The 185,782-nt window shown below is 71.4% G+C and carries 163 protein-coding genes, 5 tRNA genes and 2 pseudogenes; 53 read left to right on the top strand and 117 right to left on the bottom strand.

The window, feature by feature from the left end:
* The coding region (locus tag ACZ5WG_RS04385) for a hypothetical protein (protein ID WP_468720451.1) at positions 1 to 257 on the top strand (257 nt) is incomplete at its 5' end.
* A 209-nt stretch (positions 258 to 466) separates the two neighbouring features.
* Here the strand turns inward: ACZ5WG_RS04385 and ACZ5WG_RS04380 are convergent.
* The 3 genes from ACZ5WG_RS04380 to thyX form a co-directional block, all read right to left on the bottom strand.
* Positions 467 to 2,152, bottom strand: a complete 1,686-nt coding sequence (locus tag ACZ5WG_RS04380) for a ribonuclease J (protein WP_468720449.1) — start codon at positions 2,150 to 2,152, stop codon at positions 467 to 469.
* A gap of 117 nt (positions 2,153 to 2,269) precedes the next feature.
* On the bottom strand, positions 2,270 to 3,169 hold the full coding sequence (dapA, locus tag ACZ5WG_RS04375; RefSeq protein WP_266636202.1) for a 4-hydroxy-tetrahydrodipicolinate synthase: 900 nt from the start codon (positions 3,167 to 3,169) through the stop codon (positions 2,270 to 2,272).
* A gap of 248 nt (positions 3,170 to 3,417) precedes the next feature.
* Complete coding sequence (thyX, locus tag ACZ5WG_RS04370) at positions 3,418 to 4,158, bottom strand: FAD-dependent thymidylate synthase (RefSeq protein ID WP_053786195.1); 741 nt, start codon at positions 4,156 to 4,158, stop codon at positions 3,418 to 3,420.
* 258 nt (positions 4,159 to 4,416) lie between these two features.
* Between thyX and ACZ5WG_RS04365 the strand changes: the two genes are divergently transcribed.
* Together ACZ5WG_RS04365 and ACZ5WG_RS04360 are read left to right on the top strand one after the other, a co-directional pair.
* Positions 4,417 to 4,656, top strand: a complete 240-nt coding sequence (locus tag ACZ5WG_RS04365; RefSeq protein ID WP_053786194.1) for a hypothetical protein — start codon at positions 4,417 to 4,419, stop codon at positions 4,654 to 4,656.
* A gap of 48 nt (positions 4,657 to 4,704) precedes the next feature.
* Positions 4,705 to 5,271, top strand: coding sequence for a PH domain-containing protein (locus tag ACZ5WG_RS04360; RefSeq protein WP_468720447.1), 567 nt, complete (start codon positions 4,705 to 4,707; stop codon positions 5,269 to 5,271).
* Positions 5,272 to 5,346: 75 nt separating this feature from the next.
* On the opposite strand, the gene ACZ5WG_RS04355 is transcribed toward ACZ5WG_RS04360, so the two are convergent.
* The 6 genes from ACZ5WG_RS04355 to eccD form a co-directional block, all read right to left on the bottom strand.
* A complete protein-coding gene (locus ACZ5WG_RS04355) occupies positions 5,347 to 5,805 on the bottom strand; it encodes a hypothetical protein (protein WP_468720446.1) in 459 nt (152 codons plus the stop codon).
* A 19-nt stretch (positions 5,806 to 5,824) separates the two neighbouring features.
* Positions 5,825 to 6,580, bottom strand: coding sequence for a 4-hydroxy-tetrahydrodipicolinate reductase (dapB, locus tag ACZ5WG_RS04350; protein WP_468720445.1), 756 nt, complete (start codon positions 6,578 to 6,580; stop codon positions 5,825 to 5,827).
* A gap of 81 nt (positions 6,581 to 6,661) precedes the next feature.
* Complete coding sequence (locus ACZ5WG_RS04345) at positions 6,662 to 8,041, bottom strand: M16 family metallopeptidase (RefSeq protein WP_468720443.1); 1,380 nt, start codon at positions 8,039 to 8,041, stop codon at positions 6,662 to 6,664.
* A complete protein-coding gene (locus tag ACZ5WG_RS04340; protein WP_468720537.1) occupies positions 8,038 to 10,260 on the bottom strand; it encodes a polyribonucleotide nucleotidyltransferase in 2,223 nt (740 codons plus the stop codon). The genes ACZ5WG_RS04345 and ACZ5WG_RS04340 overlap by 4 nt, the downstream gene beginning before the upstream one ends.
* Before the next feature lie 312 nt (positions 10,261 to 10,572).
* On the bottom strand, positions 10,573 to 10,860 hold the full coding sequence (gene rpsO, locus ACZ5WG_RS04335; RefSeq protein ID WP_030161433.1) for a 30S ribosomal protein S15: 288 nt from the start codon (positions 10,858 to 10,860) through the stop codon (positions 10,573 to 10,575).
* Between the two features lie 173 nt (positions 10,861 to 11,033).
* Entirely contained in the window at positions 11,034 to 12,539 is a 1,506-nt protein-coding gene (gene eccD / locus ACZ5WG_RS04330; RefSeq protein WP_468720442.1) for a type VII secretion integral membrane protein EccD, read from the bottom strand.
* A gap of 207 nt (positions 12,540 to 12,746) precedes the next feature.
* On the opposite strand from eccD, the gene eccCa reads away from it, so the two are divergent.
* The 3 genes from eccCa (at position 12,747) to ACZ5WG_RS04315 (ending at position 17,809) form a co-directional block, all read left to right on the top strand.
* Entirely contained in the window at positions 12,747 to 16,715 is a 3,969-nt protein-coding gene (gene eccCa / locus ACZ5WG_RS04325; protein WP_468720441.1) for a type VII secretion protein EccCa, read from the top strand.
* 64 nt (positions 16,716 to 16,779) lie between these two features.
* Positions 16,780 to 17,433 (top strand): hypothetical protein, encoded by a 654-nt coding sequence (locus ACZ5WG_RS04320; protein ID WP_468720440.1) that lies wholly within the window; start codon positions 16,780 to 16,782, stop codon positions 17,431 to 17,433.
* Between the two features lie 130 nt (positions 17,434 to 17,563).
* On the top strand, positions 17,564 to 17,809 hold the full coding sequence (locus ACZ5WG_RS04315; protein WP_125544560.1) for a DUF397 domain-containing protein: 246 nt from the start codon (positions 17,564 to 17,566) through the stop codon (positions 17,807 to 17,809).
* An 82-nt stretch (positions 17,810 to 17,891) separates the two neighbouring features.
* Here the strand turns inward: ACZ5WG_RS04315 and ACZ5WG_RS04310 are convergent, their stop codons facing one another.
* The 4 genes from ACZ5WG_RS04310 to eccB all read right to left on the bottom strand — a co-directional run bounded on the left by ACZ5WG_RS04310 (position 17,892) and on the right by eccB (position 21,709).
* Entirely contained in the window at positions 17,892 to 18,200 is a 309-nt protein-coding gene (locus ACZ5WG_RS04310) for a WXG100 family type VII secretion target (RefSeq protein WP_468720437.1), read from the bottom strand.
* A gap of 57 nt (positions 18,201 to 18,257) precedes the next feature.
* The gene (locus tag ACZ5WG_RS04305) at positions 18,258 to 18,593 is read right to left on the bottom strand and encodes a WXG100 family type VII secretion target (protein ID WP_266663167.1); all 336 of its coding nucleotides are present in this window, start codon (positions 18,591 to 18,593) and stop codon (positions 18,258 to 18,260) included.
* Between the two features lie 213 nt (positions 18,594 to 18,806).
* Positions 18,807 to 20,096, bottom strand: a complete 1,290-nt coding sequence (gene mycP / locus ACZ5WG_RS04300; RefSeq protein WP_468720435.1) for a type VII secretion-associated serine protease mycosin — start codon at positions 20,094 to 20,096, stop codon at positions 18,807 to 18,809.
* An 11-nt stretch (positions 20,097 to 20,107) separates the two neighbouring features.
* Positions 20,108 to 21,709 carry a type VII secretion protein EccB gene (gene eccB, locus ACZ5WG_RS04295; protein WP_468720434.1) on the bottom strand — a complete coding sequence of 534 codons (1,602 nt, stop codon included), beginning with the start codon at positions 21,707 to 21,709 and terminating at the stop codon, positions 20,108 to 20,110.
* Positions 21,710 to 21,985: 276 nt separating this feature from the next.
* Between eccB and eccE the strand changes: the two genes are divergently transcribed.
* The 3 genes from eccE (at position 21,986) to ACZ5WG_RS04280 (ending at position 26,998) form a co-directional block, all read left to right on the top strand.
* Positions 21,986 to 23,260, top strand: coding sequence for a type VII secretion protein EccE (gene eccE, locus ACZ5WG_RS04290; RefSeq protein ID WP_468720433.1), 1,275 nt, complete (start codon positions 21,986 to 21,988; stop codon positions 23,258 to 23,260).
* A complete protein-coding gene (locus tag ACZ5WG_RS04285) occupies positions 23,257 to 23,955 on the top strand; it encodes a hypothetical protein (RefSeq protein WP_468720432.1) in 699 nt (232 codons plus the stop codon). The genes eccE and ACZ5WG_RS04285 overlap by 4 nt, the downstream gene beginning before the upstream one ends.
* A gap of 541 nt (positions 23,956 to 24,496) precedes the next feature.
* Positions 24,497 to 26,998: an SCO5717 family growth-regulating ATPase gene (locus ACZ5WG_RS04280; RefSeq protein WP_468720431.1), complete on the top strand. Its 2,502-nt coding sequence runs from the start codon at positions 24,497 to 24,499 to the stop codon at positions 26,996 to 26,998.
* A 78-nt stretch (positions 26,999 to 27,076) separates the two neighbouring features.
* Here ACZ5WG_RS04280 and ACZ5WG_RS04275 read toward each other — a convergent pair whose 3' ends face one another.
* Positions 27,077 to 28,033, bottom strand: coding sequence for a bifunctional riboflavin kinase/FAD synthetase (locus tag ACZ5WG_RS04275; protein WP_468720429.1), 957 nt, complete (start codon positions 28,031 to 28,033; stop codon positions 27,077 to 27,079).
* Positions 28,034 to 28,261: 228 nt separating this feature from the next.
* On the opposite strand from ACZ5WG_RS04275, the gene ACZ5WG_RS04270 reads away from it, so the two are divergent.
* Both ACZ5WG_RS04270 and ACZ5WG_RS04265 read left to right on the top strand, forming a co-directional pair.
* Positions 28,262 to 28,864, top strand: a complete 603-nt coding sequence (locus ACZ5WG_RS04270) for an RNA polymerase sigma factor (RefSeq protein WP_468720428.1) — start codon at positions 28,262 to 28,264, stop codon at positions 28,862 to 28,864.
* Complete coding sequence (locus tag ACZ5WG_RS04265; RefSeq protein WP_468720426.1) at positions 28,861 to 29,526, top strand: hypothetical protein; 666 nt, start codon at positions 28,861 to 28,863, stop codon at positions 29,524 to 29,526. Before ACZ5WG_RS04270 ends, ACZ5WG_RS04265 begins: the two co-directional genes overlap by 4 nt.
* A gap of 73 nt (positions 29,527 to 29,599) precedes the next feature.
* On the opposite strand, the gene truB is transcribed toward ACZ5WG_RS04265, so the two are convergent.
* The 7 genes from truB to rimP form a co-directional block, all read right to left on the bottom strand.
* Positions 29,600 to 30,508, bottom strand: coding sequence for a tRNA pseudouridine(55) synthase TruB (truB, locus tag ACZ5WG_RS04260; protein ID WP_468720424.1), 909 nt, complete (start codon positions 30,506 to 30,508; stop codon positions 29,600 to 29,602).
* Positions 30,505 to 30,954: a 30S ribosome-binding factor RbfA gene (gene rbfA, locus ACZ5WG_RS04255; RefSeq protein ID WP_363178773.1), complete on the bottom strand. Its 450-nt coding sequence runs from the start codon at positions 30,952 to 30,954 to the stop codon at positions 30,505 to 30,507. Before rbfA ends, truB begins: the two co-directional genes overlap by 4 nt.
* Positions 30,955 to 30,981: 27 nt before the next feature.
* Complete coding sequence (locus tag ACZ5WG_RS04250; RefSeq protein ID WP_030651158.1) at positions 30,982 to 31,275, bottom strand: DUF503 domain-containing protein; 294 nt, start codon at positions 31,273 to 31,275, stop codon at positions 30,982 to 30,984.
* Between the two features lie 153 nt (positions 31,276 to 31,428).
* Positions 31,429 to 34,566 carry a translation initiation factor IF-2 gene (gene infB, locus ACZ5WG_RS04245; RefSeq protein ID WP_468720423.1) on the bottom strand — a complete coding sequence of 1,046 codons (3,138 nt, stop codon included), beginning with the start codon at positions 34,564 to 34,566 and terminating at the stop codon, positions 31,429 to 31,431.
* Between the two features lie 148 nt (positions 34,567 to 34,714).
* Entirely contained in the window at positions 34,715 to 35,002 is a 288-nt protein-coding gene (locus ACZ5WG_RS04240; RefSeq protein ID WP_078622365.1) for a YlxR family protein, read from the bottom strand.
* Between the two features lie 119 nt (positions 35,003 to 35,121).
* Entirely contained in the window at positions 35,122 to 36,132 is a 1,011-nt protein-coding gene (gene nusA, locus ACZ5WG_RS04235; protein ID WP_352214095.1) for a transcription termination factor NusA, read from the bottom strand.
* Positions 36,133 to 36,134: 2 nt separating this feature from the next.
* On the bottom strand, positions 36,135 to 36,632 hold the full coding sequence (rimP, locus tag ACZ5WG_RS04230; RefSeq protein ID WP_053786175.1) for a ribosome maturation factor RimP: 498 nt from the start codon (positions 36,630 to 36,632) through the stop codon (positions 36,135 to 36,137).
* 114 nt (positions 36,633 to 36,746) lie between these two features.
* Between rimP and ACZ5WG_RS04225 the strand changes: the two genes are divergently transcribed.
* Genes ACZ5WG_RS04225 through ACZ5WG_RS04210 form a run of 4 tightly spaced genes read left to right on the top strand, consistent with a single transcriptional unit; the run spans position 36,747 to position 39,791 of the window.
* The gene (locus ACZ5WG_RS04225) at positions 36,747 to 37,349 is read left to right on the top strand and encodes a hypothetical protein (RefSeq protein WP_468720421.1); all 603 of its coding nucleotides are present in this window, start codon (positions 36,747 to 36,749) and stop codon (positions 37,347 to 37,349) included.
* Positions 37,346 to 37,804, top strand: a complete 459-nt coding sequence (locus ACZ5WG_RS04220; protein WP_468720420.1) for a ferritin-like domain-containing protein — start codon at positions 37,346 to 37,348, stop codon at positions 37,802 to 37,804. Before ACZ5WG_RS04225 ends, ACZ5WG_RS04220 begins: the two co-directional genes overlap by 4 nt.
* A gap of 16 nt (positions 37,805 to 37,820) precedes the next feature.
* The gene (locus ACZ5WG_RS04215) at positions 37,821 to 38,723 is read left to right on the top strand and encodes an aminoglycoside phosphotransferase family protein (protein ID WP_468720419.1); all 903 of its coding nucleotides are present in this window, start codon (positions 37,821 to 37,823) and stop codon (positions 38,721 to 38,723) included.
* 45 nt (positions 38,724 to 38,768) lie between these two features.
* Positions 38,769 to 39,791, top strand: a complete 1,023-nt coding sequence (locus ACZ5WG_RS04210; protein ID WP_468720418.1) for a slipin family protein — start codon at positions 38,769 to 38,771, stop codon at positions 39,789 to 39,791.
* 90 nt (positions 39,792 to 39,881) lie between these two features.
* Here the strand turns inward: ACZ5WG_RS04210 and ACZ5WG_RS04205 are convergent, their stop codons facing one another.
* From ACZ5WG_RS04205 to ACZ5WG_RS04155, 11 genes are all read right to left on the bottom strand, one after another.
* The gene (locus ACZ5WG_RS04205) at positions 39,882 to 41,579 is read right to left on the bottom strand and encodes a proline--tRNA ligase (protein ID WP_468720417.1); all 1,698 of its coding nucleotides are present in this window, start codon (positions 41,577 to 41,579) and stop codon (positions 39,882 to 39,884) included.
* A gap of 43 nt (positions 41,580 to 41,622) precedes the next feature.
* Positions 41,623 to 42,195 (bottom strand): GNAT family N-acetyltransferase, encoded by a 573-nt coding sequence (locus tag ACZ5WG_RS04200; protein ID WP_468720415.1) that lies wholly within the window; start codon positions 42,193 to 42,195, stop codon positions 41,623 to 41,625.
* Positions 42,196 to 42,364: 169 nt separating this feature from the next.
* Positions 42,365 to 43,210: a GNAT family N-acetyltransferase gene (locus ACZ5WG_RS04195; RefSeq protein WP_468720414.1), complete on the bottom strand. Its 846-nt coding sequence runs from the start codon at positions 43,208 to 43,210 to the stop codon at positions 42,365 to 42,367.
* 162 nt (positions 43,211 to 43,372) lie between these two features.
* The gene (ispG, locus tag ACZ5WG_RS04190; protein ID WP_468720413.1) at positions 43,373 to 44,530 is read right to left on the bottom strand and encodes a flavodoxin-dependent (E)-4-hydroxy-3-methylbut-2-enyl-diphosphate synthase; all 1,158 of its coding nucleotides are present in this window, start codon (positions 44,528 to 44,530) and stop codon (positions 43,373 to 43,375) included.
* Positions 44,531 to 44,705: 175 nt separating this feature from the next.
* The gene (locus ACZ5WG_RS04185; RefSeq protein WP_468720411.1) at positions 44,706 to 46,007 is read right to left on the bottom strand and encodes a M50 family metallopeptidase; all 1,302 of its coding nucleotides are present in this window, start codon (positions 46,005 to 46,007) and stop codon (positions 44,706 to 44,708) included.
* Positions 46,004 to 47,257: a 1-deoxy-D-xylulose-5-phosphate reductoisomerase gene (gene dxr, locus ACZ5WG_RS04180; protein WP_468720410.1), complete on the bottom strand. Its 1,254-nt coding sequence runs from the start codon at positions 47,255 to 47,257 to the stop codon at positions 46,004 to 46,006. The genes ACZ5WG_RS04185 and dxr overlap by 4 nt, the downstream gene beginning before the upstream one ends.
* Before the next feature lie 21 nt (positions 47,258 to 47,278).
* Positions 47,279 to 48,727 carry a hypothetical protein gene (locus ACZ5WG_RS04175; RefSeq protein ID WP_468720409.1) on the bottom strand — a complete coding sequence of 483 codons (1,449 nt, stop codon included), beginning with the start codon at positions 48,725 to 48,727 and terminating at the stop codon, positions 47,279 to 47,281.
* A 71-nt stretch (positions 48,728 to 48,798) separates the two neighbouring features.
* The gene (locus ACZ5WG_RS04170) at positions 48,799 to 50,733 is read right to left on the bottom strand and encodes an acyl-CoA dehydrogenase family protein (protein ID WP_468720407.1); all 1,935 of its coding nucleotides are present in this window, start codon (positions 50,731 to 50,733) and stop codon (positions 48,799 to 48,801) included.
* A 376-nt stretch (positions 50,734 to 51,109) separates the two neighbouring features.
* Complete coding sequence (locus tag ACZ5WG_RS04165) at positions 51,110 to 52,555, bottom strand: aldehyde dehydrogenase family protein (RefSeq protein ID WP_468720405.1); 1,446 nt, start codon at positions 52,553 to 52,555, stop codon at positions 51,110 to 51,112.
* A 186-nt stretch (positions 52,556 to 52,741) separates the two neighbouring features.
* On the bottom strand, positions 52,742 to 54,322 hold the full coding sequence (locus ACZ5WG_RS04160) for a PucR family transcriptional regulator (protein WP_468720403.1): 1,581 nt from the start codon (positions 54,320 to 54,322) through the stop codon (positions 52,742 to 52,744).
* A gap of 99 nt (positions 54,323 to 54,421) precedes the next feature.
* A complete protein-coding gene (locus tag ACZ5WG_RS04155; RefSeq protein ID WP_468720401.1) occupies positions 54,422 to 56,788 on the bottom strand; it encodes an ATP/GTP-binding protein in 2,367 nt (788 codons plus the stop codon).
* Between the two features lie 248 nt (positions 56,789 to 57,036).
* Here ACZ5WG_RS04155 and gabT point away from each other — a divergent pair, with 248 nt between their 5' ends.
* From gabT to ACZ5WG_RS04140, 3 genes are all read left to right on the top strand, one after another.
* Positions 57,037 to 58,383 (top strand): 4-aminobutyrate--2-oxoglutarate transaminase, encoded by a 1,347-nt coding sequence (gene gabT, locus ACZ5WG_RS04150; protein WP_468720400.1) that lies wholly within the window; start codon positions 57,037 to 57,039, stop codon positions 58,381 to 58,383.
* A 133-nt stretch (positions 58,384 to 58,516) separates the two neighbouring features.
* Positions 58,517 to 59,287 carry a phosphatase PAP2 family protein gene (locus ACZ5WG_RS04145; protein WP_468720399.1) on the top strand — a complete coding sequence of 257 codons (771 nt, stop codon included), beginning with the start codon at positions 58,517 to 58,519 and terminating at the stop codon, positions 59,285 to 59,287.
* A 49-nt stretch (positions 59,288 to 59,336) separates the two neighbouring features.
* Positions 59,337 to 59,786 carry a hypothetical protein gene (locus ACZ5WG_RS04140; RefSeq protein ID WP_468720398.1) on the top strand — a complete coding sequence of 150 codons (450 nt, stop codon included), beginning with the start codon at positions 59,337 to 59,339 and terminating at the stop codon, positions 59,784 to 59,786.
* Positions 59,787 to 59,831: 45 nt separating this feature from the next.
* Here ACZ5WG_RS04140 and ACZ5WG_RS04135 read toward each other — a convergent pair whose 3' ends face one another.
* From ACZ5WG_RS04135 to ACZ5WG_RS04100, 8 genes are all read right to left on the bottom strand, one after another.
* Positions 59,832 to 61,631, bottom strand: coding sequence for a chitinase (locus tag ACZ5WG_RS04135; RefSeq protein WP_468720396.1), 1,800 nt, complete (start codon positions 61,629 to 61,631; stop codon positions 59,832 to 59,834).
* A gap of 112 nt (positions 61,632 to 61,743) precedes the next feature.
* A complete protein-coding gene (locus ACZ5WG_RS04130) occupies positions 61,744 to 62,208 on the bottom strand; it encodes a hypothetical protein (RefSeq protein ID WP_468720395.1) in 465 nt (154 codons plus the stop codon).
* Between the two features lie 174 nt (positions 62,209 to 62,382).
* Entirely contained in the window at positions 62,383 to 63,801 is a 1,419-nt protein-coding gene (locus ACZ5WG_RS04125) for an NAD(P)/FAD-dependent oxidoreductase (protein ID WP_468720393.1), read from the bottom strand.
* A 21-nt stretch (positions 63,802 to 63,822) separates the two neighbouring features.
* Positions 63,823 to 64,617: an ABC transporter permease gene (locus ACZ5WG_RS04120; RefSeq protein ID WP_468720392.1), complete on the bottom strand. Its 795-nt coding sequence runs from the start codon at positions 64,615 to 64,617 to the stop codon at positions 63,823 to 63,825.
* Positions 64,617 to 65,546 (bottom strand): ABC transporter permease, encoded by a 930-nt coding sequence (locus ACZ5WG_RS04115; RefSeq protein ID WP_468720390.1) that lies wholly within the window; start codon positions 65,544 to 65,546, stop codon positions 64,617 to 64,619. Before ACZ5WG_RS04115 ends, ACZ5WG_RS04120 begins: the two co-directional genes overlap by 1 nt.
* Positions 65,543 to 66,694: an ABC transporter ATP-binding protein gene (locus tag ACZ5WG_RS04110; protein WP_468720389.1), complete on the bottom strand. Its 1,152-nt coding sequence runs from the start codon at positions 66,692 to 66,694 to the stop codon at positions 65,543 to 65,545. The genes ACZ5WG_RS04115 and ACZ5WG_RS04110 overlap by 4 nt, the downstream gene beginning before the upstream one ends.
* A 71-nt stretch (positions 66,695 to 66,765) precedes the next feature.
* Positions 66,766 to 68,016 carry a polyamine ABC transporter substrate-binding protein gene (locus ACZ5WG_RS04105; RefSeq protein ID WP_468720387.1) on the bottom strand — a complete coding sequence of 417 codons (1,251 nt, stop codon included), beginning with the start codon at positions 68,014 to 68,016 and terminating at the stop codon, positions 66,766 to 66,768.
* A gap of 71 nt (positions 68,017 to 68,087) precedes the next feature.
* Entirely contained in the window at positions 68,088 to 69,605 is a 1,518-nt protein-coding gene (locus ACZ5WG_RS04100) for a gamma-aminobutyraldehyde dehydrogenase (RefSeq protein WP_468720386.1), read from the bottom strand.
* Positions 69,606 to 69,787: 182 nt separating this feature from the next.
* Between ACZ5WG_RS04100 and ACZ5WG_RS04095 the strand changes: the two genes are divergently transcribed.
* Together ACZ5WG_RS04095 and ACZ5WG_RS04090 are read left to right on the top strand one after the other, a co-directional pair.
* The gene (locus ACZ5WG_RS04095) at positions 69,788 to 70,342 is read left to right on the top strand and encodes an NADAR family protein (protein WP_468720385.1); all 555 of its coding nucleotides are present in this window, start codon (positions 69,788 to 69,790) and stop codon (positions 70,340 to 70,342) included.
* Positions 70,343 to 70,823: 481 nt separating this feature from the next.
* Entirely contained in the window at positions 70,824 to 72,419 is a 1,596-nt protein-coding gene (locus ACZ5WG_RS04090; protein ID WP_468720384.1) for a TROVE domain-containing protein, read from the top strand.
* Between the two features lie 112 nt (positions 72,420 to 72,531).
* Here the strand turns inward: ACZ5WG_RS04090 and ACZ5WG_RS04085 are convergent, their stop codons facing one another.
* Positions 72,532 to 73,191, bottom strand: coding sequence for a DUF4190 domain-containing protein (locus ACZ5WG_RS04085; RefSeq protein ID WP_468720383.1), 660 nt, complete (start codon positions 73,189 to 73,191; stop codon positions 72,532 to 72,534).
* Between the two features lie 110 nt (positions 73,192 to 73,301).
* Between ACZ5WG_RS04085 and ACZ5WG_RS04080 the strand changes: the two genes are divergently transcribed.
* From ACZ5WG_RS04080 to ACZ5WG_RS04060, 5 genes are all read left to right on the top strand, one after another.
* Positions 73,302 to 74,327 carry an adenosine deaminase gene (locus ACZ5WG_RS04080; RefSeq protein WP_468720381.1) on the top strand — a complete coding sequence of 342 codons (1,026 nt, stop codon included), beginning with the start codon at positions 73,302 to 73,304 and terminating at the stop codon, positions 74,325 to 74,327.
* 22 nt (positions 74,328 to 74,349) lie between these two features.
* Positions 74,350 to 75,057 carry a glycerophosphodiester phosphodiesterase gene (locus tag ACZ5WG_RS04075; RefSeq protein WP_468720380.1) on the top strand — a complete coding sequence of 236 codons (708 nt, stop codon included), beginning with the start codon at positions 74,350 to 74,352 and terminating at the stop codon, positions 75,055 to 75,057.
* Positions 75,057 to 76,253 (top strand): sensor histidine kinase, encoded by a 1,197-nt coding sequence (locus ACZ5WG_RS04070; RefSeq protein WP_468720535.1) that lies wholly within the window; start codon positions 75,057 to 75,059, stop codon positions 76,251 to 76,253. Before ACZ5WG_RS04075 ends, ACZ5WG_RS04070 begins: the two co-directional genes overlap by 1 nt.
* Positions 76,250 to 76,960 (top strand): response regulator, encoded by a 711-nt coding sequence (locus ACZ5WG_RS04065; RefSeq protein WP_468720379.1) that lies wholly within the window; start codon positions 76,250 to 76,252, stop codon positions 76,958 to 76,960. Before ACZ5WG_RS04070 ends, ACZ5WG_RS04065 begins: the two co-directional genes overlap by 4 nt.
* 147 nt (positions 76,961 to 77,107) lie before the next feature.
* Positions 77,108 to 78,325, top strand: a complete 1,218-nt coding sequence (locus ACZ5WG_RS04060; protein ID WP_468720377.1) for a serine hydrolase domain-containing protein — start codon at positions 77,108 to 77,110, stop codon at positions 78,323 to 78,325.
* A gap of 3 nt (positions 78,326 to 78,328) precedes the next feature.
* Here the strand turns inward: ACZ5WG_RS04060 and ACZ5WG_RS04055 are convergent, their stop codons facing one another.
* The 3 genes from ACZ5WG_RS04055 to ACZ5WG_RS04045 all read right to left on the bottom strand — a co-directional run bounded on the left by ACZ5WG_RS04055 (position 78,329) and on the right by ACZ5WG_RS04045 (position 81,616).
* Positions 78,329 to 78,793: a hypothetical protein gene (locus ACZ5WG_RS04055; protein ID WP_468720376.1), complete on the bottom strand. Its 465-nt coding sequence runs from the start codon at positions 78,791 to 78,793 to the stop codon at positions 78,329 to 78,331.
* Between the two features lie 98 nt (positions 78,794 to 78,891).
* A complete protein-coding gene (locus tag ACZ5WG_RS04050) occupies positions 78,892 to 80,070 on the bottom strand; it encodes a polyamine ABC transporter substrate-binding protein (protein WP_468720374.1) in 1,179 nt (392 codons plus the stop codon).
* A gap of 106 nt (positions 80,071 to 80,176) precedes the next feature.
* Complete coding sequence (locus ACZ5WG_RS04045) at positions 80,177 to 81,616, bottom strand: gamma-aminobutyraldehyde dehydrogenase (protein ID WP_468720372.1); 1,440 nt, start codon at positions 81,614 to 81,616, stop codon at positions 80,177 to 80,179.
* A gap of 169 nt (positions 81,617 to 81,785) precedes the next feature.
* Between ACZ5WG_RS04045 and ACZ5WG_RS04040 the strand changes: the two genes are divergently transcribed.
* The 6 genes from ACZ5WG_RS04040 to ACZ5WG_RS04015 all read left to right on the top strand — a co-directional run bounded on the left by ACZ5WG_RS04040 (position 81,786) and on the right by ACZ5WG_RS04015 (position 87,809).
* Positions 81,786 to 82,289, top strand: coding sequence for an Lrp/AsnC family transcriptional regulator (locus tag ACZ5WG_RS04040; protein ID WP_030298396.1), 504 nt, complete (start codon positions 81,786 to 81,788; stop codon positions 82,287 to 82,289).
* A 3-nt stretch (positions 82,290 to 82,292) separates the two neighbouring features.
* Positions 82,293 to 83,654 carry an aspartate aminotransferase family protein gene (locus ACZ5WG_RS04035; RefSeq protein WP_389410182.1) on the top strand — a complete coding sequence of 454 codons (1,362 nt, stop codon included), beginning with the start codon at positions 82,293 to 82,295 and terminating at the stop codon, positions 83,652 to 83,654.
* Positions 83,655 to 83,838: 184 nt separating this feature from the next.
* Positions 83,839 to 84,627 (top strand): ABC transporter ATP-binding protein, encoded by a 789-nt coding sequence (locus ACZ5WG_RS04030; protein ID WP_468720370.1) that lies wholly within the window; start codon positions 83,839 to 83,841, stop codon positions 84,625 to 84,627.
* Positions 84,609 to 85,682 carry a hypothetical protein gene (locus ACZ5WG_RS04025; protein ID WP_468720369.1) on the top strand — a complete coding sequence of 358 codons (1,074 nt, stop codon included), beginning with the start codon at positions 84,609 to 84,611 and terminating at the stop codon, positions 85,680 to 85,682. The genes ACZ5WG_RS04030 and ACZ5WG_RS04025 overlap by 19 nt, the downstream gene beginning before the upstream one ends.
* 26 nt (positions 85,683 to 85,708) lie before the next feature.
* On the top strand, positions 85,709 to 86,800 hold the full coding sequence (locus ACZ5WG_RS04020) for an LOG family protein (protein ID WP_468720368.1): 1,092 nt from the start codon (positions 85,709 to 85,711) through the stop codon (positions 86,798 to 86,800).
* Positions 86,801 to 86,891: 91 nt separating this feature from the next.
* Positions 86,892 to 87,809, top strand: coding sequence for a DMT family protein (locus ACZ5WG_RS04015; RefSeq protein ID WP_468720366.1), 918 nt, complete (start codon positions 86,892 to 86,894; stop codon positions 87,807 to 87,809).
* A 114-nt stretch (positions 87,810 to 87,923) separates the two neighbouring features.
* On the opposite strand, the gene ACZ5WG_RS04010 is transcribed toward ACZ5WG_RS04015, so the two are convergent.
* The 9 genes from ACZ5WG_RS04010 to rpsB form a co-directional block, all read right to left on the bottom strand.
* Positions 87,924 to 88,946, bottom strand: a complete 1,023-nt coding sequence (locus ACZ5WG_RS04010) for an ABC transporter ATP-binding protein (RefSeq protein ID WP_468720365.1) — start codon at positions 88,944 to 88,946, stop codon at positions 87,924 to 87,926.
* The gene (locus ACZ5WG_RS04005; protein WP_468720533.1) at positions 88,946 to 90,562 is read right to left on the bottom strand and encodes an ABC transporter permease; all 1,617 of its coding nucleotides are present in this window, start codon (positions 90,560 to 90,562) and stop codon (positions 88,946 to 88,948) included. Before ACZ5WG_RS04005 ends, ACZ5WG_RS04010 begins: the two co-directional genes overlap by 1 nt.
* A 59-nt stretch (positions 90,563 to 90,621) precedes the next feature.
* Positions 90,622 to 91,725, bottom strand: a complete 1,104-nt coding sequence (locus ACZ5WG_RS04000) for a thiamine ABC transporter substrate-binding protein (protein WP_468720363.1) — start codon at positions 91,723 to 91,725, stop codon at positions 90,622 to 90,624.
* Between the two features lie 253 nt (positions 91,726 to 91,978).
* On the bottom strand, positions 91,979 to 93,091 hold the full coding sequence (gene rlmN / locus ACZ5WG_RS03995) for a dual-specificity RNA methyltransferase RlmN (RefSeq protein WP_363178726.1): 1,113 nt from the start codon (positions 93,089 to 93,091) through the stop codon (positions 91,979 to 91,981).
* Positions 93,092 to 93,382: 291 nt separating this feature from the next.
* Positions 93,383 to 94,456, bottom strand: a complete 1,074-nt coding sequence (locus tag ACZ5WG_RS03990) for a phosphatidate cytidylyltransferase (RefSeq protein ID WP_468720362.1) — start codon at positions 94,454 to 94,456, stop codon at positions 93,383 to 93,385.
* Positions 94,456 to 95,013, bottom strand: a complete 558-nt coding sequence (gene frr, locus ACZ5WG_RS03985) for a ribosome recycling factor (protein WP_030298420.1) — start codon at positions 95,011 to 95,013, stop codon at positions 94,456 to 94,458. Before frr ends, ACZ5WG_RS03990 begins: the two co-directional genes overlap by 1 nt.
* An 85-nt stretch (positions 95,014 to 95,098) precedes the next feature.
* Entirely contained in the window at positions 95,099 to 95,878 is a 780-nt protein-coding gene (gene pyrH / locus ACZ5WG_RS03980) for a UMP kinase (protein WP_030162523.1), read from the bottom strand.
* Between the two features lie 162 nt (positions 95,879 to 96,040).
* On the bottom strand, positions 96,041 to 96,877 hold the full coding sequence (gene tsf / locus ACZ5WG_RS03975; RefSeq protein ID WP_468720360.1) for a translation elongation factor Ts: 837 nt from the start codon (positions 96,875 to 96,877) through the stop codon (positions 96,041 to 96,043).
* A gap of 135 nt (positions 96,878 to 97,012) precedes the next feature.
* Positions 97,013 to 97,906 (bottom strand): 30S ribosomal protein S2, encoded by an 894-nt coding sequence (gene rpsB / locus ACZ5WG_RS03970; RefSeq protein ID WP_468299690.1) that lies wholly within the window; start codon positions 97,904 to 97,906, stop codon positions 97,013 to 97,015.
* A gap of 166 nt (positions 97,907 to 98,072) precedes the next feature.
* Between rpsB and ACZ5WG_RS03965 the strand changes: the two are divergent.
* Positions 98,073 to 98,549 (top strand): annotated as a pseudogene (locus ACZ5WG_RS03965) (peptidoglycan DD-metalloendopeptidase family protein); the annotation flags it as partial.
* A gap of 169 nt (positions 98,550 to 98,718) precedes the next feature.
* Here the strand turns inward: ACZ5WG_RS03965 and ACZ5WG_RS03960 are convergent.
* The 18 genes from ACZ5WG_RS03960 to proS form a co-directional block, all read right to left on the bottom strand.
* Positions 98,719 to 99,276: a TetR/AcrR family transcriptional regulator gene (locus tag ACZ5WG_RS03960; protein ID WP_468720531.1), complete on the bottom strand. Its 558-nt coding sequence runs from the start codon at positions 99,274 to 99,276 to the stop codon at positions 98,719 to 98,721.
* Positions 99,277 to 99,328: 52 nt separating this feature from the next.
* Entirely contained in the window at positions 99,329 to 100,165 is an 837-nt protein-coding gene (whiG, locus tag ACZ5WG_RS03955) for an RNA polymerase sigma factor WhiG (RefSeq protein WP_266636337.1), read from the bottom strand.
* Between the two features lie 209 nt (positions 100,166 to 100,374).
* Complete coding sequence (dprA, locus tag ACZ5WG_RS03950) at positions 100,375 to 101,583, bottom strand: DNA-processing protein DprA (RefSeq protein ID WP_468720530.1); 1,209 nt, start codon at positions 101,581 to 101,583, stop codon at positions 100,375 to 100,377.
* Between the two features lie 167 nt (positions 101,584 to 101,750).
* On the bottom strand, positions 101,751 to 103,385 hold the full coding sequence (locus ACZ5WG_RS03945) for a YifB family Mg chelatase-like AAA ATPase (protein ID WP_468720358.1): 1,635 nt from the start codon (positions 103,383 to 103,385) through the stop codon (positions 101,751 to 101,753).
* The gene (locus ACZ5WG_RS03940) at positions 103,385 to 103,756 is read right to left on the bottom strand and encodes a YraN family protein (protein ID WP_053786130.1); all 372 of its coding nucleotides are present in this window, start codon (positions 103,754 to 103,756) and stop codon (positions 103,385 to 103,387) included. Before ACZ5WG_RS03940 ends, ACZ5WG_RS03945 begins: the two co-directional genes overlap by 1 nt.
* A 109-nt stretch (positions 103,757 to 103,865) precedes the next feature.
* On the bottom strand, positions 103,866 to 104,174 hold the full coding sequence (locus ACZ5WG_RS03935; protein ID WP_006139554.1) for a DUF2469 domain-containing protein: 309 nt from the start codon (positions 104,172 to 104,174) through the stop codon (positions 103,866 to 103,868).
* Positions 104,175 to 104,229: 55 nt separating this feature from the next.
* Complete coding sequence (locus tag ACZ5WG_RS03930; protein WP_468720356.1) at positions 104,230 to 104,736, bottom strand: NUDIX hydrolase; 507 nt, start codon at positions 104,734 to 104,736, stop codon at positions 104,230 to 104,232.
* On the bottom strand, positions 104,726 to 105,520 hold the full coding sequence (gene lepB, locus ACZ5WG_RS03925) for a signal peptidase I (protein ID WP_468720354.1): 795 nt from the start codon (positions 105,518 to 105,520) through the stop codon (positions 104,726 to 104,728). The genes ACZ5WG_RS03930 and lepB (ACZ5WG_RS03925) overlap by 11 nt, the downstream gene beginning before the upstream one ends.
* 44 nt (positions 105,521 to 105,564) lie before the next feature.
* Positions 105,565 to 106,467 (bottom strand): signal peptidase I, encoded by a 903-nt coding sequence (gene lepB / locus ACZ5WG_RS03920; RefSeq protein WP_468720353.1) that lies wholly within the window; start codon positions 106,465 to 106,467, stop codon positions 105,565 to 105,567.
* 104 nt (positions 106,468 to 106,571) lie between these two features.
* Positions 106,572 to 107,402, bottom strand: a complete 831-nt coding sequence (gene lepB / locus ACZ5WG_RS03915) for a signal peptidase I (RefSeq protein WP_468720351.1) — start codon at positions 107,400 to 107,402, stop codon at positions 106,572 to 106,574.
* A gap of 202 nt (positions 107,403 to 107,604) precedes the next feature.
* Positions 107,605 to 108,366, bottom strand: a complete 762-nt coding sequence (gene lepB / locus ACZ5WG_RS03910; protein WP_468720349.1) for a signal peptidase I — start codon at positions 108,364 to 108,366, stop codon at positions 107,605 to 107,607.
* 44 nt (positions 108,367 to 108,410) lie between these two features.
* Positions 108,411 to 108,761 (bottom strand): 50S ribosomal protein L19, encoded by a 351-nt coding sequence (gene rplS, locus ACZ5WG_RS03905; protein WP_008737520.1) that lies wholly within the window; start codon positions 108,759 to 108,761, stop codon positions 108,411 to 108,413.
* A 133-nt stretch (positions 108,762 to 108,894) separates the two neighbouring features.
* Positions 108,895 to 109,716 carry a tRNA (guanosine(37)-N1)-methyltransferase TrmD gene (gene trmD / locus ACZ5WG_RS03900; RefSeq protein WP_266636353.1) on the bottom strand — a complete coding sequence of 274 codons (822 nt, stop codon included), beginning with the start codon at positions 109,714 to 109,716 and terminating at the stop codon, positions 108,895 to 108,897.
* Positions 109,716 to 110,279, bottom strand: coding sequence for a ribosome maturation factor RimM (gene rimM / locus ACZ5WG_RS03895; protein WP_468720347.1), 564 nt, complete (start codon positions 110,277 to 110,279; stop codon positions 109,716 to 109,718). The genes trmD and rimM overlap by 1 nt, the downstream gene beginning before the upstream one ends.
* Before the next feature lie 94 nt (positions 110,280 to 110,373).
* Positions 110,374 to 110,613 carry an RNA-binding protein gene (locus tag ACZ5WG_RS03890; RefSeq protein ID WP_030011889.1) on the bottom strand — a complete coding sequence of 80 codons (240 nt, stop codon included), beginning with the start codon at positions 110,611 to 110,613 and terminating at the stop codon, positions 110,374 to 110,376.
* Positions 110,614 to 110,615: 2 nt separating this feature from the next.
* Positions 110,616 to 111,056 (bottom strand): 30S ribosomal protein S16, encoded by a 441-nt coding sequence (gene rpsP, locus ACZ5WG_RS03885; protein WP_030298453.1) that lies wholly within the window; start codon positions 111,054 to 111,056, stop codon positions 110,616 to 110,618.
* Positions 111,057 to 111,338: 282 nt separating this feature from the next.
* Positions 111,339 to 111,938, bottom strand: coding sequence for a hypothetical protein (locus ACZ5WG_RS03880; protein WP_468720345.1), 600 nt, complete (start codon positions 111,936 to 111,938; stop codon positions 111,339 to 111,341).
* Between the two features lie 217 nt (positions 111,939 to 112,155).
* Entirely contained in the window at positions 112,156 to 113,568 is a 1,413-nt protein-coding gene (gene proS, locus ACZ5WG_RS03875) for a proline--tRNA ligase (protein ID WP_468720343.1), read from the bottom strand.
* A 131-nt stretch (positions 113,569 to 113,699) separates the two neighbouring features.
* Here proS and ACZ5WG_RS03870 point away from each other — a divergent pair, with 131 nt between their 5' ends.
* Positions 113,700 to 114,377 (top strand): class I SAM-dependent methyltransferase, encoded by a 678-nt coding sequence (locus ACZ5WG_RS03870; protein ID WP_468720342.1) that lies wholly within the window; start codon positions 113,700 to 113,702, stop codon positions 114,375 to 114,377.
* A gap of 24 nt (positions 114,378 to 114,401) precedes the next feature.
* Here the strand turns inward: ACZ5WG_RS03870 and ftsH are convergent, their stop codons facing one another.
* The 6 genes from ftsH to nsdA form a co-directional block, all read right to left on the bottom strand.
* The gene (ftsH, locus tag ACZ5WG_RS03865; RefSeq protein WP_468720341.1) at positions 114,402 to 116,321 is read right to left on the bottom strand and encodes an ATP-dependent zinc metalloprotease FtsH; all 1,920 of its coding nucleotides are present in this window, start codon (positions 116,319 to 116,321) and stop codon (positions 114,402 to 114,404) included.
* A gap of 139 nt (positions 116,322 to 116,460) precedes the next feature.
* Positions 116,461 to 118,029, bottom strand: a complete 1,569-nt coding sequence (gene ffh, locus ACZ5WG_RS03860) for a signal recognition particle protein (RefSeq protein ID WP_266636366.1) — start codon at positions 118,027 to 118,029, stop codon at positions 116,461 to 116,463.
* Positions 118,030 to 118,176: 147 nt separating this feature from the next.
* The gene (locus ACZ5WG_RS03855) at positions 118,177 to 120,618 is read right to left on the bottom strand and encodes a [protein-PII] uridylyltransferase (protein ID WP_468720340.1); all 2,442 of its coding nucleotides are present in this window, start codon (positions 120,616 to 120,618) and stop codon (positions 118,177 to 118,179) included.
* A gap of 17 nt (positions 120,619 to 120,635) precedes the next feature.
* Positions 120,636 to 120,974, bottom strand: a complete 339-nt coding sequence (locus ACZ5WG_RS03850) for a P-II family nitrogen regulator (protein WP_468720339.1) — start codon at positions 120,972 to 120,974, stop codon at positions 120,636 to 120,638.
* The gene (locus ACZ5WG_RS03845) at positions 120,971 to 122,317 is read right to left on the bottom strand and encodes an ammonium transporter (protein ID WP_468720338.1); all 1,347 of its coding nucleotides are present in this window, start codon (positions 122,315 to 122,317) and stop codon (positions 120,971 to 120,973) included. The genes ACZ5WG_RS03850 and ACZ5WG_RS03845 overlap by 4 nt, the downstream gene beginning before the upstream one ends.
* Before the next feature lie 392 nt (positions 122,318 to 122,709).
* A complete protein-coding gene (nsdA, locus tag ACZ5WG_RS03840; RefSeq protein ID WP_468720336.1) occupies positions 122,710 to 124,215 on the bottom strand; it encodes a transcriptional repressor NsdA in 1,506 nt (501 codons plus the stop codon).
* A gap of 408 nt (positions 124,216 to 124,623) precedes the next feature.
* Here nsdA and ACZ5WG_RS03835 point away from each other — a divergent pair, with 408 nt between their 5' ends.
* The gene (locus tag ACZ5WG_RS03835) at positions 124,624 to 125,292 is read left to right on the top strand and encodes a bifunctional DNA primase/polymerase (protein WP_468720334.1); all 669 of its coding nucleotides are present in this window, start codon (positions 124,624 to 124,626) and stop codon (positions 125,290 to 125,292) included.
* A gap of 91 nt (positions 125,293 to 125,383) precedes the next feature.
* On the opposite strand, the gene ftsY is transcribed toward ACZ5WG_RS03835, so the two are convergent.
* A complete protein-coding gene (gene ftsY, locus ACZ5WG_RS03830; protein ID WP_468720332.1) occupies positions 125,384 to 126,601 on the bottom strand; it encodes a signal recognition particle-docking protein FtsY in 1,218 nt (405 codons plus the stop codon).
* A 143-nt stretch (positions 126,602 to 126,744) separates the two neighbouring features.
* On the opposite strand from ftsY, the gene ACZ5WG_RS03825 reads away from it, so the two are divergent.
* Both ACZ5WG_RS03825 and ACZ5WG_RS03820 read left to right on the top strand, forming a co-directional pair.
* A complete protein-coding gene (locus ACZ5WG_RS03825; protein ID WP_468720330.1) occupies positions 126,745 to 128,241 on the top strand; it encodes a cytosine permease in 1,497 nt (498 codons plus the stop codon).
* A gap of 63 nt (positions 128,242 to 128,304) precedes the next feature.
* Positions 128,305 to 129,291 (top strand): LLM class flavin-dependent oxidoreductase, encoded by a 987-nt coding sequence (locus ACZ5WG_RS03820; protein WP_468720328.1) that lies wholly within the window; start codon positions 128,305 to 128,307, stop codon positions 129,289 to 129,291.
* Between the two features lie 49 nt (positions 129,292 to 129,340).
* Here ACZ5WG_RS03820 and ACZ5WG_RS03815 read toward each other — a convergent pair whose 3' ends face one another.
* The 4 genes from ACZ5WG_RS03815 to ACZ5WG_RS03800 all read right to left on the bottom strand — a co-directional run bounded on the left by ACZ5WG_RS03815 (position 129,341) and on the right by ACZ5WG_RS03800 (position 136,136).
* Positions 129,341 to 130,771, bottom strand: coding sequence for a sugar porter family MFS transporter (locus ACZ5WG_RS03815; RefSeq protein ID WP_468720326.1), 1,431 nt, complete (start codon positions 130,769 to 130,771; stop codon positions 129,341 to 129,343).
* 209 nt (positions 130,772 to 130,980) lie between these two features.
* Positions 130,981 to 135,063: an AAA family ATPase gene (locus ACZ5WG_RS03810; protein ID WP_468720325.1), complete on the bottom strand. Its 4,083-nt coding sequence runs from the start codon at positions 135,061 to 135,063 to the stop codon at positions 130,981 to 130,983.
* A gap of 209 nt (positions 135,064 to 135,272) precedes the next feature.
* Complete coding sequence (locus tag ACZ5WG_RS03805; protein ID WP_030162422.1) at positions 135,273 to 135,488, bottom strand: hypothetical protein; 216 nt, start codon at positions 135,486 to 135,488, stop codon at positions 135,273 to 135,275.
* 366 nt (positions 135,489 to 135,854) lie between these two features.
* The gene (locus tag ACZ5WG_RS03800) at positions 135,855 to 136,136 is read right to left on the bottom strand and encodes an acylphosphatase (protein WP_030298484.1); all 282 of its coding nucleotides are present in this window, start codon (positions 136,134 to 136,136) and stop codon (positions 135,855 to 135,857) included.
* 134 nt (positions 136,137 to 136,270) lie between these two features.
* Here ACZ5WG_RS03800 and ACZ5WG_RS03795 point away from each other — a divergent pair, with 134 nt between their 5' ends.
* A complete protein-coding gene (locus ACZ5WG_RS03795; protein ID WP_468720324.1) occupies positions 136,271 to 137,185 on the top strand; it encodes a CAP domain-containing protein in 915 nt (304 codons plus the stop codon).
* Positions 137,186 to 137,270: 85 nt separating this feature from the next.
* Positions 137,271 to 137,648, top strand: coding sequence for a winged helix-turn-helix transcriptional regulator (locus tag ACZ5WG_RS03790; RefSeq protein ID WP_468720322.1), 378 nt, complete (start codon positions 137,271 to 137,273; stop codon positions 137,646 to 137,648).
* On the opposite strand, the gene mutM is transcribed toward ACZ5WG_RS03790, so the two are convergent.
* From mutM to ACZ5WG_RS03745, 9 genes are all read right to left on the bottom strand, one after another.
* Positions 137,621 to 138,481 carry a bifunctional DNA-formamidopyrimidine glycosylase/DNA-(apurinic or apyrimidinic site) lyase gene (mutM, locus tag ACZ5WG_RS03785; RefSeq protein WP_468720321.1) on the bottom strand — a complete coding sequence of 287 codons (861 nt, stop codon included), beginning with the start codon at positions 138,479 to 138,481 and terminating at the stop codon, positions 137,621 to 137,623. The two genes, ACZ5WG_RS03790 and mutM, sit on opposite strands and share 28 nt — an antisense overlap.
* Positions 138,482 to 138,609: 128 nt before the next feature.
* Complete coding sequence (gene rnc / locus ACZ5WG_RS03780) at positions 138,610 to 139,470, bottom strand: ribonuclease III (RefSeq protein ID WP_468720319.1); 861 nt, start codon at positions 139,468 to 139,470, stop codon at positions 138,610 to 138,612.
* A 19-nt stretch (positions 139,471 to 139,489) separates the two neighbouring features.
* Positions 139,490 to 139,663 carry a 50S ribosomal protein L32 gene (rpmF, locus tag ACZ5WG_RS03775; RefSeq protein WP_003965982.1) on the bottom strand — a complete coding sequence of 58 codons (174 nt, stop codon included), beginning with the start codon at positions 139,661 to 139,663 and terminating at the stop codon, positions 139,490 to 139,492.
* Positions 139,664 to 139,665: 2 nt separating this feature from the next.
* Positions 139,666 to 140,373 (bottom strand): YceD family protein, encoded by a 708-nt coding sequence (locus tag ACZ5WG_RS03770; protein WP_468720317.1) that lies wholly within the window; start codon positions 140,371 to 140,373, stop codon positions 139,666 to 139,668.
* Between the two features lie 69 nt (positions 140,374 to 140,442).
* Positions 140,443 to 141,528: a DivIVA domain-containing protein gene (locus ACZ5WG_RS03765; RefSeq protein WP_468720315.1), complete on the bottom strand. Its 1,086-nt coding sequence runs from the start codon at positions 141,526 to 141,528 to the stop codon at positions 140,443 to 140,445.
* Between the two features lie 103 nt (positions 141,529 to 141,631).
* A complete protein-coding gene (gene coaD, locus ACZ5WG_RS03760; RefSeq protein ID WP_397732617.1) occupies positions 141,632 to 142,111 on the bottom strand; it encodes a pantetheine-phosphate adenylyltransferase in 480 nt (159 codons plus the stop codon).
* A gap of 14 nt (positions 142,112 to 142,125) precedes the next feature.
* Positions 142,126 to 142,704 (bottom strand): 16S rRNA (guanine(966)-N(2))-methyltransferase RsmD, encoded by a 579-nt coding sequence (gene rsmD / locus ACZ5WG_RS03755; protein WP_468720314.1) that lies wholly within the window; start codon positions 142,702 to 142,704, stop codon positions 142,126 to 142,128.
* A 130-nt stretch (positions 142,705 to 142,834) separates the two neighbouring features.
* Positions 142,835 to 145,045 carry an ATP-dependent DNA helicase RecG gene (gene recG, locus ACZ5WG_RS03750; RefSeq protein ID WP_468720313.1) on the bottom strand — a complete coding sequence of 737 codons (2,211 nt, stop codon included), beginning with the start codon at positions 145,043 to 145,045 and terminating at the stop codon, positions 142,835 to 142,837.
* Positions 145,046 to 145,061: 16 nt separating this feature from the next.
* The gene (locus tag ACZ5WG_RS03745) at positions 145,062 to 146,753 is read right to left on the bottom strand and encodes a DAK2 domain-containing protein (protein WP_468720312.1); all 1,692 of its coding nucleotides are present in this window, start codon (positions 146,751 to 146,753) and stop codon (positions 145,062 to 145,064) included.
* A gap of 249 nt (positions 146,754 to 147,002) precedes the next feature.
* Between ACZ5WG_RS03745 and rpmB the strand changes: the two genes are divergently transcribed.
* Positions 147,003 to 147,188, top strand: coding sequence for a 50S ribosomal protein L28 (gene rpmB, locus ACZ5WG_RS03740; protein ID WP_030298506.1), 186 nt, complete (start codon positions 147,003 to 147,005; stop codon positions 147,186 to 147,188).
* 158 nt (positions 147,189 to 147,346) lie between these two features.
* Here the strand turns inward: rpmB and thiD are convergent, their stop codons facing one another.
* The gene (gene thiD, locus ACZ5WG_RS03735; protein ID WP_468720311.1) at positions 147,347 to 148,150 is read right to left on the bottom strand and encodes a bifunctional hydroxymethylpyrimidine kinase/phosphomethylpyrimidine kinase; all 804 of its coding nucleotides are present in this window, start codon (positions 148,148 to 148,150) and stop codon (positions 147,347 to 147,349) included.
* Positions 148,147 to 149,130: a thiamine-phosphate kinase gene (locus tag ACZ5WG_RS03730; protein ID WP_030298509.1), complete on the bottom strand. Its 984-nt coding sequence runs from the start codon at positions 149,128 to 149,130 to the stop codon at positions 148,147 to 148,149. Before ACZ5WG_RS03730 ends, thiD begins: the two co-directional genes overlap by 4 nt.
* Positions 149,131 to 149,374: 244 nt before the next feature.
* Here ACZ5WG_RS03730 and ACZ5WG_RS03725 point away from each other — a divergent pair, with 244 nt between their 5' ends.
* On the top strand, positions 149,375 to 149,608 hold the full coding sequence (locus ACZ5WG_RS03725; protein WP_030298511.1) for an Lrp/AsnC ligand binding domain-containing protein: 234 nt from the start codon (positions 149,375 to 149,377) through the stop codon (positions 149,606 to 149,608).
* A gap of 23 nt (positions 149,609 to 149,631) precedes the next feature.
* On the top strand, positions 149,632 to 150,132 hold the full coding sequence (locus ACZ5WG_RS03720) for a DUF3515 domain-containing protein (protein WP_468720529.1): 501 nt from the start codon (positions 149,632 to 149,634) through the stop codon (positions 150,130 to 150,132).
* Between the two features lie 97 nt (positions 150,133 to 150,229).
* On the opposite strand, the gene ACZ5WG_RS03715 is transcribed toward ACZ5WG_RS03720, so the two are convergent.
* Genes ACZ5WG_RS03715 through ACZ5WG_RS03705 form a run of 3 tightly spaced genes read right to left on the bottom strand, consistent with a single transcriptional unit; the run spans position 150,230 to position 153,186 of the window.
* Complete coding sequence (locus ACZ5WG_RS03715) at positions 150,230 to 151,387, bottom strand: D-alanine--D-alanine ligase family protein (RefSeq protein ID WP_468720310.1); 1,158 nt, start codon at positions 151,385 to 151,387, stop codon at positions 150,230 to 150,232.
* Between the two features lie 39 nt (positions 151,388 to 151,426).
* Positions 151,427 to 152,437: an NAD(P)H-dependent glycerol-3-phosphate dehydrogenase gene (locus tag ACZ5WG_RS03710; protein ID WP_468720309.1), complete on the bottom strand. Its 1,011-nt coding sequence runs from the start codon at positions 152,435 to 152,437 to the stop codon at positions 151,427 to 151,429.
* Entirely contained in the window at positions 152,434 to 153,186 is a 753-nt protein-coding gene (locus tag ACZ5WG_RS03705) for a lysophospholipid acyltransferase family protein (RefSeq protein ID WP_030298518.1), read from the bottom strand. The genes ACZ5WG_RS03710 and ACZ5WG_RS03705 overlap by 4 nt, the downstream gene beginning before the upstream one ends.
* A gap of 166 nt (positions 153,187 to 153,352) precedes the next feature.
* On the opposite strand from ACZ5WG_RS03705, the pseudogene cofC reads away from it, so the two are divergent.
* Positions 153,353 to 154,027 (top strand): annotated as a pseudogene (cofC, locus tag ACZ5WG_RS03700) (2-phospho-L-lactate guanylyltransferase); the annotation flags it as partial.
* 303 nt (positions 154,028 to 154,330) lie between these two features.
* Here the strand turns inward: cofC and ACZ5WG_RS03695 are convergent.
* The 4 genes from ACZ5WG_RS03695 to leuC all read right to left on the bottom strand — a co-directional run bounded on the left by ACZ5WG_RS03695 (position 154,331) and on the right by leuC (position 157,538).
* Positions 154,331 to 155,005: an HU family DNA-binding protein gene (locus ACZ5WG_RS03695; RefSeq protein WP_468720308.1), complete on the bottom strand. Its 675-nt coding sequence runs from the start codon at positions 155,003 to 155,005 to the stop codon at positions 154,331 to 154,333.
* Positions 155,006 to 155,149: 144 nt separating this feature from the next.
* Positions 155,150 to 155,377: an SCO5555 family protein gene (locus ACZ5WG_RS03690; RefSeq protein ID WP_008739877.1), complete on the bottom strand. Its 228-nt coding sequence runs from the start codon at positions 155,375 to 155,377 to the stop codon at positions 155,150 to 155,152.
* A 137-nt stretch (positions 155,378 to 155,514) separates the two neighbouring features.
* Positions 155,515 to 156,108: a 3-isopropylmalate dehydratase small subunit gene (leuD, locus tag ACZ5WG_RS03685; RefSeq protein WP_383515346.1), complete on the bottom strand. Its 594-nt coding sequence runs from the start codon at positions 156,106 to 156,108 to the stop codon at positions 155,515 to 155,517.
* A gap of 5 nt (positions 156,109 to 156,113) precedes the next feature.
* Positions 156,114 to 157,538, bottom strand: coding sequence for a 3-isopropylmalate dehydratase large subunit (leuC, locus tag ACZ5WG_RS03680; RefSeq protein WP_468720307.1), 1,425 nt, complete (start codon positions 157,536 to 157,538; stop codon positions 156,114 to 156,116).
* A 184-nt stretch (positions 157,539 to 157,722) separates the two neighbouring features.
* On the opposite strand from leuC, the gene ndgR reads away from it, so the two are divergent.
* Positions 157,723 to 158,439: an IclR family transcriptional regulator NdgR gene (gene ndgR, locus ACZ5WG_RS03675; RefSeq protein WP_030304142.1), complete on the top strand. Its 717-nt coding sequence runs from the start codon at positions 157,723 to 157,725 to the stop codon at positions 158,437 to 158,439.
* A 179-nt stretch (positions 158,440 to 158,618) separates the two neighbouring features.
* Here ndgR and ACZ5WG_RS03670 read toward each other — a convergent pair.
* From ACZ5WG_RS03670 to ACZ5WG_RS03630, 9 genes are all read right to left on the bottom strand, one after another.
* Positions 158,619 to 158,691 (bottom strand) — tRNA-Glu (locus ACZ5WG_RS03670).
* Between the two features lie 15 nt (positions 158,692 to 158,706).
* Positions 158,707 to 158,778: transfer RNA gene (locus ACZ5WG_RS03665), tRNA-Gln, on the bottom strand.
* Between the two features lie 21 nt (positions 158,779 to 158,799).
* A tRNA-Glu gene (locus ACZ5WG_RS03660) sits at positions 158,800 to 158,872 on the bottom strand.
* 64 nt (positions 158,873 to 158,936) lie between these two features.
* Positions 158,937 to 159,009: transfer RNA gene (locus ACZ5WG_RS03655), tRNA-Glu, on the bottom strand.
* 27 nt (positions 159,010 to 159,036) lie between these two features.
* Positions 159,037 to 159,108: transfer RNA gene (locus ACZ5WG_RS03650), tRNA-Gln, on the bottom strand.
* 86 nt (positions 159,109 to 159,194) lie between these two features.
* The gene (locus ACZ5WG_RS03645; protein WP_468720305.1) at positions 159,195 to 159,923 is read right to left on the bottom strand and encodes an HAD family hydrolase; all 729 of its coding nucleotides are present in this window, start codon (positions 159,921 to 159,923) and stop codon (positions 159,195 to 159,197) included.
* A gap of 150 nt (positions 159,924 to 160,073) precedes the next feature.
* Positions 160,074 to 161,549: a glutamate--tRNA ligase gene (gltX, locus tag ACZ5WG_RS03640; protein ID WP_468720304.1), complete on the bottom strand. Its 1,476-nt coding sequence runs from the start codon at positions 161,547 to 161,549 to the stop codon at positions 160,074 to 160,076.
* Positions 161,542 to 162,330, bottom strand: coding sequence for a fumarylacetoacetate hydrolase family protein (locus ACZ5WG_RS03635; protein WP_468720303.1), 789 nt, complete (start codon positions 162,328 to 162,330; stop codon positions 161,542 to 161,544). Before ACZ5WG_RS03635 ends, gltX begins: the two co-directional genes overlap by 8 nt.
* Before the next feature lie 98 nt (positions 162,331 to 162,428).
* A complete protein-coding gene (locus ACZ5WG_RS03630) occupies positions 162,429 to 162,611 on the bottom strand; it encodes a hypothetical protein (protein ID WP_383515507.1) in 183 nt (60 codons plus the stop codon).
* A gap of 564 nt (positions 162,612 to 163,175) precedes the next feature.
* On the opposite strand from ACZ5WG_RS03630, the gene ACZ5WG_RS03625 reads away from it, so the two are divergent.
* The 8 genes from ACZ5WG_RS03625 to ACZ5WG_RS03590 all read left to right on the top strand — a co-directional run bounded on the left by ACZ5WG_RS03625 (position 163,176) and on the right by ACZ5WG_RS03590 (position 173,550).
* A complete protein-coding gene (locus tag ACZ5WG_RS03625; protein WP_468720302.1) occupies positions 163,176 to 166,865 on the top strand; it encodes a nitrate- and nitrite sensing domain-containing protein in 3,690 nt (1,229 codons plus the stop codon).
* Between the two features lie 9 nt (positions 166,866 to 166,874).
* Positions 166,875 to 167,288 carry a roadblock/LC7 domain-containing protein gene (locus ACZ5WG_RS03620; RefSeq protein ID WP_008739864.1) on the top strand — a complete coding sequence of 138 codons (414 nt, stop codon included), beginning with the start codon at positions 166,875 to 166,877 and terminating at the stop codon, positions 167,286 to 167,288.
* 151 nt (positions 167,289 to 167,439) lie between these two features.
* Positions 167,440 to 167,835: a DUF742 domain-containing protein gene (locus ACZ5WG_RS03615; protein ID WP_048475965.1), complete on the top strand. Its 396-nt coding sequence runs from the start codon at positions 167,440 to 167,442 to the stop codon at positions 167,833 to 167,835.
* The gene (locus ACZ5WG_RS03610) at positions 167,816 to 168,397 is read left to right on the top strand and encodes a GTP-binding protein (RefSeq protein WP_048475966.1); all 582 of its coding nucleotides are present in this window, start codon (positions 167,816 to 167,818) and stop codon (positions 168,395 to 168,397) included. The genes ACZ5WG_RS03615 and ACZ5WG_RS03610 overlap by 20 nt, the downstream gene beginning before the upstream one ends.
* Positions 168,398 to 168,730: 333 nt before the next feature.
* A complete protein-coding gene (locus ACZ5WG_RS03605; protein ID WP_468720300.1) occupies positions 168,731 to 171,916 on the top strand; it encodes a nitrate- and nitrite sensing domain-containing protein in 3,186 nt (1,061 codons plus the stop codon).
* 10 nt (positions 171,917 to 171,926) lie between these two features.
* Positions 171,927 to 172,340: a roadblock/LC7 domain-containing protein gene (locus ACZ5WG_RS03600; RefSeq protein WP_008739857.1), complete on the top strand. Its 414-nt coding sequence runs from the start codon at positions 171,927 to 171,929 to the stop codon at positions 172,338 to 172,340.
* Positions 172,341 to 172,433: 93 nt separating this feature from the next.
* Complete coding sequence (locus ACZ5WG_RS03595) at positions 172,434 to 172,988, top strand: DUF742 domain-containing protein (protein ID WP_468720299.1); 555 nt, start codon at positions 172,434 to 172,436, stop codon at positions 172,986 to 172,988.
* Positions 172,969 to 173,550, top strand: a complete 582-nt coding sequence (locus ACZ5WG_RS03590; RefSeq protein ID WP_037792108.1) for a GTP-binding protein — start codon at positions 172,969 to 172,971, stop codon at positions 173,548 to 173,550. Before ACZ5WG_RS03595 ends, ACZ5WG_RS03590 begins: the two co-directional genes overlap by 20 nt.
* Before the next feature lie 150 nt (positions 173,551 to 173,700).
* Here ACZ5WG_RS03590 and ACZ5WG_RS03585 read toward each other — a convergent pair whose 3' ends face one another.
* Positions 173,701 to 173,904: an acyl-CoA carboxylase subunit epsilon gene (locus ACZ5WG_RS03585; RefSeq protein WP_468720297.1), complete on the bottom strand. Its 204-nt coding sequence runs from the start codon at positions 173,902 to 173,904 to the stop codon at positions 173,701 to 173,703.
* A gap of 22 nt (positions 173,905 to 173,926) precedes the next feature.
* Entirely contained in the window at positions 173,927 to 175,510 is a 1,584-nt protein-coding gene (locus ACZ5WG_RS03580) for an acyl-CoA carboxylase subunit beta (protein WP_030304122.1), read from the bottom strand.
* A gap of 257 nt (positions 175,511 to 175,767) precedes the next feature.
* Between ACZ5WG_RS03580 and ACZ5WG_RS03575 the strand changes: the two genes are divergently transcribed.
* Positions 175,768 to 176,394, top strand: a complete 627-nt coding sequence (locus tag ACZ5WG_RS03575; protein ID WP_468720296.1) for a YceI family protein — start codon at positions 175,768 to 175,770, stop codon at positions 176,392 to 176,394.
* Between the two features lie 68 nt (positions 176,395 to 176,462).
* Here ACZ5WG_RS03575 and ACZ5WG_RS03570 read toward each other — a convergent pair whose 3' ends face one another.
* The 6 genes from ACZ5WG_RS03570 to ureA form a co-directional block, all read right to left on the bottom strand.
* Positions 176,463 to 177,809 (bottom strand): hypothetical protein, encoded by a 1,347-nt coding sequence (locus tag ACZ5WG_RS03570; protein ID WP_468720294.1) that lies wholly within the window; start codon positions 177,807 to 177,809, stop codon positions 176,463 to 176,465.
* A gap of 101 nt (positions 177,810 to 177,910) precedes the next feature.
* Positions 177,911 to 179,542 (bottom strand): citramalate synthase, encoded by a 1,632-nt coding sequence (gene cimA, locus ACZ5WG_RS03565; protein ID WP_468720292.1) that lies wholly within the window; start codon positions 179,540 to 179,542, stop codon positions 177,911 to 177,913.
* 295 nt (positions 179,543 to 179,837) lie between these two features.
* Positions 179,838 to 180,446 carry a TetR/AcrR family transcriptional regulator gene (locus tag ACZ5WG_RS03560; protein WP_468720291.1) on the bottom strand — a complete coding sequence of 203 codons (609 nt, stop codon included), beginning with the start codon at positions 180,444 to 180,446 and terminating at the stop codon, positions 179,838 to 179,840.
* 29 nt (positions 180,447 to 180,475) lie between these two features.
* On the bottom strand, positions 180,476 to 181,513 hold the full coding sequence (locus ACZ5WG_RS03555; protein WP_468720290.1) for an agmatine deiminase family protein: 1,038 nt from the start codon (positions 181,511 to 181,513) through the stop codon (positions 180,476 to 180,478).
* Between the two features lie 13 nt (positions 181,514 to 181,526).
* A complete protein-coding gene (locus tag ACZ5WG_RS03550; protein WP_468720289.1) occupies positions 181,527 to 183,260 on the bottom strand; it encodes an urease subunit alpha in 1,734 nt (577 codons plus the stop codon).
* Positions 183,257 to 184,024 (bottom strand): urease subunit gamma, encoded by a 768-nt coding sequence (ureA, locus tag ACZ5WG_RS03545; protein ID WP_468720287.1) that lies wholly within the window; start codon positions 184,022 to 184,024, stop codon positions 183,257 to 183,259. The genes ACZ5WG_RS03550 and ureA overlap by 4 nt, the downstream gene beginning before the upstream one ends.
* Before the next feature lie 156 nt (positions 184,025 to 184,180).
* Here ureA and ACZ5WG_RS03540 point away from each other — a divergent pair, with 156 nt between their 5' ends.
* Positions 184,181 to 185,632 carry a cytosine permease gene (locus ACZ5WG_RS03540; RefSeq protein ID WP_468720285.1) on the top strand — a complete coding sequence of 484 codons (1,452 nt, stop codon included), beginning with the start codon at positions 184,181 to 184,183 and terminating at the stop codon, positions 185,630 to 185,632.
* Positions 185,633 to 185,782: the final 150 nt, after the last annotated feature.

Here is a 185,782-nt window from a genome sequence, read left to right as displayed (position 1 = left end):
ATCCACCGAAGTGGACGGGGTATCAACTTCTGGCGTTGATTTTTGGCACGCTGTTGAGTTCTCAAGGAACGGACGCTTCCTTTGTACTCACCCTCAGTAACACTTACTGGGGCTTTCCTCCGGGCTTCGTTCTTGCGTTTCCGACTCTATCAGAGTCAGTCTCGCTTGCTTTCCAGGGTCTTCGCTTTCGCGTTTTCCCTTTCCGGCGGTTCCAACCTTACCAGATTCTTTCCGCTCCGTTTCCGGAGTGGATTTGAATTCGGTGGCTGTTGGAGAGCCTTTCCCTTTCGGGCGGATCAGACTTTATCAGGTCTCCCTGGGTCTTGAATCCCACCCGCTCGCCGAACACGTCCGGGCACGCGTGCGTGCCGGGGTGCCGTGCGAGGTGGAGCCGTAAACGTACTGGAGCGGGGCCCCCGGATGCAAATCCGGTTGCCCCGCTCCAGTGACGGCGCTACGGCGAGGCTCAGACCTCGACGACGACCGGGAGGATCATCGGGCGGCGGCGGTAGCCGTCCGAGACCCACTTGCCCATGGTCCGGCGGATGAGCTGCTGGATCTGGTGCGGTTCCGCGACGCCGTCGGCGGCGGCGCGGGCGATGGCTTCCTCGATCTTCACCATGACGGACCCGAAGGCCGAGTCCTCGATGCCGGAGCCGCGGGCCTGGATGTTCGGGCCGCTGACGACCTTGCCCGTGCTGCTGTCCACGACCACGTAGACCGAGATGATGCCCTCGTCGCCGAGGATCCGGCGGTCCTTGAGCGAGGACTCGGTGACGTCGCCGACCGACAGGCCGTCCACGTACACGTAGCCGGCCTGGACCTTGCCGGAGATCCGGGCCTTGCCGTCGATCAGGTCGACGACCACGCCGTCCTCGGCGATGACGATGCGGTCCTTCGGGACACCCGTCATGGCGCCGAGCTCGGCGTTGGCGCGCAGGTGGCGCCATTCGCCGTGGACCGGCATGAGGTTCCGCGGCTTGCAGATGTTGTAGAAGTACAGCAGCTCGCCTGCGGAGGCGTGGCCGGAGACGTGCACCTTGGCGTTGCCCTTGTGCACGACGTTGGCGCCCCAGCGGGTCAGGCCGTTGATCACGCGGTAGACCGCGTTCTCGTTGCCCGGGATCAGCGACGACGCGAGGATCACGGTGTCGCCGGGGACGATCCGGATCTGGTGGTCGCGGTTGGCCATGCGGGACAGGGCCGCCATCGGCTCGCCCTGGGAACCCGTACAGACCAGCACGACCTCGTCGTCCGGCAGGTCGTCGAGGGTCTTCACGTCGACGACGAGGCCGGCCGGGACGCGCAGGTAGCCCAGGTCACGGGCGATGCCCATGTTGCGGACCATCGAGCGGCCGACGAAGGCGACACGGCGGCCGTACTCGTGGGCGGCGTCGAGGATCTGCTGGATGCGGTGCACGTGGCTGGCGAACGACGCCACGATGATCCGCTTCTGGGCACCCGCGAAGACGCCGCGGATGGCGTTGGAAATGTCGCGCTCCGGCGGGACGAAGCCCGGGACCTCGGCGTTCGTCGAGTCCGAGAGGAGAAGGTCGATGCCCTCTTCGCTCAGGCGCGCGAAGGCGTGCAGGTCGGTGAGGCGGTTGTCCAGCGGCAGCTGGTCCATCTTGAAGTCGCCGGTGGCGACGACGAGACCCGCGGGGGTGCGGATCGCGACGGCCAGGGCGTCCGGGATGGAGTGGTTGACGGCGATGAACTCGCAGTCGAAGGGGCCCAGGTTCTCGCGCTCGCCCTCCTTCACCTCGAGGGTGTAGGGGCGGATGCGGTGCTCCTGGAGCTTGGCCTCGATGAGGGCCAGCGTCAGCTTGGAGCCGATCAGCGGGATGTCCGGCTTCTCCCGGAGGAGGTAGGGGACGGCGCCGATGTGGTCCTCGTGTCCGTGCGTGAGGACGATGCCCTCGATGTCGTCGAGGCGGTCCCGGATGGACGAGAAGTCCGGCAGGATCAGGTCGACGCCCGGCTGCTCCTCCTCGGGGAAGAGAACGCCGCAGTCGACGATCAGCAGGCGGCCGTCGAACTCGAAGACGGTCATGTTGCGGCCGATCTCGCCGAGACCGCCCAGCGGGGTGACCCGGAGGCCGCCCTTGGGGAGCTTCGGCGGCGGGCCGAGTTCAGGGTGCGGATGGCTCAAAAGTATCTCCTCACCACACACGCCACGTACCTCGTAAGGCACGTGGCGCGCATGTCGTTCGTGCACTTGCATTCGTCTGTTTTGTTCGTCTTGCTTATTCAGTTGTGAAGTCTGATGTCAGAGCTGTACCCCGCCGGCGGCAAGATCGATCTTGAGCTGGGCCGTCTCTTCGGCCGTCAGCTCGACGAGCGGGAGCCGCAGCGGGCCCGCGGGCAGGCCCTGCAGGTTCAGGGCGCCCTTGGTGGTGATCACGCCCTGCGTGCGGAACATGCCGGTGAAGACGGGGAGCAGCTTCTGGTGGATCTCGGTGGCCTTCTGGACGTCGCCGCCCAGGTGGGCCTCGAGCATCGCGCGGAGCTCGGGGGTGACCACGTGGCCGACCACGGAGACGAAGCCGACGGCGCCGACGGACAGCAGCGGCAGGTTCAGCATGTCGTCGCCGGAGTACCAGGCGAGTCCGCTCTGGGCGATGGCCCAGCTGGCGCGGCCGAGGTCGCCCTTGGCGTCCTTGTTGGCCACGATGCGGGGGTGCTCGGCGAGCCGCACCAGGGTTTCGGTGTTGATCGGGACGCCGCTGCGGCCGGGGATGTCGTAGAGCATCACCGGGAGCTCGGTGGCGTCGGCGATCGCCGTGAAGTGCCGGTAGAGGCCTTCCTGCGGCGGCTTGCTGTAGTACGGGGTCACCGCGAGCAGGCCGTGGGCGCCGGTGCGCTCGGCCTGGCGGGCCAGCTCGAGTGTGTGCCGGGTGTCGTTGGTGCCGATGCCGGCGACGACGTGGGCACGGTCGCCGACCGCTTCGAGGACGGCTCGTACGAGGTCGTTTTTCTCCGCGTCGGTGGTGGTCGGGGACTCGCCGGTGGTCCCGTTGATGATCAGGCCGTCGTTGCCTGCGTCCACCAGGTGGACGGCGAGCTGCTGCGCGCCGTCGAGGTCGAGTGCGCCATCCGCCGTGAAGGGCGTGATCATGGCGGTGAGGACCCGCCCGAAGGGGGTCTGCGGAGTCGAGATCGGAGCCATGGGTAACACGCTACTCGCTGCCATGCTCACGTTGTCCCCTCGGGGGACGTCAAGAGGGTGTGGCTCCCGGCACGGGCCGGGAGGGTTGTTGGATCCCGGCACTGCCTGCTCGGGGGTTCAAGCAGTGCCGGGTCCGTTTGATCAGCCTAGATGAACTTTACGAAACGTGGCAATACGGACACTTCGGACTTGACTCCGCACATCTGTACGGAGTGGGTCCATCCGTGCCCATCGAGCCGTACCGACCCTTACGGGGCGACGCGACCGTTGGCGTTGTACGCGGCGTACGTCAGCGGCATGAGCGCGGCCCAGTGCTGCTCCATCTTCTCGCCGACCATCTCGATCTCCCGCTGCGGGAAGGAGGGGACGGTCGCGAGCTCGTGCTGCGTGCGCAGGCCGAGGAAGTGCATCAGCGAGCGCGCGTTGCAGGTGGCGTACATCGAGGAGAAAAGTCCGACCGGCAGGACCGAACGGGCAACCTCGCGGGCCACGCCCGCGGCCAGCATCTCCTGGTAGGCCTCGTAGGCCTGACGGTACGAGTCCTCCATGACCCGGCCCGTCAGTTCCTGCTGGGCCGCGGTGCCCTCGACGAAGACGTACTTGCCCGGGCGGCCCTCCTGGACGAGCTTGCGCTCGGCGTCCGGGACGTAGAAGACCGGCTCGAGCTCCCTGTAGCGGCCCGATTCCTCGTTGTACGACCAGCCGACGCGGTGCCGCATGAACTCGCGGAACACGAAGATCGGGGCGCTGATGAAGAACGTCATCGAGTTGTGCTCGAAGGGGCTGCCGTGGCGGTCCCGCATCAGGTAGTTGATGAGGCCCTTGGAACGCTCCGGGTCCTTCTGGAGCTCCTCGAGCGACTGCTCGCCGGCCGTGGAGACACGGGCGGCCCACAGCACGTCGGAGTCGGCGGCGGAGTGCTTCACCAGCTCCACCGTCACATCACTGCGGAAGCTGGGTTTCAGGTCTGAAGCGGCGGTCTCGCTCACCGGGGGTCCTTCCGAACGACTCACATGGGGCGCGCCCACTCTACGGCGCAGCCGACGGCTCCCCGCGCAGCTCTCGCGCCGACCGGGCACGGGCCGCGGCGGCGACTCCGTCACCCTTTCAGCTGACGCCCAGCCATGAAATTTGGTTAATGTCCCGAATTCCGGCACCGATTGGGCGGCTCATACGTCTTCACCAGTACAGGCCACACACACCCACCACCGCCGCCCCCGGGCCCTGACCGTGAGGAGAGTCCCTCCATGTTTCGCCGGAGCGAACCCGTCCCGTTCGCCTTCGTCGCCGAGGCCGACCGTTTCCGCAGCAATGTCACTCCGCCGCCGCGCGAGCGTCTGGGCGCGGCCCAGATGGCCGCCCGTAGTCTGGTCGGGCTGACCGTGGTGGCGGGGCTCGTCGGCTCCCTGCTCTTCGGCATGCCCGCGCTGCAGCCCCACCAGGCGCCCGCCAAGTCGCAGCAGTCGGAGGCCTCCGAGGGACGGTAGCCTCACGGGCACAGCCCAACCGAACGTGCATGTGAGTGAGGTACAGCCGTGCCCCTGCCCTTCTTGACGGCCGACCGCGCGTTCGACGCGCACGAAGACACTGCCGACGAGGACGTACTGGCCCACGAGGACCCCGACCGCTGGCGCCGGCCGTACCGGCCCGGGCCCTGGCGGGTGGCCGGCGCCGCCCTGCTGCTCCTGCTGGCCGCGTTCATGCTGCTCGCCACGATGATCATCGCGTTCGCGGGTGCATGGGCCGGTGCCGGTGTCTGTGTGGCCGCTGCGCTCGGCGTGATCGGGTCGGCGCTGCGCCTGCTCATGGCGGGCGTCTGGGTGAGCCCGGCGGGGCTTCGCCGGGTGGGCTTCTTCCGGACCCGCTCGATCGCCTGGGACGAGATCACCGAGGTCCGTACGGTCCAGCAGCCGGTGCGCTGGCTGGGGCTGCCGCGGACCGTCCAGGGCCAGGCGCTGACGGCGGCCGCCCGCGACGGCGCGGAGCTGCCGGTGCTGCTGACCGACCACAACGCCGATTTCCTCTCGCGGACCGAGGCGTTCGACCGGGCTGCCGACATGGTCGAGGCCTGGGCCGACGAGTACCGGCCCGTGCCCGCCTGACACCGGCGTGCAGTGCCCTGGAAGCCCGTACAGGATCCGCTCAGGCGGCTGCACGGGCTTCCGGGTTCTACGGGCTTAGGGGCCGGTCTGGCCGCGCGGTCCGCCGTGCAGGGCGATGGCCCGCTGCATGGCCTTGCGGGCCCGCGGGGTGTCCCGGGCGTCGTGGTAGGCGACGGCGAGGCGGAACCAGCTGCGCCAGTCCCCCGGCGCGTCCTCCGTCTCGGCCTTGCGGCGCGCGAAGACCTCGTCGGCGGAGTCCCGCACGATCCGGCCGTACTCGTCCCGCTCCAGCTCGTCCACGGGCAGTCCGCCCTCGGCCTCCAGCTCGGTCGCGAGCTGGTTCGCCTTCGTCACGAACTGCGTGTTCTTCCAGAGGAACCAGACGCCGATGACCGGCAGGATCAGCACGGCCGCCCCGAAGGTCACGGTCAGCCAGGTGCCCTGCCGGATCAGCAGCACGCCCCGGCTGCCGGCCAGGACGAAGTAGACGACCAGGACGGCGGCCGTGAGGAAGTAAGTGATCTTCGCGCGCATGGGTACTACTGCCTGCTCATCAGCCGAGGTCGAGGAAGTTTTCCAGGCCGAACGTGAGGCCCGGGTGCTGCACGACGCGGCGCGCACCGAGCAGGATGCCCGGCATGAAGCTGCTGTGGTGCAGGGAGTCGTGACGGATGGTCAGGGTCTCGCCCTCGCCGCCGAGCAGCACCTCCTGGTGGGCCAGCAGGCCGCGCAGGCGGATCGCGTGCACCGGGACGCCGTCGACGTCCGCGCCGCGCGCGCCGTCCAGGGCGGTGGCGGTGGCGTCGGGCTGCGGGGCGCAGCCGGCCTCGGCGCGGGCGGCCGCGATGAGCTGCGCCGTACGGGTCGCCGTGCCGGAGGGGGCGTCGACCTTGTTCGGGTGGTGGAGCTCGACGACCTCGACGGACTCGAAGTAGCGGGCGGCCTGGGCGGCGAACTTCATGGTCAGGACGGCGCCGATGGAGAAGTTCGGGGCGATGAGCACGCCGGTCTGCGGGGAGGCGGCGAGCCAGGTGTCCAGCTGGGCGAGGCGCTCCTCGGTCCAGCCGGTGGTGCCGACCACGCCGTGGATCCCGTGGCGGATGAGGAAGTCCAGGTTCTCCATGACCGAGGCGGGGGTGGTCAGCTCGACCGCGACCTGCGCGCCGGCCTCGGCCACCGTCTCCAGCTTGTCGCCGCGGCCGAGGGCGGCCACCAGCTCCATGTCCTCGGCGGCCTCGACGGCCTTGACCGCCTCGGAGCCGATGCGGCCCTGGGCGCCGAGAACGGCCACCCGCAGCTTGCTGCTCATGCTTCTTCGCTTCCTGTCGTACGGGCCGGGCACCGGCCGGCGGCCGGTGCCCGGCCCCAAGGTATCCAGGGTCTCGGGGTCTCAGGACACCGCTTCGTCGAGGCGGGCGGCCTGCTTCTCCTTCAGCGGGCCGATCACCGCGAGCGACGGCCGCTGGGCCAGTACATCCTGCGCGACCGAGCGGACGTCGTCCGGGGTCACGGACGCGATCCGGGCCAGCATGTCGTCGACCGACATCTGGTCGCCCCAGCAGAGCTCGCTCTTGCCGATGCGGTTCATGATCGCGCCGGTGTCCTCCAGGCCGAGGACGGTGGAGCCGGACAGCTGGCCGATGGCCCGCTTGATCTCCTCGTCGGTGAGCCCCTCGGAGACGACCTTGTCGAGCTCGCCGCGGCAGATCCGCAGCACGTCGTGAACCTGGTTCGGGCGGCATCCCGCGTACACGCCGAAGAGCCCGGTGTCGGCGAAGCCCGAGGTGTACGAGTACACGCTGTAGGCCAGGCCGCGCTTCTCCCGGACCTCCTGGAAGAGGCGGGAGGACATGCCGCCGCCGAGGGCCGTGTTCAGTACCCCGAGTGCCCAGCGGCGCTCGTCGGTACGGGCCAGGCCGGGCATGCCGAGGACCACGTGGGCCTGCTCGGTCTTGCGGTTGATCAGGTCGACGCGGCCGGAGGTGCGGATGCGCTTGGCTCCGGAGCGCGGGCCGATCGGCTCGGCGTCGGTGTGCCGGAGGGCGCCGGCCTTCTCGAAGGCCGCGCGGACCTGGCGTACGACCTTGTTGTGGTCGACGTTGCCGGCCGCGGCCACCACCAGGTGGCGGGGGTCGTAGTGCTTCTTGTAGAAGCGGCGGATCCGGTCAGCGCCGAGGGCGTTGATCGTGTCGACGGTGCCGAGGACGGGACGGCCCAGGGGGGTGTCGCCGTACATCGTGTGCGCGAACAGGTCGTGCACGCAGTCGCCCGGGTCGTCCTCGGTCATCGCGATCTCTTCGAGGATGACGCCGCGCTCGGCGTCGACGTCCTCCTCGCGGATCAGCGAGCCGGTGAGCATGTCGCAGACGACGTCGATCGCCAGCGGCAGGTCGGTGTCGAGCACCCGTGCGTAGTAGCAGGTGTACTCCTTCGCCGTGAAGGCGTTCATCTCGCCGCCGACCGCGTCGATCGCGGAGGAGATGTCGAGGGCGCTGCGCTTGTGCGTGCCCTTGAAGAGGAGGTGCTCGAGGTAGTGCGTGGCACCGTTGAGCGTGGGCGTCTCGTCGCGGGAGCCCACGTGCGCCCAGATGCCGAAGGTGGCGGAGCGGACCGAGGGCAGCGTCTCGGTGACGATGCGCAGTCCGCCGGGGAGGACGGTGCGCCGGACGGTGCCGATGCCGTTCTCGCCTTTGAGGAGGGTTTGGGTACGGGCGACGGCCCGCCCCTCCGAAGAGGGGCGGGCCGTCACACGGGAACTACGCGACGTCACTTGTCGGAGTCGTCCTTGTCAGCGTCGTCGCCGGCGGCCTCGCCGTCGATCACGGGGATCAGGGAGAGCTTGCCGCGCTGGTCGATCTCGGCGATCTCGACCTGGACCTTGGTGCCGACCGCGAGCACGTCCTCGACGTTCTCCACGCGCTTGCCACCGGCGAGCTTGCGGATCTGCGAGATGTGCAGCAGGCCGTCCTTGCCCGGGAGCAGGGAGACGAAGGCACCGAAGGTGGTGGTCTTGACGACCGTACCCAGGTAGCGCTCGCCGACCTCCGGCATGGTCGGGTTGGCGATGCCGTTGATCGTGGCGCGGGCGGCCTCGGCGGCCGGGCCGTCGGCGGCACCGATGTAGATGGTGCCGTCGTCCTCGATCGTGATCTCGGCGCCGGTGTCCTCCTGGATCTGGTTGATCATCTTGCCCTTGGGGCCGATGACCTCACCGATCTTGTCCACCGGGATCTTGACGGTGATGATCCGCGGGGCGTTCGGGGACATCTCGTCCGGCGTGTCGATCGCTTCCATCATCACGTCGAGGATGTGGAGGCGGGCGTCGCGGGCCTGCTTGAGGGCCGCGGCCAGGACGGAGGCCGGGATGCCGTCCAGCTTGGTGTCCAGCTGGAGGGCGGTCACGAACTCCTTGGTGCCGGCGACCTTGAAGTCCATGTCGCCGAAGGCGTCCTCCGCACCGAGGATGTCGGTGAGGGCGACGTAGTGCGTCTTGCCGTCGATCTCCTGGGAGATCAGACCCATGGCGATACCGGCGACGGGGGCCTTGAGGGGCACACCGGCGTTCAGCAGCGACATGGTGGAGGCGCAGACCGAGCCCATGGACGTCGAACCGTTGGAGCCGAGGGCCTCGGACACCTGGCGGATCGCGTACGGGAACTCCTCGCGGGTCGGGAGGACCGGCACGATCGCGCGCTCGGCGAGCGCGCCGTGGCCGATCTCGCGGCGCTTGGGCGAGCCCACGCGGCCGGTCTCACCGACGGAGTACGGCGGGAAGTTGTAGTTGTGCATGTAGCGCTTGCGGGTCACCGGGGAAAGGGTGTCCAGCTGCTGCTCCATACGGAGCATGTTGAGGGTGGTGACGCCCAGGATCTGGGTCTCGCCACGCTCGAACAGCGCCGAGCCGTGCACGCGCGGGATGGCCTCGACCTCGGCGGCGAGGGTACGGATGTCCGTGATCCCGCGGCCGTCGATGCGGACCTTGTCCTTGATGACGCGCTCGCGCACCAGGGCCTTGGTCAGGCTGCGGTAGGCGGCGGAGATCTCCTTCTCGCGGCCCTCGAAGGCCGGGAGGAGCTTCTCGGCGGCGATCTCCTTGACGCGGTCCAGCTCGGACTCGCGGTCCTGCTTGCCCGCGATGGTCAGCGCCTGGGAGAGCTCGCCCTTGACGGCGGCCGCGAGGGCCTCGTACACGTCGTCCTGGTAGTCCAGGAAGACCGGGAACTCGCCCTCGGGCTTGGCGGCCTTGGCCGCCAGGTCCGCCTGGGCCTTGCAGAGGGCCTTGATGAAGGGCTTCGAGGCGTCGAGGCCGGCGGCCACGATCTCCTCGGTCGGCGCCTCGGCGCCGCCCTTGACCAGGGTGATGGTCTTCTCGGTGGCCTCGGCCTCGACCATCATGATCGCGACGTCGCCGTCCTCCAGGACGCGGCCCGCGACGACCATGTCGAAGACGGCGTCCTCGAGCTCGGTGTGCGTCGGGAAGGCCACCCACTGGCCGCGGATCAGCGCGACGCGGACGCCGCCGATCGGGCCGGAGAAGGGCAGGCCGGCCAGCTGCGTGGACGCGGACGCGGCGTTGATCGCGATGACGTCGTACAGGTGGTCCGGGTTCAGCGCCATGACGGTGGCGACGACCTGGATCTCGTTGCGCAGGCCCTTCTTGAAGGACGGGCGCAGCGGGCGGTCGATCAGACGGCAGGTGAGGATCGCGTCCTCGGAGGGGCGGCCCTCACGGCGGAAGAAGGATCCGGGGATCTTGCCGGCCGCGTACTGGCGCTCCTCGACGTCCACCGTCAGGGGGAAGAAGTCGAGCTGGTCCTTGGGCTTCTTCGACGCGGTGGTGGCGGAAAGCACCATCGTGTCGTCGTCCAGGTAGGCAACGGCGGAGCCGGCGGCCTGGCGGGCCAGACGGCCCGTCTCGAAGCGGATGGTGCGGGTGCCGAAGGAACCGTTGTCAATGACGGCCTCGGCGTAGTGGGTCTCGTTCTCCACTAGCGTTTTCTCCATTTTCGTCGTCTCCGTCCGCTGCCCGTGTGGCTGCGGACGGTTGCGGAGAAGCGCTCCTTGCGTGCGGGCCGGTCTTCGATCGAAGTACCCGGTTCGGTGCCCGTGGGGCTTTCCGGGTACCACTACCGAGGACCGGCGGCGTGGGGAGGGCGCTCCTCCTCTTCAGTTGTGCACGTGGGTCGCGTGCCCGTGCGTCCAGACTACAAAGCGTCCGGTACGTCCCGCACGTAGAGCGACAGCACGTACAGCAAAGGGAGCGGCCCCCTCAGTGTGGGAACCGCTCCCTTCACAGCGTCTTTACTTGACGCCGGCCGCACCGCGGCGGATGCCGAGGCGCTCGACCAGCGTACGGAAGCGCTGGATGTCCTTCTTGGCCAGGTACTGCAGCAGGCGGCGACGCTGGCCGACCAGGATCAGCAGACCACGACGGGAGTGGTGGTCGTGCTTGTGGGTCTTGAGGTGCTCGGTCAGGTCCGTGATGCGCTTGGAGAGCATCGCAACCTGGACCTCGGGGGAGCCGGTGTCGCCCTCCTTGGCACCAAACTCGGCGATGATCTGCTTCTTCGTAGCGGCGTCGAGCGACACGCGTACTCCTCGTATAGGTCTTCGTGGCCACCGAGTGCCCCAGGTCGAATTCTCTGGGGATCTTCCGTAACTCGGGAGGCGGGGTCCGCTGAGCGCAGCCTCCAGAGGGTTTCCGGGGGCGCGTACACAAACGGCCGTCACACAGCGTACCAGGCTGCCGCCCGGCCCCCGTCTCAGCTGGTGAGAGCGCGGGCCCGGGCGTACACGTCCAGCACGGCGAGGGTCAGCGGGACAAGACTGAGCAGTACTGCCGCCTCGGTGAGGTCGAGCAGCCGTCCCCAGAAGGGTGACAGGCCCTTGCGGGGGATGACAAGCGCAATTCCCGCGAGGAGGGCGGCGCCGGCGGCGACGGCTGCGGAGAGCCAGATCGTACGGAGGTCCAGGCCGCCTCGGTCGTGGTACTGGACGAGCTCGCGGACCAGGTCGGCCGGCGGGTGCAGGGCCAGGCCCAGGATCAGCAGTCCGATGGCGGCCAGACCGGCGACCAGGGTGCACACGACCTGGGAGGTGTAGCGGAAGAGGCGGGCGCGCAGCAGCATGGCCAGCCCGGTGGCGAGGGCGAGCAGCCGGCCCCAGGTGTTGTCGGAGAAGCCGAGGACGGCGGCGGATCCGACGACGACCGCGGCGCAGCCGCCGACCAGGCCGAGGAGCATCTCGTGGCCGCGGCGGGCCTGGGTGGCGATGGCCTCGGCGTCGAGGGGGGTGCCCGCCTCGTGCTGCTCGGAGCCGGCGGGGTCGCCGTACGGCTCGGTCTCGTAGCGGTCCGGGGTCTCGTAACTCTCCACGGCGCTCTGCGGGGCGGCGTAGCCGATCGGCAGCCGGGCGAAGCGGGCGGAGAGGCCGGGCAGGAAGGCGACGAGGCCGATGGCCACGGGGGCGCAGACGGCGGCGGTCGCGGTGGCGGAGGCCCCGGTGACGATGGCGACGAACGTGGCCAGGGTTCCGGTGGCGGCGAGGAAGGTGGCCGCGACGAAGGGGGCGTCCCCGTTGGGGGTGAGTGCGACCAGGGCCACGGAGGCGACCAGGACGCAGACGCACCCGAGCAGGAACTGCAGCCGGCCGGGTCCTTCGCCGGCACCTGCGGCGATGATGCCGGAGCCGGCGATCAGCAGGTGCGGGAGGGCGCCGAGGCCGAGGGCGACGGCGGAGCCGCGGTCGCGGTAGACCCGGGCGCGCACTCCGGCGGCGGCGGTGAGGAGCACGCCGACGGCGCCGGCGATGATGCCGGGCAGGCCGTGCATGTCGTGGCGGACCGGGTCGGCGTACCAGAGGACGAAGCCGAGCAGGACGAGCAGCAGTGCGGCGCCGGCCAGGCCCGCGCCGCGCAGCATGTCGTCGCTCCAGAGGTGGCGGTCGCGGACGACGGCGGAGGCGACGGCGTCGGAGACGTCGTCGAAGACGGCCGGCGGCAGCGACTCGGCGAAGGGGCGCAGGCTCAGCACCTCGCCGTCGAGGACCTGCTGGGCGGCGAGGGTGCGGGCGCCGTCGAGGACCGTGCCGTCGCGGCGGACCAGGTGGAAACCGGTGGGTGCGCCGACGGGCTGGGTCTGGCCGGTGAGGCGCAGGAGTTCGGGATAGACGTCGGCGACGGCGATGTCCTCGGGAAGGGCGACGTCGATGCGGCTGTCGGGAGCCACGACGGTGACCCTGCAGAAGCCCGTCGTTGCGGCCGTACTCACCTGTGTGACCCCCCTGGTTGGCGAAGCGGGTGCATGGGCTCTCGCCTTGGATTCGCGGATGCGCATACTGCGCGGGCCACCCTACCGGGAGTATGAGTGACTGTCGGCAAGTAGGATCACCGTCGCGCAGGGGAGACCCCCTTCGCGCCCGGGACTTGGGGGCGCCGGTTGCGACGTCCCGTCCGTTTTCGAGGGATTGATGCTCCGGTGACTCAGATCGTCGTCAAACGCCCGCCGCGGTCCTTGCCGCCCGAAGTTCCTTCGGACGAGCTGAGGCTGGAGGCTCCGCCGGAGCTTCCCCGCGGGCAGCAGGAGGGCATGCTGATGCAGCTCCTGCCGATGCTCGGCATGGGCTCGTCGGTCGTCTTCTTCTTCATGCCGGGTGCGGCGCCCTTCATGCGCATCATGGGTGTGCTGATGCTGGTGTCCACGGTGGGCATGGTCCTCGCCCAGCTGGTGCGCCACCGGCGCGGTACGCAGGGGCAAATGGCCGATGTACGGCGGGACTACCTGAAATATCTTGCGCAGACCCGCCGTCAGGTCCGCAGGACCGCGCGGGCGCAGCGCGACGCGCAGCTGTATCTGCACCCGGCCCCCGAGCAGTTGTGGTCGGTGGTGGCCGAGGGATCGCGGCTGTGGGAGCGGCGCGTCGGCGACGAGGACTTCGGCCAGGCCCGGCTCGGGCTGGGCGCGCAGCGCCTCGCGACTGCGCTGGTGGCGCCGGACACGGCGCCGGTGGACGAGCTGGAGCCGCTGACGGCGGGCGCGATGCAGCGCTTCCTGAAGGTGCACTCCTCGCTGGACGGGCTGCCGGTGGCGGTGTCGCTGCGGGCGTTCTACCACGTGACGGTGTCCGGCGAGCCGGAGTCGGCGCGCGGCGCGGCGCGGGCGCTGGTGGCGCAGCTGGCGACGCTGCACTCCCCCGAGGACCTGGTGGTGGCCGTGGTGGCCGCGCCCGGAGCGGCGCCCGCGTGGGACTGGACGAAGTGGCTGCCGCACACGCAGGTCCCCGGGCAGGTCGACGGGGCCGGTACGAAGCGGCTGTTCAGCGATGACCTGGTCGAGCTGGAGGGGCTGCTGGCGCCGCGGCTGGAGGGGCGGCCGCGGTTCAGCCGGGACGTGTCCCCGGTGCTGGACCAGCCGCACCTGGTCGTCGTACTGGACGCGAACTCCCGGGGCGGCCTGGTCCCGCCGGACTCGGCGTTCGCGGCGGCCGAGGGGCTGCAGGGCGTGACCATCGTCGAGGTGGTCGCGGGCGAGCTGGACGAGCCGCGCGGCGGGCTGTCCGTAGTGGTGCGGCCGGGCCGGCTGCGGCTGGAGTCGGGCGCGGGCATCGCGTACGAGGGCGTACCGGACACGCTGTCGCTGCCCGCGGCGGAGGCACTCGCGCGGCAGCTGGCGCCGCTGCGCACCGGCGGCGGGGACGACGACGAACCGCTGCTGGCCAACCTGGACTTCACGGATCTGCTGAACCTCGGTGACGCGGCCTCGATCGACGTGGCCCGTACCTGGCGGCCGCGTTCGGCCGGTGAGCGGCTGCGCGTGCCGATCGGTGTCGGCGAGGACGGCGCCCCGGTCATGCTGGACCTCAAGGAAGCCGCACAGGAAGGCATGGGCCCGCACGGCCTGTGCGTGGGCGCGACCGGTTCCGGCAAGTCGGAGCTGCTGCGCACCCTCGTGCTGGGCCTCGCGGTCACGCACACCTCGGAGACGCTGAACTTCGTCCTCGCGGACTTCAAGGGCGGTGCGACCTTCACCGGCATGGGGCAGATGCCGCACGTGGCGGCCGTCATCACCAACCTGGCGGACGACCTCACGCTCGTGGACCGCATGGGCGACTCGATCCGCGGTGAGCTGCAGCGCCGGCAGGAGCTGCTGCGCTCGGCGGGCAACTACGCGAACATCCACGACTACGAGAAGGCGCGCGCGGCGGGTGCCCCGCTGGAGCCGCTGGCCTCGCTGGTGCTGGTCATCGACGAGTTCAGCGAGCTGCTGACCGCGAAGCCCGACTTCATCGACATGTTCATCCAGATCGGCCGCATCGGCCGCTCGCTGGGTGTGCACCTGCTGCTGGCCTCGCAGCGCCTGGAGGAGGGCAAGCTGCGCGGGCTGGACACGTACCTGTCGTACCGGATCGGTCTGCGGACCTTCTCGGCGGCGGAGTCGCGGACCGCGATCGGCGTGCCGGACGCGTACCACCTGCCGTCGGTGCCGGGTTCGGGCTACCTGAAGTTCGGTACGGACGAGATGACGCGGTTCAAGGCGGCGTACGTCTCGGGCACCTACCGCTCGGGCGGGCCGGACCTGTCGGTGGGCCTGTTCCCGGTGGAGCGGCGCCCCGCGCTGTTCACGGCGGCTCCGGTGCCGGTCGTGTACGCGGCGCCGGACCCGGCGTACCTGGCGGCGCAGTCGGAGCGGGAGGACGACGCGCTCGCGGACACGGTGCTGGACGTGATCGTGGCCCGGCTCGAGGGCCAGGGCGTGCCGGCGCACCAGGTGTGGCTGCCGCCGCTCGACCAGGCCCCGCCGCTGGACCAGCTGCTGCCGGCGCTGGCGCCTTCGGCGGAGCGGGGGCTGCACGCGGAGGGGTACACACGGCCCGGCGGGCTCGTCGTACCGCTCGGCCTCATCGACAAGCCCTTCGAGCAGCGCCGCGAGGTGCTGTACCGGGACTTCTCGGGTGCGGCGGGCCACATGATGGTGGTCGGCGGCCCCCAGTCGGGCAAGTCGACGCTGATGCGGACGCTGATCTCCTCGTTCGCGCTGACGCACACACCGCGCGAGGTGCAGTTCTACGGACTGGACTTCGGTGGCGGCAGCATGTCGTCGATCGCCGAGCTGCCGCACGTCGGCGGGATCGCCTCGCGCCTGGACCCGGAGCGGGTGCGGCGTACGGTCGCGGAGGTGGGGGGCATCCTCAACCGCCGCGAGGAGTTCTTCCGCGCGAACAACATCGACTCCATCGGGACCTACCGGCGGCGGCGCGCGGCGGGCGAGCTGCCCGGCGAGGCGTGGGGCGACGTGTTCCTCGTCGTCGACGGCTGGGGCGGCTTCCGCACCGAGTACGAGGGCCTGGAGTCGGTGGTCACTGACATCGCCTCGCGCGGTCTGGGCTACGGCATCCACGTGGTGATCACGGCGGCGCGGTACATGGAGGTGCGCGCCGCACTCAAGGACCAGATGCTGAACCGGCTGGAGCTGCGGCTCGGCGACGTCATGGACTCCGAGTTCGACCGCAAGGTCGCCGCGAACGTGCCGACGGGGATGCCGGGCCGCGGGCAGGTGGCGGAGAAGCTGCACTTCCTCGGCGCGCTGCCGCGGGTCGACGGCGCGCACGACCCGGAGGACCTGTCGGAGGCCACGGCCGCCTTCGTGTCGGCGGTGAAGCAGAACTGGGCGGGGGCCGCGGCTCCCGGCGTACGGCTGCTGCCGCGGCTGCTGCACGCCGACCAGCTGCCCAGGGGCGGGGACAACCCCGGCCGCGGGCTGGCCATCGGCATCGACGAGACGAACCTGGAGCCGGTGTTCGTCGACTTCGAGAGCGACCCGTTCTTCCTCGTGTTCGGCGAGAGCGAGTCCGGCAAGACGAACCTGCTGCGGCTGATCTGCCAGCAGATCGCGGAGCGGTACACCCCGGACCAGGCCCGGCTCGTCGTCGGCGACTACCGGCGCAGCCTGCTCGGTGCGCTGCCGGAGGAGCACCTGCTGGAGTACGCGCCGATGGCGAGCTCGCTGCAGACGCACATGGAGGCGCTGGGCGGGGTGTTCTCCCGGCGGCAGCCGCCGACCGACGTCACTCCGCAGCAGCTGCGCGACCGCAGCTGGTGGACCGGCCCGGACGTGTTCATCATCATCGACGACTACGACCTGGTGGCCACCAGCCAGGGCAATCCGCTGGCCCCGCTGGTGGAGTTCCTGCCGTTCGCCCGGGACACGGGTGTCCGCTTCATCATCGCGCGCAACTCGGCGGGCGCCTCGCGTTCGCTGTACGAGCCGTTCATGCAGCGCTTCAAGGAGCTCGGCGCGCAGGGCGTGGTGCTGTCGGGCGACCCGTCCGAGGGCGACCTGATCGGCAACGTCCGGCCGCGGCCGATGCCGCCGGGCCGGGCGTACTTCTCCTCGCGCAAGCGCGGCACGTCCCTGGTCCAGCTGGGCCGCCTGCCGGGGATGCAGTAGGAGGCAACCGCACGAGGCGGGGCCCGGACGACCGGGCCCCGCCGTGAGAGAGGCTGAGAACACCGTGATACGTCGTCGGAGAGAGCGCAGCCGCCGGTACGCAGCGCCGGTCGCCCTCGTGGCAGCCGCGGCGCTGCTGGCCGGCTGCCGGTTCGCAGACGCCCTCAGCGTGGACGAGTTGCAGGAGATCGCCGGCGGAGTCGATCGGGAGAGCGGTGTCGAATGCCCCCTGCCCTACGACTTCGCCAAGGCTGCCAAGGCCGCCGGGGTGGCGGGGGACACGGGCCCGGGGTACGCGAAGGCCGACCTGCCGGCCATCTCCGGGGAGACCGGCGAGGGGGCCGGTCCGGACGCCCCCCTGGCCCGCAACCCGGGGGCACTGGTGAGCTGTGTCTTCCACATCGGCCAGGAGGACCTGGAGGTGCACACCGTCGCGACGCAGAAGCGGCAGGCGCTGTCCGTGCTGCTCCCCGTGGTCTCGAAGGCGGCCGGTGTGGGGCCCGAGGGCCTGATCCCGTTCAGCGAGGAGGCGGCCGCGGCGAAGGCGGGTACGCCCGTCCTGACCAGGAGCGGCAACGTGGCCGCCGTACGGCTCGGCCTCGACGGCGACGGGGATGCGTCCCTGCTGCTGACCGCCGGGGACGCGGGCCGCACCGGGCTGAGCCGGGACCAGGTCGAGGACCTGGCCCGGGCCCTCGCCGGCCAGACCGGCGAGTAGGCGGTGTCCGGGTGCCGGATGCCGGATGCCGGGGTGATCAACGGGAAACACTCCCCCGGCCCGCCCCGCAGCACCGATAATCGGCAGTGAAGACCGCGGTAGCACCGCACCGCCGAGGGAAAGGCCGCACATGGGCACTCAGCAGGAGAAGGACGAGCTGTACGCGCTCGACATCAGCGGCGTGGAGTGGGAGGGCCCGCCCGGGACCAGCCCCGACGAGGAGCGGGTCGAGATCGCCCGGCTCCCCGAGGGCGCCGTGGCCATGCGGTCCTCGCTCGACCGGGACACCGTCCTGCGCTACACGGCGGCCGAGTGGGAGGCCTTCGTACTCGGGGCCAGGGACGGGGAGTTCGACCTCGACCGCGGCCCCCACTGAGGCCGGTACCCCGGGGTACGACGACGGGGCGCGCCCGGTGCGGGCGCGCCCCGTATCCGCATGCGACTGCGGTCGACCTGGCTCAGTAGGCCTCGGTGAACAGGCGCGAGGCCTTCACGTCGGTGGCGCGGTAGTCGCCCTTGCCGCGCTCGATCAGCCCGGCGACCTGCTCGAGCTGCCTGTGCATGTCGTCGGCCTTGCTCTTGTACTGCTTCTGGAGGGTGAGGTACGCCCGGTGCGCGTCACCGTCCCAGGTGTCCGTGACGACCTTGATGGCCTGCTCCATCTCCTGCAGGTCCGTCACGATCTTCTTCGAGACGACGCGGATGCGGTTCGCCATCTCCTGGACGCTCTCATACCGGACCTTGGTGTGGCCGTCGGAACCAGCCATGTTCTTCTCCTTCGCGCTGAGCTGAGTGGGAAACGACGTAAAGACGTAAAGGGCAGGTCAGATGCCGTTGAGGCCGGAGCCGCCCTGGCCCGCGGAGGCCTGCACGTTCTTGAACGCCGCGCGCACCTCGTCGTCCTGCGCGTTGCTGAGGTTCTTGGTCTGCGAGACCGCGTTGTGCAGCACCCCGAGCAGACGACGGATCTCGTCGTGGTCCTCGTTGACGACCGTCTGGGCGGAGACGAAGCCCGAGGCACCCACACCGGTCCAGCCGGCGCTCACCGTGGCGAGGATGTCGGCCAGCTCGCGGGACTGGGTGGTGACGGCGCGGGCCGTCGTCTCGATCTTGTTCTTCGCCTGGACGATCGGATCGTCTGCGAGTCCGAAATTGCTCATCCGAAGCTCCTCACTTCTCAATTCGCCGGCAGAACCGGCGGATTGCGCGGCAGAGCGGGCGTTCCCGGCGCGGATTCGAGCCGCGCGCCCTGGAACTCCCCCTCCGCCTCACGCGATCCCCCGATCACAGTCGTGAAGCCTGGTGTCACTCTAGCCAGTTCATCGGACCGCCCCAACACCGGTGGGCCGCTTCCGTTGATGAACTGTGACGGTTCACTGCAAACGGCCTCGTCGCTTGCGGGCATCCCGGACCACCGTCGCCGTGCCCGCGATGACCGCGATCAGCACGCCTGCGATCCCGAGAGCGTACGTTCCGAACCGCTCCTCACGCTCCTGCGCCGTCTCGGTCATCCGCAGCGCCGCCGCCTCGGGGGCGGCCGCCGGCGGCGGGCCGGGGTCCGGGACGGGGGCCTTGGGCCGGTCGTGGTCCTGGGTGACCGCGCGGACCGGGTCGACCACGCCCCATCCGACGTAGTCGTCACGGCCGTTGATCGAGCGCTCGGCGGTCCCCTGGATCTGCCAGACGATCTCCTGCGGGGACCAGTCCTCGTGCTTCGCGCGCAGCAGGGCGGCGACTCCGGCGACGTAGGGCGCCGAGAAACTGGTTCCGTTGTCGATGCACTGGCCGAAGCCGGGGACGGTGGAGACCATGTCGACGCCGGGCGCGGCGACCCCGATGAAGTCGCCGGGCTGCGAGAACGGGGACCGCTCGTTGTTGCGGTCCGAGGAGGCCACGGCGAGGACGCCGGGGAAGGCCGCCGGGTAGGTCCTGTGCTTCTCGCCGCTCATGCCGTCGTTGCCCGCCGAGGCCACGACCACGACCTTCGCGTCGATGGCGCGCTGGACGGCCTTGCCGAGCTCGGAGTCGGCGCTCAGGGGGACGTCGGTGTCCTGCGAGATGTTGATGACCTGGGCGCCCTTGGACACCGCGTGGTCGATCGCCTGGCCCAGGGAGAGGGCGTTGCCCTTGCCCTGCCCGTCGTTCTGCCGGATCGGGATGATCGTCGAGTCGGGGGCCAGGCCGACGAAGCCCGTGCCCTCCTGCGGTCGGGCCGCGATCAGCCCGGCCACCTTGGTGCCGTGGCCGACCGTGTCGCTCGTGCCGTCGCCGCCCTTGGGGTCGACGAAGTCCTTGCCGGCGCCGACGTCGATGGCGCCGCTGAGCTGCGGGTTCGCACGGTCCACGCCGGTGTCGATGACTGCGACGCGGACGGGCTTGCCGTTCTTGTCCTTGCCCTTGGTCTGCGCCCAGAGCGCGTCGAGCAGCAGCCGCTGCAGGGCCCAGGGGCGGTCGGCGATCTGCTTCTTCATCGGGAAGGTGCACTCGCCGGCGCCCGCGAGGTCCAGGGCCGGTGCGCGGACGGGTTCCGGGTACGGTGCGGCCGCGGCGGTGCCGGTCACCGCGGCACCCGTCGCGGCGGCCGCGGCGGTCGTGCCGGACAGGGCGGCCAGGGCGAGCGCCGCGGTGGCGAGTGCGCTGCGCGTGTACGGGGGCATGGGCATCGGCGGCGTCCTCACGAACCCTGGGGCTGGCGGGCGGAGTTGGTGTCCAGGCGGGGGCCCTTCGAGAGGAACTCGGACCAGGCGATGGGCACCATGGCCGGTGTGACCGTCCCGTAGCCGAGCCGGATCTGCGCCTGACTGGCCTCGGGGCGGCCGTCCGCGCCGGCCTGGCCGTTCGGCTGGTCGGGGGCGCCGATCTTCGACTTCTCGGCGTCGCTGTCCCCGTTGGCCTGCACCGCGTACCGCAGGCCGGTGTCGGCGACCAGGAAGAGGGCGCCGCCCGCGGTGGTCTGCTTGCCCTGGACCTGCGTGTAGAGCAGTCCCGAGCCCGGCGTGACGTACGCGCTCGTGCCGCTGGCGGTGATGTCGATGGGGAATCCGGTGCCGGCCCAGGTGCTCAGCGTCTGGTTGCCCTGGCCGTCGACCGAACGCAGCACGTTGCAGACCGTGTCGCGGGCGCCGGAGCCGCCGGCCGGGGCCGTCGTGCCCTGCCCGTCGGCGGCGCCGCCGGCCTGGTTGATCCGGTCGGACTTCTTCTGCGGCCACTTGGCCTCGCCCCTGAACGCCGTGGCGTCCGGGTTGAGCGACTGGAGGTCGACCTCGCGGGGCTTTCCGTGCATGTTGAGGCCGTCGGTCGCGGGCGCCGAGATCAGCAGCCACGCCACGAAGTCGGAGACCGGCGCCACCTTGCCGGGCAGGACGACGTAGTGCTGCGTACCGGAGCCCGTCTGCGCCTTCAACACCATTCCGACCTTGTTGTCGCCGGTGGTCAGGCCCTGCACGTCGGCCTTCGCGCCGGCCGCGGCGGGCAGTTGTGGGAAGGCCAGGTCATCCCCGGAGTTGAGGGTGGCCAGCCAGTTCTCGGTGACCTGCTGCGGGGTGGCGCCGGTGCTGCCGACCAGTGCGTTGGTCATCTTCCCGGCGTCCGCGCCGCCTTCGGGGAACTTGTACTTCGTGCCCGTCGCGTCGACCAGGTAGCGCTCCTTGGCCCCGCCGGTGCTCTGCACGTACAGCATCTGGCTGTCGGTGACCTTGCGGGCGTCGTCCATCAGCCCCGCCTCGCGGTCGGCCAGGACGAACGTCGCGGTCTGCACGGTCTTGCCGTTGCCGCCCGGCGCCTGGCAGACGGCCCAGCGCTTCGCCTTGCCGGCGTCCTGCGGGGCGGGCAGCCGGTCCGGCGCGTACGGGATGCCGATGATGGGCCCGCGCGGCGGCTTGCCCGCGTCCAGGACCTTGTCGTCGATCTGGATGACCGTGAACTTCTGCGGATCCAGGAGCAGTCGGGCGGAAGCCAGGTTGAGCACCGGGTGCAGCCGGGTCTGGTCCTTGCCGTTCACCTTGGTCGTGAGCACCACGTACCGGGTCGTCGACTGCTTGCCGACGATGACCTTGGTACCGGCCTCGTCCCAGCCCTTGGGCGCCTGCGGCTTGAACATTCCCCAGGCACCGAACGCGGCGAGTACGAGCGCCCCCGCCACCAGCCCGGGCAGGACCGCACGCAGCGGACGCGGCGCACCTTCCTCGGACCCCGTGGCGGAAGGCTGGAGGAACGCGGCCACCGTGCGCCGCTTCGCAAAGGTGTACGCGTTGAGTTCATCACGTCGTGATGCCATGACCGCCTGCTTCTCCCCGCACGGCCCGGTCGGTGAGTACGGTCCCCGGGCCTCGATTGTCGGACCGGGGACCTACTATGCCTCTTGACGGAGGGTGCCCAGGGGCCGGGTAGGGTGAGGCCGCCGCTCACTGTCTTCCGGACCGCACGATTCAGGGGTCGTCGGGGTATTCAGGGCTTGTTGGGGTGGATTGGGGAGATCCGGGGTCATGCGGCGGGCAGCGCCCGGCTCCGGCACTCACGGGGTACGGCCCCGGGAAGGGGAGGTGGGCGAGTGATGGCCACCGCGACGCAACCGCAGACGGGTGCACCCGCACCCGTTCGCGGTGGGGTGACGCCGTATCCGAAGTCGAGCCCGGGCCGCTTCGGCCCGTTCCGATTGCAACAACTCGTACTGCTCCAGATCGCCGTGGCCGCCCTGCTGGTGGCCTGGGTCGTGGAGCCGATGCTGCTGATCCCGGCCGGTGTCCTGGCGCTCGTCCTGGTGGTGCTCGCCGTCGTACGCCGCCACCAGCGCTCCCTGCCGGAGTGGATCGGCGGCGCGCTCGAACTGCGTTCGCGGCGGCGCAGGGCCGCGTCGTTCGCGGTTCCCGCGGGTACCGAGCCGGGGCTGGCCCCGCTCGTCGAGGCGGATCCGGCGCTGCGGACCCTCACGTTCAGCGACCGCGACCGGCGGCCCGTCGGGATGGTCGGCGACGGGACGTTCCTGACCGCCGTCGTCCAGGTGGACACGGACGCCACCGCACTGCGGCCCGACCGCGGTGCCCGGCCGCTGCCGCTGGCGCTCGTACGGGACATCCTCGAAGTCGACGGCATCCGGCTGGAGTCCGCGCAGCTGGTGCTGCACACCCAGCCGGCTCCGGCCCCGCACCTGCCGGCCCAGTCGATGGCCACCCGCAACTACGCGCCGCTGCAGGCCGCCACGGGCACCCCGGCGGTACGGCTGACGTGGATCGCGCTGAAGCTCGACCCGGAGCTGTGCCCCGAGGCGGTCACCGCGCGCGGCGGCGGGCTGGCGGGGGCGCAGCGTTGTGTGGTGCGGGCGGCCGACCAGTTGGCGAGCCGGCTGACCGGGGCCGGTTTCCGGGCGACCGTGCTCACCGAGCAGGAGCTGACGGCCGCGCTGGCCACCTCCTCCTGCGCGAACCCGATGGCGATCACGCAGGCGGGGCGCTCGGCGAGCACCGGCCGGCGGACGGAGGAGACGGCGCGGATCTGGCGCTGCGACGACCGGCGGCACACCACGTACTGGATAGGCCGCTGGCCGCAGCTCGGCGGCAGCGGGGCGGCGTCCCTTCCGCAGTTCGTCGCGCTGCTGACCTCGCTGCCGGCGCTGGCGACGAACTTCAGCCTGACGATGGCTCCGGCGGAGCGCCAGGGCGTGACGCTGACCGGCCACGTACGGGTCACCGGGCGCAGTGACGAGGAACTCGTGGCGGCCCGCCGGGAACTGGAACGGACGGCCCGCGGTGTGCGCACCGGGCTGGTCCGGCTCGACCGTGAACAGGTACCGGGGCTGCTGGCTTCGCTGCCGCTGGGAGGGGCGCGATGAGGGGCGGGTTCGGGCTGATCGGCCCGCGCCGGGAACGGCATGCGGTCCCCGCGGCGGACCTGGACGCGCTGGCGCTGCCCGTCGGGGACGACGGGGTCGTCATCGGCGTGGACGCCGAGGGGCGTCCGGCGGTGCTCGGCATCAACCGGCCGACGCCGTACGAGGTGACGCTGATCGGCGGCCTGTGGACGGCGCAGGTGCTGGCGCTGCGCGCGGCGGCCACGGGCGCGCGGGTGGCGGTGGAGACGGGGCGCGGGCAGGTGTGGTCCGGACTGGCCCAGGCTGCGGGCGGCGGCCAGCAGTGCGTGACGCTGCACGAGGTCGGCCGGGTGCCGCCGCAGGGCGCGTCGGCGGGCAGCCCGGTGCTGGTGATCCGCGACTGCGGAATGCGGCCGCCGCGCGGGCGCGTGGTGGCGGGACCCTGGCAGTCGGTGCTGACCCTGCTGCCGTACCTGAGCCCGACGGCCCCGAGGCTGCTGCAGAACTCCTCGCTGGTGGGCGTCCAGCGGGTGTCCCCGGACGAGGCGGAGCAGCTCGGCCGCCTGATGAACCTGCCGCGGGCGGCGGTGGATTCCCTGCCGACGCTGGGCGACGGGGTCACCCTGTGGTGCACACCGAAGGACCGCCAGTTCGTGATGACCCAGGGCACGGAACCGGAAGCCGGCCTTCTGGGCCCCTCCCGCCGCATCGACTGACCGGGGCCGGGCGGGCAGGCCGGGCCGGGCATGCCGACCGGCCCGATCCAGCCCTGCCGGCATCACCAGCGCCGCCGGAGAATGACGTGAGGTGTCGGGGGCAGAGCCCCCGGGCGTCTCCAGCCCCGCCACCACCCAGCCCCGTCGCCGTTTGAGGCGCGGGGTCCGGGGCGGAGCCCCGGGGTCTTTCCAGCCCCGTCGCCGTCTGAGGCGCGGGGTCCGGGGCGGAGCCCCGGGGTCTTTCCAGCCCCGCCGGCGTTTGAGGCGCGGGTCCGGGCGGAGCCCGGGAAACGGAGAAAGGGCGGGGCGGGGAGAAGAGCCCCGCGCAGCGGCACCCCACCGGGCCGGTGACGGTTGCTCAGGAGTCAGCCAACCTGTAGGCAGGACGGCAAGGACGACGGCACAGAGCCGGCCCGCAAGGGCCCCCGCGCCGCGGGACGTCCAACGGGGGCGGACACCGGTGTCGGCGCGCGATTAGGCTGGACGCGGGCGCGGCGTCGAGGTGGGCGCCGGACCAGTGTTCGACAGACCAGGAGGACCAGTGAGCGGCGATCGGAACGAGAGGCGCGGCGGGACTTGGGACGTCCCGACGGACGATCAGTCCGACGCGGAGCCCGAGATGACGGGCGAGTTCACCATCGACTACACCCCGCCGGCTTGGTACACGCAGGGCGCGGCCCCGGCCACTCCGGTACCGGGCCTCCCCGAAGGCAGCGGCTTCGAACCCCACCGCCCGTCGGACGTGGCCTCGCCCGAGACGATGCGGATCGCCCCGCCGGCCCCGCGCACCCCGTCGGACGGCGCGGGCGTGCCCTCGCCGTTCCCGGCGCCGGCCACGCCGGCCCCGGCACCCTTCAGCACACCGGCCGACAACGCCACCCCGCCTGCGGCTTTCCCGCCCCCGGCGCCCGCCGACAACACGGGCGCACCCTCGGCGCCCCCGGCGCCCTTCAGCACACCGGCCGATGCCACCGGCGCGTCCGCACCGCTCCCGGCACCCGCCGAGGTACCGGCTCTGCCGGCCCCGGCACCCGCCGGCCACCCGGGCCTGCTCCCGGCAGCCCCGGCCCCGGCCCCGGACATGGCACCCGCCCTGCCGGCCCCGGTGCCCGCCCCCGCACCGGCGCCCTTCGGCGCGCTGTCCGCCGGGGCCCCTGCCGATGCGCCGGGACCGCTGGTGAAGGCCTCCTTCGAGGGATCCGCCCCCGTCCAGCGGCACGACACCCCGCCCGACGGGACGGCCATCCCGTTCGCGAACCCCGAGCCCGCGGCTCCGGAGGTTCCCCGGGACACCGCTCCCGCGCCGGTGGCCGACGCCGTCCCTGCGCCCTTCGCGCCCCCCGTACCGGAGGCTCCGGAGGCCGTCACCCCCGTGGATGCGGTTCACCCGCCCGTGGAGGCCCCCTTCGGGGGACCCGGAGGCGAACTGCCCGCGCTGCCGCCCGCGTTCCCCGCCACCACGGCACCGCAGGACGGTTACGGCTTCCCGCCGGCCCCTGTCCCCGCCACCACCGCACCCCGGGACGGATACGGCTTCCCGCCGGCGCCCCAGAACGGGTACGGGTTCCCCCCGGCCCCCGGCCCGGCCACCACCGCACCCCAGGACGGATACGGCTTCCCGCCGGCCCCTGCGCCGGCGCAGCACCAGCCGCAGCCGCCCGCGGACGCCGGCGACTACGCCTTCCCGCCTGCGCAGCCCGCCCCGGCCCCGGCTCCCACGCCCGTACCGCCGCAGCACCAGCAGCCGCAGCAGCAGTACGACCCCCGTGCCGGCGGCGCCCAGTGGTCCGCCGGGCCCCAGCCGGGCCCGCAGCCGCACGACCCCCGCTACCAGCCCGGCCCGGGCACCGGCGGCGGGGCGCCCCTCGGCTACACAGCCGCTGTCGAACTGTCCTCCGACCGGCTGCTGCGCGGCAAGCAGAAGCCCAAGCCCCAGCGCACCGGCTTCCGTTTCGGCGGCAAGGCCGCCGAGGCCGAGCGACTGCGCAAGCTCGAGCTCATCCGCACCCCGGTCATGTCCTGCTACCGCATCGCCGTCATCAGCCTCAAGGGCGGCGTCGGCAAGACCACGACCACCACCGCGCTCGGCGCGACCCTCGCCACCGAGCGCCAGGACAAGATCCTGGCCATCGACGCGAACCCCGACGCCGGCACCCTCGGCCGCCGCGTCCGCCGCGAGACCGGGGCCACGATCCGGGACCTGGTCCAGGCGATCCCGTACCTGAACTCGTACATGGACATCCGGCGGTTCACCTCCCAGGCCCCCTCCGGTCTGGAGATCATCGCCAACGACGTGGACCCGGCCGTCTCCACGACGTTCAACGACGAGGACTACCGCCGCGTCATCGACACGCTCGGCCGTCAGTACCCGATCATCCTCACCGACTCGGGCACCGGCCTGCTCTACTCCGCCATGCGCGGCGTCCTGGACCTGGCCGATCAGCTGATCATCATCTCGACCCCGTCGGTGGACGGTGCCAGCAGCGCGAGCACGACGCTCGACTGGCTCTCCGCGCACGGGTACGCCGACCTGGTCTCCCGGTCCCTCACCGTCATCTCGGGGGTCCGCGAGACCAGCAAGATGATCAAGATCGAGGACATCGTGCAGCACTTCGAGACCCGCTGCCGCGGCGTCGTCGTGGTGCCGTTCGACGAGCACCTCGCGGCCGGTGCCGAGGTCGACCTCGACCTGATGCGGCCGAAGACCCGGGAGGCGTACTTCAACCTCTCCGCGCTGGTGGCCGAGGACTTCGTCCGCGCCGGCCAGCAGGCCCCCCAGGGCCACTGGGGAGCACCTCAGCAGCCCCAGCAGCCCCAGCAGCCCCAACCCCAGCAGCACCAGTCACCGCATCAGCCGCAGCCGCAGCCGCAGCCGCAGGGCCAGCCGTACGGCCAGCCCCAGGGCCCGTCCCCGTACCAGCAGCCGCCGCAGCCGTACGCCCAGCCGTACCCGCAGCCCGGCCAGCCCTGGCAGCCGCAGCAGCAGCCGCCCCAGCAGCCCCAGCACCCGCAGCAGCCCCCGCGCGACCCGCGCCTCGGCTGACGACGGCAGCAGGAAGGGCCCGTACCTCCCCGGGGAGGTACGGGCCCTTCTCGTGCGCGCCGGGCAGTCGCCCGCGGCTCAGTGCTCCGCGTCGTACGACTCGGTCAGCGTCCGCGCCCGCTTCACGTCGTCGGCGATGGCCTCGAGCAGGCCGTCCAGCGATTCGAACTTCGCCATGCCGCGCACGTACGCGAGGAAGTCCACGGTCACGTGCAGGCCGTACAGGTCCAGGCCGATCCGGTCGATCGCGTACGCCTCCACGGTCCGCTCGGTGGCGTCGAACTGCAGGTTCGTGCCGACCGAGATCGCCGCCGGCATCCGCTCGCCGTTGGCCGTGAGCCAGCCCGCGTACACGCCGTCCGCCGGGATGGCGGTGTGCGGTGCCGTCTCGACGTTGGCGGTCGGGTAGCCGAGCTCGCGCCCGCGCTGGGCGCCGCGTACGACGACGCCCTCGACCCGGTGCGGCCGTCCGAGGATCTCGGCCGCGCCCGCCATGTCGCCCTCTGCGACCAGCTTTCGAGCCAGGGTCGAGGAGAACGGCACGCCGTCGCCCGCCGCGCCGCGCTCGACCAGGTCCACGACGTCGACTTCGTAGTCGTACGTGCCGCCCAGTTCGCGGAGGAATTCGACGTTTCCGGCGGCCCGGTGGCCGAAGCGGAAGTTGGGGCCCTCGATGACGGCCCGCGCGTGCAGCTTGTCGACGAGCACCTTCACGATGAAGTCGGCCGGGGAGAGCTGCGAGAACTCCGCCGTGAACGGCAGGATCAGCAGCGCGTCCACCCCCAGCCCGGCCATCAGTTCGGCACGGCGGTCGTACGGGGCCAGGATCGGCGGGTGGCTGCCCGGGCGCACGACCTCGCTCGGGTGCGGACTGAAGGTGACGACGACGGACGGGACGCCGAACGCGCGCGCCTTGGCCACGGCCCGCCCGATGATCAGCTGATGGCCCCGGTGCACACCGTCGTACGAGCCGATGGTGACGACGCTGCGTCCCCAGTCCTGGGGGATGTCCTCCAAGCCACGCCAGCGCTGCACTGTGACCGCTCCTCGCCCGAACCGTGTAGGCCCTGTCCTGGTTGCCGATTGCAGGTCTAAGACTGCCATGCCCGTGCCCGGGGGCCCGCATCGGTATCTGGCTGGGGGCGCTCTGTGTCACCTCGGCAGGGCGGAGCCCCGGCTCGCGGATGTAACGGTGGGGGCGGCTGCGGCCAAGTAAGGGGTAGAGGGGCTCGTACGGATCCCCGACACCAGGGAGGGGGCCCGGTGGGCAGCATCGAGCAGGCGACCGTGCCGGCGGGAATCGGACCGCCGGATCTGACCACACCCGAAGGATTCGGGGCGTTCTACCAGGAGCACATAGACGCGGTTCTGGGTTTCGTCACCCGCCGCGTCACCGACCCGCACCTGGCGGCGGACCTGACGGCCGACATCTTCCTCTCGGCGTTGAAGGCTGCTCCGGGCTACCGGCCCGACCGGGGCGTCCCGGTCGCCTGGCTGTACGGCATCGCGCGGCATGTCCTGGCGGGCCATGCCCGCGGCCGTGCCCGCGAGCGGGGCGCACTGGAGCGGCTCAGCGGCCGCCGGCTGCTCGATGACGAGGACGTCGCCGCGCTGGAGGAGCGGATCGACGCCCAGCGGGCATTCCGGGCGCTGGCCGAGAGACATGCCGCCCTCTCCGAGCCGCTTCGAGCGGTCCTCGACCTGATCGTCGTGGACGGGCTCAGCCCGGCCGAGGCCGCGCAGGCCCTCGGCGTCACCCAGGCCACCGTCCGGGTCCGCCTGCACCGCGCCCGGCGCATTCTGCGGACCGCGTCCGCACCTTCCCAACACCACGTCCCGGCCCACCAGTTGGAGGCAGCACGATGAACAGCAGGCCCACCCGGTTCGAGGAGCGTCTCAAGGAGGAGCTCCTGGCGATCGCCGCCGACCGGAGCAGGCTCGAGGAGCGGGTCGACTTCACCGTCCGCTCCCCCGTACGCCGGTTCCGGATGCCGCTCGCCGTCGGCGTGGCATCGGCGGCGGCCGCCGGCCTCCTGGTCGCCCTGCCGGTCGTCGGCGACGACGGGGGCAGCGCCCCCGCCTACGCCCTGACGAAGAGCAGCGACGGCACCATCACGGTCAAGTTGTTCAATCCCGAGGGGCTGCCCGGCCTGGAGCGCGAGCTCCGCGCGCTGGGGGTCAGCGTCACGAGGGTCCCCGTGAAGCCGGCGAACGAGTGCTCCGAATGGCCGCCCGGCGGTTTCGACGAGGCGGACGGACTCCTCACGAGCGAGGGCGACGGCCCCCTGTTGAAGATCAACTCGACGACGCTTCCGGCGGGACACACCCTCGTCTTCACGATGCACGAGAAGAGCCCCTGGCGAGGTTCCTTCGGCTCGCTGCGCACCTCGCTCGTGCCGTCCTGCATCCCTGACAACTTCAGCTGGGGCGTCGGCAGGAGCCCGCGTCACGGAAAGCGCCCCCTTGTGCTCCCTCAGTCACTCCGCGCGCCTGCTCGGACGGGTGAATACGGGGGTCCGGCTGGATAGACACCTACCCGAGGGGGGTCGTGGAGCGGTGAGCAGCAGGCGATGTGCGCTCACCGCTCCACGTCAAAGCGGATCAGACGAAGACGGCCAGCGACTTCGCCTTGCCGCCCTTGCTCTCCACGAGCCCGAGCAGCTGGCCCTCCGGCCCGTAGACCGCCACCGTCTTGCCTGCGGGGTACGCGTCCGGCATCTCGATGCGCACGCCGTTGGCGAGCAGCGAGGCCCGCCGGGAGTCCAGGTCCCAGCGCGGGAAAGCCGCGGCCGCCGCCTCGCCGATCGGCATGACGGTCAGCTCCTCCTGGAGCTGGTCCAGGGTCCGCGCCCGGTCGATCTTGTACGGGCCCACCCGGGTGCGCCGCAGCGCTGTGAGGTGCCCGCCGACGCCGAGGTCGGCGCCCAGGTCACGTGCCAGGGCGCGGATGTACGTACCGCTGGAGCAGACCACGGAGACGACGAGGTCGACGACCTTGGTGCCGTCCTCGGCCTCTGCATCCCGCATGTCGTACACCTGGAACGAGGAGATGGTCACCGGCCGGGCCGGGATCTCGAAGTCCTCGCCGTCCCGCGCACGCTTGTAGGAGCGCACGCCCTTGATCTTGATGGCGCTGACCTTCGACGGGACCTGCATGATCTCGCCGGACAGCTTGGCGATGCCCTTGTCCACGGCCTCGCGGGTCACCGCGGAGGCGTCCGTCGAGGAGGTGATCTCGCCCTCCGCGTCGTCCGTCAAGGTGTTCTGACCGAGGCGGATCGTGCCGAGGTATTCCTTCTCGGTGAGCGCGAGGTGGCCAAGGAGCTTGGTGGCCTTCTCCACGCCCAGGACGAGGACGCCCGTCGCCATCGGGTCGAGCGTGCCGGCGTGGCCGACGCGGCGGGTCTTGGCGATCCCGCGCATCTTGGCGACCACGTCGTGCGAAGTGAAGCCGGACGGCTTGTCGACGATGACAAGGCCGTCCGGAGTCTTCCCTGCGTTGGTGCTCATTCCGCGGCTGCGTCCTCGTCGTCCTCGCCCGGCTTCTTGTACGGGTCGGCGTCACCGGCGTACTTCGCGCCGGAGGACACCTCGCGCACCTGGGCGTCGGAGGCGCGCGCCTTGTCGAGGAGGTCCTCGATGGTCTTGGCGTTCTCCGGGAGAGCGTCCGCGACGAAGGTCAGGGTGGGCGTGAACTTGGTGCCCGCCGCCCGGCCGACCGCGGAGCGCAGTACGCCCTTGGCGCTTTCGAGACCCGCTGCCGCGCTGGCGCGGTCCTCGTCGTCACCGTAGACCGTGTAGAAGACCGTGGCCTCCCGCAGGTCGCCGGTGACCCGGGTGTCCGTGATGGTCACGTGCGTACCGAGGCGGGGGTCCTTGACACCACGCTGCAGCTTCTCGGCCACCACCTCCCGGATGAGGTCCGCCAGCTTCTTCGCCCGCGCATTGTCGGCCACTGGTCCGTCTCCTTCTTTGTCTTGCAATCAGTCTTCATCACCGTGCAGCCGCCGTCTCACCGACAGCAGCTCCACTTCCGGACGTGCCGCGACCAGCCGCTCGCAGCGGTCCAGTACATCCGAGAGGAACCCCGCGTCACCACTGACCAGAGCGACCCCGATACGGGCCCTGCGGTGCAGATCCTGGTCCCCCACCTCGGCCGCGCTGACCGAGAACTTGCGTTGGAGCTCGGCCACGATGGGCCGGACGACGGAGCGTTTCTCCTTCAGCGAATGGACGTCGCCGAGGAGCAGATCGAAGGACAGAGTCCCCACGTACATTCAGTTCCGGATATCCCGCCGGTGCGGGTTCGGTGGCCTGCCGGCCGTCGCGCGGCAGGGTCACCAGAACCGTACACGCAACGGCCGGGGCCGATCGACGGATATTCCGCCGACCGGCCCCGGTGTTACGACACGGTACGAACCGCCTCGCGCTTACGCGCGGGGCTTCTCGCGCATCTCGTACGTCGCGATGACGTCGTCGATCTTGATGTCGTTGAAGGAACCGAGGTTGATACCACCCTCGAAGCCCTCGCGGATCTCGGTGACGTCGTCCTTGAAGCGGCGCAGACCGGAGATGGTGAGGTTCTCGGCGATGACCTTGCCATCGCGCAGGAGCCGCGCCTTGGTGTTGCGCTTGACCTCGCCGGAGCGGATGAGAACACCCGCGATGTTGCCCAGCTTGGACGAGCGGAAGATCTCGCGGACCTCCGCCGTACCGAGCTCGACCTCTTCGTACTCCGGCTTGAGCAGACCCTTGAGGGCCGCCTCGATCTCCTCGATGGCCTGGTAGATCACCGAGTAGTAGCGGACGTCGACACCCTCGCGGTCCGCCATCTGCGCGGCACGGCCGGCCGCACGGACGTTGTAACCGATGACGATGGCGTCGGAGCCCATCGCCAGGGCGATGTCGGACTCGGTGACCGCACCCACACCGCGGTGCAGGACACGGATGTCGACCTCTTCGCCGACGTCGAGCTGGAGCAGCGAGGACTCGAGGGCCTCGACCGCACCGGACGCGTCGCCCTTGATGATGAGGTTGAGTTCCTGGACCAGACCGGCCTTGAGGACCGAGTCGAGGTCTTCCAGGGACACCCGGCGGACGCGCTTGGCGAAGTTGGCGTTGCGCTCACGCGCAGCACGCTTCTCGGCGATCTGACGGGCGGTGCGGTCCTCGTCGACGACGAGGAAGTTGTCGCCGGCGCCGGGGACGTTGGTGAGACCCAGGACCAGGACGGGGGTCGACGGACCCGCTTCCTCGACGTTGTTGCCCTTGTCGTCGAGCATGGCGCGCACACGGCCGTAGGCGTCGCCCACGACCATCGTGTCGCCGACGCGGAGGGTACCGCGCTGGACGAGGACGGTGGCGACGGCACCGCGGCCGCGGTCGAGGTGGGACTCGATCGCAATACCCTGAGCGTCCTGCTCCGGGTTGGCGCGCAGGTCGAGCGAGGCGTCGGCGGTGAGGACGACGGCCTCCAGCAGGGAGTCGATGTGCAGACCCTGCTTGGCGGAGATGTCGACGAACATCGTGTCGCCGCCGTACTCCTCGGCGACCAGACCGAACTCGGTGAGCTGACCGCGCACCTTGACCGGGTCGGCACCCTCGACGTCGATCTTGTTGACCGCGACGACGATCGGGACGCCGGCGGCCTTGGCGTGGTTAAGCGCCTCGATCGTCTGCGGCATGACGCCGTCGTTGGCCGCGACCACGAGGATCGCGATGTCGGTCGACTTGGCACCACGGGCACGCATGGCGGTGAACGCCTCGTGACCGGGGGTGTCGATGAAGGTGATCTTGCGGTCTTCACCGTTGACGTTGGTACCCACCTGGTAGGCACCGATGTGCTGGGTGATGCCGCCGGCCTCGCCCGCAACGACGTTCGTCTTGCGGATGGCGTCGAGCAGTCGGGTCTTACCGTGGTCGACGTGACCCATGACGGTGACGACCGGCGGACGCGGCATGAGGTATTCCTCGCCGCCCTCGTCCTCGCCGAACTCGATGTCGAAGGTCTCGAGGAGCTCGCGGTCCTCCTCCTCCGGGCTGACGATCTGAACCTGGTAGTTCATCTCGCCCGCGAGGAGCTGGAGGGTCTCGTCGGAGACGGACTGCGTGGCAGTGACCATCTCGCCGAGGTTCATCATGACCGCGACCAGCGACGCCGGGTTGGCGTTGATCTTCTCGGCGAAGTCGGTGAGGGACGCACCGCGCGACAGGCGAACGGTCTCGCCGTTGCCGCGGGGCAGCATCACGCCGCCGACGGACGGGGCCTGCATGGCCTCGTACTCCTGGCGCCTCTGACGCTTCGACTTGCGACCGCGACGGGCGGGCCCGCCGGGACGGCCGAAGGCACCCTGCGTGCCACCACGGGCACCGGGACCGCCGGGACGGCCACCGAAGCCGGGACGACCGCCGCCACCGGCGCCGGCCGGGCCGCCACCGAAGCCGCCGCCACCCGGACGCGGGCCGCCGAAGCCGCCGCCGCCCGCGGGACGCGAGCCAGGACCGGCCGGACGGCCGGCGAAGCCGCCGCCACCGGGACGACCGGCGCCACCACCGGGACGCGGGCCACCGGCACCGGGACCACGGCCACCGGGGCCGCCGCCGGGACGGGGACCGGGACCACCGGCAGCGGGACGCTGCGGCATCATGCCCGGGTTCGGACGGTTACCACCGGGAGCACCACCCGGACGCGGGGCGCCGCCCTGCGGACGGGGCATGCCGCCCGGGGTCGGACGACCGGCACCGGGACCCTGCGGACGCGGAGCGCCACCGGGACCACCCTGCGGGCGCGGAGCACCCTGGCCGCCACCGGCGCCGGGGGCACCGGGACGGGGAGCGCCGGCCGGACGGGGCGCCTGCGGGCGCGCCATGCCGGTGGAGCCACCAGAGGTGAACGGGTTGTTGCCCGGACGGGGACCGGCCGGACGGGCGCCCTGCGGACGCGGGGCCTGGCCACCGGGACCGGCGGGACGCTGTCCCTGGCCGCCGGGGGCAGAGCCGGCCGGACGCGGGGCGCCGGGACGGGCACCGGCCTGGCCACCCTGGGCCGCGGGACGCTGCTGCGCCGGACGCGGGCCGGGGGTCGCGCCGGGACCGGCGGGACGCTCGGTGCGCGCCGGAGCGGCCGGGGCCGCCGGAGGCGCGGAGAACTCGGTCGCCACGGGAGCCGCCGGAGCGGGCTTCGGGGCGGCCGGAGCCTTGGGACCGGGACGCGGGCCGGAAGCGGCCGGAGTCACCGGGGCGGACGCGCTGGGAGCCGGAGCCTCGGCAGCGGCCGGCTTGGGGGCCGGGGCGCCGGGCTTGGGGGCAGCGGGACGTGCAACAGCACCCGGGGTGGGAGCCCCGGGCTTGGCGGGCGCAGCCTTGCGGGGCGCACCCGGCTTCGCAGCGGACTTGCCGGCGCTGCCGCCGGGCCCCTGCAGTGCGTCAGTCAACTTGCGTACAACCGGCGCCTCGATCGTCGAGGACGCCGAACGGACGAACTCACCGAGTTCCTGGAGCTTGGCCATGACGACCTTGCTCTCAACTCCGAACTCCTTGGCGAGTTCGTATACCCGGACCTTAGCCACTTCGCTCCTTTTAGGTCCGGGTTACGCCGGACCGTCGCTACTTCATGGGCGTACTCATCGCGTACTCATCGAGTGCTCATCGCAATCTCGACCTACTTCCAACTCGCGAGGTACCTGACCGCACGGGGTATCCGTGCCGTACTACTTCTTACGGTGTCGCCTCGGCCACGACGGCCACGGCTTTGCTCAGTCCGGTCGTGTCGAGTGCTCCCGGGGACCGAAGGGCCCGGGGGAACGCTCTGCGACGGACCGCCTTGTCCAGACAGACCACGGCAGGGTGCACATAGGCGCCCCGGCCGGGCAGCGTACCGCTTGGATCAGGGACGCATTCGTCCCCGATCGCCACGATGCGCAGCAGATCGCTCTTGGCCGCTCGCTCCCGACACCCCACACAGGTGCGTTCGGGGCATGCGCGGGCTTGCGTCCGGCCAGACACGCCTAAGTCTACCTCCCCGCACCGACCTCACCCCTTCGGGCGAAAAATCGAACGGATGTTGTCGAGATCTGCTGTCTTGATCCTGTCTACCGGCCGGACAGCTCCGGCCGGTACCGGATTTATTCCCCGTCCCGGGCCCGGTCGGCGTCCGGGGACGCCTCGGTGTCGGGACGGATGTCGATGCGCCAGCCGGTGAGCCGCGCGGCGAGGCGGGCGTTCTGGCCCTCCTTGCCGATGGCCAGCGACAGCTGGTAGTCGGGCACGGTCACCCGGGCGGAGCGCGAGTCCCAGTCGACGACCTCGACCTTGCTCACCCGGGCGGGTGACAGCGCGTTCGCGACCATCTCCGCCGGGTCGTCCGACCAGTCGACGATGTCGATCTTCTCGCCGTGCAGCTCGGCCATGACGTTGCGCACACGGGCGCCCATCGGGCCGATGCAGGCGCCCTTCGGGTTGAGGCCCGAGCGGGTGGACCGTACGGCGATCTTGGTGCGGTGGCCGGCCTCGCGGGCGATCGCCGAGATCTCGACGCTGCCGTCCGCGATCTCCGGGACCTCCAGCGCGAAGAGCTTCTTCACCAGGTTGGGGTGGGTGCGCGACAGGGTCACGGACGGACCGCGGACACCCTTCGCCACCCGTACGACGTACGCCTTGATGCGCAGACCGTGCGTGTACTCCTCGCCGGGGACCTGCTCCTGCACCGGCAGGATGGCCTCGAGCTTGCCGATGTCGACGAGAACGTTCTTGGGGTCCTTGCCCTGCTGGACGACACCCGTGATGACGTCGCCCTCACGGCCGGCGAACTCGCCGAAGGTCAGGTCGTCCTCGGCGTCGCGCAGACGCTGCAGAATCACCTGCTTGGCGGTCGTCGCGGCGATCCGGCCGAAGTCCGACGGGGTGTCGTCGAACTCCTTGGCCTCCTGCCCCTCCTCCAGGTCCCGCGGGTCCTCCGTCGCCCATACGACGACGTGGCCGTTGGTGCGGTCCAGCTCCACGCGCGCGCGCCGGAAGCTGCCCTCGGTGCGGTGGTACGCGATGAGGAGGGCCGACTCGATCGCCTCGACGAGCAGGTCGAAGGAGATCTCCTTCTCCCGGACCAGACCCCGCAGGGCACTCATGTCGATGTCCACGGCTACGCCTCCTCTTCCTTCTTGTCCTTGCGGTTGAACTCGATCTCGACCCGCGCCTTGGCGATGTCGGTGAAAGCAATACGGCGGGCGGTCGCCTTGCGGCCCTTCACGCCCGGAACCTCGAGGTCCATTCCCTCGTCGTCCACGTCGAGAATGCGGGCGATCAGTTCCCCGCCCTCCACCTGCTGGAACTTCACGAGGCGGCCGATCGCCCGTACGTAGTGACGGTGCTCGGTCAGCGGGCGGTCGGCGCCCGGCGAGCTCACTTCGAGGACGTACTCGTCCTCGCCCATCACATCGGATTCGTCGAGCTTGTCGGAGACCTCGCGACTCAGCTCGGCACACGCGTCCAGTTCCACGCCCTCGTCGGAGTCCACGATGATGCGCAGCATCCGGCGCTTGCCGGCCTTGGACATCTCGATGTCCTCGAGATCCAGGCCCTTGGCGGCGACGAGCGGCTCCAGCAATCCGCGCAGCCTGTCGCTCTGGGTGGTGCTCATCCGGGTGACTCCTCGGCCGCGTGTGCTGTTGTGGTTTACGTCGCGTGTCAGGTCAAAGGGTATCCGGTCGCGGAGGGTGTTGCCGTCCTCCGTGGGGACAGGGCCCCGGGTACGGTGATCACACCCTGCCCCGTCACCACCTTCGAGGACGTCGCCGTGCCCTGGACTTCGCCTTTGCGGCTCTCCCGCAGGAGCCTGCTCGCCGGTGCCGCCGGTGTGACCGGTGCCGCGCTGCTCACCGGGTGCTCCGACGGGGACGGCTCGTCGGACACCGCTGCCGGGGTTCCACTCGAACGGCGGATGCGCGGGACGGCCGTTCGGGACAGCGAGCGGCTGCTGGAACGTTACGACGCCACCGCCGCCGCCCATCCGGCCCTGGCCGCGCGCCTCGCACCGCTGCGCGCCTCGGTCGCCGCGCACACGGGGGCACTGGCCTCCGCGGACTCCGCGACCGGCAAGCCCTCGGGCTCAGCCTCACCCTCCTCCTCCGCCTCGTCCGCGCCGGCCGGCGCCCCCGCGGTGAGCGGCGAGCCCGTGCCGCCGAAGCCGGAGGAGGCCCTGACCGCCCTCGCGGACGCCGAGCGGAGCCTCGCCGAGGCCCGGACCATCGCCCTGGCCGGGGCGCCCGGGGAGCTGGCCCGGCTGCTGGCCTCGGTGGCCGCGTGCGGCGCCGTACACGCCTACCTGCTGACCTCGCCCCAGGGAGCCAAGCCGTGAAGCCCGAACCCTCCCCCGCGAACCGCGCCCTCGAGGCCGCACAGTCGGCGCTCGCCGCCGAGCACGCGGCCGCGTACGGCTACGGGGTCATCGGCGCGCGAGCCTCCTCCGCGCGCTCCGCCGAGGCCCGCGAGGCGCACGGCGGCCATCTGTCCCGCCGGGACGCGCTCGCCCGGACGGTGCGCGAGATGGGCGGTTCTCCGCGGCCCGCGGAGGCGGCGTACGCCCTGCCCTTCGAGGTCCGCACGCCGGCCGATGCCGAGCGGCTGGCCGCCGAGATCGAGGACCGGGTGGCGGGTGCGTACTCCGATCTGGTGCGGGCGGCGGACGGCCGGCTGCGACGCGAGGCAGCCGACGCGCTGAGCGCCGCGGCCGTGCGCGCGGCACGCTGGCGTGGTGTCGGCGTAGCCTTCCCTGGGCTCACGGAACGTGGAGAACGAGCCCGGACCAGCTGAAAGGGATCACGCACGCATGGCTTTCGAACCGCCGCAGCGGCTTGTACGGGCGCTCGGCGAGACGCCGGATCCGGCCCAGAACGCGGACTGGCTGGGGCAGTTGCCCCGGCTCGCCGAGGAGGCGCTGGCCCGGCGTGGGGTGCAGGCCCAGCGGGTGCAGGCCCCGGGCGGCCGGAGCAGTCTGGTCGTCCTCGTCCACTACGCCGACGGGACCCCGGCCGCGGTGAAGCTGGCTCCCCCGGCCGCGCGGCCCGACCGGGAGCTGGCCGCACTGGCGCACTGGGGCGGGTTCGGCGCCGTACGGGTCCTCGACACCCGGCACCACGCGGAGGACGGGGCGCTGCTGCTGGAGAGGCTCCACCCGGAGGTGTCGCTGCGGTCGCTGCCGGAGGCGAAGGCCCTGCTGGAGGCGAGCGGGACGCTGCGCAGGCTGTGGGTGACCCCGCCGGCCGGGCACCCGTTCGAGACGGTGGCCGAGCGCACCGCGCAGCAGGCGGAGGTACTGCGCAAGGCCCCGCCGGAGGCCGAGGCGCTGGCGTCCGCCGCGCTCGCGGTCCGCGAGGAGCTGACGGCGCTGCCCGGCGAAGAGCTGCTGCTGCACGGGAACTTCCGGCAGGGCAAGGTGCTCGCGGGCGAGCGGGCGCCGTGGCTGGCGGTCGGCCCGGACCCGCTGGTCGGGGACCGCGCGTACGACCTGGCCCGGCTGGTCCGGGACCGGCTGGAGGACCAGGTCGCGTCCTCGGCGGGGGCGGCGGGCGCCCGGCGCCGGGTGAACAAGCTGGCCGACTCCCTGGAGCTGGACCGGGACCGGCTGCGCGGCTGGACGCTGTTCCGCGCGGTGGAGTCCGGGAACCGGGCGCTGGCCGCGGGGCGGCGCCGGGACGCGGAGCTGCTGCTGGAGTTCGCGGCCTGGTTGTAGGGCATACCGTTTAAGGTAGGTATGCACGTCCGGCAGGGGGCCGTCATGGTCGAAGAACTGCTGACAGCGGCAATCGCCGCGGGTGTGGGCGTCGCGGTCTACATGGGCGCCGCGGCCCGGGTGGTGAAGCAGTACGAGCGGGGCCTGGTCTTCCGCTTCGGCAGGCTGCGCGAGGAGATCCGGCCACCCGGCTTCGCGATGATCGTTCCCGTGATCGACCGGATCCACAAGGTGAACATGCAGATCGTGACGCTGCCGGTGCCCGCGCAGGAGGGCATCACGCGGGACAACGTCACGGTGCGCGTGGACGCGGTCGTGTACTTCAAGGTCGTCGACCCGGCGAACGCGATCGTGGCGGTGGAGGACTACCGCTTCGCCGTCTCGCAGATGGCGCAGACCTCGCTCAGGTCGATCATCGGCAAGTCGGACCTGGACGATCTGCTGTCCAACCGGGAGATGCTCAACCAGGGCCTGGAACTGATGATCGACAGCCCGGCGGTGGGCTGGGGCGTGCAGATCGACCGGGTCGAGATCAAGGACGTGTCCCTTCCCGAGACGATGAAGCGGTCGATGGCCCGCCAGGCGGAGGCGGACCGGGAACGGCGTGCCCGTGTGATCAACGCGGACGCGGAGCTGCAGGCCTCGCACAAGCTGGCCCAGGCGGCGGAGGTCATGTCGGAGCAGCCGGCGGCGCTGCAGCTGCGGCTGCTGCAGACGGTGGTGGCGGTGGCCGCGGAGAAGAACTCCACGCTGGTCCTCCCGTTCCCGGTGGAACTCCTGCGCTTCCTGGAACGCGCGGCACCGGCACAGACCACCCCGGACCCGCCGCAGCACCCGCAGACCACGCCCCCGGGGCCGACCCCGCTCACCGCCTCGCCGGCCCCTGGCCCGGCACTGAACGGCTCGTCGGCCCCCGGCCCCGCGCTGGAGGGCGCCCCGGACGCGGGCGCCGCGCCGGACGGCTCCCCGGGCCCCGGACCGGGCGCGGACGGCTCGCCGGGCCCGCCTTGGGACACGGCCGCCCGGGGCCCCACCCCACCCGGCACGGACGAAGCGCAGGCCGGCTGACTGCCGCGGCTGCGCGGGTGCCCCCAGGGCTCCGCCCGGACCCGCGCCCCCAACGCCTGCGGGGCTGGAGCTCCGCGTGGCCGGTGGGGGTCAGCGCGTCAGGCGCGACAGGGCTTCGGCCAGGGGGAGTTCCTCGCGGGTGCCCGTGGCCCGGTGCTGGAGTTCGACCACCTCGTCCGCCGAGCGGCGGCCCGCCACCAGGATCCACGGGACGCCGATCAGCTCCGCGTCCGTGAGCTTCACGCCCGGCGACAGGCCCGGGCGGTCGTCCAGCAGGACCCGCAGCCCGGACCCCGCCAGCGCCTCGGACGCCCGCTCCGCCAGCGCCAGCGGCACCGCCTTGCCCGCCGCCACCACGTGGACGTCCGCCGGGGCCACCGCCGCCGGCCAGGCCAGGCCCCGTTCGTCGGCGGTCTGCTCGGCCAGCGCGGCCACCGCCCGCGAGACGCCGATGCCGTACGAGCCCATCGTGACCCGCACCGGCTTGCCCTCCCGGCCCAGCACGTCCAGCCCGAACGCGTCCGCGTACTTGCGGCCCAGCTGGAAGATGTGCCCGATCTCGATCGCGCGGTCCAGCCGGAGCCCGGCTCCGCAGCGCGGGCAGGGGTCGCCGGGCTCGACGACGACCACGTCGAGGTACTGGTCCACCTCGAAGTCGCGCCCGCAGACCACGTTCCGGGCGTGCGTGTTCTCGCGGTTGGCACCCGTCACCCACGAAGTGCCGGGCGCGACACGGGGGTCGGCCAGGTAGCGGACCTTGCCGAGACCCTGCGGGCCCACGTAGCCGCGCACCAGGTCGGGGCGGTCGACGAAGTCCTCGGCCGTCACCAACTCCACGACCGCCGGGGCCAGATGCTCGCCGAGCTTGCCGAGGTCCACCTCCCGGTCACCGGGTACGCCCACGGCCGTGATCTCGCCGTCGACCTTCACCAGGAGGTTCTTCAGCGTCGCCGACGCGGGCACGCCCAGGTGCGCGGCGAGGGTCTCGATCGTCGGGGTGTCGGGGGTGTCGACCTCCTCGATCGCGGGGTGCTCGGCGTCCACCGGGGTCAGCGCGAAGGTCACCGCCTCCGTGTTCGCCGCGTAGTCGCACGACGGGCAGTCCACGAACGTGTCCTCGCCCGCCGGCGCGGGCGCCAGGAACTCCTCCGAGGCCGAGCCGCCCATCGCGCCCGACACCGCCGACACGATGCGGTGGTCCAGGCCGAGGCGCTCGAAGATCCGCTGGTACGCGGCCCGGTGCAGGGCGTAGGACTCCGCGAGGCCCTCGTCGCTCACGTCGAACGAGTACGAGTCCTTCATCTGGAACTCGCGGCCGCGCAGCACGCCGGACCGCGGTCGGGCCTCGTCGCGGTACTTGGTCTGGATCTGGTAGAGCATGACCGGCAGGTCCTTGTAGGACGTGCACTGGTCCTTCACCACCAGGGTGAAGATCTCCTCGTGGGTGGGGCCGAGGAGGTAGTCCGCGCCCTTGCGGTCCTTGAGCCGGAAGAGCAGGTCCCCGTACTCGGACCAGCGCCCGCTGACCTCGTACGGCTCCTTCGGCAGCAGCGCCGGGAGCAGCACTTCCTGTGCCCCGATGGCGTCCATCTCCTCGCGGACGATGCGCGAGACGTTGTCGAGGACCTTCTTGCCGAGCGGCAGCCAGGTCCACACGCCCGCGGAGCTGCGGCGGACGTATCCGGCGCGGACGAGGAGCCGGTGGCTGAGGGTCTCCGCGTCGGCCGGGTCCTCGCGGAGGGTCTTGGCCATGAGGCGGGACATGCGCTGCACGTGTTGCGATGACATGACGGGAGGCTACCCGGGGCACCCGGCCCCCCGGAAACCCGTTTCAGGCGCGGCGCAACGGCAGCGGGGCGCCCATCACGGCGTAGGGGAGGCTCGCGCTCGGGAAGTGCACCTGGCGGGCCAGGTCGGTGTAGCCGAGGGCCCGGTAGAGCCCGCGGGCCGGGCTCTCGGTGTCGATGGCGGAGAGGATGGAGCGGGGCTCCTCGGCGGCGTCGGTGAGCCGGCTGATGAGGGTGCGGCCGACGCCGTGGCCCTGGAAGCCGGGGTGGACGTGCAGTTCGGTGATGACGAAGGAGCCGTCGAGCCAGCCGTCGTGGCCCTCGGCCCGCAGGTACGGCTCCACGACCGAGGACCACCAGTACGCCCGGTCGTTCGGCATCCCGTACACGAACCCGGCGAGGGCTCCGTCCTCGGTGAACGCACCGAGGGCGCGGGCTCCGCGGCAGGTCATGTGGCGCTGCACGATGTAGCGCCGGATGCCGACCTCCTCCTCGCTGAGCCCGAAGGCCACGGCCTGCACGCGCAGTGCCTCGTCCACGCGGTCGGCGAGGTCGAGGGGACCGATGCGGAGTCCGGCGGGCCGGTCGGGGTCGTCGCCCCCGGGGGTAGGCAGCATGCGGCCGACCTTACTGGGCACGCCCCGCCCCCGTCCGTACGGCCCCCGCCCTGGCCGGACCCCAGGGGCCGGGGACCGCCACCGCCGACCAGGCACCGCCGGACGGAGTCCGGCGCAGCGCCGCGAAGCCGGTGAGGCCCCCTGGGGCCGAGCCGCGCGAGCGGCGCGTTCAGAACAGGACGCTCATGAACGCGCCCACCTCGCGGAACCCCACTCGCCGGTACGCCGCCCGCGCCGCGGTGTTGAAGTCGTTGACGTACAGGCTGACCACGGGCGCGACATCGCGCAGCGCGAAATCGACGACGGCCGCCATCCCCGTCTCGGAGTGCCCGCGGCCGCGGAACTCGGGGTCCACCCACACGCCCTGGATCTGGCAGGCCCTGGCGGTCGCAGCGCCGATCTCCGCCTTGAAGACGACCTTGCCGTCCTCGATGCGGGCGAAGGAGCGGCCGGTGCCCACCAGCTCGGCGACCCGGGCCTGGTAGAGCAGCCCGCCGTCGCCCGCCATCGGCGAGACGCCGACCTCCTCGGTGAACATGGCCACGCAGGCGGGCATGATCAGGTCCATCTCGTCCTTGCGGATCCGCCGTACCAGCGGGTCGGGGCGCACGTCCGCGGACGCCCGCTCGGTGACCATGAGCGGCTGGTGGGAGCGGACGTCGCGGGCGGGTCCCCAGCTGGGCTCGAGGAGCTGCCACAGCAGCCGGGTGGCGTCGGCGGGGCCGACGATGGAGGAGCAGCGGCGGCCGGTGCGGCGGGCGCGGTCGGCGAAGGCGCGGACCGCGTCGGAGTCGGCGCAGACGGGGACCAGGTTGGCGCCCGCGTAGCAGAGGGAGCGCAGCTCCCCGTCGGCGTAATAGCCCCACATCTCGCCGCCCAGGCGCCAGGGGTCGAGTCCGGCGACCTGGACCCGAGAGGTGACGAAGGCGTTCTCGACCGGCTCGCGCCCGAGGACTTCGAGGGCGGCGTCCAGATCACTGGGCTCAAGGACCCGGGTGGTGGTCTGCGTCAACACTGGGGCCTCACCATACAAGTCTGCTGATCTCCGAACTGTACCCGCCGCCACCGGAGGATGCCTGGTCCCACGGGTCACGAAAAAGCCCCGGCCCCGCCCGCGAGCTGCGGGAACGGGGCCGGGGCCGATGCGTGCGGGGCGCCGCCGAGGCGCCCGGGGTGCTCAGACGCCGATGGCGACGGTGGGCTCGCCGGACATCACGCCGTCCTTCTCCATCTGCTCGGCGATCTTCATCGCCTCTTCGATGAGGGTCTCCACGATCTTCGACTCGGGGACGGTCTTGATGACCTCGCCCTTCACGAAGATCTGGCCCTTGCCGTTGCCGGAGGCGACACCGAGGTCGGCCTCGCGGGCCTCGCCCGGGCCGTTGACGACGCAGCCCATGACCGCGACGCGCAGCGGGACCTCCATGCCCGTGAGGCCCGCCGTGACCTCCTCGGCCAGCTTGTAGACGTCCACCTGGGCGCGGCCGCAGGACGGGCAGGAGACGATCTCCAGGCGGCGCGGCTTGAGGTTCAGCGACTCCAGGATCTGGATGCCGACCTTGATCTCCTCGACCGGCGGGGCCGAGAGGGAGACGCGGATGGTGTCGCCGATGCCCTCGGAGAGCAGCGCGCCGAAGGCGACGGCGGACTTGATGGTGCCCTGGAAGGCGGGGCCGGCCTCGGTGACGCCGAGGTGCAGCGGGTACGTGCACTGGGCGGCGAGCTGGCGGTAGGCGTTGACCATGACGACCGGGTCGTTGTGCTTGACCGAGATCTTGATGTCGCTGAAGCCGTGCTCCTCGAAGAGCGAGGCCTCCCACAGCGCGGACTCGACCAGCGCCTCGGGGGTGGCCTTGCCGTACTTCTTGAGCAGCCGGGCGTCGAGGGAGCCGGCGTTGACGCCGATGCGGATCGGAGTGCCCGCGTCGTTGGCGGCCTTCGCGATCTCCTTGACCTTGTCGTCGAACTGCTTGATGTTGCCCGGGTTCACGCGGACGGCGGCGCAGCCGGCGTCGATCGCGGCGAACACGTACTTGGGCTGGAAGTGGATGTCGGCGATGACCGGGATCTGCGACTTCTTCGCGATGACGGCGAGGGCGTCGGCGTCGTCCTGGGTCGGGCAGGCCACGCGGACGATGTCGCAGCCGGAGGCGGTCAGCTCGGCGATCTGCTGGAGCGTGGCGCCGATGTCGGAGGTCCGGGTGGTCGTCATCGACTGCACCGAGATCTGTGAGTCGCCGCCGACGGCCACCGAGCCGACCTGGATCTTGCGGCTGACCCTGCGGTCGGCAAGCTTCGTCGGCACGGCCGGCATTCCGAGAGAGATGGCAGTCATCTGCTGTGCAACCCCAAGGTGTGGATCAAGGTCCCGAGATCGGCGGGCTCCAGGCTTCGAGATTACGCCAACCACGGGGCGGCCCATGCATCCGAGGGCCCGGAACACCCGAACGTAGGGAGCCGGGCACGAAGCGTGCCCGGCTCCCCGTACGGCCGGAGTACATCCGGACGTACTAGGTGATCTTGATCGGGTTCACCACGTCGGCCACGAGCACGAGCAGCGTGAAGCAGACGAACACTCCGGCCACCACGTACGCGGCGGGCATCAGCTTCGCCACGTCGAACGGGCCGGGGTCGGGGCGCCGGAAGACCCTGGCCACGGTGCGCCGGACCGACTCCCACAGGGCGCCCGCGATGTGCCCGCCGTCCAGCGGGAGCAGCGGGAGCATGTTGAACAGGAACAGCGAGAGGTTGAAGAACCCGACGAGCTGGAGGAAGAACACGAGCCGCTGCTCGGCCGGGATGTCCAGGGTGGCGATCTCACCGCTGATCCGGGCCGCGCCGACGATGCCCATCGGGGAGTCGGGCTCGCGCTCGGCCCCGCTGAAGGCCGCGTTCCACAGGGCCGGGACCTTGGCGGGCAGCTTGAGCAGCCCCTGGACGCTGTTGTCGACGACCTCGCCCATGTGGTCCACGGACTGGCCGAAGGACAGCGGGGCGATCTCGCTCTTCGGGCTGAAGCCGAGCCAGCCGGCCGTCACGTACTGACCCTTGACGTACCCGCCGTGGCCGTCCGTCTTGGCGACCTTGTTCTCGATCAGCTTGACCGGGAGGGCCTGCTGCTTCCCGTCCCGGACGACCGTGACGGTGGCAGGGCCGACGGTGTCGCGGATCTGCTTCTGCAGGGCGGCCCAGTCGGCCACCTTGTGGCCGTTGAACGCCACGATCCGGTCCCCGGCCAGCAGGCCGGCGGCCTTGGCCGGGGCGACCGGGTCGCCGGCCTTGCAGATCTCGCGCTTCTCGCTCTGCTGGATGACGCACGGCGAGACGCTCGCGACCTGCGTGGTCGTCTGGTTGATCCCGAAGCTCATCCAGACGCCGAAGAAGATCGCCAGCGCCAGCACCAGGTTCATGAACGGGCCCGCGAACATCACGATCACGCGCTTCCACGGCCTGCGCGTGTAGAACAGCCGCGTCTCGTCGCCGGGCTGGAGCTCCTCGTACGCCGCCGAGCGCGCGTCCTCGATCATCGAGCGGAACGGCGAGGTCGAGCGGGCGGTCACCTTGCCGTCCTCGCCGGGCGGGAACATCCCGATCATGCGGATGTAGCCGCCCATCGGGATGGCCTTGATCCCGTACTCGGTCTCGCCCTTGTGGCGCGACCAGATGGTCGGGCCGAAGCCGACCATGTACTGGGGCACGCGGATGCCGAAGAGCTTGGCCGTCGAGAGGTGGCCGAGCTCGTGCCAGGCGATGGAGACGAGCAGCCCGAATACGAAGATGAGTATTCCGAGCACCGTCATGAGTGCTGTCATGCGCGCGCCTCCACGGCGGCCCGGGCCGCCATCTCCTGTGCCCGGGCCCTGGCCCAGGTCTCCGCTTCGAGGACGTCTGCGACGGTGAGAGAAGTTCCCGCGTCCGGCGTCCCGTGCTCATCGACCACGGCAGAGACCGTATCCATGATTGCTGTGAACGGCAGCCGACCGGCCAGGAACGCCTCCACGCACTCCTCGTTCGCCGCATTGAACACGGCGGGGGCGGTGGAGCCCAGGGTGCCCACGTGCCGGGCCAGTCCCACCGACGGGAAGGCCTCGGTGTCCAGCGGGAAGAACTCCCAGGTCGAGGCCTTGGTCCAGTCGAAGGCGGGGGCCGCGTCCGGGACGCGCTCGGGCCAGCCGAGGCCGATCGCGATGGGTCCGCGCATGTCCGGCGGGGTGGCCTGGGCGAGCGTGGAGCCGTCGGAGAACTCCACCATCGAGTGGACGTACGACTGCGGATGGACCACGACCTCGATGCGGTCGAAGGGGATGTCGTAGAGCAGGTGCGCCTCGATGACCTCCAGCCCCTTGTTGACCAGGGTCGCCGAGTTGATGGTGATCACCGGGCCCATGGCCCAGGTGGGGTGCGCGAGGGCGTCCTCGACGGTGACGCCGGCCAGCTCGGCGCGGGTGCGGCCGCGGAAGGGTCCGCCGGAGGCGGTGACCACGAGCTTGCGCACATCGGCCCGGGTCCCGGCGGCGAGGGCCTGGAAGAGGGCCGCGTGCTCGGAGTCGACCGGGATGATCTGGCCGGGCTTCGCGAGGGCCTTGACCAGCGGGCCGCCGACGATCAGCGACTCCTTGTTGGCCAGGGCCAGGGTGCGGCCCGCCTGCAGCGCGGCCAGGGTGGGCGCGAGGCCGATGGAACCGGTGATGCCGTTGAGGACGGTGTGGCACTCGGAGGCGGCGAGCTCGGTCGCCGCGTCGGGCCCGGCCAGGATCTCGGGCAGCGGCTCCGAGGCGCCGTACTGGGCGTTCAGCGCCTCCTTCAGGGCCGGTACGACGTCCTCGCGGGCGACGGCCACGGTGTTCACCCGCAGCTGCCGGGCCTGCTCGGCCAGCAGCCCGACGCGCCCGCCGGCGGCGGACAGCGCGGTCACCCGGAACCGGTCGGGGTTGCGCAGGGCGAGGTCGATGGCCTGGGTCCCGATGGACCCGGTGGACCCGAGGATGACGATGTCCCGCCGGCCGGCCGCGGGGTCGAAGAGGAGGTGCGGATCGGCGAGGGGGGCTGGGCGGTCGCTCATGCCCCCCATTGTTGCCGCAACTCAGGAGCGGTTGGACACGGAGTCCCCGTGAACGGCGCCGGCGAGCAGTTCGGGCAGCGTCCCGGCGAAGTCCGGGAGCGCGCGGGCGGCCCGCCACCAGGCGTCGGCCTCGCCACCGAGGGCGGCTTCGAACAGCCGGTCCGCCTCGGCGCGGGCGGCGAGGACCGCCGGGTGGTGGTCGTGGCGGTCGGGGTGGTCCACCTCCCCCAGCCAGTGGCCCTCGTCCAGGGCCCAGGCAGCGGGGGCCTTGTGCCGGATCACGTCGGCGCCGGCCAGGATGCCGTCGTCGAGGCAGGCGCGGACCCACCGGATGTCCTCGCGCAGATCGCCCATGGCGTTGGGCACTCCGAGGCTCGCGAGGGCCAGCTCGCGGTTCACGCTGTCGTCCGGCTCCCACGCGGATCCCGGCGCGAGGGCGTCCACGGCCCCGGCGAGGCCGGGTATCGCGCCCTCCGGCTGCGGCGGCGGCGCGGTCCCGGCGGCGACCGCGGCCGCCAGCTCGGGCAGGGTGCCGGTGAACCCGGGGGCGTGCCGCTGCAGCTCGGCCCACAGCCTCGGGTCGTCGCCGAGCTGCGGGCGCAGCACCCGCAGCAGGGCCGAGCGCATCCCGGCCCACTCGGCCAGGTTCCAGCCGAGGCCGCCGGCGGCGTGGGCCTGCCCGAGCAGCAGGGCCCGGTGGGCCGGCGCGACGGCCGCCGCGAGCTCGTCGAAGGTCAGGGTGCCGGTCCGGACGGCGCGGACCGCCGGCCGGTGCCATGCCGGCCCGTACGAGGCCTGCGCGCGGGTGTCGAGCAGGGCGAGCCGGGCCCGCCGGTCCAGATCGGCGACCAGCAGCAGGGCCTCCACGGAGCCGGGCGGCAGCGGGGCGCGGGCGTGCTCGCGCAGCAGGGTCTCGGTGTCGAGCTCGTACGGGAGGGCCAGCACGTCGAGCGGGATGCGCGGCCGGCGGCTGCCGTGCCGGCGCAGCAGCCCGACGAGCTCGGCGCCGGTCAGCGGCGGCCCGGCGGGCTCGCTGCCGGTCAGCGGCGGCGCGGCGGGCTCGCTGCCGGCCGTCGGCGGCCCGGCGGGCTCGCTGCCGGTCAGCGGCGGCGCGGCGGGCTCGGCGCCGGCCGTCGGCGGCCCGAGCGGGCGGCCGAGCTCGGCGCTGAAAGTGGCCAGCAGCTCCGGCGAGGGGCCGGGGCGGGCCGCGTACCGCGCGGGGCCGGGGAGGCCGGGCAGGGGGCGGCCGTGCACCTGCGGGCTGCGGGCGATGGTGCGGCGGTCCTCGTCGGTTCCCTCGCGCAGCAGCAGGGTGACCGCGGAGGCCGGGAGGTACTCGTCCCGGCACAGGAACCGGCGGGTGGGCGCGTCGAGCCGCCCGAGGAGGTCGGAGGCGACGGCGTCCGGTGCGTGGCGCAGCAGGAGCGCCACGCACCAGGCGAGCCGTCGGCTCTCCCTGTCCACGTTCACATGCATCCGCTTCCCCGGGTTCCCTGTCGCCAGTGTCGTACGCCTGACGGGCACCCGGCGATGATCGCAGGTCAGCGGATGGGGCGGTGGACGTTCTTCTGAGTCGACGGGCCGGGGGTGGCGTCCGCGATCCAGGGGCCGTCGCCGGAGGGGTCGAGCACGCCCTCCTCGAGCCAGGTGTAGGTTCCGGAGAGCACCCCGGCGACGACCTTGCGGTCCAGGTCGTCGGTGTTGGACCAGAGCCTGCCGAAGAGCTCCTCGACGCGGATCCGGGACTGCCGGCAGAAGGCGTCCGCCAGCTGGTAGGCCTCGCGGCCGTGCTCCCCGGAGGCGCGCAGCTGCTCGGCGCGCACGCAGGCGGCGCTCATCGCGAAGAGCTCGGCGCCGATGTCGACGATCCGGCCGAGGAAGCCCTGCTTGGTCTCCATGCGGCCCTGCCAGCGGGACATGGCGTAGAAGGTGGACCGGGCGAGTTTGCGGGCGCTGCGCTCGACGTAGCGCAGGTGGACGGAGAGGTCGGGGTGGCCGCCGGGGTGGAAGGCCCGGTACGCGCCGGGGACCTGGCCGGGGCCGGTGGCGAGCTTGGGCAGCCAGCGGGCGTAGAACCCGGCGGCGCGGGCTCCGGCCCTGGCCTTGTCGCCGAGGGCCTTCTCGGGGTCGATGAGGTCGCCGGCGACCGACAGGTGGGCGTCGACGGCCTCGCGGGCGATCAGCAGGTGCATGATCTCGGTGGAGCCCTCGAAGATCCGGTTGATGCGCAGGTCGCGCAGCATCTGCTCGGCGGGGACGGCGCGCTCGCCGCGGGCGGCCAGCGACTCGGCGGTTTCGAATCCGCGCCCGCCGCGGATCTGGACCAGCTCGTCTGCCATCAGGCAGGCCATCTCGCTGCCGTAGAGCTTGGCGAGGGCGGCCTCGATGCGGATGTCGTTGCGGTCCTCGTCGGCCATCTGGGAGGCCAGGTCGACGACCGCCTCGAGGGCGAAGGTGGTGGCGGCGATGAAGGAGATCTTGGCCCCGACGGCCTCGTGCCGGGCGACCGGGCGGCCCCACTGCTCGCGGACGCCGGACCATTCGCGGGCGATCTTCAGGCACCACTTCCCCGCGCCGACGCACATGGCGGGCAGGGACAGCCGGCCGGTGTTCAGGGTGGTCAGCGCGATCTTGAGCCCGGCGCCCTCGGCGCCGATGCGCTGCGAGGCGGGCACCCTGACCCGATGGAAGCGGGTGAGGCCGTTCTCCAGGCCGCGCAGGCCCATGAAGGCGTTGCGGTGCTCGACGGTGATCCCGGGGGAATCGGCCTCGACGACGAACGCGGTGATCCCGCCCCGGTGGTTCTCCGACTTCGGCACCCGGGCCATCACCACCAGCAGGTCCGCGACGACCCCGTTGGTGGTCCAGAGCTTCACCCCGTCGAGGACGTACCCGTCCTCGCCGTCGGGGACGGCGGTGGTGGCCAGCCGCGCCGGGTCGGAGCCGACGTCCGGCTCGGTGAGCAGGAAGGCGCTGATGGCGGTGGTCGCGCAGCGCGGCAGGAAGGTTTCCTTCTGCTCCTGCGTGCCGAACATCTTCAGCGGCTGCGGGACGCCGATCGACTGGTGGGCGGAGAGCAGGGCCCCGATGGCGGGGCTGACCGAACCCACGAGCGCCAGCGCCTTGTTGTAGTACACCTGGGTGAGGCCCAGGCCCCCGTACTTGGGGTCGATCTTCATGCCGAGGGCCCCGAGCTCCTTGAGCCCGCGCACGGTCTCGTCGGGGATCTTGGCCTCGCGCTCGATGCGCGCGCTGTCGATCTCGGTCTCGCAGAACGCCCGCAGCCGGGCCAGGAAGGCCTCGCCGCGCCGGACGTCCTCGTCCGCCGGCATCGGGTGCGGGTGGATCAGGTCGAGCCGGAAGTGCCCCAGGAAGAGTTCCTTGGCGAAGCTGGGCTTGCGCCAGTCCTGTTCCCGGGCCGCTTCCGCGACCTGCCGTGCCTCGCGCTCGGTCACCTTGGGCTGTGTTGCGGACATGAGGGGACTCACCTCGCCGCCGGAGTCGGTGGTACCGGCCTACTGGCCGGTGCTACCTGTGAGTCGTACCCTCTCCGGCCCTCCGGGAAAAGCCGGGGCGGTCCGAGTGAGGGAAATCGAGCCCGGCCGGGCGGCTACCTCCCCGCGAGTGAGCCGAAGGGCCCGCCGGCCAGATCCTGGCGAATGAGCCGAAGGGGCGCGCCGGCGAAGGAGGCCGAGCGCCCGGAGAAACCGCGAGGACGAGCGGCTTCGAGGACGCACGGGCTCCTGGAGCCGGCAAAGGCGCCCCGGAGGCGAACCGGGCCAAAAGGAAAAGGGGGACGGCCGGAGCCCCCGCACAGTGGGCTCCGGCCGTCGGCTTTTGGCCGTACGAGAATCAGATGTCGAGGCCGGTCAGGACCAGGACCCGCTCGTACGTGTAGTCGTCCATCGCGTAGCGGACACCCTCGCGGCCGACGCCCGACTGCTTGACGCCGCCGTACGGCATCTGGTCGGCGCGGTAGGACGGCGCGTCGCCGACGATCACACCGCCGACCTCGAGCTCGCGGTGGGCGCGGAACGCGGTCTGGATGTTCCGGGTGAAGACGCCGGTCTGCAGGCCGAACTTCGAGTCGTTGACGGCGGCGAAGGCCTCGTCGGTGTTCTCGACCTTCGTCAGCGTCAGCACCGGCCCGAAGACCTCCTCGACGGCGAGGGTGGTGTCGGCGGGCAGGTCGGCGACGACGGTCGGCTCGTACGAAGCACCCTCGCGCTTGCCGCCGGTGAGCAGCTTCGCTCCGGCGGAGATCGCCTCGTCGACCCAGGACTCGACCCGCTTGGCGGCGTCCTCGGAGACGAGGGGGCCGACGTCGGTGGCGGAGTCGGACGGGTCACCGGTGACCTGGGCCTGGACCTTGGCCACGACCTTCTCGACGAGGCGGTCGTAGACGGAGGCGTCGGCGATCACGCGCTGCACGGAGATGCAGGACTGGCCGGCCTGGTAGTTCGAGAAGGTCGCGATACGGGTCGCGGCCCAGTCGAGGTCGGCCTCGGAGGACCAGTCGTCCAGGACCACGGCTGCGGCGTTGCCGCCGAGCTCCAGGGTGCAGTGCTTGTGGGGCACCGACTGCTGGATGGCGTAGCCGACCTTGTCGGAGCCGGTGAAGGAGATGACGGGCAGGCGCTCGTCCTTCACCAGGGCCGGCATCTTGTCGTTGGCGACCGGCAGGACCGACCAGGAACCGGCCGGGAGGTCGGTCTCGGCGAGCAGCTCGCCCAGGATCAGGCCGGAGAGCGGGGTGGCCGGGGCCGGCTTCAGGATGATCGGCGCGCCGACGGCGATGGCCGGGGCCACCTTGTGGGCGCACAGGTTCAGCGGGAAGTTGAACGGCGCGATGCCGAGGACCGGGCCCTTGACGAAGCGGCGGGTCAGGGCGAGACGGCCGACGCCACCGGCGTCGGTGTCGAGGCGCTGGGCCTCTCCGCCGTTGAAGCGGCGGGCCTCTTCGGCGGCGAAGCGGAACACGGACACCGCACGGCCGACCTCACCGCGGGCCCACTTGATGGGCTTGCCGTTCTCGGCGGAGATCAGCTGGGCGATCTCCTCGGTGCGCTCGACGAGCCGCTTGGACACGTGGTCCAGGGCGGCGGCACGGACGTGGGCGGGAGTCGCGGAGAACTCGGCCGTCACGGCGTACGCCGCGGCCACGGCCTCTTCGACCTGGGCGTCGGTGGGCACGCTGACGGTGCCGACGAGCCGGTTGTCCCACGGGGAGTGGACGTCGAAGCTGTCCTCGCCGGTGGCCTGGCGGCCGGCGAGCCAGAAGGCGTGGGTGGAAGTCATGCGAATCCCGGCCCTTCGAGTGTGTGCGGGGTCCTTGTCCCCTCCACCGTAGGACTCCGTCCGGGTTTCGGCGTTTATCCGGGGTGGAGCATGCGGGCCCTCCCCCGCGCCGCTTTGTCACTGTCGCGCCGCAGGATGCCGCTGCGCGGCGCCTCTCCCCGCCCCCGCGCAAGCGGGAGCCCGTGGCTACGCCGCAGGCGAGGTGGTCTTGAGGGCGAGCCACAGCTCCATGCGGACGTCCGGGTCGTCCAGGGAACGCCCCAGGATCTCCTCCACCCGCCGCATCCGGTACCGCAGCGTATGCCGGTGCACGCCGAGATCGGCGGCGGCCGCATCCCACTGCCCGTGCCTCGAGAGCCAGGCCTGCAGCGAGGCCACCAGATCCCCCCGCCCCTTCTCGTCGTGCTCGCGCAGCGCCCGCAGGGTGCCGTCCGCGAAGGCCCGTACCGCCTCGTCCGCCAGCAGCGGGAGCACCGACCCCGCCGCCAGGTCCTCGTGCTCCACCATCGGCCGCCCCCGCCGCCGGGCCACGGCCAGCGCCTGGTCGGCCTGCTTGAGGGCCGCCGAAACCCCCGCAGGCACCGCGGCAGCGGACAGGCCGACCACCAGCTCGTCCGGCTCCGGACCCGTCGCCTCCCGGCCGCGCCGCGACTCCAGCGCCTCCGCGTGTTCCGCGCACGCCTGCACCGCCGAGCCCCCGTCGGCCGCCAGCACCACCAGCCGCCCCGGCTCCGGCACCACCAGCAGCGCCTCCCCCGCACGGGCTGCCGCCGACTCCACCGCGTCGGCCAGCAGCGCCAGCCCCTCCGGCTGCGCCGTCCCCGGCAGCGCCGGCTCCGCCACGATCAGCCGGAACGGCGCCTCCAGCAGAGCCCCGTACAGGTCCCCGGCCACCGCCCGGGCGTGCTCGGCCTCCCCGTCCAGCAGCATCCGCAGCACCGCCGCCCCGAGCCGGGACTCCGCGTCGTGCAGCGACCGCGACCGCTCCGTGGTCAGGGTCAGCAGCGCCACCGCCGAGTGCACGGCGTACCGCTCGGCCGTGCCCAGCGGGGCGCCGGTGCCGACGGCGAGCGCGCCGCGGGCCCGCCGGCCCGTGCCCAGCGACTGGAGCTCGACCCGGTCCTCCGAGCCGCCCACCACCGCGCTCGCGGGCGCGGGCCGCTCCCGCAGCCGCTCCACGTCGGGGGTCAGCCGGGCGGCCCGCCGGGCGGCCCACTCCGGGGCGGCCGCGACCACCGCGCCCGAGGTGTCGTACAGGGCGGCCCAGCCGTGCACGTGCGCCGCCAGCTTCGACAGCAGATCGGCGGGGCCGTCGGCGGACAGCGCGGCCCGCGTCAGCTCCCGCTGCGCCTCGAAGCCGGCGGTCACCGCGCGATACTGGTCCGCGGCGAGGGCCGCGGAGACGGCCTTGCTGATCGCGAGGAACGGGGTCCTGCGCGGCACCTCCAGCAGCGGCAGGTCCTCGGCCCGCGCGGCCTCGACCAGCGCCTCCGGGACCGCCTCGTAGTTCACGCCGACGGCGAAGCCGATACCTACGACCCCGGCCGCGGCGAGGCGGCGTACGTACCGGCGCATCTCCTGCGGATCCTCCGCGTCCAGCTTCATCGCGGTGATCAGGAGCAGTTCCCCGCCCTCCATATAGGGGACGGGGTCGGCGAGCTCACTGACGTGGGCCCAGCGGACGGGGGTGTCCAGGCGGTTCTCCCCCGCCCGGACGCTCAGCTTGAGCGCCGAGTGCTGGACGAGCGAGGCGAGGGTGAGCGGCATCGGATACCAGGGGCCTTAGAGGAAGGAGGGGCGCGGCGCGGAATTTCGCCTTGTCGTATGAACGACTCCCCTCGATTCTGCCACCTCGTACGGGTCGGCTCAGCCCGTCGCGGCCAGTCGGACCAGCAGCGGGGCAGCCCGCTCGCCGCGGACCGAGGTCAGCGAGAGCACCGCGTACCCGGGCGGTACGGCGTGCGCCAGCTCGGAGGCCGACCACCGCTCCCGCTCCACCTGGCGCACGGTCACCGCGTCCGTGGTCACGGCCTTGCCGGTGACCAGCTTGCGGAAGGCGTGGATGGCCCGGGTCAGCGGTTGGTCGGCGAAGACGGTCCGGTGGGTGACGTCGCGCGTCTCCACCCACTCGGTGCCCCAGGCCTCCGCGAAGCGCTTGCCGTCCCAGGTGGTGACCCCGGAGAAGGCCATCCGGCAGCCGACCGCCCCGAGCAGCGGGGTGCGCAGCGCCTCCGGTACGTCGTCCAGCGTGCGGAGCGTCAGCAGTACGCCGGCGTTCGCCGAACGCAGCCGCTGCAGGCCCCGCACGGTCTGCGGGGTCAGGGTGTGCGAGGCGTCGTCGAAGGCGAGGAACGCGAACAGGGACCGGTCGGCGCGGGCCGCGGCCGAGGCGTTGAACTGCGCGAGGAGCAGCCGGGCCAGGATCCGGGAGGCGTCGGCGTGCCCGCGCTCGGGCAGGTCGATGCGGACGCGCAGCGGGTGTTCGAGGGCGCGCAGCGAGAACGGCCGCCCTTGCCCGGTGGTGTCGAAGAAGCCGGCGAAGGCGGGCCGGTCCAGCAGGGCCACCCGGTCCGCGAGGGCCGGTCCCGGGTCGCCCTGGGCCGCGTACTGCCGTTCGCGTGCGTCGAGTTCACGGAGCATCACCTGCTGCCCGGCGGCTTCGAGGGCGGTGCGCAGTCCGCCGAGGGCCTCGGGTACCCGGTCGAGCAGTTCGCGCAGTTCGGGCACGGCGGGGAAGCGGCCGTACGCCGCCCGGAACGGGCCGAGCAGCTGGGCGAGGGCCGTCGCGGCCCGGCGCACCTCCAGGCCGGGGACGTCACCGACGAAGGCCTCGGCGAGCAGGGTGGCCGCCTCGTCGGCATCGGTGGTGCCGCCGTAGAGGTCGAGGTCGTAGACGGAGTCGGGGTCGCCGACGCGGACCACGACGTCGTACGCGGTGTCCGGCCCGAGCTGGGCGCCGGCCGAGGCGACGGCGATGACGGCGGCCTGTCCGGCCAGCGCCTGGAGGGCGAGCGATTCGACGACGGGCCGCACCAGCTGCCGGGTCTTGCCCGCGCCGGACGGGCCGACGGCGAGCAGCGAGGTGCCGAGCACGGCGGGGTCGAGGGCGAGGCGGGTCCCGCGGCGGCCGTACGGGTTGCGCTCGCTGTCGTCGACCGTGCCGAGCAGCACCTGCCGGGCCAGCAGATCGTGCCGCGCGGCCCGGACGGGGAGGTCCCGGGCCCCGGACGGGTGGACGCAGGCGCCCGCGCCCTTGTCGCGCACGGCGTCGGCGAAGGCCGTGGCCCGCGCGGGCTCGGCCCGTACGGACTCCCAGGCGCGCCGGATCCGCGCGTAGTCCACGTCGTTCATCCGCCCGGACCCGGCCTCGGCCCCGAGCCGGTCGGCGGTCTCCCCGAGCCCGGCCCCACGCACCTGCGGCCACGCAACGGGATCGTCGGGACCGCCCGGCGCAATCCGGGGCGCCTCCCTGGACTCTGCAGTGCGGCCCCCCTGGCCGGAGGGGTCGGCATGGCGGCGCAGTCCGATCCAGACGAAGAGCAGGATGACGACCGCATACACGGCGGTGTCTGCGCTGTTCATGAGGGAGAGGGCACGTTCCCTCCCCGCTCCGTACAGGGGTAGCAGGGAGTACACGAATTGCCTCAGGGGTACAGCGTGCTGCGCCAGAAGCCCGAGCGCGGCCAGAGCCCCGACAGCAGCCGCAACCGCTTGGAGCACCCGGCCCCGCGCCACCACGAGGCGCCTCCAAGCAGCCCGCCAATTGCCGAGCCGTCCGAAACCGTAGAGCAGGCCGGAGATGACCAGCACCTCGTACGACCGCATGGCGACGTCCCCGGCCGAGCCAAGCATCGGGTCCCTGCCCAGAGGCGGCCACCAGTCATTCGGGGTGAAGAGACGGGGCGGAACCCTCCACTGGGGGATGTACCCGTTCCGCAAGAGCGACCAGACCAGCATGCAGGCGAGCAGCGAGATGACGGCGCCGCTGAGCAGGGTGCGCTCGGAGACCACCTGGGGCTCCTCATCGGTCCGCGCCACGTATCCCGAGCGCCAGACACCGGGCCCCGCCGCGGGTCGCGGCGTGCGCAGCCAGTCGGCGAGGGACGGGCCGGGGTCGGCGGGGGCGTGGGCGGGCTTCGGCGGGAGTGCGGGCGGCGGGCCGGCGGGCCGCGGGACGTGCCCGGCGCGCGGCGGCCGCTTCTCGTCCGTGCCGTACGTGCCGTCGGTGTCCATGAAACCCCTGCCCCCTGCCCGTGCCTGCGCTGCGTCGCTCAATGTAGTTGCCCGGAGGCGGCCGTGGGCCCGTACCGGCCTGTACTGCCGCAGCGTCCACAAGACATGCGGCATGTCCTTCCTATGGCCGTCACGGACAAGGACACGCGGGCACCACTCCCGAACGGAGCATGCCGTACCCCCTCCCCCGGGCCTAGCCTGCGGACAAAGACACAAGTGCGTCCGAAAACACCCCCCAGGAGCCCTCTATGACCGCTGTTCCGCAGGAGCGCCGCATCGTCACCGCGATCCCCGGCCCCAAGTCGCAGGAGCTGCAGGCCCGCCGTCTCGAGACGGTCGCCGGCGGCGTGGGCTCCGTGCTCCCCGTCTTCACGGCCCGCGCGGGCGGCGGCATCATCGAGGACGTCGACGGCAACCGCCTGATCGACTTCGGTTCCGGCATCGCCGTGACCTCCGTCGGCGCCTCCGCCGAGGCCGTCGTGCGCCGCGCCTCCGCGCAGCTCGCGGACTTCACCCACACCTGTTTCATGGTCACGCCGTACGAGGGCTACGTCGAGGTCTGCGAGGCCCTCGCCGAGCTGACCCCGGGCAACCACGCGAAGAAGTCGGCGCTGTTCAACTCCGGCGCCGAGGCCGTCGAGAACGCCGTCAAGATCGCCCGTGCGTACACCAAGCGCCAGGCCGTCGTCGTCTTCGACCACGGCTACCACGGCCGTACGAACCTGACGATGGCGCTGACCTCGAAGAACATGCCGTACAAGAACGGCTTCGGCCCGTTCGCCCCCGAGGTCTACCGCGTCCCGGTCGCCTACGGCTACCGCTGGCCCACCGGCGCCGAGAACTGCGGCCCCGAGGCCGCCGCCCAGGCGATCGACCAGATCGCCAAGCAGATCGGCGCCGACAACGTCGCCGCGATCATCATCGAGCCGCTCCTCGGCGAGGGCGGCTTCATCGAGCCGGCCAAGGGCTTCCTGCCGGCGATCGTGAAGTTCGCCAACGACAACGGCATCGTCTTCGTCGCCGACGAGATCCAGTCCGGCTTCTGCCGCACCGGCCAGTGGTTCGCGTGCGAGGACGAGGGCATCGTCCCGGACCTGATCACCACCGCCAAGGGCATCGCGGGCGGTCTGCCGCTCGCCGCCGTGACCGGCCGCGCCGAGATCATGGACGCCGCGCACGCGGGCGGCCTGGGCGGCACCTACGGCGGCAACCCGGTGGCCTGCGCCGGTGCGCTGGGCTCCATCGAGACGATGAAGGAGCTCGACCTCAACGCCGCGGCGAAGAAGATCGAGTCCGTCATGAAGGCCCGCCTGACGGCCATGCAGGAGAAGTACGACATCATCGGCGACATCCGCGGCCGCGGCGCCATGATCGCGATCGAGCTGGTCAAGGACCCCGTCTCGAAGACCCCGTTCCCGGAGGCGGCCGGCGCGCTCGCCAAGGCCTGCCACGCCGAGGGCCTGCTCGTCCTCACCTGTGGCACCTACGGCAACGTGCTCCGCTTCCTCCCCCCGATCGTCATCGGCGAGGACCTGCTGAACGAGGGCCTGGACCTCATCGAGGCGGCGTTCGCGGCCATCGGCACGGACGTCTGAGCGACCTTCCGAACACGAGAGCCCGCCGGTACCCCCGGTAACGGGCGGACGCTGTGAAGAAGATGTGGGGGGCCGATGGCAGGAGCGCGATCCTGCTGTCGGTCCCCTGTCCGCTGCCGTACGGTTTCTGCAGATGAGTGAGACACCCCGCTCCCGGGAAACCGGGGGCGAAACCAGTACCGGGCTTCCCCAGCGCCGCACTGGGCCTGCGTTCGCGCACACTCCTCACCGATCGGACGGCCGTTCGCCCCAAACCCCCCGGGGCGCTCGGCAACCCGATCCGGGCGGCCGTCCCGGAACCATCCCCCCTGTTCCGGGACGGCCGGCCATTCTCCTCCTTCTCTCCCTGCTGGGGCTCGTCCTGACGACCTGGCAGGTCCTGGTCTCGGGTCCGCTGCTCACGCCGGACGAGCGCCTCAGCCGCGCCCTGGTCCGCACGGTCCCCGACTCCGTCACCGAGCGCCTCTCCGACCTCGGCAACGTCCCGGTCGCCGTGCCGGTCCTGGTGCTGGCGATGGCGTACTCCGTCCGCCGCTCCCGCGCCTGGGCCCCCGCCCTGACCGCGGGGCTGGCGATGGCCCTGGTCCCGGCCGTGATCGTGCCGCTGAAGGAGTGGACCGCCCGTCCGGGGCCCCTGGAGCCCTGGGCCGCCGGCTACTACCCCTCCGGCCACACCGCCACCTCTGCCGTCGCCTACATCGGCGCGGCGCTGCTGATCGGCCCGTACACCCGCCGCGCGTGGCCGATGGCCGCCGCCCTCCTCCTGACGGCCGCCACGGCCACCGGCCTGATCCTGCGCGGCTGGCACTGGCCCCTGGACGCACTGGCCAGCTGCTTCCTGTGCACGCCCCTGCTGCTGGCCGTCACACGCGCCGTACGCCGCACTGTCAGACCCTCCGCCTAGCCTGACGCCCGTCTTGGGACATCTCCTCTACGGAAGGCGGAGGCGCGCGATGGGTGCCAGCGGGTGGGACTACGTGACGGAGTACGAGGGCAGCGTCGAGGCCTCGCTGACCGCCCTTCATGCCCGGGTGTTCGCAGAGGAGTTCGGCGAGATGGACGACTACCCGGACCTGGCCGCACTCTGGGCCGACCACGAGTTCATGGGCACCCAGGGCACGCACACGATCCTCGACGTCGTACGGGTTTCCCCGGGCCCGGAGGAGGACGGCACCGTCCGGCCCCTCCCGGCCGACCGGGCGCTGCACCACTTCGGCACGGACCGGCCGAGCGTCGAGCGGTACCGGGAGGTGATGGCGGCGGCGAACGCGTCGATGAGCCACACGGAGTACGAGCAGAGCCTGATCGGCGAGTGCCGTAGACGGTGGACCGGGCTGTACGTGCTCCTGTACACGGGAGACGAGGTCACGCACGTGGGGATCTTCGGCTGCTCGGGCGACTAGGAGCGGCCGCGCCGGAGTCCGGGGAAGACTCCGGCACGGCTTCGGCTAACCCCCGAAGTAGGCGTCGAAGTTGCGGCTGAACTCCCAGCTGCCGAAGCGGTCCCAGTTGATCGACCAGGTCATCAGGCCGCGCAGGGCGGGCCAGGTGCCGTGCGTCTGGTAGGTCCCGCAGTCGGTCTTCTTCGTCAGGCAGTCCAGCGCCTTGTTCACCTCGGCGGGCGAGGTGTGGCCGTTGCCCGCGTTCGCTGTGGCCGGGAGGCCGATCGCCACCTGGTCCGGGCGCAGCGGCGGGAAGACGCGCGCGGTGTTGCCCGCGACCGGGAACCCGGTGAGCAGCATGTCGGTCATGGCGATGTGGAAGTCGGCCCCGCCCATGGAGTGGTACTGGTTGTCGAGGCCCATGATGGAGCCCGAGTTGTAGTCCTGGACGTGGAGCAGGGTGAGGTCGTCGCGCAGGGCGTGGATGACCGGAAGGTAGGCGCCGGCGCGCGGGTCCTGGCCGCCCCAGGGGCCGGAGCCGTAGTACTGGTAGCCGAGCTGGACGAAGAAGGTCTCCGGGGCCATGGTCAGGACGAAGTCCGGGCCGTACTTGGCCTTGAGGGTCCTGACCGCCGAGATCAGGTTGACGATCACCGGGGTGGTGGGGGCGCGGAAGTCGGTGTCGCCCGTGGCCAGGGAGAGCGAGTGGCCCTCGAAGTCGATGTCGAGCCCGTTGAGCCCGTACTCATCAATGATCTTGCTGACGGAGGACACGAAGGTGTCGCGGGCGGCCGTGGTGGCGAGCTGGACCTGCCCGTTCTGGCCGCCGATCGAGATCAGGACCTTCTTGCCCGCCGCCTGCTTGGCCTTGATGGCGGCCTTGAACTCGGCCGGGGATTCCACGCCCGGGCATTCGCTCGCAGGGCAGAGCGAGAAGCGGATGTCCCCCGAGGTCACCGACGTCGGTTCGCCGAACGCGAGGTTGATGACGTCCCAGGAGGCGGGGACGTCGGCCATCCGGACATAGCCGGAGCCGTTGGCGAAGCTCGCGTGGAGGTAGCCGACCAGGGCGTGGGCCGGCAGGCCGGGGTTGCCCGGGTTGCCGCCGCCGCTCGTCGTGGAGGCCGGGACGGGGGCGCTCTTCGCGGACTCGCCGGCCGCGTTCACCGCGCTGACCTGGAAGGTGTACGAGGTGGATGCGGCGAGTCCGGTGACCGTCGCCGAGGTCCCCGTGACGCTCACGGGCGCGGCACCGTCCCGGTGGAGCTTGTACGAGGTGGCGCCGGATACGGCCGCCCAGGAGAGGTCGATGCTGCTCGCGGTGGCGCCGGATGCGGTCAGGCCGGTGGGGACGGCCGGGGGCTGGGGCTGGCCGGGCCCGGAGCCGCCCGGGTCGGGGCCGACGAGCGTGACGTCGTCCGTGAGGTGGGCCGGCTGGCCGTACCAGCCGTGCGTGTAGATCGTCACGGACGTGGTGGCCGCGCCGGTGCGGAACGTCGTGCTCAGCTGCTTCCAGGTGCCCGGTGTCTGCGTCCAGGTGGACACGTCGGTGGTACCGGTCCCGGCCGCGCCGAGGTAGACGTACGCGCCCTGCAGCCAGGCACCGAGCGTGTACGTGGAATCCGGCTTGACGGTGACGGTCTGGGAGCAGCGGGCGTTGTCCTGGCCGGCCGGGGTGGCCTTGAGGGCGGAACTTCCGCCGTGGACGGGGGTGGTGACGACGGCTCCGCTGCCGGCCGAGCAGCTCCAGCCGTCGAGTCCGGCTTCGAAGCCGCCGTTGCGGGCGAGGTCGGCGTCGGCCGCGGCGGCCGGCTGGCCCGCGGCGAGGAAGCCGGCCACCGCGAGGGCGGCCGCGGTGAACAACACGCCGATTCTGGTTGGGGGTCTGCGCACAACTGCCTCCGGAACATGGGGGGATGGAGCCAGGCCGCCGGTGAAGCGGCAGCGGCGCCCAACATGGTCCAGACCAATGCCCTTGTCAAGGCTTCCGGCTCTCCTCCCCCACCGCCCGGGCCGCGGCCTCGTGCATCGCGAGCTCCAGCAGCACCGGATCGGTGAGCGTCCCGCGGCCGTCCGGGACCACCAGCCAGCGCACCCCGCCCGTGTCCCGGCCGGGGTACGGGACCACGATCCAGGTCCCGCGCCCGGCTCCCCGTACGCCGGTGCCGATCCAGCGGGACGCCGTGCCCGGGGGCACGAAGAAGCCCAGCCGCGAGTCGGCGAAGTCGGCGAGCACCGGGCCGGGCCGGTGGAGGGACTGCGCCAGGACGTCGAGGGCGGCCTGCCCCAGCTCCCCGGGCAGGATCAGCACGTCCCAGTGCCGGCCGGCGGGCAGCAGGGTGACCCCGAGGGGGTTGCGCTCCCACTCCCACCGGCAGGTGTCGGGGTCCGGTGCCACCGATACGAGCCATGCCACCGCGGTCCTGATCTCCGAGCCCTGCATCGCCCGGCCTCCGTTCTCTGGGGTGAGGTGTCCTCACCGGGAGAGAGCGGGGCCGGGCCCTGCGATGACGCGGGTTTCGCTACCCCGTGGTGGTGAAGCGGCTCGCGGCATGAACCGCAGCACGCGCCGGGGGCGTACGGAAAGTCGTGCGGTCACGGGCTCCGGTCACTGCGGTCAGCTGTCGAAGCCCAGGCCGAGCTTGTCCAGGGCCTTCAGCCACAGGTTGCGGCGGCCGCCGCGGGCGTCCGCCCGGGCCAGGGACCACTTGGTGAGGGTGATCCCGGTCCAGGCGAAGGGCTCCGGCGGGAACGGCATCGGCCGGGACTTCACCATCTCCAGCTCGGTCCGCTCGGTGCGGGCCCCGTCCAGCAGGTCCAGCATCACGTCGGCGCCGAAGCGGGTGGCGCCGACACCGAGCCCGGTGTAGCCGGCCGCGTAGGCGACCTTGCCGCCGTGCGCGGTGCCGAAGAAGGCGGAGAAGCGGGAGCAGGTGTCGATGGCCCCGCCCCAGGCGTGGCTGAACTTGATGCCCTCCAGCTGCGGGAACGCGCTGAAGAAGTGCTGCGCCAGCTTGAGGTACGTCTCGGGGCGGTGGTCGTACTCGGAGTCGAGCTTGCCGCGGTAGGGGTAGATGGCGTCGTAGCCGCCCCACAGGATGCGGTTCTCCGGTGTGATGCGGAAGTAGTGGAACTGGTTGGCGCTGTCACCCAGACCCTGGCGGTTCTGCCAGCCGATGGCCCCCAGCTGTTCGGCGGTCAGCGGCTCGGTCATCAGCGCGTAGTCGTAGACCGGGACCGTGAACGGGCGGATCCGCTTGACCAGGGACGGGAAGATGTTCGTGCCCAGTGCCACCCGCCGGGCGTAGACCCGCCCGTACGGGGTGCGTACGGCCATTCCGGCGCCCGAGGTGGCCAGCGACAGCCCGCGGGTGTTCTCGTAGATCCGCACACCCAGCGACAGGCAGGCCTCCTTCAGGCCCCAGGCGAGCTTGGCGGGGTTGAGCATGGCGACGCCGTCGGTGTCCCACAGGCCCGCGAGGAACGTCGGCGAGTCGACCTCGGCGCGCAGCTCCTCGCGGTCCAGCCAGCGCGAGCCGCCCGCGAGGCCCAGCTTCTCGGCCTCCTCGTACAGCTCGCGCAGCTCCTCGACCTGGTGGGGCTCGGTGGCCACGTCGATCTCGCCGGTGCGCTCGAAGTCGCAGTCGATGCCGTAACGGGCGATGGCCGCCTCGATCTCGTCGAGGTTGCGGGCGCCCAGCTCCTCCAGCTTGGCGAGCTCGCCCGGCCAGCGGGCCATTCCGTTGGCGAGGCCGTGCGTGAGGGAGGCGGCGCAGAAGCCTCCGTTGCGTCCGGAGGCGGCCCAGCCCGCCTCCTTCGACTCGATCAGGACGACGTCCCGGGCGGGGTCGCGCTCCTTGGCGATCAGCGCGGTCCACAGTCCGCTGTACCCGCCGCCGATGACGAGCAGGTCGCAGGCCTCGTCCGAGGTCAGCGCCGGCTGTGCGGCGGGCTTGCCGGGGTCGTCCAGCCAGTACGAGACCGGCAGTGCTTCGGAAAGCGATTGAGCAACACTTCGCATGGCGACTGGGGCCATGGATTCCAACTCCCTACAGAGTTACTTGGGCTGTGCGTTCTTGCGGCGGTTCCCGACCATCTGGCCGGCGAGCACCACCAGCACCGCGATGACGAACATCGCCGTACCGATGACGTTGATCTGGACAGGCGTACCGCGCTGGGCCGATCCCCACACGAACATGGGGAAGGTGACGGTGTTGCCCGAGTTGAAGTTGGTGATGATGAAGTCGTCGAACGAGAGAGCGAACGAGAGCAGCGCGCCCGCCGCGATGCCGGGTGCCGCGATCGGCAGGGTGACCCGTACGAAGGTCTGCACCGGGCCCGCGTAGAGGTCGCGGGCGGCCTCCTCCAGCCGCGGGTCCATCGACAGGACGCGCGCCTTGACGGCGGCGACGACGAAGCTGAGGCAGAACATGATGTGGGCGATCAGGATCGTCCAGAAGCCCAGCTGGATGCCCATGTTGAGGAAGAGGGCGAGCAGCGAGGCCGCCATCACGATCTCGGGCATGGCCATCGGCAGGAAGATCAGCGAGTTGACCGCGCCGCGCGCCCGGAAGCGGTAGCGGACGAGCGCGAAGGCGATGGCCGTACCGAGGACCGTGGCGCCGATGGTGGCCCACACGGCGATCTGGAGCGAAAGGGACAGGGAGCCGCACAGGTCGGCGACCCCGCAGGGGTCCTTCCAGGCGTCGAGCGAGAACTCCTGCCAGGCGTAGTTGAACCGCCCTGCGGGGTTGTTGAAGGAGAAGACCGTCACGACGACGTTCGGCAGGATCATGTACGCGAGCGTGCCGAGTCCGAAGATGACGACGAGATTGCGCCGGAGCCAACGCATCAGACCAGGTCCTCCGTCCCCGCTCGGCGGATGTAGATGGTGACCATGATCAGCACGATGGCCATGAGGATGAAGGACAGCGCGGCGGCCGTCGGGTAATCGAGGATGCGCAGGTACTGCGACTGGATGACGTTGCCGATCATCCGGGTGTCCGTGGAGCCGAGCAGCTCGGCGTTCACGTAGTCGCCGCTCGCCGGGATGAAGGTGAGCAGGGTCCCGGAGACCACGCCCGGCATGGAGAGCGGGAAGGTCACCTTCCGGAAGGTCGTGGCGGGGCGGGCGTACAGGTCCCCGGCCGCCTCGTGGAGGCGGGTGTCGATCCGCTCCAGGGAGGTGTAGAGCGGAAGGATCATGAAGGGCAGGAAGTTGTACGTCAGACCGCAGACGACGGCGAGCGGCGTGGCGAGCACCCGCTCCCCCTCGGTCATCCCGAGCCAGCTGGTGACGTCGAGGACGTGCAGGGTGTTGAGGACCTCCACCACCGGGCCGCCGTCGGCCAGGATCGTCTTCCAGGCCAGCGTGCGGATCAGGAAGCTGGTGAAGAACGGGGCGATGACCAGCACCAGCAAAAGGTTTCGCCAGCGGCCCGCCTTGAAGGCGATCAGGTAGGCCAGCGGGTACCCGAGCAGCAGGCACAGCACGGTCGCGGTGCCGGCGTACAGCAGGGAGCGCAGGAACTGCGGGTAGTACTCGGTGAGGGCGTCCCAGTACGTCTGGAAGTGCCAGGTGACCTGGAAGCCCTCTTCGAGGGAGCCGGTCTGCACCGAGGTGGAGGCCTGGTAGATCATCGGCAGGACGAAGAAGACCAGCAGCCACAGGATGCCGGGGAGCAGCAGCCAGTACGGGACCAGCCGCTTGCGCAGCGACGGCTTGTGGACCGGGGGTTCGGCGAGGGCCTGGGCCTCGGGCGGCGCGGCGGTGGCGGTCATGCGCCCTCCTCGACCGTCTCGATGCCCGCGTCGATGTCTTGTGCCGCGTCGAGCCCGAAGGTGTGCTCGGGGTTCCAGTGCAGGACCACCTCGGCGCCGGGGGCGAGGCGCGCGTCGCGCTCGATGTTCTGGACGTACACCTCCAGCTCGGGGCAGACCTGGCTGTCGATGACGTACTGGGTGGAGACGCCGATGAAGGAGGAGGCGGCTATCGTGCCGCGGACCTTGTTGCGGCCGGCCGCGACGGTGTCCTCCTCGTCCGCGTGGACCAGGGATATCTTCTCGGGACGCACCCCGACCAGCAGCTTTCCGCCGGCCTTGGGGGTCGTCGAACACCGGGCCGCGGGCAGCCGGAGCTTCGTTCCCGCCGAGCTGACCATGACATCGGCGCCGCCTGCCTCCAGGACCTCGGCCTCGATGAGGTTCGAGGTGCCGAGGAAGTTGGCGACGAAGGTGGTCTTCGGGTTCTCGTACAGCTCGGCGGGGGCGCCCAGCTGCTCGACGCGGCCGCCGTTCATCACGGCGACCGTGTCGGCCATGGTCATGGCCTCTTCCTGGTCGTGCGTGACGTGCACGAAGGTGATGCCGACCTCGGTCTGGATCCGCTTGAGCTCGAGCTGCATCTGGCGGCGCAGCTTGAGGTCGAGGGCGCCGAGGGGCTCGTCGAGGAGCAGCACCTGCGGGTGGTTGATGAGCGCGCGGGCGACGGCCACGCGCTGCTGCTGCCCGCCGGAGAGCTGGTGCGGCTTGCGCTGGGCGAACTGGCCCAGCTCGACCAGCTCGAGCATGTCCTCGACCTGCTTCTTGACGGACTTGATGCCCCGGCGGCGCAGTCCGAAGGCCACGTTCTCGTAGATGTTCAGGTGCGGGAACAGCGCATAGCTCTGGAACACCGTGTTGACGGGGCGCTTGTACGGCGGCAGCTGGGTGACCTCGCGGTCGCCGAGGTGGACCGTGCCGGTGGAGGGCTCCTCCAGACCGGCGATCATGCGCAGGGTGGTGGTCTTCCCGCAGCCCGAGGCGCCGAGCAGGGCGAAGAAGGAGCCCTGGGGGATGGTGAGATCCAGCGGGTGCACGGCGGTGAACGAGCCGTAGTGCTTGCTGATCCCGGCGAGGCGGACGTCGCCGCCCGCGGTCTTGTCAGTCATGGGTCGCGGCCTTCGGTGGTGGTGTCGTCGGAAGGGTGCGGGGCGCGGGTGCCGGCACGGGAGGGGGTTCGTCAGGCTCCGATGAGCTTGGCGAACTTCTCTTCGTACGCGGTCTCTTCCTCACTGGTGAGGGAGCGGAAGGCGTGGGCCTTGGCCGCCATCGCCTTGTCCGGAATGATCAAGGGGTTGTCCGCGAGCTCGGGATCGATCTTCGCAAGGTCTTCCCTGACGCCCTCGACCGGGCAGACGTAGCTGATGAACGCGGCCAGCTGGGCGGCGATCGGCGGCTCGTAGTAGAAGTCGATGAGCTTCTCGGCGTTCGCCTTGTGCCGGGCGTGGGCGGGGACCAGCAGGTTGTCGCTGGAGGTGATGTAACCGGGCGCCGGGATCGCGTACTTGATGTCCGGGTTGCCGGCCTGGAGCTGGATGATGTCGCCGGCCCAGGCCAGGCAGGCGGCGAGGTCGCCCTTGTCGAGGTCCGACGTGTAGTCGTTGCCCGTGAAGCGGCGGATCTGCTTGGTGTCCACGCCCTTCTGGAGCCGGCCGATGGCCGCGTCGTAGTCGGCGGTGGTGAAGTTCGCCGGGTCCTTGCCCTGGTCCAGCAGGGTCATGCCGACGCTGTCGCGCATCTCGGTGAGGAAGCCGACGCGGCCCTTGAGGGAGGGGTCGTCGAGCAGCTGCGTGACGGAATCGACCTTCTTGCCGTCGGTCGCCTTCGCGTTGTAGGCGATGACGGTGTCGATGCCGGTCCAGGGGTAGCTGTACGACCGGCCCGGGTCCCAGTCGGGGTTGCGGAACTGCGGGATCAGATTGGCGTAGGCGTGCGGAAGGTGGGAGGGGTCCAGCTTCTGCGCCCAGCCGAGCCGGATGATGCGGGCGGCGAGCCAGTCGGTGACGACGATCAGGTCACGGCCGGTGTCCTGGCCGGCCGCCAGCTGCGGGCGGACCTTGCCGAAGAACTCGACGTTGTCGTTGATGTCCTCGGTGTACTTGACGTTGATCCCGGTGCGCTTAGTGAACTCCTCCAGCGTGGGGTGGGTCTTCTCGTCCTCGCTGGTGTCCATGTACTCGGTCCAGTTGGAGAAGTTGATCTCCTTCTCCTGGTCCGAGTGGTCGTCGGAGGCGACGGCCGTCTCGCCCGCGCGCTTGGCCGGCGGGATGCCGCAGGCGGACAGGGAGGCCAGACCCCCGAGGGTGAGCGCGCCGACCCCGGAGGCGCGCAGCAGTGAGCGGCGGGTGAGGGCGCCCCGCCCACTGGTGAGGCTGCGCCGCATCGCGGCGAGTTGCGCCGCCGAGAGACGGTCGGACTCGTACTGCTCCATGAGCTGCCCTTTCGGGAGGGGTGGCGCCGCTGGTCAGGCGGCCGGCTGCCACTCGGCAAAGCCGTGGACGGTTAGATGCGGTCCCCGAAAATGGTGCGGTGCCAGTCCTTCGCGGCGACCGCCGTGTTGTCGTACATCACGTGCTTGACCTGCGTGTACTCCTCGAAGGAGTAGGCGCTCATGTCCTTTCCGAAGCCACTCGCCTTGTAGCCGCCGTGGGGCATCTCGCTGATGATCGGAATGTGGTCGTTGACCCAGACGCAGCCCGCCTTGATCTCGCGGGTGGCTCGGCCGGCCCGGTAGACGTCGCGGCTCCAGGCGGAGGCGGCGAGGCCGTACGGGGTGTCGTTGGCCAGCTCGATGCCCTCGTCGTCGGTGTCGAAGGGCAGGACGACGAGGACCGGGCCGAAGATCTCGGACTGGACGACCTCGCTGTCCTGGGCGGCGCCGGAGACGAGGGTGGGCCGGTAGTACGCGCCCTCGGCGAGCTCGCCCGCCGGGATCTCCCCGCCGGTGACGACGGTGGCGTAGCCGCGGGCGCGCTCCACGAAGCCGGCGACCCGGTCGCGCTGGGCGTGCGAGACCAGGGGGCCGAGGTCGGTGGCCGGATCGAAGGGGTCGCCGAGGCGGACGGTCTCCATCAGCTCGGCCACGCGCGCGACGAAGGCGTCGTGCAGGGGGCGCTGGACGTACGCGCGGGTGGCGGCGGTGCAGTCCTGGCCGGTGTTGATCAGGGACGCGGCGACGGCGCCGTGCGCGGCGGCCTCCAGGTCGGCGTCGTCGAAGACCAGGAAGGGCGCCTTGCCGCCGAGCTCCAGGTGGAGCCGCTTGACGGTGGCGGTGGCGATCTCGGCGACCCGCTTGCCGACGGCGGTGGAACCGGTGAAGGAGGTCATGACCACGTCCGGGTGCCCGACCAGGTGCTCGCCCGCGTCCCGGCCCGCGCCGGTGACGATGTTGACCACGCCGTCGGGCAGGCCCGCGTCCTTGGCCGCCTGGGCGAACATCAGGGAGGTGAGCGGGGTCAGCTCGGCGGGCTTGAGGACGATCGTGTTGCCCGCGGCGATCGCCGGAAGGATCTTCCAGGCGGCCATCTGGAGGGGATAGTTCCAGGGCGCGATGGAGCCGACGACCCCGATGGCCTCGCGGCGCACGTAGGAGGTGTGGTCTCCTGAGTACTCAGCTGCCGCCTGCCCCTGCAGATGCCGGGCGGCGCCCGCGAAGAAGGCGGTGTTGTCGATGGTCCCCGGTACGTCGAACTCGGTGGACAGCTTGATCGGCTTGCCGCACTGCAGGGACTCGGCGTACGCGAAGTCCTCCGCCTGCTCGGCCAGCACGGCGGCCAGCCGGTGCAGGGCGTCCGAACGCTCACCGGGAGTTGCTGCGGCCCAGGCCGGGAAGGCCCGCTTGGCGGCTGCCACGGCCGCGTCGACGTCGGCGGTGGAGGCGAGCTCGTACGTGAGCACCTCCTCGCCCGTCGCAGGGTTCACGATGGTGTGCGACCGGCCGGAGGTACCCGGCCTGAGCTGCCCGTCGATGTACTGCGCGCCGTCTGCGAAGCGGTCCTTGACCTGGAAGCGATTACCCATGACGCTCTCACGCTCTCCGTAGCTTCAGCTCGAATTGAGTGCCGATCCTGGCAGAGGTGTCCCCCACCGCCAAGTGATTCCGTTGTTGCCTTTTGATTACGCGACGGAATCGGTCGACCATGTGTCGAGGCACGTCCCAAATCCCGTACGAAGTGTCAGTGGCGACTGTCAGACTCGCGTGCATGGAGATGATCGACAAGTTGATCGAGCAGGTCAGCCGTGGTGAGCGGGTGAAGTACCTGCCGTTCTGGGGGCACCGGCCGCGCCCGGACGGGACGCTCGGGCCCAGCTGCCTGAGCCAGTGGTGGCCGTCCGAGTTCACCGTGGGTGATGTCCGTTATGCCACGGCCGAGCACTGGATGATGGCCGGCAAGGCTCGGCTGTTCGGCGACCCCGAGGGGGAGCGCGCAGCGCTGGAGGCGAGGACTCCGGCTGAGGCCAAGAAGGCCGGGCGGCTGGTGCGCGGCTTCGACGCGGCGATATGGGAGCAGGAGCGGTTCGCGCTGGTGGTGGAGGGCAGCGTGCACAAGTTCGCCTCGACCCCGCAGCTGCGCGGGTACCTGCTGTCCACCGGGAACCGCGTGCTGGTGGAGGCGAGCCCGATGGACCGCATCTGGGGCATCGGGCTGGCGGCGGACGACGAGCGCGCCCTGGACCCGTCCCGCTGGCGCGGTCTGAACCTGCTGGGCTTCGCCCTGATGGAGGCCCGCGACCGGCTGCGTACGAACGCCGTCTGACCTCGGCCGGGCTCGGTCCTAAATGCGTGGCGGGCGGGCGAGCGGGCCGCCTAACGTAGGACTCGTCCAGGTGCGAAGGCGAGACCTACTTCCACTGTTAATGGGGCGGCCGCGGGTTCGAGTCCCGTCACCGGCTTCGTGCCGGTGTAGCTCAGTTGGTAGAGCACCACGTGGTTTCGCCGACCTCGAACTCTGGACACCTGCGTCACGCACCTCCCGGTGCGCCGTGCTGCGGCTCCTTCTTTCCCAGAGAATCCCAGGCCGCCGCCACCTTGATCTCGGGAGGCACGCGTGCGGGCTGCCCGGTGCGCAGGCGACGGCTACTTCCGGTACCAGGAGGTCGCGGGTTCGAATCCCGCCCGGCTCCGGCTGGTGGAGCAGCTTGGAAGCTCGCCTGGATAAAAGTCCGTCGCCGACCCCGATCTCGGGCATCCCGCACGTCACGCCTCCCCCACGTTCCGCTGAATTCGGGGGGATTCACATGGCTCGCTTCAACCTGCGCCGCGCGTCCAAGGCCGCATCCGCGGCCGCCGCGCCCACCTCGCCCGTGCGCTCCACCGGCCGCACCGCCAACCACCAGGGCAGCCGCGGCTTCGCCCGCGACCCGCGCTCCGAGCTGTTCCTGCTCGCCGTCGCCAACTTCGTGACGCAGCAGACGTTCCACGAGAGCGGCGAGGCCCGCGACGACCGGTTCTCCGCACTCGTGCGCCGCCTCGCCGTCGAGGACCCCGCGTGGACCGCCGGCCTGCTCGGCTGGCTGCGCACCGACGCGAACATGCGGACCGCCTCGCTGGTCGGAGCCGCCGAGTACGTCAAGGCGCGGCTCGACGCCGGAGCGACGGAGGGGCCTTCGAACCGCCAGGTCGTGGACTGCGTACTGCGGCGCGCGGACGAGCCCGGCGAGCTGCTGGCCTACTGGGCGGCGACGTACGGGCGGAACGTGCCCAAGCCGGTCAAGCGCGGTGTCGCGGATGCCGTCCGCAGGCTCTACTCCGGCACGTCGCTGCTGAAGTACGACACCTCGTCCAAGGGCTTCCGTTTCGGCGACGTGCTGAACCTCGTGCACGCCTCCCCCGATCCCGCCAAGGCCTGGCAGGGCGAGCTGTTCCGGTACGCCCTCGACCGGCGGCACCACCCGGAGACGGCGCAGGTCCCGGCCGGCAACCGCACCCTGGTCGCCCACCGGGAGCTCATGGAGCTGCCGGTGGAGGAGCGCCGGGCCGCGGTCACCGCGCCGGACGGCGCCGAGCGGCTCGCCTCCGCCGGCATGACCTGGGAGGCGCTGGCCGGCTGGCTCCAGGGGCCGATGGACGCGGCCGCCTGGGAGGCGGTCATCCCGTCCATGGGCGCGATGGCGCTGCTGCGGAACCTGCGCAACTTCGACCAGGCCGGTGTCTCGGACGCGGTGGCCGCGCAGGTCGCGGCGAAGGTCTCCGACCCGGAGGTCGTCGCCCGGTCCCGGCAGTTCCCGTTCCGCTACCTGGCCGCCTACCAGCACGCGCCCTCGCTGCGCTGGGCGTACCCGCTGGAGCAGGCACTCGGCCACTCGCTGGCCAACGTACCGGCCCTGCCCGGCCGGACGCTGGTCCTCGTGGACCGCTCGGGGTCGATGTGGGCGCCGCTGTCGGACCGTTCGCAGCTCAACCGGGCGGACGCGGCGGCCGTGTTCGGCACCGCGCTGGCGCTGCGCGCCGAGGACGCGGACCTGGTGCAGTTCGGCACGGACAGCAAGCAGGTCCCGTACGACCGGGGCGAGTCCGTACTGAAGGTGCTGGAGCGGTTCGAGGACCTGGGCGGCACCTACACCGCCGAGGCGGTGCGGCGGTACTACAAGGGGCACGACCGGGTCCTGATCGTCACGGACGAGCAGGCGACGTACCACTACGGCGGTGACCCGACGGCCCTCGTCCCCGACGAGGTCCCGGTGTACACGTGGAACCTGGCCGGCTACCGGGCGGGCCACGCGCCTTCCGGGTCCGGGAACCGGCACACCTTCGGCGGGCTCACCGATGCGGCCTTCAGCATGGTGTCCCTGATCGAGGGCGGGCGGGACGCCGACTGGCCGTGGGCGGCGTAGGGCCCGGTACGGGCTGACGGACAGACGGACAGGCGGCCGGACGGAACAGGGCCGGGAGCGGGCAGCGTATGCCCGCTCCCGGCCCTGTGCCGGGTGGCCGCCTGTCCGTGCGTCAGACGTTCTCGCGGATCCGCGTCGGCGCGGCCGGGCCGTCGAAGTCGGAATCGCTGCCAGGGTCACCGAGCAGGACCCCGGCGATCACGAGCGCGATCATCAGAATGCTGATCAGGATGCTGACCGAGCCCAGGATGATGCCGGCCAGTGCCATCGAGCCGTTGTCGGCCTCGCCGCGCCGGGCCTTGCCGCGGCCCAGGGCGCCGAAGATGACCGCCGGCACTCCGAACAGGACGCCCAGGTAGCAGGTGACCACGCCGATGATGCCGAGGACGAGGGCGGTGACCCCGAAGCCGTTGCTCTTCTGCGGATATGCGGGGTACCCGGGGTATCCCTGATAGCCCGGGTAGCCGTAACCCGGCTGGGCCGGCGGCGGTCCGGGGTACGCGTAGCCCCCGGCATCCGGCTGGGCCGGGTACCCGTACGCGGGCGGCAGCGTCGGGGCGGGCTCGGGCGTGGACGCCGGAGCCTGTATCGGCGTCGGCTCCGGTATCTGCGCCGAAGGGAAGCCGGCCCCCGGCATCCCCGCCATCGTGGGCTGGTCGTGCACGGACGGCGGACCCGACACGCCCGGCGTGGCCTGCGGTTTGCCGAGTTCCACCGCCGGCCGCTCCGGCGGCGCCCACGGGTCCCTCGGCTCGGGGCTCTGGTCGGTCATGCGGCGCCCCCCTCTCGTACGGCCATGCTAAGCGCTGCCGCCGACAGTCCCGGAGCTGCCTACGATGAAGCCCGATCTTTCCGCACCCGCATCCTCCCGGAGGCTCCCTCATGCCCGACCTGACCCCCTTCATCGCAGGGCTGCCCAAGGCGGAACTCCACGTCCACCACGTCGGATCGGCCTCCCCCCGCATCGTCGCCGAACTCGCCTCCCGCCACCCCGACTCCAAGGTCCCCACCGACCCCGAGGCGCTCGCCGACTACTTCACGTTCACCGACTTCGCGCACTTCATCGAGGTCTACCTCTCCGTCGTCGACCTGGTCCGCACCCCCGACGACGTACGCACCCTGACCTTCGAAGTCGCCCGCGACATGGCCCGGCAGAACATCCGCTACGCCGAGCTGACCATCACGCCGTACTCCTCCACCCGTCGCGGCATCGACGAGAAGGCCTTCATGGAGGCCATCGAGGACGCCCGCAAGGCCGCCGAGACCGAGCTCGGCGTCATCCTGCGCTGGTGCTTCGACATCCCGGGCGAAGCCGGCCTGGAGGCCGCCGCCGAGACCGCGCGCCTCGCCGTCGAACTGCGCCCGGAGGGCCTGGTCTCCTTCGGCCTCGGCGGCCCCGAGATCGGTGTCCCGCGCCCGCAGTTCAAGCCGTACTTCGACGCCGCACGGGCCGTGGGCCTGCACAGCGTGCCGCACGCCGGCGAGACCACCGGCCCGGAGACCATCTGGGACTCGATCCGCGACCTCGGCGCCGAGCGCATCGGCCACGGCACCAGCGCCACCCAGGACCCGGAGCTCCTCGCTTACCTCGCCGAGCACCGGATCGCGCTCGAGGTCTGCCCGACCTCCAACATCGCCACGCGCGCCGTGACCGACCTGGACCGGCACCCCGTCAAGGAGATGGTGCAGGCGGGCGTGCTCGTCACCATCAACAGCGACGACCCGCCGATGTTCGGCTCGGACCTCAACAACGAGTACGCGGTCGCCGCGCGGCTGCTCGACCTCGACGAGCGCGGGCTCGCACAGCTGGCCAAGAACGCCGTCGAGGCCTCCTTCCTGGACGAGGCCGGCAAGGCGAAGATCAGCGCGGAGATCGACACGTACACCGCCGCCTGGCTGGCGCGCTGACGGACTGCGGGGAACACCGACAATGGCGGTCATGCGCACCCTGACTGCCGTAGGCCACCGCGGCGATCCCTACCGCGTCCGTGAGAACACCCTGCCCTCGATCCTCTCGGCCTTCGCACGCGGAGCGGACGCGGTCGAAATCGACGTACGGCTGACCCGCGACGGGGAGGCGGTCCTGCTCCACGACGAGACGCTCCAGCGGCTGTGGGGCCATGACGTGCGGCTCGACGCCGTCACGGCCCCGCAGCTGGAGGAGTTGACGGACGGTGGGATCCCGACGCTGCGCCAGGTCCTGATGGCGGCGGGTGCGGGCCGGGTGATGATCGACCTGCCGGGTGCGACGCCCGAATCCGTACGTACGGTCGTCGGCCAGGTCCGGGAGTGCGGGGCGCGCGAGCGTACGTACTACAGCGCGGGGCCGGACACCATGCTGGCCGTGCGCGCCGCCGATCCGGGCGCGGAGATCGCGCTGACGTGGACCACCCTGGCGCCGCCGCGCCGGGTGCTCATCGACGCGGTGGCGCCGACCTGGCTCAACTACCGCTTCGGGCTGGTGGACCGGGAGCTGACCGACGCGCTCCACAAGGAGGGCCTGCTGGTCTCGGCCTGGACGGCGGACACCACGCGGACGATGCGCAGGCTGATCGCGGCCGGGGTGGACTCCGTCACCACCAACCGGGTGGACGCGCTGGCAGGGGTACGGGCCGAGTTCGGGCTGCCCCGCCGGTGATACGCGCCTGGGGGGAGCGGATCCGGCAGGCGGATCCGCGCTGGCAGGACCTGGGACTGACGCTGCTGGTCCAGGTGGCGACGACGATTCCGTTCGTCGTGCCCCGCGATCCGCTGGATTCGCCGGCCACCTGGCCGGCGTACCTGCTGACGACGCTGGGCAACGTGCCGCTGGTGTGGCGGCGGCAGGCGCCCGTGGCGGCGATCTTCGGGATGGTCGCGGCCGGCACGGTCTACACGCTGGCACTGGACGGCCCCGGGCAGCCGCTGCCGTACGCCCCGCTGATCGGCGTGTACACGATGGCGCTGCTGTGCCCGGCCCGGGTGCGGGCCGCGATGGGCGTGACCCTGAGCGGGCTGGTCCTCGGCTCCGTGGTGCTCAACACCGGGACGGCCAGGGAGCTGCTGTTCGCGCTGTTCGTCTTCGCGGCGGCCTACGCCCTGGGGCGGCTCCAGTACACCCGGCAGGCCTACACGGCCGCCGTCGAGGCCCGGGCCGCGGAGCTGGAGCGGGCGAACCGCATCGAGGCGGAGCAGGCGGCGGCGCGCGAACGGGCCCGGATAGCAAGGGAGATGCACGACATCCTCTCGCACGCGGTCAGCATCATGATCGTGCAGGCGGAGGCCGGTCCGGTGGCGGTGCGCAGGGCCCCGGAACGGGCGGAGGCCGCGTTCGACGCGATCGCCGAGACGGGGCGGGACGCGATGGCGCAGCTGCGGACCATGCTGGGCGTACTGCGGACGGACCGGGCACAGGAGGCGGCTCCGCGGTCGCCTCAGCCCGGGATCGAGGAGCTGCCGGGGCTGCTGGAGCGGGTCCGGGGCAGCGGGCCGCAGGTGTCGTACGAGCGAACGGGCGCGGTGCGCGCGCTGCCTGCGGCGCTGGAGGCGACGGTGCACCGGGTGGTGCAGGAGGCGCTGACGAACGTGGTGAAACATGCCGGGGCTTCGGAGGTGTCGGTACGGCTGGAGTACGGGGCGCAGTCGCTCACGGTGACGGTGACGGACGACGGGCGGGGCCCGGGGGCCGCACCGGAGGCTGGTGCGGCCGGGCCGGCCGGCGGGCACGGGCTGATCGGGATCCGGGAGCGGGCGGCGGCGCACGGCGGTACGGCGGAGTACGGTCCGGGCCCCGGTGGCCTGGGGTTCTCGGTACGCGTGTTGCTAGTAACCTCGCCGCTGGAGGTGGGGCGTTGACGATCCGTGTGGTGGTGGCGGACGACCAGGAGCTGGTGCGCAGCGGCTTCGCGATGATCCTGGACGTGCAGGAGGACATCGAGGTCGTCGCGGAGGCCGGGGACGGCGCGGCGGCGGTGGCGGCCGTGCGGGAGCTGCGGCCGGACGTGGCGCTGCTGGACGTCCGGATGCCGGTGCTCGACGGGATCGAGGCGTGCCGGACGATCTCGGCCGGGACCTCGTGCCGGACGGTGATGCTGACGACCTTCGACTCGGACGAGTACGTGTACGAGGCGCTGCACGCGGGGGCGAGCGGCTTCCTGCTGAAGGACGTGCGCCGGGACGACCTGGTGCACGCCGTACGGGTGGTGGCGGCGGGCGAGTCGCTGCTGGCGCCTTCGGTGGCGCGCCGGCTGATCGAGGAGTACACGGCGGCGACGGCCCGGCCGGCGGCGGGGGCGCTGTCCGCGCAGCGGCTGGAGGTGCTGACGGCGCGAGAGCGGGAGACTCTGCTGCATCTGGGGCGGGGGCTGTCGAACGCGGAGATCGCGGCGGCGCTGGTGGTGAGCGAGCACACGGTGAAGTCTCATGTGGGCCATGTGCTGGCGAAGCTCGGGCTGCGGGACCGGATCCAGGCGGTGATCTGCGCGTACGAGACGGGCCTGATCGCGGCCGGGACGGCGGCCGGGGGCGGGGCTGGCTCTGGGGTATCTCCCTCCGGGGAGTGAGAGGACGACGGTCGGATCCCTCGCGCCGGTGAGTTGTCGTACCGGTGAAGACCCCTCTTGGTGGTGATCCGCGGGCACCCTTGTGACCTGCAGCATTGAGTCATCGGGGCCGCTGGGGCCCGGATGGTTCACAGGGGGAATTCCGCCATGAAGGTACGTACGCGCACGCTGATCGCCACCGCCATGGTCCTGGGCATCGCGGCCAGCCCGGCTGTCGCCCATGCCGCGCCGGTGACCGCAGCGGTGACCGCGCCGGTGTCGGCGAGCGATACGAAGCCGCCCGTGTACACGACCGCGCCCGATGCGGCGGCGCTGCGCAAGGCGATCGCCGGCGTCGGCGCCGGCAGCGAGGACGCGACGGCCGCGCTGGTCCGGGTGGGCGGTCCCAGCGGCCGCTGGGTGGGGAGTTCCGGCGTGGCCGATGTCCGCACCGGACGCAAGGCATTCGACGATGCCCGGTTCCGGGCGGGTTCGGTGACGAAGACCTTCACGGCGGCGCTGGTGCTCCAGCTGGCCGCCGAGGGCAAGGTCGATCTGGACAAGCCGGTGCAGCAGTACCTGCCGGGGCTGCTGCCGTCCGGTCCGAAGGGCTTCGAGCCCGTCAGCGTGCGGCAGTTGCTGAACTACACGAGCGGCATCCGGCCGGCCGAGGGGCCCGGGGATCCGTTCGAGGAGCAGTACGCCCACCGGTTCGATGTGGTCGATCCGCACGCGCTGATCGCCGAAGCGGTGGCGAAGGGGCCCGAGTTCCGGCCGGGCGAGAAGCAGCACTACCTCAACATCGATTACACGGTCCTGGGCGTGCTGGTCGAGAAGCTGACGGGCACGACGTACGAACAGGCTTTGTCCGCCCGGATCCTGAGGCCGCTGGGCCTGCGCCACACTTCGGTTCCGGCGCGCGGGGAGAACCGGATAGCGGGCCCGCACCACCACGGCTACCAGGCCGTGCAGAAGCCCGGCGGCGGGAGCACGCTGGTGGACGTGACCGACTGGAACTCCTCGTCCAACTGGGCTGCCGGGGACCTGATATCGACCACGGCGGACCTGGAGAAGTTCACCCAGGCCCTGTTCGCGGGCCGGGTGGTGCCGAAGGCGCAGCTGGAAGAGATGTTCACGGTGCCCGCGGTCAAGGACTCCGAGTCCGGGGAGAATGCCGTGCAGACCGCGGGGATGAAGCGGTTCGTCCTGCCCGACGGCACGGCGGTCTACGGCAAAACGGGCTCCCGGTACGGCTACAGCACCGTGATCGGCGGGGCGCGCGATCTCTCGCGCACCCTCGTCTACTCGGTCAACTCCACCGACGCGAAGGGGCAGGACATGAACAAGGTGGCCTACGGGATCGTCATGGCGGCCTTCGCCAGGTAGCGGTCAGGCGGGCATTGCCTCGAGGCGCTTGATCATGCGGCGGAGCACCAGCAGGGGTATGACCCCGAAGACGCCGAACGACATGTCGATGACGCTCCACCCGAAGGGGATGCCCCGGATGGGGCCGCAGATCAGGGCCAGGGGGATCACGCCGGCGCAGGCGATCATGCCGGCCTCGACGATCCAGATGTTGCGGACGGGGTCGCGGTGGACCCCGTAGAAGAAGACCGCGATCACCAGGTGGGCGAAGGCGAGCCAGTCGGTGCCGTAGAGGAGGAAGGGATAGTCCGCGTCGGCCCGGTCCAGCCCTTCCCCCACCCGCCGCAGCCAGGTGTGGGACACGAGGGAGTTGGCCCAGTGCAGTTCGCTGACCAGGGGGAAGGCGGTGAGCCCGCTGAGCACGAGGCAGACGATGAACAGGACCAGCCAGGCACGGATCCGCCGCTGAAGGGCGCTTCTCTCGCTCATGGAAGGAAGCGTACGCCCGTTTCTGAACATGTTCAGCAAAATCTCTGAACGCGTTCAGTTCTGTGGCGGGACCGTGACCACCGGGCTCCGCGCGGCACTCAGAGACCGACGATGGCGTTCCAGCGCTGGGCGAGGGAGCGGCGCTCGGCCGAGGAGATGTCCCGGGCCACGACGAGCCGTTTGCGCATCTCCCCGTCGGGGAAGATCAGCGGGTTCTCGGCGAGTGCGGCGGTCTCCTTGTCGTCGGAGCCGGCCAGCACCTCGCGGGCGGCCGGGACCGGGCAGACGTAGTTGACGGCGGCGGCGAGCTCGGCGGCCACCTCCGGGGCGTAGTAGTAGTCGACCAGGGCCTCGGCGTTGGCCTTGTGCCGGGCCAGGTTGGGGACGAGCAGGCTCTCCGCCCAGAGCTCGGCGCCCTCCTCCGGGACCACGAACTCGATGTCGGGGTTGTCGGCCTGGAGCTGGATGGCGTCGCCGGAGTACGCCTGGCAGGCCAGGACGTCGCCCTTGCTCAGATCGGAGGTGTAATCGTTCCCGGTGAAGCGGCGGATGTGCTTCTTCTTCACCATGCTCTGCACCTGGTCGCACATCCGGTGGAAGTCGGACTCGGTCCAGCGGGTGACGTCCACGCCTTCGCCCTGCATCAGCAGGGCGAAGGACTCGTCGAGGCCGGAGAAGAGGGTGACCTTGCCCGCCAGGTCCGGGTGCCACAGGTCCTTGACGGACTTGATCTCCCGGCCCAGCGCCTTGCGGTTGTAGGCGATGCCGGTGATCCCCGACTGCCACGGAACGGTGTGCAGGCGGCCCTCGTCGAAGGCGGGGGACCGCAGCTGCGGGTCCAAGTGGGCGGCCACGTTGGGCTGCGCCGACCGGTCCATCTGCTGGGCCCAGCCCAGGTGGACGAAGCGGGCGGCCATCCAGTCGCTGACCACCACCAGATCGTGGCCGGTCTCCTGGCGGTTCATCAGGGCCGGGCTGACCTTGCCGAAGAACTCGTCGTTGTCGTTGATCTCCTCGGTGTACCGGACCTCGATGCCGGTCTTCTCCGAAAAGGCGTCCAGCGTCGGACGGCGCTCCTCGTCCTCGTCGTCGGTGTCGATGTACAGCGGCCAGTTGGAGAACGCGACCTTCTTGTCCCGGCCGGAGCGGTCCGGGCCTCCGCGACGGTCCTCGGGGACGTAGGCGGCGGGCACGCCGCAGCCGGCGAGGGCCGCGAACAGGCCGGCGGCACCGAGGCCGCGCAGTGCCGCACGGCGGGAGAAGGCGAGTTCAGACATGGGGAAAGCCTCGGGGAACGGAGGAGGGCGGGCAATAGACACATTGTCTACTGCCCGCCCTCTCAAGCTCCTTCGGTGATCAATGAGATCCCCGGGTGGAGAGCGATCAGCCGTCGAGCGAGGTCATCACGTGCTTGATGCGCGTGTAGTCCTCGAAGCCGTAGGCGGAGAGGTCCTTGCCGTAGCCGGACTTCTTGAAGCCGCCGTGGGGCATCTCGGCGACGAGCGGGATGTGGGTGTTGATCCACACGCAGCCGAAGTCGAGGTTCTTGGACATCCGCATCGCGCGGCCGTGGTCCTTGGTCCACACGGAGGAGGCGAGGGCGAACTCGACGCCGTTCGCGAACTCCAGGGCCTGGGCCTCGTCCGTGAAGGACTGGACGGTGATGACGGGGCCGAAGACCTCGTTCTGGATGATCTCGTCGTCCTGCTTGAGGCCCGAGACCACGGTCGGGGCGTAGAAGTAGCCCTTCTCACCGACCTGGTGGCCGCCCGCCTCGACCTTGGCGTGCGCCGGGAGTCGCTCGATGAAGCCCGCGACCTGCTTGAGCTGGTTCGGGTTGTTCAGCGGGCCGTAGAGCACGTCCTCGTCGTCCGGCTGGCCGGTCTTGGTGTCGGCCGCGGCCTTGGCGAGGGCGCTCACGAACTCGTCGTGGATGGACTCGTGCACGAGCACACGGGTCGCGGCGGTGCAGTCCTGGCCGGCGTTGAAGTAGCCGGCTACCGCGATGTCCTCGACGGCCTTCGCGATGTCGGCGTCCTCGAAGACCACGACCGGGGCCTTGCCGCCGAGCTCCAGGTGGACGCGCTTGACGTCCTTCGAGGCGCTCTCGGCGACCTGCATGCCCGCGCGCACCGAGCCGGTGATGGAGGCCATCGCCGGGGTGGAGTGCTCGACCATGGCCTTGCCGGTCTCGCGGTCACCGCAGATGACGTTGAAGACGCCCTTGGGCAGGACCGAGTCGATGATCTCGGCCATCAGGACGGTGGAGGCCGGGGTGGTGTCCGAGGGCTTGAGCACCACGGTGTTGCCCGCGGCGATGGCCGGGGCGAACTTCCACACGGCCATCATCATCGGGTAGTTCCACGGCGCGACCTGGGCGCATACGCCGACCGGCTCACGGCGGATGATCGAGGTCATCCCTTCCATGTACTCGCCGGCCGAGCGGCCCTCGAGCAGGCGGGCCGCACCCGCGAAGAAGCGGATCTGGTCCACCATCGGCGGCAGCTCCTCGCTGGCCGTGAGGCCCAGCGGCTTGCCGGTGTTCTCCGACTCGGCGGCCACGAGCTCCTCCGCGCGCGCCTCGAAGGCGTCCGCGATCTTGAGCAGGGCCTTCTGCCGCTCGGAGGGGGTGGTGTCGCGCCAGCCCGGGAAGGCGGCCGCGGCAGCCGCCATGGCGGCGTCGACATCGGCCTGGCCGGAGAGCGGGGCAGTGGCGTACACCTCGCCGGTGGCGGGGTTGACCACCTCGGTGGTCCGCCCGTCGGCGGCGTCCTTGAACTCTCCGCCGATGTAGTTGCGCAGACGACGCAGTTCGGTGGTCACTCCAGCCACACTCCTGATCACATGTCCAACGATTGAGACGAATCCCAATCTTAGCCCCTAGGCGGACGCTTTCGGCAGGGCCAGACGCCACGAACTACGAAATCAGTGAGATCCAAGTCCCCAGACAACGGATTTCATCGATTCCGTCTTGCGGAACAGACGACTCCTCGTGCACAGTGAGGTCGTGGTCAGTCGAAGCGCAGATTCCAGGAACAGACAACCGTCCCCTTCGGTCGATGCTGTGTCCCTGGCGATCATCGAGCAACTGCAGGAGGACGGGCGCCGTCCCTACGCGGCGATCGGCAAGGCCGTCGGCCTGTCGGAGGCAGCTGTGCGCCAGCGCGTGCAGAAGCTGCTCGACCAGGGCGTCATGCAGATCGTCGCCGTCACCGACCCGCTCACCGTGGGCCTGCGGCGCCAGGCCATGGTCGGCATCAACGTCGAGGGAGACCTCGACCCGGTGGCCGACGCTCTGACCCAGATGGCCGAGTGCGAGTACGTGGTCATGACCGCGGGCTCGTTCGACCTGATGGTGGAGATCGTCTGCGAGGACGACGACCACCTGCTGGAGACGATCAACAAGAAGATCCGCGCGCTCCCCGGCGTGCGATCAACCGAAAGCTTCGTTTATCTGAAGCTGAAGAAGCAGACCTACATGTGGGGAACTCGATAGCCCGTGAGCCAGGACCTCTCCAAGACCGCGTACGACCACCTGTGGATGCACTTCACCCGCATGTCGTCGTACGAGAACTCCCCCGTCCCCACCATCGTGCGGGGTGAGGGCACCTACATCTTCGACGACAAGGGCAAGCGCTACCTGGACGGTCTCGCCGGACTGTTCGTGGTCAACGCCGGTCACGGCCGCAAGGAACTGGCCGAGGTCGCCTACAAGCAGGCCCAGGAACTCGCGTTCTTCCCCATCTGGTCGTACGCGCACCCCCAGGCCGTCGAGCTGGCCGAGCGCCTCGCCGGCTACGCCCCGGGCGACCTGAACAAGGTCTTCTTCACCACCGGCGGCGGCGAGGCCGTCGAGACCGCGTGGAAGCTCGCCAAGCAGTACTTCAAGCTGCAGGGCAAGCACACCAAGTACAAGGTCATCTCCCGCGCGGTCGCCTATCACGGCACCCCGCAGGGCGCCCTGTCCATCACCGGCCTGCCGGCCCTGAAGGCCCCCTTCGAGCCGCTGGTCCCCGGCGCGCACAAGGTGCCGAACACCAACATCTACCGCGCCCCGATCTACGGCGACGACCCCGAGGCCTTCGGCCGCTGGTGCGCCGACCAGATCGAGCAGGAGATCCTGTTCGAGGGCGCCGACACCGTCGCCGCCGTCTTCCTCGAGCCGGTGCAGAACGCCGGCGGCTGCTTCCCGCCGCCGCCCGGGTACTTCCAGCGGGTCCGCGAGATCTGCGACGAGTACGACGTGCTCCTCGTCTCCGACGAGACGATCTGCGCCTTCGGCCGCCTCGGCACGATGTTCGCCTGTGACAAGTTCGACTACATCCCGGACATGATCACCTGCGCCAAGGGCATGACCTCGGGCTACTCCCCGATCGGTGCCTGCATCGTCTCGGACCGCATCGCCGAGCCGTTCTACAAGGGCGGCAACACCTTCCTGCACGGCTACACCTTCGGCGGACACCCGGTGTCCTCCGCGGTGGCGCTCGCCAACCTCGACATCTTCGACAAGGAAGGCCTCAACCAGCACGTGCTGGACAACGAGGACGCCTTCTTCTCGACGCTGAAGAAGCTGCACGACCTGCCGATCGTCGGCGACGTCCGCGGCAACGGCTTCTTCTACGGCATCGAGCTCGTCAAGGACAAGGTCACCAAGGAGTCCTTCACGGACGAGGAGACCGAGCGCGTGCTCTACGGCTTCCTCTCCAAGGCGCTCTTCGAGAACGGCCTGTACTGCCGTGCCGACGACCGTGGCGACCCGGTCATCCAGCTGGCCCCGCCGCTGATCGCGGACCAGGGCACCTTCGACGAGATCGAAGGCATCCTGCGCTCGGTGCTCACCGAGGCGTGGACCAAGCTCTAACCAGCAGTGCCGTAGAGAGCAGCAAACAGTCCGAACCACACGGCCCGGATCCTCCGTTCGAGTGAGAACGCGCGGGTCCGGGCCGTGTGCTGTCACCATCCAAGACGTTCATCTCTTTACATCTCAGTGCGGCGCCAGTGACCGAACCGGTTCCGCTTCGTTCCCCCGAACGGAGGTGTACGCCATGGTGGCTCCACCGGACAACGCCCCACCGGACAATGACGTCCTCTGGGCACGGTCCGTTCACTACTCCCACTGGGGGTCCCCCCGGACGAAGTCCGGGGGAGGTTCACCCGGCCTCATCGGGGTCTCGGTCGGCGTCCGCCAGGGCGAGATCCTGGCCCTGACCGGCCCGCGCGGCAGCGGGAAGACCACGCTGCTGCGCTGCCTGGCCGGACACGTGGTGCCCGAGCAGGGCGAGATCTGGTTCAACAGCGTGCCCGTCCACACCATGGGCGCGCTGGCCCGCGAACGGCTGCGCTGCGACCGGTTCGGCTGGATCGGCCCCGATCCCCTGCTGCTGCCCGAGCTCAAGGTCTGGGAGAACGCCGCCCTGCCCCTGCTGATCGCAGGCGCCTCCCACCGCACCGCCAAGGCCGCCGCCTGCGAATGGCTGGACCGCCTCGACATCGGCGGCTTCGCCCGCAAGCGGCCGCGCGCCCTGACCCGCGCCGAATCCCAGCGGGTCGCCCTCGCCCGGGCCTTGGTCAACGGGCCCGCCGTGGTCTTCGCCGACGAACCCACCGCCCCGCTGCACCGCGCCGAGCGCGCCCTGCTGCTCCGTACGCTCACCACCGCGGCCCGCTCGCACGAGATCACCGTGGTGCTGGCCACGCACGACGAGGAGACCGCGGCCGTCGCCGACCGCCGGGTCGCGCTGCTCGACGGCCGCCCCGCCGGGACCGCGGCCGCCGTGGGCGGTCCGTCCGACGAGACCCCGGAGGGCCAGGCCGCGTGCTCGCTCTCCGCCTAGCCCGCGGCTCCCGCCCGCTCGTCCAGCTGCGCCGGCTGCTGGTCGCCGCCGCCTGCGCCGGCACCGGTTTCCTCCTGCTGTACGTGCTCGCCGGGGCCACCGCCCGGCCTGCCGGATCGTTCCCGCGCCTGCTGTGGGCCCTGGTCCCGCTCGCCGTCACCGTGCAGCTCGCGGTCGCGGTCGCCCGGACGGACCCCGCGACCCGGCCCCGCGAGGGGATGGACGCCGTCGGGCTGGGCCCCGTACGGCTCAGCCTCGTCGCGGCGCTCTCCACCGCCGTCTCGTGCACCCTGGGCAGCGCCCTGGCCCTGACCGCCTTCCTCCACCTGCGGGGCGACCTCACCGGCCTGCCCTTCGACGGAGCCGGGGCCCGGATGCTGCACGCCGACCGGCCGCTGCCCGTGGCGGCCGCCCTCACCCTGCTCGCCCTGGTGCCGCTGGCCGCCTCCGCCGCCACGGTCCTCGCCCTGCGCCCGCACCCGCCGCTGGCCCCGCAGACCGGCCTGCCCTGGGGCATCGCGCTCACCGCCTGCGGACTGGCGGTCGAGGCGTACACGGGCCTCGGCGGCGTCGGGATGCCGGCCGGCTGGGCACTCACCGCCGTCGGGCTCTCCCTCGCGGGCCCGGGCCTGGCCTACGCCTGCGGGGCCCTGGTGCAGGCGGTCCGCCCGGGTGCCGTGCGGCTGCTGGCCGGGCGGACCCTCCAGGAGGAGGCGCCCCGGCTGGGCCGTCCGCTCGGGCTGCTGTGCGCGGTCGGCGCGGGCGCCCTCACCGCCGCGGCCCTGCGCGACCGGAGCGGCTTCCCCGTCCCGCTGGGTCCGCTGACCGGGCCGGCCTGCGCCCTGGTGGCGCTGTGCGTGGCCGCGACCTTGCTCACCTGCGCCGTGGAGGTCCGCCAGGGCCGCTCCGGCACCCGAGCGACCCTGCGCGGCCTGGGCACTCCGCGCACGGTCCTGCGTACGGCCGCGACCCTGCGCGCCACCGCGCTGGTGGCCGTGTGCGTACCGGTCGTATGGGGTGTGGCGCAGCTGACGTCGCTGGCGTTGACCCGCTGACCCAGGCAGCCCTTAGGGTGGGCCGAATGGTCAACGCAGACATCGAGATCGAGACGCTCGCCGAATTCGACCAGGTCGTGGCCCGCGGCTCGCTCAGCGGCTACCGGATCCAGTCGGTCAATCTGCTGGAGCGCACGTTCGCCCTGCTGTCCGCAGACACCTCCGCGGCCGTCTTCCTGGGCTGCGCGATGGAGCCCGACGCGTCGGCCAAGGTGCGCGCGGACGGTGCGCTGGTCTTCCCGCCGGTGCCGGACCTGCCCTTCAACCCGTACCGCGGCCTGCTCTACACCGCCGACGAGCTGTTCGCGGGGCTGTCCGCCGGCTACGAGGCCACTCCTGACGCCCAGTCGTACGCCTGGTTCCAGGAGACCAAGGCGGACGGCGACGTCTTCTCCTCGATGCTGCGGTCCATCCACGACGACGCGATCTCCGACGCCCTCGACGAGCACCTCGCCGGCGCCCGGGTGGTCGGCGTCATGGGCGGCCACGCGATGGCCCGCGGCGCTCGGGACTACCAGGGCGCGGCCGAACTCGGCCGGGAGCTGACCCGTTCCGGGCTTACGGTGGCCACCGGCGGCGGCCCCGGCGCGATGGAGGCCGCCAACCTCGGCGCCTACCTGGCTCCGGCCCCCGACCACGCCCTTGCGGAGGCCCTGGAGATCCTGGCCAAGGCCCCGTCCTTCGTACCCTCGGTCTCCGACTGGGCGCGGGCGGCGTTCGCCGTACGGGACCGCTGGCCCGGCGGCGGCGACTCGGTGGGGATCCCGACCTGGTTCTACGGGCACGAGCCGCCGAACGCCTTCGCGGGCCACATCGCCAAGTACTTCGCGAACGCCACCCGGGAGGACGGGCTGCTCGCCCGGTCCAACGCGGGCGTCGTCTTCCTCCCGGGCGCCGCGGGCACCCTGCAGGAGATCTTCGACAACGCCACGCCGAACTACTACGGGTCGCGGGGCGAGCCGACCCCGATGGTCCTGGTCGGGCGTACGCACTGGACCGAGCACCTGCCCGCGTGGCCGCTGCTCCAGGCGCTGGCGCGCGGCCGTGCGATGGAGTCCCGGATCGCGCTGGTCGACTCGGTGGCCGAGGTCCCCGCCGTACTCGCTTCGATGAAGTGAGTGACGGAGCGAGGCAACTTCCCGGCCCGATCGCACGTCTGCCATAGGTAATCAAAGTGCAAAACCCTGCCAGACGTGAACGGAGCCCTCGGTGCTCATAGGCCTGCTGACCGCGATCGCGGCATCCATCTGCTACGGCACGGGGTCCGTCCTGCAAGCCGTCGGCTCGCGCAGGGCGGCCCGGATGTCCCCGGCCGCCGCCGGGGTGACCGCGCACGGCGGCCCGAACCTCTCGTCCACCGCGAAGGCGGCGATGACGTGGGAGTTCATCGTCGGCACCATCCTGGACTTCGTCGGCTTCGGACTGGGCGCGCTCGCCGCCCGGCTGCTGCCCCTGTTCCTCTCCCAGACGGTGATCAGCGCCAACCTGGTGATCACCGCCGTCCTCAGCGTGAAGATGCTGGGCATCCGGCTGACCCGTAAGGAATGGACCTCGATCGGGGTCGTCTGCGCGGCGCTGGTGCTGCTGGCGACGGCAGCGGGCCACGAGGGCGGCCACCACGCCCCGGTGTCCACGCACTGGTGGCTGTTCGCCGTGACCCTGCTGATCATCGCGGGCGGCACGGTGGCCGTCCGCCTCCTGGGCGCCCGGGCCGCGATCCTGGCGGGCCTGCTGTCGGGCCTGGCCTTCGGCGCGCTGGGCGTCGGCGTCCGGATCCTCGACGGGGTCGACCCGTTCGACCTGGGCGAGCTGCTCGCCGATCCGGCCCTCTACGCCATTCTGCTGGCCGGCGTGGGCGGCATGTACCTGCACACGGTCGCTCTCCAGATCGGCTCGGTGAACGGCGCGACGGCCGCGCTGGTGGTCGGCGAGACCGTCCTGCCGGGTGCCATCGGCGTCCTGTGGCTGGGCGACGCATCGCGGCCGGGCCTCGCGTGGCTCGCGGTCCTCGGCTTCGTCCTGGCCGTCACGGGCGCGGTGGCAGTCGCCTGGTACGGCAACCACGACACCCCGGAATCCCCCGCGGAAGCCCCCACCCCCGCGGAATCCAGCCCCGCCGGCGTTTGAGGCGCGGGGTCCGGGGGCCGGCCGGCCCCCGGACCGGCGCCGCACCGGAGAGCGTCCGGGCCGAGCCCGGGGAACCCTGGAGGGGCGGGTAAGGGGACGGGCCCCGCGCTGCGGCTACACCGCCGGGAGGACGACCACCTCGGCCGGGGCGAAGGACACCGCGACCTGATCCCCGGCGGCCGGGGCACCGGCCAGCCCGCACTCCGCCTCCAGCAGCGGCCCTGCATCCGGCCTCAGCAACAGCGCGACGTGCGTCCCCCGGAACGTCCGCGAGACCACCTCGCAGCCCAGCCCCTGCTCCGCCAAGACCACCCCGGCGGGCCGGATCAGCAGCTTGCGCTCGCCGTCGGGGGAGCCGGCCGGAACCGGCACCCGACCCCACGCAGTCACCGCGGCCCCGCCCGACACCCTCGCCGGGATCACGTTCTCGAAGCCGAGGAACCGCGCCACGAACTCCGAGGCCGGCCGCTGCCAGACCTCCAGCGGGGTCCCGGCCTGCGCGATCCGCCCGTCCCGCATCACCACCACCCGGTCGGCCAGGGCGAAGGCCTCCCCCTGGTCGTGGGTGACGGCCAGCACCGTGGTCCCGAGCCGGGAGAACAGCCCTCGCAGCTCCACCACCAGCCGCTCGCGCAGCCCGCGGTCCAGCTGTCCCAGCGGTTCGTCCAGCATCAGCAGCCGCGGTGAGGGGGCCAGCGCCCGGGCCAGGGCGACCCGCTGCTGCTCACCACCCGACAAGGAGGACACGGAGCGGCCCTGGGCCCCGGGCAGCCCGACCAGCTCCAGCAGTTCCGCGACCCGGGCTTCGCAGGACCCCCGGCCGTATCCCCCCATGCGCAGCCCGAACGCGACGTTCCCGCCCACGTCCCGGTGCGGGAACAGCTGGTGGTCCTGGAACATCAGGCCGACCCCGCGCCGGTGCACCGGCACCCGCACCTGGTCCGCGCCACCGAGCAGGACCCGCCCGGTGGAAACCGGCTGGAGCCCGGCGACGACCCGCAGCAGGGTGGACTTGCCGCTCCCGCTCGGCCCGAGCACGCAGACGATCTCGTGCTCGGCGACCTCCAGATCCACCGCGTCGACGACGGCACGCTCGCCGAAGCGGACCGAAACCCCGGCCAGTTCGAGCAACGTCATCAGAACTCTCCCGAGGTCTTGTCGGGGCGCAGCCGCTCCAGCACCAGCAGGGACACCGCACACACCAGCATCAGAATCGTGCTCAGGGCCATCGCCTGCCCGTAGTTGAGCTCACCGGCCCGCCCCAGCAGCCGCGCCACGGCCACCGGCAGCGTCGGACGGTCGGGCCGGGCGATGAAGACGGTCGCGCCGAACTCCCCCAGCGAGATGGCAAAGGCGAACCCGGCCGCGATCAGCAGCGCCCGCCGCACCAGCGGCAGGTCCACCTCCCGCCAGGCCCGGAGCGGGGACGCCCCGAGCACGGCGGCGGCCTCGCGCAGTCGCCCGTCGACTGCGCGCAGCACCGGCAGCATGGTCCGTACGACGAACGGCACGCCCACCAGCGCCTGGGCCAGCGGCACCAGAATCCACGAGGTCCGCAGGTCCAGCGGCGGCTCGTCCAGGGTGATCAGGAAGCCGAAGCCGACCGTCACCGCCGACACCCCCAGCGGAAGCATCAGCAGCGCATCGAACCCGCGCACGAACCGCCCCCCGCGCCGGGTCAGTGCCGCGGCCGCGAGTCCCCCGATCAGCAGGGCGATGGCGGTGGCGGCGAGCGCGTACTGCAGGGAGTTCCAGATCGCCTCCAGCGGTGGCACGAGGAACGTTCCGCCGCCGGCGCCCGCGTCCTGGAGCGCCCGGTAGAAGCCGAACCCGTACCCGCCCGGGGCGTCGAAGGACCGTTCCACCAGCACCAGCAGCGGGGCCACGATCAGCAGTGCCACCGTCAGCAGCACCCCGCCCAGCAGGGCGCGCTGGCCGGGCCCGGCCGGCCGGTGTGCGGTCCGCGCCGGGTCCACGAGCCGCAGGGCGGTCTCGCGCCTGCGCACGGTCCAGGCGTGAATACCGAGGATCAGGCCGACCGCCACGAACTGCACCATCGTGAGGACGGCGGCCGTCGGCAGGTCCAGCAGCTGCGCGGTCTGCCGGTAGACCTCCACCTCGAGGGTGGCGTACGAGGGCCCGCCCAGGATCTGCACGACGCCGAAGGAGGTGAAGGTGAACAGGAACACCATCAGCGAGGCGGCGGCCACGGCCGGCCCGAGCGCGGGCAGCGTCACCCGCCGCCAGGCGGCGAACCGCCCGGCGCCCAGCATCCGGGCCGCCTCCTCCTGGCGCGGGTCGAGCTGCGCCCAGAGCCCGCCGACCGTCCGTACGACGACGGCGTAGTTGAAGAAGACGTGAGCGAGCAGGATCGCCCACACGGTGGTGTCCAGCCGGACGCCACACAGCTCGTCCAGCAGCCCGCCCCGCCCGACCAGCGCCAGGAAGGCGGTGCCGACCACCACGGTCGGCAGCACGAACGGGACCGTGACCACCGCCCGCAGCAGCTGTTTGCCGGGAAACTCGAAGCGCGCGAAGACGTACGCGCCGGGGAGTGCGAGCAGGAGCGTGAGCGCCGTGGACGCGAGCGCCTGCCAGGTGGTGAACCAGAGCACGTCGGCGATGTCGGGCCGGGTCAGCACCTCGCCGATCCGGCCGAACTGCCAGCCGTCCTCGGTCTTGATCCCGCGGCCGACGATCGCGGCGACGGGATAGGCGAAGAACAGCCCGAAGAAGGCGAGCGGGACGGCCATCAGGGCGAGCCTGACGGCCGTACCGCGTACGCCCTCCTTCGCAGGAGTGCTCTCGCGTCCTACTTCACGACGAGCGAGGACCATGTCTTGACCCACTGCTCACGGTTCTTGGCGATGGTCTGCGGAGCCACGTTCTCCGGCTTCTCGATGACCACGCCGTGCTTCGTGAACAGTTCCGGCAGCTTCGCGTCCTTGACCACCGGATTCACGAACATCTGCAGCGGCATGTCCTCCTGGAACTTCTTGCTCACCAGGAAGTCCAGGAGTGCCTTGCCGCCCTCCTCGTTCTTCGCGCCCTTGAGCAGGCCCGCGAACTCGACCTGTCGGAAGCAGGTGCCGGTGGAGACGCCCGTGGGGGCCTCGGCCGGCTGCGGCTCGCCGTAGAGGACCTCGACCGGCGGGCTGGAGGCGTACGAGACGACCAGCGGACGGTCGCCCTTGGCCTTCTTGCCGCCGGCGGAGCCCGAGAAGCGCTCGTTGTAGGCCTGCTCCCAGCCGTCGACGACCTCGACGCCGTTCGCCTTGAGCTTGCTCCAGTAGTCCTTCCAGCCGTCCTCGCCGTACTTGCCGACGGAGGCGAGGAGGAAACCGAGGCCCGGCGAGGAGGTCGCCGCGTTCTCGGTGACCAGCAGGTTCTTGTACTCGGGCTTGATCAGGTCGTCCAGCGTCTGCGGCGGGGCGAGCTTCTTGTCGGCGAAGTACGCCTTGTCGTAGTTGACGCAGATGTCGCCGGAGTCGACCGGGGTGACCCGGTGCTCCTTGTCGAGCACGTACTCGGGCTTGACGTCGGCCAGGCCCTTGGCCTCGTACGGCGTGAAGATCCCGTTGTCGAGGGCGCGCGAGAGGAGCGTGTTGTCGACACCGAAGAAGACGTCGCCACGCGGGGAGCCCTTGGTGAGGATCTCCTGGTTGAGGGCGGCGCCCGCGTCCCCGGACTTCAGGACCTTGACGGTGTAGCCGCTCTGCTGCTCGAACTCCTTGAGGACCGTGTCGGTCACGTTGAAGGAGTCGTGGGAGACGAGCGTGACCGTCTTGGACTTCGGCGTCTCGCCGGAACCGGCCGCGGACTCGTCCTTGGCGTCGCCGCCGCCGCAGGCACTGAGCGTGGCGACGCCGAGCGCGGCCGCGAGCGCTGCGCCCGCGAACTTCCTGGTGGTGCTCACTGGTGAATTCCTCCTGGGATGACCAGGAGAAGACGCGGCCCTGCCCGGCGCTCAGTGCGAGCGGTCGCCGGGCAGGGCGCAACAGCTTGAGTGATGACCGAACTTCCTACCCCGAATGACCGGGGCGAGGTTCAGAGGGTCTGCGGATGACGGTTACCGCACTCTCAGCGCTGTGGCGCTCCCCTGTCGGAATATGCAATTGGTTCGGCCACAGGGTACCCCGTGGCCGAATCGGGCCCGCGGAAACCGCAGGCTAGCGCTCCGAGGCGGCCAGCTGGCCGCACGCGCCGTCGATCTCCTGGCCGCGGGTGTCGCGGACGGTCACCGGTACGCCGTGGCGGGCGATGGCCTCCACGAAGGCCTTCTCGTCCTCGGGACGCGAGGCGGTCCACTTCGAGCCCGGCGTCGGGTTCAGCGGGATCAGGTTGACGTGGACGCGCTTGCCCTTGAGCAGCCGGCCGAGGAGGTCGCCGCGCCAGGCCTGGTCGTTGATGTCGCGGATCAGCGCGTACTCGATGGAGATCCGGCGGCCGGACTTCTCGGCGTACTCCCAGGCCGCGTCGAGGACCTCGCGGACATTCCAGCGGGTGTTCACGGGGACGAGGGTGTCGCGCAGCTCGTCGTCCGGCGCGTGCAGCGAGACCGCGAGGCGGCACTTGAAGCCCTCGTCGGCGAACCGCAGCATCGCCGGGACCAGGCCGACGGTGGAGACGGTGATGCCGCGCTGCGACAGGCCCAGGCCGTCGGGCTCGGGGTCGGTGAGGCGGCGGATGGCGCCGACGACCCGCTTGTAGTTCGCCAGCGGCTCGCCCATGCCCATGAAGACGATGTTGGACAGCCGGGCCGGTCCGCCGGGGACCTCGCCGTCGCGCAGCGCGCGCATGCCGTCGACGATCTGGTGGACGATCTCCGCGGTGGACAGGTTGCGGTCCAGGCCCGCCTGGCCGGTGGCGCAGAACGGGCAGTTCATACCGCAGCCGGCCTGCGAGGAGATGCACATGGTGACCCGGTCGGGGTAGCGCATCAGCACGGACTCGACGAGCGTGCCGTCGTGCAGCTTCCACAGGGTCTTGCGGGTGGTGTCGTCGTCGCACGAGATGTGCCGGATGACGTTCATCAGCTCGGGGAGCAGCTCCTGCTGGAGCTTCTCGCGGGAGCCCGCCGGAATGTCGGTCCACTCGGCCGGGTCGTGCGCGTACCGGGCGAAATAGTGCTGCGAGAGCTGCTTGGCCCGGAAGGGCTTCTCACCGATCGCGGCGACCGCCTCGCGCCGCTCCTCGGGCGTGAGGTCGGCGAGATGCCGGGGCGGCTTCTTGGCTCCGCGAGGGGCGACGAAGGTGAGCTCTCCCGGGACGGGGCGGGCCATGGCAGGTACTCCTCGTAAGACGAAAGGCGCGCCGCAGAAGCAGCGCGCCTTTCAAGAGTAACCGCCCGGACCCACCCGAAGCCTTCGGACGTACGTCGCCCCAGCTCAGCGGGGTCCCCCTGGTGAACCGCCCGCCGGCCGGAACCCGCGGAGGCCGGTTTCAGCCCGTTCCCACGAAAGCCGCCGGCAGCAGCCACACCACCGGCGCGGTCGGCAGCAGGGAGTCGAGCCGGTCCATGCTGTATCCGATATGCGGCTCCGCCGCAGGGCACCGTGGCCGGGCAGCAGGGATCAGCCGGTCCCCACGAAAGCCGCCAGCAGCAGCCACACCACCGGTGCGGTCGGCAGCAGGGAGTCGAGCCGGTCCATGATGCCGCCGTGGCCCGGCAGCAGCGTGCCCATGTCCTTGATGCCCAGGTCCCGCTTGATCATCGACTCGCCGAGGTCGCCCAGCGTGGCACTGACCGCGACCGCGAGACCGAGCAGCAGGCCCTGCCACCAGGCGCCTCCGTCGATCAGGAACTCCATGCACAGTGCGCCGGCCGCCATGGCGAAGGCCACCGCGCCGAACAGCCCCTCGCGGGTCTTGCCGGGGCTGATGCGCGGCGCCAGCTTGTGCTTGCCGAAGCGCCAGCCGACCGCGTAGGCCCCTGTGTCGCTGACCACGGTCAGGACCAGGAAGGTGACCACCCGCTGCGGGCCGTCGTCGGCGGTGAGCAGCATCGCGACGAAGGTGGCCAGGAAGGGCACGTAGAACGCCGCGAAGACGCCTGCGGTGACGTCCTTGAGGTAGTCCTCGGGCGGTTCGGTCATCCGCCAGACCAGGACCGCCAGCGCGGTCAGGGCCATGGCCACCCAGGCGCCCTCGGCCCCCCGGACGTATCCGGCGATGACCATGGCGGCGCCACCGACCGCGAGCGGGACGAGCGGCGCCTTGATGCCCTTCTTCTCCTGGAGCCGGGAGGTGAGCTCCCACAGGCCGACGACGACCGCGACGACGATGACGCCGACGAAGACCGCCTTCACGATGAACAGCGAAGCGAAGATCACCGCACCGAGGCCGACGCCGACCCCTATGGCGGCACGCAGGTCTCGCCCCGCCCGCTTCTTCTGCGGTGGTGAGGCGTCCTGCGGTGCCTGCGAGGGCGGGGGCGGGGGGCTGGGCATGGGCTCCTGCGGCGGCGTCTCGGCGCGGAACGGGGAGCCGCCGTCGGCGGCGGCCCCCCGATCGCGTGCTTCCCGGTCGTCGAAGTCACGGCCGGCGGCATCGGGCACGATGGGCATGGGCCGAGTGTGCGGGCCCACCAGCGCATCGTATGCGGGACCCGCCGGAACCTGCTCCGTGGCCCAGGGAGAGTCGTTCATCAGACCTCGAGGAGCTCGGCTTCCTTGTGCTTGAGCAGCTCGTCGACCTGCGCCACGTACTTCGCGGTGGTGTCGTCGAGCTCCTTCTCGGCGCGGCGCACCTCGTCCTCGCCGGACTCCTTGTCCTTGACGAGCTTGTCGAGGGCGTCCTTCGCCTTGCGGCGGATGGAGCGGATCGAGACCTTGGAGTCCTCGGCCTTGGTGCGCGCGACCTTGATGTACTCCTTGCGGCGGTCCTGCGTCAGCTCGGGGAAGGTCACCCGGATGATATTGCCGTCGTTGCTGGGGTTGACGCCCAGGTCGGAGTCCCGGATGGCCTGCTCGATGTTGCGCAGGGCGCTCTTGTCGAACGGGGTCACGATCGCCATGCGCGGCTCGGGCACCGAGAAGGACGCGAGCTGGTTGATGGGGGTGATGGCGCCGTAGTAGTCCGCCACGATCTTGTTGAACATCGCCGGGTGCGCACGACCGGTGCGGATCGCCGCGAAGTCTTCCTTGGCGACGACGACGGCCTTCTCCATCTTCTCCTCGGCCTCGAGGAGGATTTCTTCGATCACCACGTGCTCCTGCATGTCAGATTTGGATGGTTCAGGCGGGCGGGGCGGGCTCGGCCCAGTGGGGCCGGGCCCGGCGTCGGGACGCTCAGGCCCGGGTGCCCTGGTCGCTCACGAGCGTGCCGATCTTCTCACCCTTGACGGCGCGGGCGATATTGCCCTCGGCGAGCAGCTCGAAGACCAGGATCGGCAGCTTGTTGTCGCGGCACAGCGTGATGGCGGTGGCATCGGCGACCTTGAGGTCGCGGGAGAGCACCTCGCTGTACTCCAGCGCGTCGAACTTCACCGCGTCGGGGTTCTTCTTCGGGTCGGAGTCGTAGACCCCGTCGACGCCGTTCTTGCCCATGAGCAGGGCCTCGGCGTCGATCTCCAGGGCACGCTGGGCGGCCGTGGTGTCGGTGGAGAAGTACGGCATGCCCATGCCGGCGCCGAAGATGACGACGCGGCCCTTCTCCAGGTGGCGTACGGCGCGCAGCGGGATGTACGGCTCGGCGACCTGGCCCATGGTGATGGCGGTCTGCACACGGGAGTCGATGCCTTCCTTCTCCAGGAAGTCCTGGAGGGCGAGGCAGTTCATGACGGTGCCGAGCATGCCCATGTAGTCGGACCGCGCACGGTCCATGCCCCGCTGCTGCAGTTCGGCGCCGCGGAAGAAGTTTCCGCCGCCGATCACGACGGCGATCTCCGCGCCGTCACGGACCACCGCGGCGATTTCGCGCGCGATGGCATGGACGACGTCGGGGTCGACGCCCAGTCCTCCACCACCGGAGAAGGCTTCGCCCGACAGCTTCAGCATGAAGCGGCGGCCCTTCTTGTCGTGGTCGCTCTTGTCGTCGGAAGCGGTGTGGGGGTCCACGCCCTGATTCATGGAGATCTCCTCGTGCACATACGAAGAAGGCCATTGCCGGTGGGTCCTCGCGGTTCCCTCTACGGCAATGGCCTCCTCGTCAGATCTGCGGTCGTTCCGCGCGCGGGCGGACGACTGCTTCAGACCCTACCGGGGTCCGGTGTCCGTCGTGTACGGACGGACTCAGATGCCGACCTTGATGCGCGAGAAGCGCTTCAGGGTGACACCGGCCTCGTCCAGAACCTTCTGGACGGACTTCTTGTTGTCCAGCGCGTACGGCTGGCCGAGGAGGGTGGCCTCCTTGAAGAAGCCGTTGACGCGACCCTCGACGATCTTGGCGATGGCAGCCTCGGGCTTGCCCTCCCCGCGGGTGACCTCTTCGGCGATGCGGCGCTCGGACTCGACCTTCTCGGCCGGGACGTCCTCGGCGGACAGCCACTGCGGGGCGAACGCGGCGATGTGCTGCGCGACACCGCGGGCGACCTCGGCGTTCTCCTTGTCGAGCTCGACCAGGACGCCGATCTGGAACGGCAGGTCGGGCATCGTGCGGTGCATGTACGAAGCCACGTAACCGCCGGTGAACTGCGCGAAGCGGTCCAGGACGATCTTCTCGCCGAGGTTGGCGTTGGCCTCGTCGACGAAAGCGGTGACGGTCTTGCCGGGCTCGATCTCGGACGCGAGCAGCGCCTCGATGTCGGCCGGGGAGGTGGCGGCCACGTGGGCGGCCAGCTGGTTGGCGACGGCCAGGAACTTCTCGCCCTTGGCGACGAAGTCGGTCTCGCACTTCAGCTCGACGATGACACCGGAGGTGTTGTCGTCGGCGATGAGGGAGACGACCGCACCGTTCTCGGCGGAACGGCCCTCGCGCTTGGCGACGCCCTTCTGGCCCTTGATGCGAAGCGCTTCCATGGCCTTGTCGACGTCACCGTCGGCGTCCACGAGCGCGTTCTTGCAGTCCAGCATGCCGGCGCCGGTGAGCTCGCGGAGCTTCTTGACGTCAGCGGCGGTGTAGTTCGCCATGAGTCTGTGATTCTCTCTCGAAGTCGTAGATCTACGGGTGAACGGCGGAGGCGCCGCGCTTTTGGCGCGGCTCCCCCGCCGTCATCGTCCGTGCTGCGAGTGCCCGGCGCGTGAACGCCGGGCGCTCTCAGTGGGTCAGGCCTGCTCGGCGTCGGCGGCCGGGGCCTCGACAGCCTCGGCGGCGGGGGCCTCGGCGGCCGGGGCCTCGACAGCGGCCTCGGCCGGAGCGGCCTCGGCGTCGTCGGCCTTCTTCTCGCCCTCGAGCAGGTCGCGCTCCCACTCGGCGAGCGGCTCGGCGGCGGCCTTCTCGCCCGGCTTCGAGTCACCGGTCGCAGCGCCGGAGCGGGCGATGAGGCCCTCGGCGACGGCGTCGGCGATCACGCGGGTGAGCAGGGTGACGGAACGGATCGCGTCGTCGTTGCCCGGGATCTTGTAGTCGACCTCGTCGGGGTCGCAGTTGGTGTCGAGGATCGCGACGACCGGGATGTGGAGCTTGCGCGCCTCACCGACGGCGATGTGCTCCTTCTTGGTGTCGACGATCCAGACGGCGCTGGGAACCTTCGACATCTCGCGGATACCACCGAGGGTCTTCTCCAGCTTGGTCTTCTCGCGGGAGAGGACCAGGAGCTCCTTCTTGGTGAGACCCGAGGCTGCGACGTCCTCGAAGTCGATCGCCTCAAGCTCCTTCAGACGCTGGAGGCGCTTGTAGACGGTGGAGAAGTTGGTGAGCATGCCACCCAGCCAGCGCTGGTTGACGTACGGCATACCAACGCGCGTCGCCTGCTCGGCGATGGCCTCCTGGGCCTGCTTCTTGGTACCGACGAACATGATGGAGCCGCCGTGGGCAACGGTCTCCTTGACGAACTCGTAGGCGCGGTCGATGTACGACAGCGACTGGAGCAGGTCGATGATGTAGATGCCGTTGCGCTCGGTGAAGATGAAGCGCTTCATCTTCGGGTTCCAGCGACGGGTCTGGTGACCGAAGTGGACGCCGCTTTCCAGCAGCTCCCGCATCGTAACGACGGCCATGGCCATCTCCTTGGTTTCTCGGTTTGGTTCCTGACGCCCCACCGCGCCCTGCCCCCGACGAGGGGACCGAGAGACGCTTTCACCCGGCCTGAGCGGCTGGTGCTGGGGCGTGCGAAGTCGACCCGGTGACCCGGATCGCCGTAAGAAGTGTACGGGACCGGGCGGTATGCCAGGTGACGCCGTTGTCCACACCCGGCCGTCCGTCCACAGGCGCCGTCACGCTGCGCGAGGCGGCGGCAACCTGGACGGCATGACGACACTGCTGCTCACGCTGCTGCTGACCATGGCCCAGGCGCTCGTACCGGGGGCCCGGCCTCTGCCGCCCCCGCTGGTGGTGGCCCGCTGGTGGGACCCGCCCCCGACCCCGTACGCGGCGGGGCACCGCGGGGTGGATCTCGCCGCCCCGGTGGGTGCCGAGCTCCGCGCGGTCGGGCCGGGCCGGGTGCACTACGCGGGCCTGGTGGCCGGCCGCGGGGTCCTCTCCCTCACGCTCCCGGGCGGCCTGCGCACCACGTACGAACCGGTGCGTCCGCTGGTCGCGGAGGGCGAGGAGGTCACGGCGGGCCAGGTGGTCGCCGTCCTCACGGAAGGCACGCACTGCGGGCAGCCCTGCCTGCACTGGGGCCTCCTGTCAGGCACCACCTACCTGAACCCCCTGACCGTCCTCCCGCACCCCACGCCGAGACTCCTGCCGCTCGGCGAATCCGGCCCGGCCGGAGCTGGAGGGACATTGGCCCCGCCGTCATCCGAGGCGCCGGGGGCGCCCCCGGCGGTAGCTGGGGGAGGGTCCGGGGGCCGAGCCCCCGGGGGCCTCAGCCCTGCACGCCCCGCAGGGCCATGGCCACGGCCGCCTCCGTCACCACACCGGGATCCTCGGCGGCGCCGAGCTCGATGCGCCTCACAGCGGCATCGACGACCCCCTGCAGCAGCATCGCGGCGAGCCGGGGCTGCTCGTGCCCCAGGGCTCCGAGCGCCTCCACGATCATCGCCACGAGCCCCCCGTGCGCGGCACGGATCTTCTCCCGCGCTCCCGCATCGAGCTCACTGGCCGAGATCGCCACCACCGCCCGGTGCCGCCGGTCCCCGACCAGACCCAGCTGGCTCCGGACGTAGGCCTCGACCTTCGCCTCCGGAGACGGCGCCTGCTCCATCGCCGCCTCGATCTCGGCGGCCCATACGGGGAAGTCCACGGCGCACAGCTCTTCGACCACGGCCGCGCGGGAACGGAAGTACTCGTACACGGAGGACCGGGCGAGGCCGGTGCGCTCCGCCAGGGCGGGGAAGGTCAGCGCTTCCGTCCCGCCTTCGGACAACAGGGAGCGCGCAGCGTCCAGCAGGGCGCCGCGCTGCATCGACCGGTGCTCGGCCACGGAGGCCGCTCGAATCCTGGGCACGCATCCACTCTACGGAGGGGCCGCAAGCTCACCGGCCGACATCCGCCAGCTTGGCCCGCAGTTGGAGCACCGACTTGGTGTGGATCTGGCTGACCCGGCTCTCCGTGACGCCCAGTACGTTGCCGATCTCGGCCAGCGTGAGGCCCTCGTAGTAGTACAGCGTCACCACGGTCTTCTCCCGCTCCGGCAGGGTGTTGATGGCCCGGGCCAGGAGCCTGCGCAGCTCACGGTCCTCGGCCACCTCGACCGGGTTGTCCGCGGCGGTGTCCTCCAGGGTGTCCATCAGCGAGAGGCGGTCGCCGCCCTCTCCGCCGACGTGCAGCAGCTCCTCCAGGGCGACCACGTTGGCGAGCGACAACTGGCTGAAGACGGTGTGGAGTTCCTCCACCGCGATGCCCATCTCGCCGGCGACCTCGTGCTCGGTCGGGGTGCGGCGCAGCTGGGCTTCGAGGGTGGCGTAGGCCCGCTCCACGGCCCGCGCCTTCTGCCGCACCGAGCGCGGGATCCAGTCCAGCGCCCGCAGCTCGTCGATCATCGCGCCCCGGATCCGCGTGATCGCGTACGTCTCGAACTTGATGGACCGGTCGATGTCGAACTTCTCGATGGCGTCGATCAGCCCGAAGACCCCGGAGGAGACGAAGTCGGCCTGTTCCACGTTGGGCGGCAGGCCCACGCTGACCCGGCCTGCCACGTACTTCACCAGGGGCGAGTAGTGCAGGATCAGCTGCTCCCGCAGCCGCTCGTCACCGCTCTCCTTGTACGAGCGCCACAGCACCTCGAGGGACGAGGGCGCGGTGGTCCGCACGCTGCCGCGGGCAGCGGGGGGCACCGCAGCGCGGTCAGACCCTGAGGTGTGCTGGGGCATGCTTCGCCTTTGCCGGAGCCGGATTCCTTGGGAGCGTAGCGTGACGGAAGTGTCGCGGTGCGCGAAGAGTACGGGATCGCGCATGGGCACCGGGGCGTCGTGACTCGCGCGGGAGACCCGGGACCGGCGCCTGGCGCTCGGTCCCGGCGGCTGCCACCGGGAAGACCGCGTCTCTCATCGGCTTCACTCTTTCACCGGAACACCCCAGGTCAACGACCGCCTCGCCGGGCGCCACCGGTTTGTGTGCCTCCTTCAGGTGATTGTGTGGTCAACTGCCAGCCCTCGCCCTGCCGTTCGACGAACCCCAGAGAGTGAAGTTCGTACAGTCTGCCGATGACTTCATCGGTGCCGGTGCCCGCGGCGAGGGCCACTTCGTCGGCGTGCGCGCGCCGCCCGGCCGGGAGTGCTTCGAGCACACGGGCGGTCTCCCGGTCCAGCAGGTCCCGGGCGAGCACCGGACCGCGCCGCTCGGGAGCCAGTTCACCCATGCCGCCGACCAGCTCGACCACTTCCGCGGCGTCGGTGACGAGCACGGCCTCGCCGCGCAGCAGTTCGTGCACTCCGCCCGAGAGCCCGCTGGTGGCAGGCCCGGGGATGCCCATGGTGAACCGCCCGAGCTGCTGGGCCCGCCGGGCCGTGACCAGGGAGCCGCTGCGGTGGGCCGCCTCGACCACTACGGTGCCCCGGGTGAGCGCGGCGATGACCCGGTTGCGCAGCACGAACCGGCTGGGGGTCGGGTTGCTGCCGGGCGGCAGCTCGCCCAGCACCAGCCCCTGGTCGGCGATCCGGCCGAGCAGCCCGGCATGGCCGCGGGGGTAGGCGGTGTCCACCCCGCAGGCGAGCACCGCGGCCGTGGCGCCGCCCGAGGCGAGGGCCCCGCGGTGGGCGGCGGCGTCGACCCCGTACGCCGCCCCGGAGACCACCACCCAGCCCCGCTCGGCGAGCCCGGAGGCCACGGTCTGGGCCATGTGCGCGCCGTACGGGGTGCAGGCCCGGGCCCCGACCACGGCGACGGAGCGCAGCGCCCAGGTCCGCAGGTCCGGTCTGCCCCGCAGCCAGAGCCCGACGGGCCGGGCGTCGCCGAGGTCGTCCAGCTGGGTCGGCCACTGCGCCGAGCCGGGGCAGATGAACCGGCCGCCGCCGCGGGCGGCGGTCGCCAGATCCCGCCGGGGGTCGGCGAGCGCCGCCCGCCTCCGGTATCCGGCGAGCCTCTGCTCCCCCACCCCGGCCAGGGCCGCCGCCCCGGCGGCCGGGCCGGTCAGCAGCCGTATCAGCCCGACGGCGCCGTGTTCGCGCAGCCACCGCCCACCGTGCTCGTCGCCGGGCTCCAGCACCCGGGTCAGCGCAGCCCGCGCCAACAGCTCCGAATCGGACCCGTCGGCCGCCTCCGGCCGCGCCGCAGACCCGGCCCGGCCCATCCGCCCCCGCTCAGCGGCCGGCCCAGCCTCGGCTGCCGGATCGGACGCGGCGGCCGGATCGGACGCGGCGGCCGTGCCGCGCCGGGCCGTCGCCCCGGGCCCGTCAACCGGCCTCCGCTCGGCGGCCGGCCCGGAATCGGCGGCCCCCTCGGGCACGGCGGCGGGGCTCATGACCCGGCTCCCACGGCCAGGGCCGCGCCGCGGGCGATACCGGTCCGTAGTTCCAGGGCCACGGCCACGTCCAGCGCCTCCGGGCGGTCCCGGCCCCGCAGGTCGGCCACGGTCCAGGCGACGCGGAGCACCCGGTCCAGGCCGCGGGCGGTGAGCAGCCCGCGCTCCAGGTCGCGCTCGGCCTGCGCCAGCGCTCCGGGGGCCGCCTGCCAGCGCGTGCGCAGCTCGTGCCCCGGCACCTCGGCGTTGAGCCGCCACGGGGTGTCGGCGAGCCGGGCCGCGGCGCGGTTCCTGGCCTCGTGCACCCGGTCGGCGACGGCCGTCGTGGCCTCCCCGCGGCCGCCGCGTCCCAGCAGGTCGGAGCGGGTGACCGGCTCGACCTCCACCCGCAGGTCCACCCGGTCCAGCAGGGGCCCGGACAACCGCGCCTGGTAGCGCCGGATCACGGATGCCGGGCATTCGCAGCCGGCGCCGAGCAGGGTGTGCCGCCCGCACGGGCAGGGGTTCGCCGCGAGCACCATCAGGAATCGCGCCGGAAGCCGCACCACCCCGGCGGCCCTGGCGATGACCACGTGCCCCGATTCGAGGGGCTGGCGCAGCGCGTCCAGCGCCTTGGTGCTGAACTCGGCGGCCTCGTCCAGGAAGAGCACGCCCCGGTGGGCCAGGGAGACGGCCCCGGGCCGGGGCACCCCCGCTCCACCGCCGACGAGGGACTGCATGGTCGCCGAATGGTGGGGCGCGCAGTACGGGGGCCGGGCGACCAGCGGTTCGCCGGGCGGCAGGATCCCCGCGACCGAGTGGACGGCCGTGACCTCCAGCGAGTCCTGCCGGGTGAGCGGCGGCAGGATCCAGGGGATCCGCTCGGCCAGCATCGTCTTGCCGGCGCCCGGGGGCCCGCTGAGAAAGAGGTGGTGGCCCCCGGAGGCCGCCACTTCCAGGGCCCGGCGGGCGCCGTGCTGCCCGGCTACGTCGGAGAGGTCGGGGAAGTCCGGGGCCTCGCCCTCCCCGGGCCGGCGCTGGGAGATCCCGGTGCCGAGCCCGGCGCCGGGGACCACCAGTCCCGCCAGCATCGGGTCCGGACGGCCCTGTGGACCCGGTGCTTCTTCCTCGGGGACCTCCCCGTCGGTGAGGACGGCGATCAGCTGGCGCAGGCTGCGGACACCGAGCACGCAGACGTCGGGGACGAGCATGGCCTCGGCGGCGCACTGCTGCGGAACCACCACGTTCCGGTACCCGGCGTCCGCCGCGGCGAGGACCGCCGGCAGGATGCCCCGCACCGGCCGCACCCGGCCGTCCAGCCCCAGTTCCCCGATGAGCACCAGGTCGGCGATCGCAGCGGGGTCGACCACCTCGGCGGCGCCGAGCACCGCGGCCGCGACAGCCAGATCGAAGCCCGCGCCAGATTTCGGTACGGAGGCCGGGCTGAGTCCGACGGTGAGTTTCTTCTGCGGCCATGCGGCCCCCGAGTTCACCACGGCGGCCCGCACCCGGTCCCGGCTCTCGACCAGGGTCTTGTCGGGCAGCCCCACCAGGGTGAAGGCGGCGAGCCCGGGCTCCAGGTCGGCCTGGACCTCCACCACCACGCCGTCGACACCCACCAGGGCGACCGAACAGGCTCGTGCGAACCCCATCACGCCACCCCTCGGACGTGCTCCACCACGGGCGCACCGCGCCGCGGCAGCAGGACGCCCACGAGATCGATGCGCACCCCACCCGGGGGTGGTCCGCCGTGGTCGGCGAGCCATCGACCCGCGAGCCGGCGCAATCGCTCGGCCTTGCCGGGGCGGACGGCGGCCATGGGATGTTCGAACTCCCCCGCCCGGCGGGTCTTGACCTCGCACACGACGAGGGCGTCCCCGTCCCGCGCGACGATGTCGATCTCCCCGCTGCGGCACCGCCAGTTCCGCGCGATCACGGTCATCCCGGCCTCGGCCAGCCGCCGCGCCGCGAGCTCCTCGCCGTACCGCCCCAATGCCTGCTGTGCCACGCCCTTCGCGTTCATCCGGCACCACCTCCGGCACCGACGATCCCGCGCCCCCGCCCACCTTGTGGATCTTGGTGGACAACCCGGCCGTTGTGGACAACCCCGTCACCCTCCCGGGTGAGGGAAATCAGCTGCCGGGCAGTTCGAGGTCGCTCTTGTTGAGCTCCTCGATGTTCACGTCCTTGAAGGTCAGCACCCGGACCTGCTTGACGAAACGCGCAGGCCGGTACATGTCCCACACCCAGGCGTCGGCCATCGTGACCTCGAAGAACACCTCCCCCTGGACCGAGTGCACCTGCATCTCGTAGTCGTTCGTGAGGTAGAACCGACGTTCTGTCTCGATCACGTACTTGAACAGCCCGACGACGTCGCGGTACTCGCGATAGAGCTTCAGCTCCATCTCGGTCTCGTACTTCTCGAGGTCCTCGGCGCTCATGGCATGTTCCCCTTCAGCCGTGCGTCCCCCTATTGTGCGCCAGGCCCCCGCGCCCCTAAACGATTTCGGGGGCCAGGACCACCGGCGCACCCGGAGGACCGTCGTCGAGCAGCGTACGGAGCAGCTCGGCGAGTCTGGTCGGGTACACCGTCTCATGGGCCGCGAGAAGTTCCTCGGAGGTCCACCACCTGGCACCGGTGACGCTGCGCCGCTCCAGCTCGGTGAGCCCGCCCATCTCGGTCCGCGTCCGGACGGTCCGGGCCAGGTAGTACCACTCGTCCTGCTCCCAGCGCCGCCCGTCGAACGGGAACGAGCAGTACCGGTGCCACAGCACCGGACCCAGTTCCACCTCGGTGATCCCGGTCTCCTCGGCGAGCTCCCGCAGCGCGGCCTGCTCCCGGGTCTCGCCGCCCTCGAGCCCGCCGCCCGGGGTGAACCACCAGTTGTCGGAGGGGTCTTCCGGCTCGAAGCCGTGCAGCAGCAGGATCCGGTCCGCGGGGTCCAGCAGGATCACCCGTGACACCTTGCGCGGACCGTGCCCGGCGGCCGCGTCAGCGGGCACCGGCCGGCTCCCGCCGCCTGCCGCGCCCCAGGACCCGTACGACGGGCCCGTACGCGGCCCCCAGCACCACCAGGGCGGCTCCGGCCAGCACCGCGGCCAGCTGGAGGCGCAGCGGCCCCGGCTGCGAGGTCCCGCCGGGCAGGGAGGCGTAGGTGCCGGGCCGCTCGAGCATCGCCATCGACGGCCAGGCGAGGGCATCGACCCGGGCGTGCACCGCCGAGCGGGCCACGGTGCCCTGGCCGGCCTCCTGGAGGTGGGCGCGGGAATCGAGCGAGGCGGACCGCCGGTCGCCCAGCAGGAAGAGGTTGCCCTCGGGCACCGTCACCTCGAACGGCGTGTCGGAGGCCACGCCCAGACCCGTGCCCGCCGCGGCCGCCTCGGGCTTGGTGTGCTCGATGTAGGGCTCGTCGAGTTCCTTGCCGTTCACGGTGAGCCGGCCGCCCTCGCCGCAGCACTTCACGGTGTCGCCGCCGATGCCGACGACCCGCTTGACCATAGGCGAGTCACTCCACATGGAATCAGTGAACACGACCACGTCGCCGCGCCGCACCTCACCGCCGTCGATCCGCTGTGCGAGCACCCGGTCGCCGGGGTTCACCGTCGGCATCATCGAGTCGGTCGGCACCGTGTACGGCTGGTAGACGAGCGCCCCCCATACGAAGGCTCCCAGGAAGAGCACAAAGCCGACGGCCACGGCGACTCCCGACAGCACATTGCCGAGACCGCCGCGGCCGTCCTTGCCACCGCGTATTCCTTCGGTACCGCTTTCCTGCGTTCCGCCCATTGCAGCGCCCCCACACTTCCGGGATCGACGACCTGGGCGGCACCCTACCTGCCGGTAGTCCCGCCGGTCAGCCTCCGCCGCCGCCACATCACGACGGGAACCGCGCCGACGAGGCCCATCGCGGCCGGGCCGAGCCCGACCGGCGCCAGACCGGCGGCCCCGAGACCCAGCGCGGTCGCCTTGGTCTGGTTCCCGATGCCCGGCTGGTCGAACGTGTCCGGGATGGGCAGCGTCGACCAGCGGGTGATCGGCCACGCCACCACCACGGCCCGCCCGACGACCTTCTCGACCGGCACGAAGCCCTGGGTGGAGTCCTGCATGTGGTAGCGGGAGTCCTGCGAGTTCTGCCGGTGGTCGCCCATCACCCAGATCTTGCCCTTGGGCACGGTGAGCGGGCCGAACGGGGCGTCGTCGCACGGGGTGTTGCCGGGGTAGATGTACGGCTCGTCCAGCGCCTTGCCGTTGACGACGACCGGTCCCCCCTTCTTGCACTCGACCGTGTCACCGCCGATGGCGATGGTCCGCTTGATCAGGTCCTTCTCGGCCGCGTCCGGCATCAGGCCGATCTTGCTGAGGATCTGCTGCGCGAAGTTGGGCTCCGGGGTGGGCTCGCCGGCCAGCCAGCTCGCGGGGTCGTGGAACACCACGACCTCGCCGCGCTCGGGCTCGGAGCCGAACCACGGGGTCAGCTTGTCCACGAGCACCCGGTCGCCGCGCTGCAGCGTGTTCTGCATCGAGTCGGACGGGATCGAGAACGCCTGCACCAGGAAGGTCTTGATCAGCAGGGCCAGCAGCAGGGCGATGCCGATGAGGAGCGGGAGCTCCTTCCAGAACGAGCGGTGCGGGCGCGCCTCGGCACCACCGTCCTCGGCCTCGCGCTCGGCTTCGTCCGGCCGCTCCTCGCCTTCGTCGCGTCCGGATCGCGCGCCTACCGCCACATCCCCCACATCCACTCCTCACTCGCAAGTCGCCGCCCGCGCCGAATCGGGCACGGGCCCTCCCCTCCCTTAACGAGCGGGAGTTCCCTAAGGCGCGGGAGACCGAGGACACACTATGCGAACGGTGGCCGACGACGGCGCCCACGGCGGCCGCGTCGCCCGCTCGGTGCCGGATCGGGCACCGTGCGGAAGGTCGCGGGCTGTTCGAGCTTGCGCCAGTGGTCGAACGGCCAGGCGATGACGACGGCCTGCCCCACGACGCCCTCCTCGTCGATGGTGCCGTCGAAGGCCTCGTCGAGGTGGTAGCGGGAGTCGGCCGAGTTCGCCCGGTGGTCACCCATGACGAAGAGCCGCCCCGGGGGCACCTGCACTTCGAACCTGATTTCGGACGGGGCGTTGCCGGGGTTCACGTACGGCTCATCGAGCGGCGCGCCGTTGACGGTGACGCGGCCCTTGGCGTCGCAGCACATGACGGTGTCGCCGCCGACCGCGATGACCCGCTTGATCAGGTCCTGTTCGTCGGCGGAGGGCAGCAGGCCGATGAAGGTCAGCGTCTCCTTGATCTGTTTGAGGCCGACCGGGTCGGGGGCCTGGCGCGCGGCCTCGCCCTTGAGCCAGCCGCCCGGATCCTTGAACACGACGACGTCGCCGCGCTGGATCTTGGAGCCGAACCACGGGGTCAGCTTGTCGACCAGCACCCGGTCCCCGATCCGGATCGTCTGCTCCATGGACCCGGACGGGATGAAGAAGGCCTGCACGAGGAAGGTCTTGAGGACGAGCGCTATGCACAGCGCCACGATGATCAGCAGCGGCACCTCGCCCACCCGGCGGGTACGCCTGCGCCGCCGGACCCGGCGGGCCAGCCGGCGCCGCTCGGCGCGGCCGCCGCCCTCCGCCGCGACGGGTCGCGCCGTGGTCCCCCGCCGCGACCCGGGCTCCCGCACCGGGCGCTCGGGCTCCGCGGCGGGCCCGGGCTCCCGCCGGGGCCCGGGCTCCCGCCGGGGCTCAGGCTCCCGCCGCGGCCCGGGGCCTCCCGGAGTCTCGGGCGCACGCCAGAATTCGGGCTTGCGCGGGGGCTGGGGCGCACGCCTGGGCTCCGGATCCGGCTCCGGTTCGGGGGCCCGGCCGTCTCTGGGGCGGCCCCGGCTACCCATGACCGCCACCGGAGGACGGCGTCGCCGTGGGAGTCGATCCCCAGCGCGAGACCGGCCAGCCGATCCAGTCGGCCCGCCCGATCACCTTCTCCACCGGCACCATCCCCCCGCCCGGCTCCCCCAGGTGGTCCCGGGAGTCCCGGGACTGGGAACGATGATCACCCATGACCCACAGGGTCCCAAGGGGTACGACGATCCGGAAGGGAACCTTCGACGGCGTGTCGCCGGGATACAGGTACGGCTCCTGCAGCAGGACGCCGTTCACCTTGATCCGCCCGCCGGCGTCGCAGCACACCACGTCGTCCCCGCCCACTCCCACCACCCGCTTCACGAAGTCGGTGTCGGACGGCTCGCCGATCCCGAGCGCGGAGGCCGCGCCGTGCAAGGCCTCGCCGATCGGGTTGCCCCCGGCGCGCTCCGCTACGAAGGATCCCGTGCCGTCGAAGACCACCACGTCCCCGCGCTCCGGCCCGTCGCCGAAACGGTACGCCAGCTTGTTCACCAGCACCCGGTCCCCGACCTGGAGCGTCGGCTCCATCGACCGGCTCGGGATCAGGAACGGCTGCACGACGAAATTGCTGATCAGCAGCAGGAAGGTCGTACAGAGCACGCCGAGCACCCCGGCCCGTCGCCAGGTCAGGAACGCGCGCCACCCGGGACGCGCACGGCGTCCCCACAACGCAAAACGCGGCCGCCCCTCCCCCGTTTCGGGGGAGGAGTGGCCGCGCTGTGTGAGCTCTGCTTCGGTGTCCATCGGTGGCGAGCCTATCCGGCCGCCCCGGGGACCCGGAGAGGAGATCAGCGGTCGCGCTTCTCCTTGATCTTCGCGGCCTTGCCGCGGAGCTCACGGAGGAAGTACAGCTTGGCGCGACGCACGTCACCGCGGGTGACGAGCTCGATCTTCTCGAAGATCGGGGAGTTCACCGGGAAGGTGCGCTCCACGCCGACGCTGAAGGAGACCTTGCGAACGGTGAAGGTCTCGGAGACGCCAGAGCCCTGGCGACGGATGACAACGCCCTTGAACTGCTGGATACGGGAGCGGTTGCCCTCGATGACGCGGACGTGCACGTTGATCGTGTCACCCGGGCGGAAGGCCGGGACGTCGGAGCGGATCGAGGCGGCGTTGACGCCATCGAGCAGGTGAGACATGTTCTTCGTCTGCTTTCTTCGCACGACGCCACAGGCCGCCGGTGCGGATTTCCGTAGAGAATTCGGGAGCCGGGTCACTCTGCGGACGACTGTCCCCCTGTGGCAGGGGCGCACGCGAGCACACAGCAGCCGCCTATTCTTCCACGACCTGCGGCCTACGCCAAAACCGGCCGTCGGCGTCCGGCCGCCAGCCCAGGATGCTCAGCGTCTCGCGGTCCTTCTTGTCGAACGCGGAGGCCTCGCAGCGCTCGATCAGGTCGGGGCGGTTCTGCGCGGTCCTGCGGAACGCCTCGTCCCGGCGCCAGCGGGCGATCTTCCCGTGGTGGCCGCTGAGCAGCACGTCGGGGATGCCCCGGCCGCGCCACTGCGGGGGCTTCGTGTAGACCGGCCCCTCCAGCAGGTTCTCCATCTCGCCGGGCGCGAAGGAGTCGTCGCGGTGCGATTCGGCGTTGCCGAGCACCCCGGGCAGCAGCCGGGCGACGGCCTCGGTGACCACCAGGACGGCGGCCTCGCCGCCCGCCAGCACGTAGTCGCCGATGGAGACCTCGTAGACCGGCATCCGCGTGGCGTACTCGTCCATGACCCGGCGGTCGATGCCCTCGTACCGGGCCGGCGTGAAGATCAGCCAGGGCCGCTCGGAGAGCTCGACGGCCAGTTCCTGGGTGAACGGGCGGCCGCTGGGCGTGGGGACGACCATGACCGGCCCGCGCGCACCGGACTCGTATCCGTCGGCCAGCGCCTCGTCGAGGGCCTCGCCCCACGGCTCGGTCTTCATGACCATGCCGGGACCGCCGCCGTACGGGGTGTCGTCGACCGTGTTGTGCCGGTCGTACGTCCAGTCCCGCAGGTCGTGGACGTGTACGTCGAGCTGCCCGCGGGCCCTCGCCTTGCCGACGAGGGAGACGTTCAGCGGCTCCAGGTACTCGGGGAAGATCGTGACGACGTCGAGACGCATCAGGCTTCTTCCCCGGCCTCGGCACCGTTGTCACGCGTGGAGACGATCTCGGCGCGGTCGTCGATCAGCCCGGGCGGCGGGGTGATGACGCAGCGCTGCTCCTCGAGGTCGATCTCGGCGACGATCTCCTCGACGAAGGGGATCATCACCTCGGTGCCGTCGGGGCGCTCGACGATGAACAGGTCCTGCGAGGGCAGGTGGGAGATCTCGGTGATCCGGCCGATCTCGGTGCCGTCCTCCAGCACCACGTCCAGGTCCATCAGCTGGTGGTCGTAGTACTCGTCTTCTTCCTCGGGGAGCTCCGCCGGGTCCACGTCGGCGATCAGCAGGATGTTGCGCAGCCCCTCGGCGCCGGTGCGGTCCTTGACGCCGGCGAAGCGGAGCAGCAGCCTCCCGCTGTGCACGCGGCCCGTCTCGATGGTCAGCGGACCCGCCGAAGCCGGCTCGGTCCGGAGCACGGCGCCGGGGCTGAGCCGCAGTTCGGGCTCGTCCGTGCGAACCTCGACGGTGACCTCACCCTTGATGCCGTGGGCGCGGCCGATCCGCGCGACAACCAGCTCCACTGTCTCTCTCCTGTTCAGACGACGACGGGCCGGGGTGGGCACGAATGCCCTCCCCGGCCCGTGCCGGTGATTCACGTTCTCAATGAACCAAGTCTCAGCGGACCTGGTCCACGTCGACGAGGTCGACGCGGATCCCCCGGCCGCCGATGGCGCCCACGACGGTACGCAGGGCACGCGCGGTGCGGCCGTTGCGGCCGATCACCTTCCCGAGGTCGTCCGGGTGAACCCGGACCTCGAGCACCTGCCCGCGACGCAGGTTGCGCGAGGCGACCTGCACTTCGTCGGGGTTGTCCACAATGCCCTTTACGAGGTGCTCAAGAGCCTCCTCGAGCATGCTCAGGCCTCGGTCGACTCGGCGGCGGCCTCAGCCTCGTCCGCCTTCTTGTCGGCCTTCTTCGCCTTCTGCGTGATGGCCTCGCCCTTGGTCTCGCCGATGCCCTCGAGGGCCTTGGCGAACTCGTCGAAGGAGCGACGCTTGCTCTCCTTCGTCTCCGGCTGCAGCAGCGGCGCGGGGGCCGGGAGGCCCTTGTGCGCCTGCCAGTCACCGGTCAGCTTCAGGATGGCGAGCACAGCCTCGGTGGGCTGGGCGCCGACCGACAGCCAGTACTGCGCACGCTCGGCGTTGACCTCGATGCGCGACGGGTTGTACGTCGGGTGGTACAGACCGATCTCCTCGATCGCACGACCATCGCGGCGGGTGCGCGAGTCGGCGACGACGATGCGGTAGTGCGGCTGGCGAATCTTGCCGAGGCGCTTGAGCTTGATCTTGACTGCCACTGGAGTGGTGTCTCCTGAACTTGACGTGGTTGGGCACATGAGATGCCACGTGGGGTTGCGGTACTCGGGTGCCCGATGGACGCGTCAGCCGGAGGAGAGAGGGGTCCTATGCGACTGTCGAGTACAGCTAGCCATTGTGCCACATGCCTGCGGCGCTTCTCGCGGGGAGCGGCGATCAGGGGTGCGCGGACGCGCACCACCGGAGCCGCCCCCGCCCTGCAGAAGCCCGCACAGGCATCCCGCCCGTCCGGCGGCCCCCGTACGCCCTGGGGGGCCGCGGACTCAGGAGGCGGCGGCCGAGACGGCGACCTCGGGGATGCGGAACGGCTTCATGCAGCCGCCGCACACGATCGGCGCCTGGGCCAGCACGGAGGGGACCACCCGCACGTTGCGCCCGCAGTCGCAGACCGCCTTGACGCGGACACCGCCACCCGAGGAGCCGTGCCGGGCGGCCGGCCCGCGGAAACTGCGCTTGGTGTCGGCGGCCGTCGCGGCCGTGTGCGCCTTCAGCGCGCGCTGCAGCCGCTCGATGGTGGGGCGGTAGCGCTTCTTCGCCTCGGGAGTGAGCGAGACCAGCGAGAAGCCGCTGCTGGCATGCGGCTCGTCGGAATGGTCCAGCCCCATCTCCTCGGCGATCGCGAGGAATCTGCGGTTGTGGTAGCGGCCTGCCCGCGAGGTGTCGCGCACTCCGCGGGCGGCGGCGATGCCGTGGACTGCCTCGTGCAGCAGTCGCTCGAAGGAGAGTTCGGCGCCGCAGGCGGACGAGGACTCTCCGATCAGGGACTCGGGCGCGGCAAGGTCAGGCAGCTCGGGGTGGTACCGCTGAATGTCGGCCCACGCCTGCGCCAGCTCTGCGGCGAGAACAGGTGGTGTCGTGCTCACGTCGTGACAACGAGCCGGAGTGCCCCGGTGTTCCGATTCCGGGCCATTCCAAATTTTTTGCACGTACCAGTCAGTTCAGTCTCATGCGTCCCGACGAGGACGGGTGCGCCGATCCCAGGAGGAGTCGGTACGTAACGACGACCAGAGCGACACGAACCCGCCCCGGCGCGCGGCTCGTGCCGTGCGCCGGGGCGGGTCGGTGTTCAGTCAGGGGCGGTCAGTACGAGCGCGCGACGATGGCGAGCGTACCGGGGGCGTCGTCCGCCTCCGGAACCGACCCGTCCGCGGCGATCAGGCAGCGTACGGAGACGGCCTGCTCGCCCAGCTTGGCCTCGCCCTCGGGGCCGAGGTCGGCCCACGGGATCCGCGCCCAGCCGCCGGCGATGGCGGCCTCGGCGGCCTCCTCGATGGTGGAGACGTCGGTGGTGCGGGCCAGGCGGCGCTCGCGGGACTCGCGCAGCAGCTGCGCCTGGTCCTCTTCGAGCACCTTGGGCAGCAGGTCGGCGAGCGCGTCGATCTGCACGGGCTCCTTGCCGCCGGGGATCCGGCGGGCCAGCATCGCGGTGCCGGCCTCCAGGTCGCGGGGGCCGATCTCCACGCGGACCGGTACGCCCTTGAGCTCCCAGTCCACGGCGCGGCGGCCGAAGGGGGTGTCGACGCGGTCGTCGACGTGCACGCGGATGCCGGCGGCCTTCAGCTGCGCGCCGAGCTCGCGGACCTTCGCGACGGCCTCGTCGCCCTTGATCGCCATGACGACGACCTGGACGTGCGCGAGGCGCGGCGGGACGCGCAGGCCGTTGTCGTCGCCGTGGGACATGATCAGACCGCCGACCATGCGGGTCGAGACGCCCCACGAGGTCTGCCAGACGAGCTCCTGCTTGCCTTCCTTCGACAGGTACTGCGTGTTGAAGGCCTTGGCGAAGTTGGTGCCGAGCTCGTGGCTCGTGCCCAGCTGCAGGGCCTTGCCGTCGCCCATCATGCCCTCGAGGGTGAGGGTGTTGATGGCGCCGGCGAAGCGCTCCTTGGCGGTCTTGCGGCCGAGCACGACGTCGATGCCGAGCACGTTCGTCATGAAGTCGCCGTACACGTCCGTGTGGATGCGGGCGGCGTAGTCGCGGGCGTCCTCGTACGTGGCGTGGGCCGTGTGGCCCTCCTGCCAGAGGAACTCACTCGTACGGAGGAAGACGCGCGGGCGCATCTCCCAGCGGACGACGTTGGCCCACTGGTTGATCAGCAGGGGCAGGTCGCGGTAGCTCTGGACCCACTTGGAGAAGTAGTCGTTGATGATCGTCTCGGAGGTGGGCCGGACCACGACCGGCTCGTCCAGCTCCTTGCCGCCGCCGTGCGTGACGACCGCGAGCTCGGGGGCGAAGCCCTCGACGTGCTCGGCTTCGCGGGTCAGGTACGACTGCGGGATGAACAGCGGGAAGTACGCGTTCTGGGCGCCCGCGTCCTTGATGCGCGCGTCCATCTCCTGCTGCATCCGCTCCCACAGCCCGTAGCCGTACGGTCGGATGACCATGGTGCCGCGTACCGGACCGTTGTCGGCCAGCTCGGCCTTGTTGATCAGATCCTGGTACCAGCGGGGGAAATCCTCCGCCTGGGGGGTGAGAACGGGTGCCTTTGCCATGGCGCGAATGGTACGGCGCCGGGCGCGTCGAGCGTGAATCGGGTGGCGCACTCCTCTGGACGCGGGGGCGAATGGGGAGTTCTCTGGCAACGGGGGCAAGGGGGCGACAAGGAATCAGGAGCGCTCTTTCGATGACACCGACGCCGACGGCGACGCTCGTCGCCCGGGACTGGGCGGAGATCCAGGAACGGATGCTGGTACCGCTGTACGAAGCGGTCTACGACCGGCTGGAGGTCGGGCCGGGCGACCGGCTGCTCGGCCTGGACTGCGGGTCGGGGCTGGCCCTGCTGCTGGCCGCGGGGCGGGGAGCCGTCACCACCGGGGTGGAGGCCGATCCGGCTCGCCGGGAACTGGCTCGTGAGCGGCTGCTGGAGGTGGTCCCGGCCCCGCCGGCCGCCGCGCGGCCGTACGACGTGCTGCTGGCCTTCTCGCCGTCCGGGGCGGCCCTGGCCGCGGCCCTGCCGGCCGTCCGGCGGGGCGGGGCCGTGGTGCTGGCCGACTGGGGCCCGGCGGAGCGGTGCACGGTGCCCGCGGTCCTGGGCGGCGGACCCGCGCCGCAGGATCTGGACGCGGCGGTGGCGCGGGCCGGGCTCTCGCCCGACGGATCGGGCCGGGTGTTCTGCCCCTTCGGGTACGCGGACGTGGACAGCGCGGTACGGGGGCTGCTGTCGGCGGGGCTGTACGAGTCCTCCTCGGATCCGGCGCAGGTCGAGAAGGAGCTCACGGAAGCCCTTCACCCGTACGAGCGGCCGGACGGCACCGTCTGGCTGCCGAACATCTTCCGCTACGTGATCGCCCGCGTGCCGTAGCCGCGGCCCGCAGGGCCCGCGCCGCTACTTCGACAGGCGCGGGATGCCCGCGGCCTCGTAGGCGGCCGGCTCGTCCAGGGTCTCGTTCGCCAGCAGGGCCTCGGTCAGGGCGTCGAGTTTCGGACGGTGTTCGCGCAGCAGCCGACAGGCCTCCACGTAGCACTCGTCGACGATCCGCCGCATCTCGTGGTCCACCGCGTCCAGCGTGGCGGGGGCCGCCAGGAGCCCGTACGGGCTCTGTGCGTCCGCCGGGATCGCGGTGAGGCGGCCGACGCGCTCGCTCATGCCCCAGCGGCCGACCATGCCGCGGGCGAGGTTGGTGACCTGTTCCAGGTCGTTCTCCGCGCCCGTGGTGATGACGTCGAACACGACGTGTTCGGCCGCCATGCCGCCCAGCGCGCCGATGATGCGGCCGCGGAGGTAGTCCTCCGTGTAGGAGTAGCGGTCCGCGTCGGGGGTGGAGAGGGTGACGCCGAGCGCCCGGCCGCGCGGCACGATCGTGATCTTGCGGACCGGGTCGGCGCCCGGCTGGAGCATGCCCAGCAGGGCGTGACCGCTCTCGTGGTAGGCCGTACGGCGGCGCTCCTCCTCCGGCATGACCAGCGCACGCGCCGCGCCGAGCTGGACCTTCTCGAGGGCGTCCATGAAGTCCGCCTGGGTGACCTGGCCCTGCTTGCGCTTCACCGCGAGGAGGGCGGCTTCGTTGGCCAGGTTGGCGAGGTCCGCGCCCGTCATGCCCGGGGTGGTGCGGGCCACCCGGTCGAGGTCCACGTCGGCGGCCAGGGGGATGTCCCGGGTATGGATCCGCAGGATGGCCTCGCGGCCGGCCCGGTCGGGCGGGGAGACCGACACGGTGCGGTCGAAGCGGCCGGGGCGGGTGAGCGCGGGGTCCAGGACGTCGGGCCGGTTGGTGGCGGCGAGGACGACGACTCCCTCCGAGCCGGAGAAGCCGTCCATCTCGGTCAGGATCTGGTTCAGGGTCTGTTCGCGCTCGTCGTGGCCGCCCATGGCGGCGCCGCCGCCGCGGGCCCGGCCGATGGTGTCGATCTCGTCGATGAAGACGATCGAGGGGGCCACCTTGCGCGCCTCGGAGAAGAGTTCGCGGACCCGGGAGGCGCCCACGCCGACGATCATCTCGATGAACTCGGAGGCGGAGGCGGAGAAGAACGGCACTCCGGCCTCGCCCGCCACCGCCCGCGCCAGCAGGGTCTTGCCCGTGCCGGGCGGTCCGGCCAGCAGGACCCCGCCGGGCATCCGGGCGCCGAGGGCCCGGTACTGCTGCGGGTTCTTGAGGAAGTCCACGACGTCGTTGAGCTCGCCCTTGACCTCGTCGATGCCGGCCACGTCGGCGAACGTGGTGCGCCTGCCGCCCTCCAGCTCCACGGGCTTGGGCGGCTGCTTGCGGCCCAGCGCGCCGACGCCGCCCATGGCCGAGCCCATGCGGCGGGCGATGAACACCCACAGGAGGACCAGCAGCAGCATCGGCGCCAGCGAGATCAGCAGATTGGCCAGGAAGCTGCGCTGCACGACGACCGGTGAGGCCGTGACGACCACGTTGTGCCGGGTGAGGTTCGCCCACAGCTGGTCGTCGGCGAAGGCCGGGCGCTGGGTGACGAACTTCGTGTAGTCGCCCTTGCCGCCGTCGGGCAGCGGCTGCTTGTTCTTCAGCTCGCCCTGGATGGCGTCGCCCTTGGAGTAGATCTTCGAGACGTTGCCGTCGGCGACCTGCTTGCTGAACTCCGTGTACGAGACGGTCGGCTCGTCGCCCTCGTTGAAGAAGGACAGGACCACGTTGGTGATCAGGAAGACGATCAGGGCGGCGAGGATCAGCCCGCGCCAGCCCCCGGGCATCTTCCTCTTGGGCGGCGGTGCGGGCGGCGCGCCCTCGGAGCGCCAGGGCGTGTCGGCGCGCTCGCGAGGCGGTACGGGGGTGGGGTTGGGCACGTGGCCTCCTTACTGCCGTCCTCGTGGCCGACCATAAGGGATATAACTCACCATTGCGCCCGCAGTGCGTACGGGGAAGGGCCCCGGCCGGATCATCCGGCCGGGGCCCTTCCCGATGCGATTGCGCCTACCGCACTGCCTACTTCATGAACTTCTTGAACTCGTCCGGGAGGTCGAAGTCCTGGCCGGGCTGGCCCGCGGCGGGAAGGCCGAACGGGCTGCCGGTGGCGGGCGGGGCGGTCTGCGGGCCCTGCTCGCGGCGGGCAGCTGCCGCCGCCTCCTCTTCCTTGCGCTTCATCGGGTTGCCGCTCTTGCGCTTGCCCTTGGCCTGCTTGATCTGCTTCTTCTGCCGGCCGGGGCCGCCGCCCATGCCCGGGATGCCCGGCATGCCCGGCATGCCGCCGCCCTGGGCCATGCGGGACATCATCTTGCGGGCCTCGAAGAAGCGCTCGACGAGGTTCTTGACGGCGCTGACCTCGACACCGGAGCCCTTGGCGATACGGGCGCGGCGCGAGCCGTTGATGATGTGCGGGTCGTGGCGCTCGGCCGGGGTCATCGACTTGATGATCGCGGCCGTGCGGTCGACGTCGCGCTCGTCGATGTTGTTGATCTGGTCCTTGATCTGGCCCATGCCGGGCAGCATGCCGAGCAGCTTGGAGATGGAGCCCATCTTCCGGACCTGCTCCATCTGGGCCAGGAAGTCGTCGAGCGTGAACTCCTTCGGCCCCTTCGCCAGCTTGGCCGCCATCTTCTCGGCCTCGGCCTGGCTGAAGGTCTTCTCGGCCTGCTCGATGAGGGTGAGCATGTCACCCATGTCGAGGATCCGGCCCGCCATGCGGTCGGGGTGGAACGCGTCGAACTCGTCGAGCTTCTCGCCGTTCGAGGCGAACATGATCTGCTTGCCGGTGACGTGCGCGATGGAGAGCGCGGCACCGCCTCGGGCGTCGCCGTCGAGCTTGGAGAGCACGACGCCGTCGAAGCCGACACCGTCACGGAAGGCCTCGGCGGTGTTGACCGCGTCCTGGCCGATCATGGCGTCGACGACGAAGAGGATCTCGTCGGGGCTGACGGCGTCGCGGATGTCCGCGGCCTGCTGCATCAGCTCCGAGTCGATGCCGAGGCGGCCGGCGGTGTCGACGATGACGATGTCGTACTGCTTGGTGCGGGCGTACTCGATGGAGTCCTTGGCCACCTGCACCGGGTCGCCGATGCCGTTGCCGGGGGCGGGCGCGTAGACCGCGACACCGGCGCGCTCGGCGACGACGCTGAGCTGGTTGACGGCGTTGGGGCGCTGGAGGTCGCAGGCGACGAGCAGCGGGGAGTGGCCCTGGCCCTTGAGCCAGAGGCCGAGCTTTCCGGCGAGGGTGGTCTTACCGGCACCCTGGAGACCGGCGAGCATGATCACGGTGGGCGCGGTCTTGGCGAAGCGCAGGCGCCGGGTCTCGCCGCCGAGGATCGAGACGAGCTCGTCGTTGACGATCTTGAGGACCTGCTGGCCCGGGTTCAGGGCCTTGGAGACCTCTTCGCCGCGGGCCCGCTCCTTGACGTTCGCGATGAAGGAGCGGACGACGGGGAGGGCGACGTCGGCCTCGAGGAGGGCGATACGGATTTCCCGCGCCGCAGCGTCGATGTCCTGCTCGGAGAGGCGGCCCTTGCCCCGGAGGGACTTGAAGGTCGCGCTGAGGCGGTCGGAAAGCGTATCGAACACGGTGGTCGCGATTCCTCGGGTCGGGGGCGTGTGGTCGCCCCCCAGGGTATCGGGCCCTCCCCCTGTCCGGGGACCCGCCCGTTGAGCTCGGGAAACGGAGAAGGCCGGCAGGGAGCAGGCCCGCGCAGCGGGACCTGCTCCCCCGGGTCATCGGAGGCCCGCCTCCAGGGCGGAAGCCAGGGCGGTCGCGGCGGGCTGCGGCAGCGGTTTGCCGTCGGCGTCGACCACGTACAGGGAGTCCACCGCGTTGGCGCCGAGGGTGGAGACGTGCGCGCTGCGGACGCGGACCCCGGAGGATTCCAGCGCGCGCCCGATCCGGTGCAGCAGGCCCACCGCGTCCGGGGCCCGGACCTCCAGGACCGTGGCCAGGGAGGAGACGTCCGGGACCACCGTCACCCGCGGGGGCGGCGGGACCACCCCGCGCCGCCGCGGGTACGCCGCCTCGCGGTCCGCCAGCTTCGCCGGGACGTCCAGCGAGCCGTCCAGTGCCCGGATCAGGTCCGTACGGAGCCGGGCCGCCTCCGGCAGGGCCCCGTACTCCGCCGCCACACGCCAGCGCAGTACGAGCACCTCGCCCAGCTGGTCCGGCAGCTCCAGCGAGCGCAGGTCCGCGGCGCGGACGGTGAGCCGGTGCAGCGCCAGCACCCCGGCGACCGCCGGGAGGACCCCCGGCTGGTCCGGGACCGCCACGACCAGCTCGACCCCGACCGCGTCGTCCTCCTCCTGGCGCGCGTGCAGGGCCAGCACCGGCTCCCGGGTGCGCAGCGCCTCCACCGCGAGGCGTTCCTGCTCCGTCGTCGGGATGGCCAGCTCCGCCGCGACGGGCGCAGCGCCGCGCAGGACCGAGGCGACCCGCGCCACGAGGTCCGCCACCAGCGAGCCCCGCCACGTGCTCCACGCCGCGGGCCCGGTGGCCAGGGCGTCCGCCTCGGTCAGTGCATGCAGGACCTCCAGCGTGCCGAGCGATCCCACGGCCTCCGCGACCGACCGGACCGTCGCCGGGTCGTCCAGGTCGCGCCGCGTCGCGGTGTCGATGAGCAGCAGGTGGTGCCGTACGAGCACCCCCAGCACGGCGGCGTCGTCCGCGTCGAAGCCCACCCGTACGGCCACGTCGCGGGCGATCGTCTCGCCCGCGACCGAGTGGTCCCCCGGCCAGCCCTTGCCGATGTCGTGCAGCAGGGCGGCCATCAGCAGCAGGTCGGGGCGGCTCACCCGGCGGGTCAGGGCCGAGGCGCGCACCGCCGTCTCGACCAGGTGCCGGTCCACCGTCCAGGTGTGCACGGGGTTGCGCTGCGGACGGCACCGCACCCGTTCCCAGTCGGGCAGCAGCCGGGTGATCAGGCCCTCGGCCTCCAGGGCCTCCCAGACCGCCACCGTCGGCTCCCCCGCCCCCAGCAGGGTCAGCAGCTGCTCCCGCGCCTCCGCGGGCCACGGCACGGGCAGCGGCTTCGCCTGCGCCGCGAGCCGGCGTACGGCGTGCAGCGACACCGGCAGTCCCGACTGCGCGGCCGCGGCTGCGAACCGCAGCGCCAGCACCGGGTCCCGGTCGGGCCGGGCCGCCAGGGCCAGCACGGCCTCACCGTCGGACTCCACGACCCCCTCGGCGAGCGGCGCGCGCTCGGCCGCCGCGGCCGCCCGCGTCCCCAGCAGCCCGCGCAGCCTCGGCCGGGCCGCCCGGGCCCGCAGGACCCGCCCGACCTCGCGCCAGGTCACGTCGCCCGCGTACGCGACGACCCGCGCGGCCTCGTACACCTCGCGCAGCAGCGCGTCCGCGTCGAGCAGGCCCAGCTGGGCGGCGACCTGGTCCTGTTCCTGGAGGGCGAGCCGGTCGGTCGCCCGGCCCGTCACCAGGTGCAGGGCGTCCCGCGCGTCCAGCAGCCGCCGCCGGGCCTCGGCCAGCCCCTCGCGCGGGGCGTCGGCCAGCCAGGACGCGGCGACCGCCCGCAGTGCGGTGACGTCACGGAGCCCGCCGCGGGCCTCCTTGAGGTCGGGTTCCAGCAGGAAGCGGAGCTCCCCGGCCCGCTCGGCCCGCTCCCGGCACAGCGAGTGCAGCTGCGGGAGCCGTTTGGCGGCCTGGTTGCGCCAGTCGGCCAGTACCGAGGTGCGCAGCCCCGCGAGCAGGCCCGCGTCGCCCGCGACGGGCCGCGCGTCCAGCAGGCCCAAGTGCACCTTGAGGTCCTCGGCGGCGGTCCTGCGGGCCTCGGCCGGGGTCCGCACGGAGTGGTCGAGGGCCACGCCCAGGTCCCACACGGGGTACCAGATGCGGTCGGCCAGAGCGCCGAGGGCCCGCGGCTCCGCCTTGCCGTCGTGGAGCAGCAGCAGGTCGAGGTCGCTGCGCGGGGAGAGTTCGGCGCGCCCGTAGCCGCCGACGGCGACGAGGGTGGCGCCCCGCACCCCGGTCTCCCGCTGGGCCGTGGTGAACAGGGCGTTCAGCCAGTCGTCGGTCAGCCCGGCCAGCGCGGAACGCCGCGAAGGCCCGGACCGCGACTCCTCCTGGAGGAGTCGCAGCCGGGCCGCGGCGTACCCGCTGGGTCCCGAGCCGGACGGTTCGCCGGAATCACCCGTCGTGGTCTGCTCGACGCTCGTCACCCAGGAGCTCCCGTCGCCTAGAGCGCTTCAGCGCCGCGCTCGCCGGTGCGGACCCGGATGACCGAGTCCACCGGGACGCTCCACACCTTGCCGTCACCGATCTTGCCGGTGCGGGCGCTCTTGACGAGGACCTCCATCACCGATTCGGCGTCGTCGTCGTCGACGACCACCTCGATACGGATCTTCGGTACGAGGTCCACGGTGTACTCGGCGCCGCGGTAGACCTCGGTGTGGCCGCGCTGGCGGCCGTAGCCGCTGGCCTCGGAGACGGTGAGCCCCTGGACCCCGAAGCGCTGGAGGGCGTCCTTGATCTCGTCCAGCCGGTGCGGCTTGACGATCGCGGTGATCAGCTTCATGCGTCAACCTTCTTGCTCGCGGCGGCAACGGGGACGGGTGCGGCGGTGCTCCGGGAGGAGGCGCCGCCGCCGGCTCCGCTGAAGTCGTAGGCGGTCTCGGCGTGCTCGACCTGGTCGATGCCGGAGACCTCGTCGTCCTCGGTGACCCGCATCCCGATCGTCTTGTCGAGGAGGAAGGCGAGGACCGCGGACACGACGAGAGAGTAGGCGAGGACGGCGAAGACCCCGATGGCCTGCTTGCCGAGCTGCTCCAGGCCGCCGCCGTAGAAGAGGCCGGCCACGTCGGACTGGACCCCGCCGGTGGCGAAGAAGCCCACCAGCAGCGAGCCGATCACACCGCCGACGAGGTGGACGCCGACCACGTCGAGGGAGTCGTCGAAGCCGAACTTGTACTTGAGGCCGACGGCCATGGCGCAGACGACACCGGCGATGGCGCCGATGGCGATCGCGCCGAGCGGGGAGCAGGAGCCGCCGGAGGGGGTGATGGCGACGAGGCCCGCGACCGCGCCGGAGGCGGCGCCGAGGGTGGTGAAGGAGCCGTGGCGCAGCTTCTCGTAGCCGAGCCAGGCGAGCATGGCGGCGGCGGTGGCGACCTGCGTGTTGACGAACATGACCGCGCCCACGCCGTCGTCGTTGCCGAGCCAGGAGCCGGCGTTGAAGCCGAACCAGCCGAACCACAGCAGACCGGCGCCGAGCATCACGAGCGGGAGGCTGTGCGGGCGCATCGGGTCCTTCTTGAAGCCGACGCGCTTGCCGATGACCAGGATGACGCCGAGGGCCGCGGCGCCGGCGTTGATGTGGACGGCGGTACCGCCCGCGAAGTCGATGACGCCGAGCTCGAAGAGCCAGCCGCCGGCGCCCCAGACCCAGTGGGCGACGGGGAAGTAGACGACGGTGACCCACAGGGCGGTGAACAGGGCCCAGGCGCTGAACTTCACGCGGTCGGCCAGGGCGCCGCTGATCAGGGCGGGGGTGATGACGGCGAACATCAGCTGGAAGACGGCGAAGACGTAGACCGGGATGGTGTACCCGTCCCACAGCTCGGTGATGCCGATGCCGCTGAGGCCGACGTAGTCGGAGGACCAGCCGATGATGCTGCCGGAGTCCGCGCCGAAGGCGAGGCTGAAGCCGTAGAGGACCCAGAGGATCGTGACGATCCCGAGGCTGATGAAGCTCATCATCAGCATGTTGAGGCTGCTCTTGACGCGGACCATGCCTCCGTAGAAGAAGGCGAGTCCCGGGGTCATCAGCATGACCAGGGCGGAGCAGATGAGCATGAACCCGGTGTTCGCAGCAGACAGCGTCGGGGCGTCTGCGGCGAGGGTCGTGATGGCTGATGCCATCGGCGTCTCCTCGTCGTCGGTACGTTCGCGTGCGGGCGATCGTGAAACCTGAGCGGCGCAAGGCGTAAGGCCTGGGGGGTGGGGCCTGGGGGCTGGCCGGTTATTGACCCTGAGATTCGCGCAGGCCGGTTTCCGGCGGCGCCGCTCGGTGTTTCGCGCCGATGACGAAGGCGTCCGGGCTGTTACGGGGTGATGAACTGCGACGGACGACCGCAGCCATCAATTGAGGAACCACGACGGCGGGCAACCGCCTCCGCGAGAGCGGCGCCGGTTCAGGCGCAAAAAAGGTGACCGGCCGCGGCAGTACCCGGGGGGACCTGGCTGGGGGAGCCTGATCGGGCTTCACGGGGTGACTGCCGCGGCCGGGGTTTTCGGGGCGGCCGCTCGGGCCGTCAGACGGCCTGCGCCGCTTCGGGGAGCCGGGAGGCGAGCTGGTCGGTCAGCCGGACCACGTCGGCGACGTCGCCGTACTCACGGGCGGCGGTGTCGACGGTCTTGCGCAGCCGCGTGTTCACCCTTTCGGACCGCACCTTTCCGGCCACGTCGAGGGCGCGGCCGACGAGGACAGTGGCCTGCTCGGGTTCACGCCGGATCAGGTGCACGGTGGCCATGCCGATGAGGTTGAGGGCGTACGAGCGCTGGTGCTCGTCGTCCTTCTCGAAGAGTTCCACGGCCCGCTGCATCACGGGTTCGGCGAGGGAGGCGTACATGGGGCTGCGCCCGGCCACGTAGGCCAGGTCGCGGTACGAGTGGGAGTTCTCGCCGTTGAGCTCGGCCTCGGAGAAGAAGCGGATCCAGTCAGGCTCGGGCTCGCCGCCGAAGCCGACGTCGGAGAAGGTGTCCTCGGCCATCCGGACGGCCCGCTTGCACCGGCTGGGCTGGCCCATGTTGGCGTACGCGCGGGCCTCCATCGCATACAGCATGGCCTGGGTGCGCGGGCCGGCGCAGTCGCGGCTGCCGTACTGCGCGAGGTGGATGAGTTCCAGGGCGTCCTCGGGTCGGCCCAGGTGGATCATCTGGCGGCTCATGCTGGAGAGGATGTACGAGCCCAGCGGCTTGTCCCCGCCCTCCTTGGCGGCGTGCAGCGCGAGGACGAAGTACTTCTGCGCGGTGGGGTGCAGGCCGATGTCGTAGCTCATCCAGCCGGCCAGTTCGGCGAGTTCCGCGGCGACCTTGAAGAGCCGCTTCATGACGGGCGCCGGGTGGTTCTCCTGGAGCAGGTCGGTGACCTCGTGCAGCTGGCCGACGACGGCCTTGCGGCGCAGTCCGCCGCCGCACTGGGCGTCCCACTGGCGGAACATCACGGTGGTGGCTTCGAGGAGGCCGAGTTCGGGTTCCGAGAGCCTCGGCGGGCGGTGCCCGCTGAGGGCTCCGGCCGTTCCCGCCTCGCGGAGGCCCGGGTCGGCGGCGGGGACCGGGACGAGCCAGCGCTGCATGGGCTCGATGAGGGCGGGGCCGGCGGAGAGGGCGAGGGAGGTCCCCAGGAAGCCGCGGCGGGCGAGCATCAGGTCGCTGCGGGAGAACTCCCCGAGCAGCTCGACGGTCTGCGGGCCGGCCCAGGGCAGGTCGACGCCGGAGACGGAGGGCGTCTGGTGGGCGGTGCGCAGCCCGAGCTGCTCGATGGCGACGACGGAGCCGAACCGCTCGGAGAACAGCTCGGACAGGATCCGCGGGACGGGCTCGCGGGGCTGCTCGCCGTCGAGCCAGCGGCGCACCCGGGAGGTGTCCGTGCTGATGTGGTGGGCGCCCATCTGGCGGGCGCGCCGGTTCACCTGGCGGGCGAGTTCGCCCTTCGACCAGCCGCTGCGGACGAACCAGGACGTCAGTTGCTCATTGCGGGCCGCAGAGCCCGGGACCTCCGGCTCCTCGCTCGTTCCGCTTGCGCCGTTGCCGCTCACTGGAACGCCCCCATCCACTCAGCCTCTTCATACGAAACCCTGGCTGGGGCGGCGAGCGCCGCCACGGACCTTCACAGGTCCTCCACACGTTGCCTCCGGCATAACCACGGACGGCCCGCCTTCGGGGTTTGGTGCACTGAAAGTAATCCTACGATCACCCCTGCCGCGAGGTCGATTCCAGAAACGCCACCATTCGCCACCCCTTCGAATGAACTAGCCACCGGCCAGGCGCGATTCACTTGACACCGAGGCGAAAGCGATCGGTTGGACGGGAGTGCAGCAGGGGCGCACGCGGCGAGGAGTGCGCCGGTTGGCCCCTCGGGACACCGGGCTCGCACCCGGCCCCGCATCCCGTCCCGCCGGCGTCGTAACCACCGGCGCGTCCGACCCGTTGGAGGGGGCATGGGCATGGGCTTCACGATCGGCGGCAGCCGCAGCACCAAGGAGTTCCGTTCCGGCTCGCGGCGCCGCGGCCGGACGTCGGAGTGCACCGCGGTCGCGGAGTACACCGGGCTGTGGGGCTGGGACGTGGTCCCCGGCGCCCGCGCCGCAGCCCCCGCCCGCGACTGCTCCTGTGGCCATGCGAATTGCAGCACGCCGGGGGCGCATCCACTGCCCCTCGCTCCGACCGTCCCGGCCGGCGCCACCCTCGACGAGGTCACCGAGACCTGGGGCGGGTACCCGGGCGCCGCGGTCCTGCTCCCCGTGGGCCGCACCTTCGACGTCATCGAGGTCTCGGAGGAGGCCGGGCGCCGCGCGCTGGTCCGCCTCGAGCGGATGGGCCTCCCGCTCGGGCCGGTCACCGCGACCCCGGACGGCCGGGCCCAGTTCTTCGTCGCCCCGGGCGCGGCCGCCGAGCTGCCGCAGCTGCTGTACCGGATGGGCTGGGACGACGCCGACCTCGACCTGCGCGCCCTGGGCGTCGGCGCCTTCCTGACCGCCCCGCCCTCCGACCACGCGGGCCTCGGCCCCGTCGGCTGGCTGCGCCCGCCCGCACTCGACTCCGCGGGCGGCCCGCCGCAGGCACGGCTGCTGCTCGGCACCCTGGCGTACATCTGCCACCGTCTGCGGCGCTAGTACGCGTACCCATGGCAGCGCCCCCGCGTTCCGGCCGGAATGCGGGGGCGCTGTCATGCGTACGTCTGCGTGCGCTGCGTACCGTCTGTCCTCAGTCGCCGATCAGGGCGTCCACGAACGCCTCCGGCTCGAAGGGCGCCAGGTCGTCCGGGCCCTCGCCGAGGCCGATGAGCTTGACCGGGACCCCGAGCTCGCGCTGGACGGCGACGACGATGCCGCCCTTGGCCGTGCCGTCGAGCTTGGTCAGCACGATGCCGGTGATGTCCACGACCTCGGCGAAGACGCGGGCCTGGGTCAGGCCGTTCTGGCCGGTGGTGGCGTCCAGGACCAGCAGGATCTCGTCCAGCGGGCCGTGCTTCTCCACGACGCGCTTGACCTTGCCGAGCTCGTCCATGAGGCCGGTCTTGGTGTGCAGCCGGCCCGCGGTGTCGATGAGCACCACGTCGGCGCCCTCGGCGATGCCCTCCTTGACCGCGTCGTAGGCGATCGAGGCCGGGTCGCCGCCCTCGGGGCCGCGCACGGTGCGCGCGCCGACCCGCTCGCCCCAGGTCTGGAGCTGGTCGGCGGCGGCGGCACGGAAGGTGTCGGCGGCGCCGAGCACCACGGAGCGGCCGTCGGCGACGAGCACGCGGGCCAGCTTGCCGGTGGTGGTGGTCTTGCCGGTGCCGTTGACACCCACGACCATCACGACGCCCGGGGTGTCCGCGCCGCTCTCGGTCTTCACCGCGCGGTCGAAGTCGGTGCCGACCAGGGTCAGCAGCTCCTCCTTCAGCAAGGTGCGCAGGTCCGCGGGCGTGCGGGTGCCGAGCACCTTGACGCGCTCGCGGAGCCGGTCCACGAGCTCCTGCGTCGGCACGACACCGACGTCGGCGATCAGGAGGGTCTCCTCGATCTCCTCCCAGGTGTCCTCGTCGAGGTGCTCGCGCGAGAGCAGCGTGAGCAGCCCCTTGCCGAGCGAGTTCTGCGACCGGGCGAGGCGGGCGCGCAGCCGGACCAGGCGGCCGGCCGTGGGCTCGGGCACCTCGATCTCGGGGGCGGCCGGAGCCTCGGGTCCGACGACGACGGGCGCCTCGGGAGCCGCAGCCTCCGCTTCGGGGAGGCCGACCTCCTCGATGGTGCGGCGGGGCTCTTCCGCCGTCTCTACGGCGTCCTCCCCCACCTGCGGTTCGGCGGGCGGGGCAGTGATGGTCGGTGTGCTGGGCGGCGCCGGGGGCGGCAGCTGCTTCTTCTTGCGGCTGCCGACCACGAGCCCGCTGATCACGCCGACCGCGACCAGGGCGATGACTACAGCAAGGATGAGGATGTCCATAACCCGTCCAGTATCGGCCACGGCGGCCCCGGACCCCCGTTTCCGGCGCTTGCGACCAGGCCGTAAGGCTCTATTTGTGCTCTTAGCGGCAGATCTACGATGATGGGCGGATTCCCGTACGCCCTGCCCACCCGGAGTACCGCATGCCTGCCGAGCCCGCCGAAGGCGCGATACAGACGCCGCCCGAGACGTCCGCCGAGACGTCGGTCGAGACCCGCGGCCTCGAGCCCGTGCCGGACAGCGAGCGCAGCGGCCGGGTCCGCGAGCTCGTGCCCACCTGGGTCGCCGCCAACATCAGCGTGCTGCTGCTGACCATGGGTGCCGGCCTGGTGATCTTCAACAAGCTCAACATCTGGCAGGTGCTCGTCGTCGCGGTCGCCGCGCCCGTCGTCTCGTACGGGCTCGTCGGCCTGATCTCGATCGCCGGGAAGCGCGGCGGCGCCCCCGGCATGGCCCTCTCGCGGGCCGTGTTCGGCCAGCGCGGCAACCTCTTCCCCGGCGCCCTGATCTGGGTCGCCCGCTGGGGCTGGGAGACCATCAACGCGGTCAGCGGCGCGTTCGCCGTGCTCACCGTGCTGGACCTGTTGTTCGGCGTGCAGAAGAACACGGCCCTGATCGTGGTCACCCTGCTGCTCTTCGTCGGCTGCACCTTCCTGGTGTCCGGCCTCGGCATCAGCGCGCTGCGCGTCTGCTCGACCTGGTCCACGTACCTCTTCGGGGCCTTCAGCGTGCTCGTGCTCGGCTATCTGGTCGCGGAGACCGACTGGTCCGCCGTCTTCGACAAGCCGGCCGGCTCGACGGCGATGATGATCGCCGGCATCGGCACCATCGCCGCGGGCGGCATCAGCTGGGTCCCGTCCGGCCCGGACTTCACCCGCTACCTGCCGCGTACGGCCTCCGCCAAGGGCATGGTCGGCGCGACGATCGGCGGCGCCGCCGTCGTCGTCATCCCGATGGTGCTGATGGGCGCGGTCATGGCGGTGGGCACCCCGGACCTGGCCACCGCCCAGGACCCGGTCTCCTTCATCGGCAATCTGCTGCCCGCCTGGATCGCGGTCCCGTACCTGCTGATCGCGCTCGTCGGCATGCTGCTGATCAACTCGATGTCCATGTACTCGGCCGGCTTCACGGCGCAGACCCTCGGCATCAAGGTCCCGCGCGCGGCGGCCGTCAGCGTCAACGCCGTCATCAGCCTGGTCTTCGGCTTCCTGCTGATGGTGGTCGCGACCAGCTTCTTCGGCTCGTTCATCTCCTTCCTGACGCTCCTCGCCGTGGCCTTCTCCGCGTGGATCGGCGTCTTCGGCGTCGACATGCTGCGCCGGACCTCGTACGACGGCGCCGCACTGCTGGACACCACCCGCACCAGCGCCTACTGGTACCGGGGCGGGTTCGCCTGGCAGGCCATGACCGCATGGGGCCTGGCCCTGGTCGTGGGGCTGCTCTTCACCGAGGTCGACTGGTTCGGCGGACCGCTCGCCGACACCTGGATCGGGCAGAACGGTCTGGGCTGGGCGGCCGGCATCGTCACCTCCGGCCTGCTGTACGCCGTACTGCCGCGCACCCCGGCCCGGGCGGCCTGCCCGGCCGCGGCCGAGGCCGAGGCCGAGGAGCCCGCGCTCGCCGGATCCCTGTCCAACTGACGCCGCGTCAGCTAACGTCCCCCTTCGCCCGACCACCCACCTCCGGCGAAGGGGGACTTCTCCATGCCCATCACCGTGGCCCGGTTCAATCTCGTCGACCCGAACGGCACCCCCGAGACCCTCTCCGCCCGCTACAAGGCCGCGCTGGAGATGGCGAGGTACGCGGACGACCGCGGGATCGACACGATCCAGACCGAGGAGCACCACGGCACCGCCAACAACTGGCTGCCGTCGCCGTTCGCCTTCGCGGGCGCGGTCTTCGGCGCCACCCGCCGGATCGCGGTCACCGTCTCGGCGATCATCGGCCCGCTGTACGACCCGCTGAAGGTGGCCGAGGACATCGCGGTCCTCGACCTGCTGAGCGGCGGCCGCCTCGTAACGGTCGCGGGCATCGGCTACCGGCCCGAGGAGTACGAGCAGCACGGCGTCGAGTGGGGCCGCCGCGGCAGGCTCCAGGACGAGCTGCTGGAGACCCTGCTGAAGGCGTGGACCGGCGAGCCGTTCGCCTTCCGCGGCCGCACGGTACGGGTGACCCCGGCGCCGTTCACGCAGCCGCACCCGCTGCTCCTGGTCGGCGGCAGCTCCCAGGCGGCGGCGCGGCGCGCGGCCCGGCTCGGGCTGCCGTTCTTCCCCAGCGCGCACCTGCCGGAGCTGGAGGCGTACTACCACGCGCAGCTGGCGGAGTACGGGACGGAGGGGTTCTGCATGATGCCGGCGGCCGAGACCCCGCTGCTGCACATCGCGGAGGACCCGGACCGGGTCTGGGCCGAGTACGGCGACCGCTTCCTGCACGAGGCGGGCATGTACGCGTCCTGGCAGTCGAAGGACATCCGCAGCGCCGTACGGTCGGCCGCGCACTCGGTGGCGGAGCTGCGCGCGGAGGGCGTGTACCGGGTCCTGACCCCGGACGAGGCGGTCGCGTACGCGCGCGGCGCGGGCGAGGCGGGGAACCTGGTGCTGCACCCGCTGTGCGGCGGGATGCCGCTGGACGAGGGCTGGCGCAGCCTGCACCTGCTGTGCGAACAGGTGCTGCCCCGGCTCAAGGACTGAGCGGGGGCAGCACCTGCCGTAAGAGGAGAGGGGGTGTTGGCGGGGGTGGTTACCCCATCTCCTCCAACGCCTTGCCCTTGGTCTCCGGCACCCACTTGAGGATGAACGGGATCGAGAGCACGGCGAAGATCGTGTAGATGACGTACGCGCCGGACAGGCTCCAGTCCGACAGGGACGGGAACGAGACGGTGATGACCCAGTTGGCGATCCACTGGGCGGCGGCGGCCACGCCGAGGGCGGCGGCGCGGATGCGTCCGGGGAACATCTCGCCGAGCAGCACCCAGACCACCACGCCCCAGGACAGGGCGAAGAAGAGGACGAAGCAGTTGGCGGCGACGAGGGCGACGAGTCCCTGGGTGTGCGGCAGGGCGATGTCCCCGCCGCTGGTGTCCTTGTAGGAGAAGGCCCACGCGGCGAGCCCCAGGGAGATCGCCATGCCGACCGAGCCGATGAGCGCGAGGGGCTTGCGGCCGATCCGGTCGACGAAGATCATCGCGATCACCGTGCCGATGATGTTCACGACGGAGGTCTCGAAGGAGTACAGGAAAGAGGAGCTCGGGTCGATGCCGACCGACTGCCACAGCGAGGAGCTGTAGTAGAAGATCACGTTGATGCCGACGAGCTGCTGGAAGACGGACAGGCCGATGCCGATCCAGACGATGGGCAGGAAGCCGAAGCGGCCGCCGAGCAGGTCCTTGAAGGTGGACTTGTGCTCGGAGCGCATGGCGTGCTCGATCTCGGCGACGCGCCCGTCCAGGTCGATCTTCGAGCCCTCGACCTCGGTCAGCACCTTCTTGGCGTCGTCGGTACGACCGACGGAGACGAGGAAGCGGGGGGACTCCGGGATGACGAAGGACATCAGCCCGTAGAGCACGGCCGGGACGACCATGACGCCGAGCATCCACTGCCAGGCTTCCAGGCCGCCGATCTCCCCACGCTGGTCGCCGTCGGCGAGGTTCAGGATCCCCCAGTTGACGAGCTGGGAGACGGCGATGCCGATGACGATCGCGGCCTGCTGGAACGAGGCGAGCCGACCGCGGTAGGCGGCCGGGGAGACCTCGGCGATGTACGCGGGGCCGATGACGGAGGCCATGCCGATGCCGAAGCCGCCGATGACGCGCCATGCGGCGAGGTCCCAGAGGGCGAACGGGAGGGCCGAGCCGAGCGCGCTCGCGGTGAACAGGACGGCGGCGATCTGCATGCAGCGGATGCGGCCGATCCGGTCGGCGATGCGGCCGGCAGTGGCGGCGCCGAGCGCGCAGCCGATCAGTGCGGCGGCGATCACCTGGGCGAGTGCGGCCGAACCGACGTCGAACCGCTCGCGGATGGCGACGACGGCACCGTTGATGACCGAGCTGTCGTAGCCGAAGAGGAAGCCGCCCATGGCGGCCGCGGCGGCGATGAAGATGACGTGCCCGAGGTGGTCGGGGTGGGCGGCCCGGCCGCCGCCGCCCGGCGCCTGCGCTGTGCTGCTGGTCAAGGTCTGCTCCTGCGGTGCCCGGCTGCGGTGACGGGCTGGGTGGGGGTGGTTGCTTCCAGTGGCGCACAGCTGAAGACCCGGCACCACCCGAAGGGGAAAGGCAGCGGGAGCGAGCCTATGTGTTCAGTTCTTGAAGTCAAGAGGGGGGGAGAAGTTCGCCTGTCAGATAGCTAGCGGCGCGGGCGTTCACTTCTCGAACGAACCGTGGGTCAACGGAGCCGCTGGCTGATGACCTTGGAGACGCCGTCGCCCTGCATGGAGACGCCGTACAGCGCGTCGGCGACCTCCATCGTCCGCTTCTGGTGCGTGATGACGATCAGCTGGGAGCTCTCCTGGAGCTCCTCCATGATCCGGATCAGCCGCTGCAGGTTGGTGTCGTCGAGCGCCGCCTCGACCTCGTCCATCACGTAGAACGGGCTGGGCCGGGCCTTGAAGATGGACACCAGCAGAGCGACGGCCGTCAGCGACCGCTCGCCGCCGGAGAGCAGGGACAGCCGCTTGACCTTCTTGCCGGGCGGCCGGGCCTCCACGTCCACGCCGGTGGTCAGCATGTTGTCGGGGTCGGTGAGGATCAGCCGTCCCTCGCCGCCGGGGAACAGCCGCGAGAACACCCCCTCGAACTCACGGGCCGTGTCCCGGTAGGCCTCGGTGAACACCTGCTCGACGCGCTCGTCGACCTCCTTCACGACCTGAAGGAGATCGGCCCGGGTCTTGCGCAGGTCCTCCAGCTGCTCGCTCAGGAACTGGTGGCGCTCCTCCAGCGCCGCGAACTCCTCCAGGGCGAGCGGGTTGACCTTGCCGAGCTGCTGGTACGCGCGTTCGGCCGCCTTGAGCCGCTTCTCCTGCCGGGCCCGTACGAAGGGTCCCGGCTCGGCGTCCTCGTCCGGGTCCTCCCCCTCGGCGGGCGGGCTCGGCGGCACCGGCTGGTCCGGCCCGTACTCGGCGACGAGGCCGGCGGCCTCCATGCCGAACTCCTCCAGTGCACGCGACTCGACCTGCTCGATGCGCAGCCGCTTCTCGGCGCCGAGCACCTCGCCGCGGTGTACGGAGTCGGTGAGCTTGTCGAGCTCGCCCTTGAGGTCGCGGCCGCGGGTCCGGGCCTCGCCGAGCTCCCGCTCGCGCAGGCCCTTGGCGTACTCGGCGGCGGCGCGCTCCTGTTCGGCCCGGCGCAGCGAGACCTCCAGGTGCGCGAGCAGCTGCCGGGCTCCGTCGGCGACGGCTCGGGCCACCTCGGCCTCGTGGCGCAGCCGTGCCCGGCGCCGTTCGGCGCGGGCCCGGGCCTCCCGCTCGGCGCGGGCCCCGCGGTCGAGTGCATCTGCCCGTCCCGCCAGGCCCTTGACCCGCTCCTCGTGGGTCCTGAGCTGGAGGCGGGCCTCCATCTCGGTCTGCCGGGCGTTGGCCCCGTCGGCGGCGAGCCGGTCCCGCACCGCGGTGTCGGGCTCCCCCTCACCGCCATCCCCGACGGGGTCGTTCTCCTCGGCAACGGCCAGCCGTTCGGCGCACTCCTCGACATCGGCCAGCGCCCGCTCCAGCGCGTCCTGGGCCTTGGCCGCGGCGGAGGCACTGCGCTCGGCCTCGCCGGCGGCCCCCTTCGCCTGCCCGGCGAGCCGCCCCAGCTGCTGCGCCACCCCGGCCCGTGCCTGCTCCCCGGCCCGGCGGCGCTCGCCGATCTCCTCGACCCGCGCGACGAGTTCCCGCCGCAGGGCCTGGGCGGCGTCCCGAGCCGCGCCGAGCTCCGCGCACTGCGCATCGAGCCGTACGAGCTCACCCTCCGCCTCGTCGACCGCGGCCTGCACCTCGATGAGGCTCGGCGCCCCGGCGGAACCCCCGTGCGCGAGGTGCGCGCCGAGCACGTCCCCGTCGAGGGTCACGGCGAAGAGGTCGGGGCGCGCCCCGACGACCCCTTCGGCCTCGTCGAGCGTCCCGACGACGACGTACTCCCGCAACACCCAGGCCACGGCCCGCACAACACGGACGTCCCCCTGCACCAGCCCCCCGGCGGCCAGCCCTGGCCCGCCGGCCGGTCCCGGCCCGGCCGACCCGAAGCCCGGCACGGCCGGCGCGGCACTTTGACCGGAGGCCCCGACGGGCAAGCCCGGCCCAGCCGGCGCGGCGCCCTGGCCGGAGCCTGCGGCGGGCAAAGCCCCGGGCGTGGAACCCCGGCCCTCCCGCCCTGCGGGCAACCCCGGCCCGGCCGTTGCCCGAGGCGCGGGGGCCACGGTCGAGCCCAGGTCGGCCGATGCCGGCCCCACCGGCGTTTGAGGCGCGGGGTCCGGGGCGGAGCCTCGGGTTCGGGAAGGGGCGGGGTGGGGGAAAGCACCTCCCGGCCCGACCCCGTCGGCCGCGGCCTGTCCCGGGAACGGCGTCCCCGCCGAGGAGCCCGGCGGGTCCCCGGCATCCGCGCCGGCGCCAGCCCCACCCGACGGGCCACCCGCGGCCAACGCCCGGCTCGGCAGCGGGATCCCGCCCTCCGGAGCCCGGGCATCCGCGCCGGCGGCGGTCCGGCCCGCCGCGACTGCAGCGTCCGCGCCCGCGAAGGCCTGGCCCGGGATCGGGACCCCGGCCGACGGGTCCGCCGGGGCGGGGGCGATCAGGAACGTGGCTCGGCCCGCATCCGCGTCCCGCAGGTGCCGGATGGCACCGGCCGCCGCGCCCGGGGAGGCCACCGCCACCGCGTCCGCCGCGGAGCCCAGCGCCGCCGCCACCGCGACCTCGTAGCCCGGGGTCACCGACAGCCGCTCCGCCGCCGGCCCCAGCAGCCCGGCCAGCCGCTCCCGCGCCGCGAGCAGCGCCCCCGTTCCGTCCTTCCTCCGCAGCCCCAGCGCCAGCGCATCCCGCCGCGCCGACACCGCCGCCCGCGACTTCTCCGCCGCCGTCACCGCGTCCCGCGCCGCCGTCTGCGCGGCCTCCGCCGCCGTGAGCTCCGCCCGCGCCGCCGCGTACTCCTCGTCCACCGCCGGGTCCTCGAGCCCGCCGACCTCCTCGGCCAGCGCCTCGTACTCCGCCTGCGCGGCCCCGGCCCGGGACTCGGCCTCGTCCCGGGCCGCCACCAGCCGGTCGATCTCCGCCTGCGCGGCCCCCGCCCGGGACCGGGCAGCGCCCAGCCGCCCCGTCAGCCGGGCCAGCCCCTCACGCCGGTCGGCGATGGCCCGCGCGGCGTCCCGCAACCGCCGCTCCTCCTCGGCCAGCGACCGCTCCAGCTCCGCCCGGTGCTCGACGGTGTCCTCCAGCGCCCGCGAAGCCGCCTCCAGCGCGGCCGTCAGCTCCGCCTCCTGCTCGCGGATCCGCGCGGCCTCCCGCTCCATGTCCTCCGGATCACGGCCGCGCCGCTCCTCCTCCGCCGGAGCCGAGGCCGACTTGACCCGCGCGTCGGCCAGGGACGCAGTCCCCCGTACCCGCTCGGCCAGCTGTGACAGCTCGTACCAGGTCTGTTGGGCCCGCTGGAGCCGCGGCGTCAACTGCCGCACCGTTTCCTCCAGCTGCGCCTCGCGCCGCAGCGCCTCCGCGAGCTGGGCCTCGGCCGCCTCCTTGCGCTCCTTCAGCGCCGCCTCGTCCGCGATCTCCGCGTCCAGCGCGCCCCGCAGCGTGACCAGGTCGTCGGCGAGCAGCCGCAGCCGCGCGTCGCGCAGGTCGGCCTGGATGACGGCGGCCCGCCGGGCCACCGCGGCCTGCCGCCCCAGCGGCTTCAGCTGGCGCCGCAGTTCGTCGTTGAGGTCCTGCACGCGCGCGAGATTGGCCTGCATCGCGTCCAGCTTCCGCAGCGCCTTCTCTTTGCGCTTGCGGTGCTTGAGTACGCCGGCCGCTTCCTCGATGAAGGCGCGGCGGCCCATGGGATCGGCGTGCAGGACGGAGTCCAGCTGGCCCTGGCCGACGATGACGTGCATCTCGCGGCCGATGCCGGAGTCGGAGAGCAGCTCCTGGATGTCGAGCAGCCGGCAGGTGTCGCCGTTGATCTGGTACTCGCTGCTGCCACCGCGGAACATGATCCGCGTGATGGTGACCTCGGCGTACTCGATCGGCAGGGCACCGTCGGAGTTGTCGATGGTGAGCGAGACCTCGGCGCGCCCGAGCGGCGGCCGCCCGGTGGTCCCGGCGAAGATGACGTCCTCCATCTTGCCGCCGCGCAGGGACTTGGCACCCTGCTCCCCCATGACCCAGGACAGCGCGTCCACCACATTGGACTTGCCCGAGCCGTTCGGGCCCACGACGCAGGTGATACCGGGCTCGAAGCGCAGGGTGGTTGCAGAGGCGAAGGACTTGAAGCCACGCAGGGTCAGGGACTTGAGGTGCACGCCGCCGGACTCTACCTTTCGCGTTCGGTTTCACCCATGAAGGTGCAGGGCACAACTGACGTTAAAGGAATCGGCCCCCCACCTGGCCCAACGTGCTCGCGCACGGATGGCGCGGTGGTCGCTGACGCGGTGGTCAAAGAAAGAAGGGACGCCGGAGCGTCCCTTGCAGATCATGCGGGGCTGGAGTCGAGCGACGAGTTGAGCGCGGATCAGGTGAGCGCAGGCTCCGCCTGGGGTACGTCGATGTCGATGCGGTCCAGCAGCGAGTCTCCGTGCTGAGCGGCGGCCGCGTTCAGCGCGTCGTTTTCGGACTGAATCCGTACGAGCTCGGACTCGAGGTCCTGGACGCGCTGCTGAAGCCGTCGCATCTCGGCGAGGAGTCGCGGATCGGAACCGCCGACGTAACCGAGAAGCGCCTTTGCCATGATGGATGGTCCTCCACACTGAGTGACCGACCGAAGCGGTGTGGGTCGTGAGGGAATCGCACCCGCGGATGTCCGGCAGCGACCGTCAGTCACTGCACGCGTTCTTTTGCTAACACGCCTACTGCCAGCACTGCCAAACAGCTCAGGTGCGCGGGGCTTCCAGCGTCTCACCAAAAAGTTTGACGGTCAACACGATCACGCCCCGTATCGGCGGGCAGCCCGGCTCTCCCAAGGGCCGTGGAGATCGTCCGCTGCTTCGAGCCTTCCACGGTTGGAGCCGGCCGGCAACGCGTCGGCGGCGAACGTGCAGATCCGACCGGGTGCGGACCGCCGAGAGGTGTGATCAGTACATGATCAGTCGATCGGTCACCGCATGGCGAAACCGTCGTAGCCACCGCGCGGTGTGCCCCAGATCTCTGTCACTCCGTCCACCCTCCCGGGCGTGTCGGCGGAGCGCAGCCAGTCGAGCAGCCGGTGGCAATTCTCACGTTGACCTTCGGCCACAACCTGCACTCGTCCGTCGTCGAGGTTGAGCGCGAACCCGACGACTCCGCCGATCTCCAGCGCATTGGCCCTGGTGAACCAGCGGAAGCCCACTCCCTGCACACGGCCGCGCACCCAGGCGGTCAGGCGGACATCTTCATTCATGCGTGAACGCTAACCGGGCAAGGAGATTCGGCCCACATCGCCCCCGCGCCCCATGGCGTACAGTCGCGCAGCAATGAACTCACCCATTTGGGTGAGTAAGGGATGATCTTGACCTGCAAGGAAGGTACGGGCCGATGGGACGCCACCGACTCCCCGCCGCGCCGGACCACGGCGCCAGGCGCCGCACCCTCGTGCGGGGCGGCCTGCTGGGCGTGTCCGTGGCCGTGGCCCTCGGCACCGCGGCCGTGACCACCGGCATGGTGCCGGTCAGCACTTCCTTCCCCTATGTCGGCGTCAGCGCCGACAGCCCGGCCGCCAAGACGCGGGCCGAGGCCGAGGCTTCGCCGAGCCCCGGTACCGCGGCCGAGCAGCAGGGCGGCCTCGCCAACCTGTCCGGCCGCGCCTCCTCGGGCCCCGACACGCGCAGCCCGTCACCCTCGGCCTCCCCCTCACCGTCGGCCTCCCCTTCCCCGTCGGCCTCGCCGAGCCCCTCCGCCTCGCCCACCCCGTCCGCCACCCCGTCCACCTCCGCCCCCGCCGCCGCCCCCGCCAAGGAGGCGCCGAAGCCGGAGAAGAAGCCGGTCCCGGTCCCGGCCCCGGTGCCGCCGAAGACGGCCACGCCCAAGCCGCCCGCCCCGCCGGCCCCGCCCGCCCCGACGCCCGGCGACGGCCACTCCGCGGAGGAGGCCGCCGTACTCACCCTGGTCAACCAGGAGCGCGCACAGGCCGGCTGCGGTCCGGTCCGGGCGAACCCGCCGCTCGCGGCGCTGGCCGGCGCCTTCAGCAAGGACATGGCCACCCGCGGCTTCTTCGACCACACCGACCCCGACGGGAACACCCCGTGGAACCGCGCCACCAACGCGGGCCTGTCCGGGCTCGGCGGCGAGAACATCGCCCGCGGCCAGGGTGACGCCCAGGCGGTCATGAACGCGTGGATGAACAGCCCGGGCCACAAGGCGAACATCCTCAACTGCGAGTTCCGCACCCTGGGCGTCGGCGCCTACTTCGCGGCCGGCGGCCCCTGGTGGACCCAGGACTTCGGCTTCTAGCCACAGCGCTGCAGCCCCGGCCGAGCACTTACCGACCGAAAGCGCAAGCTTCTGGTAAGCGCTGAGCGGAGTTAAGCTGGTCGCCATGGAGACACAGCTTCCGTTCGACGCCTTCGCGCGCGCGTGCCCGTCCCGGGAGACCCTGGAGCACGTCACGGGCCGCTGGGGCAGCCTCACGGTGGGCGCCCTGCGCGACGGCTCGTGCCGCTTCAACGAGCTGCGCCGCAAGGTGGACGGCGTGAGCGAGAAGATGCTCTCCCAGACGCTGCACGCGCTGGAGCGCGACGGCATCGTCCACCGCGAGGCTCAGCCGACGAACCCGCCGCGCGTCGACTACGAGCTGACCCCGCTCGGCGTCGAGGTCGCCGACCGGCTGCTCGCGCTCATCCACTTCCTGGAGGGCAGCATGCCCCAGGTGCTGACCGCCCGGGGCTCCTACGACGCCACGCGCGGCGGTCGCTGACAGCGCGGGCAGAAGTAGCTGGACCGGTTCATCCACGGCCGGCGCCGCATCGGGGTGCCGCAGCGCCGGCACGGCTCGTCCTCGCGCCCGTAGGCGTCGAGCGAACGGTCGAAGTAGCCGGACTCTCCGTTCACGTTGACGTAGAGGCTGTCGAAGCTGGTGCCGCCGACTGCGAGGGCCGCGTTCATTACGTCCCGGACATGCCCGAGGAGTTCCGCGCTCCGGGGGCGCGTCAGCGTGGCGGTGGGGCGCTCGTAGTGCAGCCTGGCCCGCCACAGCGCCTCGTCGGCGTAGATGTTGCCGACCCCGCTGATCAGCGACTGGTCCAGCAGGGCCCGCTTGACGGTGGTCCTCCTGGCGCGCAGCGCCGCGTGGTACGCCGCCTCGTCGAAGAGGGGGTCCAGCGGGTCCCGGGCGATGTGCGCGATGACGTCGGGCAGCCCGTCGGCCGTGTTCTCGTGGAGCGAGAGCCCGCCGAAGGTGCGCTGGTCGACGAAGCGGAGCTCGGTCCCGGCGGTGTCCCGGAAGCGCACGCGGATGCGCAGGTGCTTCTCGTCGGCGGCTTCCTCGGGCTGCACGAGGAGCTGTCCGCTCATGCCGAGGTGCCCGAGCACGGAGAGGTCCCGCCCCTCCAGGGGCAGCCACAGGTACTTGCCGCGCCGCTGCGCCACGCCGATCGTCTCGCCCGTCAGCCGCGCCGCGAAGTCGGCCCCGCCGGCGGGGTGGCGGCGTACCGCGCGCGGGTGCAGCACCTCGACGGCCTCGACGGTCCGGCCGGCCACCCAGCGCTCCAAGCCCCGCCGTACGACTTCGACTTCGGGCAGCTCGGGCACGGTGGTCCTCCGGAGGGGGTGCGTTCTGGTCGCTCCCGGCGAGCGTACCGGCCTCCCCCGACCGGCCCGGAAACGGGTCCGCCCGCCCCTGCGCGGCAGGGGCGGGCGGGAGATCCCGAAGGAAGGGTTCAGCCGTTCGGCGTCGGTTCGGCGGGCGTCGGCGACCCGCCGTCCTCGGCCGGGGCCTCGGCGTCGGCCGGGGCCGCCACCGTGACCTGTGCGGCCGCAGAGGCCGCGGCTTCCGCCGCGATCCGCTCGTCCGCCTTGGCACGGATACCGCGCCATGCGGACTCCGCAGCCTGCTGTTCCGCTTCCTTCTTGCTGCGGCCGGTGCCGGTGCCGTACGAGACACCACCGACGCGGGCGGCAGCGGTGAAGGTCTTCTCGTGGTCCGGACCGGTCTCGGTGACCAGGTATTCCGGTACGCCGAGGCCTTCGGCCGCCGTGAGCTCCTGGAGACTGGTCTTCCAGTCCAGGCCGGCCCCGAGGTTCGAGGACTTCTCGATGAGCGGGTCGAAGAGCCGGTGGACCAGCTCCGAGGCCGCTTCGAGGCCCTGGTCGAGGTAGACCGCGCCGATCACCGCTTCAAGGGTGTCGGCGAGGATGGAGGCCTTGTCCCGGCCACCCGTGCCCTCTTCGCCCCGGCCGAGCCGGATGAAGGAGCCGAGGTCGAGGCCGCGCCCGACCTCCGCCAGTGCGCGCGAGTTGACCACCGCGGCCCGCAGTTTGGCCAGCTGGCCTTCGGGCAGGTCGGGGTGGGTCGTGTACAGCGTGTCCGTGACCACCAGGCCGAGCACGGAGTCCCCGAGGAACTCCAGGCGCTCGTTGGTGGGCAGACCGCCGTTCTCGTACGCGTACGAGCGGTGGGTCAGTGCACGCACCAGAAGGGCGGACTCGAGTCGATACCCGAGCCGCCCTTCCAGAAGCGTGTGGGACGAGGCCGCGTTGTTACTGTCTGCCTGCTTCTCAGCGTTGGACAGCTCAGACATTGCGCCTCTCACCAGCCGCTCAGACCTCGAGGACCTGGCGCTTGTTGTAGGTGCCGCAGCTCGGGCACGCGATGTGCTGGAGCTTCGGCTCCTGGCAACGCTCACACGAAACCAGGGTGGGGACCGCAGCCTTCCACTGCGACCGGCGGTGGCGCGTGTTGCTGCGCGACATCTTCCGCTTCGGAACAGCCACGGCTACTTCTCCTGCTTCTCGGCGGCGCCCTGAACTCCGTCAGAGGCAGTGCCGCTCATGTTGTCCTTCTCGACGCCCTGATCGGTGACGAGTCCTTGCAGTGCCGCCCAACGGATGTCGACGGCGTCATGGTGGTGGTCCGGGTCGTCGTTCAGGCTGAGCCCGCAATCGGGGCACAGTCCGAGACAGTCCTCCCGGCACACCGGCTGCATGGGCAGTGCGAGCACCACCACATCCCGCAGCACGGGTTCGAGGTCGAACAAACCGTCCTCGAGGAAGAGCGTGTCCTCGTCGTCCTCGGCGTCGTCGGCCGGCTCCGCCTTGCTGCGGCTCCGGTCGTCGGCGTCAGGGTACGAGAACATCTCCTGGAAGTCCGCCTTGAGCTCGCGCTCGACGGGCTCCAGACACCTTACGCACTCCCCTACGGCCGATGCACGGGCGGTGCCTGTGACAAGCACCCCTTCCATGACCGACTCGAGGCGGAGGCTGAGCTTCAGCGGGGCACCTTCCGGTACCCCGATGACGCCGACGAGACCGAGGTCCGCCGGTGCCGCGATCTCACGGGACAGCCGCTGCATGGCACCAGGACGCCGGCCCAGCTCGTGCGTGTCGAACACGAGGGGGTTGCGGTGGTCGAGGCGGGTATTCAGGGCCGTTCCTGCTTTCACAGATCGCTGAAGATCAAAATTTCCGCCACTTGCGGGCAGCATGGATCGCGGTGCATACGCGCGACCGAAGAGCCAGGATACCCGGCGCTTCGCTCTGAGCCCAATCCGGTCCTACCGCCCCTGTTCGTACTGGCGCAGCTGGTCCAGGTTGATCATGCTCGTGTCGAAGAAGCTGGTCTCGTCGAGGGCGGGCTGCTGCGGCTGCTGCGGGACCTGCGGCTGCTGCTGGTAGGCCGCGTAGGGGTCCGGCTGCTGCTCGTAGCCCATCGTCGCGTAGGGATCCGGCTGCTGGACCTGCTGCTGGTAGCCGTACGGGTCCCCGTAGGAGGGCGCGGTGTAAGCCGCTCCGGTGGAGCCGGTGCCCGCATCGGGGTAGGCGCCCTGTTGCTGGTGCTGCTGGTAGCCGTACGCGTCGTAGGCGGGCTCCTGCTGGGCCTGCGCCGGGATCGCGGGGGCCATCGGAGCCGCCGGCTCCGCCAGGCCCGCCAGGAAGTCCGCGTCGCTCGCCGAGCGGGACTGCTGCGCGCCCGCGGCGTCCTGGGCGGCCATGTGCGCGCCGAGGTCGTCCGTGGGCACCCGGCCCAGCAGCTTCTGGCGGCCCCGGCCGACCGCCTCGAGGGTCTTGGAGAGCACCGCCTCGAAGGTCGCCAGCTTGGTGTCCACGTACGCGTCCGCCTGCTGCCGCTGCGTGTCCGGGTCGTGGCTGCGCTCGGGCGCGTCCGCGTCGGAGTAGCCCTGGTCGTCCAGGCCCGGGCCGCGGCCCAACAGCTTCTCGCGGCCGCGGTCGACCGAGCCGATGGTCTTGGTGAGCACGACCTCGAAGTTCGCGAGCTTGCTGTCGACGTAGTCGTCGGCCTCGGCCCGGATCTCCTCGGCCTCCCTGCGGGCGTCCGCCAGGATCCGGTCCGCCTCCGCCTGCGAGCGGCGCGCGATCTCGGTGTCGGAGATCAGCGAACCGCGCTGGGCGTGCGCGGACTCGATGATCCGCTCCGCCTCGCGGTGGGCGTCCTCGACCATCTGCTCCCGGCCGCCGATCAGCTCCTGCGCCTGCGCGAGCGAGCCGGGCAGCGCCTGGCGCACCTCTTCGAGCTGGGCGAGCAGCTCGGCGCGGTTGATCACGCAGGAGGCCGACATGGGCATGGACCGGGCGCCGCCGACGGCCGCGACGATCTCGTCGAGCTTCTTCTGTACGTCCATGGGGGCTCGCACTCTCTCGGCCTCGGGCGGTTCCTGAGACGGACGGGACGACTGTAAGGCCACCGGGCGAACGCCCGACACCGACTGACGGGCCGTCAGCCGGTCAGCGGTTGCGCAGCCGCTCCAGGAGCGCCGCGTGGACGTGCGCCGGCAGCAGGTGGGCGACGTCGCCGCCCCAGGTCGCGACCTCCTTGACCAGCGAGGAGGACAGGAAGCTGTAGGTGGGGATGGTGGGCACGAACAGCGTCTCGACGCCCGACAGGCCCATGTTCATCTGGGCCATCTGGAGCTCGTAGTCGAAGTCGCTGACCGCGCGCAGGCCCTTGACGATGGCCGGGATGTCGCGCTGCTTGCAGAAGTCGACGAGCAGGCCGTGGAAGGACTCGACCTGGATGTTGCCGTAGTCGGCGGTCGCCTCGCGGATCAGCTCGATCCGCTCCTCGACGGTGAACAGGCTCTGCTTCGACTTGTTGATCATCACGGCGACGTGCACGACGTCGTAGAGCCTGGAGGCGCGTCCGATGATGTCGAGGTGTCCGTTGTGGATGGGATCGAAGGACCCCGGACAGACGGCGCGGCGCAACTGAACTCCCTCGTTCATGAGTCTTCGCTGGTGAAGGCGGCGCGGCCGTACCAAAGGGTGCCCTCGCCGTACTTGCGCGACCGGAGCGGCTCGAAGCCCTCGGGCCACGGGAAGGCGCCGCTCCTGGTGCTGCGCTCCACGGTGACGAGCGCATCGCCGGTGATCCAGCCATTGGACCGGAGTGTGAGGAGGATCTCCCGCAGGTCGGCGCCGTCCACGGCGTACGGCGGGTCCAGGAAGACGATGTCGTACGGGTCCCCGCCCGCCGCGGCCGCCACGATCTGCTCCGCCTTGCCCGCCCGGAACTCGGCGCCGGGCAGCCCCAGCGCCTTGATGTTGTCCCGGATCGCCTTGGCGGCCTTGGCCTCGGGCTCCACCAGCAGCGCGTGGGAGGCGCCGCGGGAGAGGGCCTCCAGGCCGACGGCGCCGGAGCCGGCGTACAGGTCGAGCACCCGGGCGCCCTCGACGCCGTGCAGCGACTCCCAGGTGGAGAACAGGCCTTCGCGCATCCGGTCCGAGGTCGGCCGGGTGCCGGTGCCCGGGGGCACGGTCAGCCGTCGCCCGCCGGCGCTGCCGGCGATCACGCGGGTCATCTGGGGTCCTTCGGTACGACGGTGGTGGTCGGGGTGCTCACGGGTGCTGCCGGGCCGTTTCCGGTCCTGCCCGGTACTGCGGAGTCCAACGATAGGTCGTACCGCTGCGGGCGGCCCCGGGCGGTACCGCTCAGCCCTTCTCCAGGTACTGCTCCCGCTCGGTGTCCAGCAGGGCCTCCAGCGCGCTCCTCAGGCCCTGCAGCCGCTGCAGTTCCGGGTCGGCGGCGACCACGCGGGTGGCCTCCTCCCGGGCCTGGGCGATGACCTCCTCGTCCTCGATGACCGCGAGCATGCGCAGCGAGGACCGCACGCCCGACTGGGCCTGGCCCAGCACATCGCCCTCGCGGCGCTGTTCCAGGTCGATCCGGGAGAGCTCGAAGCCGTCCAGGGTGGCGGCGACCGACGCGAGCCGGGCCCGGGCGGGGCTCGCCTCGTGCATCTCGCTGACCAGCAGGCACAGGCCGGGCGCGGAGCCGCGGCCGACGCGGCCGCGCAGCTGGTGGAGCTGGGAGACGCCGAACCGGTCCGCATCCATGATCACCATGACCGTGGAGTTCGGGACGTTCACGCCGACCTCGATGACGGTGGTGGCGACCAGCACCTTGACCTCGCCGGCGGCGAAGCGGCGCATGACGTCGTCCTTGTCGGCCGGGTCCATCCGGCCGTGCAGCACCTCCACCGACAGCCCGGCGAGCGGCCCCCGGGTGAGCTGCTCGGCGATCTCCAGGACGGCCAGCGGTGGCCGCTTCTCCCCGTCGTCCTCGGCGGTCTTCTTCTTCGGGTTCTTCGGGTCGTCCTCCCCGTCGCCGATCCGCGGGCACACCACGTACGCCTGGTGCCCGTTCTCGACCTCCTCCCGTACCCGCTCCCAGGCGCGGGCCAGGAAGTGCGGCTTGTCCTTGGCCGGTACGACGTGGGTGGCGATCGGGGAGCGGCCGGCGGGCAGCTGGTCGAGGACGGAGGTCTCCAGGTCCCCGAAGACGGTCATCGCGACGGTGCGCGGGATCGGGGTCGCGGTCATCACCAGCAGGTGCGGGGGCTGCTTCCCCTTGGACCGCAGCGCGTCGCGCTGCTCCACGCCGAAGCGGTGCTGTTCGTCGACCACGACCAGGCCGAGGTCGTGGAACTGCACCTTGTCCTCGATGAGTGCGTGCGTGCCGATCACGATGCCGGCCTCGCCGGTGACCAGGTCGAGCAGGGCCTGGCGGCGCGCGGGCATCCCCATCGACCCGGTGAGCAGCACGACCTTGGTCCCCTGGTCGGAGCCGCCGAGCATTCCTCCTTCGGCGAGCTCGCCCATCATCTCGGTGATGGAGCGGTGGTGCTGCTGGGCGAGCACCTCGGTGGGGGCCAGCATGGCTGCCTGCCCGCCGCAGTCCACGACGGCGAGCATGGCCCGCAGCGCGACCAGCGTCTTCCCGCTGCCGACCTCGCCCTGGAGGAGGCGGTGCATGGGGTGTTCGGTGGCCAGGTCGTCGAAGATCTCCTTCGAGACGGTCTGCTGGCCCTCTGTGAGGGTGAAGGGGAGCTTGGCGTCGAAGGCGTCGAGCAGGCCGCCGGGAGCGGGGCGGCGCGGGACGGCCGGGAGCTGGGAGTCCGCGTGCCGGCGGCGGGCCAGCGCGACTTGGAGGACGAAGGCCTCGTCCCACTTCAGCCGCTGCCGGGCGTCGTCGATGTCGGCCTTGGTGCCCGGCCGGTGGATCTTCAGCAGGGCCTCGGTGAGGGGGACCAGCCCGCGGCCCTCGCGCAGTGCGTCCGGCAGCGGGTCCACGGCCTCCGGGGCACTGGGCAGTACGGCGTCCACGCATTTGGCGATCTTCCAGGACTCCAGCTTGGCGCAGGCCGGGTAGATCGGGATGAGCTGGTTGGCGAACGCGGTGGCGGCGTCCCGGTCGGAGGCCTCCGCGCCGAGCGGCTCGTACGCGGGGTGGGCCAGCTGGAGCTTGCGGTTGAACATCGAGACCTTGCCCGCGAACATGGCGCGGCTGCCCGGCAGCAGCTCCTTGTGCGGCTTGTGGACGCCCGCCCCGAAGAAGACCAGCTGGAGACGGCCGCTGCCGTCGGTGATGGTCACCTCCAGGCGTTTGCCGCGGCCCCCGTTGAACGTCAGGATCCGGGCGTCGGCGACCTGGGCGACGACCGTCACGTGCTCGTCGATCTGGTCCGCGAGCTCCGCCAGCGAAGTCAGCTCGCCGCGCTCGGCGTACCGCCGCGGGTAGTGGTGGAGCAGGTCCAGGGCCGTGTGCAGGCCGAGCTGCTCGGCCAGCACCTTGGCGGTGGCGGGGCCGAGCGTCTTCTTGAGGTCTTCGTCGAGCGCGGGCACGTGTTCATTGCACACCATCGCGCTGACAAGCCGGCTATTCGACCCCGATGAGGAGGGGCGCCGAGTACCGGCCGCCTCGGTAGGTGACGGTGTCCACCGCCAGGTGTCCGTGCTGTACGTACGCCTCCAGGCGCTCGGCGAGGGCGTCCGGCACCTCCGGTCCCAGGACCAGGGTGACGAGTTCGCCGCCGGAGCCCAGCATCCGCTCCAGGACCGCCTCGGCGGTCTCGGTGAGGCCGGAGCCGATGACGGCGACGTCTCCGTCGATGAGCCCGAGCACGTCCCCGGCCTGGCAGATGCCGGCGGAGGTGAAGGACTGCCGTTCGGCGACGGCGAGTTCCGCGTAGCGGGTGGCGCCGGCCGCCGCGGTCATGGCGACGACGTCCTCGTCGAAGCTGCCGTCCGGGTCGTGCACGGCGAGGGCGGCCAGGCCCTGCACGGCGGACCGGGTGGGGATCACGGCCACCCGTACGCCGTCGGCGCGGGCCCGCTCGGCGGCGGCGGCCGCGGCCGCGCGCTGGTCGGCGCCGCCGGGCAGCAGCACCACCTCGCGGGCGTGCGCGCGCCGGATGGCATCGGCGAGTGCGGAGGCGTCCGGGACCCCTCCGGGCCGGGCGAGCACGGTCGTCGCGCCCGCCTCCCCGCACAGCCCGGCCAGTCCCTCGCCCGGGACCACGGCGACCACGGCCCGCTGGACGCGCTCCCCGCGCGCCCGGCGCCGCTCGTCGCCGAAGTGGGTGATGCGGATCCGGTACGGCCGCCCCGCGATCACGCCCGCCTCCACGGCGGCGCCGGGGTCGTCGACGTGGACGTGCACGTTCCACAGTCCGTCGCCGCCGACCACCACCAGGGAGTCCCCGAGCCCGTCGAGGTGCCCGCGCAGCTCCGCCACGGCCGGCTCCGCGGCCTCCAGCAGGTAGATCACCTCGTACGCGGGCCCGCCCTGCTCCTCCGCGTCGCAGGGCTGCGGCGGCTGCGGTACGGGCACGGCCCGCCCGCGGACCGCCTCGGCGGCGGGCTCCTGGCCGGACAGCGCCTGCCACAGCGCCCCGAGCACGGCGACCAGCCCGCAGCCCCCGGCGTCGACCACCCCGGCCCGGCCCAGCTCGGCCAGCTGCCCCGGGGTGTCCGCCAGAGCCGCGCGGGCCGCGTCGTAGGCGGCCCTGGCCACGTCCGCGGCGGTTCCGGCAGCCGCCCCGGCCGCCTCGCCGGCCCTGGCCGCCGCGGCGGCGACGGTGAGCATCGTGCCCTCCACCGGGTGGGCGACCGCCTGGTACGCCTCCTCGGCGGCCCGGGTCAGCGCCTGGGCCAGCAGCCGGCCCGGCCCGCGGTCGCCGGGCTCGTCGCCCAGTACGTCGGCCACTCCGCGCAGCAGCTGCGCCAGGATCGTCCCGGAGTTCCCCCGGGCGCCTATGAGGGCACCGTGCGCGTAGGCCCGTACGGCCTGGGAGAGGGAGGGGGTCCGGGCCCCGGCGTCCGGCCCGGGCCGTGTGGTCTCGCTCACGTCCGCGGGCGCCGTCCCGAGGGCCGCGGCCAGTGCGCGGTCCGCCGATTCGGCGGTCAGGTAGAGGTTGGTGCCGGTGTCCGCGTCCGCGACCGGGTAGACGTTGATCGCGTCGATGTCCTCGCGGGCCCGGCCCAGTGCGGCCACGGCCAGCGAGCTCCAGGTGCGCACCGCTTCGGCGTCGAGCTCGTCGGCGGGCTGCGGCTGCGGCTCGTGCGGCACCGGGCGTTCCTCCTTGTGCGGGCCAGGGTTCACCGCAGGGTAACCAAGGACTGCCGGGCGTCCGGGACCGCGGGGCGGGGTCGGCGGCAGCCATGGTAGTTTTCTTGGACGGACGCAGTCGTTGTATGCTGCTCCGGTTGCCCGATGAGAGTCGGGCCATTCCCCCGGCAAACCACTCAGACTTCTCAGACTTCTGATCCGGTGCGCCGGATTTCACTGTAAGTGCATCTGAAGTCTTTGGAGTGACCTGTGGCTGCCAACTGCGACGTTTGCGCCAAGGGGCCGAGCTTCGGCAACAACATCTCCCACTCGCACCGCCGCACCTCGCGTCGCTGGAACCCGAACATCCAGCGCGTTCGTGCCATGGTCAGTGGGACGCCGAAGCGCCTCAACGTCTGCACCTCGTGCATCAAGGCCGGCAAGGTCTCGCGCTGACGCCAACCGTCGTAGCGCAGCCCTTTCCGGTTGCCAAGAAGGCCGGTCCACCTCGTGGACCGGCCTTTTGCCTTGCCTGGACCGACCGGGCGGCGGCAGACCCCCGCATCACGTGATGCGGGGGTCTTCTGCTGTGCGGGGTCCGCGCTCCGGTCGACTCAGCGGTGCCACTGCCAGGCGTGGTCCACCGGGCCGATGCCGCCGCCGAGCGCGAAGCCGGCCGCGATGGCGCCGGTCACGTACTCCTTGGCCTCCATGACGGCCTGCGGCACGTCCTGGCCCTTGGCGAGCCCGGCGGCTATCGCACTGGCGAGGGTGCAGCCGGTGCCGTGGGTGTGCCGGTTGTCGTGGCGCGGCGCCCGCAGCCACAGCCGGGTCTCGCCGTCGGTCAGCAGGTCGGCGGCCTCGTTCCCGTGGGCCGCCAGGTGCCCGCCCTTGATCAGCACCCACTCGGGCCCGTACGAGAGGACCGCGTCGGCGGCCCGCCGCATGTCGTCCTCGCTCTCCACCACCACGCCCGTGAGCTGCGTCACCTCGTCCAGGTTCGGCGTGGCCACGGTGGCCCGCGGCAGCAGTTCCTTGCGTACGGCGTCCAGCGCCGAGTCGGCGAGCAGCGCGTCCCCGTGCTTGGAGACCCCGACGGGGTCCACGACGGCGGGGGCGGAGGTGGCGGCGAGCAGCTCGGCCACCGTTTCCACCAGCGCGGCCGAGGACAGCATCCCGGTCTTGACCGCCTGCACGCCGATGTCGTCCACGACGGCCCGGTACTGGGCCTCCACGGCCTCGGCGGGCAGCTCCCAGACTCCCTGGACCCCGAGGGAGTTCTGCGCGGTCACGGCGGTCACCACGCTCATCCCGTGCACGCCGAGTGCCAGCATCGTCTTGAGGTCGGCCTGGATCCCGGCGCCACCGCCGGAGTCGGATCCGGCGACGGTCAGGCACAGCGGTGGCGCGTCGGTCATCTCGGGGTCTCCTCGGTGGACGGGTCGGAGCCGAAGTGGTCCCACCCGCCGGTGCTCGTCCAGGGGGCGCCGTCCACGGTCACCTGGGGCAGCGCGGACCGGTTCAGCACCTCCCCGATGACCTTCCAGCGGGCCGGCAGTTTCACGTCGGGCGGGAAGGTCGCCACGATGGCGTGATCTTCTCCTCCGGTGAGCACCCACTGCAAGGGGTCGACCCCGACGGCCTGCCCGATGTCGTGCATCTGGGTCGGGATGTCGACGGCCGCCGAGCGCAGGTCGATCCGTACCTTGCTGGCCTCCGCGATGTGCCCGAGGTCGGCGATCAGGCCGTCGCTGACGTCGGTCATGGCGGTGGCGCCGAGTCCGGCGGCCGCGGGGCCCGCGTGGTACGGGGGCTCGGGTCGCCGGTGCGCCTCGACGAAGGCCCGCGGGGAGCGGAAGCCGCGCGAGAGCACGGCGAATCCGGCCGCGGACCAGCCCAGCCAGCCCGTGACGGCCACGACGTCGCCGGGCTGGGCGCCGGAGCGCAGCACGGGCTCGTGGTTGCGCAGGTCGCCGAGGGCGGTGATGGCGACGGTGATGGTGTCCCCGCGGACGACGTCACCGCCGACCACGGCCGCGCCGGCGACCTGGCACTCGTCGCGCAGCCCGTCCATCAGCTCGGTCGGCCAGGTGACCGGCAGCTCGGCCGGGACGACCAGGCCGAGCAGCAGTGCGGTCGGCACCGCGCCCATGGCGGCGATGTCGGCGAGGTTCTGTGCGGCGGCCTTGCGGCCGACGTCGTAGGCCGTGGACCAGTCGCGCCGGAAGTGCCTGCCCTCGAGCAGGATGTCGGTGCTCGCCACGACCCGCCGGTCGGGGGCCGACACGACCGCGGCGTCGTCGCCCGGTCCGAGCCGGACCGCCGGGGTGGTGGTGAGCCGTGAGGTGAGCTCCCGAATGAGCCCGAACTCCCCCAGCTCGCCCACAGTGCCCTTCATCGCTGTGCCCCTTCTTGCCCAGTCCGCTTGCGGTCGCGAGCCGTCACAGCTCTGGGTACCGTCAACAGATACGTCAACTTCTGCTCTCCGTACGCCCCGCTGTGCGTGGCGCCGTGCCCCCGGGTCTCCCCGTGGTGCTCGGCAACGCGGTACCGTGGCGTCCCTTCTTCCCCGGGCCCACCCGAATCCCTGGGCCCACCCGAAGGTTAGGGGAATCGATCCTCGTGGCCGCCCTGGAGGTTCCGTGGTACAGGCGTACATCCTTATCCAGACCGAGGTGGGCAAGGCGTCGTTCGTCGCCGAGTCCATCAGCCAGATCGCGGGGGTGATCCAGGCCGAGGACGTGACGGGCCCGTACGACGTGATCGTGCGCGCCCAGGCCGACACCGTGGACGAGCTCGGCCGCATGGTCGTCGCCAAGGTCCAGCAGGTGGAGGGCATCACCCGCACCCTGACCTGCCCGGTGGTCCATCTGTAGCCCCCGTCTACTCTTGGCCGGTGATGTCCTTCCACCGCCGGCCCCTGCGTCTGCCCGCTCTGCCCGTACTGGTTGCGGTACTGGCCCTCGCGGGCTGCACCCCGGGTGATTCCGAAGCCCGGGTGGACCCGCCGCCCACGCCGCCCGCCGACGTCGCGGGGTTCTGTGCAGCACTGCACAAGGAGCTCCCGGAGACGGTGGCCGGCCTGGCGCGGGCCAGGACCGCGCCGGAGTCGGATCTGACCGCCGCGTGGGGCGGCTCGGCGATCGTACTGCGGTGCGGTATCCCCAAGCCCCCCGAGATGACGGACGAAAAGCTGGGCGGCGTCGAGGTCGACGGCGTCCGGTGGCTGCTGAAGCCGGTCCCCGACAGTGCCGGCGGGGGGTTCCGGTTCATCACCGGGATGCGGCTGGCGTACACCGAGGTCCGGGTCGACAAGGAGCATGCCACGGATGCGGGCATGCTGGTCGGTCTGTCCGGCGTGGTGGCCAGGACCGTCCCGGAGGGCATCTCTTCGTATTGACGACGGTCCGACGCCCCCGCTTCGCACACCGACCGCCCGCCGGGAATCCCGGCGGGCGGTCGGCTTTGCGCTCTGCGGCTGCGGCTGCGGCTGCCCGCTAGCGCAGCCCGGTGGAGCGGCGCAGGGCCGCCTGGATCAGGCGGTCCACCAGCTCCGGGTACTCGATGCCCGATTCCTGCCACATCCGCGGGTACATGGAGATCGGGGTGAAGCCCGGCATGGTGTTGATCTCGTTGATGACGAAGGTGCCGTCCTCGGTGAGGAAGAAGTCGGCGCGCACCAGGCCTTCGCAGGACGCGGCGTCGAACGCCTCGATCGCGAGCCGCTGCACCTCGGCGGTCTGCTCCGGGGTGAGCGGAGCGGGCACGATCCCGGAGGCGGAGTCGATGTACTTCGCCTCGAAGTCGTAGAAGTCGTGGCTGGAGACCGGCGGGATCTCGGCGGGCAGGCTCGCGCGCGGCCCGTCCTCGAACTCCAGCACCCCGCACTCGATCTCGCGGCCGCGCAGCAGCGCCTCCACGATGATCTTCGGGTCGTGGCGCTGGGCCTCGAGGATCGCCTCGTCGAGGCCGGAGACCTCGTCGACCTTGGTGATGCCGATGGAGGAGCCGGCCCGGGCGGGCTTGATGAAGAGCGGCCAGCCGTGCTCGCCGGCGAACTCCAGGATCCGCGCCTTGGCGGCGTCCCGGTCGGCTTCCCACTCGCGGGGACGGATGGTCACGTACGGGCCGACGGGGAGGCCGAAGGAGGTGAAGACCCGCTTCATGTACTCCTTGTCCTGGCCGACGGCCGAGGCGAGGACGCCCGAGCCGACGTACGGGATGCCGGAGAGCTCCAGGAGGCCCTGCAGGGTGCCGTCCTCGCCGTACGGGCCGTGCAGCATCGGGAAGACGACGTCGACCTCGCCCAGGGCCTTGGGGACGGCTCCCGGCTCGGTGTAGACGACCTCGCGGTTGGCCGGGTCGACGGAGAGCACGACGGCGCCGTCCTCGGAGTCCGCAAGCTCCTCGACGCTCGGGAGCTTGCGGTCGGCGATGGCCATCCGCGCGGGCTCGTCGGCGGTCAGCGCCCACCGGCCGTCCGTGGTGATGCCGATCGGCAGCACCTCGTACTTGGACCGGTCGATGGAGCGCAGCACGGCGCCCGCGGTGACGACCGAGATGGCGTGTTCCGAGCTGCGGCCGCCGAACACGACGGCCACGCGGGGCTTGCGGCCCTGCTGCTCAGGGGTCTGGGGGAGGTTCTCGCTGCTCATATCGCCACGACGATACCCGCTCGGACGTCCGGAACGGAGTCAGCGGCGTTCCGGTTTGGCGCTTCGCCCCATGAGTTCCTTCAGTGCGACCAGCGGCGGCTTGCCGTGGTGGACGATGTCGACGACGGTGTCGGTGATCGGCATGTCCACCCCGTGGCGGCGGGCCAGATCGGCCACCGACTGGCAGGACTTGACGCCCTCGGCGGTCTGCTTGGTGACCGCGATGGTCTCCTCGAGGGTCATTCCGCGGCCGAGGTTGGTGCCGAAGGTGTGGTTGCGGGAGAGCGGCGAGGAGCAGGTGGCGACGAGGTCGCCGAGGCCCGCGAGACCGGAGAAGGTGAGCGGGTCGGCGCCCATGGCCAGGCCCAGCCGGGTCGCTTCGGCGAGGCCGCGGGTGATGAGCGAGCCCTTGGTGTTGTCGCCCAGGCCCATGCCGTCCGCGATGCCGACGGCGAGGCCGATGACGTTCTTGACGGCGCCGCCCAGCTCGCAGCCGATGACGTCGGTGCTCGTGTACGGGCGGAAGTACGGGGTGTGGCAAGCCGTCTGGAGGCGCTGCGCGACGGCTTCGTCGGAGCAGGCGACGACGGCGGCGGCCGGCTGCCGGGCGGCGATCTCACGGGCCAGGTTGGGGCCGGTGACGACCGCGACGCGCTCGGCGGGGACCTTGGCCACCTCCTCGATGACCTCGCTCATCCGCTTGGCGGTGCCGAGTTCGATGCCCTTCATCAGGGAGACGAGCACGGCGTCGGCGGGCAGCAGCGGGGCCCATTCGGCGAGGTTGCCGCGCAGGGTCTGGGAGGGAATGGCCAGGACCGCGAAATCGGCGCCGGCCGCGGCCTCGGCCGGGTCGGTGGTGGCCCGCATGTTCGCGGGGAGTTCGACGTCCGGGAAGTAGTCCGGGTTGGTCCGGCCGGTGTTGATGGCGTCGACGACCTCGCTGCGGCGGCCCCACAGGGTCACCTCGCAGCCTGCGTCGGCGAGCACCATGCCGAAGGCCGTGCCCCAGGAGCCGGTTCCGAAGACGGCTGCCTTCACGGGACGTGTCACTTCTGGTCCTCCCCCGCGGCCTTGCGCCGCTGTTCCGCCCTGGCCCTGCGATGGTCGTACGGCTGCTCGGGCGCCTTCTCCCCGCGCAGCTCCTCCAGCAGCTCGGTGATGGCTTCCATGATCGTCTCGGTGGCGGCCTTGAGCACGTCCGGGGTGGGCTCCCGGTCGTAGAACTCGGAGAGGTCCACGGGAGGTCCGGCGAGCACCTGGAGGGTCTTGCGCGGGAACAGCCGCACCTTGTCCTCCTTGGCGTAGGGCGGCATAGCCAGGTTCGCGCCCCACTGGGCCACCGGAATGACCGGTGCCTTGGTCATCAGCGCGACCCGGGCCGCGCCGGTCTTGCCGGCCATCGGCCACATGTCCGGATCGCGGGTGAGGGTGCCTTCCGGATAAAAGGCCACGCATTCGCCGCGCTCGATCGCGTCCACGGCGGCCCGGAATGCGTCCAGGGCGTTGGTGGTCTCGCGGTAGACCGGGATCTGGCCGGAGCCGCGCAGGATCGCACCGACAATGGGGACCTTGAAGAGGGCCGCCTTCGCGAGCAATCGGGGCACCCGGCCGGTGTTGTACTGGAAGTGCGCGTAGGAGAGCGGGTCCAGATACGAGTTGTGATTGACGGCCGTGATAAACCCGCCGTCGGCCGGAATGTGATCCATTCCCCGCCAGTCCCGCTTGAAGAGCACCACCAGCGGCGGTTTTGCGATGACCGCCGCCAGGCGGTACCAGAAGCCGATTCTGCGGCGGGACACTCGGACACCTTCCTCTAGGACCGGTGCGCGGCTTGGGCACCTGGTCGGCCGGACAAGTGTGGCCTCAGGTCCGGTCTCTGTCGAGAACACCGTACGCCCCGCCCGGAGCACCGGACCGCCGGGTCGACCGGGCAGAGGCGACAATGGGCCGACGCATGACCCGGCCATGACCCGGCCTTGGTCCACACATGTACGGACGCGCACCGGAGGGAAGGGGCCCGCCACGAACGCGGTCTGGAGTCTGGTGGTCCCGCTGAAGCCCCTGGCGGTGGCCAAGAGCCGTCTCGCGGCGGCCGTGGGCGCGTCCCGTCCCGGGCTCGCGCTGGCGTTCGCGCAGGACACCGTGGCAGGGGCGCTGGCCTGCGCGGCGGTCGCGGATGTGGTGGTCGTCACGGACGACGCGGAGGCGGGTGCGGAACTGGCCCGGCTCGGGGCGCGGATCGTGCCGGACACCCCGGCGGCCGGGCTCAACGCGGCGCTGGCCCACGGGGCGCGGGAGATGCGTGCGGTGCGGCCCGGGGCGGCGGTGGCCGCGATGAACGCGGATCTGCCCGCACTGCGGCCGCCGGAATTGCTACGCGTGCTCGAAGCCGCATCCGCATTTCCCCGGGCATTTCTGGCGGATGCGGCGGGAATCGGTACGACCCTGCTTTCCGCTGCACCGGGCGTGGAATTGGCACCCTCGTTCGGGGGCCCGTCGCGGGCCCGGCATTCGGCCTCGGGAGCTGCGGAAATAGCCCTCGCGGATGTCGAGAGCGTGCGCCGGGACGTGGACACGGCCGCGGATCTGCGGACGGCCCTCGCCCTCGGTGTGGGCCGTCACACCGCCCGATACAGTGCCGGTATGCAGGCGACCGCGTACACGTACGACTCCCAGACCCGCAGCGGCAGTGTGCTGCTGGACGACGGCACCCCGGTGCCCTTCGAGACCCCGGCGTTCGACGCGGGCGGCCTGCGGCTGCTGCGCCCCGGGCAGCGGGTCCGGATCGAGACGGACGGCGAGGGGCCGGCGCTGCGGATCACCCTGATCACTCTGCAGACCTTCTGAGGCTCGGCCGCGCCGGCCTTCTGACCTGCACGGACAGCACCGCGGGCCGGCTTCCCCAGAGAGGGGAAGCCGGCCCGGCGTGTGTGACTCGTGGCCTTACTTCTTGCGGGCCGTGGTCTTCTTCGCGGTGGTCTTGCGCGCCGTCGTCTTCTTGGCGGGCGCCGTGGTCTTCGCGGTGGCCTTCTTGGCCGCCGGAGCCGTCTTCTTGGCGGTGGCGGTGGTCTTCTTCGCCGTCGTCGCGGCCTTCTTGGCCGTGGCGGTGGTCTTCTTCGCCGTCGCCGTGGTCTTCTTCGCCGCGGCGGTCTTGGCGACCACCTTCTTGGCGGTGGCGACCTTCTTCGCGGTGGTCTTCTTGGCGACCGTGGTCTTCGCCGCCGCCTTCTTGGCGGTGGTGGCCTTCTTGGCCGCGGCCTTCTTGACCGTCGCGGAAGCTCCGCCGGAGAGGCTGCCCTTGGGAGCCTTCTTCACCGACACCTCGCCGCCCTTGGGCAGCTTCTTGGTGCCCGCGACCAGGTCCTTGAAGCCCTGGCCCGCGCGGAAGCGGGGAACCGAGGTCTTCTTGACCCGGACGCGCTCACCCGTCTGCGGGTTGCGGGCGTAGCGGGCCGGGCGGTCGACCTTCTCGAACGAGCCGAAGCCCGTGACCGAGACCCGGTCGCCCGCGACCACGGCGCGGACCATCGCGTCCAGTACCGCGTCGACAGCGTCCGCGGCCTGCTGGCGGCCGCCCAGCTTGTCGGCAATCGCTTCTACGAGCTGCGCCTTGTTCACGTCTTCCCCTTCGGAGACTTCGCCAGAACGAATGTGTTCAAGCTTATTTCGCACGTTAGGCGGATATATACCGCAAATCAAACACGAAACGGGCTAATCACCCTAGTGCCGCAACGGTGTAGGTCGTTACGGAGTTCCTTCGCATCAGTCGCCTTCAGGGAATCGACCCTCGTCGAGGTCCTTCATCAACCTGTCCAGGCGCCTTGCCGCATCGGCGAGATCGTGCTTCGCCGCGGCCGTGACGACCAACAGCTTCCGGGACAGCGCCATCCTTACGCCCTCCGGGACTTGCAGTGTGCGCACCCTTGTGTGTGCTTCTTTCAGCCGGTCCGCGACGAGTTCGTAGAGCTCAAGTTGACTGTCGCGTTCCATGCACAGATTGTGCCATCTGGGGCGAGTTGTCGCCTCACGGGGCCTCAACACACGGCTGTGCCCCCCGCCGGAAGGCGGGGGGCACAGTGTTGTCGATGTGATCACCCGAGGGTGAATAAGCGCTGATCAGGCAGGAATCATGCCTGAATCGTGCGCGGCTTGAAGCTCGGCCGGGCGCTTTCGTAGGTGGCGATGTCGGCTTCGTTCTGAAGGGTGAGCGAGATGTCGTCCAGGCCCTCCAGCAGACGCCAGCGGGCGTTGTCGTCGAGTTCGAACTCCGCCTCGATTCCCGCCGCGCGGACCTGGCGCGCGACCAGGTCGACCGTGACCTCGGCGGTCGGGTCGGCCTCGGTCAGCTCCCACAGCCGGTCGACGGTCTCCTGCGGCAGGACCACCGTCAGCAGACCGTTCTTCAGCGAGTTGCCGCGGAAGATGTCGGCGAAGCGGGAGGAGATGACCGTCTTGAACCCGAAGTTCTGCAGGGCCCAGACGGCGTGCTCGCGCGAGGAACCGGTGCCGAAGTCGGGGCCGGCGACCAGGACGGTCGCGCCCTGGCGCTCCGGGCGGTTCGTGACGAACTCGGGGTCCTTGCGCCAGGCCTCGAAGAGCCCGTCCTCGAACCCGTCGCGGGTGATCTTCTTCAGCCAGTGGGCCGGGATGATCTGGTCGGTGTCGACGTTGCTGCGGCGCAGCGGGACGGCCCGGCCGGTGTGGGTGGTGAAGGCTTCCATGGTTCTCAGACTCCGGCGGTCGCGTTGGCGTCGGACAGGTCGGCGGGCGAGGCCAGATGGCCCAGCACCGCGGTGGCGGCGGCCACCTGCGGGGAGACCAGGTGGGTCCGCCCGCCCTTGCCCTGCCGGCCCTCGAAGTTGCGGTTGGAGGTGGACGCGGAGCGCTCACCGGGGGCCAGTTGGTCGGGGTTCATGCCCAGACACATCGAGCAGCCCGCGTGCCGCCATTCGGCGCCGGCGTCCTTGAAGACCTTGTCCAGGCCCTCCTCCACGGCCTGCAGGGCGACCCGGACGGAGCCCGGGACGACCAGCATCCGTACGCCGTCGGCGACTTTGCGGCCCCCGATGATGCCGGCGACGGCGCGCAGGTCCTCGATGCGGCCGTTGGTGCACGAACCTACGAAGACGGTGTCGACCTTGATGTCGCGCAGCGGCTGTCCGGCGGTCAACCCCATGTACTCCAGGGCCTTTTCGGCGGCGTGGCGCTCCGAAGCGTCCTCGTACGAAGCCGGGTCGGGGACGTTCGCCGACAGCGGCGCGCCCTGGCCCGGGTTGGTGCCCCAGGTGACGAACGGGGACAGCGTGGTGCCGTCGATGACGACCTCGGCGTCGAAGACCGCGTCGTCGTCGGTGCGCAGGGTCTTCCAGTACGCGACCGCCGCGTCCCAGTCCGCGCCCTCGGGGGCGTGGTCGCGGCCCTCGAGGTAGTCGAAGGTGGTCCGGTCGGGGGCGATCATGCCCGCGCGGGCGCCGGCCTCGATCGACATGTTGCAGATGGTCATGCGCGCTTCCATCGAGAGCTTCTCGATGGCCTCGCCGCGGTATTCCAGGATGTAGCCCTGGCCGCCGCCGGTGCCGATCTTGGCGATGATCGCCAGGATCAGGTCCTTGGCGGTGACGCCCTCGGCCAGCTCGCCGGTGACGGTGATGGCCATCGTCTTCGGGCGGGCCAGCGGCAGCGTCTGGGTGGCCAGTACGTGCTCGACCTGGCTGGTGCCGATGCCGAAGGCCAGCGCGCCGAAGGCGCCGTGCGTGGAGGTGTGGGAGTCACCGCAGACCACGGTGGTGCCCGGCTGGGTCAGGCCCAGCTGGGGTCCCACGACGTGTACGACGCCCTGCTCGACGTCGCCCAGGGAGTGCAGGCGTACGCCGAACTCCGCGCAGTTCCTGCGCAGCGTCTCCAGCTGGGCCCGGGAGACCGGGTCCGCGATCGGCTTGTCGATGTCGAGGGTGGGGGTGTTGTGGTCCTCGGTCGCGATGGTGAGGTCGAGGCGTCGGACCTTGCGGCCGGCCTGGCGCAGGCCCTCGAAGGCCTGGGGGCTGGTCACCTCGTGCAGCAGGTGCAGATCGATGAAGAGGAGGTCGGGCTCGCCCTCGGCGCGCCGGACGACATGGTCGTCCCAGACCTTCTCCGCGAGTGTCCTACCCATCGCTTTCCCTCCGGCCGGCCGGTTGTGCCGGCGCTTTATAGAGATCTCGTGCGCCTGATCGCCTGTACCCCACGCCCCAGGCGACGGCTCGGACCCAGTGGTTCGTGGACCCGCACATACAGACTCGCTGGTTCTTGGAAAAATTGAACTTGCGTTTCACAGTGTGAGACGCGAATATCGTTTCATGGACAACTCTAGCGGCGTCGGCGTTCTCGACAAGGCAGCTCTGGTATTGAGCGCACTGGAGTCCGGTCCGGCCACCCTCGCCGGGCTGGTCGCGGCGACAGGGCTCGCACGACCCACGGCACATCGCCTGGCCGTGGCACTGGAACACCACCGGATGGTGGCGAGGGACATGCAGGGCCGGTTCATCCTCGGTCCGCGGCTGGCGGAGCTCGCCGCCGCGGCCGGCGAGGACCGCCTGCTGGCCACGGCGGGACCGGTACTCACCCACCTCCGTGACGTGACGGGCGAGAGCGCGCAGCTCTACCGGCGTCAGGGCGACATGCGCATCTGCGTGGCGGCCGCGGAGCGGCTGTCGGGCCTTCGGGACACCGTCCCGGTGGGCTCCACGCTCCCGATGAAGGCCGGTTCGGCCGCGCAGATCCTGATGGCCTGGGAGGAGCCCGAGCGACTCCACCGCGGGCTCCAGGGCGCGCGCTTCACGGCGACGGCCCTGTCGGGCGTACGGCGCCGCGGCTGGGCGCAGTCGATCGGCGAGCGGGAGCCCGGCGTGGCGTCGGTCTCGGCGCCGGTGCGCGGGCCGTCGAACCGCGTGGTGGCCGCCGTGTCGGTCTCCGGGCCGATCGAGCGCCTCACCCGCCACCCCGGCCGGATGCACGCCCAGGCCGTCATCGACGCGGCCGCCCGCCTGACGGAGGCCCTGCGCCGCTCCGGCTGACACCTTCCCGGCCGCAGGCCCCTCCCCCATCCCCCGGGCCCGGGGGCGCGTACGACGCCGCACACGTCCGAACACGCGCCTCCGGGCCCGCACTTGTACGGGGCCCGCGCGGAGGCGGAATGCGTCCGGGAACAACGAAGAGGCCCTCCGCGACGAACGCGGAGGGCCTCTTCTGTGCGTACCCCCGACCGGATTCGAACCGGCGCTACCGCCTTGAGAGGGCGGCGTGCTAGGCCGCTACACAACGGGGGCTTGCTCTGTACTGCGCTGGGCTACCAGGACTCGAACCTAGAACAAAGGAACCAGAAACCTTCGTGTTGCCAATTACACCATAGCCCAATGTGGTCTATACCAGACCAGTACCCCCGACCGGATTCGAACCGGCGCTACCGCCTTGAGAGGGCGGCGTGCTAGGCCGCTACACAACGGGGGCCCTAGCGATCCTGCATCAAGACGTCCGGGAGCTACCCAAGTGGAGATCTTGCGGGAAGGATCTGTACCCCCGACCGGATTCGAACCGGCGCTACCGCCTTGAGAGGGCGGCGTGCTAGGCCGCTACACAACGGGGGCAAAGCACTGCGTTACTACTGCACTGCGCTGGGGTACCAGGACTCGAACCTAGAATAAGGGAACCAGAAACCCTCGTGTTGCCAATTACACTATACCCCACCGAAAGTCAACCCCTTGGGGGGATTTTCTTTCGAGTGGCGCCTCCGTCCGGCCTTTCGGCCCGCTCCGGCGGCGCAGAAAGAACATTACCGGATGCCTGACCGTGCTCCAAAACGGGTATCCGAGGCCAGCAGCTCCGGGAGCCGGGCGAGCCCGGCGATCCGGTGCACGCCGTCGGGGCCCGGCCCGCGCCCGCCGTCGCGGTCGAGCCAGACCGCGGTCAGTCCGGCGTCGCGGGCGCCGCGCGCATCGATCTCCGGCTGGTCCCCCACGTACGCCACGTCGCCCGGCGGCAGCCCGAGCGCCTCGCAGGCCGCCAGGAAGGCCTCCGCCTCGGGCTTGCTGACGCCCAGTTCCACGGCGCACACCAGCACCTCGAAGCGCTCGCGCAGCCCGAGGTGGCGCAGCTTCGGGTCCTGGTTGACGGTGGAGGAGTTGGAGAGCACCCCGTGCCGGTAGTCGGCCGCGAGGGCGTCCAGTACGGGCACGACGTCGGGGAACAGCATCCAGGCGGCCTTGTAGTGCTCGACGTACCGGTCGAACCAGCCGTCGGCCTCGGCGGCGCTCATCCCGGGTTCCCCGAGGAAGTCCCGCACCCGGTCCCGGCGCTGCTCCTGGAAGCTCACCTCCCCGGCGGCGAAGCGGTCCCAGTGGCGGGTGGTGATCTCCCGCCACAGGGCGAGCGCCTGCGCGGGGGACCCGTACCGCTCCGCGATGCCCTCCTCGGCGAGCCGGCGCGCGAGTCCGGCCCGGTCCGCCCCGGTGTAGTCGAACAGGGTGTCGTCGATGTCCCACAGCACGGCGCGGATCGGCATACCCCCGACGCTACGACATCGCCGGGCTCCGTCCCCGGGGTTTGCCGATGTCTGTCGCCCGAACCGCGGTTGACGCCCGGGAAACGCCTCAGGGGGCGGCGGCCGGGGTTCTCCCCCGGCCGCCGCCCCCTGAGGGACATACGGGCCTGCTTACGCGGCGAGCTTGGCCAGGGCCGCGTCGATGCGGGACAGCGAGCGGTCCTTGCCGAGGATCTGCAGGGACTCGAAGAGCGGCAGGCCGACCGTGCGGCCGGTGACGGCCACGCGGACCGGGGCCTGGGCCTTGCCGAGCTTGAGCCCGTGGGCCTCGCCGGCGGTCAGGACGGCCTGCTTGAGGGACTCGGGGTCGCTCCAGTCGGCCACGTCCAGGTTGGCGCGGGCGGTGGTCAGGAGGGCCGCGGGCTCGCCCTTCATCGCCTTGTCCCAGGACGCCTGGTCCTCGACCGGCTCCTTGCGGAACAGGAAGTCGACGTTGGCGGTGATGTCCGACAGGACGGTCACGCGGGTCTGGGCGTACGGCGCGATCGCCGCCCAGGCCTCGGCGTCGAAGTCCTCCGCCTCCCAGTTGGCGTGCGGGGCCTGCAGCCACGGGGCGCAGGCGTCCGCGAAGGCCTTCGGGTCCAGCAGCCGGATGTGGTCGGCGTTGATGGCCTCGGCCTTCTTGAGGTCGAAGCGCGCCGGGTTGGCGTTGACGTCCGGGATGTCGAACTTCGCCACCATCTCCTCGATCGAGAAGATGTCCTGGTCCTTGGAGAAGGACCAGCCGAGGAGCGAGAGGTAGTTCAGCAGGCCCTCGGGCAGGAAGCCGCGCTCGCGGTACAGGTTGAGCGAGGACTCCGGGTCGCGCTTGGAGAGCTTCTTGTTGCCCTCGCCCATGACGTACGGCAGGTGGCCGAACTCGGGGACCGCCTTGGCGACCCCCAGCTCGATCAGCGCCTTGTAGAGGGCGATCTGGCGCGGGGTGGAGGACAGCAGGTCCTCGCCGCGCAGGACGTGCGTGATCTCCATCAGCGCGTCGTCGACCGGGTTGACGAGCGTGTACAGCGGCGCACCGTTGGCCCGCAGGATGCCGAAGTCCGGCACGTTCTCCGGGGTGAAGGTCAGCTCGCCGCGGACCAGGTCGGTGAAGGTGATGGGCTCGTCGGGCATCCGGAAGCGGACGATCGAGGAGCGGTGCTCGCCCTGGTAGGCCTCCAGCTGCACCTGGGTCAGCTCGCGGCAGTGGCCGTCGTAGCCGGAGGGCTTGCCGGCGGCGCGGGCGGCGGCGCGGCGCGCGTCCAGCTCCTCGGTGGTGCAGTAGCAGTCGTACGCGTAGCCGCCGTCCTTGAGCTTCTTCGCGACGTCCGCGTAGATGTCCATGCGCTGGGACTGGCGGTACGGGGCGTGCGGGCCGCCCACCTCGGGACCCTCGTCCCAGGTGAAGCCGAGCCAGCGCAGCGAGTCGAGCAGCTGGACGTACGACTCCTCGGAGTCGCGCGCCGCGTCGGTGTCCTCGATGCGGAAGACGAACGTACCGCCGTGGTGGCGGGCGAACGCCCAGTTGAAGAGAGCCGTCCGGACCAGGCCGACGTGGGGGTTGCCGGTCGGGGAGGGACAGAAACGGACGCGGACGGGTGCGTTAGCCACGCTTGATCACCTTGTTGGTGAGAGTGCCGATGCCTTCGATGGTGACGGCGACCTCGTCGCCGACGTTGAGGGGGCCGACTCCGGCCGGGGTCCCCGTGAGGATGACGTCGCCGGGGAGCAGCGTCATGGCCTCGGTGATGTGCACGATCAGGTCCTCGATGGAGCGGACCATGTCGCTGGTGCGGCCGAGCTGGCGCTGTTCGCCGTTCACGGTGCACTGGATGGTCAGGTCGCTCGGGTCGAGCTCGGTCTCGATCCACGGGCCGAGGGGGCAGGAGCTGTCGAAGCCCTTGGCCCGGGCCCACTGCTTCTCGCGCTGCTGGACATCGCGCGCGGTGACGTCGTTGGCGCAGGTGTAGCCGAGGATCACGTCCTTGACGCGCTCCTTCGGGACCTCTCGGCACATGCGGCCGATGACCACGGCGAGCTCCGCCTCGTGGTGGAGGTCCTGGGAGAAGGAGGGGTACGTGATGGGGTCGCCCGGGCCGACCACCGAGGTGGAGGGCTTGAAGAAGGTGATCGGGACGTCCGGGACCTGGTTTCCGAGCTCTGCCGCGTGCTCCGCGTAGTTGCGGCCGATGGCCACGACCTTGTTCGGGAGCACGGGCGGCAGCAGCCGGACCTTGTTCAGCGGGACCTTCGTGCCGGAGAGCTCGAAGTCCGCGAACGGAATGCCCTTGATGATGTCGAGGACGAGCTCACCCTCGGCGCCGGGGGCAGTGCTGCCCTCGACCGCGCCGAACGCGACATTGCCGTCGATGGAGAACCTGGCGATGCGCACGTGTTGCGTCTGCCCCTCTGTATTTCCGCTGGCTGGAGTCTGCGTCCCCAGGCTAACGCGGCGGGCAGCGGCGCTTCGCGTTCCTTTTGCCGAGTGGCTTACTGCGCGGCGGCGACCGGCGCGTCCATCAGGATCGTGCGGCGCGGGTTCGCGGTCTGGGTGGGGAGCTCGACGGCGTGCTCCGGAGCCTCGGCCGCCTGCAGCTCCTCGGCGTCCTTGAGGTGCGCGAGGGTGGTGCGGCGGGGGTTGGCTATGTTGCGGAACATCATCGTCGTCTTCACGGTGTCTCGGGCCCTCGGCTCGGTTGTGGGGTGGGGGTTGTCGGATCCGTCAACCCTGTAAAGGGCAAGGCTAAACATCCGATTCCCCGGCTCAACCGGGAAGTAATGGCCACGGCTGTGTGAGTTTGCTCACCCGTGACCAGACAATGCGGGCATAACGGATGGTCAATTTTGGGTGACGAACCGGACATTGCGCCACTGAATCAGCCATTCCGCTCCTGATCATCTCGACTGGGACACCTTGCCAGCCGCCGCGTTTGGATGACGTAAGTCCGTTTCCTCCCGAAAGGCGGACCACATCGCGTAGTGCGGCCATCACGGGAAGTCACCGACTACCCGGGCCGACACGCGCACCTTGTTGGAGATCCGCCACTGTGCTGGAATTCGCGGGACCGCCGCGGGAACAGCCGGCGCGCAGGTGGCGCGACACAGCGCCGCGCGCGGCGGCAAGGAGAGGGAGACGCGCCGGTCACCGACGACCACCATGGGGCCGAAATGCCCCACGACTCGACACCGTCCCACCGGTCGCCCGGCGGGACGCCTGGTCCAGAGGTTGCGACGCTAGTGCAGGGACGATTCAAGAGGGATGGCAGCGCTGCGGCGGAGCAGGAGCCGCGCGGCGGGACCGACCGTGGCTCCTCGCCCCAGCACGCCCAGAACCGCGGGCCGGCTGTCGAAGGCGCAGGCACCGACTCCTCCGCCACCGTGAACGCGGTGAAGGGGAAGGCGCGCCTCAAGCCCCGGGGCAAGGCGAAGAGCGAAGAGCCGGCCGACAAGGACGTGGCGATACCGAAGTCCCCCAGCGGGCCCGGTTCGCGATTCGCCATGCAGAACTGGCGCATCAGCACGCGACTCGTGTCGCTGCTGACCCTGCCGGTCGTCGCCGCCACCACGCTCGGTGGCTTCCGCATCAACGACTCGCTCAACGACATCGACCAGCTGGAGCACATGCAGCTGCTGACGACGATGACCCGGCAGGCCACCAACCTGGCCGCCATGCTCCAGGAGGAGCGGGACAGGTCGGCGGGTCCGCTTTCGGTCGACAAGTCGGGCAAGCCCAACACCCTCGTCACGGGTGTCCGCGACCAGACCGACGCCGCCGCCAAGGCCTTCGCCGCCGCGACCGACAAGGTCGACAGCGCGGAGGACAAGGACGAGACCCTCAAGTCGATCCGCAACAACATCCTGCAGATCGGCCGCCAGCTCACCGGCATCGAGGAAATCCGCAAGAACGCGTACCGCAACAGCGCCCAGCAGACGGTCACCGAGTACAACGCACTGATCGTCTCGCTGCTCTCGCTCTCCCAGGACATGGCCCAGGCCACCTCCAGCCCGGAGATGATCAAGCGTACGCGTGCCCTGGCGGCCTTCTCCTCCGCCAAGGAGTACGCCTCGATCCAGCGCGCGGTCATCGCCGCCTCGCTGCCCGACAGCGGCCAGCCCGCAGGCACCCTCACCGAGAACGACCGCCTGTACGCCCTCGCCGCGCTCCGCGGCGAGAGCCAGGCGAAGAAGACCTTCGAACTCGTCTACCAGGGCAAGCCCGAGGAACTCCTCGCGGTGCTCGGCGACGGCAACGCGGAGATCGGCAAGGCGGACCACTACACCCGCCGCATCCTGTCGACCCAGGGCCAGTTCGCCAAGGAGACGCAGTACCGCTCCTGGATGGACTGGTACGACGCGGACGACACCAAGATCCAGGCGATGAAGCAGATCGAGCTCACCCTGCTCGAGGACATGGAGCAGAAGGCCCGCGAGCTCAAGAACTCCTCGCAGCAGGACGCCATCATCAACGGTGCCCTGATCCTCCTCGTCCTCGGTGTCTCGCTCGTCGGTGCCTTCGTCATGGCGCGGTCGATGATCCGCTCGCTGCGCCGCCTGCAGGACACCGCGACCCGGGTCGCCCAGGACCGGCTGCCCGAGCTCGTCAAGCAGCTGTCCGAGTCCGACCCGCAGGACGTGGACACGTCCGTGGAGTCCGTCGGCCTGCACACCCGCGACGAGATCGGCCAGGTGGCCGCGGCCTTCGACGACGTGCACCGCGAGGCCGTCCGCCTCGCCGCCGAGCAGGCCCTCCTCCGGGGCAACGTCAACGCGATGTTCACCAACCTCTCGCGCCGTTCGCAGGGCCTCATCCAGCGCCAGCTCTCGCTCATCTCCGAGCTGGAGTCGCGCGAGGCCGACCCGGACCAGCTGTCCTCGCTCTTCCGGCTCGACCACCTCGCGACCCGTATGCGCCGTAACGGCGAAAACCTCCTCGTCCTCGCGGGCGAGGAGCCGGGCCGCCGGTGGACCCGCCCCGTCCCGCTCGTCGACGTGCTCCGCGCCGCCGCGTCCGAGGTGGAGCAGTACGAGCGCATCGAGCTGGCGTCGGTGCCCGGCACCGATGTCGCCGGCCGCGTCGTCAACGACCTCGTGCACCTGCTCGCCGAGCTGCTGGAGAACGCCACGTCGTTCTCCTCCCCGCAGACCAAGGTCAAGGTCACCGGTCACGCGCTGCCCGACGGCCGCGTGCTCGTGGAGATCCACGACACCGGTATCGGCCTCTCCCCCGAGGACCTCGCCGCGATCAACGAGCGGCTCGCGTCGCCGCCGACCGTGGACGTCTCCGTCTCCCGCCGCATGGGCCTGTTCGTGGTCGGCCGCCTGTCCCTGCGACACGGCATCCGCATCCAGCTGCGCCCGTCCGACTCGGGCGGTACGACGGCCCTCGTCATGCTGCCGGTGGACGTCGCCCAGGGCGGCAAGAAGCCGGGTCCGATGCCGGGCCAGGGCGGCCAGGGCGGTCCCGGTGGTCCGGGCTCCGGCGGTCAGCAGGGCATGCCGGGTGCCTCCGCGCAGGGTTCCGTCCCGGGCGGCGGCGCACGCCAGCCCGTGGGCTCCGGCCCGCAGCGCGGCCAGGTCTCCGGCGGCGGCCAGCGTGCCGCGCTGCCGGGACGCGACGGCGCCGCCGGTCCGCAGGGCGGTCCCGGTGCACGTCAGCAGGGCGGTCCCGGGCGTCAGCAGGGCGGTCCGGGTATGCCCGGCATGCCGGGCGCTCCGACCGGCCAGGGCCAGGGTGCCTTCGGCGGCGGTTCCCCGCTGCCGGGCCGCGGTCCGGCCGGCGGTCCCCCGTCCCGTCCGATGGCCGCGCCCACGGCCTCCGGCCAGGGCGGATTCCCGCAGGGCAACGGCTTCGAGCGGCCGCAGACTCCGCAGCAGCCCGCCCCCACGGGCCCGGTCCCCTCGGCCCAGGCGCCCGCCGCCCCGGCTCCGCGCGGCAACCGTCCGCAGCTGCCGCCGCGCGGTGGCGCCCCCCGTCCGGAGCTTCCGGGTACGGGTCCTGCCGGGATCCCGCAGACCACCAGCTGGGGCGCCGACCCGGCGCGCAGCGGCGGCCAGGAGGTCCCGCGCGGCCACGACGAGCTCTCGGGCCCCGGCGCGACGGCCGAGTTCCCCCGTCCGGACTTCAACGCCCCGCGCCCGCCGGCCGGCAACAGCACCACCGGGCAGTTCGAGCGTCCCGACCTGCGGGCCCCGCTGCCCCCGGCCGGCCAGGACATGTCCTCCACCGGGCAGTTCGAGCGCCCGGAGCTGCGCGGTCCGGCGGATCCGTCCACCACGGGCCAGTTCGCCCGCCCGGACTACCAGGCCCCGCGGCCCGGCGGCCCCGGTGTCGGCGGATACGCCCAGCAGCCCCAGGCCCCGCAGTTGCCGCAGGCTCCCCAGCCGGAGGCGCTGCCGCCGGCTCCGGGCACCGGCAACGAGCGCAGCCCGATCTTCGACACGCTGGAGTCGAACTGGTTCCACCAGGAGGGCCAGCAGTCCTCCGGTCAGGCGCCGGCCGTACCCCAGCAGCAGTCCGCCCCGGCTCCGGCTCCCCAGCAGCGCCTGCAGCAGCCGCTGCCGCAGCGCGGCCAGGAGCAGGCGGCCGAGCCCGCCCAGGCGGCGAACGGCAGCTCGCCGACCGTCAGCTGGCGGTCCTCGCCGAACGACGAGCTGATGCGGCAGGCCGAGCGCGTGCGCCAGCCCGCCGCCGGCGGCATCACCACCTCGGGGCTGCCCCGCCGAGTACCACGGGCGAACCTCGTGGCCGGCACCGCGCAGCAGCAGGCCGACGCACAGTCCGGCCCGCAGGTCTCGCGAGCGCCGGACGACGTCCGCGGCCGTCTGACCAACCTCCGACGGGGTATCCAGCAGGGCCGTCAGGCCGGCAACAACGGCCCGGCGACCGGCAGTTACCACATCGACCCCACTTACCAGCAGGAGCGTTAGTTGAGTTCGATGAGCCAGGCGGCACAGAACCTGAACTGGTTGATCACCAACTTCGTGGACAACACCCCCGGGGTGTCCCACACGGTGGTGGTCTCCGCCGACGGCCTCCTTCTGGCGATGTCCGAAGGATTCCCCCGGGACCGCGCCGATCAGCTGGCGGCCGTGGCCTCCGGTCTGACGTCGCTGACCGCAGGAGCCTCCCGCATCTTCGAGGGTGGCGCCGTCAACCAGACCGTGGTCGAGATGGACCGGGGATTCCTCTTCCTCATGTCCGTCTCGGACGGATCCTCGCTGGCCGTACTCGCACACCCCGAATGCGACATCGGCCTCGTCGGCTACGAGATGGCCCTCCTCGTGGACCGCGCCGGCAGCGTCCTCACCCCGGACCTGCGCGCGGAGCTGCAGGGAAGCCTGCTCATCTGACGCCACATCTCCCGGCCGGACGGTACTTCCGGCCGGGGGACCGGGGCGCCAGCCCCGGAACCCAGTACCACCGTCAGGCCGTCATACCGTCCCCCCACCGGCCGCCCCGTCAGACGGCACGCTGACCACTGCTGTCCAGCCCGGAGGATCAATGACCCCGCCCCCCGCCTACTCCGATTCGTACGGCGATTCGTCGTACTCGGAAGGCGACCAGCCGCTCGTTCGCCCGTACGCGATGACCGGCGGACGGACCCGGCCGCGCTACCAGCTCGCCATCGAGGCGCTGGTCAGCACCACGGCCGATCCGATGCACCTGTCCGGCCTGCTTCCCGAGCACCAGCGCATCTGCACGCTGTGCCGCGAGGTCAAGTCGGTCGCGGAGGTCTCCGCACTGCTGTCGATGCCGCTCGGTGTCGCCCGGATCCTCGTCGCCGACCTGGCCGAGGCCGGAATGGTGGCCATCCACCAGCCGGGCAATGGAGAGGCCGGCGGCACGCCGGATGTAACGCTGCTCGAAAGGGTGCTCAGTGGACTTCGCAAGCTCTAATGGCGGAACCGCCCGTTCCACCACCTCCGCGAAGATCGTGGTGGCGGGCGGGTTCGGCGTGGGCAAGACCACGTTCGTCGGGGCCGTCTCGGAGATCAATCCGCTGCGTACGGAAGCCGTCATGACCTCCGCGTCGGCCGGCATCGACGATCTGACCCACACCGGGGACAAGACGACCACCACGGTCGCCATGGACTTCGGCCGCATCACCCTGGACCAGGACCTGATCCTGTACCTCTTCGGTACCCCCGGTCAGGACCGGTTCTGGTTCATGTGGGACGACCTCGTCCGCGGCGCCATCGGTGCCATCGTGCTGGTCGACACCCGCCGCCTCGCCGACTGCTTCCCCGCGGTCGACTACTTCGAGAACAGCGGCCTGCCGTTCGTCGTGGCCCTCAACGGCTTCGAGGGACACCAGCCCTACACCCCCGAGGAAGTCCGCGAGGCCCTGCAGATCGGCCCGGACGCTCCGATCATCACCACCGACGCCCGCCACCGGGCGGACGCCAAGAGCGCGCTCATCACGTTGGTCGAGCACGCCCTCATGGCCCGACTCAAGTAACACGATTCGAGTCACGCGGCTCAAGGGGCACCACTCAAGTACCACGGGTTCTTCACAACGTGAGAGGGCGGGCTGTGTCATAGGACACGGCCCGCCCTCTCGGTTCATAACGTTTCGACAGAGAATTGCCGCCAGTTGGACACAGGGTGCGGTCGGTCGGTGCCGCTGCGCGCACGGATCACTCCATTTTTGCTGCCGCTCGCTCTTTATGTCCGATTTATGCGGGACATAAGTCTCTTGGAATGGCTGATTCCAACTGTTTGGAACACGGCCGTTAACCGTGCTGGAATTCAACTAACTAGCTAGTAGCACCGCCGGAAGGTTGTTGGTCGAGTGAGGCGAAGCAACTCGAGCCCCGCGGATGAACCCGCGCGCGGCAACTTCACCCCGCCGCAGCGCGCGGCCGCGTCGCACGTCGACGTACCCGTGGACCCACCGGCGAAGAGCGGCAGCACCAGCAGGTTCGCACCCCGTAACTGGCGTGTGCCGACCAAGCTGAACGCCATCCTGCTCGTACCCGTCCTCGTCGGACTGGTCATGGGCGGCTTCCAGGTGAAGGGCTCCGTCGACAGCTGGAACGAGGCCAAGGACGCCGAGAAGACGGCCCGCATCGTCCAGGCGGCGGCCGAATACGGCCAGGCCCTCCTCAACGAGCGCGACCTCACGGCCGAACCGCTCCTTAGGGGCGACGCCAACAACCCGGTCGTCGCGAAGGCCCGGGAGGCCACGGACACGGCCAAGGAGAGGTTCGCCCAGGCCTCCAAGGACCTCCCCTCGAACGCGAACCAGGGGCTCGCGCGCCGACTGGAGCTCTTCCGTCAGGAGGAGCCCAAGCTCGCGGCCGTCCGGCAGACGGCGTACACCGCGCAGGAGACGGACAAGAAGAACCCGCCCAGCGCGTTCGGTCCGATCCCGACCGAAGAGGGGTACGTGCTGGTCCAGCACTACCTCATGACCTTCTCCAACGAACTCGGCCTGGGCACCGGCAACGTCACCAGCTACGGCCGCATGGTCTACGCGGTCGAGCTGGCCAAGGCCGCCAACTCGCTCCAGCGCTCGGTCGGCACCCACCTGCTGGTCCGGCCGAACGAGAACGAACAGGTCCGCAAGGCCCAGCTCGTCGCCTTCGCCTCGTACGCCTACCTCGAGGACATCGCCATCGGCGAGTACGTCGCGGCCGGCACCGAGGACGACGTGAACCGCCTCAAGGAGGTCATGGGCAAGAAGTCGCAGGAGGGTGCTGCCAAGCTCGCGGCCGCCAAGACGCAGGCCGAGCAGGCCGGCACCGTCTTCAAGACTCCGCCCACGGTGAACGGCTCCGTGCTCACCGGCATGACCGAGGCGATAGCCGGCGGCGACAACAAGGCCAAGCTCGCCGCGAACGGCACCACGCCCCAGGCCTGGCAGGCCGCGGCCACCGCCAAGTTCGAGGGCTACGCCGAGATCGAGAAGGACCTGCTCGCCAAGGCGGTCACCGACTCCGTGGCGGTCTCCGACGAGGCCCGCAACGACGCCATCTGGACCGGCGCCGTCGTGGTCGTGGCCCTGCTCGCCGCCTTCATCCTGGCCGGCATGATGGCCCGCTCGATGAGCCGCTCGATGCGCCGGCTGCGTTCCGCCGCCTTCGACGTCGCCGAGCAGCGCCTGCCGATGCTCGTCGACCAGCTCTCGCGCACGGACCCGGGCAAGGTCGACACCCGTGTCGCGCCGATCCCGATCAACTCCCAGGACGAGATCGGCGAGGTCGCCCGCGCCTTCGACCAGGTCCACCGGGAAGCGGTCCGGCTCGCCGCCGAGCAGGCGCTCCTGCGAGGGAACGTCAACGCGATCTTCACGAACCTCTCCATGCGCAACCAGTCGCTGATCGAGGGCCAGCTGACCCTCATCACCGACCTGGAGAACAACGAGGCCGACCCGGACCAGCTGGAGAACCTCTTCCGCCTGGACCACCTGGCCACCCGTATGCGCCGCAACGGCGAGAACCTCCTCATCCTCGCGGGTGAGGAGCCGGGCCGCCGCTGGGACCAGCCGGTCCCCCTCGTCGACGTCCTGCGCGCCGCCTCCTCCGAGGTGGAGCAGTACGAGCGCATCGAGCTCTCGGGCGTCTCCGAGGCCGAGATCCACGGCCAGGCCGTGACCGACCTCGTGCACCTGCTCGCCGAGCTCCTGGAGAACGCCACCACGTTCTCCTCCCCGCAGACCAAGGTCCGCGTGAACGCCACGCGTCTGCCCGACGGCCGCGTCATGGTCGAGATCCACGACAAGGGCATCGGCCTCACCGCCGAGGACTTCGCGGACATCAACCACAAGCTGGCCAACCCGCCGACCGTGGACGCCGCGATCTCCCAGCGCATGGGTCTGTTCGTGGTCGGCCGGCTGGCGGACCGCCACAGCATCCGGGTCCAGCTGCGTCCCTCGGGCGAGGCCGCCGGCACCACGTCGCTGGTCATGCTGCCCGACGCGATCACCCATGGTGGTGGTGGCGAGGGGGTACCGGACGACGACTTCACGGTGTCGTCGATGATCCCGCAGCAGCCGGCGCAGCACGCCGTCCCGATGCGTACGGCCGCCGAGCTCGGCTTCGACGACTCCCGCTACGACAACCAGGGCGGCGACGCCCCGGGGCTGAACCCGGTCGGCCGCTCCCTGGCCCAGCAGGACCGCAGAGCCGCGCTCGAGGCCCAGGTCTACGGGCAGGAGCAGCAGGCCGAGTACTCCGAGCAGGAGTATGCGGAACCGCAGCCGGAGCACGGGTATCAGCAGTACCAGGACTACGAGCAGCAGCCCGAGCAGGGTTACGACACCTCGTACGACTCCCAGCAGGCCCATGGGGCCCAGCAGGGCTACGAGGCGTACCCGCAGCAGGACTACGCCTATCCGGAAGCCAACTACCCGGATCGGCAGCAGGGCGTCCAGGCGTACAACGGCGGCCACGGATCCCAGTCCCAGCAGGCCGAGTGGCCCGAGCAGAACACCTACTCCGGCGGCTACCAGCAGCGATACGGGACCGAATCGGAACCCCAGGCCGCTCCCGAACCCGCCCCGGAACGCGTAGGCTTCGACCGTCCGGGCGCCGCTGCCGACACCGGCCACGAAGTGACCGGAGCGGGCCTGCCGCGCCGCGGCAGCCAGCAGCAGTGGCAGCCGGCACAGAAGGAAGCGGAGTCCACCGGATCCCTCTTCGAGCAGCGGCCGCCGCGACAGCAGCAGCCCGCCGCCCCGGAGCGGGACGAGGAAGGCAGCAACGACTGGCGCTCGAACAACGACGAGCGCTGGCAGCAGGCCTCAAAACTCCGTGAGCCGAAGGCGGGCGGGGTCACCCCGTCCGGTCTCCCTCGGCGCGTGCCCAAGGCCAACCTGGTCGAGGGTGCAGCGGAGACGACCCCGCAGGGCGGCCCCCAGGTCTCCCGCGCACCGGAGGACGTCCGCGGCAGGTTGAGCAACCTGCGGCGCGGTGTCCAGCAGGGACGCAGCGCGGGTTCTGAGCAGTCAAGTAACAGCTATGACCAGGAGCGTTAGTGTGAGCCCGATGAGCCAGGCGGCACAGAACCTGAACTGGTTGATCACCAACTTCGTGGACAACACCCCTGGGGTGTCCCACACGGTGGTGGTCTCCGCCGACGGCCTTCTTCTGGCGATGTCCGACGGATTCCCGCGCGACCGCGCCGATCAGCTGGCGGCCGTGGCCTCCGGTCTGACGTCGCTGACCGCAGGAGCCTCCCGCATCTTCGAGGGTGGCGCCGTCAACCAGACCGTGGTCGAGATGGACCGGGGATTCCTCTTCCTCATGTCCGTCTCGGACGGATCTTCGCTCGCGGTGCTCGCGCACCCCGAGTGCGACATCGGCCTCGTGGGCTATGAGATGGCCCTCCTTGTGGACCGAGCAGGCAGTGTTCTCACTCCGGAACTGCGCTCGGAGCTGCAGGGAAGTCTTCTCAACTAGCAAACAGGCAGTGCGTTTCGCGTCATCGCACCATAGGGTGCGGTGGCGCGGTTCCACAGGGAGTACTGCGTTCTTGGAGTCGGAGGAGGAAACGTGACAACACCCGGAGGTCATCCTTATGGCGGCGCTCAGCAGCCGCAGGGTGGGCAGCACGACCAGAACCGCTTCAACTTTCCCTCCGCTCCCAGCCGGCCCGTGCCGGAGCACAACCCCTACCAGCAGCCGTACCAGCCCCAGCAGGCCCAGCCGCCTCAGCGGCCTTCGCAGCAGCCCCACCGGGGTACGCAGCCTCAGGCCCCCAAGGCCCACAACCCGCTGGTGCGTCCGTACGCGATGACCGGCGGCCGTACCCGGCCGCGCTACCAGCTCGCCATCGAGGCGCTGGTCAGTACCACGGCAGATCCCGCGCGGTTGCAAGGGCAGTTGCCCGAGCACCAGCGCATCTGCCGTCTGTGCCAGGAGATCAAATCCGTCGCGGAGATCTCGGCACTTCTCTCCATTCCTCTTGGTGTCGCCCGCATCCTCGTCGCCGACCTGGCGGAGGCGGGCCTTGTCGCCATTCACCAGCCCGGCGGCGACGAGTCTGCCGGTGGCCAGCCAGATGTGACACTGCTCGAAAGGGTGCTCAGTGGACTTCGCAAGCTCTAACGGCGGAGCGGCTCGCTCCACCACCTCCGCGAAGATCGTGGTGGCGGGCGGCTTCGGCGTGGGCAAGACCACGTTCGTCGGCGCGGTCTCCGAGATCAACCCGCTGCGCACCGAAGCCGTCATGACGTCCGCGTCGGCCGGCATCGACGATCTGACCCACACCGGGGACAAGACGACCACCACGGTCGCCATGGACTTCGGCCGCATCACCCTGGACCAGGACCTGATCCTGTACCTCTTCGGTACCCCCGGTCAGGACCGGTTCTGGTTCATGTGGGACGACCTCGTCCGCGGCGCCATCGGTGCCGTCGTCCTCGTCGACACCCGCCGCCTCGCCGACTGCTTCCCCGCGGTCGACTACTTCGAGAACAGCGGCCTGCCGTTCGTCATCGCCCTCAACGGCTTCGACGGGCACCAGCCGTACACGCCGGAGGAAGTCCGCGAGGCCCTGCAGATCGGCCCGGACGCTCCGATCATCACCACCGACGCCCGCCACCGCGCGGACGCCAAGAGCGCGCTCATCACGCTCGTCGAGCACGCCCTCATGGCCCGCCTGCGCTAGGCGCCACGGCTGACCCGAAAGGCCCCCGCACTCCTCGGAGTACGGGGGCCTTTCGGTCTTCGGTGGGGCGGTCCGGACACGACGGAGCCCCCGTACGTACGAAGGCTCGTACGTACGGGGGCTCGTCGGGACCGGGCTCTTCCGGTAGAGCTAGCCCTGCCAGCTGTGCGGGGCGCGGAAGCCGGGGGTGCGCTCCAGGCGCCGCCAGCGGGCCTGGGAGCCGATGCGGTGCACCGGGCGGGCCTCCGGGGTGGCGGCGGCGCGGGCGAGCAGGATCGCGGTGATCGCGGCCAGCTCCTCGGGGGCGGCGTTGCCCTTTTCGACGCGCAGCAGGGTGTCGGTGGTCTTGCTCATCGGTGGCAGGTCTCCTTCGCTGTTACTGCGGCGGGTTGCCGTGCTTGCGGGACGGCAGGTCGGCGTGCTTGCTGCGGAGCATCGCCAGGGCGCTGATCAGGGTTTCGCGGGTCTCCGCCGGGTCGATCACGTCGTCGACGAGACCGCGTTCGGCGGCGTAGTACGGGTGCATCAGCTCGGCCTTGTACTCCTTGACCATGCGCGCGCGCATCGCCTCGGGGTCCTCGGCCTCCGCGATCTGCTTGCGGAAGATGACGTTGGCGGCGCCCTCGGCGCCCATGACCGCGATCTCGTTGGTCGGCCAGGCGTACGTGATGTCCGCGCCGATGGACTGGGAGTCCATGACGATGTACGCGCCGCCGTAGGCCTTGCGCAGGATCAGCGAGATCCGCGGGACCGTGGCGTTGCAGTACGCGTACAGGAGCTTCGCGCCGTGGCGGATGATGCCGCCGTGCTCCTGGTCGACGCCCGGCAGGAAGCCGGGGACGTCCAGCAGCGTGATGATCGGGATGTTGAAGGCGTCGCACATCTGGACGAAGCGCGCGGCCTTCTCGGAGGCCTCGATGTCGAGGACGCCCGCGAGGTGGCCGGGCTGGTTCGCGACGATGCCGACGACCTGGCCGTCGAGCCGGGCCAGGGCGCAGATGATGTTGCGGGCCCAGCGCTCGTGGATCTCGAGGACGTCGCCTTCGTCGACGAGCTCCTCGATCACCTTGAGCATGTCGTAGGGGCGGTTGCCGTCCGCCGGAACCAGGTCCAGCAGGACGTCCGAGCGCCGGTCGGCGGGGTCGGAGGTCTCGTGGACCGGCGGGTTCTCCCGGTTGTTGGAGGGCAGCATCGAGATGAGGTAGCGCACCTCGGAGATGCAGGTCTCCTCGTCGTCGTACGCGAAGTGCGCGACGCCGGAGGTCTCGGCGTGCACGTCGGCGCCGCCGAGGCCGTTCTGGGAGATCTCCTCACCGGTGACGGCGCGGACGACGTCGGGGCCGGTGATGAACATCTGCGAGGTCTCGCGGACCATGAACACGAAGTCCGTCAGGGCCGGCGAGTACGCGGCGCCGCCGGCGCACGGGCCCAGCATGACCGAGATCTGCGGGATGACGCCCGAGGCCTTGGTGTTGCGCTGGAAGATGCCGCCGTAGCCGGCGAGCGCGGAGACGCCCTCCTGGATACGGGCGCCGGCGCCGTCGTTCAGGGAGACCAGCGGGGCACCGGCCGCAATGGCCATGTCCATGATCTTGTGGATCTTCGTGGCGTGGGCCTCGCCCAGGGCGCCGCCGAAGATCCGGAAGTCGTGCGCGTAGACGAAGACCGTGCGGCCCTCGACCGTGCCCCAGCCGGTGATGACACCGTCGGTGTACGGCTTCTTGCCCTCGAGGCCGAAGCCGGTCGCCCGGTGGCGGCGCAGCTGTTCGACCTCCTTGAAGGAACCCTCGTCGAGCAGCAGCGCGATGCGCTCGCGCGCGGTCAGCTTGCCCTTGGCGTGCTGCGCCTCGGTCGCCCGGTCACTGGGTCCACGCCGCGCCTGCTCGCGCAGGGAGTGCAGCTCGGCCACGCGCCCGCGGGCGTCCGTCGGCTCGCTCGGAGTCTGGTCCACAACGGTCATGTATCGACCTTACGAAGCGGTCGAAGAAAAACCTCCGTTGGTTCCACACAGTCTCGGGTGTGTTCCGCTGTCCGGCCCGGACAGAACCGCCACGTGATGCGCGGACACCACCAGGCAGGGCCGCCCTCCTTTGTGGAGTGTCCACAAAACAGCGCGACACTCCCCCTAGATGTTGAAATTTGAACGGAATAGGTCTAGCGTCAGTCTCGTTGAAAGTTCAACCAACACCGAGCAGGGCACCCCCCAAGGAGCAGATCATGGGTCTCTTCACCCGCCGCAGCCAGACCACCGACATCCAGGACGGCACCAACGCCGCCGTCGCCACCCTCGAGGTGGACCCGGCCCTGGCCGCCCTCACCGGCGACTACGTCATCGACGCAGCCCACAGCAGCATCGGCTTCACCGTCCGCCACGCGATGGTGACCAACGTCCGGGGCAGCTTCACCGACTACGCCGGCACCCTGCAGCTGGACGGGAGCGACCCGGCCCGTTCCGCCGCCTCCCTCGAGGTGAAGGTCGCCTCCGTGGACACCGGCATCGCCGACCGCGACGGCCACCTGCGCAGCGGGGACTTCTTCGACACCGAGGCCTTCCCGCTGATGACCTTCCGCTCCACCCGGGCGGCCCAGCTCGGCGGCGACAAGTACCGCATCACCGGCGAGCTGACGATCAAGGACGTGACCCGCCCGCTCTCCATCGACCTGGAGTTCAACGGCTCGGCCACGGACGTCTACGGCAACGAGCGCGTCGGCTTCGAGGGCTCCGCCGAGATCCTGCGCTCCGACTGGGGCCTGACCTGGAACGCCGCGCTGGAGGCCGGCGGCGTCATGGTCAGCGACAAGGTGAAGCTGACCTTCGACATCTCGGCCATCAAGCAGGCCTGACCCGCCTGACGCCGCCGGGACCGGGGGCGGTCCCAGGGGGTGTCCGGCGGATCAGGACCGGACAGCCCCTAGAAGCCGCCCCCGCCGTCGAACCCGCCGCCTCCGTCGAACCCACCGCCGCCGCCGAAGTCCCCTCCCCCGAAGTCGGAGGAGTTGAAGTCGGCGCCGGAGTAGTCCCCGCCGTCGTAGCCGCCCATGTCGGAGGCGTAGGCGGGGCTCGACATCATCGAGCCGAGCAGCGTGCCCACGAGCAGGCCGGGCAGGATGCCGCCGCCGAAGTATCCGCCCGCCCAGGGGCCGTACGCCGGGCCGGCGTCGTAGTACGGGCGCGGCCCGTACTCGGTGTCGACCGTGCGGACCATCGGGTCCTTGCCCTCGCGCAGGCGGACGGCGTCCGCCGCGCACACGGGGACGGTACGCGCCGCCCCGCCGGCCGGCGCCCAGCCGGCGTCCTCCGTACTCGGCCCGTGCCGCGGGTCGAAGAAGCAGGGCGAACGGCGCTCGGGCAGCGGCCTGCCCTGACGGCGGGCATCGAGGCTCGCCAGGGCGAACCGGCCGTCCTCCAGGGCCTGGGTGACTCCCCTGACCTCGTCGGGGTGCTGGACCGAGGCCATGATGTCCTTGGCCTTCTCGTACGAGTCGAGGCCCTTCTCGTAGTCCGCCCGCATGGCGTCGTCCGCGCCGGGCTCACCGGGGTGGAAGTCCAGCCGGTCGAGCTCCTCGCCGAACGCGGTGATGTCCTCGTCGACGACCACGCGCAGCTTCTCGATGGCCTCGCGCTGCGCCTCTTCCTTCTTCTTGCGGTTACGGCGCACCAGCGCGTACGCACCGCCGCCGCCGATGGCGGCCACCGCGCCGAGCGTGATCAGCCCGCCGACCGGGACCCCGCCGCCGCTGCCGGAGCCGCCCCAGGAGGCCGGGGCGCCGCCCTTGGCCTGGGCCAGGGCCTGGTCCACGAAGTTGTTCAGCTGCGTGCCCGCGTCCACGGGCCCGCCCGCCTTCACGGCATCGGTCAGATTGCGGACGGCGTTGGCGGGCATGACGGCCCTGTCGGCTCCGGCGTTGAAGCCGTCGCCGAGCCTGATCGCGTAGAGCCCGGTGATGCCGGTCTCGGCCCGGACCGTACGCAGCACGCTGTCGGCGGGGAACTCCGCGGTGGCCGGCAGTACGGCGACGAACACCGGCTTCCCGGCGTCCTTGATCTTCTTGGCCAGTGCGTCCGCCTGGGCCTTCGGCAGCTGAGCCTCGGCGCGGGGGTCCACGTAGACCGGGCCCTGCTTGAGCGCCTCCGCCACGGCAGCGGGTCCGGTGGCCGCCGATGCCTGCGGGGCGGCCACGAGGGCGGTCGCGGACAGGGCCAGCAGCAGACCGGCCAGCAGCCGACCGGAACGTACGGGTATCAGCCTGGTCCTCATATCCCCGACGCTACCGGAACCACCACTTTCCTGTGTGAGAAGGACATAAACCCCACCACCCCCGCCACGGGGGCGGGGGTGGTGGGGCGAGCGGGGCTCGGCTACTCGGCGGGTTCCACGCCGGCGTGGAGGAGGCCGTACGTGATGGCGTCCTCGAGGGCCTGCCAGGACGCGGCGATCACGTTCGGGGCGACGCCCACCGTGGACCACTCGCGGCTGCCGTCCGTCGTGGCGATCAGGACCCGGGTCGTGGACTCCGTGCCGTGCTTGCCCTCCAGGATGCGGACCTTGTAGTCGATCAGCTCGAACTTGGCCAGCTGGGGGTAGAAGCGCTCGAGGGCGACCCGCAGCGCCCGGTCCAGGGCGTTGACCGGGCCGTTGCCCTCCGCCGTGGCGACGATCCGCTCGCCCTTGGCCCACAGCTTCACCGTGGCCTCGTTGGCGTGGGTGCCGTCCGGGCGGTCCTCGACGATGGCCCGCCAGGACTCCGTACGGAAGTACTTGCGGGCGCGGCCCTCGACCTCCGCGCGCAGCAGCAGCTCGAAGGAGGCGTCCGCGGCCTCGTACGTGTAGCCCGAGAGCTCCCGCTCCTTGACCCGCTCGACGACCCGGGAGACCAGCGCGCGGTCCCCGCCGAGGTCGACGCCGAGCTCCTTGCCCTTGAGCTCGATGGAGGCGCGCCCGGCCATGTCGGAGACCAGCATCCGCATGGTGTTGCCGACCCGCTCGGGGTCGATGTGCTGGTACAGGTCCGGGTCGACCTTGATGGCCGAGGCGTGCAGGCCCGCCTTGTGCGCGAAGGCCGAGACGCCGACGTACGGCTGGTGCGTGGACGGGGTCAGGTTCACGACCTCGGCGATGGCGTGCGAGATGCGGGTCATCTCGGCGAGCGCCCCGACGGGCAGCACCCGGCGCCCGTACTTGATCTCCAGCGCGGCGACGACGGGGAAGAGGTTGGCGTTCCCGACCCGCTCGCCGTAGCCGTTCGCGGTGCACTGCACGTGCGTGGCGCCGGCGTCGACGGCGGCCAGGGTGTTGGCGACGGCGCAGCCGGTGTCGTCCTGGGCGTGGATGCCCAGGCGGGCCCCGGTGTCGGCGAGTACGGTCGCGACCACGGCGGTCACCTGGGCCGGCAGCATGCCGCCGTTGGTGTCGCAGAGGATGACGACGTCGGCGCCGGCCTCGTGGGCGGTGCGCACGACGGACTTCGCGTACTCGGCGTTGGCCCGGTAGCCGTCGAAGAAGTGTTCGCAGTCGACGAAGACGCGGCGGCCCTGGGCGACCAGGTGGGAGACCGTGTCCCGGACCATCTCCAGGTTCTCTTCCAGCGTGGTGCGCAGGGCGAGCTCGACGTGCCGGTCGTGGGATTTGGCCACCAGGGTGATCACCGGGGCGCCCGACTCGAGCAGGGCCCGCACCTGCGGGTCCTCGGCGGCCGAGCCGCCCGCCCGCCGGGTCGCGCCGAAGGCGACCAGCTGCGCGTTCTTGAAGTCGATCTCGGCCCGGGCGCGGGCGAAGAACTCGGTGTCGCGCGGGTTGGCACCCGGCCAGCCGCCCTCGATGAAGCCCACTCCGAAGTCGTCCAGGTGCCGCGCGATCGTCAGCTTGTCGGCGACGGTGAGGTTGATGCCCTCACGCTGGGCGCCGTCGCGCAGGGTGGTGTCGAAGACATGGAAGCTGTCGGTGTCGTCGGCGGGGTCTTGAGCCGGCGCTGTCGCCTCTGTCGTCGTCATGCTGATCTGACTCCTGTCGGATGAGTGGTTCCGGATACCCGCCCAAGGGCAGGCCGCTGCCACTGCCCCCATCATCCCGCGCAGTGCGTTCCCGGCAGGAGTGGAGCCGGGAAACGAAAAGACCTCTCGCGGGTGCGAGAGGTCTGCGCGCGGGTCTGGGGCACGATGGCCGCTTCCGCGAAGGTTTTCCACGGTTCAGCGGCCACTGCGGACCGGCGCGCTGCTGTCCATAATCATGAGCTGAGCAGGCACATCCGCAGTGTGTCATACCGTCTCACCGCAAGAGCGGCGCGTCTCACGATACGAGAGCCTCGTCAAGGAATTCCGAGACGTGGGCCAGGATGTCCGCCCGCCCTATCCCGGGCAGGCCGACGGCGACCTGGATGCTGAACCCGTCGAGCAGAGCCCGCAGCCGGGCGCCGAAGCGGTCGGGGTCCACGGGCCGGAACTCCCCGCGCGAGACGCCCTCGGCGAGCAGGGCCACCAGGTCGCGGTGCCAGGCGCCCTCGATGGCGGCCTGGCGTTCGCGTTCCTGCGCACCGGCGTTCTGCGAGCGGTTCCAGACCTCCAGCCACAGGGTCCAGTGCGGGTCCCGGGCCCCCTCGGGCACGTACAGGTCCACGTACGCCTGCAGTCGCTCGCGCGCCGGGCCGCGGCGGGACAGCAGGGCCCGCCGCTTCGCGCCCAGGGCCGCCTCGCTCCACTCCAGCGTCTGCAGCAGGAGCTCGTCCTTGCTGCCGAAGTAGTAGAGGAGGTGGCCGCTGCTCATGCCGACCTGACGGCCCAGCCCGGCCATGGTCAGGCCCTCCAGGCCGCGCTCGGCGATCGTGGCCATGGCGGCGACGAGTACGTCCTCGCGCGGCGGCGCGTTCTTCCGGACCGCGCGTACTCCACCCGCCGCCATGGGCCACTCCTTCGTCGATCCGCCTCGGGTCAGACCTTCGGCTGCTGCTGGGTGATGCAGTGGATACCGCCACCCCCGGCGAAAATCGTACGTGCGTCAACCAGGGTCACGGTCCGCTCGGGGAACAGGCCGCGGAAGATCTCGGCGGCCTCCTCGTCGCGCGGGTCGTCGAAGGAGCACAGCACGACGCCGCCGTTGCACAGGTAGTGGTTGATGTAGGAGTAGTCCACCCACTCCCCGTCCTCCTCCAGCACCGTCGGCGCCGGGATCTCCACGACCTCCAGCTGCCGGCCCTGCGCGTCGGTGGACGCGCGCAGGATGGCGGCGATGGTCTTGCAGCGCTCGTGGTCCGGGTGGGCCGGGTCGGGCTGGGTGTGGACCATCACCACGCCGGGGCGGGCGAAGGCGGCCACGATGTCGACGTGGCCCTGCGTGCCGTAGGTGCCGTAGTCGCCGGCCAGGCCGTACGGGAGCCAGATCGCCTTGGTGGTGCCGAGGTGGGCGTGGACCTCCTCCTCGACCTGCTGGCGGGTCCAGTCGGGGTTGCGCCCGGCGCCCAGCTGCACGGTGTCGGTGAGGAGCACGGTGCCCTCGCCGTCGACGTGGATGGCGCCGCCCTCGTTGACCAGCGGGGTGCTGTACGTACGGGTCCCGGCGAGGTCGGAGACGTGCCGGGCGACCTTGGAGTCGTGCTCCCAGCGGGCCCATTCCTGGGCGCCCCATCCGTTGAAGGTCCAGTCCACCGCGGCCAGTTCGCCGGCCTCGTTCGTGACGAACGTCGGGCCGATGTCGCGCATCCAGGCGTCGTCGAGCTCCCGCTCCACCAGCCGTACGTCCTCGCCGACAAGTGCGCGGGCGCTCTCCGCGTCGCCGGGCGAGACGACCAGGGTCACGGGCTCGTACGTGCGCACCGCGCGGGCGACGGCGCCCCAGGCCTCGCGGGCCTCGGCGAGCTCCTGCTCGTTGGTGAAGGTGGGGTTGGGGCTGGGCCAGGCCATCCAGGTCCGCTCGTGAGGCGTCCACTCGGCGGGCATCCGGAATCCGTGGTCCGTGGGCTTTGCAGTCATGGCAGGGGTCCTTTTACAAGAAGTACAGGCGGTTGAGGGAGACCGAGTCGGCCGCTTCGGAACGCAGCGGGTCGCCGTCGAGGGTGACGAGTCCGCTGCGCGCGTCCACGTCGACCGCGCCCACCCGGGAGTTGAGGAGGAGGTTCCCGGGGCCGATGCCGCGGGTGCCGCGGACGGCGACCCGGCGGCGCCGGGTCGGCATCTCGTCGCCGCCCAGGGCCGCTGCGGCGGCCGAGACGAAGGCGACGGAGATGTCGGCGGCGGTGGCTCCGTACGAGCCGAACTGCGGGCCGAGGACCAGCGGTTCGCAGGTGTCGGTGGCCGCGTTGGGGTCGCCGGTGACCCCGTACGCGGGGAAGCCCGACTTGAGGACCAGCTGCGGCTTGGCGCCGAAGAACTGGGGGCGCCACAGCACGATGTCGGCGAGCTTGCCGACCTCGATGGAGCCGATTTCGTGGGCCAGGCCGTGGGCGATGGCGGGGTTGATGGTCAGCTTGGCCATGTAGCGCAGGACGCGGGCGTTGTCGTCGCCCTCGCCGTCGCCTTCGAGTGGGCCGAGCTCGCCCTTCATCTTGGCGGCCATGGCGAAGGTGCGGCGGATGGTCTCGCCGGCGCGGCCCATGCCCTGGGCGTCCGAGGAGGTGATGCCGATCGCGCCCAGGTCGTGCAGCACGTCCTCGGCGCCCATCGTCCCGGCGCGGATCCGGTCGCGGGCCATGGCCGCGTCGCCGGGGAGGTCCGGCTTCAGGTCGTGGACGGAGACGATCATGCCGTAGTGCTCGGCGACCGCGTCCCGGCCGAAGGGCAGGGTGGGGTTGGTGGAGGAGCCGATGACGTTCGGCACGCCGGCCATCTTGAGCACGTTGGGGACGTGTCCGCCGCCGCATCCCTCGATGTGGAAGGCGTGGATGGTGCGGCCGTCCAGCACGCGCAGGGTGTCCTCGACGGAGAGGCACTCGTTCAGGCCGTCGCTGTGCAGGGCGACCTGGACGTCGTGCTCCTCGGCCACCCGCAGCGCGGTGTCCAGGGCGCGGGTGTGGGCGCCCATGTCCTCGTGGACCTTGAATCCGGACGCGCCGCCCTCGGCCAGCGCCTCGACGAGCGGGGCGGCGTCCGAGGACGAACCGCGGGCGAGGAAGCCGATGTTGACGGGCCAGGCGTCGAAGGCGTTGAACGCGTGCTTGAGGGCCCACGGCGAGTTGACGCCGACGCCCCAGACCGGGCCGAACTCCTGCCCGATGATCGTGGTGACGCCCGCGGCGAGCGAGGCCTCCATGACGCGCGGGGACAGCAGGTGGACGTGGGTGTCGACGGCGCCTGCGGTGGCGATCAGGCCCTCGCCGGAGACGATGCTCGTGCCGGTGCCGACGACGACGTCCACCCCGTCGAGGGTGTCCGGGTTGCCGGCCCGGCCGATCGCGTGGATCCGGCCCTCGCGGATACCGATGGAGACCTTGCGGATGCCGAGGACGGCGTCGATGACCAGCACGTTGCTGATCACGACGTCGCAGGTCTCGCGGACGGCCGCGGCCTTCAGGTGCAGGCCGTCGCGGGCGGTCTTGCCGAAGCCGGCCAGGAACTCGTCGCCCGGCTTCTGGGCGTCGTGCTCGACCCGGACGGTGAGCCCGGAGTCGCCGAGCCGGACCCGGTCCCCGGCGCGAGGGCCGAAGACGGAGGCGTACTCGTGGGGGTCGATGTGCCGGCTGCCCGGCGCACAGTGGTCGCTGTGCGGAGTCTTCTTGCTCATGCGGAGGTTCCTCCCGCGCGCGGGCCGTCGGTGTCGGGGGCGGCGGCCCCGGCCGCGTGCCCGTCCTCGGTGTCCTGGTGCGCCTCGGCGCCCAGGTAGCCGCATGCCGCCGCCCTCGTCAGCGCGAGCGACTTGGCGCCCGGGGCGTCCAGCGGACCGTCGACCAGGCCGGCGAAGCCGATCGCGATGCGGTCGCCGCCGATGGGGACGAGGCCGACCTCGGCCCCGCCGTGCGGGTCGAACCGTACGGACGAGCCGGCGGGCACGCACAGCCGCATGCCGTAGGCCGCGGCGCGGTCGAAATCGAGGCGGGGGTTGGCCTCGAAGAAGTGGAAGTGGGACGTGACGCTCACCGGCACGGAGGCCGTGTTGCGCACGTGCAGGTGCAGCAGCGGCTCCGGCTGGGGGGCGCCGGGGCCGGGTACGACGGCTCCGGGGGCGTCCTCGCCGAGCGGCACCGCGCCCCGGATCGGGGCCGAGACCACCGCCAGGCGGGACCCGTCGTCGAAGACGGCCTCCACGTGCACCTCGGTGACCACGTCGGCCACGCCGGGCAGGACGTCGTCCGGGCCCAGCACGCTGCGGGCCTCCTCGATGGCCTCCGCCAGCCGCTTGCCGTCGCGCGCGGCCTCGCAGACCGTGTCCGCGATGAGCGCGGTGGCCTCGGGGACGTTGAGCCTGAGTCCGCGGGCCCGCCGGGCCCTGGCCAGTTCCGCCGCGCTGCGCAGCAGCAGCCGGTCGCGCTCCGTAGGGGTCAGCCGCACGCCGATCCACCACCTTTTGAGTCGATGGGTTAGAGCATCACTCTAACTCTTCATTTCTCAGCAATGAAGCATTGACCTGAGACCTGGGCTTAGGTCACATTGAGTGTCGCTCAAACAAATGCGAACCACCCCCCGCCCTGCCAAGGGAGTCCCCCCATGCCCATCGAACAGCGCGGAGTCGACACCATCCCCGAGGAGGAGCGGACGAGCGGTCCCCGTGACCTGATCTCGATCCTGCTCGGCTCCAACCTCTGCCTCGGCGTGATCGTGTTCGGCTGGCTGCCCCCGTCCTTCGGACTGGGCCTGTGGCCCTCGGTCACCGCCATCGTGACCGGCACGCTGGTCGGCATCGCCTTCACCGCGCCGCTGGCGCTGGTGTCCCTGCGCACGGCGACCAACCTCTCCACCTCGAGCGGCGCCCAGTTCGGCGTACGCGGCCGGCTCGTCGGCTCGGTCGTCGGCCTGCTGCTCGCCCTCGGCTACACGGCGCTCACCCTGTGGATCGGCGGCGACGTGATGGCCGGCACGCTGTCCCGGCTCATCGGCCTGCCCGACACGGGCGCGACGCGGGCCGTGATGTACGGCGTACTGGCCGCCTGTACCGTCGTCGGGGCCGTCTTCGGCTACCGGCTGCTGCTGCGCATGAGCAAGGTCCTGTCCATCGGCATGGTGGTCCTGCTCGCCGTCGGCCTCTACGCCTACGCCCCCGACTTCACCACCGCCGCACCGCCGGAGACCGCGTACCTGCTCGGCTCCTTCTGGCCGACCTGGCTGCTCGCCGCCGTCGCCGCCGGACTCAGCGGCCCCGTCGCCTTCATCACCCTGCTCGGCGACTACACCCGCTACATCTCCCCCCGCAAGCACAGCTCCCGCAACGTCTTCTGGGCCACCTGTCTCGGCCTGCTGGTCGGCCTGCTGGTCCCGCAGCTGTTCGGCACCTACACCGCGCTCGCCGCCAAGGCCGGCGCCGACTACGCCGGGCCCCTCGTCGAGGCCGCGCCGTTCTGGTACCTGCTCCCGCTGCTCGCCGCCGCGGCGGCCGGCTCGGTGGGCAACGCCGGGCTGATGCTCTACTCCATGGGCCTCGACCTCGACGCCATCGTGCCGAAGGCGACCCGGGCCAAGGCCACGCTGGTCGCGGCAGGCGTCGCCACCGGGTTCGTCTTCATCGGTTCCTTCGAGTGGGACGTGCAGTCCGCGATGACCTCGTTCGTCCTGCTGCTGACCGCGATCGGCACGCCGTGGGCCGTGATCACCCTGATCGGCTACGTCCGCTGCCGCGGGCAGTACGACGCCGATGCCCTCCAGGTCTTCAACCGCCGCTCGGTGGGCGGGATCTACTGGTACCGGGCCGGCTGGAACCTCGCCGCCACGGTTTCCTGGGCCGTCGGCGCCGGGGTCGGCCTCCTCGCCGTGACCACCCCCTTCTACGAGGGCCCGCTGCTCGCCCTGACCGGCGGCGTCGACTGCTCCTTCGTCCTCTCCGCCCTGGCCGGCGGCCTGGTCTACACGGCACTGACGCTGCGGACCACGCGCACGACCGCGGCCGCCGCCGCACCTGCCGGCGCGGGCGACGCCGCGGGCAAGGTGGCGGTCGCCGTCGACTGACGACGGCCACCGGGACCGGTGCACGGCGCGGGCCCCGGGGGGGGGGGGGGGGGGGGGGTCCCCCCCCGGCCCGGGGGAACCTTCCCCCCCCCTTTCCAAAGCATGTTTTTCTGGCTTCCGCTTGGGGGTGCGCAGTTCCCACGGCCTGGG

Source organism: Streptomyces sp. NPDC032745 (genome assembly GCF_055579465.1).
This window is presented reverse-complemented; position numbering and strand designations above follow the sequence as displayed.

What these genes read in the sequence shown, in the direction of transcription:
- ACZ5WG_RS03645 (WP_468720305.1), bottom strand. Translation starts at nt 159,923, where the DNA reads ATGCCGATCCGCGCCGTGCTGTGGGACATCGACGACACCCTGTTCGAC.
- ACZ5WG_RS03550 (WP_468720289.1), bottom strand. Translation starts at nt 183,260, where the DNA reads ATGAGCAAGAAGACTCCGCACAGCGACCACTGTGCGCCGGGCAGCCGG.
- trmD (WP_266636353.1), bottom strand. Translation starts at nt 109,716, where the DNA reads ATGCGTCTCGACGTCGTCACGATCTTCCCCGAGTACCTGGAGCCGCTG.
- ACZ5WG_RS03805 (WP_030162422.1), bottom strand. Translation starts at nt 135,488, where the DNA reads ATGGCAAAGGCGCTTCTCGGTTACGTCGGCGGTTCCGATCCGCGACTC.
- ACZ5WG_RS04315 (WP_125544560.1), top strand. Translation starts at nt 17,564, where the DNA reads ATGGGCACTCAGCAGGAGAAGGACGAGCTGTACGCGCTCGACATCAGC.
- dprA (WP_468720530.1), bottom strand. Translation starts at nt 101,583, where the DNA reads ATGGGCCGGGCCGGGTCTGCGGCGCGGCCGGAGGCGGCCGACGGGTCC.
- ACZ5WG_RS04125 (WP_468720393.1), bottom strand. Translation starts at nt 63,801, where the DNA reads ATGGCCCCAGTCGCCATGCGAAGTGTTGCTCAATCGCTTTCCGAAGCA.
- truB (WP_468720424.1), bottom strand. Translation starts at nt 30,508, where the DNA reads ATGAGCACCAACGCAGGGAAGACTCCGGACGGCCTTGTCATCGTCGAC.
- ACZ5WG_RS04155 (WP_468720401.1), bottom strand. Translation starts at nt 56,788, where the DNA reads ATGGACACCGACGGCACGTACGGCACGGACGAGAAGCGGCCGCCGCGC.
- ACZ5WG_RS04010 (WP_468720365.1), bottom strand. Translation starts at nt 88,946, where the DNA reads ATGACGTTGCTCGAACTGGCCGGGGTTTCGGTCCGCTTCGGCGAGCGT.
- ACZ5WG_RS03765 (WP_468720315.1), bottom strand. Translation starts at nt 141,528, where the DNA reads ATGGACGTACAGAAGAAGCTCGACGAGATCGTCGCGGCCGTCGGCGGC.
- ACZ5WG_RS04105 (WP_468720387.1), bottom strand. Translation starts at nt 68,016, where the DNA reads ATGGAGCAGTACGAGTCCGACCGTCTCTCGGCGGCGCAACTCGCCGCG.
- ACZ5WG_RS03870 (WP_468720342.1), top strand. Translation starts at nt 113,700, where the DNA reads ATGACACCGACGCCGACGGCGACGCTCGTCGCCCGGGACTGGGCGGAG.
- rpsB (WP_468299690.1), bottom strand. Translation starts at nt 97,906, where the DNA reads ATGGCCGTCGTTACGATGCGGGAGCTGCTGGAAAGCGGCGTCCACTTC.
- ACZ5WG_RS04265 (WP_468720426.1), top strand. Translation starts at nt 28,861, where the DNA reads ATGAACAGCAGGCCCACCCGGTTCGAGGAGCGTCTCAAGGAGGAGCTC.
- rlmN (WP_363178726.1), bottom strand. Translation starts at nt 93,091, where the DNA reads ATGGCCCGCCCCGTCCCGGGAGAGCTCACCTTCGTCGCCCCTCGCGGA.
- rimP (WP_053786175.1), bottom strand. Translation starts at nt 36,632, where the DNA reads ATGAGCACCACCCAGAGCGACAGGCTGCGCGGATTGCTGGAGCCGCTC.
- ACZ5WG_RS03730 (WP_030298509.1), bottom strand. Translation starts at nt 149,130, where the DNA reads ATGAAGGGCACTGTGGGCGAGCTGGGGGAGTTCGGGCTCATTCGGGAG.
- ACZ5WG_RS04365 (WP_053786194.1), top strand. Translation starts at nt 4,417, where the DNA reads ATGTTTCGCCGGAGCGAACCCGTCCCGTTCGCCTTCGTCGCCGAGGCC.
- pyrH (WP_030162523.1), bottom strand. Translation starts at nt 95,878, where the DNA reads ATGAATCAGGGCGTGGACCCCCACACCGCTTCCGACGACAAGAGCGAC.
- ACZ5WG_RS04250 (WP_030651158.1), bottom strand. Translation starts at nt 31,275, where the DNA reads ATGTACGTGGGGACTCTGTCCTTCGATCTGCTCCTCGGCGACGTCCAT.
- ACZ5WG_RS03600 (WP_008739857.1), top strand. Translation starts at nt 171,927, where the DNA reads ATGAGCCAGGCGGCACAGAACCTGAACTGGTTGATCACCAACTTCGTG.
- thiD (WP_468720311.1), bottom strand. Translation starts at nt 148,150, where the DNA reads ATGACCGACGCGCCACCGCTGTGCCTGACCGTCGCCGGATCCGACTCC.
- ACZ5WG_RS03820 (WP_468720328.1), top strand. Translation starts at nt 128,305, where the DNA reads ATGCCCATCACCGTGGCCCGGTTCAATCTCGTCGACCCGAACGGCACC.
- ACZ5WG_RS04055 (WP_468720376.1), bottom strand. Translation starts at nt 78,793, where the DNA reads ATGAGCGAGAGAAGCGCCCTTCAGCGGCGGATCCGTGCCTGGCTGGTC.
- ACZ5WG_RS03615 (WP_048475965.1), top strand. Translation starts at nt 167,440, where the DNA reads ATGACCCCGCCCCCCGCCTACTCCGATTCGTACGGCGATTCGTCGTAC.
- ACZ5WG_RS03940 (WP_053786130.1), bottom strand. Translation starts at nt 103,756, where the DNA reads ATGAACGCGAAGGGCGTGGCACAGCAGGCATTGGGGCGGTACGGCGAG.
- ACZ5WG_RS03690 (WP_008739877.1), bottom strand. Translation starts at nt 155,377, where the DNA reads ATGGAACGCGACAGTCAACTTGAGCTCTACGAACTCGTCGCGGACCGG.
- ndgR (WP_030304142.1), top strand. Translation starts at nt 157,723, where the DNA reads ATGGACAACTCTAGCGGCGTCGGCGTTCTCGACAAGGCAGCTCTGGTA.
- ACZ5WG_RS04160 (WP_468720403.1), bottom strand. Translation starts at nt 54,322, where the DNA reads ATGCCGCTCACCCTCGCCTCGCTCGTCCAGCACTCGGCGCTCAAGCTG.
- ACZ5WG_RS03715 (WP_468720310.1), bottom strand. Translation starts at nt 151,387, where the DNA reads ATGAGCAGCGAGAACCTCCCCCAGACCCCTGAGCAGCAGGGCCGCAAG.
- ACZ5WG_RS04050 (WP_468720374.1), bottom strand. Translation starts at nt 80,070, where the DNA reads ATGTCTGAACTCGCCTTCTCCCGCCGTGCGGCACTGCGCGGCCTCGGT.
- ACZ5WG_RS03845 (WP_468720338.1), bottom strand. Translation starts at nt 122,317, where the DNA reads ATGGCATCAGCCATCACGACCCTCGCCGCAGACGCCCCGACGCTGTCT.
- ACZ5WG_RS04030 (WP_468720370.1), top strand. Translation starts at nt 83,839, where the DNA reads ATGGTGGCTCCACCGGACAACGCCCCACCGGACAATGACGTCCTCTGG.
- tsf (WP_468720360.1), bottom strand. Translation starts at nt 96,877, where the DNA reads ATGGCGAACTACACCGCCGCTGACGTCAAGAAGCTCCGCGAGCTCACC.
- recG (WP_468720313.1), bottom strand. Translation starts at nt 145,045, where the DNA reads ATGGTGTGCAATGAACACGTGCCCGCGCTCGACGAAGACCTCAAGAAG.
- ACZ5WG_RS03570 (WP_468720294.1), bottom strand. Translation starts at nt 177,809, where the DNA reads ATGAGGACCAGGCTGATACCCGTACGTTCCGGTCGGCTGCTGGCCGGT.
- ACZ5WG_RS03555 (WP_468720290.1), bottom strand. Translation starts at nt 181,513, where the DNA reads ATGACTGCAAAGCCCACGGACCACGGATTCCGGATGCCCGCCGAGTGG.
- ACZ5WG_RS03795 (WP_468720324.1), top strand. Translation starts at nt 136,271, where the DNA reads ATGGGACGCCACCGACTCCCCGCCGCGCCGGACCACGGCGCCAGGCGC.
- ACZ5WG_RS03825 (WP_468720330.1), top strand. Translation starts at nt 126,745, where the DNA reads ATGCCTGCCGAGCCCGCCGAAGGCGCGATACAGACGCCGCCCGAGACG.
- ACZ5WG_RS04310 (WP_468720437.1), bottom strand. Translation starts at nt 18,200, where the DNA reads ATGGCTGGTTCCGACGGCCACACCAAGGTCCGGTATGAGAGCGTCCAG.
- ACZ5WG_RS03890 (WP_030011889.1), bottom strand. Translation starts at nt 110,613, where the DNA reads ATGCTCGAGGAGGCTCTTGAGCACCTCGTAAAGGGCATTGTGGACAAC.
- ACZ5WG_RS04075 (WP_468720380.1), top strand. Translation starts at nt 74,350, where the DNA reads ATGGCGGTCATGCGCACCCTGACTGCCGTAGGCCACCGCGGCGATCCC.
- lepB (WP_468720349.1), bottom strand. Translation starts at nt 108,366, where the DNA reads ATGGACACCGAAGCAGAGCTCACACAGCGCGGCCACTCCTCCCCCGAA.
- ACZ5WG_RS03945 (WP_468720358.1), bottom strand. Translation starts at nt 103,385, where the DNA reads ATGGGGTTCGCACGAGCCTGTTCGGTCGCCCTGGTGGGTGTCGACGGC.
- ACZ5WG_RS04130 (WP_468720395.1), bottom strand. Translation starts at nt 62,208, where the DNA reads ATGCAGGGCTCGGAGATCAGGACCGCGGTGGCATGGCTCGTATCGGTG.
- ACZ5WG_RS04170 (WP_468720407.1), bottom strand. Translation starts at nt 50,733, where the DNA reads ATGTCCGCAACACAGCCCAAGGTGACCGAGCGCGAGGCACGGCAGGTC.
- ACZ5WG_RS04305 (WP_266663167.1), bottom strand. Translation starts at nt 18,593, where the DNA reads ATGAGCAATTTCGGACTCGCAGACGATCCGATCGTCCAGGCGAAGAAC.
- dapA (WP_266636202.1), bottom strand. Translation starts at nt 3,169, where the DNA reads ATGGCTCCGATCTCGACTCCGCAGACCCCCTTCGGGCGGGTCCTCACC.
- ACZ5WG_RS04355 (WP_468720446.1), bottom strand. Translation starts at nt 5,805, where the DNA reads ATGCGCGCGAAGATCACTTACTTCCTCACGGCCGCCGTCCTGGTCGTC.
- ACZ5WG_RS03770 (WP_468720317.1), bottom strand. Translation starts at nt 140,373, where the DNA reads ATGCTGCCCGCAAGTGGCGGAAATTTTGATCTTCAGCGATCTGTGAAA.
- ACZ5WG_RS03580 (WP_030304122.1), bottom strand. Translation starts at nt 175,510, where the DNA reads ATGACCGTTGTGGACCAGACTCCGAGCGAGCCGACGGACGCCCGCGGG.
- ACZ5WG_RS04115 (WP_468720390.1), bottom strand. Translation starts at nt 65,546, where the DNA reads ATGACCGCCACCGCCGCGCCGCCCGAGGCCCAGGCCCTCGCCGAACCC.
- ACZ5WG_RS04085 (WP_468720383.1), bottom strand. Translation starts at nt 73,191, where the DNA reads ATGACCGACCAGAGCCCCGAGCCGAGGGACCCGTGGGCGCCGCCGGAG.
- lepB (WP_468720354.1), bottom strand. Translation starts at nt 105,520, where the DNA reads ATGGGCGGAACGCAGGAAAGCGGTACCGAAGGAATACGCGGTGGCAAG.
- ACZ5WG_RS04185 (WP_468720411.1), bottom strand. Translation starts at nt 46,007, where the DNA reads ATGACAGCACTCATGACGGTGCTCGGAATACTCATCTTCGTATTCGGG.
- ACZ5WG_RS03575 (WP_468720296.1), top strand. Translation starts at nt 175,768, where the DNA reads ATGGGTCTCTTCACCCGCCGCAGCCAGACCACCGACATCCAGGACGGC.
- ACZ5WG_RS03790 (WP_468720322.1), top strand. Translation starts at nt 137,271, where the DNA reads ATGGAGACACAGCTTCCGTTCGACGCCTTCGCGCGCGCGTGCCCGTCC.
- eccE (WP_468720433.1), top strand. Translation starts at nt 21,986, where the DNA reads ATGGCCACCGCGACGCAACCGCAGACGGGTGCACCCGCACCCGTTCGC.
- gabT (WP_468720400.1), top strand. Translation starts at nt 57,037, where the DNA reads ATGACCGCTGTTCCGCAGGAGCGCCGCATCGTCACCGCGATCCCCGGC.
- ACZ5WG_RS04080 (WP_468720381.1), top strand. Translation starts at nt 73,302, where the DNA reads ATGCCCGACCTGACCCCCTTCATCGCAGGGCTGCCCAAGGCGGAACTC.
- dxr (WP_468720410.1), bottom strand. Translation starts at nt 47,257, where the DNA reads ATGAGCGACCGCCCAGCCCCCCTCGCCGATCCGCACCTCCTCTTCGAC.
- ACZ5WG_RS03560 (WP_468720291.1), bottom strand. Translation starts at nt 180,446, where the DNA reads ATGGCGGCGGGTGGAGTACGCGCGGTCCGGAAGAACGCGCCGCCGCGC.
- whiG (WP_266636337.1), bottom strand. Translation starts at nt 100,165, where the DNA reads ATGCCCCAGCACACCTCAGGGTCTGACCGCGCTGCGGTGCCCCCCGCT.
- ACZ5WG_RS04095 (WP_468720385.1), top strand. Translation starts at nt 69,788, where the DNA reads ATGGAGATGATCGACAAGTTGATCGAGCAGGTCAGCCGTGGTGAGCGG.
- ACZ5WG_RS03540 (WP_468720285.1), top strand. Translation starts at nt 184,181, where the DNA reads ATGCCCATCGAACAGCGCGGAGTCGACACCATCCCCGAGGAGGAGCGG.
- rnc (WP_468720319.1), bottom strand. Translation starts at nt 139,470, where the DNA reads ATGTCTGAGCTGTCCAACGCTGAGAAGCAGGCAGACAGTAACAACGCG.
- ACZ5WG_RS03620 (WP_008739864.1), top strand. Translation starts at nt 166,875, where the DNA reads ATGAGCCAGGCGGCACAGAACCTGAACTGGTTGATCACCAACTTCGTG.
- ACZ5WG_RS04100 (WP_468720386.1), bottom strand. Translation starts at nt 69,605, where the DNA reads ATGGGTAATCGCTTCCAGGTCAAGGACCGCTTCGCAGACGGCGCGCAG.
- ACZ5WG_RS04020 (WP_468720368.1), top strand. Translation starts at nt 85,709, where the DNA reads ATGGTCAACGCAGACATCGAGATCGAGACGCTCGCCGAATTCGACCAG.
- cimA (WP_468720292.1), bottom strand. Translation starts at nt 179,542, where the DNA reads ATGACGACGACAGAGGCGACAGCGCCGGCTCAAGACCCCGCCGACGAC.
- rplS (WP_008737520.1), bottom strand. Translation starts at nt 108,761, where the DNA reads ATGTCTCACCTGCTCGATGGCGTCAACGCCGCCTCGATCCGCTCCGAC.
- ACZ5WG_RS04090 (WP_468720384.1), top strand. Translation starts at nt 70,824, where the DNA reads ATGGCTCGCTTCAACCTGCGCCGCGCGTCCAAGGCCGCATCCGCGGCC.
- mycP (WP_468720435.1), bottom strand. Translation starts at nt 20,096, where the DNA reads ATGCCCATGCCCCCGTACACGCGCAGCGCACTCGCCACCGCGGCGCTC.
- ispG (WP_468720413.1), bottom strand. Translation starts at nt 44,530, where the DNA reads ATGACTGCCATCTCTCTCGGAATGCCGGCCGTGCCGACGAAGCTTGCC.
- ACZ5WG_RS04120 (WP_468720392.1), bottom strand. Translation starts at nt 64,617, where the DNA reads ATGCGTTGGCTCCGGCGCAATCTCGTCGTCATCTTCGGACTCGGCACG.
- ACZ5WG_RS04285 (WP_468720432.1), top strand. Translation starts at nt 23,257, where the DNA reads ATGAGGGGCGGGTTCGGGCTGATCGGCCCGCGCCGGGAACGGCATGCG.
- eccB (WP_468720434.1), bottom strand. Translation starts at nt 21,709, where the DNA reads ATGGCATCACGACGTGATGAACTCAACGCGTACACCTTTGCGAAGCGG.
- ACZ5WG_RS04145 (WP_468720399.1), top strand. Translation starts at nt 58,517, where the DNA reads ATGAGTGAGACACCCCGCTCCCGGGAAACCGGGGGCGAAACCAGTACC.
- proS (WP_468720343.1), bottom strand. Translation starts at nt 113,568, where the DNA reads ATGGCAAAGGCACCCGTTCTCACCCCCCAGGCGGAGGATTTCCCCCGC.
- rsmD (WP_468720314.1), bottom strand. Translation starts at nt 142,704, where the DNA reads ATGACCCGCGTGATCGCCGGCAGCGCCGGCGGGCGACGGCTGACCGTG.
- ACZ5WG_RS03585 (WP_468720297.1), bottom strand. Translation starts at nt 173,904, where the DNA reads ATGAGCAAGACCACCGACACCCTGCTGCGCGTCGAAAAGGGCAACGCC.
- ACZ5WG_RS03990 (WP_468720362.1), bottom strand. Translation starts at nt 94,456, where the DNA reads ATGAACGACTCTCCCTGGGCCACGGAGCAGGTTCCGGCGGGTCCCGCA.
- ACZ5WG_RS04215 (WP_468720419.1), top strand. Translation starts at nt 37,821, where the DNA reads ATGGCTTTCGAACCGCCGCAGCGGCTTGTACGGGCGCTCGGCGAGACG.
- ACZ5WG_RS04200 (WP_468720415.1), bottom strand. Translation starts at nt 42,195, where the DNA reads ATGCTGCCTACCCCCGGGGGCGACGACCCCGACCGGCCCGCCGGACTC.
- ACZ5WG_RS03720 (WP_468720529.1), top strand. Translation starts at nt 149,632, where the DNA reads ATGTCCTTCCACCGCCGGCCCCTGCGTCTGCCCGCTCTGCCCGTACTG.
- ACZ5WG_RS04210 (WP_468720418.1), top strand. Translation starts at nt 38,769, where the DNA reads ATGGTCGAAGAACTGCTGACAGCGGCAATCGCCGCGGGTGTGGGCGTC.
- ACZ5WG_RS04110 (WP_468720389.1), bottom strand. Translation starts at nt 66,694, where the DNA reads ATGACTGACAAGACCGCGGGCGGCGACGTCCGCCTCGCCGGGATCAGC.
- ACZ5WG_RS04140 (WP_468720398.1), top strand. Translation starts at nt 59,337, where the DNA reads ATGGGTGCCAGCGGGTGGGACTACGTGACGGAGTACGAGGGCAGCGTC.
- ACZ5WG_RS04005 (WP_468720533.1), bottom strand. Translation starts at nt 90,562, where the DNA reads ATGGCCGTCCCGCTCGCCTTCTTCGGGCTGTTCTTCGCCTATCCCGTC.
- ACZ5WG_RS03800 (WP_030298484.1), bottom strand. Translation starts at nt 136,136, where the DNA reads ATGAATGAAGATGTCCGCCTGACCGCCTGGGTGCGCGGCCGTGTGCAG.
- ACZ5WG_RS04165 (WP_468720405.1), bottom strand. Translation starts at nt 52,555, where the DNA reads ATGACTTCCACCCACGCCTTCTGGCTCGCCGGCCGCCAGGCCACCGGC.
- ACZ5WG_RS03935 (WP_006139554.1), bottom strand. Translation starts at nt 104,174, where the DNA reads ATGAGCGCCGAGGACCTCGAGAAGTACGAGACCGAGATGGAGCTGAAG.
- ACZ5WG_RS03850 (WP_468720339.1), bottom strand. Translation starts at nt 120,974, where the DNA reads ATGAAGCTGATCACCGCGATCGTCAAGCCGCACCGGCTGGACGAGATC.
- ftsY (WP_468720332.1), bottom strand. Translation starts at nt 126,601, where the DNA reads ATGGACATCCTCATCCTTGCTGTAGTCATCGCCCTGGTCGCGGTCGGC.
- ACZ5WG_RS04060 (WP_468720377.1), top strand. Translation starts at nt 77,108, where the DNA reads ATGAAGGTACGTACGCGCACGCTGATCGCCACCGCCATGGTCCTGGGC.
- leuD (WP_383515346.1), bottom strand. Translation starts at nt 156,108, where the DNA reads ATGGAAGCCTTCACCACCCACACCGGCCGGGCCGTCCCGCTGCGCCGC.
- dapB (WP_468720445.1), bottom strand. Translation starts at nt 6,580, where the DNA reads ATGAGCAGCAAGCTGCGGGTGGCCGTTCTCGGCGCCCAGGGCCGCATC.
- ACZ5WG_RS03835 (WP_468720334.1), top strand. Translation starts at nt 124,624, where the DNA reads ATGGGCTTCACGATCGGCGGCAGCCGCAGCACCAAGGAGTTCCGTTCC.
- leuC (WP_468720307.1), bottom strand. Translation starts at nt 157,538, where the DNA reads ATGGGTAGGACACTCGCGGAGAAGGTCTGGGACGACCATGTCGTCCGG.
- ACZ5WG_RS04205 (WP_468720417.1), bottom strand. Translation starts at nt 41,579, where the DNA reads ATGTCATCGCAACACGTGCAGCGCATGTCCCGCCTCATGGCCAAGACC.